The sequence below is a fragment of the Nonomuraea solani genome (genome assembly GCF_900108335.1).
Lineage (GTDB): Bacteria > Actinomycetota > Actinomycetes > Streptosporangiales > Streptosporangiaceae > Nonomuraea > Nonomuraea solani.
Genome location: NZ_FNVT01000016.1, coordinates 1 through 221,469, shown reverse-complemented (window position 1 = coordinate 221,469; position 221,469 = coordinate 1). Strand labels below are relative to the sequence as shown.

Sequence of the window (221,469 nt, the reverse complement as noted above, 5' to 3'; positions counted from 1 at the left end):
GGGAGCCGCACGGGACGTCGATGATCTCCCACTGGCCGGTGTGGGTGTCGAGCCGTTTGAGCGGGACGGGCCGGATGCACACGCCGTGGAGCTTGGCGACCTCTTCGACGACGTCGCGGGCCATCGGCATGGCCAGGCGTACCGCTCGGGGTAGTGCCCGGTCTTGCGCATGGGTCATAGGGACCTCCCTTCGTCGGTGTCGGTGAGGGTTAGCGCGGTCTGGCCGCACTGGTGGCACTCGACCAGGGCGCGGATCAGGTCGAGCCAGAGGGCGTTGAGCGTGCCGCAGGAGGCGCAGCGCAGCCCGTGGAGGAAGTGGGCGAGTGTCATGCGGCCTCCCCGAACTGGGTGACCATGGCGCGGATGTCCGTGTCGGAGACGTAGGCGGTGCGGACGCGGATGGGTTCGGGGGAGGTTTCCAGGCGCATGTAGGCGACGCCGGCCCCTTGCTCGGGGATGGGTGAGATGTGGTCGGCGAGTGCGCCCCGGTCGCGTGCGCCGTCGCCGAGGGCCATGTCCACCTGTTCGGATTCGTCGAGTCTGAGGGCGATCTTGTCGGGGAAGAGGTTGCGGATGTTCATGACCTCTTTGCGGGGGTCCTGGAGGGCGGCCATGACGCCAACGCCGACCGATCGGCCTTGGGTGACGAGGGTGGCCAGGGCGGCGGAGATGCGTTGCCGGAGTTGCCGGTCGGGCTGGTAGGCGGTCAGAAACGCCACCTCGTCCACCAGCACCAGGACGAACGGATCATCGACGGTCGGGACGTGCGAGCGCTGAAGACCGGCAAAGCGGGTCGCGCGCTTCTGCATGACGCTGACCGCCTCGTCGAGCAGGTCGGCGCAGTCGGCGGGATCGGCGGCGTAGCGGCCTTGGAACAGCTCGCGCCCGAAGGACAGTTCCATCAGCTTGGGGTCCAGCGCCCAGACTTCGGCCAGGCCCGCCCGCATCGCTGGGAGTAGCCCGCGGATGGTGTCCCACAGGAACGAGCCCTTGCCTGCCCCGGTCGCGCCCGCGATCAGAACGTGGGTGCCGTGCACCTTGAGCCGGAGCGGTCGGCCGTCCTCCTGCTTGCCGATCTCGACTGGTCCCACGGTCGGCTCGTCGGGGACGGGCAGTGCGGGGATCGGCGAGGCCAGCGGATCATGGCGCGGGAAGATGAGCAGCAGCCGCCCGCCTTTGACCAGCGCCACGCGACACGAGGTGACGCCGAAGCCATGGGCCAGGTTGTCGATGCGGTCGGACCAATCCTTGACCGCCTGGCCTCGCAGCATGCGGACGGTGATCCGGTCGGCCCAGTCGTCGCACTGGACGCGGACGATCCGGGGCAGGTAATGGCGGCCATGGACGCGCCTGCCGAGGCCGGAGACGTCCATGACGGATTGCCAGTGGCGGCGGTAGACCGACATCAGCCGCCACCAGGCCAGCAGTCGCCAGCCGACGAGGCGAGCGAATGAGGGCCGGCCAATGAACGCCCAGGCGGCCAGGCTCAGCGTGATTGTGCCGAGCAGGGAGACGGCGAGTGGCCACCCGTACTGGTACCAGGTGAGCCCGAGGACAGCAGGCACGGTCGTCGCTACGGGGTGCTGCCAGAAGGTTCGGACCAGGGCGACGAGGAAGCGGTAGAGGTAGATGACGAGTGTGATGAGGGCGGGAGTGCGGACGACGGCCGGTTGGAAGACGACGGCGGTGTCTGGGGTGGTGGTGACGAGGTTGCGTGCCTCGTCACCGGGGAGCCGTTTGAACATTAGGCTGAAGACCTCTCGTGATTCGCGTCAGGGGAGATGAGGGGCCGCCGGAAGGACCAGTTCCAGCGGCCCCGCTTGCTTGTCAGGCCGCAGCCTGTTGTTCGGCGTGCAGCCGCTCGCAGTCGGCGAGGAAGGCCGCCGCCGCGTTGAGCAGGTGGCGGGCGAAGGTGACGTGCTCGTCGGTGATCTCGGCCGTGTTCGTGGTGCCGATGGTCACGTCCGCGACGCCGTGCGTGATGGTGATGAAGGCGTGGGAGTGCTCTTTGGCCGGGAAGTACTTCACCTCGGCCAGGGCGTCGGGGTAGATCGAGACGCCGATGTGGGTCTGCTCGTTGGGCTGGACGCGGATGACGGTGTAGCTGTAGCCGTCGTTCATGCGGCGACCTCCTTGCCGTTGGACTTGGTGGTGTTGGTGCGGGGCGCGAGCATCTGCCGTGCCTTGATGGAGTAGGCGAGTCGGCCGGAGCCGTTGACGTACGGGGTGACGGTCATGCCGTCGAACTCGACCGGCGTGAACGGCAGCCCCGCGACGGCAGCCGGGGCGACCGGCTGTGTGGGGCTGAGGATCTTGACCGCCACGGTCTTCTGAGCCGCTTTGAGCGACGGGTCGGCGTCCATGACGGGGATCTGCCAGACGAGTTCGCCCGTCTGCTTGTCCCGCGCCTGGACGAACCGGCCGTTCGTGGAGGTCTCGAAGTCCTTGACCTGCTCGACCTCCCCGACCGTGTAGCAGCCGTGCGGGAAGACCTGGACGAACGTGACGGGGATGGGTCCCTGCATTGCCATGTGGATCACTTCTCCTCTTGAGCGGTTAGGCTGCTTGGCTGATCAAGTAGCTTCATTAGGCATCATGACCACTTGGCCAGTCAAGTAAACCAAGAACCGAGTACGAAGAAAGCTGGAACCCCGGCTAGCGAAACTAGGACAAAGAGGAATATCGCGGCTTCGATTGCTTGCTTCCTGTAACTCTTGCGGCGCTCACAGCTATCTCTCCTGTGTACGGCTTGCCGTCTTCACCGTGAGGAGCGCTCATGCCTGAGTACCGGTTCAACTCTCCTCCTGGATGGCCGGTACCGCCTCGCGAGTGGAAGCCTCCACAGGGATGGCGTCCGGATCCGTCGTGGCCTCCGGCTCCTGCGGGCTGGGAGTTCTGGATTCCCGAGGATCCGCCGGCTACAGCGCCTCCGGGCGTATCGGAGCAACCGGAACGCAAGAGCGGCGGGCTGTTCGGCGGCAAGAAACGTCTGGAAGAGGAGAACGCCCAGCTCCGCGCATGGGTGGAGCGACTGGGCGGGATGGATGCCATGCGCGTCTCGGCTATGACCGAGGCGTTGCACGTGGAGCATGCTGGGCTGCAAGTCGCCATCAACGACGCGAACCGACGGCTGCGTGAGACAGAGCAGCGGGTCGTGCAGACCGAGGAGACGGTCCTGCTGCAAGAGGTGGGCGTCTACGAGTATCGGCATCCGCTGAGCGACGCAGTGGCATACAAGGACAAGCTCGCTCAGGTGAAAGCGCGCATCAAGGCGATGGCCAAGGAAGGGCAGGCCGTCGTCGGCGCCACGAACTGGCAGGTGAACGGGTCCGCGTCCGAGGGACGGAAAATGGTGCGCGACTTCTCCAAGCTGATGTTGCGCGCCTACAACGCCGAGGCGGACAACTGCGTACGGACCATGCGCCCATACAAGCTGCAGTCGGCGATCGATCGGCTGGAGAAAGTCGTGGAGTCGATCGTCAAGCTGGGACGGACGATGAACATCCATGTCAATCCCGGCTATCACCGCACGCGGATCTACGAACTGGAGTTGACGGCCGACCACCTGGCCAAGCAGGAGGAGGAGAAGGAACTCGTCCGGGCGCAGCGCGAGCAGCAGCGGGAGGAAGAGGCCGCCCGCCGCGAGTTCGAGCGCGAGAAGACCCGGCTGCGCAAGGAGGAAGCGCACTATCGATCGGCGCTGGCCAAGCTGCTGAAGAACGGCGCCGCGTCCGCCGAGAGCGTGGACGAGCTGAAGGCCAAGCTGGAGGAGATCGGTGCGGCGGTCTCCGACGTCGAGGCCCGTGAAGCGAACGTCAGGGCCGGGTACGTGTACGTCATCTCCAACATCGGCGCGTTCGGCGAGAACGTGGTGAAGATCGGCATGACTCGCCGGCTGGAGCCCGAAGACCGCGTACGCGAACTGGGTGACGCGTCGGTGCCGTTCAGGTTCGACACACACGCGCTGATCTTCAGCGAGGACGCCGTAGGGCTGGAGGGGCGCCTGCACGCCGAACTGACCGATCGGCGGCTCAACAAGGTGAACCTGCGGCGGGAGTTCTTCCACGCCACTCCAGCGGAGGTGCGAGACCTGTTGCAGAAGATCGCAGGTCAACACCTCCTGGAATACCGAGACACGGCCGAGGCTCTGGAGTGGCGGCAGTCGGTCGCGCCGACCCCGTAGTCAGCGAAGCCCCCTCTCACCGGATGGGGTATGCGTCCTCCAACTCGTGCCGATCCCCTGGTAGCAGGGACTCGACCACGACCCACGGTTTCCCGGTGGCATCGCAGGCGACGGCATAGACGGTCAGCAGCGCGGCGGAACTCTTGACAGCGAGGAGCGTGCACTCCTCCTTGGTGGGGTTACGCGCGGTGATGTGCTCGATGATGTGATCAAGCGCTGTGCCGGCCGCAGCCTCAACGTATCGGCGGACGCCCTGCTTCAACTCCTCGGACTCGACCAGCGCCGTCCCCTGCGCTACCTCGACCGGAAGCCATGTCGAAGAGATCTCGGTCGGTTCGTTGTCGTGCTCTACCAGGGTCCGGCGCAGCACGACGGACGACTTGGCCTTGATCCCGAGGTAGGCCGCGATCCTGTTCGGTGCTTCCACCTCTCCGGCCGTGAGCAGCCGACTGGAAGCCTGGACCTCTCGGCGGTCGAGAAGTTCCCGCCCGGCCCTCACTTGCTGACCCGTTGGGATGGCTGGGCGACCGCGTACGAAACGGCCCTTGCCCTGGTGGGTGACGATCCAGCCCTGATCGCGTAGGACGCCGAGGGCTTTGACGACGGTCGGGCGCGCCATGGCGAATTCGGCCATGAGCTGGTGTTCGCTGGGCAGCAGGGAGCCGGGCGGATACTCGCCCGAGTCGATGCGCCGCTCCAGTTCCGCGATCAGTTGCGCGTACTTCGGAGGCGTGTACTCAAATGACATCAGGGCTCCACATTCAGCATGCCTGTCTAGCCAAGCAGGCTATCAGCGCATGCTGCTTAGGCAACCCCTTCCAGCGACAGATAGACATACCCCCAACGACGACGGCGCGGCCCCGTTTCAGGCACCGCGCCGTCGAACCCACCTAAACCGTTCGACCTTCAAGCAAGGCGGCCCAGACCTCGGAAGCCTTGATGAACGACCACCGATAGGTCTCGTAGACCGTCTCCCCCTTCTCGTCGTAGTCCGTCCGGCGGATGTAGGACTGACCGCCCGCGCGACACAGCTCGTACACAGCCGACCGGCAGTGACACGACCAGGCCACCACCCGGGCACGCTCCTTGATCTTCGACGTCTCGCGCCAGACCAACCGCATGTACCCCTCCCGAACCTTGCCGACGTGCGGACTGATGCAGTCCGTGATGATCTCCACTACGTCGCTCGCTTTCTGCCGACACCTGAGCACTCGAAGCAGGTCACCTGCACAAGCTCGACCGGGGCCCCGTCGATCCGGCGCAGCGCATCGGCACGGCTCTTACGCACCCAGCGCCATCCCTTGGACCGGCAGGCCCGGCACCTCTCACTTGTCGGTTGATCGCTTCGAGTCATGGGACAAGCGTCTTCACCTGCGACAAGGCAACCCATCCCGAGCCGGACTCCTCGGACGGGATCAGCAATATCCCTTGACGGGATAACTCCGAACCGTGAGCGTGGAGTTACCGGCAGTCCAAGGACGCAAGGGGAAACGGCACATGCCCGCAGACGGGGCCGAACCGGTCGTCATACCGGCCGACCTGTGGCAACGCCCCGAAATGCGCACCGCCCTCACAAATCGCGACATCGGCCATCTCTTCCGACTCGTCCGCCAGTACGCGGGCGTCAGCCAAACCCGCATCGGCGTCGCCGTGGGCTTCAGCCAGGGCAAAGTCAGCGAGTACATGAAGGGCAAGGCCCAAGTCGTCGCACTCGACGTGTTCGAGCGCATCGCCGAGGGCCTGAACATGCCCGACCCTGCCCGCATGACTCTCGGCCTGGCCCCGCGGATCCTCACCGGCGTCCCACTCCCGCCCACACCCATCCCGGCGTGGGATGGAACACCAGCAAGCAGCCTCCTTAACGTGGAACAAGTAGTCATCGGCTCGCGCCAGCCGGACGACGCTTGCGACGTTGACGTGCTGACGCTGGCCTGGATCGTGGGAAGGCTGGATGGCCACATGGACCGCCGAACGATGCTGCTCATCGCAGCCGGACTGACCGCCGAAAGCGCCGCCTCCATCGCCAACCCCTGGGAGCGCCTCACCCTGGCCCTCTCCGGCACTCGCGCCGATCAAGAGGACACGGTGGAACGCCTCGAAGCCCGTACGGTCGGCTTCCACCGCCTCGAAGAGACCATGCCCGCCCGCAGCCTCTACCAGGGCCTTACCGCACACCTCAACGAGCTGAGCACGCTCCTCCAGGCAGGACTCCCCGACCGCCTCCGCCGCCGGCTAGCTGCCACCACCGGCGAAGCCGCAGTTCTGGCCTCGTGGATCGCCTGGGAGATCAAGCAACCGGGGCAGTCCGCCGCCTTTGATCGCATCGCCACGTTGGCGGCGCAGGAGAGCGGGCACCCGATCATTCAAGCCTGCGCTTACGCCTACCGCTCCTATGCCGTTCGGGGTGCCCCCGCCGTCCAGAACATCCGCCTGGCCCAGCAGTACCTACCGGCCCAGGGTGACAATGCCACCCGCGCTTGGCTGCTGGCACGCGAAGCCGAAGAGCTCGCCGCCCTCTGCGACCGCCAGGCGCTGATCCGCATGGAGCAGGCGAGGGATGCGTACGGCGCAGCTCGTCCGCAGCGTGAACGAGCCTGGACCCGCTTCTTGGACTCCGGCCGGATGGCGGCCTACCGGCTCTCGACCTACGTCAGCCTCGGCGACGAACAACGTGTCATCGACGAAGGCCAAGCCGCCCTCAACGCCCTCTCACACGAGACCGACCACAAGAAGATCGCCGCCGTCCACGCCGACATCGCCGCCGCCCAACTCCGCATCGGCGACCTCAACGAAGGCATCACCAGCGGACGCCAAGCCCTGGAGACCGCCCAGCGCACCGAATCCCGCTGGGCCTTCCAACAGCTCACCGGAGTGGAGAACGCCCTCACCGGCAAGCGCGACGCCTCAGCTCGTGAACTGCTGGCCGCCATCAACGCGGCACACCGGAGCTTGAGCCAATCGTCCGCGTGACCACACCGGGCGGGTCGCCGTGCACTGCCGATTTGTTCTTGTAGGTATCAAGGCGGCGGCGCTCCGCGCCGCCTCGCGCCCTGCGTCCGCTCGGCGGCCGGGCGTGCGGCCTGGGGGCCGGTCCCGGCCGCCGGCGACTCCGGGCGCGACCGGAGCAACCACAGTTCATGTGTCGTACAGTCTCGACGTAGCCGGGCGCCCTTGTTCACTTTGGGCTGGTCAACCAGGAGAACCCCTTGACGCTGAACGTAACCGTGGCCAGCAGATCCTTGAGCGTACAGACCTCGGATTTTCGCCTCACGCGCGGGGACACAGGCGCCATCGTCAGCAGCTCAGCCCAGAAGCAAGTGGTCCTCCACTACACGGGATGGTCGGGCCTCCTGTGCTACACCGGTCTCGCCAGTTGGGGCAGCCATGACACAGCCAAGTGGCTGGGTCGAATCCTCGAACATTTACCGGGCCAAAGATCGATGCGAGATGTTGTGGAGAGGGTGCGGGACGAAGGAAATATCTGGCTGAAGACCGTTCCAGCGGAGCACCGATGGCACACATTCACACTGATGGCGTATGAGGGTCCGGTGCCGCACTTGTATGCCATATCCAGCTTCCAAAGCCTACAAGGTGCAGATCTAGCCGCTCCACGTGAGTACTTCTTCATCAGTCATGCACGCGTGCGAGGAATAAAACACTTCGTCACAGGTCAGAGTATGCACGTCGAAGACGATGAGGTGAGGAATCTCAAAGACGAAGTGGCTCGCCGTCGCGATCCTGTGATCATAAGGGAAGCCGCTGCGGAGTTGAACCGACGCGTAGCAAATAAAGCAGGAGATGTAGTTAGCGAATCGTGCATTGCTTCTCACATGCTCCCAGATGGTTCCGGGGAAGCGCAGGTCTTCGGCGACTTGAACGACAAGTTCATCCCCTCCATGATTATCAAAGGAATGAACGTAGCCCCGTATGCTCCCAAAGCTCTGCGAGAGGCGGGAGAGAGCTCGCGTGCTCGCCTTGTGGGGGTCACCTGGGCGAAGAACGGAGGCTCTGCCGCCATGATCATGGCTCTTCGACCGTTGGATAAGCACAGCCAAAACAAATAGGCCTCCGGCGGGGGCGCTCCGGCTCCGGGATGACGCTTTCGCCTCTGCAAGCCGTAAGTGCTTGAGGTGGAAGCCTGATCATCCCGCCCGCCATCGACCCGTGGCCCTGGCCCGCTTCCCCTTCGGGCGGGTCGACGGCAGACGGGATGATCAGGCGGGGGGGGGGGGGGGGGGGGGGGGGGGGGGGGGGGGGGGGGGGGGGGGGGGGGGGGGGGGCCTGCGCGTCCCGCAAGCAACGCCCGGTTGTGCACGCGGTGGCACGTTCACGAGGACAGGACACCTGTGCTTGCGATTCGCGAGCAATTCCCGATTCTATGTTCTCCTCCAGCGCCATCCGATATGCGCCTGTCTCCGCTTTGTAGTCGACGCGGCGAGCATGTGGACCGTGGTCGATTGTTGGGGGACGGTACTCGCCCTGCCCTTTTGGTCTTCTGCGTCAACGCGGGGAAGGAATTGCTCCTCCGTTTCACTAAAATGCCGTCCATTCGGATCATGCTGCACATAGCTTTTGCGAGAGGGGCGGCTTTCGAGCCATGGCCAGCCGGAGGCCTTCCTGCTCTCCGTCGAGGATAGCTTCTCTGGCATCCCAAGCTCTTCCCTCATGGCGTCCCGTAGCATTGAAAGCAGATCTTGAGCCTGGAACCATCCCGGGTAGTACTCGATAAATGTAGGTGGTGGATGTCCTATTGGAGCTTCTGGGGCGATCTCCAAAAGAGCTCCAGACATGCGGTCCGCTAGATCGGCCACAGAGGGCGTAGCCATGAGTTGCACTTCGAGGAGTAAAGGCTGTAGTTCATCGTCCCAGCGGTGATAGTACTCGTATATGCCCTCCTTCAAGAGCTCCGCGTCCTCGCCTGTTATTGGTTTACGACCATCGTAGGACAAGAACATTGCGACACGATCAACTTCTCGATGCATTGATTCCACTAGGACAAGATAGCGAGCGTATATCTGGCGCCGATCGTTGAGCCATCGCCGCGCATCCTCGGACGCTAGTTTGCGCTGGTCGTTACGTCGAACGACCCAGCCGCTTAGCATGACGCCTCCGAGGCCGCCAGCCAGGGCAAAAATTCCTGTCAATACAGGTGGCACCAGGTCAGTTGCCATAGTGAGACCTTGAATAGAAGGTGGAGCATATGCCAGCGAGCGAGTCAAGATTCATGTTCAGCCATTCGTCAGCTCAGGTCAGGAGTGGCGAGCCAGCCAGCACGCTTACGCCAACTGCCCACACTGTCTCCAGTGCAGCCGCTGCGATCAACTTACCGTTCATTGACGAACCCCTTTCTTTCTCCGGTGCTTAGATTTCCTGGTTTTTCCGTTCACTAGGGCCAGGCATGCAAATCTTGTCCCGATGAGTGCAAGAGCAGTCAGAACGATAGCGCCGATCTGAATTGAACAGATCCCCCCAACCCCTAGCCTCAACTGACGAATATGGTCATAGTGTGCATGGCTGCTTCTCGATCCAGCCTCGCGACACGCCGATGTCCTCACACGGCCTGGCGGGCTTAGATCCGTACCCGGCGCGTGCCCGCTGCGTGCCCGTTCGGACGGCGATCAACGGGGAGTCGAGGGAACTCACGGTCACTCGACCGGAATTGGCCCAGGTCAGCGGTCCCCCTGGTCAGATGCTGTGATCTTGAAAGAGTTCCCAAGCTGACAGCGCGGGTTCGATTCCCGTCACCCGCTCTCATAGGGAAAGCCCAGGCGGACCGAAGGATTCGGTGCCTGGGCTTTGGTGTTTTCTAGGGCTGCTGATCTCTGCGTGCCATTAAGGCTTGTGATCACCCGGCGGGAACCAGCAGGCCAGGCGGGTCGTCCTCGTCATCGTCGCGTGCCCGTTCGTGCCCGATGAGATGCTTGTCGATGGCGTCGGTGATCAGCTTGTCGGCTCCACGGACGGCGTGCTGATAGATCATCGCGGCCCGGACGTTGTCGTGTCCCATGCGCGCCATGAGGTCCTTGAGGCCCGCGCCCGAGTCCGCCGCGATCATGTTTCCCGTGTGGCGGAGATCATGGAAGTGCAGTCCCGGGACGCCGATCGCCCGCACGGCCTCCATCCAGCCGGAGAGCTTGTTGAACCCGCTCCGGCGCATCGGGCCGCCCTTGATCCCGGTGAAGATCAGTGCTCCGGCCTCGGGCTTCACGCAGAGCCGCAGGTGTTCTCTCAGAGCCGGGATGATCGCTTGTGGGATGCCGACGATGCGCTTGCTGGCTTTGGACTTGGGCGGACCAAGAACCAGCTCACCTGTGGAGCGTTCCACATAGGCCAGGCGCACGCGGACTGTACCGGCGTCGAGGTCGAGGTCCGATCGGGTCAGTGCGGTGATCTCGCCCCATCGCAGGCTGGCGAATGTGGCCAGGAGCACGAAGGCCCGGTAGCGGCGATCATGTGTGCAGTCGGCCTGTCCGGTGTCGATCATCCGCCACAGCGCCCGCTCGGCTTCTGGTCGCGTCGGGAAGACCTCCGAGTAGGTCCGCATCTCACCATGCCGCTGGAAGCGGATGCGGTGTCCTTCGCCTCTCTTGAGCCGCCCGGATGCTGCCCACTGGGCGGCGCCCAACCTTGTCCGCCAGCTCGAAGACCTGCCCGATGGAGAGGACCGGTCGCTCTTCGGCGTGCTCGTCGCCAGCACCACGGATCTTGCACGGGTTGCGGGAGATGATCCCGTCGTCCTCGGCCGCCGTCATGAGCACGGCGCGGAGGAGGCGGTACGCCTTGGCCGCCATGCTCACTGAGACGCCCTTGCCGAGCAGGTCCGCCCGCCACTGCCGAATCATCGCCGTGGAGAGCTTGCCGAGCGAGACGTTGCCGAGATACGGCGTGATGTGCTTCTTGAGTAGCCAGTGATAGAGATCGATCGTTCTCGGTCGAAGTCCGGGGCGCTGGTCAATCCAGGTTGCCGAATACTCTGCGAGCTTGACCTTGGATCGCTCAGGGTCGGTCCATGTTCCGGTGAGAATCCGCCCCTCGATCAGCGTGAGTGCTCGGTCAGCATCGCCCTTGCGCTCGTAGGTCTCTTCCCCGGTCCTCATACGCCCGTCCGGTCCGGGGTAGCGGATCTGGAACCGCCCCGAGGGCAGCTTGCGGATGTTGCCGAAACGGCGGTGGTTGTCCTTGTTCGCCATCAGGCGGCCCTTCCGGTTGCGTCGAAGGTCGTCATGGGCGCGACGGTCCCGGCGACGACGAAGGCGATCAGTGCGGACTCTCGGATGCGGACGTGCCGCCCGACCTTCACGAACTCGATCCGGCGTTCGGCGATCAGTCGGCGGACGAAGCGAACCGAGGTGCTGAGCAGGCCGGCCGCTTCCGGGACGGTGAACAGTTGGTCCAAGATCTCCTCCTCTCAGGCTGCCTGCGGAGTTGCCGAAAGTTCTTCGAGACGTCTCAGGTGAGCGCGCCATCGCTGGCGTTCGGCGATGGATCGAAGGAGCCGGACGCCGATCGGAGCGAGATCGGGATCGCCTGGCCTGACCGGCTGCCAGACATAGCGGTGGAGCATCCCGGACTTGGCGTTCTTGGGCTGTACGCCGTAGCGCAGCCAGTTTGGGCAGGTGGGTGAGCACGGCTCGTAGCGAAGGGCATCGACGAAGCGGGCCGCGTGCTCCCGTTGAGCTTGCCCGTCCAGGGTCTCGCCAAGGCTCTTCGTGAGGTACTTGGACAGATACCGGATGCACTGGTCGGCGACCCGGCGAGCACGCCCTTGACGTCCACCTGATCGCCGAAACGGATCACGTGCATGGGCTCGTCGCCGAGCTGATCGAGAGCTTCGTCCCAGGTGCGCAGGACCTCGCCAGTGTCAGGGTCCACGTAGCCGATGCCGTCGTTCCAGACGGGCAGGTGGTCACCCTCGAAGCGGGCTTCATCCGTCTGAGGCCACCAGATCTGGTGATAGGTCGCCGCCGCGATCTGCTTCATCTCGGCGCGCGGCAAGGTGCCCCGGACGGCCATGTGCAGATGCGGAGCGAGCCGCTTCTGAGGCTCCACGGTGGCGAAGTACTGCACGTCGTAGCCAGCGACCCGGCGTAGGTTCTGCACGAACCGGTCCACGAGCTTGGAGAAGTGCAGCGCGTCACGGGCCGCTTGAACGTAGTCGTACGTGTCCGGATCGACGGGAGCGCCGTTCATGACCTTGCCGTAGCTCGGCAGGGTGAGCGTGATGAACAGCGAGGGCCGGTAGGTCCTGCCGTCCGCTGCCTCGAAGGTTCGCCCCAGGGTCGTGCTCGACATCTTCCGCTTGGGTAGGTCGGGCGCATCCTGGCGGTCGCTTGCCCGCCGCCCGGGCATGCGGCCTGGGGGCCGGTCCCGGGCGGCAGCAGCACGGACCGCCACGCCGATCGTGGCGCCCGCCGTACTGAGCAAGCTCACCGACCCCAGCGTCACGCCGCCGCACGAATGCAGCCCTACGATCGCCACGCGTGGGCTGGCCTCAGGTAGTGGCTGGGGGCGATCGACGATCCGGTGCTTCGTTCCTCAGCACCGGCTCACCGGATAGCGGTGTCCTCAGGTCGCGAAGCCAAGCATGTGGCTGCTGACTCGGTCGTGTCGTCGTAGGTAGACAGCGAGACAGCGGATCGTCTGTGCGCCCTTTCGGGATTTGACTGCTGCCCATACTCTGTGCCCTAGCAAGAACGATCATGCATCGAAAGCGGGGCATCAGGGTCAGCTCAGCAGCCGTACCACCCGGCGTAGGCATCCCACTTGCCGTTCTTGGTGAATTCTGCGCTCTTGCCCTTGTTGATCGTGGTGCACTTCGAGTCGGGCATAAAGGCCCCCCTCCAGTCCACCTTGAGCTTCTTCTTGCTGGCGCAGTTGTTCGTGATCTTCACCCAGTGGTGATAGTACTTTCCGAAGGCGGTCTCCTCGTAGAAGGTCCTCCCATGCTGGACATCGACGCAGGAGGGCGCGGCGTTGGCCGCCGAAGCGGCGGCGGCCGGTGTGGCGACAGTCATGGTGAGCACAGCTGCCGCCACAGCTGCGGCTCGGATGAAGGCACGGGAATCCATCGTTCTCCTTGGGGATATCGCGGCGATTTTGGATGCTGCCGGTTGGGCAGCAAGAAGCGCCCGCCACATGCGGGTTGTTGACACGGCCAACGCTAGCGAGGGGCGGTATATCGCGGGTATGGCAGTGATTCGGGCAAGGCCAGGCCGGATACCCGCTTCGTCGACCTCGACCACGCTCAACCGCTACACGCACGCGTCGCCCGAGGGTCTGTAGTGCCGAGTCAACAATCGCCTCTGGAGTGGATCTCCAGCTCAGGGAGGGGGAAGTGCTCAAGATCGGCGGGTCCTAATGGGGCCGAGGCGGGCGGGGTGCGCGCAGTGCGTTTCAATCCCAGGTCGGAGAGCTGATCCTCGTGCCAGATGCGTGCCAGAACGAACGGCAGGTCAAGGTCATTCAGGGCCACTCACGGCCACTCGTCGCGGTCTGAGCAGGACCCCCGTTCTCCCCGCTCAGGACACCAAGATCAGTAGCCGGTTCCCAAGCTGACAGCGCGGGTTCGATTCCCGTCACCCGCTCCACAGAAAGCTCAGCCAGGCCTCTGGCACTGGCCGGTTTCCTTGATCTTCCTCATCTCTCTTCATGTCGCCGTGGTATCGCGGTCGCTAGCACAGGTGCGAGCTGGCAGTATCGAGATGGAGGGGAGACGCCATGAACTTCGATCGGATCACTGTCGAGCCCGACAAGCTCGAAGGCAAACCGACCATCCGAGGGCTGCGGATCACCGTGGAGACGGTGGTACGGCTCGTCGCGGCTGGATGGACCTTCGATGAGATCTTGTCGGACTACCCCGACCTCGAACGCGAGGACATCAAGCAGGGGCTGGAATACGCAGCGGCCTCCACGAACGTCCACTTCTACCGCCTCCGAGAGCCGGCGTGAACTTCCTGATCGATGAGAGCCTCTCACCGCGTCGCTGAACTGCTGGCGAAGGCCGGTCACGATGCGGTGCACGTGCGCGATCTCCAAGCGACGAGTGCGCCGGACTCCACGATCATGGCCCTTGCCATGGCGGACGACCGGGTCATCGTCTCGGCGGATACAGACTTCGGCGCGCTTTTGGCTCAGGCCCGTACCACCAAGCCCTCGGTCATGCTTGTGCGGGAGATCCTTGAGCTTCGACCGCCTGAGCTGGTGAATATCATCCTTAACCACCTTGATGTCCTCGACCCTCACCTGTCTACGGGTGCGATCGTGGCCTTTGCCCCCGCAGGCATCAGAGTGCGAGCGCTCCCGCTCCGTTGAACAAAGAGCATTTGACCGCCGTGCCATTAGCGTGCCATTAAGGGCGGTGACGAGGGGTCAACCACGGTCACTCACGGCCGGTCTCAGCCGCAGGTCAACGCCCCTACGAGGCAAGATCCCTGCAATTCCCAAGCTGACAGCGCGGGTTCGATTCCCGTCACCCGCTCCACACACGAAAGCCCAGGTTGGAAGGTTTGCGAGACCTGGGCCTTGATCTTGTATAACTCGGATTTCACTCGGCCATGCCGCGATCTTCATCGCGGGCCGCCAAATTGATCTAGACCTCTGAGTCTAGCCATCGCAACATCAGATTGCCCGCATTGTCGCGCCCTGCACGAGTCGGGCTATGTAAAGCTTGGCATATACACTGTGTTGCATGAGTGAAGAGCTGTACGACATCGAGCTGGAGCCAGGGGTGGAGGCTTGGCTGGACACTCTGTCCGACCGGGATCACGCCGCTGTCGAGGCCCGCCGTCGAACGGCTCGCTCAGTTCGGCGACCGGATGCCGTACGGTCATGCTCGCGACTTGGGTGACGGGTTGTGGGAGTTGCGTTTCGATATCGCACACCACTCGGTGCGCCTCACCTACTGGCTGGCCGAGGATCGCCGGGCGGTGTTGCTGACTGCCTTCTACAAGACGCGAGACAGGCAGCCGCGCGATGTGGAGCGCCCGCAAGGCGATGGTCGAGTGCATGGCTGGTGGCTCGGAGCACGGCGTCGCGCATCGGATCTACGAGGGAAGGAGCTGGAGGGATGGCCGGGCATAACAAGTGGAAGACGATCAAGGCCAAGCGGATTGCCGGTGAGGAGGTGAGTCCCGAGTACGCCGCGATGGTGGAGGAGGCACGGCTGGGGCAGGACCTCGGCGCGGCCGTCTACCGTCGCCGGATCGAGCTGGGCCTGTCGCAGACGGAGCTGGCCGAGCGGGCGGGCATGACGCAGCCGCAGGTCTCCCGCTTGGAGGGTGGAGCGCACATGCCGACGATTCCGCTGATGGTGCGGTTGGCGGCGGCGTTGGAGATCGATGTGGTGATGCACGGTGACGTCTCCGAGCCGGTGGAGTTTCGGGTCATCACCGCCGTGTGAGAAACGGAGGTGCCGTGACGCCGCGCGGAACCACGTGCGGCACTCGACGAACCCATGGATCTCGTTTCCCATGCCGAGATCTTCTTGCCCCCGCACCGTTCGCCAGGCCGTGCCCGCTGCGTGCCCGTTCGGACGGTGATCAACGGGGAGCCGCGGAGACTCACGGTCACTCGACCGGCATTGACCTAGGTCAGCTTTTCCCCTGGTCAGATGCTGTGATCTTGAAAGAGTTCCCAAGCTGACAGCGCGGGTTCAATTCTTGTCACCCGCTCTCATAGGAAAGCCGAGTGAAGGCTTGGGTTTGGGCTGATGTGGTCGAAGCCATGAAGTGCTTGGCCGCAGGTCGGTGCGGCCCCCTCAGGCAACTTTCCAGGTTCGGTCGCCGAGCGTGGCTACGAGATCCAAGTGACCCCCGAGCGCAGCGATGTACTCTCGTACGACGTCGATGCCGGATACTTCGCCGTGTTCGATCTTGGAGATGCGAGCTTGGCTGACTCCCAAGGTGTGGGCGAGTTCAGCCTGAGTGACACCGGCGGCCTGACGGATCTCGGCGAGCTGGAATTCGCGGACGTACGCTTCGCGGCGTTCACGCGCGACGGCCTCTCCAGCAGCGCGTTCCGCCGCGTCTCGCGGGTCGAGCGCTGCCGCCTTGGCCTTGACATCCGACCACTTGCTGTGCCGAGCGCTCATCGCTCCTCCTGCTCTTCTTCTTTGAGCGTGATCAGGTGCTGGGCAAATCGTTCATCAGCCAGTGGTATCGCTTCCCGATACCAGCGGTTCCAGTTGCCGGCTTTATCACCGGCTACCAGAAAGATGCGCCCCTTACCGGATCGAAGCAGAACAGCATCCGGATCTCACTCGTCCCCGATGAGGGCGGGCGTAGTTCCTTCATGTTGTGGTACCGGCTGCCTTGTACCCGGTCGACCAGAGGACGACGCGCCGTTGGGCCTTCCTCCGCGAGCTGATCGATCGCGTCCTTGACCAGGTCCGCAGCCTCCGGATCGGTTACGCACATGGTCAGGTACCGCGGCCATACCGAGCCACCGCGCCGATCACTGTCACGCCGTCGCCATTTGCTGCGCGGCCCCGTTCATTTCGGCCGATGGATCACCACAGGCGCTTGAGGCTGAGGGGCATAGAAGCCCTCCACCAGCGCGATCTCATCCGATGAGCAGCGCCACAAGAACTTGACCTCAGCGTTTCGCTTGAGCAGATCCACCGTGCAGGCCACCGCCGACACGGTACGCGCCGGAGATGAGCCGACCCACACATCGATGCCCTCACCGTCCCCGCCTTGGGTCCCGGACAAGAAGCCATAATCCAGCCGGTAGATGAAGCTCGACACCTTTGGATGCGGCGTACCCGCGGGACGATCAATCACGATCTCGGCGTCACCCACGAGGGAATTGGCCTGCTCCCACATGGAAAGCCGCGCGCAGGCTTCAAAGTCCGGCATGGGCAGACCATAGCCTCCGGCAGGAGCGCTCCGGCTCCGGGGCGATCGCGGCGCGGACCGGGAAACCGTAGAGGGCTGAAGTGGATGCCTGATCGTCCCACCTCCGCCATCGACCCGTGCCTGCTTTCCCTTTGGGCGGGTCGACGACAGACGGGATGATCAGGCGGCCGGGGTGTCCGGTGGAGTTCCGGGCATCGCCGCCGCGTGAGAAAGGGGCGCAGCGCTCTGAGTTACCCGGCTGTTCGACGCAGGGGACGCCAGGGCTGCGCCGCAGGAATCGCTTGATGACCAGGACTCGGACACCGTCGACGACCACGGCGGCCGCTCGGGGGATCGACATGAAATGGATCATACGGTTCGGCCCAGAGACCCCTCTCCCACCTGCCGCTCTGGCTACCGCGCCACCCACGCGTGCATCGGTACGTGGTCCGACCACCGCTTCCTGGCGTAATCGACGAAGCAACCCCGCACGCGGCCGTCGCCGGCGAACACGTAGTCGATCTTCCGTTTGCGGGTGACGTAGGTCCAGCGGTTGCGCGGGTCGCATTCGTCGCGACCCTCGTACGCGGTGGCGGCGGCGCGCGGCACCAGGTTGAGGTCGCCGCCGACGACACCCCGGCCGAGCTTGAACAGCTCGCGTAGCTGTTTGTGCCGGTAGGGCGCGCCCTTCTGCCTGTCGTCGTAGATCGAGCCGGAGGAGAAGTGCGCGGTGCAGAGCGCTCGATCGGCCGTACAGACCGCGTACCTGCGGGTGCCCCACGGTGGCGAAGTCAGCGCGTGCACTTCGAAACGGACGCTCCGTTCGGCTACGGCCAGTGTGACGCTCTGCACCCCGCGCGCCTTGCCGTTCCAGTCGGGGGCGCACTGGTACGGCGAGCCATCCGGGTGGGCGAACCCGGCCGACTTGATGCTCCACGCCCGGCCGGTACGCGCCTCCAGTTCGCGCTCCAGATCGGCGTCCGCACCCGTACAGAATTCCTGGAGAAAGACCACGTCCGCCTTGGTGGCCAGCACGGCGACGTGCCAGGCCAGCTCGGTGGTGGTGCGGCGGAAGAGGGGGCAACTGTTGTACGTGCCCGCGCAGACGTTCCACGTCATCACGTGAAGCACGGGGGCCTGCGTGGGCAGGCTAAGGGATATCAGCCCGGCGATCCCGAGATATCTGATCATCACCGGCAATTTCATCATGCGCGGGCGGGGGCGTCCTTGGATATGTCGCACTCGGCCTGTTGCGCGGCGGCGGCGTCAGCTTTGTGAGCGCACCGCGCCTGGCTGCGGTCACAGGTGTTCGGCCGGCTTACCGCAGAAGACCTCGTTCACGAGCCTTTGCTGGGCGGTCTGGAATGCTGCGGCAATGGACAGGTCGGCGTCGTCCACGCAGTTCAGTGCGGCGGTCAGGGTCTTGCTGCCGTCAGGCGTGCTGTACATCAGTGCCGCGTGGCCCACGGCGGCACCGTTGTGGGAGATGAGGGTGCCGCCGTCGTCCGTTTTCACCACGAACACTCCCAGGCCGTAGTCCATGTTCGGAATGCCCGTCGGGTGCGGCGTGCACATCTCGGCCAGCAGCGGGGCCGGCAGCAGCTTGCCGCCCAGCAGCGCGGAGATGAACGTGTGCAAGTCCCGGGTGGTTGAGATCATGTCGCCACCGCTGGAGATCCAGGAGGGGTTCTGGCGGGTGACGTCGATCGTCTTCTGCTCGCCGGCGTCCTCGTAGCGATAGTAGGCGTGCGCGTACGGCTCGGGGATCTCCGGCGAGGCGTCCGGCACCACGGTGTCCGACAACCCGAGCGGTCCCAGGATCAGCCGCCGCATCTCCTCGGCGACCGAGCGGCCGGCGACCTTCTCGATCAGCAGCCTGGCCAGCACATAGTTGGTGTTGGAATAGCTCCAGCCCGTCCCAGGCTCGAACCGCGCCGGCTTGGACAACGCCAGCTCCACCAACTCCTGCGGCCGGTAGGTCTTGAACCGGTTGTCCATCCACTCTTGGCCCGTGGTGCCGTACGGAATGGGGATCCCCGCCACGATCGTCCCGTCGGCGTAGACTTCGCCGCTGAAGTTGAACACGCCACTGGTGTGCTGCAACAGCATCCGCACCGTGATCCGCTCGTCCAGCCCGAACTCGGGCAGGTAGTCCGCCGCGGGGGCGTCCAGGGCGATCTTGCCCTCGGCCACCAGTTGCAGCACCAGGGTCGCGGTGAAGGTCTTGGTGTTGCTGCCGATCCGGACATGCCCGTCCGTCGGCGGCTTCGCGGCCCCGCCCAGCTCGGCCGCCCCGGCGCTGCCGGCCCACTCACCCCGCTCATCGTGCACGCGCAGCGACACCCCGACGAAGCCGGAATCAACGATCTCCTCGATCGCCTTCTGCAACTCCGGACGATCCTGCCCGGCGGCGTCGAGGGCGGCGGTGATCTTGCGGGCCATCTCGGCCGCAACGGTGCTGGGCTTGTCCGGGTGGACCTGGGCGGCTTCGATGGCGAGGAGGATGGTCCTGCGGAAATTGTCGGCTTCTGCCGGAGCCCGCTTGCCGAGCAGTTCCATGGCTGCGGTCAGGGCCGGCAATACCCGGTCGGCGAGTTCGGCGACGGTCGTGCCGTTCAGGTCGATGTCCTTGGCGTTCGCGGCGAGCACATGCCCGACCAGACCGGTCGCCGACGACAGGGCGATGGTGGCGTTCGTGGCGGCCTTGTGGGGCGAGCCGGTGGCGGCGGCCATCAGCGACACAGCGCCGTACGCGGCGGTCCGCAGAGTGCTTTTGTCCTGGTCGGAAAGGGTGATGGACATGGTGGTTGCCCCTTCAAATCTGTCGTGTCCGGTCGGCTTCGCGCCGCTGCGACGAGCTTCCACCTTGACCTAAGGTCAACCTCAACTATGACCTAGGTCACAACTGGGCGGCTTCGGAAGCGGGACGCCGTCCCCGCCGGGTGACAGTCGCATCTCGTACGGGTCCGCAACCGTCCTGCTACGCCCACCATGTGGAACGGCGGACGCCGAATGGCGCCTGGCCAACTGGCTGGTCAGCAACTGGCCGGGCATGATCACGCCTGCGGCCCGCCCGCCATCGACCCGGACAAGCCGAGGTAGACCAGGGCCACTGTGCGGTCCTCGCGTACCGGTCGAGGCCGCCGTCGGCTGGACCGCAGGCGATACGGGTCCACGATGTTCGTCGCGCTGTGCGATCTCCTGAACGGTGCCGCAGGGGCCTCTTGGGACGGAGAGAATCAACGTGTGAGGAAACTGATCGCCTGTGTCGCACTGGCATCGCCGACGGCCTGCGGGTACGGCGAGGAGCAACGCATCATGAACTCCTTCGCCGAGATGGAGCAGGTGGCTCGGGCGGCCGGGTCGGACGACGGTGTGGCGACTCGGTCGCGGAAGATCGGGGAGGTCGAGTTTCAGGCGATCTACCAAGAGGGTGACCGGGTCTATTTCCGGGTGGGCGAGAATGGGCCCAGCGTGGATCCCTATGGTTACGTCTGGAGTCCTGAGCACGTGCCGGTCGATGACTCCAACCCGTCGGTCGCGTCGTCGTTCGAGCACATCCAGGGTCCTTGGTATCGCTGGAGCGACAGCTATTGAGTCACACCGTCTCCTTGCGGCGCACCAGTTCGGTGATCCAGATGGGCGCGAACGGAGAGGTGCAGCCCGGGGGAGTCGGGTAGTCCTTGAGGACCTCCAGGCGCTCGCCGATGTCGATGGCGCGGGCGCGGTGTTCGGCGTGTTCGATGCCGATCTGCGCCAGGCAGTGGTTCATCGCCCATTGCAGGCGGTCCGGCGCGTTTTTCATCTCCGCTTCGATGACGTCGAGTAGTTCTGGGAGGTCGAGGCCGTCGGGTTTCTTTGCCACGCGTTCGGTGGTCAGTGCCCAGCCGGCGCTGGCGACGACTGGGTCCGGATCGGCGTACCAGGCCAGGCGTAGCTCTTCGGCGTGCGGGTTCTTCTTCACCACGTAGTTCACGAGCCAGTCGTGGACCTTGGGGGTGCGCGCCTGGCGCAACATGACGTCCAACTCGTCCCGCCGGAACGCTTTCGGGCGGCAGATCAGGAGTGCCAGTAGTTTCGCCGCCGTATCATCCGTTTCCCAGAGTCGGCAGGCGAGTTCCTGCTGTGTCTTCAGGCGCTTTGCGAGTGCGCGCAGTTTGCTGAGGTTCACACCGTGGTCGTCGCCGTGTTTCTCATTGACCGCGCGTGCCTTCGGATCCTCGAGTTCGGCCAGTTCGGCCATCACCTCGGCCACCAGTGTGTTCTCAGCCATCGCAGCCTCCCTGCCCATCCTTCTACCGCGGGATTCAGCCTATGGTGTTCTGCTGGACGCGCCGGGATTGAGGCGGTCATTGACCAGGCGCCGGCGTTCCATCGGAAGATCGTGAGTGGCCATGGCCCTCTTCAGGAGGTCTGGCTCATACCCCTGGGCCGCCATGAGGTCGAGGAGAGGTTCGTATCGATCGGGGCGATCGCGCAGGAGTTCTGTGGCCAACCGCAGTTCGAGACGCACCACGGGAACTTGATGCGGGCCGCACGTGATCAGGACGTAGTGCTGCCATGGGCCACGGCCAATGCACTCCATCGCGTCGGAGTCGGTCTCCTGTTCGACGGTGCTGAGCTCTAAAGGGACCCCGTTCACTTCGTACCTGGCGAAATACTGCGAAGTCTCGGGGAGCCAAGATGCCGGATACAGGCAGGGAAAGGATGAGAGGGCGGCAGAGATGGTGTCCACGTCCTCTCGCCGGGCGAGTAGGACATCGAGATCTCCGACGGGAAGATGAACACCTTGCAGCAGGGCCGCGCCGGTGCCACCCACGCGGTACATCGGGTCGGCGCCCACAGCCTTCATGGCGGTGAGGGTCGTCTCCAAGGCCGACGTTACGTCCTCCAGCAGCAGTGATGCTTTACCGTCTCCCATGGTGAGCAGCGTACTGATCGTGAGCGTTCATGGTCAGGGCTCTGGTTGACGGGCTGAGCGGACTCGTCGGCCCAGGAAACGGCTCTCGTTATCGCGGGGTCAGGACACAGAACTCGTGGCCGTCGGGGTCGGCCATGACCACCCAGTCGACCTCGCCCTGGCCGATGTCGACGCGCTTCGCGCCCAGGGAGATCAGACGGTCGACCTCTGCCTGCTGATCGCCGTCGGCGGGTGGAGCGAGGTCGAAATGCAGCCGGTATTTCTTCCCGAGCTTCGGATCCAGTGGCGGGCCGCCCCAGGTGATCTTCGGGCCGCCGTGCGGCGAGCGGATCGCGGTCTCCTGGTCCTGATCCCAGACCAGCGGCCAGTCCAGCGCTTTGCTCCAGAAGTATCCGACCTCCTGCGAACCGTCGCTCGCGAGGGCGCCGATGAATCCGCAGTCGGCGAGGAATTTGTTGTCCGGCTCGATGACACAGAACTCGTTGCCTTCGGGGTCGGCGAGCACGATGTGACCCTCCTCCGGCAGTTGGCCCACGTCGATGTGCTGAGCGCCGAGTTCGAGCGCCTTCGCCACCGTCTGCTGCTGGTTCTCGAGGGAGGTGCTCGTCAGGTCGAAGTGCATCTGGTTGGGGCCGGCCTTCTGCTCCTGACTCGGCAGAAAGCGGATTCGGAACCCGGTGTCATCGCTCGGCAGAAGCACAATGCCGTCTTGGGGATCGTCGGCCATTTCCCAGTCGAGGACGCCGGCCCAGAAGCGTGCGAGACGGAGTGGGTCGTTCGCGTCGAAGCAGAGCGCGTGGAGGTGCGAAGTCATTCCGCCCCACACCCCCGATCCGCTGATTCAAAGCCGCAGACACGGTACGTATTCCGCGCCGGCAGAGGGAAACAATGCTCGGCGCTCGGCCACGTGAAGTGAGGTAGCACCCCGTCATGTTGACATGCCCGGCGACGATCTTCTACGAGTTTTTCGGGGGTGCGGAGCCTCGGTTCGAGGACGTGGCCGGCGCTCTGCTCGGGGTGTCGCCCCTGTAGGCGCCCGCGACCATGTCAGCCGCGGAACTGCGGTCAGGTCATCTGTTCGTACAGGTGCCGCCAGCGCGAGACGTCATAGGACCCGAGGAGGACCGTATCGATCAGCAACTCCAGCAGCAGGCGATCAGAGTCCTCGTACCTGCGCCTATACCGGCGCCTGCTCGACTCGATCGCTACTTTGGCGATCCGCCGGCCGCCGTCGCACGGCTGGAAATCCGCTTGGAACTCCTGGACTCCGGTCCAACTCCGGTGCAAATGTAAGCGGTCGTCGTCGACGAAGGCGAACCACTTGTCGTCCATGTCTTCGGGGACGTGGCCGCGCCGGATGATCTGCCATTCCCGCTCAGCCCATATTCGATCCGGTGGGGGCAGCGCGCGGGGTTTGCGTAGCGAATGCAACGTTCCCCATGAACTCCTGGTCACCGTCATGTCCTCGGCCGGAGGCGGGCCAGGGGAGCCGACTATGACATGGCGCCAAACGGCGAATCGTTCGTCTGGTGATCTCTCGGTCACGTCTCAAGGGTGACACGACCTGAGGCGATGGGCTAAAGGTCGCCTCTAGCGGCCGGGGCAGGGCCCTCTCACTGCCCCGGTGCCCGACAAAGCGTGCCTCGCAGAAGTTAGAAATTCTATTGATGAATGAGGATAGTCGTGCTTGAGTGCCGTTTGTTGGACATCGGGCAATAGGGGAAAACGGGGAGAGTGTTCAATGAATCGATTATTCATGGGAGCGACCACGGCCGGTGTGTTGATGGCGGCGTTAATCACGGCGACGCCCGCTCAGGCCGCCAGACAGGCCAAATCGGGTGACTTCAACGGTGACGGCAAGGTCGATCTGGTGATCAGTGCCGAGCAGGAGACCGTCGGCGGCTTCATCAGCGCGGGCCTGGTCATCGCGCTCGACGGGGTCGGCGCCGCGAACGCGGCCGCTTTCGACCTGGGCCGGTTCGGCGCGACCGACCCGTCCTTCGGCTCGTTCGGCCACGCGCTGCTCCCCTAGGAAACGCCGGGACCGGCGGTCGTCATGTCCGCCGGTCCTCGGGACGCGGTACGACAGGACCGCGTCACCAACGCTCGTGGATCGAGCCGAAGAGCATCCAGCCCGGGATCCCGACGAACAGGGCGCAGACCACGATCAGGATGACGAGGTCACCCCCGGTCGCCCAGCCGAAGGCCAAGGTGTGCGCCGCCGTGGCCACCGGCACCAGACCCATGAACATCCAGCAGAACGTACGGTAGACGAGGAAGAAGAAGCCGTCCCACCAGCCGAACAGCAGCCCCCACAGCAGGAGCCCCAGGCCGAAGAAGGCCACGCCCAGCCAGACGCCGAGCGCCGTGCTGGCCTCCGGCAGAAACCACTCCGTCTCCCCCTGCACCTCCAGGCCGACGACCTCCTGGCGCCAGAGCCGCAATGTGGCCGGTTGTCCCTCCTTGGCCTTGTTGTAGACATTCGACGACACGTCGCGGGCCTGCTGGGAGCCGTTGGCGCGCCGCCAGGTGATCTCGTGGTGGGTGGTCGTGCTCGTGCTGGTGTAGGTGTGGCCGTTGGCGTCGGTATTCGTCGTGGTCGTGGTGGTGGTGTACGTACGCCGGCGAACGACGGAGACCGGCTCATCGCCGAGACAGCCGCCGGCGTCCTGGTCGCACACCACCGCCTCGCGGAACTGCCGGGTCTGCTGGTACGGATCGGCGGCGCCGGTGAGCGCCACCATGATCACGCCAAGGCCGAGCGCGATCACGATCCACCGGCCGGGCGAACGTCTGGGTAGCGATACGAGGTTCGGCAGTCGACGGTACCGGCGGCGCCTCATGACTCATCCCCACATTGATCACTCATACATCGCTGTCTCGGTGATAGTCGATCACGGATCGTGGCGGACCCCTTCCAGTTCTGTAGATGTTCCCGTTCAGCCCTGCCCGCCCACCCCCACCGGCGCCGGGAGCAGCGGCTCGCCGTTGATCGAGCGGCACTCGGTGCCGAAGTCCCACCACAGGAGCCCGTCGCAGGTCAGGTAGGGGTACATCCCGCGTACCCCGCACCCGAGGTACAGGGCCTGGGCGACATCGTTCAAGTAGGCCGTCAGGCCGGGCCACGAATCGGAGAAGTCGCCGACGCCATCGTGGACCGCCCAGCCGAGCCGGCCCTGACCGGGCCCGGGACGTTGATCGATGACGTGGGCGTTGCCGTCGGCGCTCTCTGCCCAGGGGATCCACAGGGGATGCCACCAGGGCTCGCCCACCGGGGCGACGGCCACGAAGCCGTCGATGTCGGCCGCGATCTCCATGCGCATCCGCCAGTGCGCCGCGATGCCCGACGCGGACAGCGGTGTCTGCTCCGGCAGCAGGCTGGTCCACTCTTTCAGCCCGTCGTGGCAGGTCAACGACTCGCTCAGCTCGTCGGGCAGCCTTACGCACAGGCTCTTCAGCGCGTCCGGGGTCGCCGGCGGGTTGAGCATCGCCAGCGTGGCCGGCGCGTGCGCCGCCAGCCAGGCGTCGATGCGGCGCCACGACGACGATACCGATGACATGGTCGGCTCCCTATGGTCGCTGTCGCTTCTGTACAAGACCCGGAGGGTCGTTCCTCCCTAATCTCCTATCTGCAAGGCCGACCGCGTAACTCCAAAGATCAAGGAACAGAGCCATGGGTAAGATCGTTTCCAGCTTCTTCATCTCCGTTGACGGCGTCGTCGAGTCGCCGGACAAGTGGCACTTCCCGTACTGGAACGACGAGATGGGCGCCGTGGTCCAGGCGGGCATGCAGAGTGCGGCCGCGATGCTGATGGGCCGCAAGCTGTACGAGGAGTGGGCCGGCTACTGGACGCAGACCGACAGCGACCAGGACGTGGCCAAGGCGCTCGGCGACACCCGCAAATACGTCGTGTCGAGCACTCTCGAAAAGGCCGACTGGGCCAACACCACGGTCATCTCCGGTGACGTCGCGGCCGGGGTGCGCGCGCTCAAGGACGAGATCGACGGTGAGATCCAGATGTCCGGCTCCGCGACGACCGTGCGGTGGCTGCTGGCCAATGGGCTGCTCGACGAGCTGAACCTGCTCGTTCACCCGATCGTCGTCGGCCAGGGCCAGAGGTTGTTCGAGGACACCCCGGCCCACCCGCTGAAGCTGGTCAAGTCCGAGACGTTCACGACCGGCGTACTCAACCTGCGGTATGTCCCGGACGCCGGCTGACCCCGTGGCGGTGGGGTGCCGCCATGAGTGTGGCACTCCAGAGCATGGAATGATCTCCCGCATGTCCGCCAAGGCGATCGCGTTCGCCGCCTTACTCCGCCGCGTGGTGGCGCGTGTCAGTGGGCGGAGGTCGAACCCCCGTGCCGTGGCCCTGGCCCGGCAGGTTGGAGCCATCGCTCCATGGGATCGGCAGGAGGCCGGGCACGTCGCCGAGGTGCTGGCGTGGATCGGCTCCGGCGCGCCGCTGTACCGTACCCGCAAGCCCGACATCCCCGACCCCCACCTGGTGAGCTATTTCGTGGGCCTGAGCCCGCGCGAGGAACTGCTGCTGGTCGCCCACCGCGCCGCCGGCCTGTGGCTGCCCAGCGGCGGGCATGTCGAACCGGGGGAGGACCCGTGGGAGACGGTGGTGCGGGAGTGCGCGGAGGAGCTGCACCTACCGGCGGTGGCGCACCCGCGGTTCGGTGAGCGGCCCTTCTTCGTCACCGTCACCCGGACGCGCGGCGAAGGCCCCCACACCGACGTGTCGCTCTGGTACGTCCTCGACATCGACCAGGTGACGACCTTCGACCAGGCCGAGTTCACGGGCATCAGATGGGTGACGCCGCCTCGGTTGCTCGAAGAGCCGATCGAACGGCTCGACCCGCACCTGCACCGCTTCACCCGCAAGCTCATGGCCGCTCTCACCCCTTCAGATCCAGTACGCCCACCGTCTGCCCCCCACTCTCCTCACCCGTGAGCTGGAACCCGAGCTTGCGGTAGAACCCCTCGGGCCCTCCGTCGCCGGGCTCCCACGTGACGTACATCTGAGTGGCGCCACGCCGCCTGACCTCGGCGGCCACCGACTCGACGGCGAAGCGGCCGACCCCGCGCCCCTGCGCGTCAGGGGTGACGTTGAGCCGCCACAGACCGGAACGGAAGTCGACCCCCTTGCCGTTCCAGTCGAGTTCGAGGAACGCCATGAGGAACCCCACGGGAAGATCGCCATCGAGGATGAGGCGTGGCCAGGCCGCCTGCGGATACACGTACGCCTCCGCCAGCGACTTCACCACCGGCGACACGAGGCGCTCCTGGTCGGGGCGGACTTTTACCGCGATGGCGGAGTCAATGTTGGCGGGCGTGATAGGGACAAGGCGAAGGTTAGGCGTCATGGCAGAACAATAAAGGCGGGCCACCGAGGATCATGTCGTCATGGGCACATGGGTGTACGTACGAGGCTGGCTCGAATTCCACGGCCAGCGGTCGGAGGCCGAGCACATCATCGAGGAGGGCGACCCGGCGGGCTGGACCTTCCCCGACGGCGGCTGGCTGGAGGCCGCCTGCTACGCCAGGGCGGTGCGCGCGGGCGAGGTCGACGACGTGCTCGACCGGCTCCGCCGCATCGCCGCCCTGCCCGCCGTCGACGCGGACGGCGACCGCGTGTGCGGGTTGTTCCTCGCCTTCCACGAAGCCGACGGGCAGACCGAATGGCAGGTACGCGACGGCCAGGTCCACGTCACGCCGGCCTCGCCCCGCCACGACTACCTCTGGGCGTGAAGGTGCTCGCCGAGCAGCGCGAAGAAGGTGTCACCGCGGACGATCTCGAAGGGCTCGGCGAGTAGCGTCCCGAGCTCGGCGATGTCGGTGGGCGTCCAGTTCCAGGCGTTGACCGCGCCCGCGATGAACAGCGGCGCCCGCCCGTCCCACCCCTCGATCCGCTTGACGAGGGTGTCCCGGTACTCCTGGGCCTTGCCCTGCGGTGAGAAATTCCCGATCACGGGAATCCCGGCCGCGCGGAACCGCAGGTCACCGGTCTCCCACGACTGCACGATGCCGCGCAGCGGCGTGTTCTTCCGGTACGACGCCACGATCCGCTCGTCGAACGGCACCCAGCCGTCACCCGCGGCGTTGCGCTGGTTGTAGGCGTACACCAGGTCCATCCCGGTACGCCGCAGGAACCGCCCGGTCAGCTTGGTGTAGGCGTCCAGGGCGGACGCGGGCCAGGAGCCGGGGTAGGTGTAGCCAGCGCCGGACGGGCCCGCGATCAGCAGGTCGTTGGCGGTGGCCGTGCGCTGGTAGTGCGCCAGCAGCGCGGGACCGATCTCGGCCAGCAGTGGGCTGACCGTCCAGTTCGTCGGTACGTCACCGCGGGCCGGATCGTCCCACAGCCGCCGCATGTGCCGCTGGCAGTACTGGATGTTGTCGCCCTCGCCCACGGTGAGCGTGAGGTAGACCCGGTTGCGGAGGGTGGCCCGGGGCCTCGGGCGTACCCGGTCGGAGATCTTGGCCTGGACGCCCGCGTGCACGGTGGCGTTCATGTAGTAGTCGGCGGGCACGACCTCGACGGCGTGCTGTGAGGCCCGGTCCACGCCGCCCCACTCCCCGGCCACGTCGTTGGAGAACCAGCCCGCGTAGGGCGTGGTCGGCCTGACCCTGCCGAGGATCTCGTCGAGCAGCTCGCCGGTCCGGCCGGAGGGCGGCAGCCAGAAGACCATGGCGCGCGTCGCGACCGTGTAGTCGCGGAAGTAGGGGAACGGCTCGACGCGCGTCGGGGCGGTGGTGGCGGCGGTGACCAGGAACTGGTTCCACAGGTCCACCTCGACCCGCAGTTGCCGGGTGCCGGCGGGCGCCACGAAGCGGTAGATGAAGTAGTTGCCACCGTCGGCGAAGCGGTTGGCGTCCCCGCCGATGGCCGAGTTGAGGCCGTCGAACAGGTACGCGGCCTCGCCGTCCGTACCCGGGGTGAAGGCGGCGATCTGGGCGCCGTCGGCCAGCACCTTGACCGCGCCGACCGAGGCGCCCCAGCCGTCGTCGCCGAGGGAGTCCTGGAAGCGCAGGTAGACGCCGTCCTGGCCGGTCAGCTCCTGGCTGAGGTCGAACGTGCGCACCTCGCGGTTGGAGGAGTCCCTGACGCGCTCGGTCTCCCTGGCGACCTCGCGCCACTGGACGCCGTCGACCCGTACCGTCCTGGTCGGAGGCAGGCCGCTGAGCAGGGCCTGGGTGCAGCGGGGGAACAGGGTGTCGAGCTGCCAGCGGTAGGTGGCCAGGACGTCGCCGGGGTCGAACCGGCCGCGCAGGTCGGAGATGACTTCGAGGCCGTACTCGGTGGCCTGGTCGGCGGTGGCGGCGACGGCGTTCTCCAGGCCGGCGAGGGTGGTGGCGACGTTGACCGAGTCGGGGACGGCCGGGTCGTGCAGGATCGCGCCGCGGACCTCGCCGCGGTAGCGGGCGATCAGGTCCAGGGGGCGCTCGTGGCGGGTGACGGCGGCGCCGGTGCTGGACAGCCAGGCGACGTCGTAGTTCTCGGCGTTGTAGTTGAAGTAGAGGCGCGGGCGCCGGCGGTTGACGACGCCCTGGAGGGTGGTCAGGAGAAGCTGGTCGTTCCCGTGGAGGGTGGCGATGTCGGCGAAGTCCAGCCGGGTGGGGCGGCCGAAGCCGGGGAGTAAGGGGGCGGCGGTACGGGTCGCGGCGGCGGCGGGGCCGGACACGGTGAGCCCGAGGCCACCGGCCGCGAGGGCCAGGCCGTTCGCCCACAGGAAACTACGTCGTGACACCATTCACTGCTCCTCGGGAGGGAGGGACGGGGGGTGACAACGTTGTCAACTGTGAACCTAACAACCCGGTGAAAACGTGTAAATACGCGGTTGACCGTCGCCCACTCGGCCGGAAGCAGGATCCAGGACCGTACTTTTGACCGGTACCCGCCCGGCGCCGGGGCCCCTACCGTGTGCGTGTGCGGTGGTTGTGGAATGCCGGGCTGGGCGCCGGGCTCGCGGTGGTGACCGTTTCCGCGGCCGCCCGGATCGCGGAGACCTGGGGCGGGTCCTACTGGCGGTTCGACTGCGCCGCCGGGACGGTGGGCTGCGCGATCGTGCTGGTCCGCCACCGTCATCGGTTGTGGGCGGCGGTCGCGGGCATGGTCGTCGCGGCGGCCGCCATCCTGGTCGCCCGGCTGGCCGAGCTGCCCGCCGAGCCCGGCCCCGGCCTGGCGCTGAGCCTGGCGGTGCTGGTCGGCTCCGCCGTCAGGGTGCTGCCCGTCCGGCAGGCGGTCGCGGTGGCGGCGGGCGGCCTCGCGGTGGTCGGCGGCAGCCTGGCCGCGGCCCTGACCTCCGTCTCCTCCCACGCCACGGTGGCGATGCTGAACGGCGCCTGCTGGCTCGCCGCCCTCGCGGCCGGTCTGGGGCCGCGCCTGCTGGCCGCCCGCCGCCGGACCGTCGCCGAGCGCGTACGCCGCCACGAACGCCTCGCCCTGGCCAGAGAGCTGCACGACGTCGTCGCCCACCACGTCACCTGTGTCGTCCTCCAGGCCCAGGCCGCCCGGCTGGTCGCCGGCAAGCACCCGGAGAAGGTCCCCGGCTCGCTGGCGGACATCGAGTCGGCCGGCTCCGACGCCCTGGCCGCGACCCGCCGCGTCGTCGGCCTGTTACGCGAACCCGGCGGCACCGCTCCCACCGGCGAGTTCGAGCTCGACGAGCTGGTCGGCCACTTCAACGGCCCTCCGGTACGCCTGCGGCTCCCCTCAGGCGGGCGCCCCCTGCCGCCCGAGGTGGCCGGCACCGTCTACCGCGTCGTCCAGGAGTCCCTGACCAATATCTCCCGCCACGCCCCGAACGCCACGTCGGTCACCGTCACCGTCGCACGAGACCGGCACGCCCTGACCGTCGAGATCGCCGACAAGACCCCCGGCCCCCGTCCGCACCGTGGTGAGAAGGGCGGCTACGGCCTGGTCGGCATGCGCGAACGCGCCGAAGCCTTCGGCGGCACCCTGACCGCGGGTCCGCGCCCGGGTGGAGGCGGCTGGACCGTCCTCGCCACCCTCCCGCTCCCCGAAAGAGGCCGATGAGCATCACGGTCCTGCTGGCCGACGACCAGCCGATGATCCGCGACTGCCTGCGCCTCATCCTGGAGGACCAGCCCGACATCACCGTGGTCGCCGAGGCCGCGGACGGCGCCGAGGCCGTCGCCCTGGCTCGCAGACTGCGCCCCGACGTGTGCCTGGTGGACGTCCAGATGCCCCGCCTCGACGGCATCGAGGTCACCTCCGCCCTGGCGGGCCCGGCCGTCTTCGACCCGCTGCGGGTGGTCGTGGTGACCACGTTCGACCTCGACGCGTACGTCTACGGGGCGCTGCGCGGGGGCGCGGCCGGCTTCGTACTCAAGGACGCCGGCCCCGACCTGCTCGTCGAGGCGGTCCGGGCGGCCCACGCGGGCGACGTGCTGATCTCGCCGTCGGTCACCCTCCGGCTGCTGCGCCACTTCGCGGCCAACGGCCCGGGCCCGGATCGCGCGGTCGCCCAGCGGTTGTCCGACCGGGAGACGGAGGTCGTCCGCGCGATCGCCCAGGGCCACAGCAACCGGCAGATCTCCGACGAGCTGTGCATCTCACTCAGCACCGTCAAAGGCCACGTGTCCACCGTCCAGGCCAAACTGGGCCTGCGCAACCGGGTCGAGGTCGCCGCCTGGGCATGGGAACACCGCGTGATCACCACCAGAATGACCGAGTGACGGAGTGCCGGCGTCAGTCGGGTGGGAGGGTCCGCAGGTCCTTGCGTGAGGGCAGGCCGAGTTTGCGCAGGGCGCTGGCGACGTGGCTCTCGACCGTCCGCCGTGACAGGAACAGCTCGTCCGCGATCTCCTGGTTCGTCTTCCCGGCCGCCGCCAGCAGCGCCACCTCGCGCTCGCGTGACGACAACGTCTGCCCGTGCGACGGCCGCCCGCCTCGCCACGGGTACGGGATGGGCACGCCGTTCTGCCGCATGATCCGGGAGACGCGGGCGATGTCCCGGTCCGCCCCCATCGCCCCGAACGCGCGCAACGCGTCCTCCAGGGCCCGCCCGCCGTCAGCGGATCCGTGCTCGCAGCGCCATCGGCCCAGGCGTTCGCTCACCAGCGCCTCCTCGTACCGCAGCCCGGCCTCCCGCAGCGTGACCAGCGCCCGCTCCAGCAGGCCATCGGCCTCCTCCGGCGCCACCACGGCCCGCGCGGTGAGCAGCGCGGCCTGCGCGAGCGGCGCGTCGGCCCCGTCGATCCCGGCCGCCAACTCCGCCACCAGCCCGGCCCCGGCGCCATCCGCCGGCCCCGCGTCAGCCCCGGCCCCAGCCCCTAGTGCGTCCACCAGGCACAGGACGCTTTCGGCGCCCCACACCCAGTTCCCCTTCGCCCTGACCAGCGCGAGCGCGGCCGTGGCGTGGTCGGCGGCGCCGGTGGCGTCGTCGAGGGTGAGCAGGAGCCGGGACATCGTCATCCTGGCCGGGATGAGCGGCCACACCGCGCCGACCCGCTCGGCGAGAGCGATCACCTCCGTGAGGCACGCGACCGCCTCCTCGGCCGGCCCCGTGGCGGCCAGCAGGGCACCGCGCAGCAGGCGGGAGTCAAGGGAGGCCGCCGCGAAGCCGGCCGACGCGCCGCCCAGCAGCCGCACCCGGCCCTCCAGCCCGTCCCACCGCCCCGCCGCCCGGTCCACGGCGGCCCTCACCAGCTCGACGACCTCCGCCACCCGCAGGTATTCGGCCTGCCCGGCCACCTGGCGGCCCTCCGCGAGCAGGGCTTCGGCGCGTTCCAGGCGGCCGACGTGCAGGGCGCCCTGGGCCCAGTTCAGGCAGGCGCGGGCGTGCTCACGGGGGGAGGCGCGCAGGTGGTCGTCGCGGAGCAGGTCGTCGATCAGCCGCCAGCTCTCCGGGTCGCCCTGTTCGAGCAGGAGGGAGGCGCGCGCGATGCGTACCGCGACGCCGATGTCGGGGTCGCCGCTGCGGCGGGCCACCTGTTCCGCCTCGTCGCAGCGCGCGGCGTGCTCGCTGATGTGCCGGTCCACGACGGTCTCGGGCGCGGCCAGGACGGCGAGGGCGCGGCCGAGCAGCGACGGCCGGTCACCGAGATCGTCGACGGCGCGCTCGATCTGCAGGTAGCCGGCCCGCGCCTCCCCGTGCTGGCGCAGCAGGCGGCCGAGGGCCAAGCGCAGCTCGCCGCGCGGGTCCGCGGGCAGCGGCTCGGTGGCCAGCAGGCGTTCCAGGATCGGTACGGCCTGCGCGTGCGCCAGCCCGTCCACCGCCACCCGGCCGAGCTTGACGGCCAGCCGCACGCGTACGTCGCGCGACAGCTCCCCGACCTCCAGCGCCTGCAGCAGGAACCGCGCCGCCGTGGCGTCGTTGCCGTGGGCGAGCGCCGTGTCGGCGGCGGCCTCCGCGTTGCCCACGAAGTCCGCGGTACGCCCCGCGTGCCGGAAGTGGTGGGCGAGCCGGGCCACCGGCCGAGGCCCGTCGCCGGACTCCAGGGCCCGCGCGGTCCGCAGATGCAGCCAGCGGCGGCCGGGGGCGGCCACGGACTCGTACACGATCTGCCGGGCGAGCGTGTGCCGGAAGCGGCTGCGGCCGTCCTCCTCGTGCAGCAGCCCGACCGCCTGCGCCTTCGCCAGCGCCTTGGCGACCTCCGGCGGGCTGCGGTCGGTGACCTCCGCGAGCACCCGGTCGTCGGGGGTCATGCCGATGACGGCGGCGGCCCCGACGATCTCCCGCTCCGGCTCGTCGAGCGACGACAGGCGCTGCAGCACGACGTCGCGCAGCACGGTCGGCACGGCCAGCCCGGCGAGCGTGTCGGGGTGGGCCGGGATCTCGCTCGCGGGCAGCCGCTCCAGCAGCGTGCGCAGCACCTCCTCCACGACGAACGGGATGCCGCCGGTCTTCTCGTAGAGAGGCGCGGCGAACGTACGGGGGAGTTCGGTCTTGAGGATGCTCCGCGCGAGCTCCTCCACCTCGGGCGGGCTCAGCGGGGTCAGACCGACCGTCCGGGCGGGGCCCGACGGCGCGCGGGCGAACGCCTCGCGGATGGGCAGCGACCCCGATTCGGTGCGTACGGTGAGGATGACGGTCAGGTCGCGCGGCTGGTGCGCGGCGAGGAAGGCCAGGAAGTCGTGGGTGCCGCCGTCGGCCCAGTGCACGTCCTCCAGCACGAGCACCAGCGGGCTCAGATGCTCCAGCAGGGCGACGGCCGCGCGGAACACGCGGTGCCGCTCGGCCCGCTGGTCGGGCAGCGGGGGCAGCGGCGGCGGCAGGTGCTCGGCGATCTCGGGCAGCAGCGGCGCCAGCGCCCCGATCACCGGGTTCGGCGGCCTCGACCGGACCAGCTCCGCCCCGGCCAGGCGGAAGGCGTCGAGCAGCGGGGAGAGCGGCAGGGGCTCCTGCAGTTGCTCGCACTGGCCCACCAGGCGGCGCGTCCCGGCCAGGTCGGGCGCCGCGAACAGCTCCGCGACCAGGCGGCTCTTGCCGATCCCCGCCTCGCCCTCGATCAGGGCGAGCGAGGGAGGGGCGGCGATGACGGTACGCAGGAGCGCTAGCTCGGCCCGGCGGCCGATGAGCACGCCAGAGAGCGAGCCCGAGAGCGAGCCCGAGGGGGCGACATGGGGCATGCGGCCACCCCCTACCTGCGCTAATGGCGGCATGTCAGCGCAAATAGGCTACCGGATCGTCAACTGCCGTTAAGTAATGCCCAAAAATCCGTATACGGTACGGATGCCGACCCGGCCCGCCCCTCAATAGCCTCGGCGATCGTCCGCGTGATGCGCGGTGACGCATGGAGGGGCGACGATGGATCTGTCCAAATCTCCGGGAATCCCCAGACGGCTGGTGGCGGTGACCGGGCTCGCGCTGGCCGGGCTCGCCTGGCCGAGCACGGCCGTGGCCGCCGCGGAGGACCAGAAGACCTACATCGTGCAGATGGCCCCTGACCCCGTCGCGACGTACGAGGGGGACGTGGCCGGTCTGCCGAAGACCAAGCCCGAGCGGGGCGAGAAGATCGAACCCCGCTCGGCCGAGGTGACCGAATACGTCGGTCACCTGAAGAGCCGGCACGACGCCGCGCTCAAGAAGACCGGCGGCAAGAAGCTCTACGAGTACGTGTACTCCTACGGCGGTTTCGCCGCCAGGATGACCACGTCCCAGGCGGCCAGGATGCGGGCGTTACCCGACGTCGTGACCGTGACCGAGGACAAAAAGGTGTCCGTCGCGACGTCCTCGACACCGGCCTTCCTGGGCCTCGACGCGCAGGGCGGCCTCTGGGCTCAGCTCGGCGGCCCCACGGGTGGCCCGCGTGGTCAGGGCGCGGGCGAGGACCTGGTCATCGGCGTGATCGACAGCGGCATCTGGGCGACCAGCCAGAGCTTCGCCAGCCCCGACGTCGCCGGAAAGGCGTACGGGAAGGCGGCCGGCTACGGTGGCACGTGCACGCAGGGCAGCCCGGACAAGTCCTGGGACGCCGCCCTGTGCAACGGCAAGATCGTCGGCGCGAAGCACTTCAACACCGGCTGGGGCGGCGACGCCGGCATCAAGGAACAGCTCCCGTGGGAGTTCCAGTCGCCGCGCGACTACAACGGGCACGGCACCCACACCGCCTCGACGGCCGCGGGCAACCACGGCGTGGCCACGACAGGGCCGGCCGCCGCGTTCGGCAAGATCAGCGGCATCGCGCCGCGCGCCAGGGTCGCCGCGTACAAGGCGCTCTGGTCCACGCAGGACGCCTCCACCGCGAACGGCTACTACTCCGACCTGGTCGCCGCCATCGACCAGGCGGTGGCCGACGGCGTGGACGTCATCAACTACTCGGTCTCGGGCACGAGCACGGACTTCCTGGACCCGGCCGAGGTCGCGTTCCTGTCGGCCGCGGAGGCGGGCGTGTTCGTCGCGGCGGCGGGCGGCAACAGCGGGCCTGCCGCGTCCACGGTGGCGCACCCGTCGCCCTGGGTGACGACGGTCGCGGCCGGCACGCACAACCGCGGCACCCAGGGGTCGGCGACGCTGGGCAACGGCACCACGTACAGTGGCGCCTCGCTGGTGGCCACGAAGGCGGGCCCGGCGCCGCTCGTTGACGCCGCGGCGGCGGGGCTGCCCGGCGCCGACGCGACGCGCGCGGCGCAGTGCTGGGCCGCCAGGGACAACGGCGGCAAGGCCGTGCTCGACCCGGCCAAGGTCAAGGGCAAGATCGTGGTGTGCGACCGGGGTGTGACGCCTCGGGTCAACAAGAGCGTCGCGGTCGCCGAGGCGGGCGGCATCGGGATGATCCTGGTAAACACCGCCGACAACTCCCTCAACTCCGACCTGCACACCATCCCGGCCGTGCACCTGTCGGACAAGGACAGGAAGGCCGTCAAGGACTACGCCGCCACGTCAGGGGCGACCGCGACGGTCGAGCAGGCCAAGATCACCACCGACACCCCGGCCCCGTACGTGGCCGCGTTCTCCTCCCGGGGACCGCTGAGCGCCGGCGGCGGCGACCTGCTCAAGCCCGACCTGATCGCCCCCGGCCAGGACATCCTGGCGGCCTTCGCCCCGCCGGGCGCGAACGGGCTCGACTTCAACGTCTCCAGCGGCACCTCGATGGCCGCCCCGCACGTCGCCGGGCTGGCCGCGCTGCTGAAGGACCTGCACCCGGACTGGTCGCCGATGGCCATCAAGTCGGCCCTCATGACCAGCGGCTCCGACGTCAAGGACGGGCCGTCCACCGACCCGTCGGTGATCTTCGGGCAGGGCGCGGGCCACGTCACCCCGAACAGCGCCGCCCAGCCAGGGCTGGTCTACGACAGCGGGCTCAAGGACTGGCTGGCGTTCCTGTGCGGCAGCACCGGCGGCGTCCAGCCCTCGACGTGCGACCTGCTGAAGAGGCAGCAGTACTCGTTCGCCGCCACCGACCTGAACGTCCCGTCGATCGCGATCGGCCGGCTGCCCGGCACGCGGACGGTGACGCGCAAGGTGACCAACGTCGGCACGGCGACCGCCACGTACACGGCGTCCACGACCGGCCTGGCCGGGATCACGGCGAGGGTGTCGCCGGGCACGCTGACGCTGAAGCCGGGCGAGACGAAGGCGTTCACGGTCACGTTCACGCGGACCTCGGCGCCGATGAACGCCTACACGGGCGGGCAGCTCACCTGGAAGGACGGCAGGCACACCGTGCGCGTGCCGGTCCTCGTCCGGCCGACGCCGGAGAAGTGGGCGGCCACGTACGGGGCCGCGGGCGGCAAGGACTCCGCCGAGTACATCGCCACCGACCCCACCGGCAAGCGCGTCTACGTGACGGGCGCCAGCTACGGCAGCACGCCCGGCCTGCTCAGCCCGAGCATCGCCACCGTCGCCTATGACGCGGCCACCGGCGCCGAGCTGTGGAGCAAGAGCTACGTGGGCCCGGCGGGCAACTTCGACGAGCCCGCCGCCATCGGCGTGAGCCCCGACGGCAGCAGGCTGTACGTCGTCGGCATCAGCGCCGGGACCGACACCGGCAACGACGCGGTGACGCTCGCGTACGACACCGCCACCGGCAAGGAGCTCTGGGCCACCCGGCACACCGGCCAGGGCCAGGCCACGGAGTTCGGCAACGGCCTCGCGATCGCCCCCGACGGCAAGAGCGTGTACGTCACCGGCATGGAGTCGCGCGGCGAAGGCGGTGTGGAGGACTACTTCACGGTCGCCTACGACGCCGCCACCGGCAAGCGGACCTGGCTGTCGCACTACGACGGGCCGGGCGAGGGCACCTCCAGCACCGACGACGGCCGGGTGATCCAGGTGACCCCGGACGGCTCGAAGCTCTTCGTCAGCGGCCAGAGCCAGGGCGAGGAGGGCACCGGCCTGGCCGACTGGGGCACGGTGGCCTACAACGCCGCCACCGGCGAACAGCTCTGGACCGCCCGCCACAACGGCCCCGCCAACGGGATCGACATCCCCTCCGGGATGGCGGCGGACGACAAGACGGTCTTCGTCACCGGCGCCAGCGTCCACCCGGACACGCAGACCGACGCGATGACGATCGCCTACGACGCCACCACGGGCAGGGAGATCTGGGCCGACCGCTACGACGGCCCCGGGCACCAGAGCGACAACCCGCACGATCTGACGCTGGTGCCCGGCGGCAGGCTGTACGTCACCGGCAACACCACCGGTGAGGGCACGGGCGCGGACTTCACCACGATCGCCTTCGACCCGGCCACCGGCGGGCGCGCCTGGGTGCGGCGCTATGACGGACCGGCCAAGGCCGAGGACTACGCCATGGGCGTGCGGCCCACCCCGGACGGCACCAAGGTCGTCATCGCGGGCCAGAGCGAGGTGGACGCGGCCGGCTCGGACTACGTGACGATCGCGTACGACGCCGCGACCGGCGCGGAGGTGTGGTCGGGCCGCTACGACGGCGCGGCCGGGGCCAGGGACGACGCGCACGCGCTCGCCGTGGACGCGAGCGCCGAAGGGGTCCGGATCTTCGTGACCGGCGCCAGCGCCACGGGCGGCACCCCGCCCGACGCGGTGGAGGTCGACTACGCCACAGTGGCGTATTTCGAGCCCTGGAAGAAGTAGCGCATTCAAGCAGGCCCCCGCCCCAACCAGGCGGGGGCCTTTCGCGTTTCGGAGGTCGCCGCAGCGGGAAGGCCGACGGTGAATCTTGAGCTGCCTGTTATTCAGGAGCCACAGATGTCCCGTATCACGCTTACGCACGCCGCCCGTGAAGCCCTGCGCGACGAAGAAGTGGTGTTCTTCGACTGGCATGTGACGGGCCTTTGCTGTGCGGACGCGGGGGAGTTCTCGGTCAGGCCGCTGCGCCGCGCCCGGTTGCCCAGGCGCGCCCGGCGGCTCGGGAGCGACCTCGTGTACGCGCACCCCACCGCCTGGGTGCATCTGGTCGAGCTGCCCGTCACGATCGACTGCCGTCCGCTGTGGCGCTGGCGGCGCTTCGTCACCGATCTGCCGCCGGACGCCGGACTCCGCTGCTGCCTGGGGCGCCCAATACATATGGGAGGTAACAGGTGAAGCTGCGTTCCATCCTCATCTGGTCCGCGGTCGCCCTCGTCGGGGCCGTCGGCTGGGCGGTGCTCGCCCTGTCCAGAGGCGAGAACGTCAACGCGGTGTGGCTGCTCTGCGCCGCCCTCGGCTCGTACGCCATCGCCTACCGCTTCTATGCCCGCTTCATCGTGCGCAAGGTCCTGCGGGCCGACGACCGCAGGGCCACTCCCGCCGAGCGGCTCGACAACGGCATCGACTACCAGCCGACCGACCGGCGCATCCTGTTCGGGCACCACTTCGCCGCCATCGCCGGGGCGGGACCGCTGGTCGGGCCCGTGCTGGCCGCGCAGATGGGTTATCTGCCCGGCACCATCTGGATCATCGCGGGCGTCATCTTCGCCGGGGCCGTCCAGGACATGGTGATCCTGTTCTTCTCCATGCGGCGCAACGGCCGCAGCCTCGGGCAGATGGCCCGCGACGAGATCGGGCCGGTCGGCGGGGCGGCGGCGCTCATCGCGGTCTTCGCCATCATGATCATCCTGCTCGCGGTGCTGGCGCTGGTCGTGGTCAACGCCCTGGCGCAGTCGCCGTGGGGGGTCTTCTCCATCGCGATGACGATTCCGATCGCCCTGTTCATGGGGTTCTACCTGCGGGTCATCCGGCCGGGCCGGGTCGTCGAGACCACGGTGATCGGGGTCGCGCTGCTGCTCCTGGCGATCGTGGCCGGTGGCTGGGTGCAGGATTCGAGCTGGGCGCCGTTCTTCACGCTCAGCCCGTCGGCACTGGCGCTGTGGCTGATCGCGTACGGGTTCGTCGCCGCCGTGCTGCCCGTCTGGATGCTGCTCGCGCCGCGCGACTACCTGTCGACGTTCATGAAGATCGGCACCATCGTGCTGATCGCGATCGGCATCGCCATCACCATGCCGCCGCTGCAGACCACGGCCTTCACCGACTTCGCCTTCAGCGGCAAGGGGCCGGTCTTCGCGGGGTCGCTGTTCCCGTTCGTGTTCATCATCATCGCCTGCGGCGCGCTGTCGGGGTTCCACTCGCTGATCTCGTCCGGCACGACGCCCAAGATGATCCAGAAGGAGTCCCAGGTTCGCATGATCGGGTACGGCTCCATGCTGATGGAGTCGTTCGTGGCCGTGATGGCGATCACGGCGGCCTGCGTGCTGACCCCCGGGCTCTACTTCGCCATGAACTCCCCGGCGGGCGTCGTCGGGCCCACGGTGGAGACCGCCTCCGCGGCGGTGACCAACATGGGCTTCGTCATCACGCCCGAGCAACTGCAGGCCGCGGCGGCGGCCGTACAGGAGGAGACGCTGATCGCCCGGACGGGCGGCGCGCCCACGCTGGCGGTGGGCATCTCGCAGATCTTCTCCGGGTTCATCGGGGGAGCGGGGCTGCAGGCGTTCTGGTACCACTTCGCGATCATGTTCGAGGCGCTGTTCATCCTCACCACGGTCGACGCCGGGACACGGGTGGGCCGGTTCATGCTCCAGGACACGCTCGGCAACCTGTGGAAGCCGATCGGCCGGGTGAGCTGGTGGCCCGGCTTGGTCGCCTCCAGCGCCGTCGTCGTGGCGGCCTGGGGATACTTCCTCTACCAGGGCGTCAACGACCCCCTCGGCGGGATCAACCAGCTCTTCCCACTGTTCGGCATCGCCAACCAGCTCCTCGCCGCCGTCGCGCTCACTGTGGCCACCACGCTGCTGATCAAGAGCGGCCGGCTGAAATGGGCCTGGGTGACGGGGGTGCCGCTGGCCTGGGACGCGGCGGTCACGCTGACCGCCAGCTACCAGAAGGTGTTCTCGGCCGACCCGACGCTCGGCTTCTTCGCCCAGCGTGACCGCTACCAGACCGCGCTGGACCAGGGGCAGTTGCTCGCGCCCGCCAAGACGACGGACGCGATGCGGCAGATCGTGATCAACTCGACCGTGGACGGCGTCCTGGCGGCGCTGTTCGCGATCCTGATCATCGTGGTGATCCTCGACGCCGCGCGCGTCTGGACGAAGGCGATCAGGACGCGGGAGCCGCTGCCGAGCACGGAGGCGCCGTTCGAGGAGTCCAAGATCCTGGCGCCCGCCGGCCTCATCCCCACCCGCGAGGAGAGGGAGATGATGGCCAAGTCCTCTTCGAGCGGATAACCGCTGCTCAGACGTGCTGCTCTGGTGGGAAACCCGTCCACCGGAGCTCGCGCGGCAGGTGGCTCATGTCGTTGAAGACCAGCACGGAGGAGGGGCGGCCGGGCGCGTACCGGATGACGGTCAGGGCGGCGTTGGCCTGGTTGACCCCGAGCCAGCGCCACGGCGGGGCGTCCATGGCGGCCCGGACGAGCCAGCCGACCAGGAAGTTGTGCGTGACGACCAGCTCGTGGCGGGGCTCGTTGGCAGGCCCGGTGAACAGGTCGAGGGCCTGGCTCGCGAGCCGCGCTCCCTCCTCGCGCTCCTCCGGCGTGACCGGCTCGAAGAAGCGCTTGTACTGGGCGGCGATCTCGGCGGGCAGTTCGCCCTCGACCGGCACGTAGGGAACGTAGTCGCCGGCGATCTCGCTCTCGCGCAGAGGGACGCCGGGCAGGCTCTCGCCGATCAGCCGGGCGGTCTGCGCGGCCCTGGGCAGCGGGCCGTGGTGGACGGCGGAGAAGGGCACGTCCTTGAGGCGCTCGCCGAGCAGCGCGGCCTGGCGGCGGCCGTTTGCGGTGAGCCCGGTGCCGTCCGGCGCGGCCTCGCCGTGACGGGTGATGTAGAGGTGACGCGTCAAAGCGGCTCCTTGGTTGACCATACGTTCGAGTATCGGCATGGTAGGACAGGTGGCCGCTGATGAGACGCGCGACGGCGTCGCCCTGACCAACCTCGACCAGCCGCTGTTCGACGGTGCGGGCGCCACCAAGCGCGATCTGGTCGACTACCTCGACGCCGTGCGCGAGCGCATCATTCCGGCCCTGCGCGACCGCGCCCTCTCCGTGATCAGGGTGCGCCCGGGCCAGCAGCCGTTCATGCAGAAGAACCTGCCCAAATACGCCCCCGACTGGATGGAGTCGGTGTCGCTGTGGGCCGACGCGTCGCGGCGGCAGGTGACCTACGCGCTGTGCAACGACAGGAGGACGCTGCTGTGGTTCGCCAACCAGCGGGCCGTCGAATACCACCCCGCGCTCTTCGTCGGTGACCACGCCACCCACCTGATCCTCGACCTCGACCCGCCGGAAGACTCCGACGCCTTCTCGCTGGCCGTACGCGGCGCGTTCCTGGTCCACCAGGCCCTGGCGGACGCCGGGCTGACCGGGGCGGTGAAGACGAGCGGCGCCAAGGGCGTGCACGTGTTCGTGCCGATCGAGGCCGGCACCGTCGTGGAGGACCTGGCGGCGGCCACCCGCGCCGTCGCCGCGCGGGCCGAGCGCATCGATCCGGCGCTGGCCACCACGGCGTTCATCCGTGAAGACCGCGAGGGCAAGGTCTTCCTCGACTCCACCCGCGCGGGCGGTGCCACCGTGGCGGCCGCCTACAGCCCGCGCATCCGGCCGGGCGTGCCCGTCTCCTTCCCCGTGGCCTGGGACGACCTCGACCAGGTTGCGCCGGGCGACTTCACCGTGCACACGGCGCCCGGGCTGCTCAAGGGCGACCCGTGGGCCGAGTCGATGCCCGCGCCGCAGCGGCTGCCCGACGACCTGGTCGCGGAGGGGCACACGATTCCGGTGGCCCGCGTACAGGCGATGCACGAGGGCAAGCGGCGGGCCCGCGCCCGCCGCGAGGAGTAACTGTCCGGATTTTGCCGCATTAGTGGGTCTTCACACGGGTTTCTGGGCGGGTTACCGTCCGTTCGCGGCGGCTCGGGGGACATCGCCGCGATTCCCGTCCCTAGGGGGAGCCTGAATGCGCAGAATCGTCATCGCACTGGTCACCGCACTCTCCTTACCGCTCGTCATGGCCGCGCCGGCCCAGGCGACGGGAGGTCTCGACGACGTGTTCGCCAAGCTGCTCGTCAAGCAGGTCAAGGGAACCAACGTCAGCAAGCACCTCGACGCCCTCCAGGCGATCGCCACTGCGAACGGCGGCAACCGCGCCGCCGGCACCCCCGGCTACAACGCCTCCCGTGACTACGTCGCGGGCAAGCTGCGCAAGGCCGGGTACAAGGTGACGCTGCAGCCGATCAACTTCGTCGAGGGCTGGACCGAGAACAGCCCGCCCACGCTCAACCTCACCGCGCCGAGCGCCAAGACGTACGTGCCGAACGAGGACTTCTTCACCTTCCAGCCCTCGCCGGCGGGTGACGTGACCGCGCAGGTCCAGGGCGTGGACCTGACGCTGCCGCCGACCCCGACCCCCACGTCCACCAGCGGCTGCGAGGCGTCGGACTTCGCCGGCTTCGTGGCGGGCCGGATCGCGCTCATCCAGCGCGGCACCTGCGCCTTCGCCCAGAAGATCCGCAACGCGGGCCGCGCGGGAGCCTCCGGGATCATCGTCTTCAACGAGGGCCAGCCGGGGCGTACGGACGCGTTCGCGCTGGACATCGGCGAGTGGCGGGCCGGCGTCCCGATGGTGTTCGCCGACTTCGCCGTGGGCAACGAACTGGCCGCCACGCCCGGCGCGACGGTCCGGCTCAGGGTGGACGCCACGCTCACGCTCGGCACCAACGACAACGTGATCGCCGAGTCCCGCTTCGGTGACCCGCGCAACGTCGTCATGGTCGGCGCGCACCTCGACAGCGTGCCCGCCGGGCCCGGCATCAACGACAACGGCTCCGGCAGCGCCTCGATCCTTGAGGTGGCCGAGGAGATGGCACTCTATCCGGTCAAGAACAAGGTCCGGTTCGCGTTCTGGGCCGCTGAGGAGATCGGCCTGCTCGGCTCCGACCAGTACGTCGAATCCCTGTCGGAGGCGCAGCGCGACCGCATCAGGGTCTACCTGAACTTCGACATGGTCGCCTCACCGAACTTCGCCTACAAGCTCTACGACGGCGACGACTCCGACGGCGTCGGCTCGCCGGCGGGCCCGCCCGGATCGGCGCAGATCGAGCAGCAGCTCGCGCGGTTCTACGGCACCCGCAGCCTGCCCACCGTCGGCACCGACTTCGACGGGCGGTCCGACTACGGGCCGTTCATCGCGGTCGGCATCCCGGCGGGCGGCATCTTCACCGGCGCCGAGGGCATCAAGACGCCCGAGGAGGCGGCGCTGTTCGGTGGCACGGCCGGGGTGGCGTACGACATCTGCTACCACCAGGCCTGTGACACCATCGCCAACATCAACGCCACGGCACTCGACGTGGACGCGGACGCGATCGCGGACTCGACGGCGAGATTCGCCTTCAACCTGCGCTCCATCCCGCCGAGAACGGCCCCGGCCGCGGCCCAGGCGGCCGTCGCCACGACCAGCGAGTAAAAGGCCGGTCGGGTGGGTGGCCCGTCCACCCACCCGGCCATCCCGGGCTTCGGCCACCGGTGTCAGGATGACGCCGGTGCCGGGAACGCGACCGGGCTGCGATGGCCATGCTCGTCCACGGCGCGCACGCCGAACTGGAAGTTGTCCTTCGACAGCCCCTCCACCGTGTACGACGTCACGTTGCCCACGGACCGGCTGTGCGTCCACTGGGGCTCCGTGGTCGCCCGCCAGACCACCTCGTACCCCGAAATGTCGGGCTCGGGGTTGGCGTCCCACCGCAGATCCGTGTCGTTCGTGAGCCGGGCGGTGACGATCGCGGCCCGGCCGGGAGCGCGGGGCGCGCGGGCGAGCGCGGCCAGGGCCGCCAGGTTCACCTGCGTCACCCTCGCCACGTAGTCGTTCTCGACGAACCGCAGCAGGTCCCCGTACTGGACGCCGTCCTCCACCCGCACATCCTGGTGCTGGTGCCGGTAGTCCTCGTGCACCTCGGTGAGGCGGACGGCGGCGTACCCCTGCTGCAGGAACGGGATCTGGTCTCCGCCGCGCAGGTAGCGGTCCCTGCGGTAGTACATGCGGGCGTCGAACCACGGCACGTACTGGTCCGCCGTGTCGTTGACGAAGCGGGCGAGCTGGCGTGACACGCCGTCGTTCTCGCCGCCGACCGACTGGCGCACGGCGGCCTGGGCCGGGGTTTCGGAGGTGGGCACGCCCTCTGAGAACACCCGGACGGCCTTGGCGTCCCGGCCGTTCTCGCCGTCGGCGCTGCCCACGATGTCGTTGGTGAACATGCCCTGCACGTCCACCCCGTTCTGCTTGGCCTGCTGGGCGTAGTGGGCGGAGCCGTACAGGCCCTGCTCCTCGCCCGCGACGGCCATGAAGACCAGGGTCGCGTCGAACGCGCGGGTGGCCATGACGCGGGCGGCCTCGATGGCGACCGCGACCCCGGAGGCGTCGTCGTTGGCGCCGGGGGCGTCACAGGTGGCGTTCATGACGTCGGTGCAGCGGGAGTCGTAGTGGCCGCTGACGACGTACGTGCGGCCGGCCGAGGCGTCCTGGGTGCCGCGGAGCGTGGCGACCACGTTCGTGATCACCGTGGGCGCCGGGATGCGGGGCGAGACCGGCTGGACGAACGACTGCTTCTCCACGGTCATGCGGCCGCCGGAGGTGGCGGCGATCCTCGTGTACTCGTCGTAGATCCAGTCTCTGGCGGCGCCGATGCCGCGTACCGGATCGTCCTGGCTGGACAGCGTGTGCCTGGTGCCGAACGACGCGAGCTTGGCGATGATCCGGCCGATGTTGCGGGCGTCGACCTGCTGGACCATCCGGTCGATCTCGCGGTCGCGCGGCGCGCGCGCCTCGGCGGCCGGGGTCAGCACCCCGGCCAGCAGGACGGCGGCGAGGAAGGGCAGGGCTGATTTTCGGACAAGAGGGGACATGGTGTGGCTCCACGGGAGGTGGCGGGCCGGTCCCGTGCGGGGCCGGCCCGCGGGAGGAGCTATCGGGTGATCTTGACGTCGTCGACGCCCGCCTCGACCAGGGAGGCCCCTGAGGCGTCGGCCGCGTCGATGAGGATGCGGACCGTCTGGCCCGCGAAGGCGTTCAGGCTCGCCGTGGCCGTGGCCCAGGCGCCGTTGCGGTTCGTGGCCGCGCCGGTCTGGTTGAGCACGGTGGCGGTGGTGCTGCCGACCACGCGCACCCGCAGGTAGTCGGCGCTGGAGGCGTTCGAGCCGTGCGCCAGGTACCACGAGAGCGAGAGGTTCAGCGTGCCCGTCGGCAGCGTGATCGGCGGTGACTGGATCGAGCTGATGCCGCCGTCGAGGTCGTTCGCGCCGGCGGAAGCGCCCGCCGTGCGACCGGTGACCAGGTCGTTCGTGCCGCTGACCGTGGTGCCGAGCTGCTTGGCGCCGCTGGAGGTGGTGGCCTCGGGGTCGCCCCGCTCCCACTGTCCGATGGTGGCGGTGTCGGTGCTGCTCGGGTTCACCGTCCAGCCGTTCGCGGTCTCGAACGTGTCCTGCCAGACCGTGATCGGCGGTACGGCGGTGGCGATCGTCCACACGGCGTACGCGATGGCGTCGGCGTTCCTGTTCAGCGCGGTGTCGTTGATGTTGGCGGTCGTGTCGCAGGCGCGGTGGTAACAGACGTCGAACGCCTGCCCCGCCGTGCCGCCCCACAGCGTGGCCTGGGCGGAGCTCTTGATGCCCTCGGCCCCGGTGAACGTGCCGCCCGCCGGGATGCCCACCGCGATGAAGGGACCGTAGTCGGAGCGGCCGTCGAAGTCGGTGCCGCGCGTCGGCACCCCGATCGAGGTGAAGTAGTCCTGGATCGTGCGCTCGATGGCCGCGGACCCGGCCGGGCCTGGGCCTGAGCCGGTGCCGTCCGAGTTGTCGCCGTCGTACACGAAGTAGCCCGGGTTGGGGGATCCGACCATGTCGAAGTTCAGGTACCCCTTGATCCGCGCGCGTTCGGCGGCCGGCAGGTTGTTGACGTAGAACTGCGATCCGCGCAGCCCCAGCTCTTCCGCGCCCCACCAGGCGAAGCGCAGGTGCTTGGCGGGCTGGAGCGACTGGCGGGCCACTTCGAGCGCGGTCTCCAAAATGGACGCGCTGCCCGAGCCGTTGTCGTTGATGCCAGGACCCGCGGTGACGCTGTCGAGGTGCGCGCCGGTCATGAGGATGTCGTTGGGGTCGCCGCCCGGCCAGTCGGCTATGACGTTGTAGCCGGTGGCGCCGTTGTAGGTGAACGACTGCAGGACGGTGGTGAATCCGGCGGCGTCGAGCTGGCCCTTGACGTAGTTCGCCGAGGCCAGGTAGCCGGGCCGGCCGTGGGCCCGGGTGCCGCCGTTGGCGGTGGCGATGGACTGGAGCTGGGACAGGTGGGCTTTGACGTTGGCCAGGGAGATGTCGGGGGCCGCGGCCGCTCGGGCGGGTGCGGTGGGGATCAGGGCGGCCAGGGTCAGGGACAGTGTTGCGATCGCCGCTGCGATGGGTGATCTCATGCCGATATTTCGGGATAACAGCATGGCGGCGCCTCCATCCGAGGTCGAGGGTGGAAGATCCCGAGATGGTGCTGTATGGAACTTAACCCTCGCCTGGCTCTTAGGAAAGTGCGCTCTGTCCGGCGCCCAGGGCGATCAGCGCCTGGTCGGGAAAGTCGGCGAACAGGCGGATCGAGGTGACCTCGGCGCGGGCACCGAGCGGGCGGACGACGATGATCGGCTCGGTCAGCTCGATCGTCATGTTGGTCTGCGAGGCGACCGCCACGGTCAGCCTCCCGTCCTTGACGGTGACCATGCCGTCCTCGTTGTAGTTGCGGCTCGTCCGCACGGCGGCGATCCGGTCGAGGGGGACGCGCAGGTCGAAGTAGGCGGCGTACCGGACGCGCAGCTCGGAGGGCGTGACGACGTGGGGGCGGGTGGCGCAGGTGGCGGCCAGCATGGCGCTGAACAGCAGGCCGTAGACGTCGGCGGCCAGCACCGTGTAGCGGATCCAGGCCGGCACGTCGAACGCGACCAGCAGCAGGTCGACGATCACCGTCTCGACCGCCATCGCGAACGTCATCAGCCCCAGCATGAACGCCTGCTCCTTGGCGTACGTCACGACGGTCGCGCCCTCGGGCACCCCGTGCCGCCGGCGCAGCACCCACAACCCGATGCCGGCCAGCCCTTTCAGCTCGAACCCCAGGATCCGCAGCACGGCTCCGCCCATCACGTTCCTCTCTTTCGGATGTCCTGCCTCCGATTAGAAACGTTGACGTCGCGTTAAGGTCAAGCCGAGGAGCCGTGGCGTAGCGGTGCGGCCTGGAAGGTGACGGGCCGCCAACTGGGCGCTGTACTACTGCGAGCTGGCCTGGGTGGCGCCGCTGCTGCACGAGGACGGCGGCCTGTTCACGCTCGTTCTGACCCTGCCCGTGGTGATCAGCCGCGACGCCGCCGAGGCCGGGCGGGTCAGCGCCATGGCGTTCTTCGTCGGCTACGCCTGCGCGGCGCTCGCTCCCGTGCTGGTGGGCGCGCTGAGGGACACCACCGGCGGCTTCGGACCGGCGTTCATCCTGCTGGGCCTGCTCGCCCTGGCGACCCTGGCCCCGATCGCCCGCCTTCACGCTCCCACGTCGTCCGCCAATCTCCGCAGGTAGGCGCCGAACTGGCGCCGGTCGTGCTCGTCCCAGGAGGCGGTCAGCTCCTCGAAGGCGTGCCGCTGCCACTGCCGCGACCCCGCCAGCAGCGCGTGCCCGTCCTCCGTGAGCCGCAGACAGGCCCGCCGCCGGTCGCTGTCGGAAGTATCGCGCGCCAGGTAGCCCGCCTCCACGGCATCCCTGACCATGCGGCTGGCGCCCGAGTGGTCGAGGCCGAGCTGATGCGCCACCGTGCCCACTGTGGGCCCCGTGGCCCCGTCGCTCGTCCGGACGGCCTCCACCACCAGGATGTGCTGCACGTGGCGCTGCTCCCCGGCCGACTCCGCCGCCCGCCCGGCCCACCGCCGCGACCAGAAGCGCACCAGCCGGAACAACGCCGGCCCGGCCTCCTCATCACTCATGCCGTGAAGCATATTGCATGCGATCCGCACATATGATTGTGTGCAAAACGCATGCAATCAGCCCGAGAAGAGAGGTCCGTCGTGACCATCGTCATGAACCACCTGATCGTCCCCGCCGCCGACAAGACCGTCGCGGCCACGTTCTTCGCCGACCTGCTCGGCCTGCGTCCCGGTGTGCCCGCCGGTCCGTTCGCGCCCGTCCGGGTCAACGCCGACCTGACGCTCGACTTCGACGACCGCCACCCGCCCCAGCAGCCGGGCCACTACGCGTTCCTGATCGACGACGCCACCTTCGACCGGGCCCTGGAGCGGCTCCAGGACAGCGCCACCGACTACGGCTCCGGGACCATGAACGGCTGGGACCGCGAGATCAACCATCTCGGCGGCGGGCGGGGCGTTTATGTCCGCGATCCCAACGGGCACAGCTATGAGCTGTTCACGGCCGTCCCTGAATGATTCCAGAGTGGTCTTGAATTCCGTTGAACCGTTCCCAGGGCGCCGGCGTACAACCTGACGGAAAAAGCCGACCCACGGGGATGGCGATGGAATTTCAGGGATGGAGCACCGGACTGGCCCTGCGGCCGGGCGATTACCTCGGAGAAGGGGAATCGCTGGCCGCGGTGGTCAGGGCCGCGGGACCGTATCGGGGAGAAGCGCTCTACCTGCTCGCGCTCGGTACCGCCGCCACCATGGCGAGGCTGCACCTGGGCGGGATCGCGGGGCTGCGGCTCGACCCGGGAAACGTCGTGATCGGGCCGTACGGCCAGGCGTTCTTCGCCCCCGGGCCGCGCGACAGCCGGTTCCCGGCGAGCGACGTCAGGGACTGGGCCGACGTGATCGTCTTCGCGGCCACCGGGCGCGGGCCGGCCGCGGAACCCGACCTCGACAGGCTGCTGCCCGCGCTGCGCGCGGTGGTCGACGAGTGCCGCCGCGCCGACCCGGGCTCGCGCCCGTCGGCCGTCGACCTGGTACGCATCCTGCTCGGCCACTCGGGCGCCGCCCGTGGCGCCACGGTGAACGAACTGCTGATCGAAGCAGAACGGCGGACCAGACCGGACGAGCCGGCGCCCTATGAGCCGCCCCCGGCGCCCACACCGATCTGGCGGCGGCCGTCGTACCTGGTGGGCGTGGCGATCGGGGTGCTGATCGTCGCGGTGGTGGCCGGTGCCGTGACCGCGATCGCCGGCCACGCACGGCAGCCGGACACCGGCGACACCGGCGACGTGGTGGGCGCGATCGGGCGGCGGACGGCCACGTTCGAGCAGAAGGTGACGGCGTCCGGCGGGGCGGTCGCCGCGGACGGCCGGCTGAGTTTCGCCCAGGGGGCGGCGACGGCGTACGAGATGAAGTTGACGTGCGGGAACGCTCCAGATCCCGCGGAAGTGTCCCTGGCCGGGAACGCGGGCGTGGCCGGTGGCGTGCCGTTCGACGCGGCCCGGCCGGCGCCGGAGACCTGCGTTCAGGCGGACGGCGCGGCCGTGCGGCGCTTCAGCTCGCCGTACACGATCAAGGCTCTGCTCGTCGCGGCCGGGACGAGCGTCAGCGCCGCGCCCGCGCCGGGCAACGGCCGCACGATCACCGGAACGGCCTTCGCGCACCGGATCAGGGGCGAGGAGACCATCGCGGCCTACGCGGGGTCGGGCGCGGAGGGGCCCGTCGCCTTCACGCTGCGGGTGGACGAGCAGGGGCTGCCGCTCCGGCTGAAGCTCCACATGGGCAGCAGGACGAATGGCTCGCTGGTCGTCGAAACCGTTTATCGGGATTGGCGCGCATTCGAAGCGATCGAGGGGGCGACGCCGAATGGCTGAGGAATTCACCGCCGACCGCCAGGAGGCCACGAACGTTTCGCGCGATCTCAAATCCATTCGCGCCGCACTGGACGGCGGAAAGGTCGGCGCACTCGACGCGCGAACCGGCTCGGAAAAAGTGGACGACGTCCTGCGCCGGTTCTTCGCGGAGTCCTCGGACAACCGGGAGCGCATGAACGGGTTACTCGAACGCGCGGCCGGCCTGCTCGACGCCCTCGTCGAGGGCACCGGCACGCTCGACGGCTCGCTGGCCGAGTCGCTGTCCACCACCTCAGGAGGTGCGTGATGAAGGCCCTCATGCTCGGCGTGCTCACCGGCATCCTGATCGCGACGATCGCGGCGTCCCTGGTGTTCGCGTTGACGGACCGGAACGCCCAGCCGGCGAAGGCGCTCACGGAGGAGGCCGGCCATGGCTGACCTGCCCTTCGGGTTCACCGTCCGGGTGCCCGAATCCTGGTACGAGTTCGACGTCTGGCGCGCGGGACGTACCGGTGACCTGGCCCGGCTCGTGGACGCCCGCGTGGCGGCCACCCCCGGGCTGGCGCCGCACCGGCCGGTGCTGCTGAAGGTGCTGCGCGAGGTCGCCGACCTGGCGGCTCGGCACGGGGCGGTGTTCGGCGCGGCGATGACCGACCACGTCGAGGACGTGGGCACCGTCCTGGCCACGCTCATGGTCCTGCACACCGGCGGGCAGGCGGATCCGGCGGGCAACACCGTCGAGGCGATCGCCTCGGGCATCGTCACCGCCCCGCCCCGGCCGGACACGACGGCCTGGCGCGACGTCGAGATCGTGGAGCTGCGGGCGGGCCGCGCCGTCCGGGTGACCGGGGTCGAGTCCGGCCAGACGGAGGCCGTGGTCACGCAGACGCTCGTCCCCGTGCCCGGCGGGCACGGCGTGCTCGACCTCGTGCTGACCAGCCCGCACCTCGGCCTGGCCGAGCCCATGCTCGAACTGTTCGACGCGATCAGCGCCACCCTGGCCTGGTCAGAGCATCAAGGAGAGTGAACGGTCATGGCAGGTGGGACCCATCACCTGAGTTTCCCGCAGGTGGAGAACAGCGCGACCCGGCTGAACAAGGAGAAGGAGGACATCGAGAGCCGCCTGACCCAGCTCAAGTCGATGATCGACCAGCTCGTGAGCAGCGACTTCGTCACCGAGCGGGCCTCGGGCAAGTTCCAGCAGGACTACGACCAGTGGAACAACGGCGCCAGGCAGGTCATGCAGGGCCTGGAGGGCATGAGCCAGTTCCTCAAGACGGCCATCGCCAAGCACCGCGAGCTGGACGCCTCGCTCAGCGGCGGCGCGGGGGCGTGACGTCATGCCGGGCGGATGGGAGGTCCTGGGCCTGGCCGGCGACCCCGCGCCCGGGGATCCGGGCCAGGTCAGGGGACTCGCCGACCGGCTGCTCGAACAGGCGAGCCTGGCCGAGGACCACACGGCCAGACTGAGCACGGTGTCGAGCGGCAGCTCGGCGCTGCGCATGCGCGGCGACTACGCCGCCAAGTACACCGAGGCGCTGGGTGAGCTGCCCGCCGAGCTGGCCAAGCTGGGCAAGGCGTACCGGGGTGCGGGCAACGCGCTGATGACGTACGCGGGAAGCCTCGAACAGGCCAAATCCCAGGCGGGTACGGCACTGCGCCAGGGCAGGACGGCAGACCTCCAGTTCCAGGGCGCGCTGCGCGAGATCCAGGCCAGGCTCCCGGCCGCGACCCCGATGACCGGCCTGCCGGAGATGGAGTCGGCGATCACCGCCGCCGACCCGGCCGTGCAGGCCGCCGTCCGCCCGGCGGTGCAGCGGGCCAGGGACGCCGACGCCGACCGCTCCCGCGCCCGCCGGATCGCCGACGAGGCGGCCCGGCTGCGCGACGACGCCGAGAGCCGGGCGGTCAAGGAGATCGAGCAGGCGCTCGACGGCAGCGGCATCAAGGACAAGTCCTGGCTGCAGAAGGCCTGGGACACGCTGTCCACCCCCTTCAGGTCGTGGGACGACTTCGTGTCGTTCGCGGGCACGGTGGCGATGGTCGCCGGCCTGGTGGTGCTGGTGATCGGCACCGGCGGCGTGGCCGGGGTGATCCTGGCCGGGGTGGCGGTGGCGGCCGGCGCGGTGGTGCTGGCCGACGCGCTGAACAAGTACCGGCAGGGCAGGGGCTCGCTGGGCCAGGTCGGCCTGGCCGCCCTCGGGGTCCTGCCGGTGGGCAAGGGCCTGAGCCTGCTGGCGCGCGGAGCCAAGGCCCTGACCGCCGGGGCCGCCACGGTACGCGGCGGCGGAGGCGTGATCGTCGGTGCCCTCGGCACCGGCGCGAGCCGGTCGGTCACCTCACTCCGCTCCGCGATCCAGGCCGGCGGCGCCCGCGCCGGAACGGCGGCGAGCACGTCCTGGCAGCGCGGCCGCCAGTTCTTCAGCCAGGACCCGGTGCACTTCCCGACGGGCATCGTGCTGCTCCCGCAGACGGACGTCGACCTGCCCGGCGTGCTCCCGCTGCACCTGGAACGCACCCACCTGTCCAGTCATCGCGCGGGCCGCTGGTTCGGCCGCTCCTGGGCCTCGACCCTGGACCAGCGCCTGGAGGTGGACACCGAGGCCGTCTACCTGGCCACCGAAACCGGCACCCTGCTCACCTTCCCCCACCCGGCCCCCGGCGAGGCGTCCCACCCGGACGACGGCCCCCGGCTGGCCCTGCGAGCGGACGGCGACGGCTACACGGTCACCGACCCGCACACCGGCCGCACCACGCACTTCACCGGCGTCCAGGACCTCTTCCCCGTCACGGCGATCACCGACCGCAACGGCAACCGGATCGACGTCCACTACCTCGACGGCCTGCCCACCGAGGTGGTCCACTCGGGCGGCTACCACCTCGACATCGAGACCCACCAGGGCCGCATCGTCGAGATCCGGCTGCGCGGCGCCGGCCAGACCCTGATCTCGTACGCCTACGACGAGGCGGGCGACCTGACCGAGGTGACCAACTCCTCGGGCCTGCCGCTGCGCTTCACCTACGACGACGACGGCCGGCTGACCCGCTGGCACGACCGCATCGGCACCTGGTACGCCTACACCTACGACCTGGAGGGCCGCTGCGTCTACGGCACCGGCTCGGCGGGCGTCTTCAACACCGAGATCTCCTACGGCGACGGCGTCACCAGGGCCCGCGACTCCCTCGGCCACGAGACCACGTACCGCTTCAACGACCTGTCGCAGGTCACCGCCGTGACCGACCCCCTCGGCCACACGACCCGCTACACCTGGGACCGCCACGACCGGCTGCTGGCCCGTACCGACCCGCTCGGCCGGACGACCCGCCACACCTACGACGACGCGGGCGCCCCGCTCACGACCACCAGACCCGACGGCGCCACCCGCCGCTACACCCGCGACGGCCGGCACCTGCCGATCGCGATCACCGACTTCGACGACACGACCACGACGCTGCGCTACGACGAACGCGGCAACCTCACCACCGGCCCGGCAGCCACCTACTCCTACAACGACCTGGGCCACCTGACCGCGATCACCAACGCCCTCGGCCACGCCGTCACCATCGAGCACGACGCCGCCGGCCTGCCGATCGCGATCACCGACCCGTCGGGGGCCACCACCCGCTACGACCGCGACCCGTTCGGCCGGGTCGGCGCCGTCACCGATCCGCTCGGCCACGTCACCCGCCACACGTGGACGGTCGAGGGCCTGCCCGCCACCCGTACCTCGCCCGGCGGAGCCACGGAACGCTGGACCTACGACGCCGAGAACAACCTCACCGAACACGTGGACGCCACGGGCGGCGTCACCCGCGTCGAGGTCGGCCCCTTCGACGTGGCCACCGCCCGGGTCACGCCGGACGGCGCGCGGATCGAGTTCGCGTACGACACCGAGCTCCGCCTCGCCACGGTCACCGACGCCCAGGGCCTGACCTGGCACTACGACTACGATCCGGCTGGCAAGGTCATCCAGGAGACCGACTTCGACCGCCGCGTCCTGACCTACGTCCACAACCCGGCCGGCCGGCTCACGGAACGCGTCAACGGCGCCGGGCAGTCGACGACCTACGTCTACGACGTCCTCGACCGCCTCATCGGCCGGCGCGCCGGCGACCGCCTCACGACGTTCGGCTACGACGCGCTCGGCCGCCTGACTCACGCCTCGAACCCGGACGCCGACCTGAGCATCGCCCGCGACGCCGACGGCCGCGTCACGGGCGAGACCTGCAACGGCCGCACCCTGACCTCCGCCTACGACACGCTGGGCCGCAGGGTGCTCCGCCGTACCCCGTCGGGAGCCGAGACCACCTGGACCTACGACGACCGCGACCTCCCGCTGACCCTCACGACGGCCGGCCAGACCATCCACTTCACCCACGACCTCGCGGGCCGGGAGATCGCGCGGACGTTCGGCGCGGACGTCTCCCTGGCCCACGACTGGGACGCCGATTCCCGCCTCCGAACCCAGACCCTCGCCAGAGGCCGGCAGGTGACGCAGCGCCGCACCTACGGCTACCGCGAGGACGGCCACGTCACGGAGATCGACGACCTCCTCGCCGGCCGCCGGCACTTCGACCTGGACCCGGTGGGCCGCGTCACCGCCGTACGTGGGGCCGGCTGGTCGGAGCGCTACACCTACAACGCCGCCGGCCAGATCACCGACGCCGTCTGGCCCCCGCCGCCGGACGCGCAGGGGCTGCGCTCGTACACCGGCACGATGGTCCGCCAGGCGGGCCGCACCCGCTACGAGTACGACCGCCAGGGCCGCACCGTCCTCCGGCAGCGCAAACTCCTGTCGGGCAGACCGCGCACCTGGCACTACACCTGGGACGCCGACGACCTGCTGACCACCGTCACCACCCCGGACGGCACCCGCTGGCGCTACCTCTACGACCCGCTGGGCCGCCGCATCGCCAAGGAGCGCGCCGACGGCTCGCAGCGCACCGACTTCGTCTGGGACGGCCTCACGCTGGCCGAACAGAGCAGCGACGACCGGGCGACGGCCTGGGACTGGAAACCCGGCTCCTTCCGCCCCCTGATCCAGTCCGAACGCCGGCCGGTGGCCCAGGAATGGATCGACGAACGCTTCTACGCCATCGCCACGGACCTCATCGGCACCCCGGCCGAACTGGTCGACGCCGAGGGCAACGTGGCCTGGCGCCTCCGCCAGTCGCACTGGGGCGCCTCCTCGGGCCCGATCACGGCCGGCGCCGGCTGCCCGTTACGCTTCCCCGGCCAGTATGAGGACGAGGAATCGGGCCTTTACTACAACTTCTTCCGCCACTACGACCCGGACGCCGGCCGCTACCTGGCCGCCGACCCGATCGGGCTGCGCGGGGGGTGGGACCCGCACGCGTACGTGCTCAACCCGCTCTCCTGGTGCGACCCACTCGGGCTCGCCGCATACCCGGCCGCCGGGCCGAAGGGGCTGCCACCGGGCAGGCCCGGGTCCGTGGTCCCGAACGGCATGCAACCACACGAGGTGGCCCAGGCCAGAGAGATCGTGGAGCTTCGCGGCGGGCAGGTCGTGGGACCTCGGGCCGCCAACGAGCCCGGCATCGACGGCTGGCTCGACGGATCACCGATCAGCCTGAAGGGATACTCTGGGTCGTCACCAGCCGGGGTTCTCAGGCACGCGAGCGTGGCGGAGGACTCGGCGAGCAGGGCCGGATACTCGGGCGTCGAGCTGTTCGTCGATGCGAAGAACGTCGCAGGAGACAGACTGCTCGACTTCGGGGTCAACGGGCCGCTGGCTCAAATACCCCGGCAGGGCACCATCAGCAGCATCTACGTCAACACAGCCGGCGGCTGGATCGTGTTCCCGGGGTGAGGCATGTCCATGGAAATCGGAGTCGTGTGCCCGGAGCGGCCGGATCCGGAGACGCTCGCGCGCGTGGCGGGGTTCGCCATGCGCACGATTCTGGACGTGTCGAACGTCGAGATCTCCTTCGTGCGGGAAGACGACGCCTGGAGGTTTCACTGGGGCGGCGCGGGCCAGGTCGTCACGTTCTTCGTGCCGCCCGGCAGACACGAGTTCGCCGGGCACTGGTACCTGTCGTTCGCGGCGGGCCCGGGGGATGAGCGGGTGGCGGAACTGCTCATGATCATCATGTCCGCGGTCACCGCCCTGCTGGTCGGCGGGACGCTCGACGACGACAACTCCCCGTTCGAGCGGCCGGGCCTCACCCCCGAAGCCCTGCTGGCCCAGGTCCTGCGGGAGTCGCCGCTGGAGCCGGAGGCCGCCGTCCACCTGTTGCGCGCCGGTCGTCTCGCCTGACCTACAACACCGCGAACTGCACCAGATCCAGCCGTCGCGACGTCCCCATGTAGGCCCGTCCCGGTGGCCCGCCGAAGAACTGGTCAGGTTCCAGGTGGAGGCCGTGTTCCCGGGCCTGCACCCGCCCCGTGGGCGTCAGCAGGAACCGGGTGCCCGACCGCAGCACCTCCGTCACCTCCCCCGACAGCGACCGCCGATGCCCCTCCAGCAGCGGGGTGGCGTCCCCGCACATGATCAGTGCCCGCCGTCCCAGCTCGGACGGCGCGAGGATGTCCTGCAGCAGGGTGGGCAGCGTGTCGAAGCCCTGCTCCCCGGGCGTGATCGTGAGCTGGTCGAAGTCGTCCATCACCACCGCGTACTGCCCGTCCCCGAACGCGGTGGCGGCCTCTCTGAGGTCGGCGTCGGTGAACGTGGTGCCGGCCAGCGTCCGCGCCCCCGGCAGTGAGCGGACCAGGGGCGAGCGGGGCGGCGCGATGGCCAGGACGCTCGCCCCGGCCCGCAGCAGCGCGGTCGCCATGACCAGGGCCGCGTTGCTGCGTCCCGAGCCCGAGGGGCCCGACACCAGGACGAGGTGCGGGCCGAGGTCGAAGAGGTCCAGTTCGACGGGGGTGACGTCGGGGCCGCCGACGCCGATGGCCGGGCCGGTGAACGGGACGCGGATCGGCAGCGGCGGGAACGGTTTGGCGTGCCGCGCCGGCTCGCGGCTGTGCCGGGCGGGCGCGGGCGGCGGTGGTACGTGGTCGGGCGGCAGGCAGAGCTGCACGTGCAGCCCGCCGGCCGCCTCGATGGCCCGCCCCGGCAGCACCGGCGGCGACACCATCCCCGACGACAGGTAGGACCGCCGCGTCTCCTCCCGCGGAAACGGCAGGAACAACCGCCGCGAGAACAGGTCGGGCGTCTTCCCCCGCAGCATGTCGTGCCCCCCGACCGCCACCGTGTGCACCCCGACGGGCGGCCCGCCGGCCACGATCCCGCGCAGGGTGACGAGCAGCGGCGTCTCGAAGAAGTCCGGATTGCCGCGATCCTCGAAGTACTCCCACCCGTCGATCACGAACACCACGACCGGCGCGTCGGGCCCGCCGGGCGACAGCCGGGCCAGCCGCCGCCGCTCCACCTCGCCCGCCAGCCACGTCACGATCCGCCGGATCCGGTCAGGCTCGCCGCCCCCGGCCACCGCCCCGCAGTGCGGCAGGTCCGCATAAGCCGCCAGCCCGCCCGGCTGGTTCTCCACCACGTACAGCCACACCTGCGAAGGCGAGCAGCGCGCCGCCAGGCTGGAGATCAGCGTCCGGCAGAACGTCGTCCGCCCCGACTGCGGCCCGCCCGCCACCATGAGCCGCTCCGTCCCGGCCAGGTCCAGCCCCATCGCCGGCTGCGCCTGGCCTGCGGGATCGTCCATCAGCCCGAACGGCACCCCACCGGCCCCCTCCAGCCCCGCCAGCGGCAGCGCGGCGGGCAGCGGCGGCAGGAGGGGCCGGAACGGCGGCTCGGTCGACAACCGTCCCGACGCCGCGATCGCCGCCGCGATGGCCAGGTCCTGGTCGGTACGCCCGGCGCGAGGCGTGTCCCTGGCCTCAGGGCGCGGCAGCCCGAGCGCCGGCCAGGGCAGCAGCCGCGCGGAGGCCGGCGCGGCACCGGTGGGCGGCGGGTCGCCCAGGTAGCCGGTCTGGAAGAGCTGGGGCGTCCGCTGCTCGGCCCCCACCCGCATGATCATGCCCCGGCCGCGCAGCCGCGACGGGATCGTGGCGGCGTCGGGCACACCGAGCACCTCGGTGCTGTCGGAGGGCTCGTTCTGCCGCAGCGTGATGCGCAGGGAGATGTTGTTCTTCAGCTCAGGTGACAGCTTGCCCTGCAACGACTGCGTGGCCAGGACCAGGTGCATGCCGAGCGAGCGTCCTTTGGCGGCCACGTTCACCAGTTCGCGCAGGAAGTCGGGCGAGGTCTCCAGCACGCGCGCGAACTCGTCGAACACCATCACCAGGCGCGGCAGCCGGCCGCCCGCCTCCCAGTAGACGTCGATCTCGCCCCCGTACCTGGCCAGCACGGCCTCCCTGCGCCGCACCTCGGCCCGTACGGAGGCCAGCACCCGCCGCGCCGCGCTCTCGTCGAACACGTCCGCCGCCGTGTCCCCGGTCGACCGGATCAGCCCCACGACGTGCGGGCAGTGCTCGAACGGCAGGAACGCGCTGCCGCCCTTGAAGTCGACCAGCACCAGGTTGAGCTCGTCGGGCCGGTTGGCCAGCAGCAACGAGGTGACCAGGGTCTGCAGCAGGATGCTCTTGCCCGCCCCCGTCGCCCCGCCGAGCATCGTGTGGGGCCCGTCCGCCGCGAGGTCCACGGTCACCGGGCCCGAGCCGTCGGCCCCGACGCACACCCTGGTGGTCGGCCCGGGATCGGCGCTCCAGCGCGCGAGGACGGCCTCGTCGGACGGCTCCGTCAGGTCCAGCACGTTCAGCAGGCGTACGGAGTCGGGGATCACGCTCTCGGCCCTGGCCAGCGTGAGCCGGTCGCGCATGGGCGCCACCGCGCGGGCGATGCGCTCGGCGGCCTGCTCCCCGAGGCTCTCGGGCTGCACCGACACCGGCAGCCCCTGGCGGCCACGGGTGAGCAGCAGGCCGGCGCCGTCGAGCTCACAGACGCCGCGGCACTCGTTGAGGCTGCGCTGGTCGGCGCAGATCACGTACACGCCGACCGAGGGGCCCTCCCTGAGCACCTCCTTCATGCCCGGGATGTCGCGTAACGCCCGGGCGCCGTCGAGCACGACGACGATCTCCTCGCCGAAGCCGGTGGAGGCGTGGCGCTCCCTGGCCTTGCGGCGCTCGGTGACCAGGTTCTTCAGCTCCTCGATCCGCTCCGTCCTGGTCTCCGGCGTGTTGCCGACCAGGCAGGGGACGGGCGCGTCCACGTTCAGGTGCGGCAGCCAGCGCGCCCACGCCAGATGCCCGCCCCCGGACGCGGTGATCAGGACCAGCCGCAGCTCGTCCGGCGCGCGCAGCGTGCCGAGCTGGACCAGCAGCCAGCGCAGCAGGGCGTCCACCGGCTCGGGCGGGCCGATGACGCCGAGCACGCCGATCTCGCGCAGGTCCACCGTGACCGGCACCCCGCGCAGCACCGGCTCGGCGAAGTCCGGCCACCGCTCCCCGTCGAACGCGATCGTGGCCGGCTCGTCGGCCACCCCGACGCGCAGCGTCAGGCCGTCGGGGGAGTCGGCGTTGCGCGGCCACAGCCCCGGCCCCTCGTGGGTGGCCGCGAACGTGAGGTCCACCTCGTCGGGGGCGACGACGTGCCGCAGCCACTGCTCGTGGACGACGTGCCGGCGCATTCGCTCCACGGTCTCCTGTTTGCGCACGTCGAACTCACGCTGTTTCTTCGTACGTTGCCGACCTTCCACCCACTGGGTGGCAAAGAACGTGATAGGGGTCAAAATTCCGAAAAGCAGAAAATATGCACTTTTCAACAAGATCGCCATGGCGATGGAAATGGGCAGCGGCAGCAGCGACGAAAGCAGCGCCACCGCGATATTGCGCTGCGGCACCTCATTGCGGGGCAGGGCCAGCCTGGCCCCCGGTACGGCGGGCGCGGGCGAGAACGCCCGGTCGAAGTCGACGTACCCGTCCCCGGCACGGGTGGTCCTGAGCCTGGACGGCGGCAGCGGCGCCCACCGCAGCCGGTCGTCGCCCACCTGCAGCACCCCGTCGGGCCGCAGCGTGGCCGGCCCGCGCACGACCAGTTCGTCCACCAGGGTGCCGTTGCGCGAGCCGAGATCGACGACCGTGGCCTCGCCGGTCCACGACACGTCCAGCCGGGCGTGCCGCCTGGACACCTTCGCGTCGCGCGGCAGGGCGATGTCGGTCCACTCGCGGCCGATGACGTGGCTGCCGGGGCTCAGCCAGACCACCCGGCCCGCGTCGGGACCCGCGAAGACGCGGATCGCGCCCGCCGCGGCGAGCGGCCGCCAGGGCTCCGCGCGCTCGGGTTCGCCCACACTGATCGTCGCGCCGGGAACCAGCGGGCTGTCCGCGAGCGTTGTCCGGGGGTCGAGCTTGCCGCTGCCGACGAAGCACGGCCGTCCCTTGACGGGGAACGGCAGGGCCCGCAGCAGCGAGCCGATCGGGGTCTCCGGCTCCGCCGTCACCTCGACGTCGGCAGCGCTGGAGGCCGCGGGATCACGGACTGTCAACCGAATGATCATAATCCCCTCTCCAGGGGACTGAAGCCCGATTTAACCAATGAATCTAACTGCTCAGTAACAGGGCAAAGTACCTGACCCGAGACTCCGCCCGTGGCTACAGTAATAAATCCAATATCGGCGCACCAAGCGGGATATTTCATGATATCTGCAGCGCGAGGAGCCGCAGGCGTGAATCATCGCGTGACCGACGAAGCCATGGTCCGAGCCCTCTACCGCGAATACGGCCCCTCCCTGATGGCCTTCGCCGTCCGGCTGACGGGCGGCGACCGCCGCTGGGCCGAGGACGTCGTCCAGGAGACCCTCGTACGCGCGTGGCGCAACCTCCACGACCTGCGTACCGAGTCCGGCTCGCTCATGCCCTGGCTGGCCACGGTGGCGCGCCGCGTCGTCATCGACAACCGCCGCCGCCCCAGCTCGCGGCCCCTCAACGTCGTCGAGGACATTCCCGAACGGGTCGCGCCCGTGGCCGCCGAGGACGAGCGACTGCTCAGGGAGATCGTGGTGACCGACGCGATGCTCTCGCTCTCCCCGGCCCACCGTCAGGTGCTCACAGAGACGTTCCTGCTGGACCGCACGGTCCAGGAGGCGGCGGAGACGATCGGCGTGCCGGTGGGCACGGTGAAGTCCCGCGTTTACTACGCGATGCGCGCGCTGCGTGTCGCGTTGGAGGAAAGGGGGGTGACGCTGCCGTGATCAAGGTGCGTCACATGAACGACAGGGGGGTGACGCCATGACGGAGGTACAGCACGAGGACGTGGCCGCGTACGCGCTCGGTCTGCTCGGCGAGGACGAGCGGGCCGCTTTCGAGCGCCATCTGCGTGGCTGCGCGAGTTGTGCCGGGGAGGTGGGCTCGTTCGCGGCGATGGGGGAGCTGATCAAGACGGTCCACCCGGACGATCTGCTGCCGCACGAGCCGGACGCGCAGGTCGAGTCCCTCCTGGTACGCCGGGCCGCCGCCGAACGCCGGCGCCGCGGCTTCTATCGCACGTTCATGTCCGCGGCCGCCTGCCTGGTGGTCGCGGCAGGCGTGTTCCTGGCCATCAGTTCCTACACCGACGGCCCCAACCCCGACAGCGTGCACGGCCCGGCCCGCGAGTTACTGCTCACCGGCAGCACCTACTCCGGCACCGACCCCGCCACCGGCGTGGCGGGCGTCATCGGGCTGGAGGACAAGGGCTGGGGGACCCATGTCGCGCTGGAGCTGAAGGGGGTCAAGGGGCCGCTCCAGTGCCGTCTCATGGCGGTCGGCGACGACGGCCGCTCGGAGGTCGTGGCGAGCTGGGGCGTCCCGGAGAAGGGGTACGGGGTACCCGGCTCTCCGGACCCCCTGGTCCTGCACGGCGGCACCAGCCTGCCGAAATCCGAGCTGAACCACTTCACGATCGAGACCTTCGACGGAAGGAGTCTGGCCACCATCACGGTCTGAGAGGTCTGGAATGATCGGGGACGATGCGCATAGACCTGCACAGCCACAGCACCGCGTCCGACGGCACGCAGCCCCCGTCCGACGTGGTGCGCCGCGCGCGCGAACGGGGGCTCGACGTGCTCGCGCTGACCGACCACGACACCGTGGCCGGCCATCGCGCGGCGATCGAGGCGCTGCCCGCCGGGCTGACGCTCGTCCCCGGCATGGAGCTGTCCTGCCGGCGCGGCGGCCAGAGCATCCACCTGCTGGCCTACCTCTTCGACCCGCTGGAGCCCGAGCTGGCCGCCGAGTGCGCGCGCATCAGGGAGGCCAGGGAGGTCCGCGCCCGGCTCACCGTCGAACGGCTGGCCGGGCTGGGCGTGCCGCTGACCTGGGAACAGGTGGCCGAGCTGGCCGCCGGCAGCCCGGTCGGGCGGCCGCACATCGCCCGTGCCATGGTCGCGGCGGGCGCGATCGCCGACCCGGCGCTCGCGTTCACACCGGAGTGGATCGGCACGGGCGGCCGCGCCTACGTCTCCCGCTACGCCCTCGACCCCGAGCGCGCGGTGCGCCTGGTGCGCGCGGCCGGGGGCGCGGCGGTGCTGGCCCACCCGAAGGCGGTCGAACGCGGCCAGGTGGTGCCGGACGAGTGGATCGCCGAGCTGGCGGCGGCCGGGCTGTTCGGCGTGGAGGCCGACCACCTCGACCATGACGAGGAGGCCCGCGCGCATGTGCGCGGGCTGGCCCGCGACCTCGGCCTGGCCGTGACCGGCTCCAGCGACGACCACGGCGAGCTGACCGGGCACCGGCTCGGCTGCGAGACGACGCCGGTCGAGGTCTACGAACGCCTGACGGCCGCGGCGACGGGCGCCGCACCCGTCTCCTGAGCTAATCATCGCGTCCCTGGGCAGGTCAGAGGGACGGGGGTGCTCATGGAGAGCGAATCGGGGCGCAGACAGGAGCGCGCCGGCTCCCCGCTCGCGCGCATCGTGGCGAGCGGGGCGTCGGCGCTCGAACGCCTGCGGAGCGTGGGCGTCGGGCGCTGGCTGCGGCTGGAGCGCGAGGCGCTGGTCCAGACGGTCAAGGTGACCGTGGCCTGCGTGCTGGGCTGGTGGCTGGCCGCTTATGTGCTCAAGGTGGACCTGCCGGTGCTGGTGCCCGTCGGCGTGCTGCTGACGGTGTCGGCGACGGCGTACAGCACGGTGGTCCGCGGGCTGCAGCAGGTCGGGGCCGTGGTGGTGGGCGTGGGCGCGGCGACGGCGCTGATCTGGCTGATCGGCGTCAACGTCGTGACGATGGCCATGCTCGTGGTGGCGGGCCTGGTCCTGACCCGCCTGCTCAACCTGCCGGCGCAGAACGTGCAGATCCCGATCACGGCGCTGCTGGTGTTCGCGCTGGGCAGCACGTACGGCTTCGCCCGCCTCGCCGACGTGCTCCTGGGCGCCGGCCTCGGCATCGCGGCGAACCTGCTGATCCTGCCGCCGCGCTTCGTCGAGCAGGCCGGCAAGGAGCTGTGCCGGCTCTCCGGCGAGCTGTCCGACCTGGCCGGCGACATGGCCCACGGCCTGCGGGAAGACTGGACCCACGCCATGGCGCGGGACTGGCTCGACCGGGCCAGGGGGCTGTCGCAGCGCCTGGAGGAGACCAAGGACGCCGCCGACCAGGCCGCGGAGTCGGTACGCCTGTCGCTGCGCCGCCGCCGCTTCGACCGCCGCCTGAGCCAGCTCGCCGAGGCCGCCACCGCCCTCGACCATGCCTGTCACCAGCTCAGGGGCATCGCCAGGGGCCTGATGGACCTGATCACCGGCGTCCGCGGCCTGCCCGGCGAACGCGCCGCCGACCTGCCGGAACCGCTGGCCGGCGAGCTGGCGGCGCTCTCCCGGGCTTTCGAGGACTTCGGCCGGTTGCAGCTCGGCGGGGGCAGGCCGGAGGATCTGGCGGATCTGCGCGCCGCCCTCCGCGACGGCGAGCGCCTGCAGGAACGGCTGGCCACGGAGTTCCGCCGGACCAGGAACGCCGCCTTCGGCTCGCTGCAGGGCGCGCTGATCGACGACTGCGCCAGGATCCGCCACGAGTTCGACCCGGACCACGGGCCGCACAAGGACGCCTTCCCTTAAGGTGCGGTATGCGACCTCCCGAGCCTGGCTGCCGGCTGCACCCGCACCTCGAAGTCCGCTCCTCGCCCATCGCCGGCGTGGGCCTGTTCGCGACCGCCGCCATCCCCGCCGGCACCGAGGTCTCCCGGCTGGGCGGCCGGCTGCTGACCTGGGACCGGCTTCGCGACCTGCTCGCCGACCCCGCACAGCCCTATGTCGACACCATCGCCGTCGCCGCGGACCTCCACCTGGTCCTGCCTCCCGGCAGCCCCAACGGCAAGGGCAACCACAGTTGTGACCCCAACCTGTGGTGGACCGGCCCCTACACCCTGGCCACCCGCCGCGACCTGCGCCCGGGCGACGAGGCCACCAACGACTACGCCACCAGCACCGCCGCGCCGGACTTCGCCATGGACTGCCGATGCGGCACGCCGCTCTGCCGGGGCCGCGTCACCGGGACGGACTGGCGCAGGGCCGACCTGCGGGAGCGCTACGGCGACCACTGGGTGCCGGCTCTGCTGGCGCTCATCCATGACCGTCCATGATCCTGGCATACTGCTCGAATGTCCGATTTCGCCGAGTTCCGCGACCGGGGCCGCGCGGCCCTGCTGGCCGGCCGGGCCACCCATGACGTGCCCATGGTGGAGGGCGCGCGGCGCTGGGGCGCGGCGGCCGTGCTCCGCCCTCAGGGTGAGATCGTCGAGCGCCTGGCCGGCCTGGCCGCCACCTTCCCGGCGGACGGCCACTGGGTGCACGCCGGCCCGACCCTGCACGTCACGCTCAGGTCGCTGGAGCCGTACCGCGCCCACATCCCCGGAGACGACCCCCTCCGCCGCGCCTATGGCGAGGCCCTGACCGAGGCCGCCACCGGGCTGCCCCCGGTGCGGGTGCGGCTGAAGGGCGTGGTCCCGCACCAGGGCGGCGTCCTCGTCCACGGCAGGCCGGAGGACGACACCCTGGTCACGCTCAGGAAGCGGTACATCCACGCGCTGCGGGGCCGCGGCATCCGCGATCTGGAGCACGGCCGTGTCCGCGACCGCTGGTACGTCAGCCTCGTCCACTTCGCCCGCCCGCTGAGCGACCCCGAAGAGCTGCTGAGATGGGCCGACGCCCACGCCGGCACCGACTTCGGCGTCGCCGAGCTGCCCACGGCGGAGGTCGTCCAGTTCACGCACACCGACGGCTCCATCCGCGTCGACTCCCTCGGACGTGCCCACCTCACGCCATGAGACGACGGGGCGTCACCCGGGCCCCATACCTGGGGTGACGCCCCGCCGCCGTCCCGGTCAGCCCAGCACCAGCGCGGTGACGAACTGGAGCAGGTGCCAGGCCACGTACGCGCTGAGCGAGCAGAACGCCCACTCCTTGCCCCGGCCGATCCGGGAGATCCACCGAAGTTCCTCGGCCGGCTCCCGCCGCGCCCGCAGGCTCCTGGTGACGAAGTACACCGACACCAGCCAGGCCGCCGCCGAGCTCATGACGAGCGCGTACGCGATGGCCAGCAGGATCGGCGACTGCGCCGGATCCGCGGGCGGGGAGAGCTGGCGGAACCAGGCTCCCAGCACGCCCGTGAGGAGGACGACGGTGATCCGTCTGTCCTTCCGCGCCTGTCGCTTGAGCCACTGAAGGTCTCGCCGCAGATGATTCTTGAGCACCCGGATCACCTCCGCTGAATAGCCGGTGAAACCAGATAACGGGATGCTCAGGAAAAGATCTGCGACCTCACCCCCGAGAATTCCCGACTTTTAGCGGGATTCACGCCAGTCCCCGCAATTCTTCCGCCACGAGCTGGGCCTCGAATACGTCGCCCACCTCTTCGAGCGTGCGCACGGCGTCCTGGAGATACTCGGCCGCCGCCGCCCGATGACCGAGTTCGGCGGAGATCAGCCCGAGCGCCCGCAGCGCGCAGCCGAGGTCCCGCCTGGTCCCGCACTCCTGGTGCACCTCCCTGGCCTGCCGCGCGTAGACCAGCGCCTCGTCGGTGTGGCCGAGGTCCAGCAGCACCATCGCCAGCGTCGTCAGCGCCGCCGCCCACCGGTCCCTGGTGCCGGTCTCGTTCTGCAGCTCGACCGTCTCCCTGGCCAGCGTCAGCGCCGCCGCGGACTTGCCGGCCGTGTGCAGCGCCTGCGCCATCGACAGCAGCGCGCTGGCCCGGTTGTCGCGCAGCTCCTCCCTGATCGCCAGCGACGCCTTGGCAGCCCGCAGCGCGGGCTTGTGCTGGCCCAGCGACAGGTACGTGTACGCCAGCGTCTCCTGCACCTCCGCCTCCGCCCGCCGGTTGCCCATGCCCTGCACGATGTCGAGGGCTTCGAGCGCGTACACGAAGGCGACCTGCGGCAGCCCCTGCCGCCGGCGTACCCGGGCCAGCCGGTTGAGCATGCGGGCCTCCACCGGCTCGTCGTGGATCACCCGGCTGATCGCCAGCGCCTGGCTGAGGTAGTCGTCGGCGCGCAGGTAGTCGGACAGCCGCCAGTGCACCAGCCCGATGTCCCCGAGCGTCTCGGCCTTGCCCTGCTCGTGGTGGAGCTCCAGCTGTACGGCCAGCGCCTGCTCGTAGTAGGCCAGCGCCTCGTCATAACGGGAGCCGTTGCGCGCGATCCGGCCGAGCGCGCACAGGGCCCGGCCGCAGCCGTACTGGTCGCCGGTCGCCGTGTAGCCGGCCAGCGCCCGTTCCGCGTCGCGCTGGGCGTCCTCCTGCAGCCGCAGCAGGTCGTAGATCTCGGCCAGGCAGAGCAGCGTCTCGGCCTCGGCGTGCTCGTCGCCCAGGTCGTGGCAGATCGACAGCGCCTCCAGGCCCTCGGACAGGGCCGCGTTCGGCTCGCCCAGGTTGCGCTGCACGCGGGCCAGGATGATCAGGCTCTGCGCGGTGCCCCTGCGGTCGCCGAGCTCCTCGCGTACGTCGAGGGCCTGCCCGGCGTACTGGAGCGCCAGCTCGTAACGCTCCTGCGACAAATGCAGGCGGGCGAGCGTGTGCAGGCACCCCGCCACCCCGGCTAGGTCGCCGATCTCCCGGTAGAGGTCGAGCGCCTCGCCCGCGCACTTGAGCGCGTCCTCGTTGTTGCCGGCGATGCCGTGCACCTCGGCCAGGTCGTTGAGCGCCCGCGCCCGGCCCACGGAGTCGCCGAGCGAGGCGAAGTCGGCCAGCGCCTCGCCGATGAACCTGGCCGCCAGCGTGGACGGCCCGATGTCGCGGTGGATGGAGCCCAGGTGGCTGCGCATCCGCGCGATCGCCCGGCGGTTGCTCACCTGCAGCGCCGACGTCAGCCCGCCCTGCTGGATCTCCAGGTTGTTCTCGTAGAACCGCAGGCTCCTGAACGGCTCGAACACGGCCTCCGCCAGCCGCCACGCCATCCCGTGCGCGCCGCTCTCCTCCGCCAGCCGCACGGCCGACACCAGCGAACGCCGCTCGGCCTCGAACCACTCGCGCGGCGTGGCGGGATCGCCGGCCACCGCCAGGTAGTGGTCGAGCAGCCGGACCCGCGCCTCGCGCACGCCCGCCTCCGCGTGCCGCCCCAGCTCCCTGGCCAGCCGTTTGACCAGGTCGTGCACCCGGTAGCGCGGCCCGGGCAGCGGCTCGACCAGGTAGGCCCGGTGCAGCCCCTCCACCGCGATCACGGCCTCGCTCACCGGCACGCCGAGCGCCGCGGCCAGCACCTCCGGCGTGAAGTCCCGCCCCGGCAGCAGCCCGACGTGCCGGAACGCCCGCCGCTGCCCGGGGCTCAGCGACTCGTACGCCAGGTCGAGCGCCGACCTGAACGCCTCCTCCGGATCGCCCACCAGCGCCCGGTCGGAGCTGCGCAGCTCGCGTACCCGTGACTGCACGCTCAGCCCGGGGTTCTCGGCCAGCTTGGCCGCCGAGATCCGCAGCGCGAACGGATGGTACGAGCACACCCGCGCCAGCTCGGCCAGCGCGTCCCGGTCGGCGGCCCGCGGCGAGCCCTCGCCGAGCACCGCCACCAGCAGCGCCACCGCGTTGCCCGGGTCGAGCACCGACAGGTCCATCAGGTCGGCGTGCCCGGTGGCCCGCAGCGGCGCCATCCGCGTCCTGCTGGTCACCAGCACCACGCAGTCCTTGCTGCCCGGCAGCAGCGCCCGCACCTGCGCCGAGTCGGCGGCGTTGTCGAGGATGAGCAGCAGCCGGCGCCCGGCGATCCTGCTGCGGTAGAGCAGCATCAGCTCGGCCTCGTCGGAGGCGGGCATGTGCGCGCCGACGCCGAGCGAGCGCAGGATCTGCCCGAGGGCCTCGGTGGCGCTCATCGGCGGCTGGTTCGGCGACTGTCCCCGCAGGTCGATCACGATCTGCCCGTCGGGGAATCGGTCGGCGTGCAGGTGCCCCCAGTGCGTCACCAGCGTGGTCTTGCCGACGCCCGGCAGCCCCTGGACGACCATGGTGTTCGTCCGCCGGGGCCGCTCCAGCCAGTGGGTGAGCAGGTCGAGGCTCTGCTGCCGCCCGGTGAAGTCCGGCACTTCGGCGGGAAGCTGGCGGGGCCTGGGCACCTCGCCGACCGGCAGTGGCTCGGCCGGCGCGCCAGGACGGGTCAGGAACGGCGTCAGCTGCCCGGTCCACGGCGCCGACAGGTGCTCCCAGTCGCCGGCGGCGTCCCGCAGCGCCGGCGGGTCGGCGATGCGCAGCCGACGGTATCCGGGGCGTACCAGCCAGTCGAGCCGCGTCCACTGCGTGAGCTGGCGCTGCACCACGTCGGGGGAGCTGCCCACGAGGTCGGCCAGGGTCTCCATGGACAGCGGCGGCGCCGCGTCGGAGGCCAGCTCGTAGCGCTCGTCGAGGTGCAGCAGCCACACGGCCAGCCGGGCGGCGACGGGGGCGCGGGCGAGGGCCTCGTGCCTGCGGGCGGCGATGTTCCTCGCGAACAGCTCCTGGACCAGCGCCGTCGCCACGGCGGGGTTCGTGGCCACGTGCTCGCGCAGCCGCCGCAGGTTGATCGGCCAGACCCGCACCTCGGTCAGGGCGTCGACCTTGACCCGGTCGGCGGGGCTCCAGAAGGCCAGCTCGCCCACGAGATCGCCGGCGCCGCGCAGATCGTGTACGGCCTCACGCTCACCGGCCGGGGTGTACTCGCGGGCGTAGCCGCAGTCGATGAGATAGACGTTGCCGGCCGTCCGCGACGGCGAGCAGATGGTCTCGTTGCGCCGGTAGACGCGCGGCCGGGCACCGTCGTCCACCAAAGACCTGAACAGACCCACTACGACACCACCCATCTGGGGACGGCGGTGTCCTCGACATGACAGGACCGGATCAGCCCTTACCAAAACCTGTCACATCAGTGGACGTCAGCGGTGAGCCCGCTGTCAATCGCGCGCTAGACGTGCGCCGGGTCGTTGCGGTCGGGGACGAAGCGGTAGCCGACGTTGCGAACGGTCCCGATCAGGGATTCGTACTCGGTGCCCAGCTTGGCGCGCAGCCGCCGGACGTGCACGTCGACCGTCCTGGTGCCGCCGAAGTAGTCGTAGCCCCACACCTCCTGCAGGAGCTGGGCGCGGGTGAACACCCGGCCGGGGTGCTGGGCCAGATATTTCAGCAGCTCGAACTCCTTGAACGTGAGATCGAGCACCCGGCCGCGCAGCCGCGCGGTGTAGGTGGCCTCGTCGATCGACAGGTCGCCGCTGCGGATCTCGTCGGGCACGTCCTCGGTCGCGGCCTGTGAGATGCGGCCGACGGCCATCCGCAGCCGCGCCTCCACCTCGGCCGGTCCGGCACTGTCGAGCAGCACGTCGTCGACGCCCCACTCCGCGGTCATCGCGGCCAGCCCGCCCTCGGTCACGATCACCAGCAACGGGCAGTCGATGCCCGTCGTGCGGATCAACCGGCACAGGCTCTTGGCCTGCGCGAGCTCCTTGCGCGCGTCGACGACCACGGCGTCGGCGGGTGGCGCGTCAATGAGCGCGGACGCCTCCGCTGGAGCCACCCGGACCGAGTGGAGCAGCAACCCCAGCGCTGGAAGCACCTCGGCGGACGGCTCAAGTGCGTTGGTCAGCAGCAGCAGGTTGCTCATTACGGCCTCCTCAAACGCGCAAGGACCCGGGGGCTACGTCGCCCAGGTCCTGTACGTGAGGATATCCCACGAGTAAGTCGCGTCCATTACGCGTCCAGCAGGTGAACAGCGCGTCCCCTGAAACGACCTCGTTAAGGGCGGCGCACAATAGACCCCATACAGATTGTGAGGCAGGCATGGCCACAGGAAAGATACGTTATTGGGCCGCGGCCAAGGAGGCGGCGGGAGTCGCCGAAGAACCGTTCGATGCGCTCAATCTTGGTGAACTCATGACGAAAATCACACAAAATCGGGCAGAGCTGGCACGCGTCGTCCGCCGCTGCTCGTTCCTGGTGGACGGTTCCCCGGTCGGCCGGCGACCCCATGACGAGGTGGTTCTCGGCGACGGCGCGACCGTGGAGGTCCTGCCGCCGTTCGCCGGTGGATGAACAGATGGGGTGTACCGGCGGGTGAGTGGGAGCTTTGCGGGGGAATGAGACAAGCCAGTCGGTAGGCTCTTGACCCCCGCTCTAGACAGGGAGCCCCATGCGCAAGCTGATCGTTTTCCTGATCGTGCTCCTTGTCCTGCTGGTCGCGGTCGACAGGGTCGCCGTGGCCGGGGTCGAGCGCGACCTCGCGAACCGCATCGCGGCCTCCTCCAACCTCAGCACCACGCCTACCGTGACGATTGAGGGCATCCCATTTCTCACTCAGGCCGTCTCGGGGCACTATCCAGAGGTACGGTTCAATCTCGGCACGTTCACCTACGGGGGCGTGCCGGTCAGGAACCTGCGGGGCGCCGCCTACGACGTGACGGCACCCCTGGCCGACGTCCTCCAGAACCGTCCCAACATCCAGGCCGGGCGTGTGACCATCAGTGGCACGCTGACCAGGGCGACCATCGACAAGTACGCCCCCGAGGGCGTCAAGATCGGCGGCAACGGGCAGCGGCTGACGGCGTCGGGCGAGGTGATGATGGGGGTGCAGAAGGTGAAGTTCAACGCCGAGATGAAGATCGAGCTGGCCGACGGGGGCATCAGGGTCCAGGCCGAGAAGATCGAGGGCATTCCCGACCAGTTCGCCCGGCTGGTCTCGTACACGATCCCGTTCAAGGGCAAGCTGCCCTTCGACGTCAAGGTGACCGGGGTCAAGAGCGTGGCCGAGGGATTGGAGTTCTCGGCCGAAGCGTCTGACGTGCCGATTCGTGGATGAGGTTGAACCGCTCCGTCCTGGCGTACGTGATGAGGATGTGAGCACAGCGGGCACCGCCGACGAGGAACTCGTGAAGACCCTCTTCGACGAGCACGCCGGGCCGCTCTACGGCTACGTTCTGCGACTGACCGGTGACTCCGGGCGGGCCGAGGACGTCGTACAGGAGACGCTGTTGCGGGCCTGGCGACATCCCGAGGCCCTCTCCGACCGGCCCATCCGCGCGTGGCTGTTCACCGTGGCCCGTAACCTCGTCGTCGACCAGCATCGCGCCAAGAAGGCCAGGCCGCAGGAGACCGGCGACGAGGCGCTGGCGGTGCTGCCGGCCGACGACGAGCTGGAGCGCGCGGTCGAGTCGTGGGCCGTGGCGGAGGCGCTTGCCGTGCTCAGGCCCGAGCACCGCGACGTGCTGCTGGAGGTCTACTACCGGGGGCGATCGGTGAAGGAGGCGTCGGAGACGCTGGGCATTCCGCCGGGAACGGTCAAGTCACGTACCTACTACGCGCTACGGGCCCTGAAACTGGCACTTGAAGAGCGGGGGCTGGCGCCATGATGACGTGCGAGGAGGTCCGCCTGGCCCTGGGCGCCCACGCCCTGGGCGCGCTCGACCCCGACGAGGCACTGGAGATCGACACCCACCTGGCGACCTGCGAGGCGTGCGGCGGCGAGCTGCTGGAGCTCGAAGGCGTGGCCTCGTTCCTGGGCAAGGTGTCGGAACGCGACGTCGAGCTGGTCGCCAGCCCCCCGCGCCAGGTGCTCGACCGGCTGCTGAACGACCGCGTCAAGCGCACCAGGCGCGGCCGCGTCCTGATGGCCGTGGCCGCCTCGGCGGCGGTGCTCGTCGTGGGCGGAACGGTCTATTCGGCCATCCAGCTCAACTCCCAGCAGGCCGCGCCCTCGTCGGCGCTGGCCCCGGTGACGACCAGCTCCGAGGAGTCCGCGCCCAAGGTGATGCGAGACCAGGGCGCGGCGGAGTCGGACAGCTCCCTGCGGAGCGCCGAGCCGTCCCAGTCGCCGGCGGAGAAGCGGCCCACACCGGTCAGGAAACAGGGCGAGGGCCGCAAGTTCACCGGCGAGAACAAGCTCTTGCAGTACAACGCCACCGTGGTGGCCTGGTCGATGGACGGCGGCACCCAACTGGACGTGCAGGTCAGCGGCGTGCCGGTGGACACGACGTGCAGTCTCGTCGTCGTCGCCAAGGACGGGCGGCGCGAGGCCACGGCCGGCTGGGTCGTCAGCCGCGAGGAATACCAGGGCCAGGGCCAGGCCGTCTTCCCCCGCCAGACGACCATGGTCATGCGGGAGATCGCCAGGTTCGAGATCGTCGACGGGGCGGGCAAAGTGCTCGTCCGCGTTCCGGCGCGGAAGTAATCGCGCCTCCGCGCGGTTGCACCAGGGGATGACAGGTCTGTGGGTGGCGCTGGCGACTCTGGCGCTCGGAACGGTGATCGGGGTGATCCGCCTGCGCCGCGACGGACGCGTGCACGAAAGCGACGGCGACCGGCTGTCGGCGGCCGACCTCGGCGCCGGGCTCGGCGAACGGGCGACGCTCGTGCAGTTCTCGACCGCCTTCTGCCAGCCCTGCCGGGCCACCCGGCGGATCCTGGCCGACGTGAGCGCGCTCGTGCCGGGGGTGAGCCACGTCGAGATCGACGCCGAGTCCCGGCTCGACCTCGTCCGGCGGCTCGACGTCATGCGCACGCCGACCGTCTTCGTGCTCGACCCCTCCGGCGCCGTCGTCAAGCGGGCCGCCGGGCAGCCACGCAAGGCCGAAGTGCTGGCCGCGCTGGCCGAGGCCGTACCGCCGTCTCATGAATCGTCTCACCAACCGGACGAGATGTGACAGATGACGAGACGCCGAGTACTGTCGTCGCTATGAACCCATCGACAGAGCTGCTGACGAAGCGGCGCGCGGTAGATTTCTGCCGCGTGGCCACCGCGCTCTGTCGCGCTGCCTGAGGACGATCTCGAGCGGACTTCCGATCCGCCCCGTCGACCCCTTCAGGAGCATCCCGCGATGCGTGCCGATCCTAGAGCGCTGCGCTTCGGCGCGGCCATCACCACCCTGGTCCTCGCCTCTGTCCTGGTGACGGAGAGTGCCTGGCCGCTCGCCGCGCAGGCGGTGGTCTTCGCACTCGGCGCCGCCTGGGCTTCGCCGTACGCGATGCTCTTCAAGGCGTTCGTCAAGAGCGCCCCGAAGGAGACCGAGGACGCCCGCCCGCCCCGCTTCGCCCAGGGGGTGGGTCTGGTCTTCGCGGTCGCGGGCCTGACCGGATATCTCGCCGGGATCGCGCCGCTGGCCCTCGTGGCCACGGCCGCGGCCCTCCTCGCCGCCTTCCTCAACGCAGCCTTCGGATTCTGCCTCGGCTGCGAGATGTACCTGCTGATTCGCCGTCTACTGCCCGCCGCCAAAATGGAGGTTTCCCAATGAGTCGTTCCGCCGCCCTGGTGGACGCCGACTGGGTCGAGGCCAACCTCGACACGCCCGGAGTCGTTCTCGTCGAGGTCGACGAGGACGTCAGCGCCTACGACAAGGGCCACATCCGTGGCGCCGTCAAGGTCGATTGGCGACAGGACCTGCAGGACCCGGTGCGCCGCGACTTCGTGGACAAGACCGGTTTCGAGGCTCTGCTGTCCGACCGCGGCATTTCCAACGATGACACCGTCGTGCTGTACGGCGGCAACAACAACTGGTTCGCCTCCTACGCCTACTGGTACTTCAAGCTGTACGGCCACCAGGACGTGAAGCTGCTCGACGGCGGGCGCAAGAAGTGGGAGCTCGACTCCCGCGAGCTGGTGCGCGAGGTGCCCCAGCGGGCCAAGACGCAGTACACCGCGCAGGAGCAGGATGCCGCCATCCGCGCGTTCCGCGACGACGTGGTCGGCGCGATCGGCAAGCTCAACCTGGTCGACGTGCGCTCGCCCGACGAGTTCACCGGCAAGCTGCTGGCCCCCGCCCACCTGCCGCAGGAGCAGGCGCAGCGCGGCGGCCACGTGCCCACCGCCCGCAACATCCCGTGGTCCAAGGCGGCCAACGACGACGGCACCTTCAAGTCCGACGACGACCTGCGCGCCCTCTACGGGGAGGCCGGGGTCGACTTCGGCAAGGACACCATCGCCTACTGCCGCATCGGCGAGCGCTCGGCGCACACGTGGTTCGTGCTGCACGAGCTGCTGGAGCAGTCCAACGTGAAGAACTACGACGGTTCGTGGACCGAATACGGCTCGCTCGTGGGCGTGCCGATCGAGCTGGGGGAGGCCCGCTGATGACGAGCGCTGCACAGGGTTGCGGAGCGCCGGAGCAGACGATCACGCTGCCCGCCGGAATCGACCTGGCCAACCAGGCCGTGATTCAGGGCGTGGTGACCGGCGCCGGCACCGCGTACGCGCGGCTGCTCGACCACTCCGGTGAGTTCACCGGTGAGGTCGTCGTGTCCGACGAGGGCGTCTTCCGCTTCTTCGCCGCTCCCGGCGACTGGACCGTCCGCATCATCGCGGGCGGCGGCGTGACCAGGGACATCCAGGTCGAGGCCAAGCTGGGCGAGGTCTCCCAGCTCGCCGTCGCCGTCTGACCGCACACATGCGAAGGCCCGCGTCTTTCCTGGACGCGGGCCTTTGGCGTCGGCTTTCCCGGGCGCGTGCAACCGTTTAACTCTCGGCGGTGTTGTACCTGATGTGAGTGAATTCGACTGTCTCGACCCAGTGCGCAAGGCGCTGCTCGACGACCTCGACGAGGGGTTCGCCGAGCTCTACGGCGCCTACCGCGGCCTGGTCTTCTCGACCGCGCTGCGGTTGAGCGGGCGCTGGGCCGACGCCGAGGACCTCACCGCGGAGGCGTTCCTGCGGGCGTACCGGGGACTGGCCGGCTACGACCGCGAGCGCATCGCCGAGCTCCAGCCCCGCGCGTGGGTGATGACGATCCTGATGAACGTCTGGCGCAACTGCGCCCGCGCCAAGTCCCGCAAGCCGCCACCCGACCTGCGCGACGAGCCGATCGACGGCGTCGATCCCGGCGAGGACGTGGAGGACACGGCGGTGCGCCACGAGACCGGCGACGAGCTGGCCCGCATGCTGGGCGAGCTGCCGGAGGAGCAGCGGGCCGCGGTCGTGCTCAGGCACGTCGTGGACCTGCCGGTCAGCGAGATCGCCACCGTGCTGAAGATCCCCCAGGGCACGGTCAAGTCGCATGTGTCGCGGGGGTTGAGGCGGCTAAGAGCACTGGGAGGTGCCCGATGACCCAGGATCCACTGCTCACCGGACTCGCGGCACTGGCGGCCGACCCGCCCGACGGGCTGCTCGACCGGATCGCGGCGCGCTGGGTGAGCGTGCCAGGACCGATCGGGGAGCTGCGGGTGGCGTTCACCGACCAGGGCGTGGCGTACGTGCACGCGGGCGACGGCTTCACCCCGGCGTTCAGGAAGCGCTTCGCCCGCCCCCTGCTGCCCGCGGAGCGCCCGCCCGCCGGCCTGCTGCCCGCCCTGCGTACCGGCCGCCTGTCCGGGTTGCGGCTGGACCTGCGCGGGACGAGCGACTTCCAGCGCGAGGTCCTGGAGACGGTACGCACCATTCCGCGCGGCGAGGTGCGCCCCTACTCCTGGATCGCCGCGCGCGTCGGCCGCCCCAAGGCCGTCCGCGCGGTCGGCACGGCCCTCGGCACCAACCCGCTCCCCCTCCTCATCCCCTGCCACCGGGTCATCCGATCGGACGGCGTCGTCGGCGACTACGTCTTCGGCTCCGCCGCCAAGGAACGACTGCTGCTGGCCGAGGGCACCGACCTGGACGGGCTGCGTGAACTGGCTGGGGAGCGCGTGTTCTACCTGGCCAGCGACACGACGGGCGTCGTGTGCTTCCCGACCTGCCACAACGCCAGGCGCATCACGCCCAGGCACCGGCACGGCTTCCGCACTCTCGTCCAGGCGGGCGCCGCCGGCTACCGCCCGTGCCGCACCTGCCGGCCGGCTCAGGGCTTGGTGGGGTAGCGCATCAGCAGCGTGGCGCGTACGACGTCGGGGCCGTGCGCCCGGTAGCCGTGCGGCACGTCGGACCGCCACGAGATGTGGTCACCGGGCCCGGCGGTGAGCGGCTCGTCGATGGGGCCGGCGCTCAGGGTGCCGGTGAAGACCGTGACGTGCTCGCTCACGCCCTCGTGGTGGGCGGGGGAGGTCTGGGTGAGGCCGGGCGGGACGCGTACGCGGTAGAGCTCGTAGGTGACGCGGTCGTCCTCGAACACCTCGAGCAGCTCGGCCTCGATCGCCGTGCCCCGCATGATCTGCGGCTCGGGCGGCGCGTCGAGTATCGCCCCGATCGGCACGCCGAGCTGCGCCGTGATGGCCCACAACGTCTCCAGGGTGGGGTTCCTGGTCCCGGTCTCCACCCCCGACAGGGTCGCCTTGCCGATGCCCGCCCGCTTGGCCAGCTCGGACAGCGACACCCCGCGCGCCTGCCGCAGCCGCCGCAGCCGATCTCCCACCACGCGAGGATCTGTGTCGACTGCGGGCTGCGGCTCCATACAGTCATGTTGCCCCACGTACGTCGCCGAGGGGTGCGTATCGGGCAGCGGATATTTCGCCGTTGCCCTGGGGCGACTCACGCTATGTGATCATGCAACTTTCTGGAGTTGCGGCTGCGGCACAAGGGACAGACCGATACGATTCGACAGATGTCCGGATCGCCAGGTGTGACGGCACCACCCCGACCTGGGCCTACACCGGCTCAGCGAATGCCGTCGCCGTACTCGCTTCCCCTGCACGCACTACGGCTGGCGGGGAAATGCGCGCTGCCGCTGATCCTCTGGTTCTCCGCCGGCGAACTGGCGCGCTTCGTCCTCCTGTACGGCGCCGTCGAGGTGGCCTACGGCGACGCCAGGCAACTCCGCCTCGTGGCCGTCATGACCCTGCTCACGCTCATCGTCCTGGTCGCGATGACCGTCACCATCGGGATGCTCCACAGCCTGCGCGGCGCCCTGTGGGAAATGCGGGCCAGAACCGAGGAGGGCGCGCCGGACGAGCGGTTCTTCAGGGTGCTCGACCGGGCGGCCCCCGCCTACGCCGTGCTCTATCTGGCATGGGGCTTCCAGACGGAGGACGCCAGGGCCATCTATCAGATGGACATCTTCCATCACTACTACGACGGGACGGAAGCTTCGTGGTTCGGTGAGAAATCGGTGGTCGGGCGCGGACTGATCGACCTTGACTGGCGCATTTCGCTCGTCGCGATGGCCGTGATGTTCGGGCTGAAGCTGCTGTTCGCCAAGCTCCTGGAGAACAAGCAGGGCAAGTTCTACGGCTTCGGCGCGGCCTTCAGCGAGTTCGCGTTCGTCTTCCTGGGGCTCAACGCCACATACTCCTTCGCCCAGGCCCGTGCCGACTGGATCGAGCACCGCAACGTGGTCGCCGACTCGGAGGAGGTCCTGGACGAGGCGCGGACGAGCGTGCCGGGCTGGGACGCGTTCACCACCGGGTTCGCGGACGTCTGGCCACTGCTCCTGGAGGCTGTCGCGGTTCCGCTGGCCTGGCTGACGGTGGCCATGCTCGTCTTCGGCGCCTTCTCGGACGACACCCGGGCCCTGGTGAAGGGCACCCGCCTGGAGAAGGGCGTGGACCGCCTGGAGAGCAGCCACGACCTCACGCAGAAGTCGTTCAACCAGGTGACCGGCGGGTTCAGGGACCGCTGGGTGCCGCTGGCCAACTCGCTGCGAATGATCTTCAAGGGCGGGTTTCCCCTGTTCGGCATGATGTGCCTGTGCTACGTCAGCATCGACGTGGCCGCTCAGTACGCCGACCGGGTGGTTCGCACGCTCATCGGCACCGGCGAGGAATGGATCTGGGTCCTGCAAGGGCCGCCGGTGGCGTTCGTACGGGACATGATCGTGACCGTGGTCACCATGGCCCTCCTGGCGGCCACGTACGACATCGCGGCCACCAGGGCCCGGCTCAAGGGCGAAGCGCTCAGCGACGCCTGAACCGCAGGACCTCGTTGTCCTCCCCCATCTTCTCCACGGTCTCCCGTTTGAAGAGGTCCTCCGTGGGCGTGTCCGATCGGTAGGAGCTCGGCCGGAAGCTGAGCTCGACCTCGTTCGCCACCGGGGTGGGCACGATGGCCATGCCGTCGATCTTGTACTCCTTGCCCACTTCGAGCTTGTCCTCCGTCGACAGCGTGCCGTACCGGTCCATCACCACGGTCCAGGTGCGGCCCCGGCGGTCTTCCAGCTCGACGTCGTAGGGCGCGGAGGTCATGGTGGCCTGGGCGGCGTCGAGCACCTTCTTCGAGATGACCACCTTCAACCACGTCACCTCAGGGCCGTGCTTGCTGTCTTTGGGGGCCTGGGTGGGGGTGATGCTGGACTTGTACTCGATGTTGTGGACCTTGCCGACTCCGCCCGCGGCGACGGTCGTCACCTTGATGTCCTGGGTGACGGTCTTCTCCCTGAAGAGATAACCGTCGTACACCTGCGCGCCGGTGGCGAGAAGCGACACGAGCACGGCGCCCGCGGCGACCAGCAGCGTGCGCTGCCGCCGGGGGCGCGGGGCGGGCTGGGCGGCGGCGGGCTCCTGAGGGCCCTGAGGCGGCGGTTGACGGTCTTCCGGCCGCGGAGCTTCCGGAGCGGTGGCCGGCGCCGGTGCGGGCAGCCGTACGGCGGGGATGGGCTGAGTGCTGCCACCGACGGGCTCCCGGGCGGCGGGAGGCCAGACCTGCTGGTCGGAATGGAGGTGCCGGGGGCGTCCCTGGTGCGGCGCGGTGGGCATCCCGTGCCGTGGCACCGGACGCTGCGGGCGTGAGACGTCGGGCGGACCACTCCGCGCCCGAGCGGCATCCGGCCCGGCCTGTCCGTAGGGTGCGCCGGGCGGCGGGCTCTGTCCGTAGGGTGCGCCACCTTGGCCGGGCGGCGGGTTCTGCCCGAAAGACGGGCCGCCCTCGGCGCGAGGTCCTGAGGGCACGCCTCCCATGGTGGGCGGCACGCCGTGGCCGTGCGTCATGCCGGTCCCCGGCGGGTTGCCGGGTGGCTGCTGCTGTGGCTCCTGGACGTGGCGCCTGCCCCGGCGCGGCAGCGTCCCCTGCTCGAACGGCATCCCCTGCTCACGAGACGGAGCCGGCCTGCCCTGATCGCTGATCGGCGGGACGATCTGGTTGTAGGGGATGGTCTCCTCGGCGGGCGAAGGCTCGTCCAGAGGGACGCTGAGACCAGGAGGAGGAGTCGAACTGGGCGGTGGCGGCCGATCCTCCTCCCGCCATGGATCCTCCTCCTGCCACCGGTCGTTCTTCGGCGCGAACCAGCCACGCTCGTCGTTGGTGCTCATCCCGCGATCACTTCTTATCCGTCGAGTAGACGTCCTGCGGCGAGGCGGCGAGCTTGCGCGCCGCCGCCTCGTCCAGGCCGAGATCCACCTCGACCTCTGGTTCGAACGATTCCACCAGTCCCGCCTTCGCGGGGAGAGCGATGATGACCCGCGCCTCCGGCAGCGCCGAAGCGGGCACTTCGAAGAAGAACCGGCCGCTGACCCAGATGTCCGGCTGCACCCACGCGTTCGAGAGCGTCAACGTGCTGTCCACCCTGTCCGTGGCGGAGAACCTCTTGCCGTCGGCGGTCAGCAGCACCGGCTGGCCCAGGTGGTAGGGCTCGAAGCTGCTCTTGGCCGAGACGTTGATGATGAAGAACAGGCCGTCGGTCCCTATGGTCTTGCCGCTGCTCTGGATCGACTTGGCGGTGGAGAAGGAGTCCAGCCGCGCCGTGAACCGCCCCGCGTCCACTGCCTCGCCCTTGGCGCCCACGTACGTCAGTGGTGCGAGGCGCGCTTCGGGGCCGAGCTGCAACGACTGCACGCAGAGAGCGCCGATGATCAGCACGAGACCCGCGGCGGTGGTGAGGAGCACGGATCCGGTGCCCTCGCGCCGACGCCCGGCCCGCCTGTTCGCCCGGGACGGAGCAACGGCTGATCTTGGTTCTGTCGCGGTCACGCTCCGTCACCTCCCTGGACCGGCAACGTCACCCGCGCCGTGACCTCGGGGAGCACCTTGTCGTTCTTCTCGTCGCTGACCATCCGCCACTCCGAGATGCCGCTGAGGAAGCTGGGACTCTGCTCGAAGGAGGCCACGTCGAGGGTGATCTCCTTCGGCGGCTGGTCGGTGTCCTTGAGCTGGTACCGGACGATGACCTTCGTGGCCACTCCGGGGTGGAGCTGACGGGTCTCACCGTCCTTGGCCAGCCCGAAGGTGAAAGGGCCGGCGTCCTTGCCGAAGGCCGGGGTGATCCTCACCAGCGACCCGGCGAAGGAGGTGCCGGTGAACGCCTTCTCGAACGTCTCGGGCGGCATGCCGATCGAGGCGGTGTCGTCTCCCTGGTTGGTGACGTCGAAGACCATCTCCACGAACCGCTTGTCCTCTTCGAAGTCGGTCTTGGCCGGTTCCACCGTCACCCGGGCCTCGACGAACTCGGTGGAGTAGCGGCCCTGGTCGACCACCACGCCCTGCTTCTGGGGCTCGGGCAGTTCGGGGGCCTGGCCGAGTCCGCCCAGCAGGGCGGTGATCCCGACACCGGTGAACGCCACCAGAGCGACTGCGGGCACCACTACCGGGCGTCTGGGCTTGTCAGTGCTCTCGCCGGAGGGTTCCGTCATGGATAAGGATGGTAATAGGTATCGCTTGTCCCATTCGCCGCAATGCTCCCATCGGACCGGGCGATTTGCCGAGAACCCTGCCGCTACCGGGCTTGTAGCTCATACGCTGTCACGAAGCGGAAAGGGCTGACCCCCACTCCTAACGACATATCGGCGGCCGGAGGGTCACGTGACGGACGTGCATCCTGAGCATGCCCAGCTCCAGGCGGACCGCATCTACCTGGGCTGGCAGTACATCCTGCTGCACCCCGACCCCGGCCCCCCGCCCAAGCGGCCCTCGCCCGTCGAGGAGACGGCGCCTGCGGCGGAGCCCGATCCCGCCGAGCTCGAGTTACTTCGCCGTGAACGGCTGCAAGAGGACATGCTCAACCGGCCGGTACGAATTTTCCGGCTGTTCATGTTGATCCTGACCGTCCTGATCCTGGCGGCGGCCCTGTCCGGATACCTGGGCTGGTCGTTCGCGCTGCTCGGGCTCGTCGCCGCCGGCGGTGTGGCGGGGATCTGCAGTTACGCGCTGGTGCAGGGCGATCGGGCGGTCAAGTACCGGGTGCTGGAGCAGCGGGCCAGGGACGAACGGCAGCAGCGGGAACGTGACAAGGAGCTGTTCCGCGCGCAGGAGGAGCACGCCCAGCGCTACCGCGAGTGGCAGGAGTCCAAGGAGCGGCACGACCGGCAGCTCACCTGGTACGCCGTCGCGGTGCCCGACGAGATCGACCGCATCGACGTGGCGGGCGGCACGCTGCCGGGATGGTCGGCGCTGGTCACCCTGCTCGGCGCGACGCGGCTCTACAGCGGCGGCCATCTCACCGTGCTCGACCTGTCCGAGGGCGCGATCGCCAAGGACCTCATCGAGCTGGCCCGCAAGGGCGGCGACGACCCGCTGGTCTGGGTGCTGCCCGTCGATCTGCCCAAGCTCGACCTGGGCGCCACGCTGAAGCCTGAGGCGTTCGCGGACGTGCTGGCCCACGTGGTCAGCGTGAGCGAGGAGCACCGCACCACGCGCGACCTCAGCTTCGACAACGCGATCCTGGAGCGGGTGCTGGAGGTGCTCGGCGACAACGCCACGATCAGCCAGGTGACCGCCGCGCTGCGGGCGCTGGCCCAGGTGGGCGACCCACGCGACGACCTGCGGTTCGGGCTGATCACCGCGACCCAGTTGGAGCGCATCGGGACGTTGTTCGGGCGCGGGGTGAGCGACCGGGTGGTGATCGAGCGGGCCTGGGCCCTTGAGTCGCAGCTGCGCAAGCTGGAGACGCTGGGCACCGAGGCCGTACGCCTGCCGCCCGCCAGGCTCCGCGTGGTGAGCATGGACCGGCAGGCGGGCGTGTTCGGCAACCGGGTGCTCGGCACTTACGTGGCCACCGCCCTGACCCACATCCTGCGCCAGTCCGCCGCCTCCGACCGGCCCTGGTACCACACGATCATCGTGGCGGGCGCGGACAAGCTCAGGGGCGACGTGCTGGACCGGCTGATGGACGCCTGCGAGACCTCGCGTACCGGACTTGTCCTGACTTATCGGTCGTTGACCCCGACCGTGCGGGAGCGGCTCGGCCGCGGGCACGCCGCGGTGGCCTTCATGCGGCTCGGCAACGCCGAGGACGCCCGGGTGGCCAGCGAGCACGTCGGCACCGAGCACCGCCTGGAGCTGGCCCAGCTCACCGAGACGATCAGCGACTCGCTGCCCGGCCTCGACGGCGGCTACATCTCGACGATCGCCCAGCTCGACGACGAGCGGGAGGACCGCGCCGAGAACCACGCCGACCTGGCCGGCGACATCACCGAGTCCACCGAGTGGGGCAGGACCGCCGACAAGATCTCGGAGAAGGAGCGGGTGCTGCAGCGCTCGCGCGAGTTCCTCGTCGAGCCGCACGAGCTCCAGCAGCTCCCCACGACGTCGGTGATCGTCACGGACGCCACGGCCCAGGGCAGGCGCGTACGCCTCGCGGACGCCAACCCGGCCATCCTCACCTTCCCCAAGACCACGCTCGGCGAGCTGGAGGACGTACGCGAGGCCGTACTCGCCCTCGACCCCAAGGACGGCGACGGCAACGGAGAGCCGCCACCGAACCTCGGGCCACCACCGCCACGCCTGGACTGGCGCAAGGGCAGGCAATGACATGGTCAATGTCAAGGTGACGAGCTGACGGTTGGCGGAATTTACTAAAGAACCGTCTGTGGGGGAATGAAATGCAGCCGAGTGTCTCGCTGAGCGGGCCCTGGTATCGAATCCAGTCGATCGCAGCACCCTCGCGTAGTTCGTCGGCCGAATGGGACTTCGTCACCGTGCTTCCCGCGGTGCTGTCGGCGGCGCAGCGCGACCGGCCTTTTGTGATCGGGTGGCTGTCGCGTGGCTCGGGAGCGCCACTGGAACTCATCACCAACGCGGGCCCGCTGTCGCCACCGCGCCAGCCGCGCCGGGCCACCGACGCGCCCGGCCATCCGAGCGGGCCGCAGCCCTTGCTGTTTCCCGGCGGGGCGTGCGGGGTGCAGCTCGACGACGAATATCTGGCCGACCTGGCCGACCTGGTGTGGACGCCGTGCCCGGGGCGGCAGGCGCCGCCGCTGGGCAGCAAGGGGCGCGAGTTCGACCCGGACGAGCTCCGGCGGCCGACGTTGTTCGAGTCGACGCTGGTGACGCTCATGTCGCGGCCGTTCGCGTGGCTGGTGGTGGCCGAGCCGACCGACCTGCTCGACGCCGAGGTGGCCCACCTGCGCACCCAGCTCAACGTGCTGCGCCAGTACGGCGACGCCTCCGAGCGCTCCCGCTTCGACGCCGAGCGGGCCGAGCGCCGCATGCAGGAGCTGGACGCCTTCCGCGAGGCGGGCCTGTGGAACGTTCGAGTGCTCGCCGGCGGCGCCACGGCCGACGAGCTGCGCCAGATCGCGCCCGTGCTCGTCGGGTCCGTCGAGATGAGCCACCACCCGTACCGCCTGCGCAGCTCCCACGGCGCCGTCTACGCGCTGTCGGAGGCCCTGGCCATCACCATGCAGGACCCCGCCGACGGCGCCGCGGCCCCGTTCGCCGCCACCGCGGGGGCGCTCGCCGCGCTGGCCGGGCTGCCCCGGCGGGAGGTGCCGGGGGTGCGCGTGCTCGAATCGGGCTTCTTCGACGTGACCTCCGAGGCCGAGGGCGGCGAGCTGGAGCTGGGCGAGATCCTCGACGGCCAGGACCGCGGCGTCGGCTCGTTCCGGGTGCCGCTGGCCACGCTCAACCGGCACGCGTTCGTGACGGGCGCGACCGGCTCGGGCAAGTCCCAGACCGTACGCCACCTGCTGGAGCAGCTCAGCAGGGCCCGCATCCCGTGGCTGGCCATCGAACCGGCCAAATCCGAGTACGCCGCCATGGCCGGCCGCATCGACGACCCCATCACGGTGATCAACCCGTCGGCGCCCGACGGCGTGCCGTTCAGCATCAACCCGCTGGAGCCCGAGCCCGGCTACCCCGTGCAGGCCCACATCGACATGGTGCGCGCGCTGTTCATGGCGGCCTTCGACGCCGAGGAGCCGTTCCCGCAGATCATGTCGCTGGCCCTGCAGCGCGTCTACGAGGCCACCGGCTGGGACGTCGTCACCGGCGGCGCCGTGCCCGGCTCGAACGTGCCGCCCAGCGTCCCCACCCTCGAACAGCTCCAGCAGCACGCCATGGACGTCATCAAGGAGATCGGCTACGGCCGCGAGGTCCAGGCCGACGTCGAGGGCTTCATCTCGCTGCGGCTGCGCTCGCTCCGGGTGGGCTCGGCGGGCCGCTTCTTCGAGGGCGGGCATCCGGCCGACATCGGCGGCCTGCTGCGGCGCGACGTCGTCCTGGCGATCGAGGACGTCGCCAACGACGAGGACAAGGCGTTCCTCATGGGCACGCTGATCATCCGGATCGTCGAGCACCTGCGCATGCGGGCCAGGAGGGAGAAGGCCGACGGGCTGCGCCACGTCATCGTGATCGAGGAGGCGCACCGGCTGCTGCGCGACCGTGGCCACGGCCGGGCCTCGACCCACGCCGTGGAGCTGCTGGCCGGCCTGCTCGCCGAGATCAGGGCGTACGGCGAGGGCATCGTCGTGGCCGAGCAGATCCCCACCAAGCTCATCTCCGACGTGGTCAAGAACACCGCGCTCAAGGTCGTGCACCGGCTGCCCGCCGAGGACGACAGGAAGCTCGTCGGCGCCGCCATGAACCTGAGCGACGAGCAGTCCCGCCACGTGGTCTCGCTCCAGCCGGGCGCGGCCGCCGTGTTCGCCGACGGGATGGACCGGCCGCTGCGCGTGCGCGTACCGCTGGGTGAGGCCCGCGAGAAGGTGCTCCCAGGCCCGCCGCCGCCCATCCGCGGGCGCAGGTCGGCGGCGTGCGGGGCGCAGTGCCGCACCGGGCAGGCGTGCACGCTGGTGGAGCTGCGCGAGGCCGACGTGCTGGCCGACGCGCCCGAGTGGGCCTGGCTGCGCATCTGGTGCGACACGGTCATCCTGGCCTTCGTCAGCAACCGGCCGCTGCCCGGCGTGCCGCGCGCCCTGGCCGCCGCCTGGTCCGACCTGCCGGCCAGGCGCCGGGAGTGCCTGCTCGCCACGCTGGTCGAACGCGCGGTGCAGCGGCGCGCCTGGTCGCTGCGGAGCTGGTTCGACCCGGCGCTGCTGACGGAGAAGGCGGCCGAGACGGCCACGCGCCTGCTGTCCGCGCTCGACAGCGGCGGCGAACGCCCTGGGGCGTCGTGGGTCATCCCGCAGGTCCGCTGGCTGCACGAGGTGGACAGGCTCTTCCCGTACGGCCAGCCGGCCCCCAACCTGCGCAGCCCCGCCCCGCCCATGGAGTACGCCCTGTTCCGCCAGCCGAACGGCAACGGCACGGGCGACCTCGTCCACACGGAGCTGCTCGGCCACCGGGCCAAGGCGCTGCGCCACCACCCGCTGTCGATGGAGGTCGACCGCAACAGGGCGCTGGCCTGGCGGGTGATCCTGGGCGACGACGAGAACGAGGGCGTGCAGCGCGACATCACGACCGTCGCGATCGGCATCGAGGCCACGGCCAGGATCCGGCACGTCGGGCAGACGATGGGGGCGGGATGGCTGGAAGGGGTGCTGTCGTGGCCACGCCGCTTCGTGCTGCCGTTCGACCACGGCGGCGCGCCGGAGATCGCTTTCGCGGACTCCCCGCCCGCCTGACTTTCGTGTGCGTCATCAGACCAAGGCCCAACGACGACTAGGATCCTTGGGCATGACCCAGCTTCCTTTGCGGGCGCAACTCGCCAGCGCCCTGGGCCGCAGCGCCGCCACGCTGTCCAGGATGACCGGGCGCGGTGACGGCTCGGTGATCGGCGGGCGGGTGGGCCTGATGCTAGAGCCCGACCTCCTGCGCAAACTCGCCCGCGACCGCAAGCTGGCCCTGGTCAGCGCCACCAACGGTAAGACCACCACGACCAGGCTGATCACCTCCGCCCTGCTGGAGTTCGGCGAGGTGGCCACCAACGCCTTCGGCGCCAACATGCCGGCGGGCCACGTCTCCGCGCTCTCCCAGCACAAGGGCGCCCCCTACGGCGTGCTGGAGGTCGACGAGAAATACCTGCCCGAGGTGCTCGACACGACCGGCGCCGGCGTCGTCTGCCTGATGAACCTCAGCCGCGACCAGATGGACCGTGCCGCCGAGATCTGGCTGCTGGCCCAGAAGTGGCGCAGGGCCCTTTCCGGCAAGCCCACCCATGTCATCGCCAACTGTGACGACCCGCTCGTCACCTGGGGCGCCTCCACCGCCGCCAAGGTCACCTGGGTGTCCGGCGGGCAGCGGTGGAAGGAGGACTCCTGGTGCTGCCCCGAGTGCGGCGGCCCGCTCGACCGCAAGGACGCCGACTGGGCGTGCCGGGAGTGCACCTTCCACCGGCCCGAGCCGCAGTGGGTGCTCGACGACGACATGGTGGTCGATCCGTACAAGCAGCGGTGGCTGCTCGACATCCAGCTTCCCGGCCTGGCCAACCGCTCCAACGCGGTGATGGCGCTGGCGGTGGCCGAGGCGTTCGGGCTGTCCGTCGAGCGGGCGCTGCCCCGGCTGCGCGAGGTCACCTCGGTCGCGGGCCGCTACACGACCGTCGAGCGTGAGGGCCGCCACGCGCGGCTGCTGCTGTCGAAGAACCCGGCGGGCTGGCTGGAGGCGTTCGACGTCGCCGATCCGCAACTGCCGATCATCCTGTCCGTCAACGCGCAGGGCCCCGACGGCCGCGACACCTCGTGGCTGTGGGACGTCGACTACCGCATCCTGCGCGGGCGTCCCGTCTTCGTCACCGGCGAGCGCCGTCTCGACCTGGCGCTCCGGCTCGACGTGGCCGACGTGCCGTTCATGTTGTGCGACACGTTCAGCGAGGCCCTGGCCATGCAGCCGCCCGGCCGGGTCGACGTGATCGCCAACTACACCGCCTTCCAGTCGATCCGATCGGAGTTCGGACGTGCCGTCTGACAGCGCACTCAGCATCGTCTGGATCTACCCCGACCTGCTGAGCACCTACGGTGACCAGGGCAACGTGCTCGTCCTGGAGCAGCGGGCGCGGCGCCGGGGCATCGAGACGGAGACGATCCACGTACGCTCGGCCGACCCCATCCCCGAGACCGGCGACATCTACCTGATCGGCGGCGGCGAGGACCGCCCGCAGATCCTGGCCGCCGAGCGTCTGCGTAGAGACGGCGGCCTGCACCGCGCCATCGCGCGCGGCGCGGCCATGCTGGCGGTGTGCGCGGGCTACCAGATCATGGGCAGCACGTTCGGCGGCGAGGAGGGCCAGCCGGTCGACGGCATCGGGCTGCTCGACATCGCCAGCTCCCGCGGGCCCGCGCGGGCCGTGGGCGAGCTGGTGGCCGAGGTGGACGCGGCGCTCAACCTGCCCACGCTGACCGGCTTCGAGAACCACATGGGCATCACCCACCTCGGTCCCGGGGTCAAGCCGCTGTCCCGGACGATCAAGGGCATCGGCAACGGCGACGGCTTCGAGGGCTGCTACGCGGGCCACGTCGTCGGCACCTACCTGCACGGCCCGGCGCTGGCCAGGAACCCGGCGCTGGCCGACCTGCTGCTGGCGTGGCGGGTGGGGGAGCTGGCGCCGCTCGACGACTCGCGCTACGAGGCCCTGCGCCAGGAGCGTCTGGCGACCGTACTGCAGCACTAAACGCCCCTCTGTGGGTAGGGCGTGCGGAGTGGGATCCACCGTCACCGTCCCCCAGACGCGCACGATGAGCGGAGAGGAACTCTCCGCCGACGACGCGTGGGAGACCCTCAGGAAATACGGCGCGTGGCATTTCGCGCGCGACTCGCTGATCAGGTTCAGGTACGGCGACGGCATGAGCCACTCGCGGGCCCTGGCCTTCCAGATCTGCCTGGCCATCATCCCCGGCGCCATCGCCCTGGTCGGTCTGAGCGCCGTGACCGACCAGGAGCAGTTGGGCCGGGTGCTGGAGCTGACCCTGCGCGCTCTGGCGCCCGGAGACGGCGGTGAGGCCGTCGCTCAGGCCCTCTCGGGTGGCGACCGCACCCGGGACGAGCTGGCCCTCTGGCTGGGCCTGGGGACCACGCTGGCGGCGCTGACGACCGCGATGGCGCAGTTCGAGCGCGGGGCGAACCGGATCTACGGGGTCGAGCGCGACCGGCCGTTCCACCGCAAGTACGCCAGGGCGGCCGTCCTCGCGCTGACCTCCGGGGTCTGCATGATCACCGGGTTCACGGTCCTGGTCGGCGGCGGCGAGCTGGGCCGGGCGATGGCCGAGGTGTTCGGCTGGGGTTCGGGGGCCCGCCAGGCGTTCGCGTTCGCCCGCTGGCCGCTCGGCTTCCTGCTGGCGCTGGTGTCCACGGTCATCCTGTTCAGGGCCTCGCCCCGGCGCCGGCAGCCCGGCCACACGTGGCTGGCCGTCGGCGCGCTGGCGGCGCTGGCCCTGTGGATCCTCTTCACGCTGGGCCTTGCCCTCTACACCGAGTACAACGGCACGTTCGGTCACACGTACGGGCCGCTGACCGCCGTCATGGCGCTGCTGCTGTGGTCGTTCCTCAGCTCGATCGCGCTCTTCCTGGGGCTGGCGTTCGCGGCGCAGTTGGAGGCGTGCCGCGCCGGTTGCGTGGCGCCCGCGCATCCCGACGCCGGGCCGAGCGCCGAGGAGGAGCGCGAGCCGCTGGTGGGTGAGGTCGGCTCCGCCGTGATCACCGCCGCCCGCAGACTGCTGCGTCGTTGAATTCAGTAGACCAGGGCCTGGGCGCCTTCGGCGACCGCCTCCTCGACGAACGCGGGCGCCCCGGCGATGCGGACGCCGTCGATGAGGTCGTCGACCGTGATCTCCCTGCGGGCCGCGCACTGGGTGCAGAGCGTCACCCGGCCGGCCGCCAGCACGGCGTCGAGCAGGTCGGCGAGCGGAGCGGCGTGCGGCAGAGCGAACTCCTTGGCCCGGCCCGGCAGCGCGAACCACGACGCCTCGCCGGTCAGCCACAGGGAAACGGATACGCCGCTCGCGAGCGCGGCGGCCGCGACCGTGAACGCCTGGTTGCAGCGCTCGGGGGCGTCGGCCCCGGCGGTCACCTTGATCACCAGTGATCGTGCCATGTCCGCCACCCTAACCCCCCGGGAGGTCTGTCCCCACTACTCTTGGACACCATGGAAGAACCTGAGGTGCACCCCGACCTGGAGCACATCGCGTTCCTGCTGGGGCGCTGGGAAGGCGCCGGCGTGGGCGGCTACCCGACGATCGAGAGCTTCAACTTCGGCCAGGAGATCGAGTTCGGGCACAACGGCAAGCCGTTCCTGAGCTACGTGAGCCGCACCTGGCTGCTCGACGACGCGGGCGACCGGGTCAAGCCGCTGGCCATGGAGTCGGGATACTGGCGGCCGCAGCCGGACCGGCAGATCGAGGTCGTGCTCGCGCATCCGACCGGGGTCGTCGAGGTCTACGTCGGCGAGGTCGTCTTCCACAAGATCGAGCTGCAGACCGACGTCGTCGCGCGTACGGCCTCCGCCAAGGAATACACCGCGGGCCACCGCCTCTACGGGCTGGTCAACGGCAACCTCATGTGGGCCTACGAGATGGCGGCCGTCGGCCATCCGCTGACCGACCATATGTCGGCGGAGCTGAAGAAGGTAGCTTGAGCCGTTATGAGCACGCCTTTCACCGCTGACGCCGTCGAGGCGATCAAGCGGCACATGAACGACGACCACACCGACGACGCGCTGATCATCGTGCGCGGGCTCGGCGGCCGGCCGGAGGCGGGCACCGCCATGACGACCGGCGTCGACGCCGAGGCCATCGAGTTCACCATCGACGGCGGCGAGCGGGTCAGGGTGCCCTGGGGCGAGACGATCACCGAGCGGGCGCAGGTGCGCCAGGCCGTGGTGCGGCTCTACCGGGAGGCGTGCGAGAAGCTGGGCATCGAGGCCAGGGGATCGCACTAGGGGAAGAACTGAAGAGGGCCCCGGGCAACACTCCGCCTGCCGTGCAGACGGGCCGGATGGACCATGGCCGGGATGTTGGATCCCGCCCTCCGGCTGCCAGGGGCCCCGGTGGTTGCCTCGATTTCGCTGAACGTCACGAGACAACAGTCCGCGTCGTCAGCGGACAACCACCTCGCTAGCCCGACTATGACTATCCATTATTCGGACCACCTCCTTTCCGCGTACCCATGAAGCTATGCGCTCGGCCGCGACAGGGGCAAGTGAATATCACCGAGCCGTAGACTCGGGGCATGACGGAGACGCAGTGGCATGAGGAACTCCGCGCCAAGGGCTACCGGGTCACCCCGCAGCGTCAGCTCGTCCTCGAGGCGGTCAAGGCACTGGAGCACGCCACGCCGGAGGAGATCTGCGTCAAGGTGCGCCAGACGGCGCGCGGGGTGAACATCTCGACCGTTTACCGCACGCTGGAGCTGCTCGAAGAGCTCGGCATGGTCACCCACACCCACCTCGGGCACGGCGCGCCGACCTACCACCTGGCCACCGAGGCCGACCACGTGCACCTGGTGTGCCGTGGTTGCGACGAGGTGATCGAGGTCCGGCCCGAGCTGGCGGAGGGCCTGGTCAAGGGGCTCGACGAGGAGCTGGGGTTCGCCGCGGACGTCCATCACCTGACCGTCTTCGGCCGCTGCCGCAACTGCCGTTAGCCTGGAAGGCATGCGTAGCCCTCTGCTCGATCTCCCCGGCGCCGTTGCCGCCGACGGCCCCGACTCCGACGTAGCGGCGCACTACGGCGACCTGTTCGCCGAGCAGCGCGCGCTGGCCAAGGGAGAGGCGGTCGTCGACCGCAGCAACCGCGAGGTCGTCCGCGTCTCCGGCGCCGACCGGCTGAAATGGCTCAACGACCTGACCTCGCAGAAGCTCGACACGCTCAAACCGGGCGAGTGGACCCAGACGCTCGACCTCGACCTGCAGGGCCGCGTGCTGCACCACCTGACGCTCGTCGACGACGGCGAGGCCCTGCTGGCCCACGTCGAGCCCGGCACCGCGCAGAGCCTGATCGACTACCTCGACCGCATGCGGTTCATGCTGCGGGTGGAGGTGTCGCGGGCCGACGACCTGGCCGTGCTCTCCACGGCCACGGAAGACCTGCTGGTGCCGCGGGCCGAGCTGGCCGAGCACCTGGGGCGGCCGGTGGCCGGGCTGTGGGCCTACGAGGCGCTGCGGATCGAGGCGCACCGGCCGCGGCTGGGTTTCGAGACCGACCACAAGACGATTCCCCACGAGGTGGGCTGGATCGGCGCGGCCGTGCACCTGGGCAAGGGCTGCTACCGGGGCCAGGAGACGGTGGCCCGGGTGCACAACCTGGGGCATCCGCCGCGGCGCCTGGTGTTCCTGCACCTCGACGGCAGCGTCGACACGCTGCCCGCGCACGGCGCTCCGGTGATCTTCGAGAGCCAGGAGGTCGGCGTGGTGGGCTCGGCAGCCCGCCACCACGAGCTGGGCCCGATCGCGCTGGCCGTGGTCAAGCGCACGGTGCCGGTGGACGCGCCGCTGCTGGCCGGCGGGGTGGCCGCGAGCCAGGAGGTCGTCGTGCCGCCGGACGCCGGTCGCAACGTCACCATCGACCCGGCGATGCGCCGCCGCATCAGATAACCGATTTCAGATATCGACGACGAGCGTGATCGGCCCGTCGTTGACCAGCGACACCTTCATGTCGGCGCCGAACACGCCCGTCTCCACGTGCGCGCCCAGCGCCCGCAGCTCTTCGACGACGGCATCGACCAGCGGCTCGGCGACCGGGCCCGGGGCCGCCGCCTGCCAGGTGGGCCGGCGGCCCTTGCGCGCGTCGCCGTACAGCGTGAACTGGCTGATCACCAGGAGCGGCGCCGACACGTCGGAGCAGGACTTCTCGCCGTGCAGGATCCGCAGGCCCCACAGCTTGGCGGCGAGCTTGGCGGCCTCGGCGCGCGTGTCGGTGTGCGTGACGCCCACCAGGACGAGCAGGCCCGGCTCGGTGATCGCCCCGACCGTGCGCCCCTCGACCTCGACCGACGCCGAACTGACTCTCTGTACGACTGCTCGCATGGGAAACCATTCTGGACCAGGTCAAACCCTCCCTACACTCGTACGGAAGGGGGAAGTGAGATGTCGATGATCGTAGAAGTCGTCCGGTCCGGGTTCGTGGAGTCCACGCATCAGGCACGCATCCTGACCGTGGACGCCCAGGGACTCCCGGTCGAGGCGAGGGGCGCGGTGCACGTACCGGCCTCGCCGCGGTCGTCGATGAAGCCGCTCCAGGCGCTCGGCATGTTGCGCGCCGGGCTGCGCCTGGAGGACGAGCTGCTCGCGCTGGCCTGCGCCTCGCACTCCGGCGAGCCGTTCCACGTCGACGGGGTCAGGAAGATCCTCGCGGGGGCGGGGCTGGAGGAGTCGGCGCTGCAGTGCCCCGAGGACTATCCGTTCGATCGGGCGGTGACCGAGCGCGGGCGGGTCTTCATGAACTGCTCGGGCAAGCACGCCGCCATGGTGGCCACGTGCGTGGTGAACGACTGGCCGGTGACGACGTACCGGGAGCCGGCGCATCCGCTGCAGCGGGCCATCAGGGAGACGGTGGAGGAGCTGACCGGCGAGCGGGTGGCGGCCTCCGGGGTGGACGGGTGCGGGGCGCCGCTGTTCTTCGTCTCGATGCTCGGCGTGACCAAGGGGTTCCGTGCCTTCGCCCTGTCGTCCCCTGACTCGTACGAGCGCAAGATCTTCGACGCCATGCGCACCTACCCCGAGTGGACCTCGGGCACCGGCCGCGTCGAGGCGGAGATCATGCGCGCGATCCCCGGGCTGATGCTGAAGACGGGCGCGGAGGCGTTCGACGCGTTCGTGTTCGAGGATGGCCGCGCGGGCACCGTCAAGATCGAGGACGGCTCCATGCGCGCCCGAGTCCCCGCCACCGTGGCGGCGCTGCGCTCCCTGGGCCTGGACGCGCCCGAGCTGGCCGAGCTGGCCGCCCCGCCGGTGCTCGGTGGCGGGCGGCCCGTCGGGGAGCTGCGGATCCGCTAGAGGGTGCGGAACTGGCGCGAGGCCGAGATGGCACCGGAGGTCGTCGTGGTGAACGTGCGCATCGACCCCGCGAACTTGGACAGGTCCCACTCCGCCGGCCCGTGATACCAGTACAGGTTGTCGGCCTGGTGGCCGTTGCCCGTGACCGAGGCCACCACCCGCGCCCAGTGCTCGACCCCGTCGAAGATCACGGCGTAGGGCAGGTAGCGGGAGAACAGCTCCACCCGGTGCTGCTCGGGCACCTCGCCCAGCTCGCCGGAGAACAGGTACTGGCGAAAGCCCATGGTGTGGGCCAGCGCCGCCGAGCCCTTGGCGGTCTTGGCCGGCATGTACTGGCCGCCGACGGCCAGCGCGCCGCCCGCGATCACCAGCGCCAGGCCGAGCAGCCCGTACGTGGTGAACCAGGCCAGCGCCACGGTGGCCAGCAGCCCGACACCGATGAGGATCACGCCGATCGTGGTCCACCGGGTGCGCTCGGTGTCCGGGCGGCGGGCGAACCAGCCCTGCCGGACCACGTCGGCGTAGAGCGCGTCGCGCACCTTGCCCAGGTGGCTGGCGAACGAGCCGGACAACTGCGACAGCAGCACCGCGTCCCGGCCGTCGAAGATGGCGTTGTAGAGGGCGTTCTCGTAGGGCAGGAGCGCGTTGACGGGCGCGTTCGGCTGCCTGACCAGCATCCAGTCGGGCGCGTCGTACGTCTGCCGCGGCTGCTCGTCGATCCGCAGGTAGCCGCGGACCGCGAGGTCCACGATCGTGGCGGTGACGTCCACCACGTCGGCCTGCTCGTCCACCAGCGTGCCGATCTGGCCGGGCCGCACCCCGTCGGGCGGGGTGAAGTGACCGTTCTGTACCGGATCGACCGCGCCGCTCTCGTGGCCCGCGACCCGGGCGTCGCGGCCCCGCGTCCAGTAGAGCAGGACGATGCCGCCGAGCAGCAGCACCAGCAGGCCGGCCAGGGCGCCGCCGGTGACCAGGTCGAGGGTGAACGCGGCGGCCAGGGAGAAGCGCTTCTCCAGGATCGGGGTGCCGCCGCTCGACCCCTTGGGGTATCCGACGACCACGGTCAGCGCCTGGCCGGGGCCGATGTTCGCCTGCTCGAAGTCGGCCTGGGTGGCCGAGTGGTCCATCGAGGCCGAGGTGCAGCCGATGGCGGAGGTGAGCTCGCCGGCGAAGCAGGACAGGTTCTGCACCTGCCCCGGGCCCTCCACCTTGACCGTGGCCTTGGCCACCGGCTGGTTCCAGCCGTTCACGGCGAACCAGCGCAGCTCCTCGACACCGCCCGAGGTCGTCACCGCGCCCTTGACGTCGTACTCGACGGTCTGGCCCGTCACGGTGAGCACGTCGCCGGCGAGGGTGCCGCCCTTGACGTTCGAGATCTGGTAGACGCGGTCGTTGTTGTCGTCGTACCGCGTCCTGGTGATGAACGTCCGCTTGAGCTGCCCGGACGCCCCGCTGATCTTCTCGACCACGTGCAGGGTGCCGTTCTTGCCGAGGGTCATCGTCACCTCGTCCGTGATTCCGGCCGCCGCCACGGCGGGGGCGGCCGTCAACGTAAGAGCGGTGGCCGCCAGGGCGGCCAGCGTGAGTCTGAAACCCTTCATGGCGGCAAATCGTAGCGGTTGGTCACAGGGTGATGCTGGTCGCCGCCTTCTGCACCGTTTCCGGTGCGGCGCCCTGGCCGGGGTTCTCGAACGGGAGCGCCTGGTTGGCGTCGACGAACGGGCGCATGCGCTCCTCGTAGCGGTCGAACGCCGCCGCCGGGTCCCGGTCGAGCTCCTCCGCCAGCACGTACGCCCCCACCACGGCCAGGCTCGTGCCCTGCCCCGACAGCGGCGAGGCGCAGTAGCCCGCGTCGCCCACCAGCGCGACCCGGCCCTTCGACCAGCGCTCCATCTTGACCTGGGCCATCGAGTCGAAGTAGAAATCGTCGGACTCCCACATGGCCGCGAGCAGCCTGGGCCCCTCGTAGACCGCGCCGCAGCGCTGCTCGACCAGGCGCTTCTGCTGCTCGATGTCGCGGTGGTCGTAGTCGAGCGGCTCGGCCCTGAAGCCCAGGTTGACCCGCATCACGCTGGTGTCGCGGTCGCTGAAGACCGCGCCGCCCGCGTCGCCCTCGTTGAACCAGGTCTGCCAGTGGTCGAGGCCGACGAAGTTGGCGGCGGTGAAGATGGAGACGTACGTGCCGAGGTGGTGCACGAACTGCGACTCCTCGCCGAAGGCCAGCCGCCGGACGTTGGAGTGCAGGCCGTCGGCGCCGATGATGTAGTCGTAGCGGCCCTGGCGCCCGCTCTCGAACGTCACCTCGCCGTCGTCGGTGAGGGTGGCGATCGAGTCGTCGTACAGATATTCGGCGTCCGAGGCCGCGATGAGGATGGCGTTGAGGTCGTCGCGCATGATCTCGACGTCGGGGCTGTCGAACCGGCCGCCGCTGAGCGTGGCCTCCTCGTCGCGCATGAGCTCGTTGCCCGCGGTGTCCACCATCGACATGCCGCGCATGGTCGTACGCAGCTCCCTGACCTGCTCCAGGAGGCCCATGCGCTCGACCACGGTCAGCGCGGCGCCCCTGAGGTCGACGGCCTGGCCGCCCTTGCGCGGGGCCGGGGCCCGCTCGACGACCGTGACCTCGTGCCCGTACCGCCGCAGCCAGTAGGCCAGGACCGGTCCGCCGACGCTCGCTCCGGAGACGAGAACCTTCATGATGTGCTCCCTTGTTCGTTTGCCGTTGACGTTGTACGCAGAACTGAATGTACGCAGTACATACAGCAGGTCGCAAGGCTATAATGGGAAGAGCTGTACTAGTACAGGGGAGTGAGATGAGTTCGAGTGCGCGCATCATGGCCGACATCAGGCAACGCATCGCCGACGGCCGGCTGCGGCCGGGGGATCGGGTGCCGTCCACCAGGCAACTGGCCAGAGACTGGGGCGTCGCCCTGGCCACCGCCGCCAAGGCGCTGACACTGCTGGCCCAGGAGGGCGTGGTGGTCGCGGAGCCGCGCGTGGGCACGATCGTGGCCGAGCCGCGCGGCGGGAAGCCGGCGCGGCGGCCGGTCGCGTCCGAGGGCGAGCTCGCCCGTGAGCGCATCGTGCGCGCGGCCATCGAGATCGCCGACGCCGACGGGCTGCCGGAGCTGACCATGCGCGCGCTCGCGGGCCGGCTCGGGGTGGCGACCATGTCCCTCTACCGGCATGTGGGAGGCAAGGACGACCTGGTCATGCTCATGGTCGAGGCCGTGTTCGCGGACTTCCCGCTGCCGGCGGATCCTCCGCCCGGGTGGCGGGCGGCGCTGGAGGTGTCCGCGCGGGTGCAGTGGGCCGTCTACCGGGCGCATCCGTGGATGGCCAGGGTCACCCCGCTGACGCGGCCGTTGCCAGTGGTGGGGCTGCTCAAGCACAGCGAGCTGGTCATGTCGGCGCTGCGGGAGACCGGGCTCGACCCCGTGACCAAGATGTACGTGCAGATCCTGGTCTACAGCTACGCGCAGGGGATCGCCGTCCACATGGAGCTGGAACGCCAGGCCAGGGCGAGCACGGGGATCACGGACGAGGAGTGGATGAGCGGGCAGGAGGAGGCCCTGCAGATGATCGCCCGGTCCAGCCCGGCGTTCGGGGCGTTGCTGGAGGAGCTGGGAGACTTCGACATGGACCTCGACCGGCTCTTCGAGTTCGGCCTCGGGCCACTGCTCGACGGGCTTGCCCCGATGATCGAGGCGGGTCAGGCGGGAGCCCTTTAGAGGACAGGGAGGGCGTCGTCCTGCGGATCGTCTGCCGGCTGCCTCTACGCGGATGCGACCACGTCGATCGCCGGTGGTCTGCCCGGAAAATCCGATGGCTGAGAAGAACGCAGGACGGGATCATTTGCGGCATGGAACTGATCGCCGAAGCAGTCGAGCTGGCCAGGAACGCCACCTGCCCGGGTGACTACGACCAGGCGTGGGAGCTGGTGGAGAAGGCGGCGGCCGATCGGGACACCGCAGGCGAAAAGGGCTTGGCGATGCTGGAGTCGCTCGATCCCGTCGAGCGCAAGATCGGCTGTGATCTGCTGGGCTGTCTCGCGGAATTTCATGAGTCGCTGCGGGAGACGGTGCTCTTCGCGGTTTTGCACCTGGCCGGTTCAGAGGGCGATCGCGCTGTCCACGCCTCGATCGCGCGGGCGCTGGGCGCGACGGCGGATGACCGTGCGACGCCTGAGCTGTTGCGGCTGGCCGGCCACCCCGACGAGGATGTCCGGGAATATGTGGCGTGGGCGCTGCCGATGGATCCCGCCGCGAGCGACGCGGTGGTCGAGGTGCTGATCCGGCTGAGCGCCGATGCCGCGGACGAGGTCCGGAACTGGGCGACGTTCGCCTTGGGGAGCCGTTGTCAGGTTGACGGCAAGGCGATCCGAGAGGCGCTGTGGGCGCGGGTCGATGACGACTTCGGCGAGGTGGGGGAGGAAGCGGTCACCGGATTGGCCAGGCGCCGGGATCGGCGCATCGTGCCGTACGCCGCTCGGCTCCTGGACGAGGCCGGCGCCACCGACCACATGCTCACGGCGATCGCTTGCCTGGGAGATCCGGCGCTGGTGCCGTACCTGGAAGAGTACGACGCCGAGGTCGTCGCCGAGGCTCTGCGGGAGTGTGATCCACAGGCCCGCGCCGCTCGTGACGCCTTCGCCGCCGGCCTGACCGAGGCTCTGCACGCCCGCCTGCCCGGCCTGGGCTTCGGCATGTGCGGTGACCTGTACGAACCCGGCATCACCCTGGTCCTGGACGAAGGCCGCCATTGGCCGCTCGAACCACTCCTCGATCGGGCCGGCGGAGATGCGTCCCGCGCGGCGGAGCTCATCGCCGGCGCGCTCGCGAAAGACGCATCCGCTCAAGAGCCCCGCCGCTAGTTCGACGTGCGTCCTCAGATGCGAGGAAGATCGCGACATCACCGAGGCCGGCCGGTCGGTTGCGCGGCGGAACCAAGGCGCGTATTTCACGAGTTACCCGCATAAATGGTCATTTGTACGAGGGAGGCGAAGGTTGGCGTTCAATCGTGGTGACGGGCCACCCCCATGGTCGTCCTCGTCGAATGAGGAGGGTTCGATCGGTCTGACCGAGCGGGCGTGGATCGATGCGTCCATGGACTGGTTCGAGGACGAGTTCGGCGAGGAAGTCGCTCTCCGTGAGGTCGCGCTGCCGACTCCAGGTTTCTTCCGATCCGTGCACAACCGGTTCGGCACCGTTGATCGGGTCAACGCGCTGGTCAGTAAGGTGCGTCGGCTGATGGCCGTCGATGTGTCCACGATCGAGGTGGAGTTCTTCGACGGCGTGGAGGCCGTGGCCGGCGAGAGGACGGTTGGTCATTACTACCAGGAGGGCAGCAGCCACGTCGTCGGGTTCGACCGGAAGGAGGTCTCCGATCTCGCTTATCTGACGGCCGTCATCGCCCACGAGCTCTGCCATGTGCGGCTGATCGGGGAGGGGCGCATTTCGGCGGAGCGAGAAGATCAGGAGCGGCTGACCGACCTGCTGACGGTCTATCTCGGATTCGGCGTCTTCACCGCGAACGCCGCCATGAAGTTCGCGCGTGCTTCACGCGGCTGGCAGATCATTCCCCGCGGCTATCTGACGGATGAGACGCTCAACAGCGCCACGAACAACGGGGAGACCCGCCGCCTCGGTTATCTCACGCAGCCGGAATTCGGCTACGCGCTCGCCCGCTACTGCCGCCTGCGCGGGGAGAGCCGGCCGAGCTGGATCGCGCACTTGCACCCTGGTGCGCGTACCGCGCTGACGCAGAGCCAGGCGGGGACGCTCTAGTCCCTGCGAGCCCCTTTTGAGGGCGCGCGGCTCCTCCCGCACGTACTGCCGCCACATCCGTTCCGCCGGTATCGGGACATCGTCACGGCCACCGGAGCCCGCTCCGTGGAGATCACCCGCACCTACGTCGCCGCCTTCTTCGCCCGCCACCTCACCGGGAAGCCGCAGCCCTTGCTGGACAAGCCGTCCGCCCGCTATCCCGAAGTGAAGTTCGGCGGCTAGGCCCGATTAGCCCAATCCGGAACGGGTGCGCCATGTCGCATCGGGGTGTGGCCTGGAAACACCGAGGCCCCGCTGTCAGAACGGCTGCGAGCACTTTCTGTGAAGCAGGCACATGCTCCATATCAACCCGAGGTGCCCCCGCGTTCCCGGACGTACAGGCTCCGGCTAGTCGCAGATCTCGACGCGCACCCGGCGGAACCCGCGGCCCTTGCTCTCGACCTTCGCGACCCGGAGCCGGCCGATCTGCTTGGTCGATGCGACGTGCGTTCCGCCGTCCGCCTGGGTGTCCAGACCGGCGATGTCCACGATGCGCACATCCGTGACCGTATCCGGGATCAGGTTCGTTGCGGTCCGGATGATGTCCGGAATGGCGAACGCCTCGGTGCGGGGGAGAACCCGCACGTCAATGCGCCGGTCTGCCTGAATCTCGGTATTGCAGGCGTCCTCGACCGCCTGCTTGAAGCCGGGGGGAACCTCGGGCAGGTTGAAGTCCATCCGGGCGATTCCAACAGTCTGCTTTTCGGGAGACATGGATGCGTCCATGTTGCCGCCGGTGACCAGGCAGCCGTAGTCCCTGAACACGACCCCGCACAGCACGTGCAGACCCGAGTGCGTGCGCATGAGCGCCGAGCGCCGTTCGTCGGCCACCGCCGCCTCCACCACGGTGCCGGTCGGCGGGATCGGGTCGCCCTCGGCCGGGATGAGCTGGAGGTCGTCGCCCTTGCGCACGCCCACGATGCGGGTCTCCACACCCTGCCATATCAGGACTCCGTGATCTGCGGGCTGGCCGCCGCCGCCCGGATAGAATGCCGACCGGCTCAGCACGATCCCTTCCGGTGTCGCGTCCAGGACGACGGCTTCGAAGTCACGCAGGCTCTGGTCCGCGAGTTCCAGGCGTTGTGTGCGTCCGTGCAGGTCGTGAGTCATATCGGAAGCCTAGTGCCCCGGGGTGTTCATGCGTGGTTCGATGAATCGTCCGCGAATAGCCCTGGTTGCCGCGATATTGACGATTTTTACCGCAATTTCGGGATGTGGCGGCGAGGAGCGGCGCGGCCCTCGGCGGGCCGCCGTGAGCGCGAAGCCGGTGGCGCCGGTGATGATGTTCGTGGGTGACAGCTTCACCGTGGGGTCGGGGCCGGTGCCGTCGTGGCAGACGTACGCGTCGGAGACCGCGCGGCTGCTGGGCTGGCAGCCGGTCATCGCGGGCGCGGGCGGCACCGGGTTTCTCAGCAAGGGGCGCGTTGGACGTACGTTCCAGCGCTCCTTCGAGGTGGAGCTGGCCTGGCGCCCGGCCCCCGACCTGCTGGTCATCTCCGGCGGCCACAACGACCGGCGCTGGAGCACCACACGTGTACGTCAGGCCGCCGAACGCCTGCTGACCGAGGTGCGCGCGCACTGGCCGGGCACCAGGGTCGTCATGGTGGGCCCCATCTGGCTGGGCGGGGCGCCGCCCAAGGCGTATGAGGTGCGCGACGCCCTGGCGAAGGCGGCCGGCGGAGAGGGCGTGCCGTTCTACGACCCCATGCGCCAACGCTGGCCCGCGGAGGCGATCCTGCCCGACGGCGTGCATCCCACGCAGGCCGGGCACGAGCGCATCGCCACCTGGCTGGCGGCCGAGCTGTCCTGAAGGCCTACCAGGGACCGTAGGGGCCGTTGTTGCCACCCCTGCCGCCCATGCCCTTGACGGCGGGCTTGACGTCCACGATGTAGACCGTGGCCGCCACGACGGCCGCGATCGAGAAGATGCCGAGGCCGATGCCGAGCAACTGCTGACCGCCGACGTACATGAAGTTGATCAGGTAGGTGTAGGCGCCGATGGCGGAGAACAGCGTGGCCAGCCCGAGAATCAGCAGCCAGATGTTCTTCTTCAGCTTGCCCGCTGAGATGAACGCGTCGGCCGGCACCCGGAGGGCGTGCACCAGCGCGTAGACCGACATGCCGAAGATGATGCCGGCCAGCGCCAGGAAGAGAAGGTTGAAAATGCCGTTGATCATATTCATGTGGTTGGCTCCGCCCAACGCCGCGATGAAACGGCTTCAGCCTAATAGGCGCCCCCGACGGGCGGGCACCCCCGAATGGAAAGGCCCGCCTCCCGATGGGAGACGGGCCCTGTTCGTCAGGTCAGGCCTTGGCCTTGGGCGTGCGGGGCTTCTTGACCGGCTGGACGGGCTCGGCGACGGGCGGCTCGGCGGCCACGGACACCTCTTCGAGCTCCAGCGCGGCCTCGCCGCTCGCCTTGCTGACGACCTTGCGGCCGCGGGTGGCGAAGTCCTCGTAGACCTCGGTGGCCTTGAGGGTGATCTGGTCGGCGTACACGCGGGCCTTCTCAGGGAACTCCCTGGCGATGCCCTCGGCCTTGTCGGCGTATTCGCGAGCCTTGACCGGCAGGTCCCTGGTCAGCTCGGAGCGCCGCGACTGCAGCCGCAGAAGCTGGTCGGGCAGCTCGCGCAGCTTCTCGACCGCGAAGTCGCCGACGCCGGCGACGGCGTAGAACGGCTTGGACTCGGTGAGCTTCTTGACCTCGGTGGCCAGCGTCATGGGTTAACCTTCCTTGGTTTCCTGGGAGACGTCGCCGTTGCGTGAGGTCGCCGCGAAGGGCTCCAGAGCGGCGAGAAACTCCTCGGGCAGCGGCTCGTCGTCCGAATCGGAGTCGTGCCGGGGATGAGCATTCTGGGAGGTCTGCTCGTCTTCGGCGCGCTTCTCCTTGCGGAACGACTCATAGATATCGATCAGCACCTGGCGTTGCCGTTCGCTCAGGAGCGCGTCGGCCCTGATCGCGGTGATCACGTCGCTCGGCGGCTCTCGATCATCGATGAGGCCCGCCTGTACGTAGAGCGCCTGCGAGGAAATGCGCAGACCCTTGGCGATCTGGTTGAGGATCTCCGCGCTCGGCTTGCGAAGACCGCGCTCGATCTGGCTGAGGTAGGGGTTGGAGACCCCCGCAGCCGCGGCCAGCTGGCGCAGCGAGATCTTCGCCTGCTGCCGCTGCTCGCGGATGTATTCGCCGATCGAGCCGACCTTGGGTAGTGCCATGCCTACAGTCTGCCCCGTGGTGCTTGCAATTGCAAACGGAGTGATTAACAGCAGCAAGCGTTAGAGCTGGAAAACCCACAGGAGGGGAGCGGAGGTGAGCAAGGTCACAGAGAGCGCGATGAGCCCGTAGCGCTCCCGCGTGGCCAGCTCGGGATCCGGCTTGATCAGGCGATTCACCCTGGCCATGATGTTCTGGGCGTGCACGCCGAGCATGCCCTGCGGGGTGGGCATCGCCCCGGCCGTGCCGAACCGCAGCAGCGCCGTGGCCAGCCTGCGCGGCGAGCAGTAGCGGCGGGCCCGGTCGTCGGCGGCCATCTCGACCAGCAGCTCCACCTGGGCCTGCGCGTCGGCCACCACCCCGGACCAGGGCAGCGCCCTGCGCAGCGCGGCGAACGGCAGCAGCACCAGGTCGTGGCGCTCGCGTACGTGCGCCGCCTCGTGCGCGAGCACGGCCGCGAGCTCGTCTTCCGACAGCAGCTTGAGCGCGCCCTCGCTGACGACGACCTGCGAACGCAGCCCCGGAACGCAGTAGGCCGCGGCCCCGGGATGGGCCAGCACGCGCACGCCCGGCACACCGGGGTTGTCGTGCGAGATCAGCGCGAGCAGCATCCGGTGCCGCCGGCGGGCCCGCAGCGCCTGCACGCCCGCGGTGAGCAGCACCACGACCAGCACGGCCAGCGCGGTGAGCCCCGCGATCAGGGCCAGGACGTGCAGCGGGTCCCACGCCTGCGCGGGAGTCTCGCCGTGCGCGAACGCGATCAGGCCGGGCAGCACCCCCCTGCCATAGGGCTGGACGGCGTAGGCGAGCATGGCGCCCGTGGTGGCCAGCCCCCAGGTCACGCCGAGGGACTGCCAGAGAATGATGGCCAGCCGTGGTGCGCGGGAGGTCCACCGGGCCGTGGTGAAACGCCAGGAGCCAACCGCGCACGCCGTGGCGAGCGCTGCCAGCGCCGCTGCCGTGATCACTCTTCCTCCAGCTCCGTGAGGGCTCTGCGCAGGATCTCCGCCTCAGGCCCGGAAACGGCCTGGGCGAAGCGTGCGAGGGCGGCCGAGCGGTCGCCCGTCAGGTCCAACGCCTCAAGCATAAGCTCGGCGATGTACGCGTCACGGCTTTCCGCGGGCTGATAGCGCCACGCGCGGCCGTCGCGGGTGCGCTGGAGGAAGCCCTTGCGGGTGAGGCGGTCGAGGACGGTCATGACCGTGGTGGGGGCAAGATCGCGGTCGGCTATCAGCCGGCCGACCTCGCGGGCGGTCAGCGCACTGCTCTCCGCCCAGAGGATGTCCATGATGCTGCGCTCAAGCTCGCCAAGACCCTTCACGCCTTTCAGATTAGCTCTACAAGGCGTCGAGCTGGCAAACGGGTCCCGGGACTTCCTACCGCTTCCGGGTGGTTACCAACCGTGATGTGAGCGGGTAAATGGTTGATGCGGTGTCGCGCATCGTGGTCATGGCCGGTTTGCGGTGATGCGTTCGTATGAGAATCCGGGGGCGCACGGGGTGCCCGGTCGTGATGGTCGTGACGGGTTGACGGCTGCCATGGGGAAACCGGGCGCGGCGGGTCCGCGGGGTAGGGTGCCCGGCGCCGTCTGCCCGGCGGGCAGACTGGCGAGATGAAGCTCACACTGGTCCGGGGCGACATCACCGAGCAGCGGGCCGACGCCATCGTCAACGCCGCCAACTCCTCCCTGCTCGGCGGCGGTGGTGTCGACGGCGCCATCCATCGCAAGGGCGGGCCCGAGATCCTGGAGGCGTGCCGGAAACTGCGCGCCTCGCACTATGGCAAGGGGCTGCCGACCGGCCAGGCGGTGGCCACGACGGCCGGGCGGCTGCCCGCGCGATGGGTGATCCACACGGTCGGGCCGGTCCATTCCACGTCGGAGGACCGGTCGGAGCTGCTGGCGTCCTGTTACCGGGAGTCCTTGCGCGTGGCCGACTCCCTGGAGGCCGCGTCGGTGGCCTTCCCCGCGATCTCGACCGGCATCTACGGCTGGCCCATGGACGACGCCGCCCGCATCGCCTTCGAAGCGGTGCGGACGGCGGAGACGAATGTGCGGGATGTGCGGTTCGTACTGTTCGACGGCGCGGCCTACGACGTGTTCGAGGCGCGCCTCTGACTCACGGCGCCCAGGGTGCTGATACGGCCCAGGTCACGTCCTGGTCGTAACCGGCGGGCGCGTCGAAGGCGTGCGAGCCGCCCGGCACCGCGATGTACACGGCCTCGGCGTAGTGCCGCACGGCGTGGTTCGCGATGTTGTACGAGGCCAGCGTCACCCCCGTGCCCCCCGCGCGCGGCGGCTGGGCGCAGAACGTGGCGTCCTGGTCGAACAGCGCCGTCCCGTCCCGCGCGTCCTTGCGCACCCGGAAGTCCGCGTGCCGCAGGAAGTGCCCGGCGAAGTTGCGCGACTCGAACGAGTAGCAACTCCCGTCGGCCAGCCCCCGCCGCACGTAGAACGTGGCGTCCGACTTGAGCACCTGGGCGCTGGCCGCGTTCACCACGTCGGTACGCGCCAGCGAGTCCTGATGCCGCAGATACCGGTCGGTGAACCCCGGCGTGGTCACCCGCAGCGACTGCGCCGCCCCGACCGTCAGATCGGCGCCGCTGCGCCACCACGGCGCGCCCGGCAGCCAGGTGACGTCCGCCGCGAACGACGCGGCCGTGTCCCAGGCGTTCGGGCCGCCGCTGCGGGCGGCGTAGACGGCCTCCGCGTAATGACGCAGGAAGTGGCCCGGCAGGTTGAGCGACTCCAGCGACACGCCGGTGCCCGCCTGCGCGGCGCGGGCGCAGAACGTGGCGTCCCGGTCGAACAGGGCCGTACCGTCACGGGCGTCCTTGCGGACCCGGAAGGCGGAGTGGCGCAGGAAGTGGCCGGGGAAGTTGCGGGACTCGAACGAGAAGCAACCTTGATCGGCCAGCCCCTGGCGTACCCAGAAGGTGGCGTCCTGTTTGAGGCCGTCCGTGCCGGCCGCGGTGACGACGTCGGTGCGGGCCAGGCCGTCCTGGTGGCGCAGGAAGCGGTCGGTGTGGCCGGAGGTGGTGACGCGGAGCGAGGTCAGGGCGCCCGCCGTCAGGCCCGTGGCGGACTGGATCACCGAGCGGTTGACGGCCCGTACGCGGTCGGCGTTCATCTTGAGCACTCGCCGGTCGTACGTCCACAGGCCGTTGACCTCGTTCTCGACGTCCGTCGGCTGGGTGTAGATGGCGGCCGACAGGCCGTTGTTCACGATCAGGGGCTTGAGCTGCTCGTTGATCGCGACGTACCGGTTGGTGAGGGCGGTGGAGTCGGACGTCATCTCGTACGCGAACCCGTTGCCCGGCCACTGGTGCCCCGGGCTGAGCAGGCCGAGGCCGCCGAACTCGCCGAGCACGGCCACCCGCGACGCGCTGGGCCGCTGCGGCGTGCCGGGGCCGACGTAGATGTGGTCGTCCACCACGTCGCCGTTGCCGCCGTCGAAGCCGCAGCAGTTGGAGCCCGAGTTGTTGTTCACCAGGCGGCTCGGGTCCCAGCTCTTGACCAGGTCGGCGATGCGGGCGGGATCGTACTCGCCCCAGCCCTCGTTGAACGGCACCCACTGCACGATCGAGGTGATCCCGCGCAGGTGGTCGATCACGCGGCGCAGCTCGCTCTCGAAGTTGGCGCGGTCGGCGGTCGAGGGGCTGACGCCGGTGCGCATCGAGGGCATGTCCTGCCAGACCAGCAGGCCGAGCCGGTCGGCCCAGTAGTACCAGCGGGCGGGCTCGACCTTGACGTGCTTGCGGACGGTGTTGTAGCCGAGCGCCTTCTGCTGCTCCAGGTCGAAGCGCAGGGCGGCGTCGGTGGGCGCGGTGGAGATGCCGTCGGGCCAGTAGCCCTGGTCGAGGGTGCCGAGCTGGAAGACGAACCGGCCGTTCAGCGTCGGGCGCAGCACGCCGCCGACCATGGCCTTGCCCACGGAACGCATCCCGAAATATCCGGTCACGACGTCGCCGCCGCCGGTGCCGGTCAGCGTGACCCTGAGGTCGTACAGGAAGGGGTCGTCAGGCGTCCACAACTGCGCGTCCGGCACCGGCACCCGCAGGTGCGCGCCGATCGCGCCGGTCGCGGTGCCGACCACGGTCCCGCCCGTCATGACCTCGGCCCGCACCTGCTGCCCCGACGCGCCCGCCGCCTGGACGACGAGGTCGAGCCGCCCGGCGGCCACGTCGGGCACGGTGTCCAGGCGCGTGACGCTCGCGGCGTTGACCGGCTCCATCCAGACGGTCTGCCAGATGCCGGAGTGCGCGGTGTAGAAGATGCCGCCGGGGGAGCGGCGCTGCTTGCCGACGGGGGCGCCGGTCGCGTCGACGGGGGCGTACACGCCGACGATGAGCTCGTTCGAGCCGGTGCGCAGGGCGGAGGTGATGTCGAGGCCGAACGGGTCGTAGCCGCCGGTGTGGGTGCCGACCGAGGTGCCGTTCACCCACACCCTGGTCTCCCAGCTCACCGCGCCGAAGTTGAGCCGCACCCGGCGGCCCGACCAGGTGGCGGGGACGGTGAAGGTCCTGCGGTACCACATGCGGTCCTCGTGCCGCTGGATCCGCGAAAGTCCTGATTCGATCGGGTACGGCACCAGCACCTGCTCGGCCAGGTTCTGCCCGACCGGCGGGGTGGTGATCGAACCGGTGCCGGCGAACTGCCACAGGCCGTTGAGGTTCTGCCATTCCTGGCGGACGAGCTGGGGCCGTGGATACTCCGGCAGCGCGCTGGCCGGGGTCACCTCGGCGGTCCATGGGGTGGTGAGCGGGGGCGCGGCCTGCGCCTCCTGCACGGGTAAGACCGCTCCTGAGAGGACCACGACCGCGACCACGCGGCGGGCCCAGCCTGAGAATCTGCTCATCTCGGCTCCCGACTGAATTTGATTGATTCAGATCGCATCGTGACCATATACCGGAGATCAAGTGAGCGAAATAGACCATTTATGAGACGGCGGACCACGGGAGGGTCAGCTCGCCCAGCCGCCATCTGCCGGGGCCGCCCAGCGGCGCCTGCCGAGGCACCGGCCATGAGGCGGCCAGGTGTTCCACGGCGGCCAGCCACCGTTGCCGGCGCCCATGGGCGCCATAAGGGGCGCTGACCGCCCAGGCGCGGTCGAAGTCGGTCAGGAACGCATGAATGCGCTCACCCGGCACGTTCCGGTGGATGAGCGTCTTCGGCAGCCGGTCGGCCAGGTCGGAAGGCCGCTCGAAGGCATCGAAACGGGCCGAGAACGTGACGGTCTCCGGCCCGTCCGGCGAAAGCCCCGCCCAGACCGCTCGCCGCCCGTTCTCGGATGAAGTGCCCTCGACCAGGATGCCGCCGGGGGCCAGCCGAGCCCTGAGCGCGTCCCAGTAGCGCCACGCGTCGGCCTCGTCGTACTGCCTGAGCACGTTGAAGGCGCGTACCAGGGCCGGCGGGCGCGAGACCGGCAGCTCGAAGCCGCCGAGCCGGAAGCTCAGCCCCTCCCGCTCGTACGGCTTCGCCACCGCCACCCGGGCCGGATCGATCTCGATGCCCACCACCTCGACCTCCGGCGCCACCCGGCGCAACCGGGCGAACAGCTCCAGCGTCGTGGTGTGCGAGGCGCCGTAGCCGAGGTCCACCACGAGCGGCCGCGCGGCGCGGCGCAGCATCGGGCCGTGCACGGCGGCGATCCAGCGGTCGCAGCGCCGCAGCCGGTTGTACCCGGTGGTCCCCCGGGTGATCGATCCGACCGGTTTAGCCACTGACGCGGTGCACCCGGTGCTGCGCGGCCTGGGCACGGGGGCGGATGACCATGCGGTCGATGTTGACGTGGGCGGGGCGCGTGACGCTCCAGGCGATCGCGTCGGCCACATCGTCAGGGCTCAGGGGGCCGGGGACGCCCTCGTAGACGCGGGCGGCGGCCGCCGCGTCGCCCCTGAACCGGGTCAGCGCGAAGCCCTCGCTCTGCACCATTCCGGGCGCGATCTCGATGATCCGCACCGGCTGCCCGACCAGCTCCAGCCGGAGGGTCTCGGTCATCGAGCGCTGGGCGTGCTTGGCCGCGCAGTAGCCGCCACCGCCCTCGTACGAGGTCAGCCCCGCCGTCGAGGTCAACATCACCAGCACGCCGTCGCCCGACTCCACGAGTTTGGGGATCAGCGCCTGGGTCATGCGGAGGGAACCCAGCACGTTGGTGTCGTACATCCGCTGCCAGTCATCCAGCCGCCCCTCCGCCACCGATTCAAGACCGAACGCGCCGCCGGCGTTGTTGACCAGCACATCGCAGCGCTCGAGAGAGGAGACCAGCGCGTCGACCGACTCCTGAGAGGTCACGTCCAGCGTGGCCGGCCTGATCGAGGGGACCTCCGAGGCCAGCTCGTCCAGCCGGTCGCGGCGCCGGGCACCCGCCACCACCTCGTAACCTTCGGCGGCGAGCCGACGCGCGGTCGCCTCTCCGATCCCGCTGCTCGCACCGGTCACCACAGCCGTTTTCCGCATGTCCCACATCCTGCCAGCACGCCGCGGGCGCGGTTGTGCACCCCCGTTGTGACCGGCTGTCGGGAATGTCGCAAAAATCTGGATAGTTGTATTCCGCTTGGAGGTGATGTCGAGTGAGGCGACGACGGGTCGGCCGGGTCGCGACCATCAGCATGCACACATCGCCGCTGGACCAGCCCGGTACGGGCGACGCCGGCGGCATGAACGTGTACATCGTCGAGTCCGCCAAGCGGCTGGCTCAGCTCGGCGTGGAGGTGGAGATCTTCACCCGGGCCACCGCCCGCGACCTGCCACCTGTGGCCGAACTCGCCCCCGGGGTCCTCGTCCGGCACCTGACGGCGGGACCGTACGAGGAGATGGACCGGGCCGACCTGCCCGGCCAGCTCTGCGCGTTCCTGTCGGAGGTCCTGCGCACCGAGGCCATGTACGACCCCGGCCGCTACGACGTCATCCACTCCCACTACTGGCTGTCCGGCCAGGTCGGCTGGCTGGCCAAGGAGCGCTGGGGCGTACCTCTCGTGCACACCATGCACACCATGGCCAAGGTCAAGAACCTGCTGCTCGCCCAGGGCGACAAGCCGGAGCCCCAGGCGCGCGTGGTCGGCGAGGAACAGGTCGTCGAGATCGCCGACCGCCTCGTCGCCAACACCGCCGACGAGGCCCGCGAGCTCATCGACCTGTACGGCGCCGCCGAGCAGCGCGTCGCCGTCGTGAACCCCGGCGTCAACCTCACCGTCTTCCAGCCCGCCTCCCAGGCCGCCGCCCGGCACCGCCTCGGGCTGCCCCAGGACGCCCACGTCCTGCTTTTCGTCGGCCGCATCCAGCCGCTCAAGGCCCCCGACGTGCTGCTGCGCGCCGCCTCCCGCATGCTCATCGACGACCCCTCCTTGCGCGGGCGCCTGGTCGTCGCCTGCGTCGGCGGCCCCTCGGGCAACGGCTTGGCGCGGCCGTCCATCCTCACCGAACTGGCCGCCGAGCTGGGCATCGCCGACGTCGTACGCCTCGTGCCGCCCGCTCCGCAGCACGAGCTGGCCGACTGGTACCGGGCCGCCTCCGTCACCGTCGTCCCCTCCTACAACGAGTCGTTCGGCCTGGTCGCGCTGGAGTCACAGGCGTGCGGCACGCCGGTGGCCGCCGCCGCGGTGGGCGGGCTGCGCACCGCCGTACGGGACGGGGTGTCGGGCCTGCTCGTCGACGGCCACGACCCGGGCGACTGGGCGCGGGCGCTGCGCCGCTTCATCGTCTCGCCGCGCTGGCGCGACCAGCTCTCACGGGACGCGCGCACGCACGCGGCCGCGTTCGGCTGGCAGGCCACCGCCTCCCATCTGCTGGACGTGTACGCCGCCGCCACCGCGAACCTGCCCAAGTTGCCCCTCGCCGTGAACTTCTAGGCTTCTATCCTGGTCGGCATGCGCGATGTCGTCGAAGCCGCGCTCAAGGCCGCGGACGTCACCTATGACGAGCCGCGGCCAGGGGCGTTCCTGGTCAAACTGCCCGGGCAGCACAAGCTCGCCACCATGACCTGGTTGATCGTGGGCGAGCGGGTGCTGCACGTCGAGGCGTTCTTCTGTCGCCAGCCCGACGAGAACCACGTCGAGTTCTACCGGTGGCTGCTGGGCAAGAACGGCACGATGTACGGGGTGCACTTCTCGCTCGACCCCGTCGGGGACGTCTACCTGGTGGGCCGGGTGCCGCTGATGGCCGTCACCGAGGAGGAGGTGGATCGGTTGCTCGGGTGCGTGCTGACGTACTCGGACGACTGGTTCGACCGCGCCCTCGAACTGGGCTTCGCCTCGTCCATCAGGCGGGAGTGGGAGTGGCGCGCGAAGCGCGGGGAGTCGCTCGCCAACCTCCAGGCCTTCGCCCGCTTCGCCGATCCGGACCGCTGACCTGTTCCGCCGACCCGGAATGGTGATCTCCACCGAGAACCATAGGATTGGCCGCATGGCGACTTTGGTGCTGCTAAGACACGGCGAGAGCGACTGGAACGCGAAGGGCCTGTTCACCGGCTGGGTGGACGTGAGCCTCTCGGCCAAGGGCGAGGACGAGGCCCGCCGCGGCGGCAAGCTCCTCCAGGAGACCGGGCTGCGCCCCGACGTCGTCCACACCAGCCTCCTGACCAGGGCCATCCAGACGGCCAACCTGGCGCTGGGGGAGGCCGACCTGCACTGGCTCCCGGTCAAGCGCAGCTGGCGCCTCAACGAACGCCACTATGGCGCGCTGCAGGGCAAGAACAAGGCGCAGACGCGGGAGGAGTTCGGCGAGGAGCAGTTCATGCTCTGGCGCCGCTCGTACGACGTGCCCCCGCCCCCCATCGCCGACGGCGACGAATTCTCCCAGGCTGGCGACGCCCGCTACGCCCTGCTTCCCTCCGAGCTCATGCCCCGGACGGAGTGCCTGAAGGACGTGGTCGACCGCATGCTGCCGTACTGGTACGACGAGATCGTCCCGGACCTGGCAGCGGGCCGCACGGTCCTGGTGGCCGCCCACGGCAACTCGCTGCGGGCGCTGGTCAAGCACCTGGACGGGATCAGCGACGAGGACATCGCGGGCCTGAACATCCCGACGGGCATCCCCCTCCTGTACGACCTCGACGCCGACTACCGGCCGACGTTGCCCGGGGGCCGCTACCTGGACCCGGACGCCGCCAAGGCCGCCGCCGAAGCCGTCGCCAACCAGGGCCGCTAGAGGCGCTTCGCGCGACGGGGGCTCGGGCTGTGTCCAGTGGGGGCGAGCCGCTGCGCTCCCACGGCGGCCTGATGCTCAACCGGGCGCTGCCGAACGCCGGCCTGATCGACGCCATCGAGGTGCCGGTCTTCCCAGCGATCTCCGGGACGACCGGATCTTCGCCGGTGTATACGACTTCGACCTCGAACTGCTCAAGGCCCGGACCTTCGACGGCCACACGCGGGTGCTGACCTATCGACCGACCCGGCACAGTTGAGCCGGCCCGCTTCACTGAAGGTTGCGAAAGACGCCTGACGCTCTGCCGATCGCTCCAGTGGCCAGGAGCGGACCGCCGGGGACGGCCGACAGCGAGGTCAGTTCGCCGCCGGCCGGAACCTTGGTCCAGCGTCCGGAGGGGTCGCGGTGAGCGAGGGCGGACTCGTACCCGTTGATGTCGGTCGAGCCCAGGAACCAGTGGCCGCCCCTGCCGTCGGGGACGGGCGGGAGGTCACGGGACATGCGACCGGCCGTCGCGGAGGTGTCCTCGCCGCGCCAGCCGGAACCGGTCTGGGAGAGCACGAACGATGACACCCCGATCTCCCCGGTGATCCACACACCGGTCGGGTCGGCGGTGATGGCGGTCAGCCGGGGACCGTTCGGCTCGGGCGGCGACCAGTCGGACGGGGGCGGGGCCTTCGGCAGCGCCGCGGTCAGGTCGATTCGGGTCCAGACCTCGCCGTCGAAGTGGTGCACGCGGGAAGCGTCGCCGTCGAGGGCCCAGATGTCGGAGGCGGAGCGGGCGCTGACTTGGAAGGCGCGAAAGGAGACGCTCTCCTCCGACCAGGTTGAGCCGTCGTAGTGCCAGACCTTGTGGTCACCGAAGGCCCACACGTCGTTGTCGGCGGTGACGGCGAGGTTCTCGGCCCCAGCGGGCAGCTTGTGGGCAATCGTCCAGGAACGCCCGTCCCAGCGCAGTACGGCGGTATTGCCGTCGCCGCTGGCCAAGGCCCACACGTTCGAGGGTCCGGACGCGGCGACCGGGCCGATATCGCCCAACTTGACCGGCAGATCGCTCTTCGTCCAGCGATCGCCGTCCCAGCGAAAGGCTGTGGGACGGTGCGGGCCGTCGGCCATCGGCAACCAGGCGCCGATGCCGAGAATGTCCCAGCCGAAGGCCCAGGCGTCGTGCTCACCGGTGGCGATGACCTTTCCGTACGTGACCGACGACTGGTCGGCCACCAGCTTCCAGCGGTCGTTACCGCCGGCCCAGGGGGCGGTCCACAAAAGCCACAGGCCGACGGCGGCGGTGACGGTGGCGGTGCCCCAAAGCCACGGTCCGGTGGGGGCCAGCTTGAGAAGCATGATCGAAGCGTACGAAGGCGGCCGGAACAGCGCATGAGTATTCGTACTCAGCTGAACCAGGGTAGGGCGTCGACGAGGAGGCTCCGCCGCCGCCCGTCCACAGGAACAACATTCGCAGCGCGGTCATCGACCAACCGCGTAACTCACCCTGCCGGTGGTTCCTGGCCGAGTGCGGCGGTCGCGGCCCTCAGTTCGTCCAGTTCCTGATGGGCGATCTCGAGGTAATCCCGTTGGTTGGCCGGGTCGGCCCAGCGGGCATAGGCGTTGTGGAAGGCGAGGCGGCCCAGCTCGGCCGCCAGGCTCGCGGTCGGGTCCGTCACGCCACGCTTCCGCAGAGCGTCCGCCATGGCCGCGGTGAGACTGGCGAGCTTGAGCAGCTCGCGTTCCAGCAGATCGCTGTTGCCCGTGATGACCACCTTGCGCTGCCGCACCCACACGTGCCGTTCCGGACTGAAGATCCTCACCGCGGATTCCAGCGCCGCGCGGATCGCGTCGAGCGGGGTCGCCGAGCCGGGTGCGCCGGTGATGGCGTCGGCGAAGAGGCGGTTCAGCGCTTCCTGGCCCCCGAACAGCACCTCGCGCTTGTCGGTGAAGTGCCGGAAGAACGTGCTCTTCGCCAGCCCGGCCCGCTCGGCGATCTCCGCCGCGGTGGTGCTCTCGTAGCCCTGCTGGAGAAACAGCTCAAGCGCCGAACGTTCGAGTCGTTCGCGTGCGTTCGGCTCCCATCGACCCATCCGGACAGTTTACGCGATGGGACTCGGTCTCATCAGGTGCTACTGTGATGGGACTTGGTCTCATCACGGTAGTCATCGAGAGCCAGGAGGCTTCTCCGTGCGTGTATTCGTCACCGGCGCGACCGGCCACATCGGCTCGGCCGTCGTCCCCGAACTTCTCTCCGCCGGCCACGAGGTCGTCGGCCTGGCCCGCTCCGAGGCAGGGGCGACAGCCCTGAAGGCTCTCGGCGCCGAGGCCCGGCTCGGTGATCTCGACGATCTGAACGGCCTGCGCGAGGCCGCCACCGCCGCCGACGGGGTCATCCACCTCGCCTTCAAGCACGACGCCATGCGCGCCGGGAACTACGCCGCCGCCGTCGAGGCCGACCGGGCGGTCGTACGGGCGTTCGGCGAGGCGCTCGCCGGCACCGGCAAGCCCTTCGTCGGCACCGCGGGTACGGCCATGCTCGCGTCGGGGCGTACCGGCACCGAGACCGACGTGCTGACCGACGGTCAGGGACTGCACGCCAGGGTCGTGGCCGAGAACACGGCCATCCAGTACGCCGAACGCGGGATCAGGTCGTCGGTCGTCCGGCTCCCGCCGGTCGTACACGGCACGCTGGACCGCGAAGGCTTCGTCCCGATGCTCATCGCCATCGCCCGGGCCACCGGTGTGTCCGGCTACCTCGGCGACGGCACCAACCGCTGGCCCGCCGCCCACACGCTGGACGCCGCCCACGTGTACCGCCTGGCCCTGGAGCAGGCGCCGGCCGGCTCACGGCTGCACGCGGTCGGCGAAGAGGGCATTCAGTTCCGCCTGATAGCCGAAACCATCGGCCATCACCTGGGCGTCCCCGCCGCCGCCATCCCGTCAGGCCAGGCGGAGAGTCATTTCGGTTTTCTCGCGTCCATCGTCCCGCTCGACAACCCGACCTCCAGCGCGTACACCCAGAAGCTTCTGGACTGGAAGCCGACCCACCCCGGTCTCATCGCAGACCTCGACCTGGGCCACTATTTCACCGCGGCGTAAACGGTGGCTCGTTCGACAATTGAGCCTTCCCGGCAATCATTCCGAACACGGCGACCGGCCATCCCGGCCTAAGCTCGCCACACCGCTTGAGCTGGGCGAAGGCTTCCCTTCGCCCAGCTCGGTAACCGGTCTGTCCGCAGTAGATGTTAGGGCCACGACCATGGGCTCTCCACAGGTTCCGCGGATCTGGAACCGCTGTGAACGATTAATTCTTGCTGGGCGGCCAGCTATCCCAATGAGGCGGTTGATTGCTCTCTTCATGGAACCGCTTGGCCTTGTCCACACAATCAGGACAGACCGGCTCGTCGGCGGATCGGGCCACGGATTCGGGTTTGGCAGGACGTAGCGAACCGAAAAACGTGATCCCCGGAGGAAGACCCGTTTCCGGGTCGATCAGAAAGAGCTCGACCTCTTTCGGGTCGTAGCTGAAGGTGCGCTTGCACGCATAGCACCGGCCCGTCGTCTCCGCGTGTTCGTCAGCCATCGGCCCTCCCATCGGCACCGTACAACTCCCAGCATCGCCCATCCGGCGCGGTGCCAAGCAAGGAACCAAGGGAGCTGGTCTCGCGCCGGATCCGGGCCGAGCAGAACCGGCATGCACCCTCGATCGGCGGCGCCTGGAAAGGATCCGCGCCGGGGACGATCACAGCTCCTCGGACTTCGAATCACCCCCGGTGAGGGACGCCTGATTCACCAGGGCGAACCCGAGGTGGAAGACGTCGCAGCACTGCGAGGTGTGCCAGAGGCGCCAAGCGTCAGAGGTACGCCGTCGCAGAGCGGCGACCGGCGAAGGCTGCCCGGTGACGGTGAGAAGGGGCGCGCGTACGGCTTCCCGGATGGCGGGCACCGCCTCGTGGGGATGCGCGCGAACGAGCTGATGGGGATGGTGGTGTTGCCCCCCGAGGTCCATGTCGCTTCCGGCGAGGACGGCGACGTCGCCGACGGCGAGCACCTCGGCCAAGCGGACCAGCACGGGGAGGCGTGGCGGTAGTCGCCGGCCGCTCTCGATGCCTTTCAGCCATTCGGCGGAGTAACCGACGAGCCCGGCCAGCACTGGTCTGGACATCCCCTTGCGTTCCCGGATGATTCGGAGCCGCTCGCCCGTCTTCTTGCCTTCGAGATCGTCGAGCATGGGGGCACTCTCGATTCGTTCCGTCCCGACTGCCCAGGCTACGCCTTCAGGTGCTGGTCGTGGCGGGGAACGGCCGCTTCCGGTGGCGGGTGACGAAGGCGATGGCGTCCCACGGGGAGCCTGTCCCGAATCGGGTATCGGCAAAGTCCTTCGGCTGAATCGCCTGGCGCCGGGGGTCGCGCCCGCTGGACACAGCCGGAGCCCCAGTGCGCCTTTGGGAAGCCCGATCACACCCGGACAAACCCCGCTAGCTCTCATTAGGTACCCGCGGCTCTGGCTGAGTAGAAGCCGTAGGCCCCCCGGCCTGCGAGATATGGACGACGCGCTCCTGCAGGGCAGTGAGGAGTGCAGATGACTTCTTCCGCTTTGTCGCGAAGTGTTCGAGCTGCGAAGTGCACCCCATTTCCTGGGGGCAGTCCACGCTCCTAAGCGAACGTCCGGATTCGATTTCAAGGCCCGAAAAGGCCCGGGGCCGGGGAGCGCGAGGGGCCGGCAGGCCCCTCGCCGGGGGTGTGGGGGCTTGCCCCCACTGGACGCAGCCTGAGCCCCGTCGCGCGTAGCGCGCCTTATGGGGAAGCCCTTGCGGTGAAGCCCCCTGGGGCGTCAGGTCGGGCGGGCGCCCGTGACCAGGTAGACGACGTCCTGCGCCACCCGCACCGCATGGTCCGCGTACCGCTCGTAATACCGTCCCACCAGCGTGATGTCGATCGCCGGCTCCACCCCATGCTGCCAATCCTTGGCCAGGATCCGCCGGAACAACTTCCGGTGCAGCTTGTCCATCGCGTCATCGTCCTGCTCGAGTTCGAGCGCCGACTCCACGTCCCGCGAGGCCACGCAGCTCCCGGCCTTGGTGACCAGGTTCTCCGCGATCTGGCCCATCTCCAGGATGGTCGAACGCAGCTCGGGCGGGATCGCCGAGTCGGGGTGCCGCAGGCGGGCCACCTTGGCGACGTGGACGGCGAGGTCGCCCATGCGCTCCAGGTCGGTGCCCATGCGCAGCGCCGTGATGACCATCCGGAGGTCCACCGCGACCGGCTGTTGCCGGGCCATCAGCTCGAAGATCGAGGCCTCGATGTCGGCGAAGACCGCGTTCACTTCCTCGTCGCGGGAAATCACACTCTCGGCGAGTGGGAGATCGGAGTCGAGGAGGGCCGTGGTGGCACGGGAGATGGCCGAGCGGACAAGCCTGGTCATCTCGACCAGCTTGTCGGTCAGCAGATCAAGTTCTTCATGGTACGCGTCGCGCATGCCGTCACCGTACGTGGCCCTCGATGAACGAACCCCTACAGCAAGATGAACTTTCCAGGAAAGGGTCGTTCATCCCCTGATGAGAGGGTCTGTCCCTGCGGAAACGCCACCTACCATCGGAGGCATGAGTGAGATGGCCATGAGCTTCGCGGCCCTGGCCGGGTTCGTCGTGGGCGCCCTGGCGGTCCTGTTCTACCGCAATCAGATCGAGGCCCCGCGCCGGGCCGTGGCGACCGACGACGTGGAGACGGGAGCCGCCCTGCCGCAGGGCGTCGCCTCCGTACTGGCCGTGCTGCCCTCGTCCGCCGTGGTGCTCGACGCCCACGACCGTGTCCTGCGCGCCAGCTCGGCCGCACGGGCGTTCGGCCTGGTCAAGGGCGATCGCCTGATGGCCGCCGAGCTGCTCGCGCTGGCCCGGCAGGTACGCCGCGACGGCGAGATCCGCGAGAGCGAGATCGACGTCGCCGGGCACAAGTTCGGTCAGGAGACCACCAACTTCGCCGTCCGCGTGGCGCCTCTCGGTTCGTACGGCCAGGTGCTGGTGCTGGCCGAGGACCAGACCGAGCGGCGCCGGGTCGAGGCCGTGCGCCGCGACTTCGTCGCCAACGTCAGCCACGAGCTGAAGACCCCGGTGGGCGCCCTGAGCCTGCTGGCGGAGACCATCCAGGACGCCGCCGACGACCCCGAGGCCGTCAGCCGGTTCGCCGGCCGCATGCAGCACGAGGCGGCCCGGCTCAACTACCTCATCCAGGACCTGATCACGCTCAGCCGGATCCAGGGCGCCGAGCCCATTCCGACGCCGGGCCAGGTCACGATCGACGAATCCATCCACGACGCCATCGACCACTGCAACACCAAGGCCGCCGCCAAGGACATCACGCTCGTCTTCGGCGGCACGGAGGGCCTGCGCATCTGGGGTGACGACGAACTCCTCGTCACGGCCCTGCGCAACCTGATCGACAACGCGGTCGCCTACAGTCCCGAGCACACGAGGGTCGTCGTCAGCGTGCGGCCCGCGGGCGACTCCGTGGAGATCAGCGTCAGCGACCAGGGCATCGGCATTCCCGAGGAGTCGCTGGAGCGCATCTTCGAGCGCTTCTTCCGGGTCGACGCGGCCCGGTCCCGGGCGACCGGCGGCACCGGGCTCGGCCTCGCCATCGTCAAGCACGTCGCCGCGGCCCACGCCGGCGAGGTGTCCGTATGGAGCAAGGAAGGGTCCGGCTCCACCTTCACGCTCCGCCTGCCCGCCTTCGGCGGCACGGCGGTGGCAGTACCACCCTCGATACCGCTGGAGGCAGCCCAATGACCCGTGTACTCGTGGTGGAGGACGAGGAGTCCTTCTCCGACGCCCTGTCCTACATGCTGCGCAAGGAGGGTTTCGAGGTGTCGGTCGCGGCGACCGGGCCCGAGGCGCTCGACACCTTCGACCGCAACGGCGCCGACCTGGTACTGCTCGACCTGATGCTCCCCGGCCTGCCCGGCACGGAGGTGTGCCGTTCGCTGCGGCAGCGTTCCAAGGTGCCGGTGATCATGCTGACGGCCAAGGACAGCGAGATCGACAAGGTCGTGGGCCTCGAACTGGGCGCCGACGACTACGTCACGAAGCCGTTCTCCTCTCGCGAGCTGGTGGCCCGCATCCGCGCCGTGCTCCGCCGCCAGGGCGACGTCGTGGAGGAGCTGGAGACGGCCGTGCTGGCCGTCGGCCCGGTGCGGATGGACGTCGACAGGCATGTCGTCGCGGTACGCGGTGAGCAGGTACAGCTCCCCCTGAAGGAGTTCGAGCTGCTGGAGGTACTGCTGCGCAACGCCGGCAGGGTGCTGACCCGCGGCCAGCTCATCGACCGCGTCTGGGGCGCCGACTACGTGGGCGACACCAAGACCCTGGACGTCCACGTCAAGCGCCTGCGCGCCAAGATCGAGTCCGACCCGTCGAACCCGCGCTGCATCCTGACCGTGCGCGGCCTGGGCTACAAGTTCGACGCGACGGAGGACTGAAAAACCCCTTGTTCCGGTGGTGGGCCGGAACAAGGGGTTTTTCTGGCTCTAGTGACCCTCTTCGGCGTGGGCCGACGCCGACGGGGTGGGTGTGGGGGCCGCGGTGGCGCCCGGTGCCGCGGGGTATTCCTTGAACTCGCGGCTGCGCGTGACCACAGGCACGGTCATGGACACGACACCGGCGTTGGCGAACTGGAGGTCCAGCTTGATGCTCTCGCCGCCCCTGAGGCTCTTGGAGATCGCCTCGAGCATGATCTGCGGGGTGGGCTTGCCGGTGTTGACGAGCTGGTTGCTGGGGAGCTGGATCGGGGCCGTGACCTTCACCGTGGCCACGTCGCCGGCGGAGACGGCCTGGAGGGTGTCAGGGGCACCCGCGGTGTTGAGGATGTTGAGGTAGAGGGGGGCCGAGCCGCGCCAGGGCAACTGTGCGCCGGAGTCGGGGCCGAGGATGAACGCCTGCGGGATGTGAATGCCGCTCTTGTTGCCGTATGCACCCTTTTCGATCAACACTTGCGCCTCGTTCGGCGCGTACGGCTTGTTGGTGGTGGCGTCGAAACCCGCCCCGCAGCCCGTGAGCACGGGGGCTGCCAAGAACGCGGCTACGACAATCCAGCGACGGCTGGTCACGGGCGGGTTCTCCTTGGTTCTGCGCAGGTGTCGCGCGTGCGTGATGTGCAGCGCCCACCATATCCACCCCTATGCAAGGTCATATCCGCACCCCTGCAGGTCATTCGCTATGTGAGCAAATGCGATTCATACAGTTGAGCTCTTGTCAAGCCCCAATATGCGGCGTTGACCTGCAGTTATGAGGATTTCACTGTTCCGGGAGGCTGTGGATGCGTGGTACTCTGGAGTACAGCGGAAGGGGTACTTGTCACATGACTTTCCAGGTCGGCGACACTGTCGTCTACCCCCACCATGGGGCTGCTCGGATCGAAGCAATCACGAAGCGATCCATCAAGGGTGAGGAAAAGACCTACCTGGTGCTCAAGGTCGACAAGGGCGACCTTACCGTCCAGGTGCCAGCAGAAAACGCAGAACTCGTCGGTGTGCGCGATGTTGTTGGTCAGGAAGGCCTTGAGCGGGTTTTCGATGTCCTTCGGATGCCGCACACGGAAGAGCCGACCAACTGGTCTCGTCGCTACAAGGCCAATCTGGAGAAGCTCGCCTCCGGCGATGTCAACAAGGTCGCCGAGGTTGTTCGGGACCTGTGGCGGAGGGACCGCGAGCGCGGCCTGTCCGCAGGCGAGAAGCGCATGCTCGCCAAAGCGCGTCAGATCCTGGTCAGTGAGTTGGCGTTGGCCGAGAAGACCAATGAGGACAAGGCTGAGGCCCTTCTCGACGAGGTTCTCAACTCCTGAACACGAATCTTCCACGGGTGGGCGTCGGAATCGACGTCCACCCGTTCGCTTCTGCCGAATCAGGCCGCGAGCTCAACCTCGCGGGCCTGCACTGGCCGGGTGAGCTCGGGCTCGAAGGGCATTCCGACGGCGACGCCGCCGCGCACGCGGCCTGCGACGCGCTGCTGTCGGCCGCCGGGCTCGGCGACCTCGGCGGGCTGTTCGGCACCGCCGACCCACGCTGGGCCGGCGCGACGGGTGCCACGCTGCTGGAGGAGACCGCGCGCCAGGTGCGGGCCGCGGGCTACGAGATCGGCAACGTGGCCATCCAGGTGGTGGGCAATCGGCCCAAGCTGGCGCCACGCCGTACAGAGGCTGAAAAGGCGCTCAGCGCCGCCGTGGGGGCGCCTGTGAGCGTCTCGGCGACCACCACCGACGGGCTGGGGCTGACGGGCCGTGGCGAGGGCGTCGCGGCCATCGCGACCGCCCTGGTGGTCAACCTTTCCTGAACGCCGGGCGTCTTTACGGTGGGATGCGTGAGGGTGTCCTGGCGGGTCGTCGCCTAGCCCGCCCTGTTCGAAGGCGGCGGCTCGTTACTGGCGCGGTACGACCGCCGCCTTCCCATGGGTAGTTTGCCTGTTCAGAGGGTATGTGTCCCGGTGACATGTGAACGTCTCGGGGGGAGCTACACATGATCGGCGCGATTGTTTCCGCAGTAGTCATCGGCGCGATCGTCGGTGCCCTGGCCCGGCTGATGGTGCCCGGCAGGCAGAACATGTCCATCGGCCTGACCCTCATCGTCGGCATCGTCGCCGCCCTGGTCGGTACGTTGATCGCACACGCGTTCGGCTGGGCCGACACCAGGGGAATCGACTGGATCGAGCACATACTCCAGCTCGCACTGGCCGTGATCGGTGTGCTTCTCGTGACGCGAATGGGCACAGGACGCGACGGCCGTACCCGTGGAACGCCTGGAACACCGACCTGACCTGCTCGTACGTAAATTCGGCGCATAATCGCCGTAGATCGGGTAGCGAGCTTCCCGTGAGGATGAACCGCTCACCTCACGGGGAGGTTCAGTATCATGACCATCGAATCCATCCTTGGCGCCATTGTGATCGGCGCCGTGATCGGCGCAATCGGCCGCCTGCTGCTCCCTGGTAAGCAGGCAATCGGGTGGATCCTCACCATCGTCGTCGGCATCGTCGCCGCCCTTGTGGGGACCTTGCTCGCCCAGGTGCTCGGCGTCGAGACGACGCCCGGCATCGACTGGATCGAGCTGGTGATGCAGGTGGTGCTCGCGATCGTCGGTGTCGGACTGGTCGCCGGGCTCCGGCGCGGCCGCCGCGTCTAGCGGCATCGACGTCAGGCCGGCCCGCGGGCCCCACCCCGGCCCGCGCCGCACGGCCAGGCGAGATAGGACAAACGAAAAAGCCCGCCCGGGTTCGCTCCGGGCGGGCTTTCAGTCTTCCGGTGGCCGTGGGGTGCTGCGCATGCGCCCCGCGGGGGCGGGGGTGCCGTCGTCGATCACCGGATGCGGGGCGGTGTCCTCCATCTCGTCCTCGCGTTCGCTCGGATCGGCGGTCTCCGGGCCGTGGATCGGATCCGGGTCGTCCTCGACGATGGGGTGCGGCTGGGTGTCGGCGTCCTTGTCGTCCTTGTCCTCGGAACGGGGGTGCACCAGGACGTCGGCCGGCTTGACCCGGTCACCCCAGCGGACGGGCCGCGTCACCGGCTCGGGCTCCGGCTCCGGTTCGAGCTCCGGCTCTGGCTCGGGCCGGGGTTCCGGCTTCGGTTGCGGGCGGGGCTCGGGTTCCGGTAGCTCCGGCCACTCGGAGACCTGCGCCGACACCTGTGCCGACACCGGAGGCGTCTCGGGGGCCGCGGTGGGGCCGACCAGCGGCGTGGGAGCCAGGACGGGCGCGGGGACCTCCGTGCCGAGCGGGGGCGGGGCGTCGTCGGCATGGGGGCGGTGGAAGGGCACGAGGTCCTGCTCGACGGCACGCTCGTCCAGGTGGCGGGCGTCCCGGTGGGCCTGTACGTGCTTGATGAGCAATAACCACAGCCACAGCGCCAGGGCCAGCATGACCCAGGGCGCCAGCGCCACGCCCACCGCCGTCGGCCGCACGTCGAAGGTGAACCGCAGCGCCGTGGCCACGTTGGCCGCCGCCGCCGCCACGATGAGCAGGACCAGCACGAAGGCGGCCTGCACGCGTACGAGCGTTCTGGCCGAGCGCAGCAGCAGCACGCCGATCAGCGCGACCACCAGGAGCGCGTCGAAGGCGGCCGGATAGAGGAAGGCGAGGTCAGGCCTGGCCTCGCCGGTGATGGCCAGCGTGCGCAGGTCATCGAAGGAGAGCGCGCAGGCGGCCCCGGTGATTGCGGCGACCGCGAGCCCCGCCAGGGCGATGCCCAGCCGGCGGAGCATAGAGGGGGGAGTCACGTCCATGGCGGTTTCGAGCCTACAGAAGAATGGGGATCAAGACCGATCGAGGGAGCCCCCATGGCCGAGTTGTCCGAAGAAGTCCGCGAACTCCTGGACGCGCCGAATCATGCGACGGTGACGAGTATCAACTCCGATGGCGGGCCGCAGTCGTCCGTCGTCTGGGTCCGTACGGACGGTGACGACGTCCTGTTCTCGACCGTGAAGGGGCGCAGGAAGCCGCGCAACTTCGAGCGCGACCCGAGGGCGAGTCTGCTGGTCATCGATCCCGCCAACCCGTACCGGTACGTGGAGGTGCGCGGTCATGTGACCATGACCCCCGACCCCGAGGGCGCGCTCATCGAGGAGCTGTCGCAGAAGTACAAGGGCCAGGCATGGGAGGACAAGCCGGGCGTCGAGCGGCTCATCGTACGGATTTCCCCCGACAGGGTCTTCTTGCGGGGCTGATTTATCGACGTGATGACGGCTCTGAGGCGTTAGCCTTGCCTTCGTGAGCCTGCACATCTACGACACCAGCACGCGCGCCATCCGTGAATTCGTTCCGGTCGAAGCCGGCCGGGCGTCGATTTACCTGTGTGGTGCCACCGTGCAGGCTCCTCCGCATATCGGGCATATCCGCTCGGGCGTGAACTTCGACGTGCTCCGGCGCTGGATGGCGCGGTCCGGATATGACGTGACGTTCTGCCGCAATGTCACCGACATCGACGACAAGATCATCAGGGTCGCGGCCCAAGAGGGCGTGCCCTGGTTCGTCGTGGCCGAGCGCAACCAGCGCGCCTTCACCTGGGCCTACGACACGCTGGGCTGCCTGCCGCCGACCGTCGAGCCGCGCGCCACGGGGCACGTCCCCGAGATGATCACGCTGATGGAGCGCCTGATCGCGCGCGGCCACGCCTACGCCTCCGGCGGTGACGTCTACTTCGACGTACGCTCCTACGCCGACCGCTACGGCTCCCTCTCCAACCAGAAGGTGGAGAACATGCGGAGCGCCGGCGACACCGACGACGAGTCCTGCAAGCGCGACCCCCGCGACTTCGCCCTGTGGAAGGGCGAGAAGCCCGGCGAGCCGACCTGGCCGACGCCGTGGGGCCCCGGGCGTCCCGGCTGGCACCTGGAATGCTCGGCCATGGTGACGAAATACCTGGGCCCGGTCTTCGACATCCACGGCGGCGGGATCGACCTGGTCTTCCCGCACCACGAGAACGAGATCGCCCAGTCGCAGGCGGCGGGCGACGACTTCGCGCACTACTGGATGCACAACGGGATGCTCAAGATCGGCGCCGAGAAGATGAGCAAGTCGCTCGGCAACTCGCTGCTGATCCCCGAGATGGTGCAGAAGGTGCGGCCGGTCGAGCTGCGCTACTACCTGGCGGTGCCGCACTACCGCTCCTCGATCGACTACTCGGAGGAGGCGCTGCTGGAGGCCGCGGCGGCCTACCAGCGCATCGAGGGTTTCGTGACGCGGGCCGCCGAGGTCATCCACGACGTCGACGCCGACGCGCCGCTGCCGCAGGCGTTCGTCAACGCGCTCGACGACGACCTCGGCACGCCGCAGGCGCTGGCGGTCGTGCACGAGGTCGTCCGCGAGGGCAACGTGGCGCTGTCGCGCGGCGACAAGGAGGCCGTGGCGCGGCTGCTGGCCGAGACCCAGAACATGCTCGACGTGCTGGGCCTCGACCCGCGCTCGCCGCAGTGGCGCGGCACGGGCTCCGACCTGTCCCCGGTGGTGGACGCGCTGGTCGCGGTGGCGCTGGAGCAGCGCAAGGCCGCCAGGGAGCGCAAGGACTACGCGGCCGCGGACGCCATCAGAGACCGGCTGACCGCCGCCGGGATCACCGTCGAGGACACGCCGCACGGGGCCCGGTGGGAGCTGAGCCGCTAGCCGATCCTGGTGAGGTCGATGAGCACGTACCGGCCGTCGAGCTCATAGGTGATCAGCGGGTCGCTGTCGAGGCCGGGGTAGATGCTGAGCATCTGCCCCTTGGCGTCGGGGCGCAGGCCGAGGTCGGCGGATGTGCCGGTGGTGACGTCCAGGAGCGCCTGACCGCGGGTGGCGCCGGTCATCATGACGGTCATGAAGCGGTCGAGCGCGAGGCCCGCGATGGCCTGGCCGGGGAGGTCGCGCTCCTGTGAGCCGTCGCGGAGCCGATGGAAGGCCGAGTTGTCGGCTCGTACGCCCACGCACATGGTGACGCCGCAGGTGACGAACTCCTCGCCGGGGCGGGTGACGGCCTTGCTCGTCTCGCCCGTCTCGGCGTTGAGCAGTTCCTCGAAACTGGTCACGTTGTCCGGCATGTGCGGGCCGGGCGTGCCCACCCAGGGCCAGCGCAGGATGTGATGCCGCTCGGCGCCCGCGACGGGGGTCACGCCGCCGCCCGTCAGGGGGAGGGTGAAGACGCCGCCCTTGGCGAGGGAGAAGGCGATCCGGTCGCCGGTCACGGTGGCCTTGTCGACGGCGCCCGCTATCGGGGTGTCGGTGGTGATGGCGGTGGGTTGCCCGCCTTCGAGCGGCGCCGACCAGAATCGGGTGCCCTTCTTCTCGGCCGTCATCCAGATGACCCGTCCCGCGCCGACGATGTAGTTCGAGGCGTACACGCCCTTCCGGGTGCGGATGTCGGTGATTTTGCGGACTTGGCCGGTGGCGAGGTCGTAGGCGTAGAGCGCGTTGGCCTTCTCGAAGCTCTCCCACGTTTCCAGGAGGACCGTCTTGTCGTCGATGAACAGTTTCGGCTGGAACTTGCCGCCGTCCGGGAGTCTGGCCGGGATCTTCCAGACCGCGGCCGGCCATACCTTTTCGACGGGGTCGGGGATCTGCTCTCCGGGGGCTACGGCTATTTGGGTTCCGCCCTGGTCGAGGCCGCGTACCGTGGCGGTGACACCGCCCGCGACGACCGCCGCGGCGAGGGCGGTGGCGACGGCGAGCGTACGCGTCCTGCGCCGCCTCGACGTGCGCGCGATGTGCGCGGAGAAGCCGCCCGGGGCCTGCGGCGCGATCTCGGCGGCGCGGCCGAGAACCCGCTGGAGGTCGTCTTCCAGCTCCTTGGTCATGGGGTCCTCCTCTTGGCGGGGGTACGGTCAGTGATCTTGGTACGGAGCTTGGTCAGGCCGAGGGAGGCGTGACTGCGTACCGTGCCCTGGGAGATGCCGAGGAGATCGGCGATCTCCGCGTCCTGGAGCTGCTCGTAGAAGCGGAGGACAAGGACGGCGCGCTGCTTGCGCGGGAGCCCTTCGAGGGCCCGCCACAGCTCCTGGTCGGCGTCGGAGGGCAGTGCGTCGTGCAGCGGCGTCTCGGGCAGGGCCCACGCCAGGTGCTCGCGGCGGCGGCGTCGCCACACGCTGATGTGGAGGCGGGCCATGATGACCTTGGTGTAGCGCTCCGGGTCCTCCTTGCTGCGCACCCGCGCCCATGCTCGGTGCAACCTGATCAGGGCCTCCTGGGTCAGGTCTGCCGCATCGTGCGGGTTGCCGCTGAGCGCGTAGCCGTAGCGCAGGAGCGCGTTGGCCCGCTCGGCGACGAACTCCGCGAAGCGGGGGTCGTCTTCCACTGGTGTTCGCCCTTTCGATGGGTACGTCACCCCACAGACGGGCATGGCGGGATATTTGTTGAACCGGGGGCGCGCTTTCTGCCGGTGGGCTGATGTGCGTGGCGGCCCGAGTACCCTTTATGACATGGCAGCAGGCGGTAGGGCATCGGGCAGGCCCGCGAAGAAGAAGGGCCCGGCCAAGGGCACCGGGGGCCAGGGCCGCCGGTCGCTGGAGGGCAGGGGCGCGACTCCGCCTGCCGAAGAACGGCACTGGTACAAGGACAAGGCTCGCAGCGAGCGTGTCGCCAGGGAGGAGCGCGGGGGCGCCAGACGCCCGGCTCCTGCCCGGCAGCGGCGCTCCGAAGACGCCCCCGAATACATCGGCGGCCGCAACCCGGTGGTGGAGGCCCTGCAGGCGGGCGTGCCGGCCAGCGCGCTCTACATCGCCGCACGCCTCGACAACGACGACCGCGTACGCGACGCCATCAAGATCGCGGCCGAGCGCGGCATCGCCCTGCTCGAGGTCAGCCGCGACAAGCTCGACCGCCTGACGGAAGGCGTCATCCACCAGGGCATCGCCCTCCAGATCCCGGCCTACGACTACGCGCACCCGTCGGAGCTGGTGGAGCTCGCCCACGACGCCGCCGAGATCCCGCTGATCGTGGCCCTCGACTCGGTCACCGACCCGCGCAACCTGGGCGCCATCGCCCGCTCCGCGACCGCCTTCGGCGCCCACGGCCTCCTCATCCCCTCCCGCCGCTCGGCCGGAGTCACGGGAGGCGCCTGGAAGACCTCGGCCGGCACCCTGGCCAACCTTCGCGTCGGCCGCGCCTCCAACCTGACGGCCGCGCTGAAGGAATACCGCGAGGCCGGCCTGTTCGTGCTCGGCCTCGACGGCTCGGGCACCACCGACATCGCCGACGTCGAACTCCTGTCCGAACCGCTGGTGGTCGTGGTGGGCTCGGAGGGCAAGGGCCTTTCCCGGCTGGTGCGCGAGCACTGCGACGTGGTGGCCCGCATCCCGATGCAGGCGGCGGCTGAGTCGCTCAATGCTGGTGTGGCCGCTGGGGTGGCGCTGTATGAGGTCGCTCGTCACAGGCGTCTCTAGCGTCTACACTGGTAGGCCGTGCCGACGTAGCTCAATCGGCAGAGCATCTGTCTTGTAAACAGAAGGTCAGGGGTTCGATTCCCCTCGTCGGCTCTGCAACAGGGAGCCCCTGAACAGGCGTTATGCCGTCAGGGGCTTCTTGGTTTGTCAGGACAATGTCGAGATCTTGCTAACAGCCTTGCTAACTGCTGCTAGGACATCGAAGCGCCCAATGGCTCACTCGCTGAGAACGTGGGCGAGCAGCTTCGTGTAGAGCAGCCGGGCCATGGGCGAGAGGGTGTGCCAGCGCTGCCGGACGCTCTCCTCTGCGAAGAAGGGATCTTCCCGGAGAATAGTTCGCTTGAGCTCTGCAGGTGCTTCAAGGAATTTATGCGGGTTGAAGCCCTGCAGCAGCTCCATGAGAGCAAGGACGTTGGTCGTTACATCCCACTTGAACGCCGGGATGCGATCTTTGAGATCGTGACAGTCGGAACACGCAGGTACTGTCTGCGTGCCTCCTGCTGCTTTGGGGATCGGATAGTGATCATGCTCGTGTCGTTCGAGCTTGATATCGCAGTAGAAGCAGAGCACGCAGTCGCACTTCTGCAAGGAGCGTCTTTGCTCGCGTGGCGTCATGATTGCCATGGGCGGTCACGATAGAACACGGCTCTGACAGTTGGAGATGCTCAACCCGCCTCTGTGTCTCCAGGGCTGCCGCGAAGACGTCCGCCGCCGTTGCGGCTTGCTCGTGGATGACGTGGGCGTAAACCCGGAGGGTGATCGCCGGGTCGGCGTGGCCGAGTCGGGCCGCGACGACGTGGACGGGCACGCCGGCCAGGAGCAGCGTCGTGGCGTGGATGTGGCGAAGGTCGTGTAGGCGGGCGTGGGGGAGTTGGGCTCGCGGGTTCTGCTTGTTGTGGGTCTCGATGAGCTTGGGCATCAGGGAACTGGGCGTGTCCGGGAAGAGCGGGTCTCCCCAGCCGGTCGTGAAGACGTACGCGCCGCCGCCCTTCCAGGACTCGCCGAGCCTCAGGCGTTCCTCGTCCTGGCGAGCGCGGTGGGCTTTGAGGGCCCTGACCGTGCTGGGGTCGAGGGACACGACGCGGGAGCGTCCGCTCTTGGTGATGCCCTCGACTCGTTGGCGGTCGATCACTGCGGCTGTGCCGGTGATGTGGATCTGTGGTTTGTCCAGGTCTACGTCCGTCCAGCGGAGGTTGAGCAGTTCGCCGCGACGGGCACCTGTGTAGGCCGCCAGGTGGAAGAAGGCGTACAGACGTGCTCTTGAGTTGTGGCGAGGAAGGCCCGGAGCTGGGCCGGCGTCCAGACCATGCCTGGCTCGGTCGGCTGAGTGCGCGGGAGCTTGGCCCGTTCGGCGGGGTTGTTGGGAAGCAGCTCGTCCACGAGCACGGCGTCCGTGAGGGCCTTGCGGAGCACCGTGTGGACGTGCTTGACGGTGTTCGCGGCGAGCGGGCGGCCCTTCTCGCCGCCGCTCGTCAGCAGGTCGCGGTAGAACCTCGTGATCGCGGACGGACGTAGTGCCTGGAGGCGGACGGTGCCGATCCGGGGCGTGATGTAGAGGCGGATCATGTCGCGGTAGCCCTTGAGGGTGTGCGGCTTGATCTCGACGGCGTGGCCCTCGATCCAGTCGGCGAGGTATTCCGCGACCGTGATCGTGTTCCGGTCGATGTACTCGCCGCGCCGAGCTCTCACCCTGGCCTCGTCCCGGGCCGCCTTGGCGTCGTCCTCGGTGGCGAAGCCGCTCACCCAGCGGGGCTTGCTCTCACCGGTCTCCGGGTCCTTTACGCGGATCACGTAGGACCTGTCTAGTCCCATGAGATGCCTGACGTTTCGGTCCCAGGACATAGGCGACAGGTGATCTAGGAAACATGGTCGACCTTGTACGGCCGGTGCGCTTTGACGTTGCGGACCGGAAGGTCGGTGGTGCGGCGCACCGTGCGCGGCCCTTCGTCCAGGTCGATGGTCGGCGTGGTGTCGCTGACATGCACCGTGACGACCTGGCCGACGTGCAGGCGACCGAGCGAGACGGTCTGCCGGGCCACCATGATGACGCCGAAGGCGTTCGCGCGCCGCTGCACCGTGATCGGCGACCGCTCCGGAACCGGTGGCGGCCCGGCCGGGCGAGCACCACGCAACTGCAGGCACTTGGCCCAGATCAGCGGGTTCGGGCGGGTGCGCAGCAACTGCCGGGTGTCGGGGTCGAGGAACATCAGGGTCTTCTCCTCGATCCGGATGGTGACCCGGCGCCCACCCAGGATCTCCGCGGCCAGCAGGTAGCGGCCGGCCAGGCTGACCGACCCGTACTTGTTCACCGTCCGCTCCACCTCCACCACCGCGTCGTTCTCGGCCTGCGGCAGCGGCGACGGCCCTGCCACACGACCGCCTCCGGCGAACAGGCGGGCCAGATCGTTGGTCGACAGGTGCGATCGCAGGCTCTTGAGCCGCACTCCGCCGACCAGCAGGTGGATCACGTTCACGTCCGCCCAGAAGGTGATCACCTGACCGGCGCGGGCCGGACCCAGCCAGAACTGCTTACCCGCCACGCCCAGGTTGCCGCTGGCCGGCACCACCCGGTCGAACTCGATCGCCCCACCCGACCACGGCGCCGGCCTCGTCGGCTGCCTGGCCACCGGCTTGCCCTCGTTGCTGCTCTTTCGGTGTTCAGGTGCCGCCGCCTCGTCCGGCACGTCATCCACGGCAGGCACCGGGTCCGGCTGCGCAGCCAGGATCGTCGGCAGGCGCAGCGGCAGCAGCTCCCGCTTCACCACGCTCACCGGTGTGAACCGGTCGGCCGGGACGGCCATGTCCAGGCTCTGGTGCGGCCGGGCGGTGTTGTACTGCTCTACCCAGGCGTCCAGCTCGGCCTGGAACGCGGCCAGGTCCTCGAACGGGCCGGCATCGTCCAGCAACTCGCGGCGCATCGTCTGGTGGAAACGCTCCACCTTCCCGGTCGTCGTGGGCGAACGCGGCTGGGTCAGCCGGTGCACGATCGCGTTGTCCCGGCATATCCGGTCGAACAGCACCTCCCCGCCATGACCGAACCGGGCGGTGAACTGCTTGCCGTTGTCGGTCAGCACCTCACCCGGCGCGCCGAACGCCTGCAACGCCTCGGTGAAAGCCAGGCAGACCGCTCGGCCAGTGGCCCGCACCACCGCCTTGGCGATCACGCAGAAGCGTGAATGGTCGTCGACGCCGGTCACCACCTTGACCTCGCGACCGTCGGCCAACAACACCCCGCCGACGATGCCCGGCTGCCATAACTCCATCGGCGCATCCCGCTGCCAGCGGCGATAGACCCGCTTGCGGCGCCCCGCGCCCGGCTCGATCAGGCCGTGACGCACCAGCGCCCGATACACCCCCATCCGCGACGGCGGCGGATCCGCACCTCGACGCCCGGCCTCATGCGCCAACCGGACCGGGCCCCACCGCGGATGCCGGCGCCGCAGCTCACACACCAGCACCTCCACCTCCGCGGCCATCTGCGACGGAGACGAATGCGGCCGCCGCGACCGATCCACCAGGCCACCCAGCCCGGACTCCCGATAACGCGACACCCAACCCGACAACGTCTGCCGCGCCACCCCCACCTCGCGCGCGACCTCGGTCACCGAACCGCCGGCCAGCACCGCCAGCACAGCCCGATACCGCTGCTCCACCACGGACATATCCACCAGGGCCAATCCCGGCCTCCCGACGCACGACGCCGCAACGACGCACGCCAGCCTGACCGAAAACAGCACCTGTCGCCCACGTCCTGGGACTCATCCGTCAAGCATGTCCCGGGACAACACACACAGCTACGGGCAGCCCAGAAAGCAACTTATCTGCACGTCATCAAGCCGCCGCCCGATGGGCGGCGGGCGGCCGGGCGGTCCGGGCGGGCATGCGGCCTCTCCGGGCCGGTCCCGCCCGGCCACCCTGCCGCACCATCGAACGCAGGCAGAGCCGCGTCTAGGACGTTCACCAGCACCACGAGGGATGACTCTCGGACTGTGCCTGTGAGGTCAAAGCATGCCTCCGGCGGGAGCACTCCGGCACCGAGGTGGTCGCCACACGGCCCTGAACGTAGATGGGTGGTTGGGGGCTGATCACCTCGTACACCATCGACTCAGGCAAGCCCAGCAGACCGGCTCCTCCGTATCAAGCCCGGCTCTGACCGCAGGGCAACGAATGAGCGAGGAACGGCGACCGGCGAACGTACACGCGAAGCCGAGCTTGGCACTCCGTCCCCGGCCCGCTGCCGCTACGCGGTGAGTCGACGGCGTACGAGGTGATCAGGTAGGCAGGGGCTGCTGCAGGTTAGCGGACAGTAGGTCCTCTAGCAGCTCATGGTCTGGATGATCTGCCCGCGCAAGTTGGTCGATCATGGTTTTCGTCATGTAGCGGAAGCTCTGTGGTGGATGGAAAGCGAGTTTTTCTCGCAGTTCTTGGAGGGAGAGCGGCTCCGATAGCCGCCTTGGTTCGCTCAGCGTGAGAGCAATAGCGGTCGCAGCTCCCGCAAGATAAGAGTCGAACTCCGTCCTCGATAGGCCGAGCTCATCACCATGGCGCTCCCAAATTTCGTCCGGTGAGCCTTCCGAGATGCTCATAATCTTTGCTATGCCTGTCAACGCTGCGACGGGAGCCGTAGTGTAGATCATCATGGCTGACCCGGGACTCACTCCCGGTCGCTGACGCCTAAGTTCCGCCGACTTATCGCCGGCCATGATTGCTTCAGCGTACTTGGGGCGTATCGACAGCAAGAGGGCTCGTTCCTCGATGGTCACGGGCCTTGACCCTCCTTGTATATTGCGGCGAACAGATCGGAAGAGATCTTCGACACCGACTGTAGCTGAAGGGTCTGGCCGAAAGTAGTAGCAATCTGTCGCATGCGCCTCAACGGAACGTGATGCTGGAAGAGTTCCGTGTCAGAGAAGCGCAAGGCGAGTGCTTTGCCACCTTTTGAGGCATTTATGACCTGTTGTCTGCTCCATACCCCGAGATGTTGGAAGCGGCCATGGAGTGCTTGTGGGCTATCGACAGTTACCTCCTCCAGGCGAGAGCAACCTATTATCGCCGACAAGCCGCCAGCCGAATTGCTGCTCACATACCAAAGCAAGCGTGCTGGTGCGCGCTCCCCTCTAGGGATGGGGCTTCTGTAGTACACGTGCTCGCGACTAATGCCAAGCGAGTTCGAGCGGGGGATAAGTGTCTGTGGCACGCCGAAGAGCTCCGCAGACCAATATGGCCGGATGGGAACTATGTATGAAGGGAGCGCCGAGTCAACTAGCTTTGCAGGCCAAAGCGATCGTTCTAAATCGGCCGCAATTATGGGAGAAAGATTTGTAGTAAGTTTTGTTAGGCGTATATCTACGTGTCGTGCCGCTAGAGCTGTTTGTTCATCAACCGCCGCTGCGTTGGCGCAAAGGTCTATTACGAATGCTATCCAGGCATCGTTATGGCACACGAAGCCTTCGCTGCGAAGTATGCGTTGGAGCGCCTTGGAAAGCTGCCGGTCAGTGATGCGTATTATCTCTCTTTTATGTTGTCGGGCTTGAGTGCGAGCAAGGTAGATAAGCTGACGAACGATCGTCTCTTCGATTCGAGAGTTCCCTACTCGAATCAAGGGCACAGTAAGCTGCGTCGCTTCTAGACCGTATATTAGTAGTGCTGAAGCATTGCCGTGGGGGTCGCGTAGTATCAGGCGTTCCCACTTCTGCCCCTCCGCGGACAGTTGTCTGACTTTGGCAAGGAAATCAGTCTTTCGTTCACCGTCAGATGAGTTGAGAAAGGAAAGTAGATTACCTTCTTCCATAGATCGTACGGGCTCCAGGCGATATTCGGTGTCGAGAAGCTGTGAAGGCATGTATGCCTGTGCCCTTGCCAGTTCATCGACGTAGAGGATGACATCGGCTGGGCGCATTACACGTACACCGCAGATGTCTAGAGCTGAGCGAGCCCATATGGACAAACGCTCATCCCGTGTGACGAAGACGGTTACACCAGCGGCATACGCCTCCGCAATATGGCGAACGTCTGACCTATCGGATTCTTCTATTGACAGATCGAGCCCATGCGCGGACTTTGCATGATCCAGCAAACGCTGATACATCGCGTCGCTTGTGCTGTGGTCAGCTGTTAGGGTCCGGTACTTCGTGAGGGCGGCAACTTGTGTGCTCTTACTATCGCACTGTGGCAGGCGACTGATCTCTCGTGAAAGTTCTGGAGTGATCGTGAGCTCTACTTGGCCCACAAGCCAGTCTTCGATGAGAGCATGTGACTCCTTCGCAGCCGCTCGATCATCCCCATTCTCAATGTCGACGAATACGTTTACGTCTAGAGCGACCTTGAGGATGTCCAGCGACTCGGCAGAAGAAAACAGATCTGGGTGACCGTGATCTCTCCACCAGATAGATAGCGGTAGCCGCTTCTTGCTTCGCCCTGGCGTTCTGCCGCGCTCAATGAATCCGAGCCGTGGCCAGAGCGCATTCTCGACATAATCGGTCCGGCACTTGAGAGCAATGCCAAATCTATCCCCGTGGTCCCTGGTAATCGCGTCTACCAACTGGCGCGCTAGTCCGCGACTCCTATAATCGGGAGAGATGCATAGATGAGTTAGTCGGACTATCTGATGGGGAAGCGCGTAGAGCGCATAACCCACTACGGTGCCCTCTGATCGCACGGCGAGAAGGGTCTTCCGATCGGCAGCCTGGCGGAAGGCGGCTGGCGGAAGAAATCCTAGAGTTTTTCGTGCCTTGTCCGCTAGTGTAATAATTTGTTCGATAATATCCTGATCGCGTCCTGTAACACGAACTATTTCCGGACTTGAGATACCGTAAGGCTGCTCGCGCTCTGTCACGATCCAAATTGTTCAACGGGGTCTCCTCCTTGTCACCTGCCGTGGGTGACCCGTGCTGTATCGATTTGATCAACATGTTATTCAGGACACCCGAAATGACCCTTCCGGGCACGCCTTAGAAGCTGTGTTCGATAGTCTAGCTCCACTACAGGTAGGGTGCTGGGCGCGAGTCCTTTGCGCAACTTGCGGGGCGTGGTTGGTTCCTGCGAGAGGCGGAGGCTGATGAGAAATGGCGACATCAACCCTTATTGTCGAATGCGGGGCTCCGCTGCGGCGTCGGGTCGGGTATGAGGTGGTATGCCAGCTAGTGTGTAGCTGCGCTGGTACCACTACTCTGATAGCGCAATCTTAATCACGATGACGATCTTTGGAGGATCAGTGAAGCTTAAACCTGCGGAGCTCCTAGCCAAAGCTGTAATAGAAGAACACCTAGAGCTAATAGCGATAAATCTAACTGACCTCAACGAAGGTCACGCCATTCATGATTTCGAGATTGAGTTGAAGAATGGTATGGTAGCTGCTCTAGAAGTGACCTCCGATCGTGACTATGCGGAGGCTCAGTGGAGCAGTCTTGGCGAGCCCTTACTGCCGCTGACAGGATGCGGTAAGGGGTGGACTGTAGATATCGGCTCCTATCCCCCGAAACCCGATAAGTGGGCAGCCAGCGAGCTCTCGCCATTCCTGGCGAAATTTGAAAGCATGAGGATGGAGGCGGCAACAATCTATCCAGATTCGCCAACCCCGCTGATCCTGCCCGCGGGGCTTAGCGCTCTGGGGGTTGTGGGCATTCGGGTAGATTCCTCAGTTCCTCAAGGCTGCGCTCGTCTGCAAGTTGCTGGATGGTCCAAGATTACATCCACCGATGTAATCACTAATTGGAGTGAGCGTTTCGCTAACTCCAGTAGATGTGCTGGGGAGAGGCGGAAACTTCATATCAGCGGACTGCCGCAACGTCATCTTGCTGTCGCAATTCCATTTTATCCTGCATCCGGGTTCTCTCTATTTCACGCGCTCATGGCGGTCCGCGATCTCGGGCTTCCGCATACGTCGCCGGCCCTTCCTCCTGAAATAACTGACTTGTGGCTCATCACTGATTATCCTGGGGTGGCTAGTCTGCACGTTTCATCGGGTGGAGGCTGGACCGCCACCACTCCGTATCGACCACATCCCGATCCGGCTATGTGAAGCGTGCGCGTTGCCGCTGTGACGATCGCTGACTTCGGTTCTCGCCCACAGGGGCTGGGGTGATCGACGACGAGGCCCTCCTACGCCGGGCCCGGCGAGTGACCGCGGCTGAGGTGACAGCAGCGCTGACAGCAACGTCCCCACACACCGACGTATCCGCGCCACCGTCCACACGCGTCTGACCACAGTCTCCATCAGCCGAGCAGGGTGATTGCTCCGCCTGAAAAACGGACGGTCACATTCCCCTATTTTGGTTCGACTGCCGATCGTTTGGAATCCTTGTCCTGTTGGTCAGTGGAGTGGCCACCGAGGGATTTTTGTGCCATATGTGTGATTTCGACCTGTGCACTCAGAGTGGCATCGTGGAGTCGTTTTCGTATCGATCCCAATGACATAATGTGTTGATCTTTCAAATGAGCCTAACCTGCCTTGTCCCTACTAGATGCGCAGGTGGATGCGATGAGCGAGCAGACTGCACAGGCGATCGTCGGTAACGAGCAGACTGAGGTCTCCAGGGAAGCCGCAAGCTCCCCAACGAAGAAGCCAGTGGGAGCCCGGGCAGTTCCGAAGTGGGAGGCAGATGCACGGGACCGCGTTCGAGCAGCGATACGACGCTATTCCAAGCCGCTAACCGATCTCATAGCGCGTGATGCTAATGAAGGGGACACGCGTCTGCTCATCACCGACTTCCTATGCGCAGGCCTCGGCTACGACAAATATGACGACCTCACTACGGAGTACCAGGTCAAGGGTGAGTTCGCTGACTACGGCATCCGCATTGACAAGCAGCTGATCGCCTTCATCGAGGTGAAGCGCTGTAGCCAGAAGCTCAACGCCAAACATCTGCGGCAGGTGCAGATGTACGCCGTGAACGAGGGCGTTGAGTGGATGATCCTGTCCAACGGCCAAGTGTGGCAGGCGTATCACATGACCCCTGGCCTCCCCGTGGTCATCGACCTGGCCCTTGAAGTGGACTTGCTCAGTGACGCCAGCTTGAGCGTCAAGACGGACGCGCTCTTCTACTTGACCAAGGAGGCATTCAAGCGCCGCTTGATCGATGACCTGTGGAGGGCTCGCGCCGCAACGTCGCCGAGGTCCCTGGCCCAGGTACTTCTGTCCGACGTAGTGACCGACACCATACGCAAGGAACTGCGACGTCAGACGAACCATAATGCCGACGTCAGCGAGATCCATCGCATCCTGCGCAGCGAGGTACTTCGGCCGGAAACCTTGCTTTGAGGCGTGCTCTGACGGTAGAGCGCCGAGGCCAGCAATCTTGCTAACGCGGATGCTAACAACCGTTCTGGACAACCCTGGATGCTTCCGGAGTGGGAACGCTCCAGGAAGAGCTCTGAGCAGGTGTCCGTGACGGCGGTGGACACGCGTGGACGGTCTCGAAGTCTCTTGTAAACAGAAGGTCAGGGGTTCGATTCCCCTCGTCGGCTCGCAGCTAGAAGGCCCCTTCCGCGACTTGGAAGGGGCCTTTTTGATCTCCATACAGCAGCGCCGTACAGCAACCGTTCCGCTCGTCACATGCCGAAGCCATCATCGGGGAGTCCATGTGGCAGGGAAGCGCACTCGTGATCGTTGATCCAGAGGCCGGCCTGTTCTAGGAGGGGTTCGGGCGCGTGGCCGGAAGCCGACCCCGCTGGTTCGGTGCGAAGCTCAAGCCTGTCGGGCGAGTCATTCGGGTCTGTATGCCAATGGCTGCCTGCCTCGCCCAATGATGCCGTGATCTCTCTCAAGGTCATATGAGAGGGATAGGCGGTGAGTGCGTTCGTTCCTGGCTCGGGGAGCTCAATGGGGTCGTGTCGAGCTTGAACACTGATCATCGTCACGGTGCGGCAGTGGCAGACGCATAGTTCGACGTGTCCGTATGAAGGGCCTTCTGATTCTCATGGTCAGTTAGGGAATGTGTGCACTATTGAGGCTAGCGTTCAGGCGGTTGAGCGCCTTGCGGGTCTCGAGGCTCGGGATCTGGATCTGTGCGGGCGTCAGACCGCACACGTGCTGTACGAACCATGAGCGTTCGTTTGCGGCCTTCTTTCCGTCCCACTTCTTGGCATCCTGCTCGGGCATGTTCAGCGGCGGAGATACCCTGACAGGGCGGTAAGTGGCACGCCAGTGCTGGCTGTTCCCGTAAGTGGGGTTCCAGTATGTGTAATCGCCTCCGACGACCGGTTCAGGGTCGAGGTCGATTTTGAGGCATCCGTGATCGAACAGGTAGGCCCCGAACACGTCCTGGCCACAGTCGTTGCAGCGATCGGGTCCGGTGGTCATGCGGTGTCGTCGGTGGGTGGGATGTGCGATGCCCTGATGCCGGGGCGGGTGGTGTGCAAGAGAGCTGATTGCCAGGCCAGCGTGGACAAGAGCGCGATGGCATCCTCCTGCCGGACGCTCCGCATCACGCCTGCGGTCGCCATCTCCAATGTGGGCATCCGGCGTAGCTCAGCCGTCCACCACATCCGTCCCGACCCATCGCTCTCATAGTCGATGTCCCAGCCCGGATAGGTGCTGCGGAGCACCGAGAGCTGACGGCCGCGCAGGTCCAGTATGAGCGCGGCATCGGAGATGACCTGGCGGACGTTCGGGTCGGCAGCCTGGATGAGCGCTCGCTGCTCAGCGTCGGTCATCGCGTCGCGGTTGTTCGCGTCCCATTGCACGGTTCCATCTCAGTCGCCCGTGGTACGACTGCGGGAGAGGACACTGGAGGCGCACCCGGCCATCCGCCCGTGTCCGCCCATCCCCCGGAGGTGCGCGCGATGAGCAAGGTTCCGGCCTGGGCTGGTCGGCTACGTACCGAGCGGACCAGGCGAGGATGGTCACAGCGGGATCTCGCGGTGCAGTTGTCCAGGGTCGCCGACAGGGTTCTGCCCGAGCCCGAGAGCGTGATCCGCAGAATCCGGGACCATGAATGTGGCAAGCACCGGCCGGACGACGAGTACGCCGAGCTGTATTGCCGCCTGTACGGGTTGAGCGAACACGCCCTCTTCGGCGATGTTGACCAAGAGATGTACCTCGGCGACGAGATCGATGCGATCGAGCTCGCCCGCCGAGCAGGGGCCAGCGACGTCGGCCGGGAAACCCTGGAACGGCTGGAACTCGCCGTGGACGACCTGGCGTCGGCCTACCCTCGCACACCCCCGGCACAGCTACTTGGGCGCGTGAAACGACACCTGGAGTATGTTGTCCGGCTTCTCGACGGCAGGAAGACGCTCACGGAGCATCGACGTCTGCTCGTGGCCGGCGGCTGGTTGTCACTGCTCGCCGCAACCTGCCACATCGACTTGCGGCAGTATCCCGCCGCCGCAGCTCGCCTGCGGACCGCTGGCCAATTGGCCGACCACGCTGAGTACCCCGAGATCAAGGGGTGGTGCCTTGAAACAGAGGCATGGCAAGCGCTCACCGAGGGCGAATACCAGCACGCCATGATCCTCTCCCAGGGAGCGCAAGATGTCGCCCCCCGCCGAAGCTCGGCCTACATCCAGGCGACCGGGCAGGAGGGCCGGGCGTGGGCACGGATGGGGAAGGGAACCGAGACCAGGGCCGCGCTCAACCGGATTCACCAGATGGTCTCTCCCATGCCCATGCCGGATCGGCCGGAGCACCACTTCAGGTACGACCCCGCCAAGAGCGAGGCATACACCGCGACGACGCTCTCGTGGCTGGGCGATCCCGCGGCGGTGGGCTACGCACGGCAGGTACTCGCACGGCTGGAGTCCACTGACGACGGCGGGCCGCGTCCCCGTAGAGCCGCCTCCGCTCGTCTCGATCTGGCCCTGGCTTTGCTGGCTACAGACGAGCCGGGAGAGGCCGGCCACATCACCCTCCAGGCGGTCATGAGCGGGTTGCTCGTGCCCTCGAACTACTGGCGGGTCAAGGAGGTGATCGCGGGCGTCGAGGAGCACGGCTTGGCCGAAGCCGTCGAACTACGCGAGGCTTACCGGGAGTTGTACGGTCGGTCGTCGAAGGCGGAGCGACCACAGCTCAGCGCCTGAACGCGGCCTCGCCGTCGAGCAAGGACATGTGCATTGCACGGCCGTGACGATCGCTGACTTCGGTACCCGCCTCTCGGGCTGGGGCGATCGGCTGCCGCGGACCGACTGCTTCGGTCCTTGCCACCGGTTGTCGGGCATCATGCGGGGTGTGAGTACCGTGGCCAAGGTCGCCCGGGACTGAGAGTAGAGCAAAGTAGCGGATGCCATGGACCTTGCGGGTCTGGCGCACAAGCGTCTGATCGAAGTGATGGTCGCCCAGTTCGTGCATGAAACCAACGCCCCTGAAGTCATCGATGTGTGGCTGCGGTTGGAGTCAGTGACTGTTGGCGTCGAAGTCGGCGCCGATTGGTCGTTTCGGATCGAGCCATGCGAACCAGGGCAGAGCTACGTGATGGAAGAGCTTGGCAGCCGCGTTGATGTGATCTCCGCTCCGGATGACGTTCCTTTCGTACGGCACATCGGCGAACGGCTCATACGCGTTGTCGAGCGGTTCGGCGGCGGGGTGGACGGTACCGAGCGTGTGGGAGCGGAGTTCGTGTTCGACTCGGGGACTGTAGTCGCAGAGAGCTTCGGCGGCGACCTGCGGATGGCCAGCGGCTGACTCACGACGGAGGCAACTACCCAGGTTGCTGTTCCTGGAGTTTCGATGGCCCTGCGATAGCAAGGGCGGATTTGCTGCTGGGGACGCTTCCCCTCTGCTGTACAGCAACGCCGTCTTACTCGGTTGCATGCCGACTCTTCACGACCACCACTTGAGCAGGACGGCCGCGCGTTGACGGGACATCTGCTCTGCCCCTTGTAAACAGAAGGTCAGGGGTTCGATTCCCTCGTCGGCTCTGCAACAGGAAGCCCCTGAATAGGCGTTATGCCGTCAGGGGCTTCTTGCTTTGTCAGGACAATGTCGAGATCTTGCTAACACGGTGGTTCCCGATCAACTGTTGATGGCCCTGGCGAAGACGTCGGCAGCCGTCGCCGCTTGCTCGTGGATGACGTGGGCGTAGACGCGGAGGGTGATGGCCGGGTCGGCGTGGCCGAAGCGGGCTGCGACGACGTGGACGGGTACGCCTGCCAAGAGCAGCGTGGTGGCGTGGATGTGTCGGAGGTCGTGAAGGCGGGCGTGGGGGAGCTGACCTCTCGGGTTCTGCTTGTTGCGGGTTTGGGCATCGGGGAGCTGGGCGTGTCGGAGAAGAGGGGTCTCCCCAGCCCGTCGGTACACCGCGCAGACCGCAGGCTGGTACAACATCACGGCGTTCCTGGACTGGGTCAACTTCCCAGGCGGCATCCACATGGTGTTCATTACGCGCAGCGGGGCCAGCATGTTCACGGACGTGCGTAGCGCCACCGCCGACGGCGGCTATCCGTCGTACAACCTTCTGACCGTGCCCAGGTTCCTGTCGCTTGGCCAGTACGAGGAGGTCGGCGCCTTGCAGGACTCGGGCAGCACCAGTCCGCCACCTGCCAGCTCACCCTGGAGTGGGTCAGCATCGCCTGATCAGCACCTGGGCATCAATTGAGCGTCCACTCGCCCTTCTGCTCCGCGAACCCGCTGTCCAACGCGAACTGGAACTTGGTCAGCTTGGCAGCCTCCGGCACCTCGAACACGATCACACCACGGCGGATATCGCCCGTGTTGATCGTCGCCGAACCGCCGAACGACTGCCCCTCGCGCACTCTGTAAACGGTGGACCGGTACTGTTGGCCCTGACCATCGATCAGCGTCGCCCCGTTGGTCGGGGAGTCGCTGTAGACGGCCTGGCCGGCGTTCTGCAACGTCACCTCCAACGCCACGAACTTGTTGCCTGACTTCGGCTTGAGGAAGTCTTCGGCGGGGGTCGCTGGGTTGATGAGCTTGACGACCGTCACTGCTACCTGCAGACCGGGATCTCTCCCGGCCAGGGTGATGGATCCGCCGATCGTCGCCGTGGACGGCCCCTGATCCGCCTGCTGCTGCTCCGTCGGCTGTTCTACTGGCTGCTCTGCCGGTTGCGTCTCCACCGCCTTGTCTACAGGGGCACTCGACTCCGGCAGTTTGGACGGCAGGACTGCATTCGGCGGATCCGCTGTGGTGACCACCGCCTCACGCCCGGTGTCGGCGGCCACCAGCACAATGGCGGCGCATCCACCCATCAGGAGTAGCGGGATCCCGACCGCGAGCAGGATGATCAGGCCGATGTTGCGCCGTGGTGGAGGCGGCGGGGCCGGCGGCTGGTATCCGTACCCGGGCTGGGGGCCGCTGTAGCCGTACGGCTGCTGCTGTGGCTGGTTCTGGCCGTACGGCCCTTGTGGCTGGGACGGATACCCCATGGAGCGACTCCAGAGACGTGTGGGCGTGCGCTATTGGGACGTTCCAAGCATCCTCCGGGTTGCCCCACGGCGGGTGTCCACATCCGGACAATTCCGCCTCTTGATGTGCCGCCCGTTGCTGAGGGTGCGGACGGGCGGCACCACAACCACCAGCTCAACCGGAAGAGGTGCTCGTGTGCAGGACCCGAACGTCATCGGCTACCTGCTCATCGCTGGTTTCGGTGGGCTGGTCCTCTTCCTGTTCCTGAAGGGTTACGTGTTCGGCAAGCCCTCGATGGACAAGGCCACGAAGGAATCCGCCCAGTGGCGGAAGTTGTACGAGACCGAGCGTGCGCCCACGACCTGACCCGGAAGGGGCACACCGAAGAAGGCCGCGCCGCACTTCAGGCGGCGGCCGAGGGCGGCCAGGCAGCGATGGCGCTGCTGGAAGAGATGCGCAAGCGCCAGAGCGAGGCTTAGCGATGACGCTAGAAGAAGAGCTCAGACGCGCCGCGCGAGAGGCCATGGAGTCGAAGCTCCGCGCCCAGCAGGACCTTCGGCAGACGCTCTGCCGCGAAGAAGGCGGCCGATTTTCAAGAAGATCAACTTCTCGCGCAGCTCGGCGTTCTCCCGTTCCAGCTCCCTGATTCGTGCCCGGTCCAGCCCGGAGACCGGCGGCCGCTCGTCCTGTGCGGTCGCGATCCGATGCCGATTCACCCAACTGTCCAGGGTGCTGGCGTTGATATCGAACTCGCGCCCCACCGACGCGACCGTCCGATCACCCTCCAGCACTATGCGGATGGCCTCATCCTTGAACTCCGGTGAGAACTGCCTGCGACGCCTCGTCACGTACCTACCTCTTTCAGGCTTATGTCAGCTTATGTAGCCGAATATCCGGAATCTGCTGGGCGCCTCAGGAGGCCGACCGCACCGCATTTGTTGGCGTCGGCGTTGTGCGGAGAACATCTGGTCGCGGGGCTGATCGCTGTGCCATTTTGGGTGGTGGTGAGGGGTCAAGCACGATCATTCACGACCGGCTTCAGTCGCAGGTCAACGTGCCTACGAGCCAAGATCTCCGCTAGCGGTGCATATGTACGCGATCATGGGATGGTGAGAGCACGAGTACGAGAGTTCCGTTGGGTCGATCTTGAGGCGGGGCGGAGGATCGACGATCCGACCCATGCCTGCGAACTCCTGGAAATGTATGTCGGTTCTCAGGGCGAGATGGGCGAGGAACGCTTCCAACTCACCGTCTGCACCCCGTCGGCCCTCACAGAGCAACTTGCACATCACCCCTTTCTCATTGGCCGGCACTAGCTCTTCGTTGCCGAACTTCATCCCGACAAGGTGACCGAGTGGCTGAGCGATCGGATTGCCGTACTGGAGGCCCCCACATGGGGCGAGCTGGCAGAGAAGATCGGTCGGATCGGAGAGTGGGAGTTCGAGGACTACACAGACTGAGGCCTGGCGATCCAGCACAGTCTTGGGAGCTACCGAGCCGCACGATCATGAATTCTGGTGAACTGCAATGGATGGTGTGACATCCAGCAACATGTTCGGACGGCTTTCAAGATCGTTTGGGTGCCTTGTAAACGATGGCCAGGGCTTCTTGGTTTGTTGGGACGATGTTGAGATCTTGCTGGAACCCTTTGCCAACGGGCTAATCGGAGTGGCTCTGGAGTCTGGCGACGTTCCGTCTCGTCCAGCGGATGTGCCCGTCGAGGAAGGGAACCGGCTGGGTCCAGCCGCTGTATGGGCGTGCCCAGCGGTCGCCTTCGCCCCAGGGAGTGGAGGGTCAGTGCATCTCCTCGACCCATCCCATCTCCGTCATCCATACCGTGCCGGCGAGCTCGCCGTTCAGTGCGAGCATGCTGATCCACGTACAGCCGTGGTTGCAAAGGAGCATGGTTCCTGGCGTCGGCTTGTCGAACCACAAGATGGATTCGATGCCTTCTGCGGAGAGGCGCGGTAGACCTTGGACATCGGTTTGAGTGATGGGAAAGGGCTGTTGCGGTGAGACCGTCATGTCCGGCTCTTCCAGGAAGTACTGATGCTCTCGCCGCGTCTCATTGACGATCCAGGCCAGGTCGAGCACGGGGCCGGGACGGGCACCCAGGCCAATGTCGAGAAGGAATGACCGAAACTCCTCTGGGAGAGGCGCGCCGATCATTTTCTCAAGGGCTTCTATCTCGGAGAACGGAAGAGCGGTTATGGGGGAAGTAGCGATTCGGGCCAGCTCTTCACCTAACTCGGCCAAGCTGATCTCTGAACGCATGAAGTCTTCATGTTCAATAAACCGGGTTGACGACGGCCCTTGAGGCGCAGGAGAAGGCGTGTAGGCGGTGCACGTGAGCTGCGCTCAGGGATACGTGGAACTCGGGGCGACTGATGCAGGCTCCGCGCGTACGGCCACCTCTACCCGCGATGCATGGAAGGCCAGGCACAGCGTGAAGGTGAACAGGGTGAACAGGTCGGCGCCGTCCCAGTCAAAGAGTTCGACTTGCCCAGGTGGAGCATCGGGGTGAGTGGTCACGCAGTCGTGGCCTTCCTGGTCCTCGCGCCACTCGACGAGGCGGACATCCTCGAACCGGAAGACCACAACAGGCGTCTCCGACAGTTCGGGTGGAGCCCACTCCGGATCGTAGACGAACTGCAGCTCCAGTATCGGCGGTCTGCCTGGCTGGTAGGTCAAGTGTCTGAAGTCGGTGTCGTGCAGATAGATGTGGGCGGAATTCTCGGTCCAGAACTCATAAAGACCTCCCTGGGAGGTCACACCACGATGCTCGTCCTTGGTCACGCCGGCGAACTCAGCCACTGCCATGAGGGCATGTTTTCGTACATGACCTTGGAAGTGCTATTGGTTTGTGACGGTAACGTCTCCGGTGCTCGGGCGTTATGCGGTGGAACGCTCGGCGGTGATGGTTGTGAATCCCGCGGCGAGGTGGGCTATGGAGGAAGAGGCGACCGCGTCAGTGAACCCAGTGAGGTGTTTGCGGGGCCTCGCTTGTTGACCAGGACGAGGGAGCCGATGCAGACCTCGTACGCCATGTACATCAAGAGCAGATCCGAAGTGACCAAGGCGTGGTTGGAGGGTTCGGCGTCAGGAGCCTGGTGCCGCAGGCCGTGTGCCGTCAGGTAGCCCTCTATTGCGTCGGAGGAGGTGTCAGCGATGACGACGGCGCTGGCGTGGCAGGTCTGGAGCGCGCGTGGTACCAACCGCTGCGGTCTCGACCTTGCGCAGGAGGTCTGCCGCTTGGGCGACGCAGGCTGGATCGACATCATGGGCGTACCACATCATGTTGATCGGGCTCGGGTTGAGGGCGACGAGGAATGACATTCGGTGTCCTGCGGCGGGCAGTTGATCGGCGATCTCATGAGCGACGCCTAAAAGAGGTCACAGACCGCGTCGTTGAAGACGAATATGGCGACGTGAGTCGCTCCCAGACACGGGCGATGTAGCGCCGCCATCTGTGTGCCAGAACGTATCAGTGCAGCGCGCCGAGTGACCGGGCCGGTCAAGCTGAGGCATCACGAGATGTATAGAGGCCTTTCCGAGGGTTATCGGGAACGGTAGCGGCCCGGTGTGGTGCCGATGAGGTTGGTGAAGGCGGAGATGAAGCTGCTGGGGTTGGCCCAGCCGCAGGCGTTGGCGACGTGGGTCGTGTCGTGGCCGTCGGCGAGTAGGACGAGGGCGTGATAGATGCGTAGCTGGGTGCGCCATTCGTAGAAGGTCATGCCGAGTTCGTTGCTGAACAGGCGGCTGAGGGTGCGGGCGCTGGCTCCGATCGCCTGCCCGAGTTCGGCCAGGGTGGTGTTGTTTCCGGGCTGGTCGTACATCAGCCGGGCAATGGCTTGTAGTCGGTCGTCCTGCGGTTCCGGTAGGTGTAGTGGTTGTTCGCGGGCTTCGTGAAGTTCGTCGACGAGGACTCGGCGGAGGCGGGCGCTCGCGGCCCGGTCTTGGGTGCCCGCGGCGCGGTCGTAGTTGCGTGGGCCCGTGAGGGTGAGCAGGATTTCGCGGGCGAGGTTAGAGACCGTGAACACGGCAGGGTGGCCGGGTACGAGCCGGGCCAGGGACGCCGGTAGGAAGAGGATTCGCATATCCGTCTGGCTGTGGGCGCGGTGATAGTGCGTGAAGCCGGCGGGGGTCCATGCGACTCGGTTGGCCGGCACGATCGAGGTGCCGCGTTCGGTGTGTACGGACAGGACGCCATGGGCCGCGTACACCAGATGTCCGCGTGAATGGGAGTCCACCGGGCTTGTTCCACCGGAGGGCCAGAGATGTACGCCTCCGGACGGCCATAGATGTGAGGTCGGAGGTTGGCGGCCAACGGGCATAACTTGGCATTTTACCGGTGGCCGGACACAGCGTCCTTTCGTGACAGTGGAGGTGACATCACGTACCCGAGGAGAAGTGAGTGACCATGCGAGCGGCGGTCTGTGTCAGGGCTGGTGGGCCTGAGGTGCTGGAGATTCGTGAGGTGCCCGTACCGGAGGTTCGGGAGGGCTGGAGTCTGGTGCGGGTGAAGGGCGCGGGCCTGAACCGGTCGGAGCTGCGGACCCGTCAGGGGCATTCCCCGAACGTGAGGTTCCCGCGGGTGCTCGGCATCGAATGTGTGGGGACCGTGGCGGCCTCGACCGCGCCCGAGTTGCCGGAAGGGACGACCGTCGCGGCGGTCATGGGAGAGATGGGCCGGGAGTTCGACGGCGGTTATGCGGAGTACGCGTTGCTGCCGAACTCGCTGCTGATGCCGGTCACCACCACGTTGGCCTGGGACGTCTTGGCCGCGTTGCCGGAGACGTACCTGACCGCACAAGGCTCGCTGGACGCGTTGGGGGTCGGGCCGGGCGGCCAGGGGAGGCTGCTGATCCGTGGCGGGACGTCGTCGGTGGGGATGGCGGCCGCGTCGATCGCGGCCGGCTATGGTGTCGAGATCGCGGCCACGACCCGGCGGCGGGACAAGGTCGGCGCGTTGATCGGGGCCGGCGTCGACCACGTGATCGTCGACACCGGGGAGCCGTTGACGGCGGGCCTGCGCGCGATCTGGCCCGAAGGCCCGGATCATGTTCTGGATCTCGTTGGGGCGCGTACGGCGGTGGACTCGTTGCGCCTGGTCCGTCGTGGCGGGACGGTGTGCGTGGCGGGCTCGCTCAGCGGATGGGCGATCCCGGACTTCGAGCCGATCGCGATGATCCCGTCCGGAACCAGGCTCACGGCCTTCCACAGCGACGACATCAAGGGCAGCGCGGGTGCGGCCGTGCTGCAGCGGATCGTTCACCAGGTCGAGGCCGGTGTCTATCGGCCCAATGTCGACCGGGTCTTCGGTCTGGACGACATCGTCGCGGCCCATCGGTACATGGAGAACGACCAGGCCAGCGGGAAGGTCGTCGTGGTGCCCTAGCGTCACCGCGGAATGTCCGAGGCTCCTACTACGATCAACACCGTTGGGCGGCTCTCGCCTCCTTGGTCGTCACCGTCGGTTCGATCATCCTCAGCCTGGTGATCGGCGCCGCGAGGCCCGCATGGCCGGTCACCATGCTGTCGGCTGCGCTCATATACGCGGCCGGGTGTGGATCTCGTTCTCGTCCATCCGCTCACTTGAGCAGCAGACCCTTCACCTCCGCCAGGAGGTCGACCTGCGTCCGCCAGTCGCCCCCCGAAATCCCGATGACCGCGTGGCTCGCCCCGGCCTCGCGGTAGGCGTCCAGCCTCTCGGCGGCCTCCTGGGGGTGGCCGGTGAGCGGGATCTCCATGACCTCCTCAAGAGGACGGCCGTAGGCGCCGCTGATGCCGGTCGCGATCTGCGCCCGGGACGGAACGCCCGGCCCGGTTCCCAGGGCGGCGGCGGCGCCGATCGCGATGACCGGAACGGCCCGGCCGTGGCTCGCGGCCAGCTCCGCCAACTGCGCCTTCCCCTCGGTGACCTCCCGGGGCGAGACCAGGGAAGGGAACCACCCGTCGCCCAGCCGCGCCGCCCGCCGGATGGCCGCCTGCGACGCGTTGCCGACCCACACGGGCGGCATGTCGGCGGCAGGGGTCAGCGTGACCGTCGGCTGTCCCGGCTCGTCCCGCAGGTGGGTCTTCTCGCCCGCGAGCAGCTTGGGGAGCAGTTCGAGCGCGGTGTCCGTACGGCTGCCGCGCCGCTCGTACGCCACCCCGGCCGCCGCCCACTGCTCAGGCCCGCCCCCCGAACCGACGCCCAGGACCAGCCGGTTGCCGGACACGTACTGGAGGGTCGCGATCTGCTTGGCGGCCCAGGCCACGGGCCGGATCGCCGGGATGAACACGCTGGTGCCGATTCTGATCGTCGAGGTGGCCGCGGCGGCGGTGGCCAGGGCGATCGGCGCGTCCAGCGTCGGCCGGCCGATGGCCAGGTGATCACCGTGCCAGACTCCGTCGAGCCCCGCGTCTTCCGCGTGGCGGGCGGCTTCTCTCAGGCTCTCGGTGACGCCGGGCAGGATGACGCCGATCTCGAAGCTCTTCATGAACGCGACTATGCAACCTCATGTTTGGTCGAGGTCAAGACGACGAACAGCCCTCGAGCGCGGGTGCCATCGGGCAGACGCCAGGAGCCGGCGACATGGCCGGTCGCTTCCGGTGCGAGGTCGGGCCCGTTGGTCAGGACTCGGTGCAGGCGGAGGGTCGTACCGTGCGGTGCGGAAAGCTCGGTGCCCTCTTGGTCGTCGGTGACGGTGGTGAAGGGGGTGAGGCCGTCGCCGCGGTAGGAGCGGGTGATCTCGCGGTCGGGGGTGTCGCTGGTGTTCTGGTCCTGGGCCTGGACGCGGCCCTCGATCAGGGCTAGCAACTGGGTGACCAGCACCGGGTCGTGGCAGCCGTCGTAGGCCCAGCGCCGCCCCAGCACCCCGTGCTCCATGGTGCCGACCAGCGCGTGCTCTGCCCCGTCGAGCGGGGCGCCGCGATAGGTGAGCGGCACCAGGTAGGTGGCCGGGTGGGTGCCGGAGGTGACCACCATGAACTCGATCCCGACTTCACCCTGCGGGTCATCCAGCCGGAAGCCGCCGGCCTTGACCAGTGCCGGTTCGTCCGCACTGCCGAGGTACCACGGGCGGGTGGGCAGCCAGGCCGTGAGCAGTTCCAGTTTGGTGGGCTTGAGGGCGGTGTGGTGGATGACGGCCATACCGAAGGGTACGACTTCGCGTCCTCCCCTTGCTGGAAGCGCGAAAAGGGGTTTGCGCGGGGAGCGATGATCGGATAGATCTTCGGCTGGACCCCGGCTGAGGGGCCACGACACCGAAAGGAGGGATAAGCCCATGAAGTCCATGATCACTACGCTTGTCTCCTCCCGGGGCGCGGACCGCGTCTGACCCCCGGAGCGGACGGGCGCCTTCACCGGAGCGTGCCTTGACCGTGGAACAGAACGACCTGACCATCCGCCCGATCACCCGGCCCGAAGAACTCGGCCTTTTCTCCCGGCTGTCCTATGTCCTCAACGAGGAACTGGCCGACGATCTCGCCGCAGGCCGCCGCCGGCCGCAATGGATGTGGGTGGCCCTCCGTGGCGACCACCTGCTGGCCAGGGCCGCCTGGTGGGGCCGGAGCGGCGACGACACACCCTTCCTCTTGGACGTCTTCGACATCGACGACGGCCGTGTGGACATCGGAGCGCGACTGTTGCGGACCGCCCTGGCCGAAGTCATCCAGGAAGGCGCCACTCCGCCCGAGTACATCCGCTACGTCCCACCCGGCTGGCGCGCGGCCGAGGAGACCAAGCGCGTCGTCGAGGAGCGCATGAGCGCACTGGAACGGGCCGGCGCCCGCCCGTTCGTCGAACGGCTGCGCCTGGAGTGGCGTCCCGGTACGCCGATTCCCGAGCCGCGCGGGCGCCTGGCGTTCCGGCCGGTCCGCGACGCCGAGGAGATCCTCTCCCTGATGACGTTGGTCCTGGACGGGACGCTCGACGCGCACAGCCGTGCCGATCTGACCCGGATGTCCGCCCGCGAGGCGGCCGTCAGGCACTACGAGGACGAACTCGCGCACTACCGGAGCCCGCGGGACTGGTGGCGGGTCGCGACACTGCCGGACGGAGAGCCGGTGGGGTTCGTCACCCCGGCCCGCAACGACTACAACCCCATCGTCGGCTACCTCGCCGTCCTGCCCGCGCACCAGGGCAACGGCTATATCGACGAGATTCTGGCCGAAGGCACCCGGATTCTCAGCGCGCAGGACGTCCCGCGCATTCGGGCGGCCACGGATCTCGGCAACATTCCGATGGCGAACGCCTTTCAGCGCGTCGGGTACGTCAATTTCGAGCGCACCATCAATATGACCTGGAGCTGAGCCGGGTGGCGCGATAGACCCTGGTGACGTAGGGCACGTCGAAGGATTGCGGCAGGCCGTCGGCCAGGGCGCGGACGGCGTTGTCGATCTGCCGGCGACGGTTCTCCGTCGCGGTGAGATACCAGGATTGGGAACGGATGAGAGCGAGGAGCGAGGCCGGGGTGTGGGGCCGGTCGTGCTGAAAGTCGCGGCGTTCGACAGGGCCGAACGCGTCACCGAAGGCGTCGACCGGCACACCCTCGCCTCGTGAAGATCGGAATTCGTCGATGAGCCGTGAGAGGCGGGCCACCCAGTCGACCGATTCATCGCGGAGATTCCACAGCGGCGCGAACACGCCGCAGGGCCGCAGCACGCGGGCGATCTCGGCGTGGGCCGGCTCGGGATCGAACCAGTGATATGCCTGACCGGCGACGACGGCATCCGCCGCGCCGCCGGCGAGAGGGATCTGTTCCGCCGATCCTGCGACGACGGCGCAATCCGGCAGGCGTTCCGTCAGCTTGTGGCGCATCTTGGGGTCGGGTTCGACGGCCGTTACCTCGTGGCCCAGTTGGATCAGCAGGCGCGTGAGCAACCCGGTCCCGGCGCCCAGATCGACCACCCTGATGGGAGCGGTGCCCAAGGCCCATTCCAGCGCCTGCGCCGGGTACGACGGCCGGATCACGTCGTAGGCGTCCGCCGCCGCCCCGAAGGACAGACGCTGACGCTCGAATGCCTCACTCATCTCACGCGCCGTACGAGGTCCGCGGCCGCCTCCGGCCATTGGGCGTGATCGAAGACGAAGCCCGCTTCGAGCAGCCGGCCCGGCACGACCCGGCGGCTTTTCAACAGCAGTTCGGTGTCCGAACGCAGCACGAACGCCCCGAGTTCGGCCATCCACTTCGTCGCGGGAAGGCCCACCGGTACGCCCCACGCGGCACGCAATACCCGCATGAACGTGCGTTGTGGCAGGGGAACGGGGGCGGCGAGGTTGACCGGGCCGCTGAGGTCGTCCCGGTCGGCCAGGAATTCGACGGCGCGGACGAAATCGCGGTCGTGGATCCACGACACGTACTGGGCGCCGCCCGCGATCGGACCACCGAGACCGAGCCGGGCCAGCCGCAGGAGGACGTCGAAAACGCCGCCGCGATCGGGGCTCATCACCATGGCGCAGCGCAGGGCGACCTTGCGCGTGTCCGGGGTCTCGGCCTGTTCCTGCGTCCGCTCCCACGCTTTCGCGATTTCGACGCTGTAGCGCCAGTAACCGGGAACGCCGGATTCGGTGCCGCCGAGCACACCGGTCGCCTCGTCATTGGGCGCGTCGAAACGGTGGGAGTAAATGGTGGCGGTGCTCATCTGCAACCAGACCCGGGGAGGTCGCGAGGCGGCCGCGATCGCCTCACCCACGACCCGGGCGGAACGCACCCGCGAATTCATCATGGCCCGCAGATTGGCCGGGGTGTAGCGACAGTTGACGCTGCGTCCGGCCAGGTTGATCACGACGTCGCCGCCGTCGATCTCCTTCGCCCAAGGCCCCAGGGTCGCCCCGTCCCAGTGGACTGCGCGTGGCAGCGGTCGTCTGGTCAGGACCACGACGTCATGGCCCGCGGCGGTCAGCGCCCGGTTGAGGATCGTGCCGACCTGCCCCGTTCCCCCGGCTAGAACTATTTTCATTCGGGCCTCCCGCCGATCGCAGGCCAAGAAAGGGTCGCCGGGGCGAGACCGTGCTCGCCCCGGCGAATGCGATCGTCAGCCGTAGTACTCGTAATGGACCCTGGTCTTCGTCTTGTGGTTGAAGTCGCTCTCGCCGTCGAGATAGCGGTTCCACTGGGCGGTGAGTTTCGCCGAGCGTACGGTGCAGCCGGCCCAGCGGACCTTCTTGGGGTTGATGCGGCCTATACGGCTGTAGCAGGACCCGACCTTCTTACCGTTGACCCAGAGCCGGGCGGTCAGGCTGACGTCGTGGAGACGCTTGCGGGAGACGTTCTTGATGCGGACCTTGATGCGGCAGGTGTCCTCACACTTGCCCCAATAGATCTTGTAGTCGATGAGGTGCGGGCGGGCGCCCGTCTGAGCCGAGGCCGCGGTGGGTGTTGCGATGAGCAATCCCGCCGCGGCGGTGGCCGTTAAGAGCATGCCGACGAGACTTCTGGCCATGGTTCCCCCCATGAGCACGAAAGCCGCTTCCCCCGTTGAAAGCGACACCCCATTCGATTAACCATCAGGAACGGTGCAAAGGTCAACTGTTCACATGCGGTTATTCGGAGGTCTTCGTGCTCACCGTGCCGGGGTTCGGGGGCTTGATCGAGACCTTGACGCCCCAGCCGGTGAAACGGCTGTCGACGGTGATGGTCTTGCCGTCGTAGCCGTTCGTGTCGAGCACACCCGTGGCCGCGTACGAACTCCGCACCCTGCTCACGAGCCCGGCGGCGTTGAATGTGAGGGTGCTTCCCGACAGCCGGCCCTTTTTGACGAGCGCGGCCAAGGTCTTCGGCTCGGCGGGGTTGATGACCTGGCCGTGGAAACCGCCGCCGCCGCTGGGCAGGCCGCCCGTCTTGTACCAGGTCTTACCCTCGGGAAGTTTGTTCTTCCACATGCCGCCCGAGAGGTAGCTGGTCTTTCCGATGCTGATGGCCCGCTCACGCTCGAGGACGCGCTGGTCGGTCGTGATGTCGGAGGCCGCGATGCCCTTGGCGTTGAACTGGAAGGTTCCCTTGCGGGACTGTTCGGCCCGCAGATCCACCTCGTCCTTGTCGCCGCCGCTTTCGTGGATCTCGCATCTTCGGATGCCGGATCGCGGAATGTCCCTCATGCTGAAGCCGGGCATCCTGCGGTGCGAGCAGTGGCGAGAGAGCGCTCTCTTGACAACGGGGCTCAGCTTGCCGGAAGGTTTCTGTAAACTCACGCCGGATGAGGTAACTCACATGATCCGCACCCCCCGTTTACGTACGTTCCTCGCCATCGGCGCCGCTCTCGGGGCGCTGCTCGTGCCCCTGACCGGCACCGCCAACGCCGCTCCCGCCCCGGGCCCGCTGGTCTGGTCCGATGAGTTCAACGGAGCCGCCGGCAGCGCGGTCGACCAGTCGAAGTGGCGCTTCGACATCGGCGGCAGCGGCTGGGGCAACAACGAACAGCAGTACTACACCGACAGCACCCGCAACGCCGCCATGGACGGCGCCGGCAACCTGGTGATCACCGCCCGCCGCGAGAACCCGTCCAACTTCCAGTGTCATTACGGCACCTGCCAGTACACCTCCGCCCGCCTCCTCACCGCCGCCACCTTCACCAGGGCCTACGGGCGGTTCGAGGCCCGCATGAAACTGCCGCGCGGCCAGGGCATCTGGCCGGCCTTCTGGATGCTCGGCAACGACATCGGCTCGGTCGGCTGGCCTAACAGCGGCGAGATCGACATCATGGAGAACATCGGCCGCGAGCCCAGCACCGTACACGGCACCCTGCACGGGCCCGGCTACTCCGGCGCCGGCGGCATCGGCGCCGGCCACTCGATCGGCGGCGTGTTCGCCGACGCGTTCCACACGTTCGCCGTCGACTGGTCGCCGAACCTGATCATCTGGTACGTCGACGGCGTCGAATACCAGCGCCGCACCCCGGCCGACCTGGGCGGCAACCGGTGGGTCTTCGACCATCCGTTCTTCATGATCATGAACGTGGCGGTCGGCGGCCACTGGCCCGGCTACCCCGACGCCTCCACCACGTTCCCGCAGGCCATGGCCATCGACTACGTCCGCGTCCACGCCCCGCCGACCGGCGGCACCGGCGGCCGGATCACCGGATATGGCGGCAAGTGCGTCGACGTGGCCGGCGCGAACACCGCCAACGGCACGGCCGTGCAACTGTACGACTGCAACGACACCGCCGCGCAGAGCTGGACCTGGAACGCCGACGGCTCGGTACGCGCGCTCGGCAAGTGCATGGACGTCACCGACGGTTCCACGGCCAACGGGGCACAGGTGCAGCTCTACGACTGCAACGGCACCGGCGCCCAGCGATGGACCCTGAATGGGAGCGCGATCGTCAATCCGCAGTCGAACAAATGCCTTGACGCGACCGGGGTCAGCTCGGCCAATGGCACCCGGCTGCAGATCTGGGACTGTTCAGGCGGCGCCAATCAGCAATGGACCCGTAATTAACATTTCGAGAGAGCGCGTTCTCGAATAAATCCGTTGCCCCGGCGGGGGCGGCGTTGGCAGGATCGCGGCCATGCCTACCTTCTCCGCCCCCGATGGCACCGTGCTCGCCTATCACGTCTACGGAGAGGGTCCCCCGCTGGTCTGCCTGCCCGGTGGGCTCCTGCAGGATTCCAGCTATCTGGGCGACCTCGGTGGCCTGCCGGAGCGGGCGCATCGGCGGCTCATCGTGCCGGACCTGCGGGGCACCGGCGGGTCCGCGGTCCCGGAGGATCCCACGTCCTACCGCTGTGATCGGCTGGTCGGCGACGTCGAGGCGCTGCGCGAGCACCTCGGCCTCGACCGGATGGACCTGCTCGCCCACTGCGCGGGCGCCAACCTCGCCGCCCTGTACGTGAGCCGCCACCCCGGCCGCGTCGCCCGGCTCACCCTGATCACCCCGAGCACGGTGGCCGTCGGCATCCCGATCACCGGTGAGACCCGGCTCGAAACCGCCCTCCTGCGCGAGGGCGAGCCCTGGTACGACGAGGCCATCGCGGCCCTGCGCTCGATCGTGGCCGGTGACGTCGACGACGAAAAGGTGCGGGCCATCAACCCCTTCTTCTACGGCCGATGGGACACGGCGGCGCAGGAACACCAGGCGGCGCAGGAGGGCAAGCGCAACGAGCAGGCCGCGGCCGCCTACAGCGCGGAGGGCGCGTTCCAGCCGGAGGCCACCCGCGCCGCGCTCGCCACCTTCGGCGCACCCGTGCGGGTGCTGGCCGGCGAGGTCGACCTGAACTCACCGCCGAGCGCGGTGGCCGCGTACGCGGAGCTGTTCCCGAACGCCGAGTATGTGGTGCAGCCCGGCGCGGGCCACTATCCGTGGCTCGACGACGCGGACGTGTTCGCGTCGCTGGTCAAAGCCTAGAGCTGGTCGTGAGGAAGGCCCGGGAGCTAGAGGAATCAAATAGGCCCCCTGGGGGCCCGATTGAGAGAAGGAAGCCCTCGGATGGCCTCACGACCAGGAGATCGACTTTATCAGGCGGGGATCAGCTCGTGCAGGGTCGCGGGCGTGTACACCCGCGTCCCCTCCGGCAGGTCACCCGGGGCCGTCAGCCCGATGTACGTCGTGTGCCCCGCCGACGAGCCCTTCGCCTGGAGCAGGCCGGTCAGGTAGCGGACGCGCAGATAGTCGCGTTCGACGACCGACCGCACGAGCAGGGAGGCGCCCACGAGGTTGCCTTCCACCTGGTTGAAGGCGGGATGCCCCCTCAGGTAGAGGTGCAGCCACTTCACCCGCCAGCCGCCGTCGTCATCGCGCAGGAAGACCAGGGGCAGGGCGACGCGGCCGGAGCCGCGCAGGTCCGACTTCATGCGCACCGTACGCGGTTCGAACGGCCGGCCCTCCTGCTCGCCATCCCTGGTCATGTAGCCGAAGAACGCCTCGGCCGCCTCGTCGAAGGGCTCCCCGGCGTAGATGTTGACCTGGGGGATGATGATCGGCCGGGTGGCGGCGGGCAGGCGGATGTCGATGAACTCCGACGCGCCGCGAGCCGCCTCGGTGAGGTCACCTGAATACCGGGCGAAGTCGTTGGTGAGGTTCGTCCACGAGACGTGCTCCGCGTCGCCGTACGAGGAGTCGAGCATGAGCGCCGACAGGTCGTAGTCGGTGCGCTGGTGCGCCTGGTGCCAGTGGACGAAGAACCTGAGCAGCTCGCCGTGCACCGGCGACAGCGAGCCGCGGGGCAGCATGCCGAGCCCGGGGGCGACGGCCTTGCCGGACAGCGGGAGGGCGACGTCGAGCACGTTGGGGTCGACGATCAGCTCGCCGAGGTCGGGGAGGCGGCGGGTGATCTCCTCGTCGAGGATGGTCAGCGCGCGGGCCAGGACCTCGTCCGCGAGCGGGGCTCGGAGGTCGGGGGCCGCCCACCCTCTGCCGTACCGGTTGGTGAACAGGCGGCCGGCGGCGGTGGCGCGGCGGTTCTGCAGGTGCTCGCGCAGCGACAGCAGCACCCGGCCGGAGGCGGTGGCGGCGGCCTCCTCGGCGGCGGACAGCACCGTCGTGGAAGAGGAGCCGACGCGGAGCAGGTGGTCCAGGCGGCGCAGCAGCGCGCCGGGCGTGTGCCGAAGCAGCTTGACGACGTCATCGACCCGGCCCTGTGCCAGAGAGGCCTCGACCCGGCTGTCGAACCCCGCGGCCGCCCGCGTCCCCCTGGCCACCTCGAACACCTGGATCGCCCCCGGGAACCGCGGATGCTCGTGCGGATGCAGCCGTTCGCCGAGCCGCTTCCACGGCTCCCGGTGCCGTGGCACGTCGCCCAGCTTGGCCGGGGAGGAGGCGACGGTGTCGTCCAGGGCGCGCAGGAGGGCGCGGCGCTCGGCCCGGCGGAACGAGCGGAACCTGGTCGGCGTGGCCAGCGTGACGTCGCCGCCGGAGCAGGCGCAGGCGAGCCGGAGCACGTCGGTCACCGTGTCCACGAGCAACGGCCGGCCGGCGGCCAGCCGCACCTCGTTGACGATGGCGCGGTTCTCCCGCACGGGGATGCGCTCGGGCTCGCCGTCACAGTACGCGGCCAGCACACGCAGCGCCGCCAGGTCCTCGGCCGCCAGCGGCACCTCGGAGCCGGCCAGCGAGAAGTACAGCGCACGCGCCTCCGCCTCCAGCCCGCCGCCCGGCTCCAGCACCGTCACCCGGTCACCGGCCAGCGGGATCAGCTCGGCGTGCGCGGCCAGCAGGTCGGCGTAGGAGTGCTGGTAGCGGCCGTACCCGGCCAGGTTCAGCAGGTTGAGCGGGGCACCCTCGGCGCCGGCCACGGCAGTGGACAACTGGCCCAACCAGAAGTCCACGGTGTCGGGCACGTTCTTGGGAAAGTCGATGAAGTAGGCGTTGTGCTCGACATGGTCGCCGACCAGCTCACGGACGGCGGCCAGGACCCGTACACCGAGATCCAGCACGGTCGCGCCCGGCAGCAGCGTCAGGCGTTCGAGCAGGGCGGGCGAGCAGGCGAACCCGGCGCTCAGCAGCGCGGCGTCGAGCTGACGGGCGGCCACCTCGCCCCAGTCGGGCGTCGGGTCGGCGGGCGCGTCGATGGGGACGCGTAGCCGCCGGGCGATGACGAGGCTCTCCAGCGTGTCCACGAATCGCACCATAAAGGCAAAAGGCCGAAAGTACCGTACGAAACCCTGCTTTCGGTCCATGCCCGGCCCCGGGTCCGGTTCGCAGGATGGGCCCATGTCACATCACCCACGACTGGTCGCGCTTGATGTCCTGCGCGGGTTCGCCCTGTGCGGAATCCTGGTCGCCAACGTCAGACCGATCGCCAATGTGGACGCCGGGGTCGTCCAGGCCGCCCAAGCCGCCCGAGCCGACAGCCTCGCCTGGATCGGGCTCTTCGTCGACCAGCGGTTCTTCCCGATCTTCTCGCTGCTGTTCGGCATCGGGTTCACCCTGATGCTGGAGTCCGCCGCCCGCCGTACCGCACGGCCGCGGCTGATCCTGCTGCGGCGGCTGCTGGTCCTGCTGGCCATCGGGCTTGCGCACATGATGCTGCTCTGGCGGGGCGACATCCTGACGATCTACGCCGTCGTCGGCCTGGCGGTGCTGCTGCCCGCCACCTGGCTGCCCCGGTGGGCGGTGGCCGCGCTCGCGGGCGTGCTGCTCGCGGTGCCGCTGGTGATCGGTAGCAACGGGATCGTGCTGGTGCCGGGACTGTTCCTGCTGGGGGCCACGCTGACCAGGTACGGGTGGATCAAGGAGGGCCGGGGTGCGGGCGTGCCGGCGCTGGTGTTCGCGGCGGGTGCGGTGCCGGCGGTGTGGGCGCAGGCCGGGACCTCGATGGAGAGCCCCGCGTTCGGCACCCTGTTCGCGATCGCGGGGCTGCTGGTCGCCGGGGTGTACGTCTGCGGCATGCTGGTGCTGCTCAGGACCCCGCTCCAGGGGGCGCTGCGGGTGGTGTTCGAGCCGCTCGGGCGGATGGCACTGACCAACTACCTGAGCGCCACGGTGCTCGTTCTCGCGATCGGCGGGAAGCCGGGCGCGTGGTCCACCGCGACGGTGCTGATGATCGCGGGTGCCATCCTCGGGATCCAGTGGGTGTGGTCCACGCTCTGGCTGCGATATTTCCGGTTCGGGCCGCTGGAGTGGCTCTGGCGCTGGGCCACCTGGGGGCGGCGGCCGGCGTTAAAGCTCGCCCAGTTCGCCTAACGGTTTGGCCCAGTAGTCGCCCTGGAGGACGTCCGAGCGGTAGGGGGCGGTGGTGATGTGCAGAATGTCGTTGAAGGTCTTGAAGTCCTGCTCGTCACCCGGCTGCATCATGCACCGGTGAATGCGCTGGTACCAGTACCGCTGCTCCTCCTCGATCCGGGGGAGGAGCTCGGCGCGGGTGAGGGTGCGGGCTTCTTCGATGGTGAGCCGCTTGAGCCTCGGCATGGGCTCATTGTGACGTGGAAGGCCGCTCAGGTCACGCCCGTACGGCGCACAGCAGCCGGTTGTTGCCCCGCTGCCACAGCGTGCCGACCTCCGGGAAGCCCGCCTCCCGCAGCGCCTCGACGTGATGGGACAGCAGGTGGGACTCGGAGCCGCGGTGGTCGGCGCCGGCCGTGCTGCGGGCCGCGTTGAGCTCGGCGAGGGCCGGGTCCGCCTCGACCGCGTCCCACCAGGTCCGCCAGTCCTCCGGGCGGTTCGCCCCGAACGCCCGCTCCGTCTCACGCTCGTGCACCGCGCGCTCCAGGCGCGACAGCGCGGGCGTGACGTCCTCGGTGTCCATGTGGTCGCCGTTGAGCAGCAGGCCGCCGGAACGGAGCACGCCGGCCAGCTCGGCGTAGACCGCCTTCAGGTCGGGCGCGGAGATCCAGTGCAGCGCCGTCGTGCTGACCGCCGCGTCGGCCGGCCGGTCCAGGCCTAGCGCACGCGTCCAGCCGCTCGTCCGCAGGTCCGCCGACACGAACGTGAGCTCCGGGTACGCCGCCCGCCCCAGCCCGAGCAGCAGCGGATCGGCGTCCACCGAGATCACCCTGGCCGCGGGAAGCCGCTCCAGCAACCGCGCCGACAGCGAGCCGGGGCCGCAACCCAGGTCGATGACCAGGGGATCGGGCCGCCCCAGCGCCTCCACGGCGTCGATCAGGGCGGTGAAGCGCTCCTCGCGGTCGGGCAGGTAACCCTCCTGCTGACGGTCCCAGCGCGTCATCCACTCCAGCGCGGCATCGTGAGTGAGCACGAGCATCTCCTTGTGACTGTCGTTTATGCTTTGGACAGTCACAACGTAAAGCATGAAGGTGTAACCGGTCAATTGGATTACAACAGTCACACGGACACGGTGGTCAGGGTGGCGGTCACGCTCGTCAACGAGCTGACCCCGGGCGAGCGGCGCGGGCGCGCCTTCCCCTCGCCGGAGCCCGCCGCGGCGGCCGGGGCCGCCCTGCGGTCGGTCTATCCGGCGTACCGGGAGGTCACCGAGGCGGAGGGCGCGGAGCTGGCCGACGTGGCCGCCCGGCTGCGCGCGGTCTTCGCCGCGGTCGCCGCCGACGACATCGACAGGGCGGCCACGCTGGTCAACGCGCTCCTCGACGAGACCCACGCCAGGCCGATGCTCGAACGGCACGACGGCGAGCCGTGGCACCTGCACTTCCACGGCAGGGACGGCACCATGGCCACGGACTGGGCGGCGAGCTGCGCCACGGGGCTGGCGATCGTGCTGGGCACGGAGTTCTGCGACCGCCTCGGCGTCTGTACGGCGCCGCACTGCGACCGCGTCTACGTGGACGTCTCCCGCAACGGCACCCGCCGGTTCTGCTCCACGGCCTGCCAGAACCGCGTCAAGACGGCGGCCTTCAGAGCGAGGGTCAAGGGATGACGGCGGCCTTCAGAGCGAGGGTCAAGGGATGACGGCGGCCTTCAGGGCCAGGGTCAAGGGATGACGCGGATCGGGGCGCCGGCGAGGAAGGCGTCGATGTCCTCGACGGCCTCGCGGAAGTAGGTTCTGTAGTTGAGCTCGGTGACGTAGCCCAGATGCGGCGTGGCCAGCACGTTCGGCAGCGTACGGAACGCGTGCCCGGCCGGCAGTGGCTCGACCTCGAAGACGTCCAGCCCGGCCCCCGCGATCCGCCCCGCCCGCAGCGCCGACACCAGCGCGTCCTGGTCCACGATCGCCGCCCGCGAGGTGTTGACCAGGTAGGCGGCGGGCTTCATCAGCGACAGCTCCCGCTCCCCGACGAGCCCCCGGGTCCGGTCGCTCAGCACGAGGTGGACGGAGACGACGTCGGACTCCGCCAGCAGCGCGTCCTTGGACACCAAGCGCGCGCCGCACTCCAGCGCCCGCTCCTCCGTCAGGTGCTCGCTCCACGCCACGACGTCCATGCCGAACGCCCGCCCGATCACCGCCATCCTGGACCCGATCTTGCCCAGGCCGAGCAGCCCGAGCGTGCGGCCGTGCAGATCACCGCCGATCGTGCTCTGCCAGGGCCCGTCTGAGCGGAACGCCGTCGCCTCGGGCAGCAGGTGCCGGGTCAGGCCGAGGATCAGCGCCCAGGTCAGCTCGACCGGCGGCGCCGAACCGCTGGCCGTGCCGCAGACGGTGACCCCGTGCGCCCGCGCGGCCGCCAGGTCGATGGCCGCGTTGCGCGCGCCGGAGGTGATGAGCAGGCGCAGGCTGGGCAGCCGGGCGAACACCTCGGCCGTGAACGGCGTGCGCTCCCGCATGATGACCACGATCTCGCAGTCGTGGATCGCGGCCACGAGATCGTCGAGACCGGTGAAGTGCTCACGGAAACTCGTCGCCCGCACCCGTGACCAGTCGGCCAGCCCGAGGGCCACGCCCTGATAGTCGTCCAGTACGGCACATCGCAGCATGGTCGGCCATCTTATGCCGCGCCGTTATCCATCCAGAAAGGCGCCTTACCGAAGGGCGGTCTTTCCCTTACTCGCCGAACCGGTCGTAGGGCGGAACCGTGCGGAAGGGTGTCCTGATGTCCGATGGGAGAGGAATCATCCCATGCGCAGACAGTTGGCAGCCGCAACCCTCGCCACCGCTGCCGCCCTCACCGCGATCGTCGCGCTGCCCGCCTCGGCCGACGCGACCACCGCCACCACCAGTGCCGACGTCAACCGCGTCAGAATGAACGGCCGGCAGGAAGTGCCGGGACCTGGCGACCGCAACGGCTTCGGCACCTTCGTCTACCAGGTACGGCGCGGGCACCTGTGCTACTTCATCACCGCGCGCAAGATCGGGCCCGCGACCGCGGCCCACATCCACCGAGGCAAGAAGGGGGTGGCCGGCCCGGTCGTGGTCGGGCTGAAGGCGCCGGCGAAGGGCTTCGCGCGCGGCTGCATAAAGGCGGTCAAGCACCAGAACGCCAAGAACGCCGCCATGACCCTGACCAGGCGCGAACTGCGCGGCATCGTGAAGTGGCCGCACCTGTACTACGTCAACGTCCACAACAAGAGGTTCCCGGCCGGCGCGATCCGCGGCCAGCTCGGCTGAGCGAGCCCCTGCTCCAGCTCCCCGGCCGTGCCGGGGAGCTGGAGCCCGTTCATTCGGCGGCCAGCCGTTCCGCCTCTTCGTGCAGTACCAGGACCAGGACGAGCTCCCGGTGGAACTCCTCCAGGTCGTACGTCGCGAAACCGTCTAGGACGCGCATATCGGGCCTCCCTAGTTATAGGACGCCCCAAACGTCACGACGGTTCACCCGCCCCTACGGATCAGGTCTCACTTTTGAAGCGTTCCCACGCCGATTGGCGCGTCATGCCGAGCGAGGCGCCGATGCGTTCCCAGCTGACGTCCTTCGTTCTCAGGTGCGCCACCCAGTCGCGCAGGTTGTCGTCCACCTGCGCCTGTACGGCGGCGATTTTCGGGAGATGTTCGAGGATCTGCTCCGCTGACATGGTCTCCCACATGGGGAGCCGGGGGGCGGTGGAGGCGACGAGTCGCTCCTCTTCGAGGATGGAATTGCACAGCCCGATGCACTCATCGCAAATGTGCACTCCAGGACCGGCGATCACTTTGCTCACGTCGGTGCTCTTCTTGTGGCAGAAAGAGCAGCGGATCTTGTCCTTCCAGTCAGGCATGGCCTGACACTAGCCCCGTCAGGCGGCACCTGACAACCCTGTCCGCCGATCCAATTCCATCTGTGCGCGCAGAATCTCCTGACGCTCCTCGTTGATCCTGCGCGTGATCGCCAGATAGGCGTTGAGCACCTTGCAGTACATCGTGCGCGCCCGCTCGAGTTGATCGCGCAGGTCGAGGATGTGCGCGGTGTCGTCGCGCTGTTCCGCCTCGTCCAGCAGCGCGCGGGCCTCGTCCACGATCTCCTCGGACCGCATCCTCGTACGGCGCAGCACCGCGGAGCACTCGTGCAGCTCTGTCAGCCGCGCTGAGGAGACGATGAACTCAGCAGTGTGGACGGCCGTTCCGTCAACCGTTCCCCTGCGGAGATCCGATCCCATTTCCCGCCACCTCTCGGTCAAGGTTGCCTAACTGTAGACGCGCAACTCTCTCGGCTGGATCACCGCGCGAGCCCGGGAGCGCAGGCATGCTCCGCGTGGAGAGATTTCTCCTCCCGGGTGGGAAAACTTCATCCCTGAAACTCATTCGGTGTTGCCTGAATGCGGTATTTGGCGGTTGTGCAGCTGCTTATTAGTCGAATGCCGTGAATCTCCGCTGTTCAGAAAAGCAAGGGACGAAGACCTCCGATCAGCCCTCATAGGGACCACCGCTCGTCACATACTGAAGCCGAATGGCAGCGCAACGTGACGCCTGGGAGTGGTGGCGATGTCGGCGACAGGGAGTGATGACGACGCGGTGGACGTCAGCGTCGTCATCCCCGTCCACAACTGCCGGGCCTATCTGGACAGATGTCTCACGTCGGCGCTCGTCCAGCGGGTGAAGAAGGAGATCGTCGTCGTCGACGACGGCTCCACCGACGGCAGCGCCGAACTCCTCGACCTGTACGCCGCCTACCACAAGGCCAGCGTCAAGGTCGTGCACATCGACGCCAGCGGCAGCGCGGGACGGCCGCGCAACATCGGGATCGAGCACGCCACCGGCCGGTACGTCTTCTTCTGCGACGCCGACGACCACCTCGGCCCCGAGGCGCTGGAACGCATGGTCGCCGTCGCCGACGGTAACGACTCCGACATCGTCCTCGGCAAGATCGTGGGCCACGGCCGGCGCGCGCCGATGTCGATGTTCCAGCACGGCGCTGACCGGGTGGAGCTCGGCGACAGCACCGTCTACAACAGCCTGAGCTGCTTCAAGCTGTTCCGGCGCGAGCTGCTCGAACGCCACCGCATCAGGTTCGGCGAGGGCATGCTGGTCGGCGAGGACATCCTGTTCACCGTCCACGCCTACTGCCACGCCAAGGGGATCTCGGTGGTGGCCGACTACGACTGCTACCACCTGGTGTCCAGGCCCGACGGCAGCAGCATCATGCAGCAGGCCGGCAGCCGCGACCCGCTGTCCTGGCTGGCCATGATCAGGGAGCCGATCCGGCTCATGACCCGGCACATCGAGCCGGGCCCGCTGCGTGACCACCTGCTGCGCAGGCACTTCAGGCTCGACGTGTTCACGCAGCTCGGGGCCGTGTTCCTGGAGAGCGACGACGTACGACGCAAGGACATCGCACGGGAGGTGGCCGCGCTCTGCGACGAGTGGTACACCCCCGGCGTGCACGAGCGGCTCAACACCATCGACCGGCAGCGGGCCACCGCACTCGACGACATCGACCGCCTGGTGCGCCTGGCCCGCATCGAGAGCGCCACCGTCCGCCGCAGGCTGACCGGGTTGCGCTGGGACGGCGACCGCCTGGTGGTGACGGGCGCCGCCCGGCTGCACGGCATCACCAGGGACGACGGCCTGGCCGTGGTGCTGCGCTCGCGGCACGACCCGTCGGCGGAGCTGGTCGTGCCGGCCGAGCGCAAGGGCAGCGAGTTCACCGTCCGCGTGGACGTGGCCGCGCTCCACTCCGGCATCTGGGACCTGCGGGTGGCGGTCGAGATCGAGGGCGTCGTACGGCTCGGCCGGCTCGGCGCCGACCGCGACACCGGCATCACCCGCCCGCAGCCCCGGCTGGTCGGCGGCGTCGTCTCCCTGCCCTACTTCACCAGGGACAACGGCAACCTGAGCATCGACATGGGCGGGCACGTGGTCGCGGTGCCCGGCACCGCCAGGCTCATCAGGACCCGATGGTCGCTGGGGCACCGGCTGCTCATCGACGGCGAGATCACCGTCGTCGGCACCGTCCCGGCGGCCGCGGCGATCAGGCGGCTCGTCTGGCGCGAGCGGCGTACCGGCTGTGAGCGGGCCGAGCGGGTGCTGGCGCTGCCCGGGGGCGGCTTCGCGGCCAGGCCCGCGGTGGGCCGGCTGGCGCCCGGCACCTGGGACGCCTACCTGGAGCTGGACCTGGGCGGGCCGCCCGCGCGGTTCAGGATCGAGACGGACGCCGAGACGGTCGCGGCGCCGCGCAGATGGTGGGGAGCGGCCCTGCTCAGGTCCGTGCGGCCCTACGCGACGTCGGGCAAGGGCAGGCTGAGCGCGGTGGTACGGCGGCTGACCGCGGAGACCATCATTAAAAGGATCTTGCAGTAAATGCCATCTATTTGCAGGTGCAAGGCGATGTCCTAATGTTAGGAACCTTCGTGTTTCTGGGGAGGCATGCCGTGCACGTACCTGATGGCTTCTTCAACGCAGTCACCTCCATCTCCGCCGGGGCCGTCGCGGCCGCCGGCGTCGCGGTCTGCCTGCGCGGGGCACGGCGTGAACTGGACGACAGGACCGCGCCGATGGCGGGGCTGGTCGCCGCGTTCATCTTCGCCGTCCAGATGCTCAACTTCCCCGTCGCCGCCGGCACCAGCGGTCACCTGCTCGGCGGCGCGCTGGCCGCGATACTCGTCGGGCCCTATACAGGCGTGCTCTGTATGGCGGTGGTCCTGCTGGTGCAGGCCGTCTTCTTCGCCGACGGCGGGCTGACGGCGCTCGGCATCAACATCACGATCATGGGCATCGTCACCGTGCTCGTCGGCTGGGGCGTCTTCCGGCTGGTCACGGCCATGGCCAGGGGCAAGGTCGTGGTGGCGGCGTTCCTGGCGGCGCTGATCTCGGTGCCGGCCTCCGCGCTCGCTTTCACGGTGCTGTTCTGGATCGGCGGGACCGCGCCGATCGAGGTCGGCACGGTGGCGGCCGCGATGGGCGGCGTGCACGTGCTGATCGGCATCGGCGAGGGCCTGATCACGGCCGTGACCGTCGGCGCGGTGCTGGCCGTCCGCCCCGACCTCGTGTACGGCGCCCGCGGCCTCGCCAAGCCGCTGGTCCTGCGCGGCGCGGAGGGCGAGAGCACGGTGGGCGCGCCGGAGCCGGTGGCCGCCGGTGGCGCGCTCAAGCCGTTCCTGCTCGGTGGCGTCGGCGTGACGCTGGTGCTGGCCGGGCTCGTGTCCTTCTTCGCCTCCTCCTCGCCCGACGGGCTGGAGGCGGTGGCCGAGAACAAGGGCTTCCTGAGCCAGGCGACAGACCACATGTTCGGGGAGTGGGCCATGGCCGACTACGGTGAGGTCGGCGGGATCCCCGTCGGCGTGGCCGGGATCGTCGGGGTCGGGCTCGTGCTGCTGATCGCCGGAGCGCTGGCCTACGCCGCGCGCAGCCGGACCAAGACCAAGGTGTGACCCGTGGGCGCCGGGCATCAACACCGGCTCTACCGGCCGGGCGACTCGGTCGTGCACCGGCTGCCGCCGCAGTGCAAGCTGCTGGCCGTTCTCGCCTTCGCCCTCGTGGTGGTGGCGACGCCGCGTGAGCGGTTCTGGGCCTTCGCGGCATACGCGGTGCTGCTGGGCGCGGTCGCGGTGGCGGCCAGGGTGCCGGTGACGTATCTGCTGCGGCGGATGGCGATCGAGGTGCCCTTCGTGCTGTTCGCCTTCCTCATCCCGGTCATCGGGCTGGGGGAGCGGACCACGGTGCTGGGGCTCTCGCTGAGCGTGCCAGGGCTCTGGGCGGCCTGGAACATCCTGGCCAAGGCCACGCTGGGGGTGATCGCCTCGATCCTGCTGGCGGCCACCACGGAGCCCCGGGTGATCCTCATCGGAGCGCAGCGGCTGCGGCTGCCGAGCCTGCTGGTGCAGATCGCCATGTTCATGCTGCGGTACATGGACGTGATCATGGATGAGATGCGGCGGATGCGGGTGGCGCGGGAGTCCCGTGGGTTCGAAGCGCGAAATTTCCGGCATGTGCCGGTGATCGCGCGGTCCGCAGGGGCGCTGTTCATCCGCTCGTACGAGCGGGGCGAACGCGTGCATCTCGCGATGCTGAGTCGGGGATATACAGGACAGATGCCGATAATTCATGATCTCTCGGCGTCTGTGCGCCAATGGGGCACCGCGCTCGCCCTGCCCGCCGTGGCCCTCGCAGTTATGGGACTGACGTGGTGAACTCTCTCGAAGTCCGGCAACTCGCCTACGCCTATCCGGATGGCACGCAGGCGCTGTTCGGCGTGGACCTGTCGATCGCCCGCGGTGAGCGGGTGGCCCTGCTCGGCCCCAACGGCGCCGGCAAGACCACCCTCGTCATGCACCTCAACGGCATCCTCACGGCCGGCCACGGCAGCGTCGCCGTCGCGGGCACCCCCGTGCGCCAGGACACCCTCAAGGAGATCAGGCAGCGCGTCGGCCTGGTCTTCCAGGACCCCGACGACCAGCTCTTCATGCCCACGGTCAGGGACGACGTCGCCTTCGGCCCCGCCAACGCCGGTCTGCGGGGCGAGGACCTGGACCGGGTGGTCAAGGACGCGCTGGACCGGGTGGGCATGCTGCACGCCGCCGACCGGCCGCCGCACCACCTGTCGTTCGGCCAGCGGCGCCGGGTGGCGGTGGCGACGGTGCTGGCCATGGCGCCGGAGATCCTGGTGCTCGACGAGCCGTCGTCCAACCTGGATCCGGCGGCGCGCAGGGAACTCGCCGAGATTCTGCGCTCTCTGGACGTGACGGTGCTGATGGTGACGCACGACCTTCCGTACGCGCTGGAGTTGTGCGAGCGCTCGCTCATCCTGTCCGACGGCGTGATCGCCGCGGACGGGCCCACGCGCGAGCTGCTCGCCGACACCGAACTGCTGGCCAGGCACCGTTTGGAGCTTCCGTACGGGTTCGCGATCCCCGCTCTGTGAGGCGAGCTGGACTCCCAGGCGGGAACCCGGGGTCCGGATGGGTAGGAAACTTGATGCATGGCTCTCGACGGGCGTTTGGTGCGTGTTTAGGGCTGCCTTGTCCCACAGCATCCGACTCTTCGTAGTTTGTGCATGCCCGCTACCGGGGGATGTCGAAGTACAGTGGCTCATCGAGGAGGGGCCAAATGAAGCTGCGGCTTGCGCGACACGCCCTGGGTGATGCCGTGGTGGTGGCCGTCGAGGGTGAGCTTGACCTGTTCACCGCACCGTTTCTACGTGACGAGGTGCGTGACGCCATCAAACAGGACGGCGCCAGGCTTGTGCTCGACCTGCAGCAGTTGTCGTTCATGGACTCCAGCGGCCTGTCCGTGCTGATCGAGGCCTGGCGGCTGGCGACGGGGGAGGGCGGCGGCGTATCGCTGGCGGCGCCACAGGCGCCGGTGGCGCGCATTCTCCGCACGACGGGGCTCGACCGGCGGATCAAGGTCTACTCCGACGTGGACACCGCCGTGGGTGAGATTTAACCACCCCCGAGTAGAACTTCATTCGGTTGGCGGCTAGGGTCCGGGATATGGACGTGAACGGATCTGCAGCAATCATCTCCGGCGGCGCCAGCGGCCTGGGCGAGGCCACGGCCCGCGAGCTGGCCCGCGCGGGCGCCACCGTGGTCGTGGCCGACCTCAACGAGGAGCGCGGCAAGACCGTCGCCGACGAGCTCGGCGGGGTCTTCGTCAAGACGGACGTGTCGGACGACGAGCAGGTGCAGGCGGCCGTGGACGCCGCCGTTGCGACCGGCAAGCCGCTGCGCGTGGTCGTCAACAGCGCGGGCATCGGCTGGGCCGAGCGCACGGTGAACCGGGACGGCAGCCCGCACAACCCGGCGACCTACCGCAAGGTCATCGAGGTCAACCTGATCGGCACGTTCAACCTCATGCGCATCGCCGCGGCCGCGATCGCCAAGACCGAGCCGGCCGACGCCGACGGGCAGCGCGGCGTGGTGATCAACACGGCTTCCGTGGCCGCGCTGGAGGGGCAGACGGGGCAGCTCGCGTACTCGGCCTCCAAGGGCGGCATCGTGGGCATGACGGTGCCCGCGGCGCGCGACCTGGCCGCGATCGGCGTCCGGGTGAACACGATCTGCCCCGGCATCATCGACACCCCGATCTACGGCTTCTCCGGCAACGCCGACGAGTTCAAGGCCAAGCTCGTGGCGCCGGTGGTCTTCCCCAAGCGCATGGGCCGCGCCGACGAGTTCGCGCACCTGGTCAGGTCGCTGATCGAGAACGACTACATGAACGCCGAGGTCGTCCGCTTCGACGGCGGCATCCGCTTCCAGCCCAAGTGAGGTCACGTGTCTGACGAAGTGCTCGTCGAAGAGTCCGGCAATGTGGCGATTCTCACCATCAACCGGCCCAAGGCCCGCAACGCCATCAACGGAGCGGTGGCCAGGGGCGTGGCCGAGGCGCTGGACACGCTGGACGCTCGTCCCGACATTTCCGCTTACGTTCTGACGGGGGCCGCCGGCACCTTCTCCGCGGGCATGGACCTCAAGGGGTTCCTGTCCGGGGACTTCCCGGTGGTCGAGGGCCGTGGGTTCGGCGGCCTGACCGAGGCGCCGCCCAGGAAGCCGCTGGTGGCCGCCGTGGAGGGCTACGCGCTCGCCGGCGGGTTCGAGCTGGCCCTGGCGTGCGACGTCATCGTGGCGTCGTCGGAGGCCAAGTTCGGGCTGCCCGAGCCCAAGCGCGGCCTGGTGGCGGGCGCGGGCGGGATCATGCGGCTGCCGCGGCGGATCCCGTACCACGTGGCCATGGAGATCGCGCTGACCGGCGACCACTACCCGGCCTCCCGCCTGTACGAGCTCGGCCTGGTCAACCGGATCACCGAGCCCGGCGCGGCCCTTGAGGGCGCCCTGGAGCTGGCCCGCAAGATCGCCGCCAACGCCCCGCTCGCGCTCGCCGCGACCAAGAAGGTCGTCATCGAGTCGCAGGACTGGCCGCTGGAAGAGATGTTCAAGCGGCAAGGCCCGATCATCAACCCGGTCTTCGGCTCGAAGGACGCCATGGAGGGTGCCGCCGCGTTCGCGGAGAAGCGCGCCCCTCAGTGGAAGGGCGAGTGACCGGCCCCTCCCGCGGCCTCAAAGAGCGGGAGGGGACTCTTTAACGCGCGCGTAGCCGTTCCTGGTTACGGTAAAGAAAGAGGAGACGAACTACCGGGAGAGCGCATGAGCGACTATTCGGGTTCCAGCTTCGAGTCGGCCAAGCGCGGTGCCGGAGCCCTGCTGTCCGGTGCGCTCAGCGCGCTCATCATCGTCGTCGGCATGCTCGCCGTCATGTGGGTGGTCGAGGGTGTCGACTTCTTCCTCAACGGCGCGCTCGACTACCAGTTCGGCATCCGCGGCTGGGACCCCGACGGGCTGGTGGGCATCATCTTCGCCCCGTTCCTGCACATCGGTTTCGGTCACCTCATCGCCAACTCGCTGCCGCTGCTGATCCTGGGCTTCCTGGCCGGGCTTCGTGATGTGCGCAAGTTCCTCTGGGCCACCGTGATGATCATCCTCATCGGTGGCCTGGGCACCTGGGTGGCCAGCCCGATGGTCTACACCGTGGGCGCGAGCGGCCTGGTGTTCGGCTACTTCGGCTACATCCTGGCCCGCGGCCTGTTCGACCGCAGGCTCCTCGACATCGCCATCGCCGTCGGCGTGGGCATCGCCTACTGGGGGATCCTGGCGGGCCTGCTGCCCAACCAGGAGGGCATCTCCTGGCAGGGGCACCTGTTCGGCCTCGTGGGCGGCGTGGTGGCCGGCTGGGTGCTGCGCCGCAAGCGGGCGGTGCCGGCCGCGCAGCCGTACTCGTTCTAGAGGTGCGAGCGGGTGTGCTCGGCGGGTGAGGTGGCCAGCAGGCGGTCGATGTAGGCCAGGCCGATGGCCGAGGCCACGAAGGCCAGGTGGATGATCGTCTGCCACATGATCTTGTCGTTGGGGGTCGACTGCGCGCGGATGAACGTCTGCAGCAGGTGCACCGACGAGATGCCGATGATGGCGGTGGCCAGCTTGACCTTCAGCACGTTCGCGTTGACGTGGGAGAGCCACTCCGGCTCGTCCGGGTGGTCGTTGAGGTCGATGCGGGAGACGAAGGTCTCGTAGCCGCCGATGATCACCATGATCAGCAGGTTGGAGATCATCACCACGTCGATGAGCGCCAGGACCGTCAGCATGACCACGACCTCGGGCGAGGGCGCCACCAGCGTCGTCTCCTTGTGCAGGAAGACCGTCTCGATCAGGTGCCACAGTTCGAGCGCGAACTGCCAGACGTAGACGGCCTGGGCCACGATGAGGCCCAGATAGAGCGGGACCTGGAGCCAGCGGCTGGCGAACATGAGATAGCCGAGGCTCTTCGGCCGCGCGCTCCTGCGGCCGGAGGGGGTCATGTCGGGCAAAGAGGGTTCCTAGGCCGGAGGGACGTACGAAACGGCCGGCACCGATGACGCCGGTGCCGGCCAAGGGGACTCGCGGGGTCTCGCGGGTTCTCGCGGGGACGACTAGAGGCGCTCGACCACGTAGTCGACGCAGGTCGTCAGCTTCTCGACGTCGGCCGGGTCGATGGCCGGGAACATCGCGACGCGCAGTTGCTTGCGGCCCAGCTTGCGGTAGGGCTCGGTGTCGACGATGTCGTTGGCGCGCAGCACCTTGGCCACGGCCGCGGCGTCGACGTCGTCGGAGAAGTCGATCGTGCCGACCACCTGCGAGCGGAACTCGGGCGCGGCGAACGGCGTGGCGTAGGAGGACTTCTCCGCCCACGTGTAGAGGCGCTGGCTGGAGTCGGCCGTGCGGGCCGTGGTCCAGGCCAGGCCGCCGTTGCCGTTCATCCAGTCGAGCTGGTCGGCCAGCAGGAACAGCGTCGCCACCGCGGGGGTGTTGTAGGTCTGGTCCTTGGCGGAGTTGTCGATCGCGACGGGCAGGCTGAAGAACTCCGGCACGTAGCGGCCGGACGCGGCGATCTCCTCGACCCTGGCCAGCGCGCGCGGCGACATGATCGCGATCCACAGGCCGCCGTCGGAGGCGAAGCTCTTCTGCGGCGCGAAGTAGTAGACGTCGGTCTCGGCGATGTCGACGGGCAGGCCGCCGGCGCCGGAGGTGGCGTCTACGAGCACCAGCGAGTCGTCGGAGCCCACGCGGCTGATCGGCATGGCCACACCGGTCGAGGTCTCGTTGTGGGTGAGCGCGTAGACGTCGACGCCGTCCTCGGCGACCGCCGTCGGGAAGGTGCCGACCTCGGCCTTGATGACGCTCGGCTCGGCCAGCCAGGGCGCCTTCTTGGTGACCGTGGCGAACTTCGAGGAGAACTCGCCGAACGACAGGTGCTGGGACTTCTCGCGGACCAGCCCGAAGGCGGCGATGTCCCAGAACGCGGTGGTGCCGCCGTTGCCGAGCACGACCTGGTAGCCCTCGGGCAGCGAGAACAGGTCGGCCAGGCCGGAGCGCACGCGGCCGACCAGGTTCTTGACGGGCTTCTGGCGATGGGAGGTGCCCATGAGACTCGCGCCGGAGGCGGCGAGCGCGGCCAGTTGCTCGGGACGAACCTTCGAGGGCCCGCAGCCGAATCGGCCGTCGGCGGGCTTGATGTCAGCGGGAATTACGATGTCAGCCACGTAACGGAGCCTACCGACCTGCGCGGAATGGCTCGCACGCGGTCCGGATTTTGAGACCTGTGAAACTTTCATCTCCGACGCCATGTCAGGACGCCTGTGATGCCCGCACACTTGACTAAGCGCTCCGGGAATCTCACGTTCCAGTCAAGTCGCATGAGGCGTGATGGCCATGGAAGATGCTTATGTCCTGACCGTCAGAGAGCTGGAGATCCTCTCTCTGACCGGTTCGGGCCACAGCGCCCAGGAGATCGCCGACCTGCTGTCCGTCTCCCGCTGCGCGGTGGAGAACCACCGGCGGCGCATCTACCGCAAGCTCGGCGTCGCCGGCCCTGGGCAGGCCGTCTTCCGCGGGCTGCTCGGCCTGCCGGGGAACGTGCCGCGCCCGGCGGAGGTGCCCGGCCGTGACCTGGTGGTCGTGCAGTCCAAGTGCCCCATCGCCTTCGAGGTGGTGGCGCGGGCGCTGATCGAGTGCGGGCGGGCGCTGGCCGTGCTGCGGGACGCGCTTCCGTACGACGAGGACGCGCTGGACTGGGCCGGGATCCGGTGCACGGCGGTGCTGGTGGACCCCGTGGCGGCCGACTGGGCGCTGCCCGCGCGCCTCGGGGCCCTGGCCGTGGCGGTGCCGTCGGCGGCGCCCCAGGCCGCGACGGTGGCGGAGGCCATCGCGAACGGCGCCCAAGCCGTTCTGTGGCTGCGGGACGTGCCGGACCACCTGTGCGCGGTCCTGGACCTGGTGTCCAAGGACTACCTGGTGGTGGGGGCGGGCGCGGGGCGGCCGCTGAATCCCGTACCGAGGCTGACCGCGCGCGAGGCGGACGTGCTGCGCGCGATCGCCCTCGGCCACACGATCAGGCAGACCGCCCGGCTGCTCGGGATCGCGAGCAAGACCGTGGAGAGCACCAGGGCCAGGCTGTTCAGGAAGCTCGGCGCGCACAACAGCGCCGAGGCCCTGACGATCGCCTACCGCGCGGGGCTGGTGGCCGCGGGGCCGCCCGGTGAGCGGCCCCGCACCGGACTCACTGGCCCCGGCTCGCCGGGTCCACCCGCGCGAAGGTGAGCAGGTCGACCATCCGGAAGTCGCCCGTGGCGCCGGACCGCCGTGGCAGCGTCGGCCGCCAGGTCGGGTTGGTACGCAGGAACGAGCTCTGGTCGAGCTGCAGCAGCCCGATGAAGACCTCGCCGACGATCCTGGCGCCTGCGCCCGCCAGGCGCAGGCCGCCGGCCAGGACCTCGGCCTCCTTGAGCACGTAGTACCAGAGCGGGGTGCTGGCGGGCAGGCCGTGGCCGATCGCCTGCAACTCGGGGAAGTGCTGGGCCTCCAGGGCCGGTACGCCGATCGCGCGCGCGATGTTCTGCCCCGACGGGATCGACCAGGTGACGTGGCGCAGCAGGTTCCGCTGTGGCAGCGACGTGGGCGGGTCGCCGGAGGGGATGGCGCCCAGCGGCAGGTTGAGCAGCGGGGTGGAGATCTTGGTGTCGATGCGCTTGTTCGGCCGTACCTCGCCGTCTCCGAAGTCGAAGAACGTCTGCCAGCCGATGAAGCGCCTGGGCGCCCTGGCCCCGCCACGGAGGTCCACGGGGTCGGCCTGGCCCTGTCCCGCGGGGTCGAAGATGAAGCCGAAGAAGGGCGTGTTGTCGGCGTTGCCCGCGAGGTTCGCGCGGTAGGACGGACGTACCTGACTGTGCCCGAACCGGTAGGCCGCGCCCTGGAACTCGACGGGGATGAACTGCTCCCCGGCCGCCGGCCGGTAGAAGCGCCGCCCGTTCCTCAGGATGTCGTCGACGACGCTCTGGCCGATGGTGAGCGGCAGGAACTCCCTGAGCACCAGCCACTGGTAGTGCCACCTGACCAGTTGCCTGGCGGCCTCGAAGACGTTGCCCTGCTGTCCGGCGGCCCGCAGATGGTCCACGACGCGGTTGTGGAACAGCAGGAACGCGGCGTGCAGCCCGCTGATCATGAGGTTCTCGTCGTTGCGGGGGTCGGAGATGATCGCCGTGCGGTTCGCCGTACGGGGGACGTCCTCGAACCTGCCGCCGCTTTCGATCCGGAACTTGGCGGTGTCGGAGGGGTTGTAGAGCCGGGGGTCGGCGGCGGGGCCACCGCCGTAGACGCTGTCGAGGTCGAAGCCCGGCGTCCTGGAGTTGGGTGACTCCTCGGGCGCCGTCACCACGCCGAGCGGCGAGGCCTCGTCGAACGTCATGTCGTGGTCGATGAACTGGCCCAGGAACGTCAGGCCCGCCGTGTGCGAGGCGTTGTCCAGGTTGTTCGGGCTGAGCTCGGGGTTGGTGATCAGGCGGATCGGGCCTTCCTGGAGCGGGTCCTTGGCGTCGACGACGCCGCCGGTGCGGCCCATCTCCAGCAGGGCCCCTCTCAGGGAGGGTGCGTTGAAGTCCGCGAACGGGGGCAGGTTGAAGACCCGCCCGAACCTGTCGGGTGCGGTGGCCAGGCCGCCGGCCTGGGCCGTCACGACCTTGGCGAGGGCCTCGGCGGGGGTGAGCGTCAGGGTCGCCGCCCCCACTCCCACGCCCGCCAGGAAGCCGCGCCTGGTTAAGCCGGATGTGGGCTCGCCGTTGGATGAGCTCATGACGTGCCTCCTTACCGCCCTCCCATCGGAGGAGGGGCAGGCGGGCATGGACGAGCCCGCTGCGGCGGGATCGTCGGGGCCTGCTCTTGGGAGGGCTGGGGATTGCCTGCAGTCAGGCTGAGCCGTTGACAGGAGGCGGTCAAGGAACCACTTTCCCCTAGTGCGTTTCGTCTTACCTCGGGGAAAACGAAACGGCTACCGCGAGGCGTGCGCCGCGCGGTAGCCGTGGGGAGATCAGAACTTGCCGGTCACCTCGTCGGCGCCGGGAACCTCGCCGAGCGGGCGAGAGGCCGGGCCGATGTAGTTGGCGCTCGGGCGGACCAGACGGCCCGTCAGCTTCTGCTCAAGGATGTGCGCGGCCCAGCCGGCCGTGCGGGCGCAGGTGAACATCGAGGTGAACATGTGCGACGGCACCTCGGCGAAGTCGAGGACCACGGCCGCCCAATATTCCACGTTGGTGGCCAGCACCCGGTCGGGCTTGCGGGCGTGCAGCTCCTCCAGCGCGGCCTGCTCCAGCGCCGCCGCGACCTCGTAGCGAGGCGCGTCGAGCTCCTTGGCGGTGCGTCGCAGCACGCGGGCACGCGGGTCCTCGGCGCGGTAGACGCGGTGCCCGAAGCCCATGAGCCTGTTGCCCTTGTCGAGCTCGCCCTGGACGTACTTCTTGGCGTCGCCGAGCTGCTCGACGCCCTCGATCATGTGCAGCACGCGGGCCGGGGCGCCGCCGTGCAGCGGGCCCGACATGGCGCCGACGGCACCGGAGAGCGCGGCCGCCACGTCGGCCCCGGTGGAGGCGATGACGCGGGCGGTGAACGTCGAGGCGTTCATGCCGTGCTCGGCGGCGGAGGTCCAGTAGGCGTCGATGGCCTTGACGTGCTTCGGATCAGGCTCACCGCGCCAGCGGATCATGAAACGTTCGACGATGGTCTTGGCCTCGTCGACGCGGCTCTGCGGCACCATCGGCAGGCCGAGGCCGCGCGCGGACTGCGCAACGAAGGAGAGGGCCATCACGGAGGCACGGGCGAGCTGGTCGCGCGCCTCCTCGTCACTGATGTCGAGCAGAGCCTTGAAGCCATAGGCCGGAGCCAGCATGGCCAGCGCGCTCTGTACGTCTACGCGGATGTCACCGGAGTGGACAGGGATGGGGTACGGCTCCGCCGGGGGCAGGCCCGGCTGGAACTTGTTGTCGACCAGCAGGCCCCAAACGTGCCCGAACGGGACACGGCCGACCAGCTCTTCGATGTCGACGCCCCGGTATCGAAGGGCGCCCCCTTCTTTGTCCGGTTCCGCGATCTCGGTTTCGAAAGCTACGACGCCTTCGAGCCCGGGTTTGAAGTCGGACATGCTCGGCCGCCTCCCCTTCTGTTGCCATGTTTGGGCAATGCCTTGATGTCGAGATACCGGCGGGTCAATTTAACCCCCTCCCAGCTCATGGTCGGTCTCGGGACCCGCCGTAAGGCCAAACCCGCTGGTCGGGGGTGGTGCGTGGGATCCGCCACGCAAGCGCGCAAGAATACCGTCTCGTGGATGCCACCCCGCGCCCGCCCTTGCTGGCGGGGCTTCGCCGTACGTACGAGGGCCGGCCGCTGCTCGAATCAGATCTCTCGTCCGACCCCATCGCGCAATTCACCACCTGGTTCCAGGACGCGCTCGACGCCGGCCTGCCCGAACCCAACGCCATGATCCTGGCCACCGCCTCCGCCGGCGGGCGCCCCAGCGCCAGGACGGTCCTGCTGAAGGGCTACGACGAACGCGGATTCGTCTTCTACACCAACTACGAGTCGCGCAAGGGGCGCGACCTGGCCGAGAACCCCCGGGCCTCGCTGCTGTTCCCCTGGCACCCGGTGCGCCGCCAGGTGCGCGTCGAGGGCATCGTCACGCGGATCTCCCACGAGGAGTCCGCCCACTATTTCGCCTCCCGCCCCTACGGGTCGCGCATCGGCGCCTGGGCCTCGCGGCAGTCGGCCGTGGTGCGCTCGCGCGAGGACCTCGACGCCCGCTACGAGGAGCTGGCGGCGCGCTGGCCCGAGGATCCGCCGGTGCCCGATTTCTGGGGCGGTTACCGGGTCGACCCGATCGAGGTGGAGTTCTGGCAGGGGCAGCTCGATCGGATGCATGACAGGCTGCGTTACCGGCGGACGAGGCCCGGGTGGGTTTTGGAAAGGCTTGCCCCTTAATGTTCTCTAAGTGGCATTCGGGGATGTGGTCAAGCGTCATCTGGTAGACACCCGGCCGCTGGGCGTGCCCGCGTACCGGCGGATCTGGGTGGGCCAGGCCGTCTCCCACGTCGGCGTCGGCGTGACCGTCGTGGCGGTCGGGCAGCAGGTCTGGGAGCTGACCCACTCCTCGTTCTGGGTCGGGCTGCTGGGCATGGCCAACCTCATCCCGCTGATCGTGTTCGGGCTGTGGGGCGGGGCGGTCGCCGACGCCGTGGACCGGCGCAAGTTGCTCATCATCGGTTCGCTGATCGCGTGGGCGGCCACCCTGTTCATTCTCGTCCAGGCCCTGCTCGACCTGCGGAACATCTATCTGATCTTCGCCGCGGTCGCGCTCAACTCCACCGGCTTCGCGATCACCGGGCCGACCAGGGGCGCGATCATTCCGCGGATCATGGAGCCGGAGCTGGTGCCCGCCGCCAACGCGCTCAACTCGCTGGTCTACAGCATCGGGGCGGTGGCGGGGCCGATGGTGGGGGCGGTGGCGCTGACCAAAGGGGGGTTCGCGGCGGCGTACACGGTGGACGCCCTGCTCTTCGCCGGGAGCCTCTACGCGGCGCTGAGACTGCCCTCACTGCCTCCGCTGGGCGAGGTGAGACGTCCAGGAGCCCGGGCCGTCGTCGAGGGGCTCAGCTTCATCGTGAGGAGCCCGGTGCTGATGATGTCGTTCGTCGTGGACATCATCGCGATGGTGTTCGCCATGCCGCGCGCGCTCTATCCCGAGCTGGCCGCCGAGCGGTTCGGCGGCTCCATGCTGGCGCTCGGCTGGATGAACTCCGCCATGGCCATGGGCGCCGTGGCCGGCGCGCTGTTCTCCGGCTGGGTGGGCCGGGTGTCGCGGCAGGGGGTGGCGCTGTCGATCGTCATCGCGGTCTGGGGGCTGGCCGTGGCCGCCGCCGGGCTCGCGCACGATCTGTGGCTCGTGGTGCTGTTCATGGCCGTGGGCGGGATGGCGGACGTCATCTCGTCGGTGTGGCGGCAGTCGATCCTGCAGCTCTACGCGCCCGACGAGATGCGGGGACGGCTGCAGGGGGCCTTCATGGTGGTCGTGGCGGGCGGGCCGCGACTGGGCGACCTGCGGGCGGGGGCCACCGCGACGGCGTTCGGGCTGACCGGGGCGTGGGTGGGCGGCGGCATCGCGTGCGCCGTCACCGTGCTGGCCGTGGGGCTGTCGGTGACCGGCTTCAGGAACTTCCGCGCCAAGAAGACCCGTTAGGGACCTGCGCTCTCAGGAGACCCGGCTCGCCGCCCGGAGGTCGGCCAGGAAGCCCGCGTACGCCTCGTCCCTGTCGGGTGCGCGCAGGACGGCCGACGGGTGGATGGTCGCCACCGCGACCGCGTCCCCCAGCGGCACCGGCTCCCCGCGCTGCCGCGTCACCCGGAAGTCCCGCCCCAGCAGCGCCCTGGCCGCCGAGGCGCCGAGCACGACGACCACCTCGGGACGCACCACGGCCAGCTCGGCGTCGAGCCACGGCCGGCAGGCGTCGATCTCGGCCGCCGTCGGCTTCTGGTGAATTCTTCTTTTCCCTCGCGGGGTGAAAGAGAAGTGCTTGACCGCGTTCGTGAGGTAGACCTCCTCGCGCGCGATCCCCGCTTCTTCCAGTCCTTTGTCCAGAATGCGCCCCGCCGGGCCCACGAACGGGTGCCCCTGACGGTCCTCCTGATCGCCCGGCTGCTCGCCCACGAGCATGAATTTCGCCCGGCGCGGACCCTCCCCGAACACGGTCTGCGTGGCGTTCCGATAGAGGTCGCAGCCCTCACAGCAGGAGGCGGCGGCGCGCAGCGCCGGGAGGTCGAGCCGGTCGGGAAGGAACCCGGCCGCCCCGTTGTTGCCGTCCTTGACCATCGTCGGTCGTTCTCCCAATAGGGTTCGTGTGATTCCTGTGCCCGCAGCGGATGGGCTCAGTCCCCGCCACGACCGGCGTAACATTCAGTTGGGAGGAGCCTTGACCGCACACGGCCTGATCGACACCACGGAGATGTACCTCCGCACCATTTACGAGCTCGAAGAGGAGGGCATCGTCCCCCTTCGCGCCCGCATCGCGGAGCGTTTGCAGCAGAGCGGCCCCACCGTCAGCCAGACCGTCGCCCGCATGGAGCGCGATGGTCTCGTCCGCGTCGAGGGTGACCGGCATCTGTCCATGACCGACCTCGGCCGCACCCTGGCCACACGCGTGATGCGCAAGCACCGCCTCGCCGAATGCCTGCTCACGCAGGTCATCGGCCTTCCCTGGGAAGAGGTGCACATCGAGGCGTGCCGCTGGGAGCACGTCATGTCGGAGTCGGTCGAGGCGCGTCTGGTGACGCTGCTCGACAACCCGACGACCTGCCCGCACGGCAATCCGATCCCCGGGCTGGCCGAGCTGGGCGCCAAAGAGGCGGCCGAAAGCGGCGTGAGCCTCTTGACATCCATGACGGACCTCGCGGGCCCACGCGACACACCCGTCGTCGTGCGTCGAATTAGCGAACAAGTGCAAAGCGATCCTGCTCTGATGCTTAAACTCAAGCAAGTTGGGATACAACCCGGACGCGAGGTGACGCTCGCGGCGAGCGACGACGGTGTGCGGGTGACAGGTGACGGTGACGCTAAGGACACTCCCGCGGAGCTTCCGCGCGATGTCGCCGCGCACGTATTTGTCTCCAAGCGCTGACGCGCGCGCGGCTGCTTGGTTGAATCCCTCTTGGGAGGCCCTCCACTCTCCCCTGGCCAAGACTGTTGCAGGAGCGCCCGTGGTCCGCTGTGCAGACACGCCACCCCGAGGAGTGGTCTCCGGATGAAGCGATGGGGGGATCTGTCACAAGAAGCGGCTGATCACCTTGCTGCCGGATCCGTGCTCGATCACGCCGAAATGGCCGTGGTCGTCACCGATCGTTTCAGCAACCTCCTCTATTGGAATCCATTCGCCGAAAAACTTTTCGGCCGTCAGGGCAAGTCGCCCGCACGTGACGCGTCGGTCCTGTCCCTCGGGATCATGGAGAAGGACCACCCGCTCGCCATCGAGCTGGCCAAGCACGTGCTCAAGGGCGGCGTGTGGGAAGGCACGTTCGACGTCAGGCGCGGCGACGGCACCATCGTCTACGTCCGGGCCCAGGCCGTGCCGCTGCGGCACACCTCGGGCTCGGTCACGGGCATCGTGATCATGGCTCGCGAGGCGCTGCGCAGCAACGAGCGGGAGAAGGACCGCTTCGGGCTGCTGGAGCGCATCGGCGAGCGCCTGGCGGGCTCCCTCTACGTCGAGGAGACGCTCAAGCGGGTCGCCGAGATGCTCATCCCCCAGTTCGCCGACCACTGCTTCATCGAGCTGATGGAGGGTGACCGGCTCGTCCGCCGGGTCTCGCAGCACGTACAGGGGTGGACGCCGCCATCGGGAACATGGAAGCCGGTGGGCGCCGAGATCCGCTACCCCTCCGGCCACTACGCGGACACGGCGCTGCGCCGCCAGGAGACCATCCTGGTCGAAGACTTCGCCACCAGCCGCTACCCCGCGCCCCACGAGAACAGCGCGCGGCTGTGCGGCGAGATCGGCATGACCTCGGCGATCGTGGCCCCGCTGCTGGTGCGCGGGGAGACGCTCGGGCTGATGTACCTCGGCCTGTCCAACCTCACCGACCGGCGTAGCCCCCACTACGACGCCTTCGACCGCGACTTCGTGGGGGCCATCGCCACCCGGGTCGCGCTCGCGATCGACAACGCGCTGCTGTTCGAGGAGGAGCGGCACACGGCCGAGTCGTTCCAGAAGCACCTGCTGCCCCGCGCGCTGCCGAAGCTCGACGGGCTCGACATCGCGGTGCGCTACTACCCGGCGGCCCCGCTGGCCTCGCACGGGCAGGGCATCCAGACCCAGGTCGGCGGCGACTGGTACGACGTGATCCCGCTGTCGGCCGGCCGCGTCGGCATCGTGATCGGCGACGTCGAGGGCAGGGGCGCCAAGGCCGCGGCCATCATGGGCCAGCTCAGGGCGGCGCTGCGGGCCTTCGCCCAAGACGACAAGTCACCGGCCGACATCCTGGCCAGGCTCGACGAGTGGACCCGCATCATCGCCACCCCCGAGCAGGACGACAACGGCGCCGACGTCAGCGTCCCGCCCATCGTGACCTGCCAATACCTGGTCTACGACGCCTGGTCCCGCCAGCTCTCCTTCGCCAACGCCGGGCACGCCGCGCCGCTGCTGCTGGTCGACGGCCAGTGCGTCGAGCTCGACATCGAGGAGGTCGGCCAGCCGCTCGGGGTGCGCGCCAAGGGCCTGCACGCCGACCTGGTCTACAAGGAGGAGACCCGCACGCTCCCGCCGGGTGCCGCGCTGCTCCTCTACACCGACGGTCTGGTGGACCGCCGGCCAGGCCGGGATGGCCGAATGCCCAGCGAAGCCGAGACGTTGGGCGTGCTCTGTGACAAGCTGGCCAAGATGTCCGACGCCGAGGTTGAGCGCGTCGCCGACGCCGCCACGGTCGCGGTGCCCGGCGAGATCGACGATGACATGGCCATCCTCGTGGTCCGCTCCAGCGACGTCGACCTCGACGTCGAGGAGCGCACGTTCCCGGCCCAGCCGATCATGGTGGGCGAGGCGCGGCGCATGGCGGCGGAGGCGTTCTCCGGGTGGAACGTGCCCGAAGAGCGCGCCGAGCTGGCCTGCCTGCTCGTCTCCGAGGTCGTCACCAACGTGGTGCTGCACGCCGCCACCGCCAACGTGCCCCGCAGGGAGCTCATGGTGGAGGGGCCGCCGCTGCCGTTCGAGGAGTCCTGGGACATGCCGGGCTACGAAGACGAGCTGGTCGGCGACAAGGAGTTCACGCTGAGGCTGCGCAGGGGCGAGGACTCGGTCTGGGTCGAGGTGTTCGACCAGGACCTGCGGCTGCCGCGCATCCGCAGCGCGGGGGAGAACGACGAGGGCGGGCGCGGGCTCTACCTGGTCGACCAGCTCGCGAAGCGATGGGGTTCGCGACCCACCAGGGAAGGCAAAGCCGTCTGGTTCGAGATTCCCACACGCGGCAGGTGATGATTCACTGACGCCATGGAGCTGGCCTTCGAGCGCCGGGGCACCGGCGCGCCGCTGATCCTCATCCATGGCATCGGTCACCACTGGCAGGCGTGGTTGCCGGTCATGGACCGGCTGGCCGCCGCGCGGACGGTCATCGCGGTCGACCTGCCCGGATTCGGGGTCTCTCCTGGCCTGCCCGACCGCACTCCCTACACCGCCGAGTCGCTGGCGGACGCGGTCGAGTCGTTCTGCGCGCTGCTCGGCATCCGCGAGCCCGACGTGGCGGGCAACTCGCTCGGCGGCTACATCGCGCTGGAGCTGGCCTCGCGGGGTGTCGTCCGTACGGCGACCGCGCTGTCCCCGGCCGGCTTCTGGTCCCGTTCTGAGCTGCTCTACTGCCAGTCGGTGCTGCGCGCCCTGCGTGCCTCGGCCCGGTCGATGCCCCAGGAGCAGTTGGTCAGGATGGCCGAGAACCGCTACCTGCGCGCGATCACCGCCGGGGTCCTGGTCGCCCGTCCGGCCAGGCTGGAGCCGACGGCGCTGATCGCGGCCACGCAGGCGCTGGGCCGGGCGGCCGGGTTCGACGAGACCCTGGAGTCGTTCGCCGGGCTGATGCCGCCCGCCCCGCCGAAGACGCCCATCACGATCGCGTGGGGCGAGCACGACCGGCTGCTGGTACGCCGCCAGGCCGTGCGCGCGGCGCGGTGGTCGGGGCACCGGGTCAAGCTGCTCAAGGGCTGCGGGCATGTGCCGATGAGTGATGATCCCGAACTGGTGGCCCGGGTCATCCTGGAAGCCGGCGCTATTTCGTGAAAGTCGCGCGTCCGTAAAGAGTCGTCAATATGCTGGGGTAAAGGTAGCGGGCCTAACCGCGAATTATCCCATTGGGTAGCATATGGCGGACTTCTCCTCGGATGATTCCTGGTACATGCTGCTGGCGAAATGCCTGACTTTTACGCATCCCGCCGGGGAACCCGAGCTTCCCGTCATTCTGCTGCTCGGACCGCCGGGCATGGGGAAGACCACCGCGCTGAGCCGGATCGCCGGCAGTGTCGTCGGGCCGGTGTCTCCTGTCGTCCACCTGCCCCTGCATCCGTCGGCCGGGGGCTCGGTGCTGGCGCTCGTGCAGCAGCTCGCGCACGATCTCGTGGTGCTGCGCAAGGTCAGGTTGCCGCGTACGGTGTTCACGCTGCTCGTTCTCAAGCTGGATCCCGCTTTGCCGGATTCGGAGATGGAAGAGCAGCTACAAAGTGTTCTTCGCGGAAACAGGGTCAATCCGCCCATAAATCTGGGCTCGCTGGGGGATATGCTGTCCTGCATTCCAGATGTGGGGCCATTTCTGAAATTTGCGGTTTCCACCACACAATTCGCGCTGCCGCTTCCCGTCGGCACCGATTTCCTCCATCGTGAGGCGAGAGGCTGGCTCACCCGGCGCCTGCCCGGTGGCAACATCGTGGATCTCGCCCGCGACCTCAGCCAACGAGGTAAGGACCGGACGGAGTTCGTGTCGAGCGTCCTCTGCGACGCCCTGCTGGAGGATCTCGCGCGTGCCTGGACCAGACGCCGCTACCCGCGCAATTGCCTGGTCCTGCTCGACGACGTCGACTTCCCGGCGGGCGACGCCCTGCTGCGGGCCCTCACCACGGCCATGACGCGGCGCGAGACCCAGGCCCCGCTGGTCGTGGTGGCCGCGTCGAAGACCTGGCCGCGGGCGGTGGCCCAGTGGACGCGTCCCGGCGTCGTCCTGCCGGACGCCAACCACCCGCTCACGGCCGGCGAGGCCACGCACGGTGCCTGGATGCGGCGGCGCGGCAGGGCGGAGCACCGCTGGTGGTGCCCGGTGCTCCTGCCGGCCGTGCCCGCCGATCCCATGTGGGGGCCGTACGCGATCGCCGCATGGGAGCTGACCAGGGGATATCCGTCCGCGACCGGCCTGCTGATCGAGCTGACCGGCAACGTGGGCGACGACGACGAGTTCCGCGGCGTCCTGTACAAGGACAACGCTCTCTACCGCCTGCTGCCCGAGCGCCTGCCGTACCGCGACCTCCTGATCGCCTGGTCGGCGGTCAGGAACGTGGACGACGCCATCGACGCCCCGTTCACCGGCCTGGCCCCGCAGTTGCGCGACGAGCTGGCTGACCGGCTGTGGCTCGTCGGCCAGAGCCTGGAGGAGAACGAGTCGGGCATCCGGCCCGCGCCGGGCAGCGGGGGCCCGCAGGTCACCGTCATCCATGACTGGTTGCGGCGGCTCCTGCTGCACCGGCTCGCCGCTGATCCGGCCCGCTGGGACGACGTACACCAGACGATGGAGCGGTTCTACCGCGAACGCGGCGAAGCCGACCTGGCCGCCGCCATGTCGCACCGGCTCGCCCGCGTGACGGGGGAAACCCCGGACGATCCCCACTTGAGAGAGGTGGTGCGGTTCCTCGGCGAGCGGTTCGAGGCGCTGGACCGCCACGACGGTGAGGACAGCCGCCTGCGGGAGTGGATCAAGCTGTACGAACGCGTGACCACGGCGCCCAATCGCCTGCCGCTGGACCGTTCCCTGGAGTTGACGCACGGCGCGCTGGCCACCGACCCCGCCGACCCCGAACGGCTCGGCCGGGACACGGTGATCCGGGCGCTGGTCGTGGCCCGCTGGTTCTGGCTCGATCCCCTGCTCGACCCCACCGGCCGGTGCGCCGAGGAGATCGCGCGCCAGTTCAGAGGGCTGGTCTCCTACTGCAAGACCGGTCGTTCGACGCTGCTAGGAGAGGCCGATAGGTATGAGCGACGTCCAGAGCGTTAGCAGCCCCCGGATCCCGCCCGACGAGCGCTACACGAGCCGTCGCCGCAGGCTCAAACTCGGGGCCGTGGCCGCGGTCGCCACGCTGTTGGCCGCCGGTGCCGTGCACTTCGCGCTGTGGGAACCCGCCCGGCTGAGCGACGCCGCCGACGCGTTCGGCGAGGAGATGAGCGGGGTGATGGGCAAGATCCAGGCCCACAACGCCGAGGTGCTGAAGAAGAATCCCACCGACTACGTGACCATCGTGGTGCTGCTGCCGCTGTCGGCTGACTGGCAGGAGGCCGGGATGAGCAAGGAGGCCATGAGGCACGCGTTGCAGGGCTCCTATCTGGCGCAGTTGTGGCACAACGAGACGCAGAGCCAGGCGTCGCACGTCAGGTTGCTCGTGGGGAGCAGCGGGCCGGACGACTGGGAGGACACCGTCAAGGACCTGCGGGCCCGGGTGGCGAGTGACCACATCGCGGCCGTCGTCGGGCTGGGCGCCAGCACCTCCACCACGTTCAACGTGGTCACGCGGTTGAGCGAGGACAAAGTCGCGATGGTCGCCGCGGTCCTCACCTCCGACAAGTTCAAGGGGCAGGCCGGGTTCGTCCGGCTGGCGCCGCTCAACAGCGATCAGGCGACGGCGGGGGCGCAGTTCGCCCTGCGGGCCGGCAAGAAGATCAAGGCGGTCATCGTCGAGGACACCAACTCCTCGCAGCACTACGCCAAGACGTTGCACGACACGTACGCGAGCGTGCTCAAGGACGCGCCGAACGTGGAGCTCATGGAGGGCAAGGCGTTCGACTCCTCGACCAGCACGGCCGGTGCCGTCATGGGGATCAACGCCGATCGGCTCTGCACCTGGGGAGCCGACTATGTCTTCTACGCGGGACGCGCCGAGCAGCTTCCCTCGCTGCTGGACGCCCTCAGCAGGGCGCACGGCTGCGTCGGGCGCGAGGTCAAGATCATCTCGGGCGACGACACCAGTGAGCTGGACAAGGGGGCCACCTGGACCGACGGCGACGGGAAGCTCCAGCTCTATTACACGGCCCTGGCTCCCAAGGAGAACGTGACGAACAGCAAGAGCGTTGTCCCGGAGGCGATCAAGAGCAGGTTCGTGGGAAACAACGAAAGAGCGTACGGGCGGCTATTCCCCGAAGAGAAGAGCATGGACGACGGTGACGCGATCATGCACCACGATGCCGTCTATGTCGCCATCAAGGCGATCGACAATCTGCTTCCCTCACGTGTGAAGGGGACGCAACTGCTACCGGAGGACGTGGCGGGGGCACTCCGCAGCGGGTCCCTGGAGTTGGGTGGCGCGAGCGGCCACATCAAGATCCTCAAGGACGGCACCACGTTGCGGCCCGAACTCCCTCTCATGCGACGCCGGCCGGACCACACCACGACGGTCGAAGACTGGGTGAGCCTGAAACCGTAGTCAGGCGAGGTTGCCCGCCATGCGGCGGAGCACGTCGACGGTCGCGTGGTAGTCCTCCGGGATCACGCCCTCGGTCATCCGCTGCCGGAACCGCTTCGGTGAGCCGCCGCCTTGGGCTATGGCGTTGAGCACCTGCCACTCCCTGCGGGATGTTGCTCGGCCGCTTCGTCGAGGCGATGTGTCAGAGCTTGGTCTGGCCCCAGACGAGCAGCATGGCGATGACGAACACGATCACCACGCCCATGTAGCCCACGGGTCCCAGGCGGAACATCCGGCGTACACGGTTGAGTCCCCAGGCGAACAGTAACGCCAGGAAGACCAGGAGGATCAGGCCGCCGTCCATGTTGTCCAGTATGCGGGCTCAGGCCGTCACCCGCGCGCCAGGAACTAGAACCCGAACGACCGCCCGATGATCTCCTTCATGATCTCGGTGGTGCCGCCGTAGATGGTCTGGACCCGGCTGTCCAGCCACGCCTTGGCGACTGGATACTCCATCATGTAGCCGTACCCGCCGTGGAGCTGGAGGCAGCGGTCGATGACCTTGGTCTGCAGTTCGGTGGTCCACCACTTGGCCTTGGCCGCGTCGACCGCCGTGAGCTGGCCGGCGTTGAGCGCGACGATGCACTTGTCGACGTAGTGGCGGGCGATGTCGGTCTCGGTGGCCAGCTCGGCGAGGACGAACCGGGTGTTCTGGAACGAGCCGATGCTCCGGCCGAAGGCCTGACGCGACTTGCAGTATTCGATGGTCTGCTCCAGCACGACCTCCGCGGCGGCGACCGCGGCCACGGCGATCGACAGGCGTTCCTGCGGCAGGTTGTGCATGAGCTGGAAGAAGCCCTCGCCGTCGTTCGGGCCGAGGCGGTTGGCGACCGGTACGCGGACGTTGTCGAAGAACAATTCGGCGGTGTCCTGCGCCTTCATGCCGACCTTCTCCAGGTTGCGCCCGCGGCCGAACCCCTCCATGCCCCGCTCCACGACGATCAGCGTCGTGCCCCTGGCGCCCGCCTCGGGGTCGGTCTTGGCCACCACGACGACCAGGTCGGCGTTGATCCCGTTCGTGATGAACGTCTTCTGCCCGCTGACCCGGTAGTGGTCGCCGTCGCGTACGGCGGTGGTCCTGATGCCCTGCAGGTCGCTGCCGGCGCCCGGCTCGCTCATGGCGATGGCGGTGATCAGCTCGCCGCTCACGAATCCGGGCAGCCAGCGCTGTTTCTGCTCGTCGTTGGTCAGTTCCACGATGTACGGGGCCATGACGTCGTTGTGCAACGAGAAACCGAGTCCGCTGGCCGCACTTCTGATGATCTCTTCGACGATCACCGCGTTGTAGCGAAAGTCGGTGATTCCCGCGCCGCCGTACTCCTCCGGCACCGAGAACCCGAACATGCCCAATTCCCCGGCCCGCTTCCAGACCTCACGCGGGACGATGCCGTCCTTCTCCCACTGGGGGTGGTTCGGCACGACCTCGCGGGTCATGAACTCGCGCACGGTCTCCCGGAAGAGCAGGTGCTCCTCGTCGAAGAGATCTCGCTGCATCAGTGCCTCCAGTCACAGAATTCCATTCTGTTACCGTCAGGTATACCCGCTTTTGCGGTGCGGCAGGAGACTGTGGACACGGCTTCATCACAAGTGCTCTGAGAGACGGCATTCCGTATGTGTTGCGCGTGGTTTGGCCCTTAAGATCTACCCTCGGTCTATTTGTGGGTGATCGGAGTCTCCCGTGAGTCGGTGGCGCAACGCGTTGATCGCCGCATCGGTTGGGTCTGTGGCGACCTTAGGTCTAGTGGTGTTGCCCAACGTACCCGCGTCGGCCGCGCCGGCCGATCTCGTCATCGACTACTCGTGCGTCGCCGTGGGCCCCAGCCCCATCGTGCGACATGGCGGCTCGGTCAGGCTGACCACCAACCTCACGTTCGCCACGGACCTCACGGTCGGCGACCCGCTCAACTTCACCTGGAAGATGAGCTACACCGGGGACGGCAGCCGCCTGCAGTCGCCGGGCTACTTCGGCCCGGGCGGCCAGGTGCACGCCACCGGCAACGTCCAGCTCAGCAAGGACTGGGTGGGCATTCTCCAGCCCAGGGGCAGCGCCGAGCAGGAGGACGCGCTGCGTCCCGACGACGAGCTCTCCCTGCCGCCGATCATGAACGACCCCGGCCTGACCAACAAGGCCGGCACCGTCAAGATCACACCCAAGGACATCGAGCTCGACTTCACCCCGCCGGACGGCGACGTCCTCGTCAACGACGGTGACGACACCGACAATCCGAGCGACATGCAGATCGTGTACGGCCCCGGCTGGACGGAGCTGAACGACCGGCCGGGCTCCGAGAACCACGTGCACAACGACCTGCACCAGAGCAACGTGCCCGGCTCCTCTGCCGAGCTGACCTTCGTCGGCACCGGCGTGACGTACATCGGGCCGACGGACAAGGACTCCGGTCCGGTCGACATCTTCATCGACGATGTCAAGCGGGCCACGATCGACCCCTCGCGCGACGCCGACGACGACCCCGTCAACGACGACCTCGACGGCGGTCAGGACCTGTGGACGTCGCCGAACCTGACGTACGGCAAGCACAAGATCAAGATCGTGAACGCCGCGGCCGACGGGACCAAGTTCACCTGGCTGGACGCGTTCGAGGTGTCGACCACCACGGCGCAGACGCCGACCGGATACCACAGCGCGAAGTGCAGCCCGGTGGCCACTCCGGTGTCGATCGAAGTGACGGTCCGGCCGAAGTCGGGTCCCACGGACACGAACTCACCCGACCCGAGCGACACTCCCACGAACGACCCGGACCCGGACCCGGATCCCGATCCCGACCCTGACGACCACACCACGCCCCCCGCCGCCGGCACTGTGACCGACAGCCTGGGCCGCGTGATCGTGGTGCCCCAGGCGACCGGTACGGGCACGTCCACGCCGAAGTCCACCGGGCCGACCGCGACGAAGTACTACAGGGCGCAGATCGGCAAGACGCCCAAGGGCGGTGTGGACAGTGGTGAGGCGCCGGAGGTCGAGCGGCCGTACGGACTGATGGCCACCGGTATGGCGGTGGTGCTGGGGAGCGCGGGCAGCGGGCTGCTGCTGCGCCGGCGCAGGGCCGAGCACGCGGGAGGAGCGCAGTGATGGCCGAGCAGAAGACACCGATGCAGAGGGCGCTGCCCGGGCTGCTGGTCGCCGGGTCACTCGGCGGTGTCGGCCTGGTCATGGTGAGCCTGCTCTCGCTGGCGCCCCCGGTCCAGGACGGGTCGACGCCGCTCGCGGCGGCCAAGGACCAGCCGACCAAGGTGGAGGTGTCGAACGCGGGCGCGTTCGTCCTCCCGGCGACGGTCGGGCCAGGTGGCAAGAACGCACCTCTGACCCCGGCTCGCCTGGACGCGCCCCCGCCGCTGGCGGCCCTGCCGGTCGTCGCGCCGATCCCCGCACCGAAGACCCGGGCCGCCAAGGTCAAGGCCAGGCCCAGTCGTATCAAGATCCCCAAGATCAAGGTGAACGCGCCGGTCGGGGCGGTCACGGTGAACATCAAGGGCAAGCTGGGCACCCCGCCGCTGAGCAAGCCCAACCAGGTGGGCTGGTACCGGTTCTCGCCGGTGCCGGGGGAGGCCGGGCCGTCGATCATCAACGGCCACGTCGCCACCCGCAAGGGCCCCGCCGTCTTCGACCGGCTGCGCGAACTTGCCAAGGGCGACCACATCTACGTGTATCGGTCGGACGGAAAGGTCACCCGGTACACGGTGAGTGGGATCGAGCAGGCCAGCAAGACGTCGTTCCCGACCAACCGCGTGTACGGGAACACGAACGATGCCCAGCTCAGGCTCATCACTTGTGGCGGGGTCTACAACAAGACCGCGCATAGTTACACGGACAACATCGTCGTGTACGCAACGCTGTCAAAGAAGAAGGGCTGACCCGGTAAGCTGTGGCCGATTTGGCGGTTTACGGGAAGTTGACAGGGACAGTTCGTAGGATCTCAACCTAACCGTGACCAACGGCTGGAATTCTGGCACGACTGTTGACACTGCTTTGAAACGGAGATGGACCCGTGCTTATGTCCCAGGCGTGGCGCCGCCTCGCCCATAAGACGTCCGCGTTGGGACTGATGGGTGCGCTTGTCGTCTCCGTTTGTTCGCTCTTCATAGTCGCGACGCCAACAGCGGCTCTGGCGGCCGTGACCAAGCAATACAGCTACACGTGTGCCACTGGTGGGCCGTTCACGTTCACCGCCGCCACCCCGATCACAGTCAGCCTCAGCACACCCGACACGGTGACGGCTGGCCAGACCTTCGATCTGACGGTGAGCATCCCGGCGCTGACGCTGGCCGCATCGCCAACGGTGGCCGGCAAGGTGAGCGCCACCTTGGCCCTGACGCCAACGAATGCCACCGTGAACGACGCGACCACGGCAAAGGAGGGAGCGACGGTCACGATCAACCAGACCGCCGTCCCCGCTGGCAGCGTCGTCTACAAGGTCGCAGTCACCGCTGGCATGACGGGCAACGTCACCCTGAAGCCCGCCGACCTGAAGCTGGGCCTGACCACTGGCGCGACCACCACGACAACGTGCACCACGCCTACCACCGCCGAGGCTCTGAGCGTCCCGATCGGTACGGGCGGTGGTGGCACCGACAACGAGATCATCACCTACGACTGTGACCTCGTTCCCACCGTCACCACCAACACCGACTACCCGGCCGACGTGGACATCAAGGTCGTTCTGACGCCCCCGACCACCGCCTCGGCCAACGCCGACGCCGAGGTCAAGTGGGCCGGCACCATCCAGACCACCGGCGATCCACTGTCGCTGCCCACGAACTTCCCCGCCAGCTCCAAGATCTTCGCCACCATCAAGGCGAGCGGTGCCGGAGCGCCCGCCACCGCGACCGGTGAGGCGACGCTCACCGGCGCCACGGCCGGGTCGGACCTGGCGACGCTCCCCAGCGTCACCATCAAGGTCAAGCCCACCAGCACCGGCACCGTGACGCTGACCCCGGGCGACATCGCCTTCGGGACGTCGGCCTCCTCGCCCGCGATCAAGTGCGTGGCGCCCACCAGCACGACCGGGCTGAAGACGTACACCTTCACGGTCGGTAACGCCAGCACGACCCCCACCCCGACCCCCACTCCCACTCCCACGACCACCAGCCCTCGCCCCACCAGGACCAGCACCGCCACGGTGACGGTCACGCCGAAGGTGCAGAAGTCCAAGACCCCCAAGGCGGGTGCGGACACCGGTGCCGGTGGTGAGATGGGGCCGGACGGCAGGTTGTTCATCCTGACGGGCGCCGGTCTGATCGCGGCCGCGGCCGTGGGCGGGCTGGTCATGCGGCGACGTTCGATCAAGGGCTGAGCGAAATGTCGGGCTACTACCCCTACGGTGGCGCCGCGCCCACTCCGCCGCCGCCTCCTGAGGAGAAGGGCAGCGCCGCTCTCAGGACCGTGCTGATCGTGGCCGCCCTCGCCGGCGTCGCGACCGTCGTGGCCGGGATGCTGATCGTGCTCAACTCGCCCGCCGAGTACGGCCTGGAGAGCAACAGGGACGCCCTGGCCCTGCAGTCGCAGCCCACGGGCAAGCCCGAGCAGGCGCTGTTCCAGGCGGGCCCGGACGTGCCGCCGCCGCTGCCGCAGATCGTCCCGGCGCCGGCGATGCTGCCGTCCACGCCGGTCCGGCTCGTGATCAAGCGCCTGGGCATCAACGCGCCGATCAAGTCCGTCGGCCTGGCCAAGGACGGCTCGATCGAGGTGCCTCCGTCGAACAACGCCAACCTGGCCGGGTGGTACCGGAACATGTCCACCCCGGGTGAGGCCGGCCCCGCCGTGGTGCTCGGGCACAAGGACACCAGGACGAGCCCGGCGGTGTTCAGCAAGCTGCCGCAGCTCAAGAACGGCGACACCATCGAGGTCCAGCGCCAGGACAAGACCACCGCGGTCTTCACCGTCGGCGGCGTGGAGCAGGCCAACAAGAAGACGTTCCCGACCGAGCGCGTGTACGGGGGCCGGGAGAACGCCCAGCTCCACCTCATCACCTGCGGTGGCATCTACAACCGCATCACCGGGCATTACACGGACAACGTCATCGTCTACGCGACGATGACGAGCTCTTATCGAAGCTGAGAAGCTGAGCGCGGAGGCTGGCATGGGCTGGATGGCGAAGCGGAGACTGCGGACTGGCCCCACGGCGGCCCTTCCGGCCAAACCAGACCCGGACGAACTGCTACGGATCATCCGGCTGGCCGACCCGAGCGCCCACAAGGACGGCGACGACATCGTGGCCACCGACGTGCGCGTGTGCGCCCCGGTCGAGGCCGACCCGGAGTTGACCGGTGGCGAACTGGAGAAGGTGTGGGCGGTGCGGGTGACCGCCGAGGGGCCGCTGCCACTGGACTACTTCGACCGTTTTCTGGCCGAGGGGCTGGCCTTCCGGCTCAAGGGGCTGTCGGTGTGCCGGGGCGAGGTGAGCGATCCGGCCGACGAGGCCGAGAGCGGCCCGGCGGTGATTCTGCCGGTACGCCCCACGGCCGAGGAGCTGGCGCCGCTGCTGGAGGAGCACGAAGACGACTTCACCTTCGTCTCCGGCGACATCAAGGCCGTGCTGGTGCCGCAGAAGGGCCAGCCTCCGGCCGTACAGGAACTGCTGCCCTTCGCCACCGAGCTGACCGCGATCGAGCTGCGCGGCGACGAGCCGGCCAAGCTCGGCGCGCTCGCCCTGGAGCTGTCCGAGGCGCTCAACGGCCTCGTGGTGGACCGGTGGCGGTTCCGGGTCGACGCGGCGGAGGACCTCGTTCCGCCGGCCTGAAGGCGGGCACAGCCCCGAACGTCATTCTGTTGTACTCTGCCCCTAGTAACCGAATAATGCTCGGTTTCCAGGAGGCACTGTGGCAGAGGCGTACATCGTCGGGGCGGTCCGCACCCCGGTCGGCAAGAAGAAGGGCGGCCTTTCCACCGTCCACCCCACTGACCTGGCCGCTCACACGCTGAAGGCGCTGATCGACCGCACCGGCGTCGACCCGGCGGCGGTCGAGGACGTCATCATGGGGTGCGTCATGCAGTTCGGCCCCCAGAGCATGGACATTGCGAGGAACGCCTGGTTGTCGGCGGGCCTGCCCGAGACCACCGCCGGCGTCACGATCGACCGGCAGTGCGGCTCGTCGCAGCAGTCGATCCACTTCGCCGCGCAGGGCGTCCTGTCGGGCACCCAGGACCTGGTCGTGGCGGCCGGCGTCGAGTCCATGAGCGTCGTGCCCATGGGCTCGTCCATCACGGCCGCGCTGGAGAAGGGCATGCCGTTCCCGTTCGGCGACAAGTGGGTCGAGCGCTACGGCAAGCAGGAGATCTCCCAGTTCCGCGGCGCGGAGCTGATGTGCGAGAAGTGGGGCTACACGCGCGAGGTGCTGGAGCAGTTCGCGTTCGAGTCCCACCAGCGGGCCGCCAAGGCCATCGCCAACGGTCACTTCAAGGACCAGATCGAGCCCATCAACGGCGTCGAGGACGACGAGGGCCCCCGGGCCGACACGACGCTGGAGAAGATGGCCGGGCTGAAGACCCTGAAGGAGGGCGGGCAGATCACCGCCGCGACCTCCTCGCAGATCTCCGACGGCTCCGGCGCGGTGCTCATCGCCTCCGAGCAGGCCGTGCGCGAGCACGGGCTGACCCCGCGCGCCCGGATCCACCAGCTCGCGCTCATGGGCGACGACCCGGTCTACATGCTGACCGCCCCGATCCCCGCCACGCAGCGGGCGCTGAAGAAGGCCGGCATGTCGATCGGCGACATCGACGTGGTCGAGATCAACGAGGCGTTCGCCCCGGTGCCGCTGGCCTGGATGAAGGAGCTCGACGCCGACCCCGCCCGGGTCAACCCCAACGGCGGCGCCATCGCGCTCGGTCACCCGCTCGGCGGCACGGGCGCGATCCTGATGACCAAGCTGCTGCACGAGCTGGAGCGCACCGGCGGCCGCTATGGCCTGCAGACGATGTGCGAGGGCGGCGGCCAGGCCAACGTCACCATCATCGAACGGCTCTGAAAAGGGTGGAGCGCCGCCTCCCAGGCGTAACGGGGGAGGCGGCGCTCGCTAACTACCATCCTGGTAGTTGTCTAGCGGCCCTTGGGCGGGATGCGCCGGGGCGGCGCGATCGGGCGCTGCGGCATTTTGGGCATCGGCCGCACCACGGGCAGTTGCGGGGGGTTTTTCCTGCCTGAGCGAACTCGCATAAGGAAGCTCCTTTACGTAACTCACGACGCGGCTCGAAACGAAGGCCGGTCGACAAGCTCAGTTGCCGCGTCTGGGGAACGGGGGCTGACTGGGCGAATTACTGGTAAAGGCGCATGTCCATGAAGGTATGAGGTTCGTGGGACTCCGTGCAACCGAATTTACGGCAGCCGGTCCGGGACCGTTTTGTGCACCTGCTGGAACACCACCGACGTGCGGAACCCGACGATCTCCTTGCGTTTGCTCAACCGGTCGAGCAGGAACGCGTGCAGGTGGTCGAGGTCGCGCACACCCACGTGCAGCAGGAAGTCGTCCCCGCCGGCCAGGACGAACACGCTGAGCACCTCGGGCATCTCGGCGGCCGACGACTTGAACGCGTTGATCACCGCCCGGCTGAGCGGCCGTACCTGGACCGAGATCATGGCCTGCACGGAGCGGTTGAGCGCGGCCGGATCGATGTCGGCGTGATAGCCGCGGATCACGCCCCTGCGGGTCAGCGCCCTGACCCGCTCCAGACAGGTCGAGGGCGCGATGCCGAGCTGACGGGCCAGCTCCCTGTTGGACTGCCGCGCATCCGTTTGGAGCAACCGTACGATCGCCGAATCAAGTTCGTCCATGACCACAGGTTGGCATGGCATTCCGGTCATACGTTCGCCAGCAGACCCCTATGTCCGAATAGGGGAAGTAAGTTCGGCCCCATGACTGGACGAATGGGTGCTGGACAGGGAACGGCGTTGCTGGTGGGCGCGGTGCTGGGGCCGGGGATGCTGGTGCTGCCCCATCTGGCCGCCGCCGCGGCGGGGCCGGCCTCCGTGCTCGCCTGGGCGGGGCTGCTCGCATTGAGCGTGCCCGTCGCGCTGACCTTCGCCGCGCTCGGGGCCCGGTACCCCGACGGCGGGGGCGTGGCCGGCTTCGTCGGGCTCGCGTTCGGCAGGCACGCCTCCGCCGTGGCCGGATGGTGGTTCTACGGCGCGGTCCCCCTCGGCACCGTTGCGGGGGCGCTGGTCGGCGGCCGGTACGTCGAAGCCTGCCTGGGCGTGGACGGCACCCTGGCCGCCTGCCTGATCCTGCTGGCCGCGTTCGGCGCCAACGCGGCGGGCCTGCGCACCTCGGGACGGCTGCAGATCGGCCTCGTCGCCCTGCTCGTCGCACTCCTGGCCACCGCCGTGATCACCGCCGCCCCGCACGCCGACGCCGCCAACTTCACCCCCTTCGCCCCGTACGGCGCGGGCGGCGTGGTGGCGGCGGCCGGGGTGCTCATGTTCGCGTTCGTCGGCTGGGAGGCCGCCAGCCACCTGTCGGCCGAGTTCGCCGACCGGCGCGGCCTGATCAGGGCCACCGTGGTGACCCTCGTCGTGGTCGCGCTCCTGTACGTCGGCGTCTCCGTCACCTCCGTCGGCGTGCTCGGCGCGGACATGACCGGCGTGCCGCTCACCGCCATGCTGGAGATCGGCCTCGGCTCGGCGGCGCGGCCGGTCACCGGGGTGGTGGCGGTGCTGCTGACGTTCGGCGCGGTCAACACCTACCTGGCCGGGGCGGCGCGGCTGGGGGCGGCCCTGGCCAGGGACGGCGCGCTGCCGGGCTGGTTCGCCAGGGGCGGGGCGCCGGGTGAGACGCCGTACCGGAGCCTGGGATTGCAGGCCGTTTTCAGCGTGCCTGTGCTGATCTGGGCGGTTGATCTGGACGTGTTGATGCGGGCGACCTCCGCGTGCCTGGCGGCGGTCACCGTGGCGGGGGTGGCGGCGGCGGTGCGGATGTTGCCGGCCGGGCGCCACCGGATCACGGCCGTCGTGGGGACCGGCATGTCGGTCGTCGCGCTGGCGTTCTGCGGCGTTTACCTGGTGGTGCCCGCCGCGCTCGCTCTCGTGGCACTGGCCGTGCTGAAGGTCCATGCTCGCCGTTCATACAAAATCGGGCTATAAACGGCGCAGGGCGCCGTCAGGCGGGCAGTACTCCAAGCACAGGACGGCGCAACGTTCGGAGGTGCTGATGACCGAGCACGCCAAGTACGCGGAGTCCAGGGAGGTCGGCGAGCAGGCCCGCGAGCAGGAATGGACGCGGCCCAGCTTCGCCAAGCAACTGTTCCTGGGCGACTTCCGGCTGGATCTGGTGCATCCGGCGCCCGCTCTGTCCGACGAGGCGACCAAGCGCGGGGAGGACTTCGTCAGGGCGCTGCGGCGCTATCTCGACGCGCACGTCGATCCCGCCCTCATCGAGCGCACCGCGCAGGTGCCCGACGACGTGGTCAAGGGCCTGGCGGGGCTCGGGGCGTTCGGCATCACGATCAGCCAGGAGTACGGCGGCCTCGGGCTGCCCTACCTGTATTACTGCCGCGCTCTCATCCTCGTCGGCTCGTACTGCCCGGCCCTGGCCACCCTCCTGTCGGCGCACCAGTCGATCGGTGTGCCGCAGCCGATCAAGCTGTTCGGCACCGAGGAGCAGAAGCGCGAGTTCCTGCCCAGATGCGCGGTGGGCGAGATCTCGGCGTTCCTGCTGACCGAGCCCGACGTCGGCTCCGACCCCGCGCGGCTGGGCACCACGGCGGTCCGCGACGGCGACGAGTACGTGCTCGACGGCGTCAAGCTGTGGACGACCAACGGCGTCGTCGCCGACCTGCTGGTCGTCATGGCCAGGACCGGCAAGAAGATCAGCGCGTTCGTGGTCGAGGCCGACACGCCCGGCATCACGGTCAAGCGGCGCAACACGTTCATGGGCCTGCGCGGCATCGAGAACGGCGTCACCGAGTTCTCCCAGGTCAGAGTGCCCGCCCGCAACCTCATCGGCAAGGAGGGCCAGGGGCTGCGGATCGCGCTCACCACGCTGAACACCGGCCGCCTGTCCCTGCCGGCCACCTGCGCGGGCAACGCCAAGTGGGCCGTCAAGATCGCCCGGGAGTGGGGCAACGAGCGCGTGCAGTGGGGCCGCAAGGTCGGCAAGCACGAGGCCGTGGCCACGAAGATCGCCTTCATCGCGGCCACCGCGTACGCGATCGAGGCCGTCTGCGAGCTGACCGGCCGGCTGGCCGACGACCAGCGCAACGACATCAGGATCGAGGCGGCGCTGGCCAAGCTGTTCGCCTCCGAGCTGTCGTACCAGGCGCTCGACGAACTGGTCCAGGTCAGGGGCGGGCGCGGCTACGAGACCGCCGAGTCGCTGGCCGCCAGGGGCGAGCGCGGCGTGCCCGCCGAGCAGATGCTGCGCGACTCCCGCATCAACCGCATCTTCGAGGGCTCCTCCGAGATCATGCGCCTGATGATCACCAGGGAGGCGGTGGACGCGCACCTGTCGGCCGCCGGCGAGCTGATCAACCCCGAGGCCAGCCGTCAGGAGCGCACGCAGGCGCTGCGCCGGGCCAGCCGCTTCTACGCCCGGTGGCTGCCCACGCTGGTGGCCGGGACCGGGAACCTGCCGACCGCGTACGCCGACTTCGGGCCGCTGGCCGCGCACCTGCGGTTCGTGGAGCGGACCAGCAGGAAGCTGGCCCGGTCCACCTTCTACGGCATGTCACGGTGGCAGGGCAGGCTGGAGCACAAGCAGTCGTTCCTGGGCCGGATCGTCGACATCGGGGCGGAGCTGTTCGCGATGACCGCCGTCTGCGTCAAGGCCGAGGAGGACTCCAAGGACCTGGGACGTCGGCCGTTCGAGCTGGCGGACTCCTTCTGCCAGCAGGCGAGGCGGCGCGTGGACGCGCTGTTCGACCGCCTCTGGGACAACAGCGACGGCAGTGACGTGCGACTGGCCGCGTACGTGCTGGAAGGCCGGTACGCCTTCGTCGAGGAGGGCATCCTCGACCCGTCCATCGAGGGGCCGTGGATCGGCACGCCGGAGGGCGGGGAGAGCGTGCGGAGAAAAATACTCTGACATCCGGTCTAGACCGGTTGTGCGCTCAATTGGGGTCGAGTGTTGCAAAACCGAGACGAGCCGGTATAGACCGGCTGCTTAACTCGGGCTTACGCTGGCGCAAACACAGGCGAGCCTTGGCTCGCGTGCCTCAATCCCCCAGGGCGGGGTCCGTTGGCTGGTACGGACCAGCTTCACCCGCCCGACGCGAAGGCGGTATCTCCAGTGAACATGAAGCTTGTGAGCGGCGCCGCTCTCGGCCTGGCCACGATGCTGGTCCTGTCCAGTTGTGGCTCCGGCGGTTCTGGCGGCGGTGGCGGCACCCAGGCGTCCGAAGGCGGCGCGGTCACCCTGAACATGGTCGCCGCCGACTACGGCGACGGCCCCGGCAAGCCGAACTCGGGAGAGACGTTCTGGAAGGGCGTCGTGGACGAGTTCCAGGCGGCCAACCCGAACATCAAGGTCAAGGTCCAGGTCATCAACTGGAACGACATTGACAAGCAGGTCGCCACCATGGTCCAGAACGGCCAGGTGCCCGACATCCTGCAGACCGGCGACTACTCCGGCTTCGTCGCGGACAAGCTGCTCTACAAGGTGGACGAGGTCCTGTCCCCGAACGTCTCCGGCGACATGCTGCAGAAGTTCGCCGACTTCGGGAAGGTCGACGGGACCGCGTACGGCATCCCGTTCGTCTCCTCCGCCCGCGCGCTGTTCTACAACAAGGACCTGTTCGAGAAGGCCGGCATCGCCGAGCCGCCGAAATCGTGGGACGAGCTCAAGGCCGCCGCCGAGAAGCTCAAGAAGGCCGGCGTGACGCAGCCGTTCGGCCTGCCGCTCGGCCAGGAGGAGGCCCAAGCCGAGTCGTTCCTGTGGATGCTGGGCAACGGCGGCACCTACAAGGACGCGGCCGGCAAGTGGGCGATCAACTCGCCGCAGAACGTCGAGACGTTCACGTACATGAAGGGCCTGGTCGACGCCGGCCTGACCACCCCGAACCCGGGCACCAAGGACCGTAAGACGGTCTGGGAGGACTTCGGCGCGGGCAAGGTCGGCATGGTCAACGGCGGCCCCATGTCGATCCCGATCTTCGACGCGGCCGGCCTGAAGAACTACGGCGTCGTGCCGATCCCCGGCAAGGCCGGCCCGCTCGACACCACGCTCGGCGTCATGGACTGGATCATGGCGTTCAACAAGAACGGCCACGCCGCCGAGATCAAGAAGTTCTTCGACTTCTTCTACACCGGCAGCGCCGCGCAGAAGATCTCCGACACCTACAAGCTGCTGCCCGTCACCAACGGCGGCATCCAGAAGCTGTCGAGCGACGAGAAGCTCAAGCCGTTCCTCGACGCGCTGCCCAACGCCAGCTTCTACCCGTTCCAGGACCCGAAGTGGGCCGAGGTGAACCCCGCCATCAAGCAGACCATCGGCGGGGCCGTCAAGGACGACCCGGCCAAGGTCCTCGGTGAGCTGCAGAAGACCGCCGAAGCGGCCGGCTGATCCATCGGGGGCCCGTACGGCCGGCACCCGGGTGCCGGCCGTACCGTCCTGGAAAGGTGTCTGATGAAAAGCGTGCAAAGGCGGGGCCTGCGCGCCCTTGAGCCTCTCGCCTGGGTCGGGCCCGCCGTGGTGCTGATCGTGCTGGTCGTGCTCTGGCCCGTGGTCGAGATGATCAGGTCGTCGTTCCTGGAGATCAGCCGGCTGGGCGTGGAGCGCGGTTACAACGGGTTCGCGAACTTCGAGAAGCTGTTCGCCGAGAAGGACTTCGCCGACATCATGCTCCGCAGCGTGATCTGGGTGATCGCGGTCGTCGTGCTCACCGTGCTGATCTCGCTCGCCCTCGCCCAGCTCTTCAACCAGCGCTTCCCGCTGCGCAAGGTGGCCCGGTGGGCGCTGATCGCGCCGTGGGCCGCGTCCGTCCTCATGACGGCGATCATCTTCAAGTGGATGCTCGACCCCGAGGTCGGCGTGATCAACCAGATCCGGTTGAAGCTCGGGCTGATCGACGCGATGGGCGGGGCCGCCGCCGACCAGCTCGGCGACGCCGCCACCGCCATGCCGTGGCTGGTGTTCGTCGCGGTGTTCGTGTCGGTGCCGTTCACCACGTACGCGCTGCTGGCCGGCCTCGCGACCATCCCCGCCGACGTGTACGAGGCCGCCAAGATGGACGGGGCCGGGCGACTGCGGACGTACTGGTCGATCACGCTGCCGCTGCTGCGCCCCGCGCTCACCGTGGCCGCCCTGATCAACGTCATGAACGTCTTCAACAGCTTCCCCATCATCTGGGCGATGACCCACGGCCAGCCGGGCTACTCGACGGCCACCTCGACGATCCTCATGTACATCCTCAAGGGCTCCGACATCGGTGAATCGGCCGCCATGTCCGTCGTCAACTTCGGCATGGTGATCGTGCTGACCGTGATCTTCCTCAGAGTGTCCCGGTGGAACAAGGAGGTCGCGTGATGGCCGTCAAGACGGTGCCGCCGCGGGCCAGGCCCCACCACCACGCCCGCGCGGGCAGGCCGCCGTCGCGCGCCCTGCCCAAGATCAAGACGGTCGTGGTCGCGGCCAGCGCGTACCTGATCTCGTTCCTCTTCCTGTTCCCGTACGTGGTGATGCTGCTCACCTCGCTGCGCTCCCAGGACTCGCTGCGCGACGTGTCGTTCTGGCCGCAGGAGTGGGTGTGGTCGAACCTGACCGACTTCTGGGGCAGCGGCCTGGCCGGGAACCTGTGGGTGACGATCAAGGTGGCGGCGGGCTCGACGGTGCTCGTGCTGCTGGTCGCGCTGCCCGCGGCGTACTACTCGGCGCGGCACCAGTTCAGGGGGCGCACCGCGTTCCTGATCCTGGTGCTGATCACCCAGATGTTCCAGCCCACGGCCATGGTGGTCGGCATCTACCGCGAGTTCTTCATGTTCGGGCTGGTGGACTCGATCTGGGCGCTGATCCTGGTCAACGGCGGGTTCAACCTGGCGTTCGCGGTGTGGATCCTGAACGCCTACTTCTCCTCGATCCCGCGCGAGCTGGAGGAGGCCGCCTTCATCGACGGGAACGGGCGCTTCGGCGCGCTGTTCCGGATCACGCTGCCGCTGGCCATGCCCGGCGTCATCACCGCGCTGATCTTCACCTTCATCGCCGCGTGGAACGAGTTCGTGGTCGCGCTGACGCTGACCACGACGACCGAGAACCAGCCGCTCCCGGTGGCGCTCAACTCGTTCATCGGGCAGTACCAGGTGGACTGGCAGAACCTGTTCGCCGGTTCCGTGATCGCCACCATCCCGGTGATCATTCTCTTCGCCCTGATCGAGCGGAAGGTGGTCGGCGGCCTGACCGCCGGCTCCATCAAGTAGGCCGCCGGGCCGCCATGGTGGCGGCCCGGCGCGCTACTCACTTCTGGGGCACCCTGGCCACGCAGAACACCGTCTGGCCGAACGGCGCGCGCACGAAACGCTCGATGAACCTGGTCGTCGGTACGACCGTGCGGTCGTAGATCTTGACCAGCCGCGGGTCAGGGTAGCCCACGCCGCCCCGGCGCACGGCCAGCCACCACGCGATGCCGCCGAGGAAGTTGATCGGCTTGAGCACGTCGATGTCGAGCCCGGCCTTGGCGACCGTGGCGCGCAGCGTCTTGGGCGTGTAGCGCTGGACGTGGCCGACCTTGCGGTCGAAGTCTCCGTAGAGCTGCATGTAGCCGGGCACCCAGATGATGATCCGGCCGCCGGGCTGCGTGACGGCCGCCAGCGAGCGCAGGGCCCCGGCGTCGTCCTCGATGTGCTCCAGGACGTTCATCATGACGACGGTGTCGACCTTGTCCTCGAGCGGGATGTCGGTCGGCAGGCCGAACTGCAGGACGCTGATGTCGTCGCGGTCGGCGAAGCGCTTGTCGAGCTGCTCGACGCAGTAGGGGTCGAAGTCGCTGACAACGAGGCGGTCGAGTCGCGGCATGAACTGTTCGGCGAAGTGGCCGAGCCCGGAACCGATCTCCAGCATCGACCGGCCGACATGCGGGGCGACCATGTCGAACTCGTACTGCCGATAGTTCTTGGCCTCGTCCCCACCTAGGTGGTTCTCCAGGGCCTCGTCACCGGCCGCCGGTTGGACTACACGGTCATACCCAGACATAATCCCGTTCCTTCAAGGGTTCATGGATTGCCCGAGTCTAATGCCCTGGTGGGCGGTGAGGTTCACCCGATCGGTGAAACACCCTTCCCCAGGCGGCCTCCGATGCGGTGGAATCTGACTCGCCATGGACGACGACGAGGCGATCGCCCGCTCGCTCGAAGGTGACCTAGCGGCCTATGAGGTGCTGGTCGCCCGCTACAGCGCGCTCGCCCACCGTACCGCCGCCATGCTGGGGGCGGGCGACGAGGCCGAGGACGTGGTGCAGGAGGCTTTCGTCAAGGCGTTCCGCCATTTGCCGGGCTTCCGGCGCGAGTCGCCGTTCCGTCCGTGGCTGCTGCGCATCGTGGCCAACGAGACCCACAACCTGACCCGGTCGCGGGGGCGCAGGTCCGAGCTGACTCTGCGGCTAGGGGCGACCGCGGAGACGCGGGCACCGGACGATCCCGAAGGCGCGGCCGTGGCCACCGACCGGCGGGCGCGGTTGCTGGCGGCGGTACGCGGGCTGCCCGAGCGGGAACGTCAGGCCGTCGTCTGCCGGTACTTCTTACAACTGACGGAAGCGGAGACGGCCCAGGTGCTCGACTGGCCGGTCGGCACCGTCAAGTCGAGCACCCATCGGGGGCTGGCCCGGTTGAGGGAGGAGGTGGGCAATGAGCTCGCATGAGCCTTACGACGACCTTGAGACCGAACTCCTGGCCCTGGGCGACCTCCTCGACGTGCCCGCCCCACCTCCGGCCGACGTCGCCGCCACGGTCCGCGCCCGCCTCACCACAGACCCGATTCCGGAGGAATCCCCTGATCCGGCGCACGGGCCGATCACCGGTCCCGTGCGGCCGCACGCCCGGCCGCCGCGCCGGCGCACCAGGTGGGTGGTCACCGCCGCCGTGGCCGCGGTCGTCATCGCCGTCACGGCCGCCACCCCGCAGGGCCGGGCCGTGGTCGAGCGGATCCTGCGGTTCGCCGGGATCGAGCTGCGGATCGGCGACACCCCGCCCCCACCGGTCACGACCACCGCGCCGCTGCCGGGGGAGCGCACCGTCGCCACGCCCGGCCAGGTCCGGTTCCAGGTCAAGACGCCCAAGGCGCTCGGGCCGCCGCAGCGGGTGACCGTCGCCGACGACGGCGGGGTGGTGTCGATGTTCTGGCCGGGCGGCGTCAGGTTCGACCAGTTCGACGGCGCCCTGGACCCGTTCTTCTTCAAGAAGCTGGGCCCGCCCGGGCCCGACTACGTGGACGTGGGCCCGTACGACGCCTGGTGGATCCCCGGCGAGCACCCCCTGGGCTACATCAGGCGGGAAGACGGCACCGCGGTCCCCCTGCGCCAGGCCGCCGCCACCCTCATCTGGGCGCAGGACACGATCAACTACCGCCTGGAGGGGGTCAAGACCAAGGAGGAGGCCATCAGGGCCGCCACGTCACTGCAGTGAGCCGGCCAGCCAGTCGTCCACGCCCTTGAGCAGCTCCTTGCGCAGCGATTCGGGGGCCGCCGACGACCGTACGGACTGACGGGCCAGCTCGGCCACCTCCGGGTCGCTGAATCCGTACACGTCTCTGGCCAGCTCGTACTGGCGCAGCAGCCGCGTGCCGAACAGCAGCGGGTCGTCGGAGCCCAGCGCGATCGGCACCCCCGCGTCGAACAACCGCCGCACCGGCACGTCGGCCGCGTCCTCGGCCACCCCCAGGCCCACGTTCGACGTGGGGCACACCTCGCAGCAGATCTGCCGATCGGCCAGCCGCCCCATCAGCCACTCGTCCTCCGCCGCGCGCACCCCGTGCCCCACCCGGTCGGCCCCCAGGTCGTCGACGCACTGCGCCACGCTGCGCGGCCCCATCAGCTCGCCGCCGTGCGGCGTGGCCAGCAGCCCGCCGCGCTTGGCGATCCTGAACGCCCGCTCGAACTCCCTGGCCGCGCCCCGCCGCTCGTCGTTCGACAGCCCGAACCCCACCACGCCCCTGCCGGCGTACTGGGTGGCGAGCCTGGCCAGCGTGTTCGCGTCGAGCGGATGCCGAGTCCTGTTGGCCGCCACGATCACCGCGATCCCGATCCCCGCGTGCCTGGCGGCGCGCTCCACCGCGTCCAGCACCAGTTCGAGCGTGGCCGTGAGCCCGCCGAAGCGCTGCGCGTAGCCCGAGGGGTCGACCTGGATCTCCAGCCACCGCGATCCGGCCGCCGCCTCGTCCTCGGCCGTCTCGCGCAGCAGCCGGTAGACGTGATCAGGCCGGGTCAGCACGGACCTGGCGATGTCGTAGAGGCGCTGGAACCTGAACCAGCCGCGCTCGTCGGTGGCCCGCAGCCTGGGCGGCCAGTCCTGCTCCAGCGCGTCGGGCAGGTGCAGCCCTTGCTCCCTGGCGAGCTCGATCAGCGTCGCGTGCCGCATCGAACCGGTGAAGTGCAGGTGAAGATGGGCCTTGGGAAGCGCGTGCAGGGGCCGTGGCATCTGCATATCTTGCCACTCAACCTTGCGCCGGGTTCGCGCGTTGAGGAGGGCGAAAGGGGACCCTCGCTCATGACAGATGACGACGAAGCGGCGTTCGACGAGTTCATCGCCGCGCGGAGCACCTCACTGCTGCGCACCGCGATCCTGGTCTGCGGAGCGGCCAGGCACGACGCCGAGGACCTGGTCCAGCACGCGCTGGAGAAGGTCTACCGGAACTGGGCGCGCATCAGGCACGACAACCCCGAGGCGTACGCGAAGAAGGTCGTCGTCAACGCGGCGATCAGCAAGGCGCGGCGGCACAAGGTCGTGCGGGAGATCATGTTCGCCCGGCCGCCGGAGACCGAGGCCGGCTCTCCCGACCTCGACCTGCGCGACACGCTCATGGGAGAGCTGCGCCGGCTGCCGCCCAAGATGCGGGCCGTGCTCGTCCTGCGCTACTGGGAGGACCAGTCCGAATCGTCCACCGCCGCCCTGCTCGGCTGCTCGGTCGGGACCGTGAAGAGCCAGGCGGCACGGGGGCTCGCCAGGATCCGCGCCAACCTCAATGTCGCAAAGGAAGTGACCACATGACGATCGAGGACGACCTCGCCGACGCCATGAAGGCGCACGTCGCCGGGGTGCAGGCCGCGCCGGACCTGGGGCGGGCCGTACGCCGCCGGCACCGGGCCCACGTGCTCCGCTTCCGTACGGGCGGCGCCGCGCTCCTCACGGCCGCCGTGGCGGTGGCCGTACCGGTGGCGTGGAACTCCTCCGACCCCACGAGACCCCCGGCCGCCACCGGCGTCGTCATGCGCGACGAGGTGATCGTGCCCGACGTGACCGCCAAGCGCGCCACCGACGCGGTACGCATCCTGAGCGAGGCCGGTCTCGTGACCGAGGTGGCCAGCGACGCACAGGACCAGGTGGTGCAGGCGCAGCGGCCGGCCGCCGGTGAGCGGGTAGCCGCCGGCGGCCCCGTCGAGCTCGACCTGTTTCCCGTCTCGCCGAAACCTCAGGACCTCGGCGACCTGGGAGACGGGCGCGAGTTCGGCGGCATCCGCCTCGGCTACGTGCCCGAGGGGCTCGTCTGGGGCAAGTGGTCGAGCAAGGACAAGTTCGGCAAGAACAGCTACAGCACGACCTTCGACAAGCCGGGCTCCGAGTTCGGGCCCTACGGGATCCAGGTGTTCGTGATCCACGGCAAGAACCCGGAATCCACCCTCGGGGTCCCCGAGCAGGGGTCCGAGGCCGTGGACGTCGGCGGCAGGCAGGCGCGTCTGGCGACCGTCACCGACGGCGGCGAGATCGTTCCCGACGGCACCGAGGGGGGCACGCTCACGATCTCCTGGCAGCTCCGCGACGACCTGTTCGTCGAGGTGTGCCTCAGCCCCGACCTCGCCGACGAGGTCGACGGAAAGGCCGAGCTGAAGAGGATCGCCGAAGGCGTCAGCGCCACCGAATAGCCGTACGGTACGGCCGGGGCGGATCGGGGGATCAACGATGCATGATCCCCGAGGGACAGGAAATCGGGCACGGACTGCGTGCGGTGCTCGCGGCACTGGCGCTCGGGGCCGCCGGCCTGATCATCTACCTGATCTTCTCCTCGGGCTTCGGCCGCCCTCCGCACGCCGCCATGCGGACCCCCGCCCCGGCCCCGGCCCCCGCCATCACGCGGCCCGCCGCTCCTGTCAGGCCGGTGGCCGCCGCGGCGGCCGTTCCCCGCCCTCCTGAGAGTGTCATCGCGGTGATCTCCGGCGACTTCTGGCTCACCTACCTGCCCAGGGGGCTCGTACGCACCGGCGGGGGCGCCCTGCGCGACGGCGCCGAGGGCGGCTGGGCCAGGTTCGGCTCGGCGGGCGGATTCGTCGAAGTCCGGGTCGAGCACGGTAGCGTGGCCGCCGACTGGGACGGCTACCGCAAGCGGATCACCGTGCTGAGCCCCCGCCCCACCACCGTCCGCGGCAAACCCGCCGTGGCCGGCCGGCACCCCGGCGGCGGCCGGGTGATCGTCTGGCTGGAGCGGCCGGGCACGGGCGCGTGGATTCGGGTGGGCGATTCGCTCGGCAGGGAACTGCTCGCTATTGCCGCCTCCGTCAAGGCTCCTGTAGGAGACTAGGAGGCCTTTTCCCTGGATGACCACTCAAGTGCACAGGAGCCTCGATGCGGCGGCTGGTGGCAGCGCTCCTCATGTTCGCGCTGTCGGCGTGCGGCGCCGGAGCCGGTGAGGAGCCCGCGCCCAAGGCCACCCCGCCGCCGTCCAAACCGGAGTTCACCCGCAAGGCCATCGCGCTGTCCTGCGACGACACCCAGGTGCGGGTGCCCGCCACACTGCCCGGCCTCGACCGGGCGGGCTCGTTCAACCGGCTCGACTCGCTCGCCAAGCCGCTCAAGGTCAAGGGCGTGATCTGGAGCCACAACGACGAGCGCGTGTACGCGGGCGTGGTGTGCGGGGCGCGGACGGCCGAGCAGTTCGCCACGCTGGTGGCCAGGTCGGCGCTGACGGTCTACCGGGGCAAACCTGCGCTGCACTGGACCACGCGTACGGGCCTGCGCAACTTCATGTGGCTGGAACGGCCGGGCACCGCCGTCTACGTCGCCGCGACGCCCGGCCTCAGCGCCGAGATCAAGCCGATGGCCGCCGACATCAGCGCGTCGTAGTTTTCAGCGCGCGTCGGAGAGGAGCTTGTTGAGCCGGCTGACGCCTTCCACCAGGTCGTCGTCACCCAGCGCGTAGGACAGGCGGAAGTAGCCCGGCGTGCCGAAAGCCTCACCCGGCACCACCGCGACCTCGGCCTCCTCCAGGATCAGCTCCGCCAGCTCCGCCGACGACCGGGGCCGGCGGCCGCGCAGCTCCTTGCCGATCAGCTCCTTGACCGACGGATACGCGTAGAACGCCCCCTTCGGCTCCGGGCAGAACACGCCCGGGATCTCGTTGAGCATCCGTACCATCGTCTGCCGCCGCCGGTCGAACGCCGTACGCATCTCCGCCACCGCCGACAGGTCGCCGGACACGGCCGCGAGCGCCGCCATCTGGGCCACGTTCGAGACGTTGGAGGTGGCGTGCGACTGCAGGTTGGTGGCGGCCTTGACCACGTCGGACGGGCCGATCAGCCAGCCCACGCGCCAGCCGGTCATGGAGTAGGTCTTGGCCACGCCGTTGAGGATCACGACGCGGTCGCCCAGCTCGGGGACGGCCGTGGCGATGCTGGTGAACTCGGCGCCGCCGTAGACCAGGTGCTCGTAGATCTCGTCGGTGACGACCCACAGGCCGTGCTCGGCGGCCCAGCGGCCGATCGCCACGGTCTCCTCACGGGAGTGGACGGCACCGGTCGGGTTGGACGGCGAGACGAACAGCAGCACCTTCGTACGGTCGGTGCGCGCGGCCTCAAGCTGCTCCACGCCGGCGAGATAGCCGGTGGACTCGTCGGTCACGACGTCGACCTGAACGCCCCCGGCCAGCTTGATCGCCTCGGGGTAGGTCGTCCAGTAGGGGGCGACGACCAGCACCTCGTCGCCCGGGTCGAGCAACGTCGCGAACGCCTGGTAGACGGCCTGCTTGCCGCCGTTGGTGACCAGCACCTGCGACGCCTCGGCCTGGTAGCCGGAGTCGCGCCGCGTCTTGGCCGCGATGGCCTGCTTGAGCTCGGGGAGGCCGCCGGCGGGCGTGTACTTGTGGAAGCGGGGGTCGCGGGCCGCCTCGATCGCCGCCTCGACGATGTAGCCGGGCGTCGGGAAGTCGGGCTCGCCCGCGCCGAAGCCGATGACGGCACGGTCGGCCGCCTTCATCGCCTTCGCCTTGGCGTCCACAGCGAGGGTGGCGGACTCGGAAATCGCGGAAATTCTCGCGGAGATGCGGGATCGGGTGGACATGCCTCCATGGTCCCACGTGCGTGTGACCTGGGCGATCAGGTTTTGGTTCGACGTACCGGGCAAGTACCCGTATGCTTTCGCCTGGTCCTTCCGCCGCATGTCGGCGAGCGGTTCGGTCCAGGCAGTGGGTCGATCAGGGTAGTCTGGTCAACGACATAGGGCACTGGCGCAATTGGTAGCGCACCGGTCTCCAAAACCGGCGGTTGGGGGTTCGAGTCCCTCGTGCCCTGCGAGTGCGGTCCGCGCAATAATAGGCGTATAAGCGCGCCGCGAAACTGCGTTGGATACGACGGATCAGGTGAGGACTGTGGCGATCGACACGCGCGGCGAGACCGCAGACAAGCCTAGTGGCGAGAAGAAGACACGCACTTCTCCTGCCCTCTTCTATCGGCAGGTCGTCAACGAGCTTCGTAAGGTCATCTGGCCGACACGCAAGGATCTCATCACCTACACCACGGTCGTTCTGATATTCGTTCTGATCATGGTTGCGATCGTGTACGGGCTTGACGCCGCCCTGGGGTGGGCGGTCCTCAAGGTCTTCGGCGGTAGCTGACCTAGACGCCGCCGGTGTCGCCTGACGGAGTGTCCATTCGATCCCAGGCAAACGACAGAGACGAAAGAGGAAGAGACACCGTGTCCGAGTCTTCAATTCCGGCGGACGAGTCCCGCGACGAGTGGGGCGACGAGCTGGAAGAGGCCACTGAGGAGTCCGCCGAGGCGGCTCTCGAAGAGGCCGAGGTCGAGGAGAGCGACGAGGAGGCCGAAGAGGCCGACGACGTCGAGCCTTCCGAGGTCGAGGACGAGGCGGAGCTTCCCGACGTCGATCCTGTCGAGGAGTTCAAGAGCTCCCTGCGCGGCCTGCCCGGCGAGTGGTACGTCATCCACTCCTACGCCGGCTACGAGAACCGGGTGAAGTCCAACATCGAGAGCAGGAACGTCTCGCTCAACATGGAGGACTACATCTACCAGGTCGAGGTGCCGACGCACACCGTCCAGGAGTTCAAGAGCGGCAAGAAGGTGCCGGTCAAGGAGCGGGTGCTGCCCGGCTACGTGCTGGTGCGCATGGAGCTGACCGACGAATCCTGGGCCGCCGTGCGCAACACGCCCGGCGTGACCGGCTTCGTGGGCCTGTCCAACAAGCCGAGCCCGCTCAGCCTCGACGAGGTCGCCAAGCTGCTGGCGCCGGAGCCGACCGAGGAGACCAAGAAGACCTCCGCCAAGGCGGCCTCCGGTCCGACGGTCGAGTTCGAGATCGGCGAGTCCGTCACGGTCATGGACGGCCCGTTCGCCACGCTTCCGGCCTCGGTCAGCGAAATCAGCCCCGAGTCGCAGAAGCTCAAGGTGCTCGTCTCCATCTTCGGCCGTGAGACTCCGGTGGAGCTCTCGTTCAACCAGGTCTCGAAGATCTAAGACGATCACATACACTTAGACGTTCGGCCGGCCGCCTAAACGCGACCAGCGAGAAATCCGCAACACGGACCGCCGCCCGGTTCAACCGGCCCATCGGTGGGTGGCAGTCCGCTGAGCGGGTTCCTTGCTGGCGGGGCGGCCTCCGACATGTCCGGACCCGCAATCCGACGGGCTGGATGCATCGCAATCAGGACCCGGAGAAGGACTAATGCCTCCGAAGAAGAAAATCGCCGCACTGGTGAAGGTCCAGCTCCCCGCTGGCCAGGCCACCCCGGCGCCGCCGGTGGGTACCGCCCTCGGTCCCCACGGCGTCAACATCATGGACTTCGTCAAGCAGTACAACGCTGCCACGGAGTCGCAGCGGGGCAACATCATCCCCGTTGAGATCACCATCTTCGAAGACCGCAGCTTCACCTTCGTCACGAAGACGCCCCCGGCGCCCGAGCTGATCAAGAAGGCCCTGGGCATCGACAAGGGCAGTGCGGTCCCGCAGCGCGACAAGGTGGGCAGGCTCAGCCGCGAGCAGCTGCGCAGCATCGCCGAGACGAAGATGCCCGACCTCAACGCCAATGACATCGAGGCGGCCGAGAAGATCATCGCCGGCACCGCCCGGTCGATGGGCATCACGATCGCCGAGTAAGACCTTTCCCAGTAGTTCGTGGGAGGGCCGCATGAACCCGGCCCGGACACCACTAGGAGTATGAAATGCAGCGCAGCAAGGCGCACAAAGACGCGGCCGCCAAGATCGACCGCGACAAGCTCTACGGGCCCGTAGACGCCGTGAAGCTGGCCAAGGAGACGTCGACCACCAAGTTCGACGCCACCGTCGAGGTCGCGCTCCGGCTGGGCGTCGACCCTCGCAAGGCCGACCAGATCGTGCGCGGCACGGTCAACCTCCCGCACGGCACCGGCAAGACCGCCCGGGTCCTGGTCTTCGCGACCGGTGACCGTGCCGAGGCGGCCCGCGAGGCGGGCGCCGACATCGTCGGCGCCGACGAGCTGATCGACGAGATCGCCAAGGGCAACCGGCTCAACGAGTTCGACGCCGTGGTGGCGACGCCCGACCTGATGGGCAAGGTCGGTCGCCTGGGCCGCGTGCTCGGCCCGCGTGGCCTCATGCCCAACCCGAAGACCGGCACCGTGACGCCCGACGTCGCCAAGGCCGTGACGGAGATCAAGGGCGGCAAGATCGAGTTCCGCACCGACCGGCAGGCCAACCTGCACTTCATCATCGGCAAGACGTCGTTCGACGAGCGCCAGCTCATCGAGAACTACGCGGCGGCGCTGGACGAGGTGCTGCGTCTCAAGCCTTCGGCGGCCAAGGGCCGTTACCTGAAGAAGGTCACCTTCTCCACCACCATGGGCCCCGGCGTCCCCGTCGACCCCAACGTCACTCGCGGCCTCACCACCGACCTCGAGGGCTAGTTCTCTTTTTCGAAGTTCTCTTTTTCGAAGGCCCCCGCCCGGTTTCCGGGTGGGGGTCTTTTCTTTCTTTTACGGCGGGCCGTGGCGACCGCCACCCGCCGCACGTGGCTGAGGGCCTCCAGGAATACGCCCTCTGACCCGCACATGGCCGGCCACCGCAACGCGCGCCAAGCCGGCCCCCTCCTCCCTGCCCACGACCCACGACCTCCAGCCCTGGGCGCCCGTCCTGACACCGGACATCGGCTCCCCGGCATCGGGCCATCAACCTCCGACCCCCTACGGCCCACTTCCTGGCCGGGCCCTGGTTCCAGAGCCGCCGGCCAGCCGGTCCACCTCGCCGGCGTCGAGGAGCTGACGGATGACGCTGCTGCCGGCCAGGACGACGATGTCTCCTCCCTCCTGCCGGCGCAGTCGCTTGACGACGGTGGCCAGTGGCGCGTTGTCCCCGTCCCCTCGCTCCAGGGTGCTGGAGAAGACGATCTGGAGCTGGTGCCGCCGGGCATGGCGGACGGTCTGCGCTGCCGCTTGTTGTCGGCGCTGGCCTTCACCGGCGCCCACAGCGACCGCGACGACGACAGCCGGTGCCAGGCGAGCGAGGCTCCCCGCCTGGGCGACGAGTGAGACGACGCTGGCCTGCGCGCCCGCTCTGCTCATGCTGGGCGGCATCGTCCCGCTTCCGGCGTCTCCGCACGCTCTGCGGCCGGCTCGCAGCCCTTGGCTCGGCGTGCCTGCCTCTGGGGCGGCGGCTTTGGGGTGCCTCTGGCGGTGGTTCGTTGCCCTCGAATTTGCGCCTTTTTGAGGGGTGGGATGTCGTGCGTGTCGTTGCTGATCAACGGGGATATGTGTGGGAAGCGTGCAGGGCGTGTGGGGGATAACCCTGGGTTTTCCCTTATTTGTGCGGGGAAGGCGCCACGGCAAGCGAACTTAAAAGTAGGGTCAAGACATGCTGAAGCGCACGATAAGTATGACTGCGGCCGGTGCCGCGCTCGTCGTGGCCGCGGTCGCCGGTTGCGGATCGAACGCCCAGCCCATCCAAGTCAACCTGGCCGCCTCAGAGGTCCTCGCGCAGGCCGCGCAGAAGACCGCCGAGGTCACCAGTTACACGGTCGACGCCGTGGTGAACGTGACGCATCCCCAGGAGGGCAACGGCAAGGTGCAGGGGCGCATGCTCTACCAGAGCAAGCCTCAGCTCTCCGTCGACCTCACCCTGGACAGTCTCGACATGGGGGGCCAGAGCCTGCCGGGCGGCATGCGTGCCGTACTGCAGGGCGACACGGTCTACGTGAAGGTCGAGGCGCTCAAGGATCTCCTGGGTGCCACCAAGTCGTGGATCAAGGTCTCGCTGAGCGAGATGGGTGGTGGGTCGGCCGAGGTGAACCAGTACCTCAGTCAGATCCAGCAGTTCGATCTGGGCAACATGACCAAGCTGGTCACCGCCTCGCAGGACGTGAAGTCGGTCGGTACCGAGAGCGTCAACGGCGAGGACAGCACCCACTACAGCGGTACGTTCCCCGTGGACGTCGCCGTGCAGCAACTGCCCGCCGACAAGCAGGAGCAGGCCAAGGCCGGCCTGGCCGAGCTGAAGGACGTCAAGTTCGACATCTGGGTGGCCGCCGACGGGCTGCCGCGCAAGCTCGCCCTGAACGGCTCCAAGGAGGGCGCCACGCTCGACGCCACCCTGTTCTTCAAGGGATACAACGAGGCCGTGAACATCCAGGCCCCGCCGGCCGACCAGGTCGGGGAGCTGCCGAAGGGCACGACCAACTGAGAACGATTTGGAAACTCGGCGGCCAGCACGTAGTCTGGTCGATGCCAAAGACCGCCGGTCGTCGTCAGGTGCCTCAAAGCCTGTCGACCGAAGGATCCACGTCATGTGGACGGCCCGCGCAGGTGTGATACGAGTTTCCCACATGGACTGATTCATGTGAGTGAAGCCCCGTGCGCCCTGCGCCCGGGGCTGTTCTCATTTCTACGGGCCTTCGCCGGCGGCACATCTGGAAGGAGGCCCATGGCGAGGGCGGATAAGGCGACAGCGGTTGCCGAGCTCAAGAGCGAGTTCGAAGGCAGCGCTGCCGCCGTTCTGACCGAGTACCGCGGTCTCACCGTCGCTCAGCTCAAGGAGCTGCGCGTCTCTCTCGGTGAGAATGCGAAGTTCGCCGTGGCGAAGAACACCCTGACCAAGATCGCGGCCAACGAGGCCGGTCTCGCGGGCCTCGACAGCCTGCTCGCCGGTCCGACCGCGATCGCCTTCGTCAACGGCGACGTTGTCGAGGCGGCCAAGGGTCTGCGTGACTTCGCCAAGGCCAATCCCCTCCTGGTGATCAAGGGCGGCGTCCTCGACGGTAAGACGCTCGACGCCTCCGAAATCACCAAGCTCGCTGACCTCGAGTCCCGCGAGGTTCTCCTCGCGAAGCTTGCCGGTGCGCTCAAGGCGAAGCAGAGCACTGCTGCCGCGACGTTCGCCGCGCTGCCCACGCAAATGGCTCGACTGGCCGAAGCCCTTCGCGCCAAGCGCGACGAGGCGGGCGAGTAACACGGGGGTTGCCGCAGCTACCGCGGTCCCGTTCCTAGTTTTCTGCAAGTCCTAAACGTAAGGAAAGCATCATGGCGAAGCTCAGCACCGACGAGCTGCTCGACGCGTTCAAGGAGATGACCCTCCTCGAGCTGTCCGAGTTCGTGAAGCAGTTCGAAGAGGTCTTCGACGTCAAGGCCGCCGCCCCCGTCGCGGCTGTCGCGGCCCCCACCACCGGTGGCCCCGCTGCCCCCGAGGCTGAGGAGCAGGACGAGTTCGACGTCGTCCTCGAGGCCGCCGGTGACAAGAAGATCCAGGTCATCAAGGAGATCCGCGCCCTCACGTCCCTGGGCCTCAAGGAGGCCAAGGACCTGGTGGACGGCGCTCCCAAGAACGTCTTCGACGGCAAGGTCAACAAGGAGCAGGCGGAGAAGGCCAAGGCTGCCCTCGAGGGCGCCGGCGCGACCGTCACCGTGAAGTAATTCACGCGACAACGCTCTTCGAAAGAGGCGGTTACACCCTGGTGCCGGGTGTGCCGCCTCTTTTGCATTTCTGAGGGGCCTCAGGAAGTTCTCATGTACGTCTCATCGCCCCGCCAAACGGCCTGCCTAACGTGCCGGGTGTGGTCATCCAAGCGAAGTCTCGTTGGGCGCTGGCCGGGCTGCTCCTCGGCACCGGCGTGCTCTATCTCTGGGGCCTGGGCGCCTCGGGGTGGGCCAATTCCTTCTACTCGGCGGCCGTACAGGCGGGAAGTCAGAGCTGGAAGGCGTTCTTCTTCGGAGCCTCCGACGCCGCCGGCGCGATAACCGTCGACAAGACGCCCGCGTCGCTGTGGCCGATGGTGCTCAGCGTGCGGCTGTTCGGGCTCAGTTCGTGGGCCATCCTCGTGCCCCAGGCCCTCATGGGGGTCGGTGCGGTGGCGATGGTGTACGCCTCCGTACGCAGGCTGTTCTCCGCCTGGGCGGGGCTGCTGGCCGGGGCCGTGATGGCGCTCACGCCGGTGGCCGTGCTGATGTTCCGGTTCAACAATCCCGACGCGCTGCTGGTGCTGCTGCTGACCGTGGCCGGATACTGCGTGATCCGGGCCCAGGAGCGCGGCTCCACGCGATGGCTGGTGCTGGCCGGGAGCGCGATCGGGTTCGCGTTCCTGGCGAAGATGTTGCAGGCGTTCCTGGTGCTGCCGGGGTTCGCGCTGGTCTACCTCGTGACGGCGCCGGTGGCGTTCTGGCGGCGGGTGTGGCAGTCGCTGCTGGCCGGTGCCGCGCTGGTGGTGTCGGCCGGGTGGTGGCTGCTGGCGGTGGCGCTGGTGCCCGCGTCCGAGCGGCCGTACATCGGGGGCTCCCAGAGCAACAGCGTGCTGGAGCTGGCGCTCGGCTACAACGGCATCGGACGGCTCAACGGCGGCGACTACGGCGGGCTGGGCAACCTCAACCAGCAGGCGGGGTGGCTGCGGCTGTTCGACACCGAGGCGGGCGGGCAGATCTCCTGGCTGCTGCCGGCGGCGCTGGTGCTGCTGGTGGCGGGCATGTGGTTCACCCGCCGGGCGCCCAGAACCGATCCGGTACGCGCGGCGCTGTGGGTCTGGGGGAGCTGGCTGATCGTGACCGGGCTGGTGTTCAGCCTGATGCAGGGGATCTTCCATGCCTACTACACCGTGGCGCTGGCGCCGGCCATCGCGGCACTGGTGGGCATGGGAGCGGCCGTGCTCTGGGAACGGCGGGCGCACCGGCTGACGGCCCTGGTCGTCGCCGGGACGGCCGGGTGGTCGTACCTGCTGCTGGCGCGCAGCGCCGACTGGAACCCGTGGCTGGGCGTCGCGGTCCTCGTGGCGGGGCTGGGAGCGGCGCTGGCGATGCTGTTCTCGCGGCGGCTCCTGGCCGTCGTCGTGGTCGCGGTGGTGGCCTGCCTGGCCGGGCCGGCCGCGTACGCGGTGGACACGGCCGCGTCCGCGCACACCGGGGCCATCCCGACGGCCGGACCCTCCACCGGCGGGGGATTCGGACGACCGGCAGGCGGCGGCTTCCAGCGCCAGAACGGCCTTCCCGGCGGGTTCCAGCGGCGGGACGGAGGCGGTCAGGCGCCCGGGGGCCGGGGCGGGATGCGGGGCGGCGGGATGGGCGGGCTGCTCAACGCCGGGACCCCGGCCGCCGAGCTGACCGCGCTGCTCAAGAACGACGCCGCCACCTACACGTGGACGGCGGCGACCGTGGGCTCGAACAACGCGGCCGCCTACCAGCTCGCCGGTGGTCGCCCGGTGATGGCCGTGGGCGGGTTCAACGGCACCGATCCCGCGCCGACGCTGGAACAGTTCCAGCGATACGTCGCCGAGCACAAGATCCACTACTTCCTCGGCACCGGTATGGGAGGCGGCAGGCAGAGCGCGGGCGGCAGCGACGAGGCGGCCAGGATCGCGGCCTGGGTCCAGGAGACGTTCACCGCCACCACGGTCGGCGGCACGACCGTCTTCGACCTCACCACCCAGAGCTGAGGGCGGCAGAATCTCGCGGTGACCGAAACCACCCCCCACACCGTCCGTTTGCACATCGCCCCCAAATCCGCCCGCTTCGCCGCCTTTCTCGTCGACCTCCTGCTGTGGGCCCTGCTCGCGATCTGGATCGAAGAGGCGGCGGAACCGGTCCTCAAAGAGGGGGACGAGTGGGTCGCGGTGCCCCTGGAGTTCCTCTGCTACCACGACCGGTTCGCGGGGACCGTGGTCGTCACGCGCCAGCGGCCGCGCGCACCTGGGCGATGACGCCGGTGTCCATGTAGTCCCTGGCGTGCACGATCCGGCCGTCCCTGACTCGCAGCACCACCAGGCTGGGGACGGTGATCGACCGCTCGCCGGCGCTGACGAGCGTCTCCTGCTCGACCACGACGACCTCCGGGTCCAGCGTGTGGTGCAGCGCGACCCGGCGTACCTCCTTGGTCTCGAACGCGGTCGCGCCCCACATCGCGCGGTAGCCCGCGCGGATCTCCTCCCTCCCCTCGTACGCCGCCAGCCCCCCGAACGGGAACTCGTGCCGCCCGTCCTCGGCGTAGAGGCCGGCCAGCTCGTCGGCCGACTTGTGGACCATGGCCGCGTGGTAGCCCGTGACGATCTCTTCGATGGACATACAAGCCCCTTCCATTTGACTCAACGAGCGTAGAGCGAAAATGACGGCTCGGTCAACGCGTGTAGAGTCAGCGCGTGGGCGAGAGGGCGGAGCGGCGGCGCAGGACCGAGGCGAGGATCCTCGACGCGGCCAGGGCGCTCTTCGGCGAAGTGGGCTACGAGCGCGCCACCATCAGGGGCGTCGCCAAGGCCGCCGAGGTCGATCCGGCCCTCGTGATGCAATATTTCGGCAGCAAACAGGAGCTTTTCCGGCACGCCGTACGAGTGGTGCCGATGGCCGAAGGGGAGCCGGACCCGCAGGAGCTGGTCGAGCGGTTGCTCGGCACGCTCGACGTCAAGATGGAGCTGCCCCAGAGCTCGCTGGCCATGCTGCGGTCGATGCTCACCCACCCCGAGGCCGCCGCGTCGGCGCGCGAGGTGCTCGGCCAGCAGATCGACCGGTTGGCCGGTTCGATCACCGGTGACGACGCCCGCCTCCGGGCGGCGCTGATGACGATGGTTTTGCTCGGCGTCACCGTGGGGCACCAACTGCTGGAGCTCGACGAACTGCGCGGGGTGCCGCAGGACGAGGTCGCCCGGCTGCTGCGACCGGCCCTGCGCGCGCTTACTGGACCCGACGTCTCATAACCGGCCGGTAACAAGCTATTGGATCCGGTTCCAATCTTCCGGAACGCCGCTACGGTGATGGGACGTGTGATCCCCGGAATACTCGCTGCGACCGGGAAGGTGACAGTGGGCGTCGAAGTCGTGGTCGACGGACTGACCAAGTCGTTCGGCCGGCAGGTCATCTGGGAGGACGTCTCGCTCACGCTGCCCGCGGGCGAGATCTCGGTGCTCCTCGGCCCCTCGGGCACCGGCAAGTCGGTCTTCCTCAAGACCCTGGTCGGCCTGCTCAGGCCCGATCGCGGCCACATCTGGATCGACGGCTACGACCTGGCCAACTGCAACGAGAACAAGCTCTACGAGCTGCGCCGGTTGTTCGGCGTGCTGTTCCAGGACGGCGCCCTGTTCGGCTCGCTCAACCTCTACGACAACATCGCCTTCCCGTTGCGCGAGCACACCAAGAAGAGCGAGGCCCAGGTCCGCCAGATCGTCATGGAGAAGATGGAGCTCGTCGGGCTGCTGGGCGCCGAGAGCAAGCTGCCGGGGGAGATCTCCGGGGGCATGCGCAAGCGGGCGGGGCTGGCCAGGGCGCTGGTGCTGGATCCGGAGATCATCCTGTTCGACGAGCCCGACTCGGGGCTCGACCCGGTCCGTACCGCGTACCTCAACCAGCTCATCGTCGATCTCAACGCCGAGATCGAGGCGACGTTCCTGATCGTGACGCACGACATCAACACCGCCCGTACGGTGCCCGACGGCATCGGGCTGCTGTTCCGGCGCGAGCTGGTCATGTTCGGGCCGCGCGAGATGCTGCTGTCGAGCGACGAGCCGGTGGTGCGGCAGTTCCTCAACGCCAGGCGGCACGGGCCCATCGGCATGTCGGAGGAGAAGGACATCTCCGAGCTGGAGGCCGAGGCGCAGCAGGGGCACGACCCCGGCACGCTGCCGCCGATCCCGCCGCAGCTCATGCCGACCGGCAACCGGATGCGCCGCACCCAGCGGCCGCCGGGCACCTGGCTGGCGGACAACGGGGTGATCCCGCCGCAGGGGTCGTTCGTGGACGAGCGCGGCCGTAATTGGCTGGAGGAGTACCCCCGCCTGGTCAACGCCCACTTCCACGGCATCGGATAGCGACGGGGATGTTCGAGTGAGGGAGAGGCCCTCATCGGCGCTCAGCGGGCTTCTGAGGGCCTTCTGAAGGCATTTGCGGGGATATCTGGCGGCCTTGACCGATTCGCTCGCCGAGCTGTCGGAGGCGTACGAGCCGGCTCGTGAGCGGCGAGTCGCAGAGTGATCAGAAACCGACATTCACTGCCAGACCACCTCGGTTGATTACCGGGCTGCGCGAGCAGATCTCGCGTTATGATCCGGCGACCGGCCCGGGGAGGGGTGAGCAGACGTGGCAGAACTCGCAGTTCGGCCCGCTCGCATCCTGATCGCGGGGCTCAGCGGAGTGCTGGCGGTGCTCGTCGGCACGGGCGTGTGGATCGCCGCGCAGGCGCGCGACGAACAGGGCAGGGCAGGCGACAAACAGGCCGCGCTGCTGGCGGCGGGGACCCACGCGAAGAACCTGGTCTCACTCGACCACAAGACCGTCGACGCCGACCTGCGGCGGATCCTCGACACCTCCACCGGGGCCGCCAGGGCCGAATACGCGGCCAACGCCGCCAAGCTCAAGTCCACCACGGTCGCCGGCAAGGTCGTCCAGCACGGCGTGCTCCGCGCGACCGGCCTGGTGTCGATGGCGGGCGCGACGGCCAAGGTGCTGGTCGTGGCCGACGTGGAGATCCGCTGGGAGGGCTCCAGGAGCCCGCCGCAGGAGCGGTACTACCGGTGGTCGATGGACCTGAGCAAGGTCGGCGGCGCCTGGCTGGTGGCGAAGGCGGTGCAGGTGAAGTGAGGCTCTTCACGATCGTGCTGCTGGGCGTCCTCGTGACCGCGGCGGCCGTGCTGGTGCCGACGATGTGGTTCAACCTGAGGGATCTGCGCGACGCCAACGCGGCAGGCGCGGCGGCGATGGCCGTGGCCAAGGAGGTCGCGCCCGATCTGCTCTCCTACGACTACCGGACGGTGGAGGAGGATCTGGCCCGGGCGGGTACGTACACGACGGGCGAGCTGACCAGGCACTACAAGGAACTCACCACGACGTTGGTGTCCAAGGTGAAGGAGCAGAAGATCGTGCAGACCATCGCCGTGGCGGGGGTCGGTGTGGAGCGCGCCGAGCCCGGCCGGGTAGAGGTTCTGCTCTTCGTGAACACTGGTACGGTCAAGGAGATCCCCGGTAAAGAAGGGCTCCAGCAACAGTTCACCCAGAACCGCGCCAGGTTCGTCATGGTGCGGCAAGACTCGCGCTGGCTGGTGGCGGACCTGTCCACGCTGCTGGGGACGGCTTGAGGCCCCGAGATCTCGCGGGCGCGTCGCTAGCTTCAATTGTTACCAAAAATCAGGTTTAGCGAAGCCCAAGTCAGGGGTACCTCAGTCACAGCTACACCGGTTGCCGGCATGGGTTCGGCCCCTGGTGTGACGGAGCGTTAACCGCCCCCGTTCGCGGGTATCGTCTTGGGCCTGGCGGTAGGCACTCGGTCACGCAGGGGAGAAAACCCAGCGTCCGGGCCCCTAGTCGGCTAAAAGTCGGGCTTGTGGGCTTGACGTTTCCGCCTGAACGGGCGATGCTGCGACCAACGTGGAGCATGCAGCGAGGGTGAAGTGGACAGGCGTGTGCCGTTCGGCTACACTGCCCCTTTGCGCTGCCCTTTGACGACCCGTGATGCTTGCTCACGTTGCGAGGTTGTCTGGCGTGCGTGTAGTCAGTCCGCCGCGAGCCCTCGGAAGGACATCTGTTGGCAGCCTCGCGCAACGCCTCCGCCGTACCCGCTGGTCCCCGTCGCGTCTCTTTTTCGCGCATCCAGGAGCCTCTCGAAGTTCCTGACCTTCTCGCCCTGCAGACCGAGTCGTTCGACTGGTTGCTCGGCAACGAAAAGTGGAAGGCCCGGGTAGAGGCGGCTCGTCAGGCCGGGCGCAAGGACGTCCCGACCCAGTCGGGCCTCGAAGAGATCTTCGAAGAGATCAGTCCTATCGAGGACTTCTCGGGGACCATGTCCTTGTCGTTCCGCGACCACCGGTTCGAGCCGCCGAAGTACTCAGTCGATGAGTGCAAAGACAAGGACATGACCTTCTCCGCCCCGATGTTCGTGACGGCGGAGTTCATCAATAACACCACCGGTGAGATCAAGAGCCAGACGGTGTTCATGGGGGATTTCCCGCTCATGACGCCGAAGGGCACGTTCATCATCAACGGCACCGAGCGTGTCGTGGTCTCGCAGTTGGTCCGTTCGCCCGGCGTCTATTTCGAACGTAATGTCGACAAGACGTCCGACAAGGATCTTTATGGCTGCAAGGTCATCCCGTCCCGGGGTGCCTGGCTGGAGTTCGAGATCGACAAGCGCGACAGCGTCGGTGTGCGCATCGACCGTAAGCGCAAGCAGGCCGTCACCGTGCTTCTCAAGGCACTGGGATGGACCAGCGAGCAGATCCTCGAGCGGTTCGGCCAGTACGAGTCGATGCGGGCCACCTTGGAGAAGGACCACACGGCCGGCCAGGATGACG

Annotated in this window: 234 protein-coding genes, 2 tRNA genes and 4 pseudogenes (1 of these 240 only partly in view); 138 read left to right on the top strand and 102 right to left on the bottom strand. The window is 68.7% G+C overall.

From position 1 onward, the window contains the following. From C4V41_RS65950 to C4V41_RS42210, 5 genes and pseudogenes are all read right to left on the bottom strand, one after another. Positions 1-124 (bottom strand): annotated as a pseudogene (locus C4V41_RS65950) (replication initiator); its annotated part reaches 750 nt to the left of the window's first position; the annotation flags it as partial. A gap of 50 nt (positions 125-174) precedes the next feature. Continuing rightward, positions 175-330: a hypothetical protein gene (locus C4V41_RS62310; RefSeq protein ID WP_160150575.1), complete on the bottom strand. Its 156-nt coding sequence runs from the start codon at positions 328-330 to the stop codon at positions 175-177. Next, the gene (locus C4V41_RS42220) at positions 327-1,745 is read right to left on the bottom strand and encodes an FtsK/SpoIIIE domain-containing protein (protein ID WP_103961640.1); all 1,419 of its coding nucleotides are present in this window, start codon (positions 1,743-1,745) and stop codon (positions 327-329) included. The genes C4V41_RS62310 and C4V41_RS42220 overlap by 4 nt, the downstream gene beginning before the upstream one ends. Before the next feature lie 82 nt (positions 1,746-1,827). Beyond that, positions 1,828-2,121, bottom strand: a complete 294-nt coding sequence (locus tag C4V41_RS42215; protein ID WP_103961639.1) for a hypothetical protein — start codon at positions 2,119-2,121, stop codon at positions 1,828-1,830. Beyond that, positions 2,118-2,531, bottom strand: a complete 414-nt coding sequence (locus C4V41_RS42210; protein ID WP_103961718.1) for a plasmid replication, integration and excision activator — start codon at positions 2,529-2,531, stop codon at positions 2,118-2,120. The genes C4V41_RS42215 and C4V41_RS42210 overlap by 4 nt, the downstream gene beginning before the upstream one ends. 518 nt (positions 2,532-3,049) lie before the next feature. Here C4V41_RS42210 and C4V41_RS42205 point away from each other — a divergent pair. Further along, positions 3,050-4,183, top strand: a complete 1,134-nt coding sequence (locus tag C4V41_RS42205; protein WP_200824587.1) for a DUF4041 domain-containing protein — start codon at positions 3,050-3,052, stop codon at positions 4,181-4,183. Positions 4,184-4,199: 16 nt separating this feature from the next. Here C4V41_RS42205 and C4V41_RS42200 read toward each other — a convergent pair whose 3' ends face one another. After that, positions 4,200-4,931 (bottom strand): GntR family transcriptional regulator, encoded by a 732-nt coding sequence (locus tag C4V41_RS42200; protein ID WP_103961637.1) that lies wholly within the window; start codon positions 4,929-4,931, stop codon positions 4,200-4,202. A gap of 142 nt (positions 4,932-5,073) precedes the next feature. Beyond that, positions 5,074-5,361, bottom strand: coding sequence for a hypothetical protein (locus C4V41_RS42195; protein ID WP_103961636.1), 288 nt, complete (start codon positions 5,359-5,361; stop codon positions 5,074-5,076). Positions 5,362-5,680: 319 nt separating this feature from the next. On the opposite strand from C4V41_RS42195, the gene C4V41_RS42190 reads away from it, so the two are divergent. Beyond that, the gene (locus C4V41_RS42190; RefSeq protein WP_200824586.1) at positions 5,681-7,153 is read left to right on the top strand and encodes a helix-turn-helix domain-containing protein; all 1,473 of its coding nucleotides are present in this window, start codon (positions 5,681-5,683) and stop codon (positions 7,151-7,153) included. 236 nt (positions 7,154-7,389) lie between these two features. Further along, positions 7,390-8,247 carry a hypothetical protein gene (locus C4V41_RS61120; RefSeq protein ID WP_146103995.1) on the top strand — a complete coding sequence of 286 codons (858 nt, stop codon included), beginning with the start codon at positions 7,390-7,392 and terminating at the stop codon, positions 8,245-8,247. A 312-nt stretch (positions 8,248-8,559) separates the two neighbouring features. Here the strand turns inward: C4V41_RS61120 and C4V41_RS61115 are convergent, their stop codons facing one another. The 6 genes and pseudogenes from C4V41_RS61115 to C4V41_RS61110 all read right to left on the bottom strand — a co-directional run bounded on the left by C4V41_RS61115 (position 8,560) and on the right by C4V41_RS61110 (position 13,425). Continuing rightward, complete coding sequence (locus C4V41_RS61115) at positions 8,560-9,354, bottom strand: hypothetical protein (RefSeq protein WP_146103994.1); 795 nt, start codon at positions 9,352-9,354, stop codon at positions 8,560-8,562. Positions 9,355-10,028: 674 nt separating this feature from the next. Continuing rightward, positions 10,029-10,727, bottom strand: coding sequence for a tyrosine-type recombinase/integrase (locus tag C4V41_RS42185; protein WP_103961635.1), 699 nt, complete (start codon positions 10,725-10,727; stop codon positions 10,029-10,031). Between the two features lies 1 nt (position 10,728). Then, positions 10,729-11,373 carry an N-terminal phage integrase SAM-like domain-containing protein gene (locus C4V41_RS42180; protein WP_103961634.1) on the bottom strand — a complete coding sequence of 215 codons (645 nt, stop codon included), beginning with the start codon at positions 11,371-11,373 and terminating at the stop codon, positions 10,729-10,731. Further along, on the bottom strand, positions 11,373-11,579 hold the full coding sequence (locus C4V41_RS42175; protein ID WP_235030721.1) for a helix-turn-helix domain-containing protein: 207 nt from the start codon (positions 11,577-11,579) through the stop codon (positions 11,373-11,375). The genes C4V41_RS42180 and C4V41_RS42175 overlap by 1 nt, the downstream gene beginning before the upstream one ends. Before the next feature lie 12 nt (positions 11,580-11,591). Beyond that, positions 11,592-12,475 (bottom strand): annotated as a pseudogene (locus C4V41_RS42170) (replication initiator). A 437-nt stretch (positions 12,476-12,912) separates the two neighbouring features. After that, complete coding sequence (locus tag C4V41_RS61110; RefSeq protein WP_146103993.1) at positions 12,913-13,425, bottom strand: hypothetical protein; 513 nt, start codon at positions 13,423-13,425, stop codon at positions 12,913-12,915. A 475-nt stretch (positions 13,426-13,900) separates the two neighbouring features. Between C4V41_RS61110 and C4V41_RS42160 the strand changes: the two genes are divergently transcribed. The 4 genes from C4V41_RS42160 (at position 13,901) to C4V41_RS42145 (ending at position 15,581) form a co-directional block, all read left to right on the top strand. Next, positions 13,901-14,131 (top strand): DUF433 domain-containing protein, encoded by a 231-nt coding sequence (locus C4V41_RS42160; RefSeq protein WP_103961631.1) that lies wholly within the window; start codon positions 13,901-13,903, stop codon positions 14,129-14,131. Between the two features lie 12 nt (positions 14,132-14,143). Further along, positions 14,144-14,494, top strand: a complete 351-nt coding sequence (locus C4V41_RS42155) for a DUF5615 family PIN-like protein (protein ID WP_103961630.1) — start codon at positions 14,144-14,146, stop codon at positions 14,492-14,494. Positions 14,495-14,874: 380 nt separating this feature from the next. Beyond that, entirely contained in the window at positions 14,875-15,309 is a 435-nt protein-coding gene (locus tag C4V41_RS66245; RefSeq protein WP_103961629.1) for a type II toxin-antitoxin system RelE/ParE family toxin, read from the top strand. Next, the gene (locus C4V41_RS42145; RefSeq protein WP_103961628.1) at positions 15,249-15,581 is read left to right on the top strand and encodes a helix-turn-helix domain-containing protein; all 333 of its coding nucleotides are present in this window, start codon (positions 15,249-15,251) and stop codon (positions 15,579-15,581) included. The genes C4V41_RS66245 and C4V41_RS42145 overlap by 61 nt, the downstream gene beginning before the upstream one ends. Positions 15,582-15,938: 357 nt before the next feature. Here the strand turns inward: C4V41_RS42145 and C4V41_RS42140 are convergent, their stop codons facing one another. The 5 genes from C4V41_RS42140 to C4V41_RS42120 form a co-directional block, all read right to left on the bottom strand. Further along, entirely contained in the window at positions 15,939-16,271 is a 333-nt protein-coding gene (locus tag C4V41_RS42140; RefSeq protein ID WP_103961627.1) for a helix-turn-helix domain-containing protein, read from the bottom strand. Positions 16,272-16,383: 112 nt separating this feature from the next. Then, on the bottom strand, positions 16,384-16,596 hold the full coding sequence (locus tag C4V41_RS65945; RefSeq protein WP_327537502.1) for a type II toxin-antitoxin system RelE/ParE family toxin: 213 nt from the start codon (positions 16,594-16,596) through the stop codon (positions 16,384-16,386). 75 nt (positions 16,597-16,671) lie between these two features. Then, positions 16,672-17,037 (bottom strand): inorganic pyrophosphatase, encoded by a 366-nt coding sequence (locus C4V41_RS42130; RefSeq protein WP_103961626.1) that lies wholly within the window; start codon positions 17,035-17,037, stop codon positions 16,672-16,674. A gap of 393 nt (positions 17,038-17,430) precedes the next feature. Further along, on the bottom strand, positions 17,431-18,207 hold the full coding sequence (locus tag C4V41_RS42125) for an endonuclease/exonuclease/phosphatase family protein (protein ID WP_160150573.1): 777 nt from the start codon (positions 18,205-18,207) through the stop codon (positions 17,431-17,433). A gap of 108 nt (positions 18,208-18,315) precedes the next feature. Then, positions 18,316-19,818 (bottom strand): serine hydrolase domain-containing protein, encoded by a 1,503-nt coding sequence (locus C4V41_RS42120; RefSeq protein ID WP_235030720.1) that lies wholly within the window; start codon positions 19,816-19,818, stop codon positions 18,316-18,318. Positions 19,819-20,193: 375 nt separating this feature from the next. On the opposite strand from C4V41_RS42120, the gene C4V41_RS42115 reads away from it, so the two are divergent. Continuing rightward, positions 20,194-20,613: a hypothetical protein gene (locus C4V41_RS42115; RefSeq protein WP_146103991.1), complete on the top strand. Its 420-nt coding sequence runs from the start codon at positions 20,194-20,196 to the stop codon at positions 20,611-20,613. Position 20,614: 1 nt separating this feature from the next. Here C4V41_RS42115 and C4V41_RS42110 read toward each other — a convergent pair whose 3' ends face one another. From C4V41_RS42110 to C4V41_RS42095, 4 genes are all read right to left on the bottom strand, one after another. After that, a complete protein-coding gene (locus C4V41_RS42110; protein WP_103961623.1) occupies positions 20,615-21,289 on the bottom strand; it encodes a DNA alkylation repair protein in 675 nt (224 codons plus the stop codon). A 39-nt stretch (positions 21,290-21,328) separates the two neighbouring features. Then, on the bottom strand, positions 21,329-21,937 hold the full coding sequence (locus C4V41_RS42105; RefSeq protein WP_103961622.1) for a hypothetical protein: 609 nt from the start codon (positions 21,935-21,937) through the stop codon (positions 21,329-21,331). Between the two features lie 88 nt (positions 21,938-22,025). Beyond that, positions 22,026-22,751: a VOC family protein gene (locus C4V41_RS42100; protein ID WP_103961621.1), complete on the bottom strand. Its 726-nt coding sequence runs from the start codon at positions 22,749-22,751 to the stop codon at positions 22,026-22,028. Between the two features lie 251 nt (positions 22,752-23,002). Next, positions 23,003-23,398 carry a hypothetical protein gene (locus C4V41_RS42095; RefSeq protein WP_146103990.1) on the bottom strand — a complete coding sequence of 132 codons (396 nt, stop codon included), beginning with the start codon at positions 23,396-23,398 and terminating at the stop codon, positions 23,003-23,005. 322 nt (positions 23,399-23,720) lie between these two features. Here C4V41_RS42095 and C4V41_RS42090 point away from each other — a divergent pair, with 322 nt between their 5' ends. Beyond that, positions 23,721-23,969 (top strand): FG-GAP repeat protein, encoded by a 249-nt coding sequence (locus C4V41_RS42090; protein ID WP_160150572.1) that lies wholly within the window; start codon positions 23,721-23,723, stop codon positions 23,967-23,969. Between the two features lie 64 nt (positions 23,970-24,033). Here the strand turns inward: C4V41_RS42090 and C4V41_RS42085 are convergent, their stop codons facing one another. Both C4V41_RS42085 and C4V41_RS42080 read right to left on the bottom strand, forming a co-directional pair. Next, positions 24,034-24,708, bottom strand: a complete 675-nt coding sequence (locus C4V41_RS42085) for a hypothetical protein (RefSeq protein WP_103961618.1) — start codon at positions 24,706-24,708, stop codon at positions 24,034-24,036. 168 nt (positions 24,709-24,876) lie between these two features. Beyond that, positions 24,877-25,497, bottom strand: a complete 621-nt coding sequence (locus C4V41_RS42080; RefSeq protein WP_103961617.1) for an SMI1/KNR4 family protein — start codon at positions 25,495-25,497, stop codon at positions 24,877-24,879. 113 nt (positions 25,498-25,610) lie between these two features. Between C4V41_RS42080 and C4V41_RS42075 the strand changes: the two genes are divergently transcribed. Next, on the top strand, positions 25,611-26,156 hold the full coding sequence (locus C4V41_RS42075) for a dihydrofolate reductase family protein (RefSeq protein WP_103961616.1): 546 nt from the start codon (positions 25,611-25,613) through the stop codon (positions 26,154-26,156). 61 nt (positions 26,157-26,217) lie between these two features. Then, positions 26,218-26,895, top strand: coding sequence for an NUDIX domain-containing protein (locus C4V41_RS42070; RefSeq protein WP_103961715.1), 678 nt, complete (start codon positions 26,218-26,220; stop codon positions 26,893-26,895). Here C4V41_RS42070 and C4V41_RS42065 read toward each other — a convergent pair. Beyond that, positions 26,840-27,307 (bottom strand): GNAT family N-acetyltransferase, encoded by a 468-nt coding sequence (locus C4V41_RS42065; protein WP_103961615.1) that lies wholly within the window; start codon positions 27,305-27,307, stop codon positions 26,840-26,842. The genes C4V41_RS42070 and C4V41_RS42065 overlap by 56 nt on opposite strands. 40 nt (positions 27,308-27,347) lie before the next feature. Between C4V41_RS42065 and C4V41_RS42060 the strand changes: the two genes are divergently transcribed. Further along, positions 27,348-27,692: a hypothetical protein gene (locus C4V41_RS42060; protein ID WP_103961614.1), complete on the top strand. Its 345-nt coding sequence runs from the start codon at positions 27,348-27,350 to the stop codon at positions 27,690-27,692. Here C4V41_RS42060 and C4V41_RS42055 read toward each other — a convergent pair. Beyond that, complete coding sequence (locus C4V41_RS42055) at positions 27,677-29,692, bottom strand: GxGYxYP domain-containing protein (protein ID WP_103961613.1); 2,016 nt, start codon at positions 29,690-29,692, stop codon at positions 27,677-27,679. The two genes, C4V41_RS42060 and C4V41_RS42055, sit on opposite strands and share 16 nt — an antisense overlap. A 176-nt stretch (positions 29,693-29,868) precedes the next feature. On the opposite strand from C4V41_RS42055, the gene C4V41_RS42050 reads away from it, so the two are divergent. Both C4V41_RS42050 and C4V41_RS42045 read left to right on the top strand, forming a co-directional pair. Continuing rightward, positions 29,869-30,978 carry a sensor histidine kinase gene (locus tag C4V41_RS42050; protein ID WP_235030719.1) on the top strand — a complete coding sequence of 370 codons (1,110 nt, stop codon included), beginning with the start codon at positions 29,869-29,871 and terminating at the stop codon, positions 30,976-30,978. Beyond that, positions 30,975-31,640: a response regulator gene (locus C4V41_RS42045; RefSeq protein WP_103961611.1), complete on the top strand. Its 666-nt coding sequence runs from the start codon at positions 30,975-30,977 to the stop codon at positions 31,638-31,640. Before C4V41_RS42050 ends, C4V41_RS42045 begins: the two co-directional genes overlap by 4 nt. A gap of 13 nt (positions 31,641-31,653) precedes the next feature. Here C4V41_RS42045 and C4V41_RS65940 read toward each other — a convergent pair whose 3' ends face one another. Next, positions 31,654-34,536: an ATP-binding protein gene (locus C4V41_RS65940; protein ID WP_160150571.1), complete on the bottom strand. Its 2,883-nt coding sequence runs from the start codon at positions 34,534-34,536 to the stop codon at positions 31,654-31,656. Between the two features lie 178 nt (positions 34,537-34,714). On the opposite strand from C4V41_RS65940, the gene C4V41_RS42035 reads away from it, so the two are divergent. The 3 genes from C4V41_RS42035 to C4V41_RS42025 all read left to right on the top strand — a co-directional run bounded on the left by C4V41_RS42035 (position 34,715) and on the right by C4V41_RS42025 (position 41,034). After that, entirely contained in the window at positions 34,715-38,464 is a 3,750-nt protein-coding gene (locus C4V41_RS42035) for a S8 family serine peptidase (protein WP_103961609.1), read from the top strand. A 114-nt stretch (positions 38,465-38,578) separates the two neighbouring features. Beyond that, the gene (locus C4V41_RS42030) at positions 38,579-38,914 is read left to right on the top strand and encodes a hypothetical protein (protein ID WP_103961608.1); all 336 of its coding nucleotides are present in this window, start codon (positions 38,579-38,581) and stop codon (positions 38,912-38,914) included. After that, positions 38,911-41,034: a carbon starvation CstA family protein gene (locus C4V41_RS42025; protein ID WP_103961607.1), complete on the top strand. Its 2,124-nt coding sequence runs from the start codon at positions 38,911-38,913 to the stop codon at positions 41,032-41,034. Before C4V41_RS42030 ends, C4V41_RS42025 begins: the two co-directional genes overlap by 4 nt. A 7-nt stretch (positions 41,035-41,041) precedes the next feature. On the opposite strand, the gene C4V41_RS42020 is transcribed toward C4V41_RS42025, so the two are convergent. Then, positions 41,042-41,647, bottom strand: coding sequence for a histidine phosphatase family protein (locus C4V41_RS42020; protein WP_235030718.1), 606 nt, complete (start codon positions 41,645-41,647; stop codon positions 41,042-41,044). Between the two features lie 49 nt (positions 41,648-41,696). Between C4V41_RS42020 and C4V41_RS42015 the strand changes: the two genes are divergently transcribed. Both C4V41_RS42015 and C4V41_RS42010 read left to right on the top strand, forming a co-directional pair. Beyond that, positions 41,697-42,641 (top strand): DNA polymerase domain-containing protein, encoded by a 945-nt coding sequence (locus C4V41_RS42015; protein ID WP_235030717.1) that lies wholly within the window; start codon positions 41,697-41,699, stop codon positions 42,639-42,641. A 115-nt stretch (positions 42,642-42,756) separates the two neighbouring features. Then, positions 42,757-44,262 carry a M28 family peptidase gene (locus tag C4V41_RS42010; protein WP_103961604.1) on the top strand — a complete coding sequence of 502 codons (1,506 nt, stop codon included), beginning with the start codon at positions 42,757-42,759 and terminating at the stop codon, positions 44,260-44,262. Between the two features lie 62 nt (positions 44,263-44,324). Here the strand turns inward: C4V41_RS42010 and C4V41_RS42005 are convergent, their stop codons facing one another. The 3 genes from C4V41_RS42005 to C4V41_RS41995 all read right to left on the bottom strand — a co-directional run bounded on the left by C4V41_RS42005 (position 44,325) and on the right by C4V41_RS41995 (position 47,969). Then, positions 44,325-45,698: a M28 family metallopeptidase gene (locus tag C4V41_RS42005; protein ID WP_103961603.1), complete on the bottom strand. Its 1,374-nt coding sequence runs from the start codon at positions 45,696-45,698 to the stop codon at positions 44,325-44,327. Positions 45,699-45,757: 59 nt separating this feature from the next. Further along, positions 45,758-47,257 (bottom strand): M28 family peptidase, encoded by a 1,500-nt coding sequence (locus tag C4V41_RS42000; protein WP_103961602.1) that lies wholly within the window; start codon positions 47,255-47,257, stop codon positions 45,758-45,760. 100 nt (positions 47,258-47,357) lie between these two features. Further along, on the bottom strand, positions 47,358-47,969 hold the full coding sequence (locus C4V41_RS41995) for a hypothetical protein (RefSeq protein ID WP_146103988.1): 612 nt from the start codon (positions 47,967-47,969) through the stop codon (positions 47,358-47,360). A 142-nt stretch (positions 47,970-48,111) separates the two neighbouring features. Here C4V41_RS41995 and C4V41_RS41990 point away from each other — a divergent pair, with 142 nt between their 5' ends. Further along, positions 48,112-48,393, top strand: coding sequence for a hypothetical protein (locus tag C4V41_RS41990; protein ID WP_200824585.1), 282 nt, complete (start codon positions 48,112-48,114; stop codon positions 48,391-48,393). Here the strand turns inward: C4V41_RS41990 and C4V41_RS41985 are convergent. After that, on the bottom strand, positions 48,357-48,794 hold the full coding sequence (locus tag C4V41_RS41985; RefSeq protein WP_200824584.1) for a MarR family winged helix-turn-helix transcriptional regulator: 438 nt from the start codon (positions 48,792-48,794) through the stop codon (positions 48,357-48,359). The two genes, C4V41_RS41990 and C4V41_RS41985, sit on opposite strands and share 37 nt — an antisense overlap. A gap of 81 nt (positions 48,795-48,875) precedes the next feature. Here C4V41_RS41985 and C4V41_RS41980 point away from each other — a divergent pair, with 81 nt between their 5' ends. From C4V41_RS41980 to C4V41_RS41950, 8 genes are all read left to right on the top strand, one after another. Then, on the top strand, positions 48,876-49,250 hold the full coding sequence (locus tag C4V41_RS41980; protein WP_103961599.1) for a VOC family protein: 375 nt from the start codon (positions 48,876-48,878) through the stop codon (positions 49,248-49,250). An 86-nt stretch (positions 49,251-49,336) separates the two neighbouring features. Further along, a complete protein-coding gene (locus C4V41_RS41975) occupies positions 49,337-50,602 on the top strand; it encodes a protein kinase family protein (protein WP_146103987.1) in 1,266 nt (421 codons plus the stop codon). Further along, the gene (locus tag C4V41_RS41970) at positions 50,595-50,888 is read left to right on the top strand and encodes a hypothetical protein (RefSeq protein WP_103961597.1); all 294 of its coding nucleotides are present in this window, start codon (positions 50,595-50,597) and stop codon (positions 50,886-50,888) included. The genes C4V41_RS41975 and C4V41_RS41970 overlap by 8 nt, the downstream gene beginning before the upstream one ends. Continuing rightward, positions 50,888-51,019: a hypothetical protein gene (locus tag C4V41_RS65560; protein WP_268808792.1), complete on the top strand. Its 132-nt coding sequence runs from the start codon at positions 50,888-50,890 to the stop codon at positions 51,017-51,019. The genes C4V41_RS41970 and C4V41_RS65560 overlap by 1 nt, the downstream gene beginning before the upstream one ends. Next, positions 51,012-51,608 carry a hypothetical protein gene (locus C4V41_RS41965; RefSeq protein ID WP_103961596.1) on the top strand — a complete coding sequence of 199 codons (597 nt, stop codon included), beginning with the start codon at positions 51,012-51,014 and terminating at the stop codon, positions 51,606-51,608. The genes C4V41_RS65560 and C4V41_RS41965 overlap by 8 nt, the downstream gene beginning before the upstream one ends. A gap of 6 nt (positions 51,609-51,614) precedes the next feature. After that, complete coding sequence (locus tag C4V41_RS41960; RefSeq protein ID WP_103961595.1) at positions 51,615-51,917, top strand: WXG100 family type VII secretion target; 303 nt, start codon at positions 51,615-51,617, stop codon at positions 51,915-51,917. Between the two features lie 4 nt (positions 51,918-51,921). Then, entirely contained in the window at positions 51,922-56,412 is a 4,491-nt protein-coding gene (locus C4V41_RS41955; RefSeq protein ID WP_103961594.1) for an RHS repeat-associated core domain-containing protein, read from the top strand. Between the two features lie 9 nt (positions 56,413-56,421). Further along, complete coding sequence (locus C4V41_RS41950; protein ID WP_103961593.1) at positions 56,422-56,859, top strand: hypothetical protein; 438 nt, start codon at positions 56,422-56,424, stop codon at positions 56,857-56,859. A 1-nt stretch (position 56,860) separates the two neighbouring features. Here the strand turns inward: C4V41_RS41950 and C4V41_RS41945 are convergent, their stop codons facing one another. Next, a complete protein-coding gene (locus C4V41_RS41945; RefSeq protein ID WP_200824583.1) occupies positions 56,861-61,039 on the bottom strand; it encodes an FtsK/SpoIIIE domain-containing protein in 4,179 nt (1,392 codons plus the stop codon). A 180-nt stretch (positions 61,040-61,219) separates the two neighbouring features. On the opposite strand from C4V41_RS41945, the gene C4V41_RS41940 reads away from it, so the two are divergent. From C4V41_RS41940 to C4V41_RS41915, 6 genes are read left to right on the top strand one after another with little or no spacing between them, the layout of a single operon-like run. Further along, entirely contained in the window at positions 61,220-61,744 is a 525-nt protein-coding gene (locus tag C4V41_RS41940) for a sigma-70 family RNA polymerase sigma factor (RefSeq protein ID WP_268808791.1), read from the top strand. A gap of 37 nt (positions 61,745-61,781) precedes the next feature. Next, the gene (locus C4V41_RS41935) at positions 61,782-62,477 is read left to right on the top strand and encodes a zf-HC2 domain-containing protein (RefSeq protein ID WP_103961591.1); all 696 of its coding nucleotides are present in this window, start codon (positions 61,782-61,784) and stop codon (positions 62,475-62,477) included. 23 nt (positions 62,478-62,500) lie between these two features. After that, positions 62,501-63,343 carry a PHP domain-containing protein gene (locus C4V41_RS41930; protein WP_103961590.1) on the top strand — a complete coding sequence of 281 codons (843 nt, stop codon included), beginning with the start codon at positions 62,501-62,503 and terminating at the stop codon, positions 63,341-63,343. A 45-nt stretch (positions 63,344-63,388) separates the two neighbouring features. Next, positions 63,389-64,573, top strand: a complete 1,185-nt coding sequence (locus C4V41_RS41925) for an FUSC family protein (RefSeq protein ID WP_103961589.1) — start codon at positions 63,389-63,391, stop codon at positions 64,571-64,573. 8 nt (positions 64,574-64,581) lie between these two features. After that, entirely contained in the window at positions 64,582-65,097 is a 516-nt protein-coding gene (locus C4V41_RS41920) for an SET domain-containing protein (RefSeq protein ID WP_103961588.1), read from the top strand. A gap of 18 nt (positions 65,098-65,115) precedes the next feature. Then, positions 65,116-65,781, top strand: coding sequence for a 2'-5' RNA ligase family protein (locus tag C4V41_RS41915; RefSeq protein WP_103961587.1), 666 nt, complete (start codon positions 65,116-65,118; stop codon positions 65,779-65,781). A gap of 57 nt (positions 65,782-65,838) precedes the next feature. On the opposite strand, the gene C4V41_RS41910 is transcribed toward C4V41_RS41915, so the two are convergent. From C4V41_RS41910 to C4V41_RS41900, 3 genes are all read right to left on the bottom strand, one after another. Further along, on the bottom strand, positions 65,839-66,207 hold the full coding sequence (locus tag C4V41_RS41910) for a hypothetical protein (protein WP_146103986.1): 369 nt from the start codon (positions 66,205-66,207) through the stop codon (positions 65,839-65,841). Positions 66,208-66,307: 100 nt separating this feature from the next. Continuing rightward, positions 66,308-69,754: a tetratricopeptide repeat protein gene (locus tag C4V41_RS41905; protein WP_160150570.1), complete on the bottom strand. Its 3,447-nt coding sequence runs from the start codon at positions 69,752-69,754 to the stop codon at positions 66,308-66,310. 116 nt (positions 69,755-69,870) lie between these two features. Continuing rightward, positions 69,871-70,563 carry a response regulator transcription factor gene (locus C4V41_RS41900; protein WP_103961584.1) on the bottom strand — a complete coding sequence of 231 codons (693 nt, stop codon included), beginning with the start codon at positions 70,561-70,563 and terminating at the stop codon, positions 69,871-69,873. Positions 70,564-70,739: 176 nt separating this feature from the next. Here C4V41_RS41900 and C4V41_RS41895 point away from each other — a divergent pair, with 176 nt between their 5' ends. The 11 genes from C4V41_RS41895 to C4V41_RS41850 all read left to right on the top strand — a co-directional run bounded on the left by C4V41_RS41895 (position 70,740) and on the right by C4V41_RS41850 (position 76,730). Then, positions 70,740-70,991 carry a MoaD/ThiS family protein gene (locus C4V41_RS41895; protein WP_103961583.1) on the top strand — a complete coding sequence of 84 codons (252 nt, stop codon included), beginning with the start codon at positions 70,740-70,742 and terminating at the stop codon, positions 70,989-70,991. Positions 70,992-71,088: 97 nt separating this feature from the next. Continuing rightward, entirely contained in the window at positions 71,089-71,754 is a 666-nt protein-coding gene (locus C4V41_RS41890; RefSeq protein WP_103961582.1) for an LmeA family phospholipid-binding protein, read from the top strand. 37 nt (positions 71,755-71,791) lie between these two features. Then, positions 71,792-72,304, top strand: a complete 513-nt coding sequence (locus C4V41_RS41885; RefSeq protein ID WP_103961581.1) for a sigma-70 family RNA polymerase sigma factor — start codon at positions 71,792-71,794, stop codon at positions 72,302-72,304. After that, a complete protein-coding gene (locus C4V41_RS41880) occupies positions 72,301-73,122 on the top strand; it encodes an anti-sigma factor family protein (RefSeq protein WP_103961580.1) in 822 nt (273 codons plus the stop codon). The genes C4V41_RS41885 and C4V41_RS41880 overlap by 4 nt, the downstream gene beginning before the upstream one ends. 43 nt (positions 73,123-73,165) lie before the next feature. Further along, a complete protein-coding gene (locus C4V41_RS41875; RefSeq protein ID WP_407670143.1) occupies positions 73,166-73,594 on the top strand; it encodes a thioredoxin family protein in 429 nt (142 codons plus the stop codon). Between the two features lie 32 nt (positions 73,595-73,626). Continuing rightward, a complete protein-coding gene (locus C4V41_RS66240; protein ID WP_350668905.1) occupies positions 73,627-73,710 on the top strand; it encodes a putative leader peptide in 84 nt (27 codons plus the stop codon). A 58-nt stretch (positions 73,711-73,768) separates the two neighbouring features. Continuing rightward, complete coding sequence (locus C4V41_RS41870; RefSeq protein ID WP_103961578.1) at positions 73,769-74,182, top strand: DUF4395 domain-containing protein; 414 nt, start codon at positions 73,769-73,771, stop codon at positions 74,180-74,182. Next, the gene (locus tag C4V41_RS41865; RefSeq protein WP_103961577.1) at positions 74,179-75,018 is read left to right on the top strand and encodes a sulfurtransferase; all 840 of its coding nucleotides are present in this window, start codon (positions 74,179-74,181) and stop codon (positions 75,016-75,018) included. The genes C4V41_RS41870 and C4V41_RS41865 overlap by 4 nt, the downstream gene beginning before the upstream one ends. Further along, positions 75,018-75,323 carry a DUF1416 domain-containing protein gene (locus tag C4V41_RS41860; protein ID WP_103961576.1) on the top strand — a complete coding sequence of 102 codons (306 nt, stop codon included), beginning with the start codon at positions 75,018-75,020 and terminating at the stop codon, positions 75,321-75,323. Before C4V41_RS41865 ends, C4V41_RS41860 begins: the two co-directional genes overlap by 1 nt. A 103-nt stretch (positions 75,324-75,426) precedes the next feature. Further along, entirely contained in the window at positions 75,427-75,987 is a 561-nt protein-coding gene (locus C4V41_RS41855) for an RNA polymerase sigma factor (protein WP_235030716.1), read from the top strand. Beyond that, positions 75,984-76,730 (top strand): methylated-DNA--[protein]-cysteine S-methyltransferase, encoded by a 747-nt coding sequence (locus C4V41_RS41850; RefSeq protein ID WP_103961575.1) that lies wholly within the window; start codon positions 75,984-75,986, stop codon positions 76,728-76,730. The genes C4V41_RS41855 and C4V41_RS41850 overlap by 4 nt, the downstream gene beginning before the upstream one ends. On the opposite strand, the gene C4V41_RS41845 is transcribed toward C4V41_RS41850, so the two are convergent. After that, entirely contained in the window at positions 76,712-77,221 is a 510-nt protein-coding gene (locus tag C4V41_RS41845; RefSeq protein ID WP_235030715.1) for a helix-turn-helix domain-containing protein, read from the bottom strand. The genes C4V41_RS41850 and C4V41_RS41845 overlap by 19 nt on opposite strands. Positions 77,222-77,470: 249 nt before the next feature. On the opposite strand from C4V41_RS41845, the gene C4V41_RS41840 reads away from it, so the two are divergent. Next, a complete protein-coding gene (locus tag C4V41_RS41840; protein ID WP_103961573.1) occupies positions 77,471-78,712 on the top strand; it encodes a hypothetical protein in 1,242 nt (413 codons plus the stop codon). Here C4V41_RS41840 and C4V41_RS61105 read toward each other — a convergent pair. From C4V41_RS61105 to C4V41_RS41825, 3 genes are all read right to left on the bottom strand, one after another. Next, entirely contained in the window at positions 78,699-80,048 is a 1,350-nt protein-coding gene (locus C4V41_RS61105) for a hypothetical protein (RefSeq protein WP_146103985.1), read from the bottom strand. The genes C4V41_RS41840 and C4V41_RS61105 overlap by 14 nt on opposite strands. Before the next feature lie 7 nt (positions 80,049-80,055). Continuing rightward, positions 80,056-80,622, bottom strand: coding sequence for a hypothetical protein (locus C4V41_RS41830; protein ID WP_103961571.1), 567 nt, complete (start codon positions 80,620-80,622; stop codon positions 80,056-80,058). A gap of 80 nt (positions 80,623-80,702) precedes the next feature. Beyond that, complete coding sequence (locus tag C4V41_RS41825; RefSeq protein ID WP_146103984.1) at positions 80,703-81,365, bottom strand: hypothetical protein; 663 nt, start codon at positions 81,363-81,365, stop codon at positions 80,703-80,705. A gap of 169 nt (positions 81,366-81,534) precedes the next feature. On the opposite strand from C4V41_RS41825, the gene C4V41_RS41820 reads away from it, so the two are divergent. From C4V41_RS41820 to C4V41_RS41800, 5 genes are all read left to right on the top strand, one after another. Next, the gene (locus tag C4V41_RS41820) at positions 81,535-83,481 is read left to right on the top strand and encodes a hypothetical protein (RefSeq protein ID WP_103961569.1); all 1,947 of its coding nucleotides are present in this window, start codon (positions 81,535-81,537) and stop codon (positions 83,479-83,481) included. 71 nt (positions 83,482-83,552) lie between these two features. Further along, complete coding sequence (locus C4V41_RS41815; RefSeq protein ID WP_103961568.1) at positions 83,553-86,513, top strand: ATP-binding protein; 2,961 nt, start codon at positions 83,553-83,555, stop codon at positions 86,511-86,513. 52 nt (positions 86,514-86,565) lie between these two features. Next, positions 86,566-87,795, top strand: coding sequence for a MurT ligase domain-containing protein (locus C4V41_RS41810; RefSeq protein WP_103961567.1), 1,230 nt, complete (start codon positions 86,566-86,568; stop codon positions 87,793-87,795). Further along, a complete protein-coding gene (locus tag C4V41_RS41805; protein WP_103961566.1) occupies positions 87,785-88,498 on the top strand; it encodes a type 1 glutamine amidotransferase in 714 nt (237 codons plus the stop codon). The genes C4V41_RS41810 and C4V41_RS41805 overlap by 11 nt, the downstream gene beginning before the upstream one ends. Before the next feature lie 28 nt (positions 88,499-88,526). Next, positions 88,527-89,552, top strand: a complete 1,026-nt coding sequence (locus C4V41_RS41800; RefSeq protein WP_103961565.1) for a YihY/virulence factor BrkB family protein — start codon at positions 88,527-88,529, stop codon at positions 89,550-89,552. 2 nt (positions 89,553-89,554) lie between these two features. Here C4V41_RS41800 and C4V41_RS41795 read toward each other — a convergent pair whose 3' ends face one another. Then, positions 89,555-89,917: a DsrE family protein gene (locus tag C4V41_RS41795; RefSeq protein WP_103961712.1), complete on the bottom strand. Its 363-nt coding sequence runs from the start codon at positions 89,915-89,917 to the stop codon at positions 89,555-89,557. Between the two features lie 51 nt (positions 89,918-89,968). Between C4V41_RS41795 and C4V41_RS41790 the strand changes: the two genes are divergently transcribed. The 4 genes from C4V41_RS41790 to ygfZ all read left to right on the top strand — a co-directional run bounded on the left by C4V41_RS41790 (position 89,969) and on the right by ygfZ (position 92,413). Next, a complete protein-coding gene (locus C4V41_RS41790) occupies positions 89,969-90,457 on the top strand; it encodes an FABP family protein (RefSeq protein WP_103961564.1) in 489 nt (162 codons plus the stop codon). Positions 90,458-90,463: 6 nt separating this feature from the next. After that, positions 90,464-90,760: a DUF2470 domain-containing protein gene (locus C4V41_RS41785; RefSeq protein ID WP_103961563.1), complete on the top strand. Its 297-nt coding sequence runs from the start codon at positions 90,464-90,466 to the stop codon at positions 90,758-90,760. A gap of 290 nt (positions 90,761-91,050) precedes the next feature. Next, positions 91,051-91,464 carry a Fur family transcriptional regulator gene (locus C4V41_RS41780; protein ID WP_103961562.1) on the top strand — a complete coding sequence of 138 codons (414 nt, stop codon included), beginning with the start codon at positions 91,051-91,053 and terminating at the stop codon, positions 91,462-91,464. Positions 91,465-91,474: 10 nt separating this feature from the next. Continuing rightward, the gene (gene ygfZ / locus C4V41_RS41775) at positions 91,475-92,413 is read left to right on the top strand and encodes a CAF17-like 4Fe-4S cluster assembly/insertion protein YgfZ (protein WP_103961561.1); all 939 of its coding nucleotides are present in this window, start codon (positions 91,475-91,477) and stop codon (positions 92,411-92,413) included. A gap of 6 nt (positions 92,414-92,419) precedes the next feature. Here the strand turns inward: ygfZ and dtd are convergent, their stop codons facing one another. After that, positions 92,420-92,845 carry a D-aminoacyl-tRNA deacylase gene (dtd, locus tag C4V41_RS41770; protein WP_103961560.1) on the bottom strand — a complete coding sequence of 142 codons (426 nt, stop codon included), beginning with the start codon at positions 92,843-92,845 and terminating at the stop codon, positions 92,420-92,422. Positions 92,846-92,911: 66 nt separating this feature from the next. Here dtd and C4V41_RS41765 point away from each other — a divergent pair, with 66 nt between their 5' ends. Further along, positions 92,912-93,814 carry an asparaginase gene (locus tag C4V41_RS41765; RefSeq protein ID WP_235030714.1) on the top strand — a complete coding sequence of 301 codons (903 nt, stop codon included), beginning with the start codon at positions 92,912-92,914 and terminating at the stop codon, positions 93,812-93,814. On the opposite strand, the gene C4V41_RS41760 is transcribed toward C4V41_RS41765, so the two are convergent. After that, entirely contained in the window at positions 93,811-95,415 is a 1,605-nt protein-coding gene (locus C4V41_RS41760; protein ID WP_103961558.1) for a DUF2207 domain-containing protein, read from the bottom strand. The two genes, C4V41_RS41765 and C4V41_RS41760, sit on opposite strands and share 4 nt — an antisense overlap. A 22-nt stretch (positions 95,416-95,437) precedes the next feature. Further along, positions 95,438-96,511, bottom strand: a complete 1,074-nt coding sequence (locus C4V41_RS41755; RefSeq protein ID WP_103961557.1) for an FAD-dependent monooxygenase — start codon at positions 96,509-96,511, stop codon at positions 95,438-95,440. Between the two features lie 116 nt (positions 96,512-96,627). Between C4V41_RS41755 and C4V41_RS41750 the strand changes: the two genes are divergently transcribed. From C4V41_RS41750 to C4V41_RS41740, 3 genes are all read left to right on the top strand, one after another. Beyond that, a complete protein-coding gene (locus C4V41_RS41750) occupies positions 96,628-97,545 on the top strand; it encodes a GntR family transcriptional regulator (protein ID WP_103961556.1) in 918 nt (305 codons plus the stop codon). A 131-nt stretch (positions 97,546-97,676) separates the two neighbouring features. Beyond that, the gene (locus C4V41_RS41745) at positions 97,677-98,687 is read left to right on the top strand and encodes a HEAT repeat domain-containing protein (protein WP_103961555.1); all 1,011 of its coding nucleotides are present in this window, start codon (positions 97,677-97,679) and stop codon (positions 98,685-98,687) included. Between the two features lie 232 nt (positions 98,688-98,919). Further along, the gene (locus C4V41_RS41740; protein ID WP_103961554.1) at positions 98,920-99,600 is read left to right on the top strand and encodes a hypothetical protein; all 681 of its coding nucleotides are present in this window, start codon (positions 98,920-98,922) and stop codon (positions 99,598-99,600) included. A 387-nt stretch (positions 99,601-99,987) separates the two neighbouring features. Here the strand turns inward: C4V41_RS41740 and C4V41_RS41735 are convergent, their stop codons facing one another. Next, positions 99,988-100,749, bottom strand: a complete 762-nt coding sequence (locus C4V41_RS41735; protein WP_103961553.1) for an alanyl-tRNA editing protein — start codon at positions 100,747-100,749, stop codon at positions 99,988-99,990. Positions 100,750-100,891: 142 nt separating this feature from the next. Here C4V41_RS41735 and C4V41_RS41730 point away from each other — a divergent pair, with 142 nt between their 5' ends. Beyond that, the gene (locus C4V41_RS41730; protein ID WP_235030713.1) at positions 100,892-101,449 is read left to right on the top strand and encodes an SGNH/GDSL hydrolase family protein; all 558 of its coding nucleotides are present in this window, start codon (positions 100,892-100,894) and stop codon (positions 101,447-101,449) included. A gap of 4 nt (positions 101,450-101,453) precedes the next feature. Here C4V41_RS41730 and C4V41_RS41725 read toward each other — a convergent pair whose 3' ends face one another. The 5 genes from C4V41_RS41725 to C4V41_RS41705 form a co-directional block, all read right to left on the bottom strand. Then, a complete protein-coding gene (locus C4V41_RS41725) occupies positions 101,454-101,816 on the bottom strand; it encodes a DUF2516 family protein (protein ID WP_235030712.1) in 363 nt (120 codons plus the stop codon). 127 nt (positions 101,817-101,943) lie between these two features. Next, a complete protein-coding gene (locus C4V41_RS41720; RefSeq protein WP_103961551.1) occupies positions 101,944-102,360 on the bottom strand; it encodes a hypothetical protein in 417 nt (138 codons plus the stop codon). 3 nt (positions 102,361-102,363) lie between these two features. After that, positions 102,364-102,912: a helix-turn-helix domain-containing protein gene (locus C4V41_RS41715; protein WP_235030711.1), complete on the bottom strand. Its 549-nt coding sequence runs from the start codon at positions 102,910-102,912 to the stop codon at positions 102,364-102,366. Between the two features lie 3 nt (positions 102,913-102,915). Further along, positions 102,916-103,821, bottom strand: a complete 906-nt coding sequence (locus C4V41_RS41710; protein ID WP_103961549.1) for a M56 family metallopeptidase — start codon at positions 103,819-103,821, stop codon at positions 102,916-102,918. Next, entirely contained in the window at positions 103,818-104,174 is a 357-nt protein-coding gene (locus C4V41_RS41705; RefSeq protein ID WP_103961548.1) for a BlaI/MecI/CopY family transcriptional regulator, read from the bottom strand. The genes C4V41_RS41710 and C4V41_RS41705 overlap by 4 nt, the downstream gene beginning before the upstream one ends. Positions 104,175-104,465: 291 nt before the next feature. Here C4V41_RS41705 and C4V41_RS41700 point away from each other — a divergent pair, with 291 nt between their 5' ends. After that, positions 104,466-104,969 (top strand): O-acetyl-ADP-ribose deacetylase, encoded by a 504-nt coding sequence (locus tag C4V41_RS41700; RefSeq protein WP_103961547.1) that lies wholly within the window; start codon positions 104,466-104,468, stop codon positions 104,967-104,969. A 1-nt stretch (position 104,970) separates the two neighbouring features. Here C4V41_RS41700 and C4V41_RS41695 read toward each other — a convergent pair whose 3' ends face one another. From C4V41_RS41695 to C4V41_RS41685, 3 genes are all read right to left on the bottom strand, one after another. Further along, the gene (locus C4V41_RS41695) at positions 104,971-107,709 is read right to left on the bottom strand and encodes an AbfB domain-containing protein (protein WP_103961546.1); all 2,739 of its coding nucleotides are present in this window, start codon (positions 107,707-107,709) and stop codon (positions 104,971-104,973) included. A 79-nt stretch (positions 107,710-107,788) separates the two neighbouring features. Next, positions 107,789-108,574, bottom strand: coding sequence for a class I SAM-dependent methyltransferase (locus tag C4V41_RS41690; RefSeq protein ID WP_103961545.1), 786 nt, complete (start codon positions 108,572-108,574; stop codon positions 107,789-107,791). Continuing rightward, entirely contained in the window at positions 108,567-109,310 is a 744-nt protein-coding gene (locus C4V41_RS41685) for an SDR family NAD(P)-dependent oxidoreductase (RefSeq protein WP_103961544.1), read from the bottom strand. Before C4V41_RS41685 ends, C4V41_RS41690 begins: the two co-directional genes overlap by 8 nt. Before the next feature lie 113 nt (positions 109,311-109,423). Here C4V41_RS41685 and mshA point away from each other — a divergent pair, with 113 nt between their 5' ends. Genes mshA through C4V41_RS41670 form a run of 3 tightly spaced genes read left to right on the top strand, consistent with a single transcriptional unit; the run spans position 109,424 to position 111,998 of the window. Further along, the gene (mshA, locus tag C4V41_RS41680; RefSeq protein ID WP_268808790.1) at positions 109,424-110,701 is read left to right on the top strand and encodes a D-inositol-3-phosphate glycosyltransferase; all 1,278 of its coding nucleotides are present in this window, start codon (positions 109,424-109,426) and stop codon (positions 110,699-110,701) included. A gap of 18 nt (positions 110,702-110,719) precedes the next feature. Next, positions 110,720-111,199 carry a type III secretion system chaperone family protein gene (locus C4V41_RS41675; protein WP_103961542.1) on the top strand — a complete coding sequence of 160 codons (480 nt, stop codon included), beginning with the start codon at positions 110,720-110,722 and terminating at the stop codon, positions 111,197-111,199. Positions 111,200-111,254: 55 nt separating this feature from the next. After that, positions 111,255-111,998, top strand: coding sequence for a phosphoglyceromutase (locus C4V41_RS41670; RefSeq protein WP_103961541.1), 744 nt, complete (start codon positions 111,255-111,257; stop codon positions 111,996-111,998). Between the two features lie 267 nt (positions 111,999-112,265). On the opposite strand, the gene C4V41_RS41660 is transcribed toward C4V41_RS41670, so the two are convergent. Together C4V41_RS41660 and C4V41_RS41655 are read right to left on the bottom strand one after the other, a co-directional pair. Continuing rightward, complete coding sequence (locus C4V41_RS41660; protein ID WP_103961540.1) at positions 112,266-113,339, bottom strand: hypothetical protein; 1,074 nt, start codon at positions 113,337-113,339, stop codon at positions 112,266-112,268. Positions 113,340-113,482: 143 nt separating this feature from the next. Next, positions 113,483-114,073 (bottom strand): TetR/AcrR family transcriptional regulator, encoded by a 591-nt coding sequence (locus tag C4V41_RS41655; protein ID WP_103961539.1) that lies wholly within the window; start codon positions 114,071-114,073, stop codon positions 113,483-113,485. A 97-nt stretch (positions 114,074-114,170) separates the two neighbouring features. Here C4V41_RS41655 and C4V41_RS41650 point away from each other — a divergent pair, with 97 nt between their 5' ends. Next, positions 114,171-115,082 (top strand): SDR family oxidoreductase, encoded by a 912-nt coding sequence (locus tag C4V41_RS41650; protein WP_103961538.1) that lies wholly within the window; start codon positions 114,171-114,173, stop codon positions 115,080-115,082. Positions 115,083-115,287: 205 nt separating this feature from the next. On the opposite strand, the gene C4V41_RS61100 is transcribed toward C4V41_RS41650, so the two are convergent. The 3 genes from C4V41_RS61100 to phoU form a co-directional block, all read right to left on the bottom strand. After that, complete coding sequence (locus tag C4V41_RS61100; protein ID WP_146103983.1) at positions 115,288-115,566, bottom strand: hypothetical protein; 279 nt, start codon at positions 115,564-115,566, stop codon at positions 115,288-115,290. A 159-nt stretch (positions 115,567-115,725) separates the two neighbouring features. Then, positions 115,726-116,214, bottom strand: a complete 489-nt coding sequence (locus C4V41_RS41645; protein WP_103961537.1) for a helix-turn-helix domain-containing protein — start codon at positions 116,212-116,214, stop codon at positions 115,726-115,728. Positions 116,215-116,817: 603 nt separating this feature from the next. After that, on the bottom strand, positions 116,818-117,462 hold the full coding sequence (phoU, locus tag C4V41_RS41640; protein ID WP_103961536.1) for a phosphate signaling complex protein PhoU: 645 nt from the start codon (positions 117,460-117,462) through the stop codon (positions 116,818-116,820). Between the two features lie 133 nt (positions 117,463-117,595). Here phoU and C4V41_RS41635 point away from each other — a divergent pair, with 133 nt between their 5' ends. Then, complete coding sequence (locus C4V41_RS41635; RefSeq protein ID WP_103961535.1) at positions 117,596-118,768, top strand: sensor histidine kinase; 1,173 nt, start codon at positions 117,596-117,598, stop codon at positions 118,766-118,768. Further along, positions 118,765-119,457, top strand: coding sequence for a response regulator transcription factor (locus C4V41_RS41630; RefSeq protein WP_103961534.1), 693 nt, complete (start codon positions 118,765-118,767; stop codon positions 119,455-119,457). Before C4V41_RS41635 ends, C4V41_RS41630 begins: the two co-directional genes overlap by 4 nt. 48 nt (positions 119,458-119,505) lie before the next feature. On the opposite strand, the gene C4V41_RS41625 is transcribed toward C4V41_RS41630, so the two are convergent. Further along, on the bottom strand, positions 119,506-120,084 hold the full coding sequence (locus tag C4V41_RS41625; protein WP_235030708.1) for a copper chaperone PCu(A)C: 579 nt from the start codon (positions 120,082-120,084) through the stop codon (positions 119,506-119,508). Between the two features lie 251 nt (positions 120,085-120,335). Here C4V41_RS41625 and C4V41_RS41620 point away from each other — a divergent pair, with 251 nt between their 5' ends. The 4 genes from C4V41_RS41620 (at position 120,336) to C4V41_RS41605 (ending at position 122,151) form a co-directional block, all read left to right on the top strand. Continuing rightward, entirely contained in the window at positions 120,336-120,818 is a 483-nt protein-coding gene (locus C4V41_RS41620) for a CarD family transcriptional regulator (protein ID WP_043624891.1), read from the top strand. A gap of 17 nt (positions 120,819-120,835) precedes the next feature. After that, complete coding sequence (gene ispF / locus C4V41_RS41615; protein WP_103961532.1) at positions 120,836-121,306, top strand: 2-C-methyl-D-erythritol 2,4-cyclodiphosphate synthase; 471 nt, start codon at positions 120,836-120,838, stop codon at positions 121,304-121,306. Positions 121,307-121,488: 182 nt separating this feature from the next. Continuing rightward, positions 121,489-121,785, top strand: coding sequence for a GlsB/YeaQ/YmgE family stress response membrane protein (locus C4V41_RS41610; RefSeq protein ID WP_103961531.1), 297 nt, complete (start codon positions 121,489-121,491; stop codon positions 121,783-121,785). Positions 121,786-121,881: 96 nt separating this feature from the next. Beyond that, a complete protein-coding gene (locus tag C4V41_RS41605; protein ID WP_103961530.1) occupies positions 121,882-122,151 on the top strand; it encodes a GlsB/YeaQ/YmgE family stress response membrane protein in 270 nt (89 codons plus the stop codon). Between the two features lie 108 nt (positions 122,152-122,259). Here the strand turns inward: C4V41_RS41605 and C4V41_RS41600 are convergent, their stop codons facing one another. After that, positions 122,260-123,246, bottom strand: a complete 987-nt coding sequence (locus C4V41_RS41600) for a DUF2637 domain-containing protein (RefSeq protein WP_103961529.1) — start codon at positions 123,244-123,246, stop codon at positions 122,260-122,262. A 54-nt stretch (positions 123,247-123,300) separates the two neighbouring features. On the opposite strand from C4V41_RS41600, the gene C4V41_RS41595 reads away from it, so the two are divergent. Continuing rightward, positions 123,301-123,687 (top strand): PPOX class F420-dependent oxidoreductase, encoded by a 387-nt coding sequence (locus C4V41_RS41595; protein ID WP_103961528.1) that lies wholly within the window; start codon positions 123,301-123,303, stop codon positions 123,685-123,687. A 43-nt stretch (positions 123,688-123,730) separates the two neighbouring features. Continuing rightward, positions 123,731-125,122 (top strand): cysteine--tRNA ligase, encoded by a 1,392-nt coding sequence (gene cysS, locus C4V41_RS41590; protein WP_103961527.1) that lies wholly within the window; start codon positions 123,731-123,733, stop codon positions 125,120-125,122. On the opposite strand, the gene C4V41_RS41585 is transcribed toward cysS, so the two are convergent. Continuing rightward, on the bottom strand, positions 125,119-126,288 hold the full coding sequence (locus C4V41_RS41585; RefSeq protein ID WP_103961526.1) for a TolB family protein: 1,170 nt from the start codon (positions 126,286-126,288) through the stop codon (positions 125,119-125,121). The genes cysS and C4V41_RS41585 overlap by 4 nt on opposite strands. Next, positions 126,285-126,785, bottom strand: a complete 501-nt coding sequence (locus C4V41_RS41580; protein ID WP_103961525.1) for a SigE family RNA polymerase sigma factor — start codon at positions 126,783-126,785, stop codon at positions 126,285-126,287. The genes C4V41_RS41585 and C4V41_RS41580 overlap by 4 nt, the downstream gene beginning before the upstream one ends. Positions 126,786-126,909: 124 nt before the next feature. Here C4V41_RS41580 and rlmB point away from each other — a divergent pair, with 124 nt between their 5' ends. After that, positions 126,910-127,872, top strand: coding sequence for a 23S rRNA (guanosine(2251)-2'-O)-methyltransferase RlmB (gene rlmB / locus C4V41_RS41575; protein ID WP_103961524.1), 963 nt, complete (start codon positions 126,910-126,912; stop codon positions 127,870-127,872). A gap of 20 nt (positions 127,873-127,892) precedes the next feature. Next, positions 127,893-127,965 (top strand) — tRNA-Thr (locus tag C4V41_RS41570). Positions 127,966-128,088: 123 nt separating this feature from the next. On the opposite strand, the gene C4V41_RS41565 is transcribed toward C4V41_RS41570, so the two are convergent. The 6 genes from C4V41_RS41565 to C4V41_RS41545 form a co-directional block, all read right to left on the bottom strand. Next, positions 128,089-128,271, bottom strand: a complete 183-nt coding sequence (locus C4V41_RS41565) for a hypothetical protein (RefSeq protein WP_103961523.1) — start codon at positions 128,269-128,271, stop codon at positions 128,089-128,091. 124 nt (positions 128,272-128,395) lie between these two features. Beyond that, entirely contained in the window at positions 128,396-129,106 is a 711-nt protein-coding gene (locus tag C4V41_RS41560) for a site-specific integrase (protein ID WP_327537503.1), read from the bottom strand. After that, positions 129,046-129,663: an N-terminal phage integrase SAM-like domain-containing protein gene (locus C4V41_RS41555; protein ID WP_235030707.1), complete on the bottom strand. Its 618-nt coding sequence runs from the start codon at positions 129,661-129,663 to the stop codon at positions 129,046-129,048. Before C4V41_RS41555 ends, C4V41_RS41560 begins: the two co-directional genes overlap by 61 nt. A 65-nt stretch (positions 129,664-129,728) precedes the next feature. Next, complete coding sequence (locus C4V41_RS41550) at positions 129,729-131,534, bottom strand: IS481 family transposase (RefSeq protein WP_407670146.1); 1,806 nt, start codon at positions 131,532-131,534, stop codon at positions 129,729-129,731. Positions 131,535-132,143: 609 nt separating this feature from the next. Then, positions 132,144-132,635, bottom strand: a complete 492-nt coding sequence (locus tag C4V41_RS61095) for a hypothetical protein (RefSeq protein WP_146103982.1) — start codon at positions 132,633-132,635, stop codon at positions 132,144-132,146. Next, positions 132,632-134,707: a GNAT family N-acetyltransferase gene (locus C4V41_RS41545; RefSeq protein ID WP_160150569.1), complete on the bottom strand. Its 2,076-nt coding sequence runs from the start codon at positions 134,705-134,707 to the stop codon at positions 132,632-132,634. Before C4V41_RS41545 ends, C4V41_RS61095 begins: the two co-directional genes overlap by 4 nt. Before the next feature lie 357 nt (positions 134,708-135,064). Between C4V41_RS41545 and C4V41_RS61090 the strand changes: the two genes are divergently transcribed. Continuing rightward, positions 135,065-135,892: a hypothetical protein gene (locus C4V41_RS61090; RefSeq protein WP_146103981.1), complete on the top strand. Its 828-nt coding sequence runs from the start codon at positions 135,065-135,067 to the stop codon at positions 135,890-135,892. Between the two features lie 459 nt (positions 135,893-136,351). Continuing rightward, on the top strand, positions 136,352-137,131 hold the full coding sequence (locus C4V41_RS41540) for a type I restriction enzyme HsdR N-terminal domain-containing protein (RefSeq protein ID WP_146103980.1): 780 nt from the start codon (positions 136,352-136,354) through the stop codon (positions 137,129-137,131). A gap of 666 nt (positions 137,132-137,797) precedes the next feature. On the opposite strand, the gene C4V41_RS61085 is transcribed toward C4V41_RS41540, so the two are convergent. Beyond that, positions 137,798-138,172, bottom strand: coding sequence for a hypothetical protein (locus C4V41_RS61085; protein WP_146103979.1), 375 nt, complete (start codon positions 138,170-138,172; stop codon positions 137,798-137,800). Next, complete coding sequence (locus tag C4V41_RS41535) at positions 138,169-138,555, bottom strand: hypothetical protein (RefSeq protein WP_146103978.1); 387 nt, start codon at positions 138,553-138,555, stop codon at positions 138,169-138,171. The genes C4V41_RS61085 and C4V41_RS41535 overlap by 4 nt, the downstream gene beginning before the upstream one ends. Before the next feature lie 99 nt (positions 138,556-138,654). Here C4V41_RS41535 and C4V41_RS41530 point away from each other — a divergent pair, with 99 nt between their 5' ends. Then, on the top strand, positions 138,655-139,890 hold the full coding sequence (locus tag C4V41_RS41530; RefSeq protein ID WP_103961708.1) for a helix-turn-helix domain-containing protein: 1,236 nt from the start codon (positions 138,655-138,657) through the stop codon (positions 139,888-139,890). 205 nt (positions 139,891-140,095) lie between these two features. Continuing rightward, the gene (locus C4V41_RS41525) at positions 140,096-140,491 is read left to right on the top strand and encodes a hypothetical protein (protein ID WP_235030706.1); all 396 of its coding nucleotides are present in this window, start codon (positions 140,096-140,098) and stop codon (positions 140,489-140,491) included. 330 nt (positions 140,492-140,821) lie between these two features. On the opposite strand, the gene C4V41_RS64645 is transcribed toward C4V41_RS41525, so the two are convergent. Then, positions 140,822-141,133: a tyrosine-type recombinase/integrase gene (locus C4V41_RS64645; protein WP_235030731.1), complete on the bottom strand. Its 312-nt coding sequence runs from the start codon at positions 141,131-141,133 to the stop codon at positions 140,822-140,824. A gap of 73 nt (positions 141,134-141,206) precedes the next feature. On the opposite strand from C4V41_RS64645, the gene C4V41_RS41515 reads away from it, so the two are divergent. After that, positions 141,207-141,404, top strand: a complete 198-nt coding sequence (locus C4V41_RS41515; protein WP_146103977.1) for a hypothetical protein — start codon at positions 141,207-141,209, stop codon at positions 141,402-141,404. Here C4V41_RS41515 and C4V41_RS41510 read toward each other — a convergent pair. Then, on the bottom strand, positions 141,397-142,194 hold the full coding sequence (locus C4V41_RS41510; protein WP_103961517.1) for a DUF4352 domain-containing protein: 798 nt from the start codon (positions 142,192-142,194) through the stop codon (positions 141,397-141,399). The two genes, C4V41_RS41515 and C4V41_RS41510, sit on opposite strands and share 8 nt — an antisense overlap. Positions 142,195-142,369: 175 nt before the next feature. On the opposite strand from C4V41_RS41510, the gene C4V41_RS62305 reads away from it, so the two are divergent. After that, positions 142,370-142,540, top strand: a complete 171-nt coding sequence (locus C4V41_RS62305) for a hypothetical protein (RefSeq protein WP_160150568.1) — start codon at positions 142,370-142,372, stop codon at positions 142,538-142,540. A gap of 134 nt (positions 142,541-142,674) precedes the next feature. Here the strand turns inward: C4V41_RS62305 and C4V41_RS41505 are convergent, their stop codons facing one another. Continuing rightward, positions 142,675-143,022 carry a transposase gene (locus C4V41_RS41505; protein ID WP_103961516.1) on the bottom strand — a complete coding sequence of 116 codons (348 nt, stop codon included), beginning with the start codon at positions 143,020-143,022 and terminating at the stop codon, positions 142,675-142,677. A gap of 21 nt (positions 143,023-143,043) precedes the next feature. On the opposite strand from C4V41_RS41505, the pseudogene C4V41_RS65935 reads away from it, so the two are divergent. Further along, positions 143,044-143,634: pseudogene (locus C4V41_RS65935) on the top strand (Imm8 family immunity protein). A 334-nt stretch (positions 143,635-143,968) separates the two neighbouring features. On the opposite strand, the gene C4V41_RS41495 reads toward C4V41_RS65935, so the two are convergent. Together C4V41_RS41495 and C4V41_RS41490 are read right to left on the bottom strand one after the other, a co-directional pair. Next, positions 143,969-144,448, bottom strand: a complete 480-nt coding sequence (locus C4V41_RS41495; RefSeq protein WP_103961515.1) for an SMI1/KNR4 family protein — start codon at positions 144,446-144,448, stop codon at positions 143,969-143,971. Between the two features lie 84 nt (positions 144,449-144,532). Next, entirely contained in the window at positions 144,533-144,994 is a 462-nt protein-coding gene (locus tag C4V41_RS41490; protein ID WP_103961514.1) for a hypothetical protein, read from the bottom strand. Positions 144,995-145,342: 348 nt separating this feature from the next. On the opposite strand from C4V41_RS41490, the gene C4V41_RS62300 reads away from it, so the two are divergent. Then, complete coding sequence (locus C4V41_RS62300; RefSeq protein ID WP_160150567.1) at positions 145,343-145,507, top strand: hypothetical protein; 165 nt, start codon at positions 145,343-145,345, stop codon at positions 145,505-145,507. Between the two features lie 224 nt (positions 145,508-145,731). Here C4V41_RS62300 and C4V41_RS41480 read toward each other — a convergent pair whose 3' ends face one another. Then, on the bottom strand, positions 145,732-146,424 hold the full coding sequence (locus tag C4V41_RS41480; RefSeq protein ID WP_200824579.1) for an AraC family transcriptional regulator: 693 nt from the start codon (positions 146,422-146,424) through the stop codon (positions 145,732-145,734). Positions 146,425-146,594: 170 nt separating this feature from the next. Between C4V41_RS41480 and C4V41_RS41475 the strand changes: the two genes are divergently transcribed. Further along, entirely contained in the window at positions 146,595-147,572 is a 978-nt protein-coding gene (locus C4V41_RS41475; RefSeq protein WP_103961706.1) for a zinc-binding dehydrogenase, read from the top strand. Positions 147,573-147,765: 193 nt separating this feature from the next. On the opposite strand, the gene C4V41_RS41470 is transcribed toward C4V41_RS41475, so the two are convergent. Continuing rightward, positions 147,766-148,656, bottom strand: coding sequence for an LLM class flavin-dependent oxidoreductase (locus tag C4V41_RS41470; protein ID WP_103961511.1), 891 nt, complete (start codon positions 148,654-148,656; stop codon positions 147,766-147,768). Between the two features lie 8 nt (positions 148,657-148,664). After that, a complete protein-coding gene (locus C4V41_RS41465; RefSeq protein WP_103961510.1) occupies positions 148,665-149,309 on the bottom strand; it encodes a maltokinase N-terminal cap-like domain-containing protein in 645 nt (214 codons plus the stop codon). Between the two features lie 224 nt (positions 149,310-149,533). Here C4V41_RS41465 and C4V41_RS41460 point away from each other — a divergent pair, with 224 nt between their 5' ends. After that, positions 149,534-150,469 (top strand): GNAT family N-acetyltransferase, encoded by a 936-nt coding sequence (locus tag C4V41_RS41460; RefSeq protein WP_103961509.1) that lies wholly within the window; start codon positions 149,534-149,536, stop codon positions 150,467-150,469. Here C4V41_RS41460 and C4V41_RS41455 read toward each other — a convergent pair. From C4V41_RS41455 to C4V41_RS41440, 4 genes are all read right to left on the bottom strand, one after another. After that, a complete protein-coding gene (locus C4V41_RS41455) occupies positions 150,450-151,190 on the bottom strand; it encodes a class I SAM-dependent methyltransferase (protein WP_103961508.1) in 741 nt (246 codons plus the stop codon). The two genes, C4V41_RS41460 and C4V41_RS41455, sit on opposite strands and share 20 nt — an antisense overlap. After that, entirely contained in the window at positions 151,187-152,119 is a 933-nt protein-coding gene (locus tag C4V41_RS41450) for a TIGR01777 family oxidoreductase (RefSeq protein ID WP_103961507.1), read from the bottom strand. Before C4V41_RS41450 ends, C4V41_RS41455 begins: the two co-directional genes overlap by 4 nt. Positions 152,120-152,194: 75 nt before the next feature. Further along, complete coding sequence (locus tag C4V41_RS41445) at positions 152,195-152,602, bottom strand: hypothetical protein (RefSeq protein ID WP_146103976.1); 408 nt, start codon at positions 152,600-152,602, stop codon at positions 152,195-152,197. 100 nt (positions 152,603-152,702) lie between these two features. Continuing rightward, positions 152,703-153,257: a hypothetical protein gene (locus tag C4V41_RS41440; protein WP_146103975.1), complete on the bottom strand. Its 555-nt coding sequence runs from the start codon at positions 153,255-153,257 to the stop codon at positions 152,703-152,705. A gap of 112 nt (positions 153,258-153,369) precedes the next feature. On the opposite strand from C4V41_RS41440, the gene C4V41_RS41435 reads away from it, so the two are divergent. After that, positions 153,370-154,596 (top strand): glycoside hydrolase family 16 protein, encoded by a 1,227-nt coding sequence (locus tag C4V41_RS41435; RefSeq protein ID WP_103961504.1) that lies wholly within the window; start codon positions 153,370-153,372, stop codon positions 154,594-154,596. 70 nt (positions 154,597-154,666) lie between these two features. Further along, positions 154,667-155,503, top strand: a complete 837-nt coding sequence (locus C4V41_RS41430; RefSeq protein ID WP_103961503.1) for an alpha/beta fold hydrolase — start codon at positions 154,667-154,669, stop codon at positions 155,501-155,503. A 110-nt stretch (positions 155,504-155,613) separates the two neighbouring features. Here the strand turns inward: C4V41_RS41430 and C4V41_RS41425 are convergent, their stop codons facing one another. After that, positions 155,614-157,713 carry a TerD family protein gene (locus tag C4V41_RS41425; protein ID WP_200824577.1) on the bottom strand — a complete coding sequence of 700 codons (2,100 nt, stop codon included), beginning with the start codon at positions 157,711-157,713 and terminating at the stop codon, positions 155,614-155,616. Positions 157,714-157,807: 94 nt separating this feature from the next. On the opposite strand from C4V41_RS41425, the gene C4V41_RS41420 reads away from it, so the two are divergent. Beyond that, entirely contained in the window at positions 157,808-158,779 is a 972-nt protein-coding gene (locus tag C4V41_RS41420) for a DUF418 domain-containing protein (RefSeq protein ID WP_235030705.1), read from the top strand. On the opposite strand, the gene C4V41_RS41415 is transcribed toward C4V41_RS41420, so the two are convergent. Together C4V41_RS41415 and C4V41_RS41410 are read right to left on the bottom strand one after the other, a co-directional pair. After that, entirely contained in the window at positions 158,756-159,004 is a 249-nt protein-coding gene (locus tag C4V41_RS41415) for a hypothetical protein (protein WP_103961500.1), read from the bottom strand. The genes C4V41_RS41420 and C4V41_RS41415 overlap by 24 nt on opposite strands. A gap of 31 nt (positions 159,005-159,035) precedes the next feature. Continuing rightward, the gene (locus tag C4V41_RS41410) at positions 159,036-159,797 is read right to left on the bottom strand and encodes a class I SAM-dependent methyltransferase (RefSeq protein WP_235030704.1); all 762 of its coding nucleotides are present in this window, start codon (positions 159,795-159,797) and stop codon (positions 159,036-159,038) included. Positions 159,798-159,863: 66 nt separating this feature from the next. On the opposite strand from C4V41_RS41410, the gene C4V41_RS41405 reads away from it, so the two are divergent. Next, positions 159,864-160,427, top strand: coding sequence for a CGNR zinc finger domain-containing protein (locus C4V41_RS41405; RefSeq protein ID WP_103961499.1), 564 nt, complete (start codon positions 159,864-159,866; stop codon positions 160,425-160,427). A 53-nt stretch (positions 160,428-160,480) separates the two neighbouring features. On the opposite strand, the gene C4V41_RS41400 is transcribed toward C4V41_RS41405, so the two are convergent. Continuing rightward, on the bottom strand, positions 160,481-161,422 hold the full coding sequence (locus tag C4V41_RS41400; RefSeq protein ID WP_103961498.1) for a D-2-hydroxyacid dehydrogenase family protein: 942 nt from the start codon (positions 161,420-161,422) through the stop codon (positions 160,481-160,483). A gap of 142 nt (positions 161,423-161,564) precedes the next feature. Here C4V41_RS41400 and C4V41_RS41395 point away from each other — a divergent pair, with 142 nt between their 5' ends. Beyond that, positions 161,565-162,053, top strand: a complete 489-nt coding sequence (locus C4V41_RS41395; protein ID WP_160150566.1) for a CHRD domain-containing protein — start codon at positions 161,565-161,567, stop codon at positions 162,051-162,053. A 218-nt stretch (positions 162,054-162,271) separates the two neighbouring features. Here the strand turns inward: C4V41_RS41395 and C4V41_RS66235 are convergent, their stop codons facing one another. Both C4V41_RS66235 and C4V41_RS41385 read right to left on the bottom strand, forming a co-directional pair. Then, positions 162,272-162,637 (bottom strand): ClpX C4-type zinc finger protein, encoded by a 366-nt coding sequence (locus C4V41_RS66235; protein ID WP_103961496.1) that lies wholly within the window; start codon positions 162,635-162,637, stop codon positions 162,272-162,274. Between the two features lie 18 nt (positions 162,638-162,655). After that, on the bottom strand, positions 162,656-163,015 hold the full coding sequence (locus C4V41_RS41385) for a hypothetical protein (RefSeq protein WP_103961495.1): 360 nt from the start codon (positions 163,013-163,015) through the stop codon (positions 162,656-162,658). A gap of 325 nt (positions 163,016-163,340) precedes the next feature. Between C4V41_RS41385 and C4V41_RS41380 the strand changes: the two genes are divergently transcribed. From C4V41_RS41380 to C4V41_RS41345, 8 genes are all read left to right on the top strand, one after another. Continuing rightward, entirely contained in the window at positions 163,341-165,155 is a 1,815-nt protein-coding gene (locus C4V41_RS41380; RefSeq protein ID WP_146103974.1) for a glycosyltransferase family 2 protein, read from the top strand. 71 nt (positions 165,156-165,226) lie between these two features. Next, the gene (locus C4V41_RS41375; protein ID WP_103961493.1) at positions 165,227-166,225 is read left to right on the top strand and encodes an energy-coupling factor ABC transporter permease; all 999 of its coding nucleotides are present in this window, start codon (positions 165,227-165,229) and stop codon (positions 166,223-166,225) included. A 3-nt stretch (positions 166,226-166,228) separates the two neighbouring features. Next, the gene (cbiQ, locus tag C4V41_RS41370) at positions 166,229-166,984 is read left to right on the top strand and encodes a cobalt ECF transporter T component CbiQ (protein WP_103961492.1); all 756 of its coding nucleotides are present in this window, start codon (positions 166,229-166,231) and stop codon (positions 166,982-166,984) included. Beyond that, positions 166,978-167,715, top strand: a complete 738-nt coding sequence (locus C4V41_RS41365) for an energy-coupling factor ABC transporter ATP-binding protein (protein WP_407670140.1) — start codon at positions 166,978-166,980, stop codon at positions 167,713-167,715. Before cbiQ ends, C4V41_RS41365 begins: the two co-directional genes overlap by 7 nt. Before the next feature lie 185 nt (positions 167,716-167,900). Continuing rightward, positions 167,901-168,239 carry an STAS domain-containing protein gene (locus tag C4V41_RS41360; protein WP_043624827.1) on the top strand — a complete coding sequence of 113 codons (339 nt, stop codon included), beginning with the start codon at positions 167,901-167,903 and terminating at the stop codon, positions 168,237-168,239. Positions 168,240-168,286: 47 nt separating this feature from the next. Continuing rightward, positions 168,287-169,060, top strand: coding sequence for an SDR family NAD(P)-dependent oxidoreductase (locus tag C4V41_RS41355; protein ID WP_103961491.1), 774 nt, complete (start codon positions 168,287-168,289; stop codon positions 169,058-169,060). A 6-nt stretch (positions 169,061-169,066) separates the two neighbouring features. Further along, a complete protein-coding gene (locus C4V41_RS41350; RefSeq protein ID WP_103961490.1) occupies positions 169,067-169,831 on the top strand; it encodes a crotonase/enoyl-CoA hydratase family protein in 765 nt (254 codons plus the stop codon). Between the two features lie 105 nt (positions 169,832-169,936). Further along, on the top strand, positions 169,937-170,572 hold the full coding sequence (locus tag C4V41_RS41345; protein ID WP_103961489.1) for a rhomboid family intramembrane serine protease: 636 nt from the start codon (positions 169,937-169,939) through the stop codon (positions 170,570-170,572). On the opposite strand, the gene C4V41_RS41340 is transcribed toward C4V41_RS41345, so the two are convergent. Together C4V41_RS41340 and serC are read right to left on the bottom strand one after the other, a co-directional pair. Further along, entirely contained in the window at positions 170,569-171,141 is a 573-nt protein-coding gene (locus tag C4V41_RS41340; RefSeq protein WP_103961488.1) for a TIGR00645 family protein, read from the bottom strand. The two genes, C4V41_RS41345 and C4V41_RS41340, sit on opposite strands and share 4 nt — an antisense overlap. 111 nt (positions 171,142-171,252) lie before the next feature. Then, a complete protein-coding gene (gene serC / locus C4V41_RS41335; protein WP_103961487.1) occupies positions 171,253-172,362 on the bottom strand; it encodes a phosphoserine transaminase in 1,110 nt (369 codons plus the stop codon). Between the two features lie 169 nt (positions 172,363-172,531). Here serC and C4V41_RS41330 point away from each other — a divergent pair, with 169 nt between their 5' ends. Then, positions 172,532-173,419: a LuxR C-terminal-related transcriptional regulator gene (locus tag C4V41_RS41330; protein ID WP_200824576.1), complete on the top strand. Its 888-nt coding sequence runs from the start codon at positions 172,532-172,534 to the stop codon at positions 173,417-173,419. Here C4V41_RS41330 and C4V41_RS41325 read toward each other — a convergent pair. Together C4V41_RS41325 and C4V41_RS41320 are read right to left on the bottom strand one after the other, a co-directional pair. After that, positions 173,379-174,947 (bottom strand): peroxidase family protein, encoded by a 1,569-nt coding sequence (locus tag C4V41_RS41325; protein ID WP_160150565.1) that lies wholly within the window; start codon positions 174,945-174,947, stop codon positions 173,379-173,381. The genes C4V41_RS41330 and C4V41_RS41325 overlap by 41 nt on opposite strands. Positions 174,948-175,181: 234 nt before the next feature. Next, positions 175,182-176,288 (bottom strand): citrate synthase 2, encoded by a 1,107-nt coding sequence (locus C4V41_RS41320; RefSeq protein WP_103961484.1) that lies wholly within the window; start codon positions 176,286-176,288, stop codon positions 175,182-175,184. 179 nt (positions 176,289-176,467) lie between these two features. On the opposite strand from C4V41_RS41320, the gene pdxH reads away from it, so the two are divergent. Then, on the top strand, positions 176,468-177,121 hold the full coding sequence (gene pdxH / locus C4V41_RS41315; RefSeq protein ID WP_103961483.1) for a pyridoxamine 5'-phosphate oxidase: 654 nt from the start codon (positions 176,468-176,470) through the stop codon (positions 177,119-177,121). Positions 177,122-177,131: 10 nt separating this feature from the next. Beyond that, positions 177,132-178,376 (top strand): MFS transporter, encoded by a 1,245-nt coding sequence (locus tag C4V41_RS41310; protein WP_103961482.1) that lies wholly within the window; start codon positions 177,132-177,134, stop codon positions 178,374-178,376. 12 nt (positions 178,377-178,388) lie between these two features. Here C4V41_RS41310 and C4V41_RS41305 read toward each other — a convergent pair whose 3' ends face one another. Next, positions 178,389-179,006, bottom strand: a complete 618-nt coding sequence (locus C4V41_RS41305) for a UdgX family uracil-DNA binding protein (protein WP_103961481.1) — start codon at positions 179,004-179,006, stop codon at positions 178,389-178,391. A 100-nt stretch (positions 179,007-179,106) separates the two neighbouring features. Here C4V41_RS41305 and C4V41_RS41300 point away from each other — a divergent pair, with 100 nt between their 5' ends. The 5 genes from C4V41_RS41300 (at position 179,107) to C4V41_RS41280 (ending at position 186,347) form a co-directional block, all read left to right on the top strand. Then, entirely contained in the window at positions 179,107-179,811 is a 705-nt protein-coding gene (locus C4V41_RS41300; protein ID WP_103961480.1) for a metal-dependent transcriptional regulator, read from the top strand. 123 nt (positions 179,812-179,934) lie between these two features. Then, complete coding sequence (locus C4V41_RS41295) at positions 179,935-182,157, top strand: ATP-binding SpoIIE family protein phosphatase (RefSeq protein WP_103961479.1); 2,223 nt, start codon at positions 179,935-179,937, stop codon at positions 182,155-182,157. Positions 182,158-182,172: 15 nt separating this feature from the next. Further along, complete coding sequence (locus C4V41_RS41290; protein WP_103961478.1) at positions 182,173-182,952, top strand: alpha/beta fold hydrolase; 780 nt, start codon at positions 182,173-182,175, stop codon at positions 182,950-182,952. Positions 182,953-183,067: 115 nt separating this feature from the next. Beyond that, a complete protein-coding gene (locus tag C4V41_RS41285; protein ID WP_103961477.1) occupies positions 183,068-184,927 on the top strand; it encodes a hypothetical protein in 1,860 nt (619 codons plus the stop codon). After that, complete coding sequence (locus tag C4V41_RS41280; RefSeq protein WP_146103973.1) at positions 184,905-186,347, top strand: type 1 periplasmic-binding domain-containing protein; 1,443 nt, start codon at positions 184,905-184,907, stop codon at positions 186,345-186,347. Before C4V41_RS41285 ends, C4V41_RS41280 begins: the two co-directional genes overlap by 23 nt. On the opposite strand, the gene C4V41_RS65555 is transcribed toward C4V41_RS41280, so the two are convergent. Genes C4V41_RS65555 through C4V41_RS41275 form a run of 3 tightly spaced genes read right to left on the bottom strand, consistent with a single transcriptional unit; the run spans position 186,348 to position 187,880 of the window. Then, complete coding sequence (locus C4V41_RS65555; protein ID WP_268808786.1) at positions 186,348-186,479, bottom strand: hypothetical protein; 132 nt, start codon at positions 186,477-186,479, stop codon at positions 186,348-186,350. Between the two features lie 49 nt (positions 186,480-186,528). Further along, positions 186,529-186,690 (bottom strand): hypothetical protein, encoded by a 162-nt coding sequence (locus C4V41_RS63360; RefSeq protein ID WP_200824575.1) that lies wholly within the window; start codon positions 186,688-186,690, stop codon positions 186,529-186,531. Between the two features lie 44 nt (positions 186,691-186,734). After that, entirely contained in the window at positions 186,735-187,880 is a 1,146-nt protein-coding gene (locus C4V41_RS41275; RefSeq protein WP_103961475.1) for an acyl-CoA dehydrogenase family protein, read from the bottom strand. A 250-nt stretch (positions 187,881-188,130) separates the two neighbouring features. Here C4V41_RS41275 and C4V41_RS41270 point away from each other — a divergent pair, with 250 nt between their 5' ends. From C4V41_RS41270 to C4V41_RS41240, 6 genes are all read left to right on the top strand, one after another. Then, complete coding sequence (locus tag C4V41_RS41270; protein WP_146103972.1) at positions 188,131-189,477, top strand: hypothetical protein; 1,347 nt, start codon at positions 188,131-188,133, stop codon at positions 189,475-189,477. Beyond that, positions 189,477-190,259, top strand: coding sequence for a class F sortase (locus tag C4V41_RS41265; RefSeq protein ID WP_103961473.1), 783 nt, complete (start codon positions 189,477-189,479; stop codon positions 190,257-190,259). The genes C4V41_RS41270 and C4V41_RS41265 overlap by 1 nt, the downstream gene beginning before the upstream one ends. A 260-nt stretch (positions 190,260-190,519) precedes the next feature. Beyond that, a complete protein-coding gene (locus C4V41_RS41255) occupies positions 190,520-191,698 on the top strand; it encodes a hypothetical protein (protein ID WP_146103971.1) in 1,179 nt (392 codons plus the stop codon). A gap of 5 nt (positions 191,699-191,703) precedes the next feature. Further along, a complete protein-coding gene (locus tag C4V41_RS41250) occupies positions 191,704-192,462 on the top strand; it encodes a class F sortase (protein ID WP_103961470.1) in 759 nt (252 codons plus the stop codon). A 31-nt stretch (positions 192,463-192,493) separates the two neighbouring features. Continuing rightward, positions 192,494-193,144 carry a hypothetical protein gene (locus C4V41_RS41245; protein WP_146103970.1) on the top strand — a complete coding sequence of 217 codons (651 nt, stop codon included), beginning with the start codon at positions 192,494-192,496 and terminating at the stop codon, positions 193,142-193,144. Between the two features lie 79 nt (positions 193,145-193,223). Then, positions 193,224-194,369 (top strand): acetyl-CoA C-acetyltransferase, encoded by a 1,146-nt coding sequence (locus tag C4V41_RS41240; RefSeq protein WP_103961468.1) that lies wholly within the window; start codon positions 193,224-193,226, stop codon positions 194,367-194,369. Positions 194,370-194,716: 347 nt separating this feature from the next. Here C4V41_RS41240 and C4V41_RS41235 read toward each other — a convergent pair whose 3' ends face one another. After that, on the bottom strand, positions 194,717-195,172 hold the full coding sequence (locus C4V41_RS41235; RefSeq protein WP_103961467.1) for an Lrp/AsnC family transcriptional regulator: 456 nt from the start codon (positions 195,170-195,172) through the stop codon (positions 194,717-194,719). Between the two features lie 81 nt (positions 195,173-195,253). On the opposite strand from C4V41_RS41235, the gene C4V41_RS41230 reads away from it, so the two are divergent. The 5 genes from C4V41_RS41230 (at position 195,254) to C4V41_RS41210 (ending at position 201,742) form a co-directional block, all read left to right on the top strand. Further along, complete coding sequence (locus tag C4V41_RS41230; RefSeq protein ID WP_103961466.1) at positions 195,254-196,477, top strand: APC family permease; 1,224 nt, start codon at positions 195,254-195,256, stop codon at positions 196,475-196,477. Positions 196,478-196,544: 67 nt separating this feature from the next. Further along, the gene (locus C4V41_RS41225; protein WP_103961703.1) at positions 196,545-198,416 is read left to right on the top strand and encodes an acyl-CoA dehydrogenase family protein; all 1,872 of its coding nucleotides are present in this window, start codon (positions 196,545-196,547) and stop codon (positions 198,414-198,416) included. A gap of 210 nt (positions 198,417-198,626) precedes the next feature. Beyond that, positions 198,627-199,892, top strand: coding sequence for an extracellular solute-binding protein (locus C4V41_RS41220; RefSeq protein ID WP_103961465.1), 1,266 nt, complete (start codon positions 198,627-198,629; stop codon positions 199,890-199,892). Between the two features lie 63 nt (positions 199,893-199,955). Next, on the top strand, positions 199,956-200,855 hold the full coding sequence (locus C4V41_RS41215) for a carbohydrate ABC transporter permease (protein ID WP_103961464.1): 900 nt from the start codon (positions 199,956-199,958) through the stop codon (positions 200,853-200,855). Next, positions 200,855-201,742 (top strand): carbohydrate ABC transporter permease, encoded by an 888-nt coding sequence (locus C4V41_RS41210; protein ID WP_235030703.1) that lies wholly within the window; start codon positions 200,855-200,857, stop codon positions 201,740-201,742. The genes C4V41_RS41215 and C4V41_RS41210 overlap by 1 nt, the downstream gene beginning before the upstream one ends. A gap of 37 nt (positions 201,743-201,779) precedes the next feature. Here C4V41_RS41210 and C4V41_RS41205 read toward each other — a convergent pair whose 3' ends face one another. Further along, complete coding sequence (locus tag C4V41_RS41205; RefSeq protein WP_103961463.1) at positions 201,780-202,514, bottom strand: class I SAM-dependent methyltransferase; 735 nt, start codon at positions 202,512-202,514, stop codon at positions 201,780-201,782. Positions 202,515-202,638: 124 nt separating this feature from the next. Between C4V41_RS41205 and C4V41_RS41200 the strand changes: the two genes are divergently transcribed. Together C4V41_RS41200 and C4V41_RS41195 are read left to right on the top strand one after the other, a co-directional pair. Beyond that, positions 202,639-203,178: an RNA polymerase sigma factor gene (locus tag C4V41_RS41200; protein ID WP_103961462.1), complete on the top strand. Its 540-nt coding sequence runs from the start codon at positions 202,639-202,641 to the stop codon at positions 203,176-203,178. Further along, the gene (locus C4V41_RS41195; RefSeq protein WP_103961461.1) at positions 203,165-203,941 is read left to right on the top strand and encodes a hypothetical protein; all 777 of its coding nucleotides are present in this window, start codon (positions 203,165-203,167) and stop codon (positions 203,939-203,941) included. The genes C4V41_RS41200 and C4V41_RS41195 overlap by 14 nt, the downstream gene beginning before the upstream one ends. Here C4V41_RS41195 and C4V41_RS41190 read toward each other — a convergent pair. After that, positions 203,930-204,952: an adenosine deaminase gene (locus C4V41_RS41190; protein ID WP_103961701.1), complete on the bottom strand. Its 1,023-nt coding sequence runs from the start codon at positions 204,950-204,952 to the stop codon at positions 203,930-203,932. The genes C4V41_RS41195 and C4V41_RS41190 overlap by 12 nt on opposite strands. Before the next feature lie 69 nt (positions 204,953-205,021). Here C4V41_RS41190 and C4V41_RS41185 point away from each other — a divergent pair, with 69 nt between their 5' ends. From C4V41_RS41185 to C4V41_RS41170, 4 genes are read left to right on the top strand one after another with little or no spacing between them, the layout of a single operon-like run. Beyond that, positions 205,022-205,522 carry a SigE family RNA polymerase sigma factor gene (locus C4V41_RS41185; protein WP_103961460.1) on the top strand — a complete coding sequence of 167 codons (501 nt, stop codon included), beginning with the start codon at positions 205,022-205,024 and terminating at the stop codon, positions 205,520-205,522. Then, positions 205,519-206,394 carry a PASTA domain-containing protein gene (locus tag C4V41_RS41180; protein ID WP_103961459.1) on the top strand — a complete coding sequence of 292 codons (876 nt, stop codon included), beginning with the start codon at positions 205,519-205,521 and terminating at the stop codon, positions 206,392-206,394. Before C4V41_RS41185 ends, C4V41_RS41180 begins: the two co-directional genes overlap by 4 nt. A gap of 41 nt (positions 206,395-206,435) precedes the next feature. Continuing rightward, positions 206,436-207,047: a hypothetical protein gene (locus C4V41_RS41175; protein WP_103961458.1), complete on the top strand. Its 612-nt coding sequence runs from the start codon at positions 206,436-206,438 to the stop codon at positions 207,045-207,047. Between the two features lie 44 nt (positions 207,048-207,091). Next, on the top strand, positions 207,092-207,589 hold the full coding sequence (locus C4V41_RS41170; protein ID WP_103961457.1) for a hypothetical protein: 498 nt from the start codon (positions 207,092-207,094) through the stop codon (positions 207,587-207,589). A 3-nt stretch (positions 207,590-207,592) separates the two neighbouring features. Here the strand turns inward: C4V41_RS41170 and C4V41_RS41165 are convergent, their stop codons facing one another. Next, positions 207,593-208,801 carry a pyridoxal phosphate-dependent aminotransferase gene (locus C4V41_RS41165; RefSeq protein ID WP_103961456.1) on the bottom strand — a complete coding sequence of 403 codons (1,209 nt, stop codon included), beginning with the start codon at positions 208,799-208,801 and terminating at the stop codon, positions 207,593-207,595. A gap of 157 nt (positions 208,802-208,958) precedes the next feature. On the opposite strand from C4V41_RS41165, the gene C4V41_RS41160 reads away from it, so the two are divergent. The 5 genes from C4V41_RS41160 (at position 208,959) to rplA (ending at position 211,636) form a co-directional block, all read left to right on the top strand. Beyond that, a tRNA-Trp gene (locus C4V41_RS41160) sits at positions 208,959-209,031 on the top strand. A 77-nt stretch (positions 209,032-209,108) separates the two neighbouring features. After that, on the top strand, positions 209,109-209,354 hold the full coding sequence (gene secE / locus C4V41_RS41155) for a preprotein translocase subunit SecE (RefSeq protein WP_235030702.1): 246 nt from the start codon (positions 209,109-209,111) through the stop codon (positions 209,352-209,354). An 80-nt stretch (positions 209,355-209,434) separates the two neighbouring features. Then, entirely contained in the window at positions 209,435-210,211 is a 777-nt protein-coding gene (nusG, locus tag C4V41_RS41150) for a transcription termination/antitermination protein NusG (RefSeq protein WP_103961455.1), read from the top strand. 208 nt (positions 210,212-210,419) lie between these two features. Beyond that, positions 210,420-210,851: a 50S ribosomal protein L11 gene (rplK, locus tag C4V41_RS41145; protein ID WP_103961454.1), complete on the top strand. Its 432-nt coding sequence runs from the start codon at positions 210,420-210,422 to the stop codon at positions 210,849-210,851. Positions 210,852-210,916: 65 nt separating this feature from the next. Continuing rightward, the gene (gene rplA, locus C4V41_RS41140) at positions 210,917-211,636 is read left to right on the top strand and encodes a 50S ribosomal protein L1 (protein WP_103961453.1); all 720 of its coding nucleotides are present in this window, start codon (positions 210,917-210,919) and stop codon (positions 211,634-211,636) included. 276 nt (positions 211,637-211,912) lie between these two features. Here the strand turns inward: rplA and C4V41_RS61080 are convergent, their stop codons facing one another. Then, a complete protein-coding gene (locus C4V41_RS61080) occupies positions 211,913-212,290 on the bottom strand; it encodes a dihydrofolate reductase family protein (RefSeq protein WP_160150564.1) in 378 nt (125 codons plus the stop codon). Between the two features lie 289 nt (positions 212,291-212,579). Here C4V41_RS61080 and C4V41_RS41130 point away from each other — a divergent pair, with 289 nt between their 5' ends. The 5 genes from C4V41_RS41130 to C4V41_RS41110 all read left to right on the top strand — a co-directional run bounded on the left by C4V41_RS41130 (position 212,580) and on the right by C4V41_RS41110 (position 216,900). After that, a complete protein-coding gene (locus C4V41_RS41130) occupies positions 212,580-213,404 on the top strand; it encodes a LolA-like protein (protein ID WP_235030701.1) in 825 nt (274 codons plus the stop codon). 240 nt (positions 213,405-213,644) lie between these two features. Then, the gene (gene rplJ, locus C4V41_RS41125; RefSeq protein ID WP_103961451.1) at positions 213,645-214,169 is read left to right on the top strand and encodes a 50S ribosomal protein L10; all 525 of its coding nucleotides are present in this window, start codon (positions 213,645-213,647) and stop codon (positions 214,167-214,169) included. 71 nt (positions 214,170-214,240) lie between these two features. Further along, positions 214,241-214,630, top strand: coding sequence for a 50S ribosomal protein L7/L12 (gene rplL / locus C4V41_RS41120; RefSeq protein WP_103961450.1), 390 nt, complete (start codon positions 214,241-214,243; stop codon positions 214,628-214,630). 140 nt (positions 214,631-214,770) lie between these two features. Beyond that, on the top strand, positions 214,771-216,636 hold the full coding sequence (locus tag C4V41_RS41115) for an ArnT family glycosyltransferase (RefSeq protein WP_235030700.1): 1,866 nt from the start codon (positions 214,771-214,773) through the stop codon (positions 216,634-216,636). 18 nt (positions 216,637-216,654) lie between these two features. After that, on the top strand, positions 216,655-216,900 hold the full coding sequence (locus C4V41_RS41110; protein WP_103961448.1) for a hypothetical protein: 246 nt from the start codon (positions 216,655-216,657) through the stop codon (positions 216,898-216,900). Here the strand turns inward: C4V41_RS41110 and C4V41_RS41105 are convergent. Continuing rightward, the gene (locus C4V41_RS41105; RefSeq protein WP_200824574.1) at positions 216,866-217,261 is read right to left on the bottom strand and encodes a nuclear transport factor 2 family protein; all 396 of its coding nucleotides are present in this window, start codon (positions 217,259-217,261) and stop codon (positions 216,866-216,868) included. The two genes, C4V41_RS41110 and C4V41_RS41105, sit on opposite strands and share 35 nt — an antisense overlap. A gap of 74 nt (positions 217,262-217,335) precedes the next feature. Between C4V41_RS41105 and C4V41_RS41100 the strand changes: the two genes are divergently transcribed. From C4V41_RS41100 to C4V41_RS41080, 5 genes and pseudogenes are all read left to right on the top strand, one after another. Beyond that, positions 217,336-217,887 (top strand): TetR/AcrR family transcriptional regulator, encoded by a 552-nt coding sequence (locus C4V41_RS41100; RefSeq protein ID WP_103961446.1) that lies wholly within the window; start codon positions 217,336-217,338, stop codon positions 217,885-217,887. 105 nt (positions 217,888-217,992) lie between these two features. Continuing rightward, a complete protein-coding gene (locus C4V41_RS41095; protein ID WP_103961445.1) occupies positions 217,993-218,994 on the top strand; it encodes an ABC transporter ATP-binding protein in 1,002 nt (333 codons plus the stop codon). A gap of 268 nt (positions 218,995-219,262) precedes the next feature. Then, a complete protein-coding gene (locus C4V41_RS41090; protein ID WP_103961444.1) occupies positions 219,263-219,763 on the top strand; it encodes a hypothetical protein in 501 nt (166 codons plus the stop codon). After that, on the top strand, positions 219,760-220,257 hold the full coding sequence (locus C4V41_RS41085) for a hypothetical protein (protein WP_235030699.1): 498 nt from the start codon (positions 219,760-219,762) through the stop codon (positions 220,255-220,257). Before C4V41_RS41090 ends, C4V41_RS41085 begins: the two co-directional genes overlap by 4 nt. Positions 220,258-220,703: 446 nt before the next feature. After that, a pseudogene (locus tag C4V41_RS41080) lies at positions 220,704-221,469 on the top strand (DNA-directed RNA polymerase subunit beta); the annotation flags it as partial.

Bases quoted from the DNA above. Each gene is read 5' to 3' on its own strand.
- C4V41_RS41790 (WP_103961564.1), top strand. From the start codon at position 89,969: ATGGAAGAACCTGAGGTGCACCCCGACCTGGAGCACATCGCGTTCCTG.
- C4V41_RS41655 (WP_103961539.1), bottom strand. From the start codon at position 114,073: ATGGGTCGATGGGAGCCGAACGCACGCGAACGACTCGAACGTTCGGCG.
- C4V41_RS42100 (WP_103961621.1), bottom strand. From the start codon at position 22,751: ATGACTTCGCACCTCCACGCGCTCTGCTTCGACGCGAACGACCCACTC.
- C4V41_RS41410 (WP_235030704.1), bottom strand. From the start codon at position 159,797: ATGCTCGTGCTCACTCACGATGCCGCGCTGGAGTGGATGACGCGCTGG.
- C4V41_RS41675 (WP_103961542.1), top strand. From the start codon at position 110,720: ATGCGCGATGTCGTCGAAGCCGCGCTCAAGGCCGCGGACGTCACCTAT.
- C4V41_RS41955 (WP_103961594.1), top strand. From the start codon at position 51,922: ATGCCGGGCGGATGGGAGGTCCTGGGCCTGGCCGGCGACCCCGCGCCC.
- C4V41_RS41530 (WP_103961708.1), top strand. From the start codon at position 138,655: ATGAGCAAGGTTCCGGCCTGGGCTGGTCGGCTACGTACCGAGCGGACC.
- C4V41_RS41755 (WP_103961557.1), bottom strand. From the start codon at position 96,511: ATGAAGGTTCTCGTCTCCGGAGCGAGCGTCGGCGGACCGGTCCTGGCC.
- C4V41_RS41670 (WP_103961541.1), top strand. From the start codon at position 111,255: ATGGCGACTTTGGTGCTGCTAAGACACGGCGAGAGCGACTGGAACGCG.
- C4V41_RS41495 (WP_103961515.1), bottom strand. From the start codon at position 144,448: ATGCGTTCAGAGATCAGCTTGGCCGAGTTAGGTGAAGAGCTGGCCCGA.
- C4V41_RS41895 (WP_103961583.1), top strand. From the start codon at position 70,740: ATGGCCACAGGAAAGATACGTTATTGGGCCGCGGCCAAGGAGGCGGCG.
- C4V41_RS42055 (WP_103961613.1), bottom strand. From the start codon at position 29,692: ATGGTGTCACGACGTAGTTTCCTGTGGGCGAACGGCCTGGCCCTCGCG.
- C4V41_RS41585 (WP_103961526.1), bottom strand. From the start codon at position 126,288: ATGACCAAGGAGCTGGAAGACGACCTCCAGCGGGTTCTCGGCCGCGCC.
- C4V41_RS42005 (WP_103961603.1), bottom strand. From the start codon at position 45,698: ATGTCCCCTCTTGTCCGAAAATCAGCCCTGCCCTTCCTCGCCGCCGTC.
- C4V41_RS42080 (WP_103961617.1), bottom strand. From the start codon at position 25,497: ATGTCATCGGTATCGTCGTCGTGGCGCCGCATCGACGCCTGGCTGGCG.
- C4V41_RS42090 (WP_160150572.1), top strand. From the start codon at position 23,721: ATGGCGGCGTTAATCACGGCGACGCCCGCTCAGGCCGCCAGACAGGCC.
- C4V41_RS42185 (WP_103961635.1), bottom strand. From the start codon at position 10,727: ATGCGGACCTACTCGGAGGTCTTCCCGACGCGACCAGAAGCCGAGCGG.
- C4V41_RS41880 (WP_103961580.1), top strand. From the start codon at position 72,301: ATGATGACGTGCGAGGAGGTCCGCCTGGCCCTGGGCGCCCACGCCCTG.
- C4V41_RS41435 (WP_103961504.1), top strand. From the start codon at position 153,370: ATGATCCGCACCCCCCGTTTACGTACGTTCCTCGCCATCGGCGCCGCT.
- C4V41_RS61085 (WP_146103979.1), bottom strand. From the start codon at position 138,172: ATGACCACCGGACCCGATCGCTGCAACGACTGTGGCCAGGACGTGTTC.
- C4V41_RS42120 (WP_235030720.1), bottom strand. From the start codon at position 19,818: ATGTCCATCACCCTTTCCGACCAGGACAAAAGCACTCTGCGGACCGCC.
- C4V41_RS41610 (WP_103961531.1), top strand. From the start codon at position 121,489: ATGATCGGCGCGATTGTTTCCGCAGTAGTCATCGGCGCGATCGTCGGT.
- C4V41_RS41915 (WP_103961587.1), top strand. From the start codon at position 65,116: ATGTCCGATTTCGCCGAGTTCCGCGACCGGGGCCGCGCGGCCCTGCTG.
- C4V41_RS41660 (WP_103961540.1), bottom strand. From the start codon at position 113,339: ATGCTTCTCAAGCTGGCCCCCACCGGACCGTGGCTTTGGGGCACCGCC.
- C4V41_RS41245 (WP_146103970.1), top strand. From the start codon at position 192,494: ATGGCGAAGCGGAGACTGCGGACTGGCCCCACGGCGGCCCTTCCGGCC.
- C4V41_RS41930 (WP_103961590.1), top strand. From the start codon at position 62,501: ATGCGCATAGACCTGCACAGCCACAGCACCGCGTCCGACGGCACGCAG.
- C4V41_RS41205 (WP_103961463.1), bottom strand. From the start codon at position 202,514: ATGTCTGGGTATGACCGTGTAGTCCAACCGGCGGCCGGTGACGAGGCC.
- rlmB (WP_103961524.1), top strand. From the start codon at position 126,910: ATGGCAGCAGGCGGTAGGGCATCGGGCAGGCCCGCGAAGAAGAAGGGC.
- C4V41_RS41340 (WP_103961488.1), bottom strand. From the start codon at position 171,141: ATGACCCCCTCCGGCCGCAGGAGCGCGCGGCCGAAGAGCCTCGGCTAT.
- C4V41_RS41445 (WP_146103976.1), bottom strand. From the start codon at position 152,602: ATGGCCAGAAGTCTCGTCGGCATGCTCTTAACGGCCACCGCCGCGGCG.
- C4V41_RS41510 (WP_103961517.1), bottom strand. From the start codon at position 142,194: ATGGGGTATCCGTCCCAGCCACAAGGGCCGTACGGCCAGAACCAGCCA.
- C4V41_RS41290 (WP_103961478.1), top strand. From the start codon at position 182,173: ATGGAGCTGGCCTTCGAGCGCCGGGGCACCGGCGCGCCGCTGATCCTC.
- C4V41_RS41455 (WP_103961508.1), bottom strand. From the start codon at position 151,190: ATGAGTGAGGCATTCGAGCGTCAGCGTCTGTCCTTCGGGGCGGCGGCG.
- C4V41_RS41450 (WP_103961507.1), bottom strand. From the start codon at position 152,119: ATGAAAATAGTTCTAGCCGGGGGAACGGGGCAGGTCGGCACGATCCTC.
- C4V41_RS41320 (WP_103961484.1), bottom strand. From the start codon at position 176,288: ATGTCCGACTTCAAACCCGGGCTCGAAGGCGTCGTAGCTTTCGAAACC.
- rplJ (WP_103961451.1), top strand. From the start codon at position 213,645: ATGGCGAGGGCGGATAAGGCGACAGCGGTTGCCGAGCTCAAGAGCGAG.
- C4V41_RS42030 (WP_103961608.1), top strand. From the start codon at position 38,579: ATGTCCCGTATCACGCTTACGCACGCCGCCCGTGAAGCCCTGCGCGAC.
- C4V41_RS42210 (WP_103961718.1), bottom strand. From the start codon at position 2,531: ATGGCAATGCAGGGACCCATCCCCGTCACGTTCGTCCAGGTCTTCCCG.
- C4V41_RS61100 (WP_146103983.1), bottom strand. From the start codon at position 115,566: ATGGCTGACGAACACGCGGAGACGACGGGCCGGTGCTATGCGTGCAAG.
- C4V41_RS66235 (WP_103961496.1), bottom strand. From the start codon at position 162,637: ATGCCTGACTGGAAGGACAAGATCCGCTGCTCTTTCTGCCACAAGAAG.
- C4V41_RS41725 (WP_235030712.1), bottom strand. From the start codon at position 101,816: ATGATCAACGGCATTTTCAACCTTCTCTTCCTGGCGCTGGCCGGCATC.
- C4V41_RS41430 (WP_103961503.1), top strand. From the start codon at position 154,667: ATGCCTACCTTCTCCGCCCCCGATGGCACCGTGCTCGCCTATCACGTC.
- C4V41_RS41620 (WP_043624891.1), top strand. From the start codon at position 120,336: ATGACTTTCCAGGTCGGCGACACTGTCGTCTACCCCCACCATGGGGCT.
- C4V41_RS41265 (WP_103961473.1), top strand. From the start codon at position 189,477: ATGGCCGAGCAGAAGACACCGATGCAGAGGGCGCTGCCCGGGCTGCTG.
- C4V41_RS42145 (WP_103961628.1), top strand. From the start codon at position 15,249: ATGGCCGGGCATAACAAGTGGAAGACGATCAAGGCCAAGCGGATTGCC.
- C4V41_RS41825 (WP_146103984.1), bottom strand. From the start codon at position 81,365: ATGACGGAACCCTCCGGCGAGAGCACTGACAAGCCCAGACGCCCGGTA.
- C4V41_RS41295 (WP_103961479.1), top strand. From the start codon at position 179,935: ATGAAGCGATGGGGGGATCTGTCACAAGAAGCGGCTGATCACCTTGCT.
- dtd (WP_103961560.1), bottom strand. From the start codon at position 92,845: ATGCGAGCAGTCGTACAGAGAGTCAGTTCGGCGTCGGTCGAGGTCGAG.
- C4V41_RS41200 (WP_103961462.1), top strand. From the start codon at position 202,639: ATGGACGACGACGAGGCGATCGCCCGCTCGCTCGAAGGTGACCTAGCG.
- C4V41_RS41720 (WP_103961551.1), bottom strand. From the start codon at position 102,360: ATGACGCTGGCCACCGAGGTCAAGAAGCTCACCGAGTCCAAGCCGTTC.
- C4V41_RS41250 (WP_103961470.1), top strand. From the start codon at position 191,704: ATGTCGGGCTACTACCCCTACGGTGGCGCCGCGCCCACTCCGCCGCCG.
- C4V41_RS41595 (WP_103961528.1), top strand. From the start codon at position 123,301: ATGGCCGAGTTGTCCGAAGAAGTCCGCGAACTCCTGGACGCGCCGAAT.
- C4V41_RS41925 (WP_103961589.1), top strand. From the start codon at position 63,389: ATGGAGAGCGAATCGGGGCGCAGACAGGAGCGCGCCGGCTCCCCGCTC.
- C4V41_RS41920 (WP_103961588.1), top strand. From the start codon at position 64,582: ATGCGACCTCCCGAGCCTGGCTGCCGGCTGCACCCGCACCTCGAAGTC.
- C4V41_RS61105 (WP_146103985.1), bottom strand. From the start codon at position 80,048: ATGAGCACCAACGACGAGCGTGGCTGGTTCGCGCCGAAGAACGACCGG.
- C4V41_RS41695 (WP_103961546.1), bottom strand. From the start codon at position 107,709: ATGAGCAGATTCTCAGGCTGGGCCCGCCGCGTGGTCGCGGTCGTGGTC.
- C4V41_RS41950 (WP_103961593.1), top strand. From the start codon at position 56,422: ATGGAAATCGGAGTCGTGTGCCCGGAGCGGCCGGATCCGGAGACGCTC.
- ygfZ (WP_103961561.1), top strand. From the start codon at position 91,475: ATGCGTAGCCCTCTGCTCGATCTCCCCGGCGCCGTTGCCGCCGACGGC.
- C4V41_RS41600 (WP_103961529.1), bottom strand. From the start codon at position 123,246: ATGGACGTGACTCCCCCCTCTATGCTCCGCCGGCTGGGCATCGCCCTG.
- C4V41_RS62310 (WP_160150575.1), bottom strand. From the start codon at position 330: ATGACACTCGCCCACTTCCTCCACGGGCTGCGCTGCGCCTCCTGCGGC.
- C4V41_RS41170 (WP_103961457.1), top strand. From the start codon at position 207,092: ATGCGGCGGCTGGTGGCAGCGCTCCTCATGTTCGCGCTGTCGGCGTGC.
- C4V41_RS41760 (WP_103961558.1), bottom strand. From the start codon at position 95,415: ATGAAGGGTTTCAGACTCACGCTGGCCGCCCTGGCGGCCACCGCTCTT.
- C4V41_RS41215 (WP_103961464.1), top strand. From the start codon at position 199,956: ATGAAAAGCGTGCAAAGGCGGGGCCTGCGCGCCCTTGAGCCTCTCGCC.
- C4V41_RS41840 (WP_103961573.1), top strand. From the start codon at position 77,471: ATGCCGTCGCCGTACTCGCTTCCCCTGCACGCACTACGGCTGGCGGGG.
- C4V41_RS42075 (WP_103961616.1), top strand. From the start codon at position 25,611: ATGGGTAAGATCGTTTCCAGCTTCTTCATCTCCGTTGACGGCGTCGTC.
- C4V41_RS41525 (WP_235030706.1), top strand. From the start codon at position 140,096: ATGGACCTTGCGGGTCTGGCGCACAAGCGTCTGATCGAAGTGATGGTC.
- C4V41_RS41195 (WP_103961461.1), top strand. From the start codon at position 203,165: ATGAGCTCGCATGAGCCTTACGACGACCTTGAGACCGAACTCCTGGCC.
- C4V41_RS61080 (WP_160150564.1), bottom strand. From the start codon at position 212,290: ATGAGCAGAGCGGGCGCGCAGGCCAGCGTCGTCTCACTCGTCGCCCAG.
- C4V41_RS41395 (WP_160150566.1), top strand. From the start codon at position 161,565: ATGCGCAGACAGTTGGCAGCCGCAACCCTCGCCACCGCTGCCGCCCTC.
- C4V41_RS41415 (WP_103961500.1), bottom strand. From the start codon at position 159,004: ATGCCGAGGCTCAAGCGGCTCACCATCGAAGAAGCCCGCACCCTCACC.
- C4V41_RS65940 (WP_160150571.1), bottom strand. From the start codon at position 34,536: ATGCCCCATGTCGCCCCCTCGGGCTCGCTCTCGGGCTCGCTCTCTGGC.
- rplL (WP_103961450.1), top strand. From the start codon at position 214,241: ATGGCGAAGCTCAGCACCGACGAGCTGCTCGACGCGTTCAAGGAGATG.
- C4V41_RS41325 (WP_160150565.1), bottom strand. From the start codon at position 174,947: ATGAGCTCATCCAACGGCGAGCCCACATCCGGCTTAACCAGGCGCGGC.
- C4V41_RS41985 (WP_200824584.1), bottom strand. From the start codon at position 48,794: ATGAGTGATGAGGAGGCCGGGCCGGCGTTGTTCCGGCTGGTGCGCTTC.
- C4V41_RS41180 (WP_103961459.1), top strand. From the start codon at position 205,519: ATGACGATCGAGGACGACCTCGCCGACGCCATGAAGGCGCACGTCGCC.
- C4V41_RS41275 (WP_103961475.1), bottom strand. From the start codon at position 187,880: ATGCAGCGAGATCTCTTCGACGAGGAGCACCTGCTCTTCCGGGAGACC.
- C4V41_RS41630 (WP_103961534.1), top strand. From the start codon at position 118,765: ATGACCCGTGTACTCGTGGTGGAGGACGAGGAGTCCTTCTCCGACGCC.
- C4V41_RS65560 (WP_268808792.1), top strand. From the start codon at position 50,888: ATGAAGGCCCTCATGCTCGGCGTGCTCACCGGCATCCTGATCGCGACG.
- C4V41_RS41230 (WP_103961466.1), top strand. From the start codon at position 195,254: ATGACTGGACGAATGGGTGCTGGACAGGGAACGGCGTTGCTGGTGGGC.
- C4V41_RS42130 (WP_103961626.1), bottom strand. From the start codon at position 17,037: ATGCCGGACTTTGAAGCCTGCGCGCGGCTTTCCATGTGGGAGCAGGCC.
- C4V41_RS41965 (WP_103961596.1), top strand. From the start codon at position 51,012: ATGGCTGACCTGCCCTTCGGGTTCACCGTCCGGGTGCCCGAATCCTGG.
- C4V41_RS41540 (WP_146103980.1), top strand. From the start codon at position 136,352: ATGAGCGAGCAGACTGCACAGGCGATCGTCGGTAACGAGCAGACTGAG.
- C4V41_RS64645 (WP_235030731.1), bottom strand. From the start codon at position 141,133: ATGTTGTACCAGCCTGCGGTCTGCGCGGTGTACCGACGGGCTGGGGAG.
- C4V41_RS41380 (WP_146103974.1), top strand. From the start codon at position 163,341: ATGTCGGCGACAGGGAGTGATGACGACGCGGTGGACGTCAGCGTCGTC.
- C4V41_RS41795 (WP_103961712.1), bottom strand. From the start codon at position 89,917: ATGGCACGATCACTGGTGATCAAGGTGACCGCCGGGGCCGACGCCCCC.
- C4V41_RS41225 (WP_103961703.1), top strand. From the start codon at position 196,545: ATGACCGAGCACGCCAAGTACGCGGAGTCCAGGGAGGTCGGCGAGCAG.
- C4V41_RS41890 (WP_103961582.1), top strand. From the start codon at position 71,089: ATGCGCAAGCTGATCGTTTTCCTGATCGTGCTCCTTGTCCTGCTGGTC.
- C4V41_RS41420 (WP_235030705.1), top strand. From the start codon at position 157,808: ATGTCACATCACCCACGACTGGTCGCGCTTGATGTCCTGCGCGGGTTC.
- rplK (WP_103961454.1), top strand. From the start codon at position 210,420: ATGCCTCCGAAGAAGAAAATCGCCGCACTGGTGAAGGTCCAGCTCCCC.
- C4V41_RS41490 (WP_103961514.1), bottom strand. From the start codon at position 144,994: ATGGCAGTGGCTGAGTTCGCCGGCGTGACCAAGGACGAGCATCGTGGT.
- C4V41_RS41745 (WP_103961555.1), top strand. From the start codon at position 97,677: ATGGAACTGATCGCCGAAGCAGTCGAGCTGGCCAGGAACGCCACCTGC.
- C4V41_RS41960 (WP_103961595.1), top strand. From the start codon at position 51,615: ATGGCAGGTGGGACCCATCACCTGAGTTTCCCGCAGGTGGAGAACAGC.
- C4V41_RS61115 (WP_146103994.1), bottom strand. From the start codon at position 9,354: ATGGCAACTGACCTGGTGCCACCTGTATTGACAGGAATTTTTGCCCTG.
- C4V41_RS41190 (WP_103961701.1), bottom strand. From the start codon at position 204,952: ATGCCACGGCCCCTGCACGCGCTTCCCAAGGCCCATCTTCACCTGCAC.
- C4V41_RS41440 (WP_146103975.1), bottom strand. From the start codon at position 153,257: ATGAGGGACATTCCGCGATCCGGCATCCGAAGATGCGAGATCCACGAA.
- C4V41_RS41165 (WP_103961456.1), bottom strand. From the start codon at position 208,801: ATGTCCACCCGATCCCGCATCTCCGCGAGAATTTCCGCGATTTCCGAG.
- C4V41_RS41235 (WP_103961467.1), bottom strand. From the start codon at position 195,172: ATGGACGAACTTGATTCGGCGATCGTACGGTTGCTCCAAACGGATGCG.
- C4V41_RS41185 (WP_103961460.1), top strand. From the start codon at position 205,022: ATGACAGATGACGACGAAGCGGCGTTCGACGAGTTCATCGCCGCGCGG.
- C4V41_RS41605 (WP_103961530.1), top strand. From the start codon at position 121,882: ATGACCATCGAATCCATCCTTGGCGCCATTGTGATCGGCGCCGTGATC.
- C4V41_RS42115 (WP_146103991.1), top strand. From the start codon at position 20,194: ATGTTCGTCGCGCTGTGCGATCTCCTGAACGGTGCCGCAGGGGCCTCT.
- C4V41_RS42140 (WP_103961627.1), bottom strand. From the start codon at position 16,271: ATGAGCGCTCGGCACAGCAAGTGGTCGGATGTCAAGGCCAAGGCGGCA.
- C4V41_RS42180 (WP_103961634.1), bottom strand. From the start codon at position 11,373: ATGGCGAACAAGGACAACCACCGCCGTTTCGGCAACATCCGCAAGCTG.
- C4V41_RS41935 (WP_103961591.1), top strand. From the start codon at position 61,782: ATGACGGAGGTACAGCACGAGGACGTGGCCGCGTACGCGCTCGGTCTG.
- C4V41_RS63360 (WP_200824575.1), bottom strand. From the start codon at position 186,690: ATGGACGGCGGCCTGATCCTCCTGGTCTTCCTGGCGTTACTGTTCGCC.
- C4V41_RS41345 (WP_103961489.1), top strand. From the start codon at position 169,937: ATGAGCGACTATTCGGGTTCCAGCTTCGAGTCGGCCAAGCGCGGTGCC.
- C4V41_RS42215 (WP_103961639.1), bottom strand. From the start codon at position 2,121: ATGAACGACGGCTACAGCTACACCGTCATCCGCGTCCAGCCCAACGAG.
- C4V41_RS42125 (WP_160150573.1), bottom strand. From the start codon at position 18,207: ATGATCAGATATCTCGGGATCGCCGGGCTGATATCCCTTAGCCTGCCC.
- C4V41_RS42155 (WP_103961630.1), top strand. From the start codon at position 14,144: ATGAGAGCCTCTCACCGCGTCGCTGAACTGCTGGCGAAGGCCGGTCAC.
- C4V41_RS41210 (WP_235030703.1), top strand. From the start codon at position 200,855: ATGGCCGTCAAGACGGTGCCGCCGCGGGCCAGGCCCCACCACCACGCC.
- C4V41_RS42105 (WP_103961622.1), bottom strand. From the start codon at position 21,937: ATGGGAGACGGTAAAGCATCACTGCTGCTGGAGGACGTAACGTCGGCC.
- C4V41_RS42000 (WP_103961602.1), bottom strand. From the start codon at position 47,257: ATGAGATCACCCATCGCAGCGGCGATCGCAACACTGTCCCTGACCCTG.
- C4V41_RS42065 (WP_103961615.1), bottom strand. From the start codon at position 27,307: ATGACGCCTAACCTTCGCCTTGTCCCTATCACGCCCGCCAACATTGAC.
- C4V41_RS42060 (WP_103961614.1), top strand. From the start codon at position 27,348: ATGGGCACATGGGTGTACGTACGAGGCTGGCTCGAATTCCACGGCCAG.
- C4V41_RS41685 (WP_103961544.1), bottom strand. From the start codon at position 109,310: ATGCGGAAAACGGCTGTGGTGACCGGTGCGAGCAGCGGGATCGGAGAG.
- C4V41_RS42010 (WP_103961604.1), top strand. From the start codon at position 42,757: ATGCGCAGAATCGTCATCGCACTGGTCACCGCACTCTCCTTACCGCTC.
- C4V41_RS41400 (WP_103961498.1), bottom strand. From the start codon at position 161,422: ATGCTGCGATGTGCCGTACTGGACGACTATCAGGGCGTGGCCCTCGGG.
- C4V41_RS41870 (WP_103961578.1), top strand. From the start codon at position 73,769: ATGCGTGCCGATCCTAGAGCGCTGCGCTTCGGCGCGGCCATCACCACC.
- C4V41_RS41970 (WP_103961597.1), top strand. From the start codon at position 50,595: ATGGCTGAGGAATTCACCGCCGACCGCCAGGAGGCCACGAACGTTTCG.
- C4V41_RS41175 (WP_103961458.1), top strand. From the start codon at position 206,436: ATGATCCCCGAGGGACAGGAAATCGGGCACGGACTGCGTGCGGTGCTC.
- C4V41_RS41900 (WP_103961584.1), bottom strand. From the start codon at position 70,563: ATGAGCAACCTGCTGCTGCTGACCAACGCACTTGAGCCGTCCGCCGAG.
- C4V41_RS41470 (WP_103961511.1), bottom strand. From the start codon at position 148,656: ATGAAGAGCTTCGAGATCGGCGTCATCCTGCCCGGCGTCACCGAGAGC.
- C4V41_RS42045 (WP_103961611.1), top strand. From the start codon at position 30,975: ATGAGCATCACGGTCCTGCTGGCCGACGACCAGCCGATGATCCGCGAC.
- C4V41_RS61090 (WP_146103981.1), top strand. From the start codon at position 135,065: ATGACGATCTTTGGAGGATCAGTGAAGCTTAAACCTGCGGAGCTCCTA.
- C4V41_RS41975 (WP_146103987.1), top strand. From the start codon at position 49,337: ATGGAATTTCAGGGATGGAGCACCGGACTGGCCCTGCGGCCGGGCGAT.
- C4V41_RS42095 (WP_146103990.1), bottom strand. From the start codon at position 23,398: ATGACGGTGACCAGGAGTTCATGGGGAACGTTGCATTCGCTACGCAAA.
- C4V41_RS41635 (WP_103961535.1), top strand. From the start codon at position 117,596: ATGGCCATGAGCTTCGCGGCCCTGGCCGGGTTCGTCGTGGGCGCCCTG.
- C4V41_RS41645 (WP_103961537.1), bottom strand. From the start codon at position 116,214: ATGCTCGACGATCTCGAAGGCAAGAAGACGGGCGAGCGGCTCCGAATC.
- C4V41_RS41475 (WP_103961706.1), top strand. From the start codon at position 146,595: ATGCGAGCGGCGGTCTGTGTCAGGGCTGGTGGGCCTGAGGTGCTGGAG.
- phoU (WP_103961536.1), bottom strand. From the start codon at position 117,462: ATGCGCGACGCGTACCATGAAGAACTTGATCTGCTGACCGACAAGCTG.
- C4V41_RS62300 (WP_160150567.1), top strand. From the start codon at position 145,343: ATGACGACGGCGCTGGCGTGGCAGGTCTGGAGCGCGCGTGGTACCAAC.
- C4V41_RS41385 (WP_103961495.1), bottom strand. From the start codon at position 163,015: ATGGGATCGGATCTCCGCAGGGGAACGGTTGACGGAACGGCCGTCCAC.
- C4V41_RS41780 (WP_103961562.1), top strand. From the start codon at position 91,051: ATGACGGAGACGCAGTGGCATGAGGAACTCCGCGCCAAGGGCTACCGG.
- C4V41_RS41765 (WP_235030714.1), top strand. From the start codon at position 92,912: ATGATCGTAGAAGTCGTCCGGTCCGGGTTCGTGGAGTCCACGCATCAG.
- C4V41_RS41220 (WP_103961465.1), top strand. From the start codon at position 198,627: ATGAAGCTTGTGAGCGGCGCCGCTCTCGGCCTGGCCACGATGCTGGTC.
- C4V41_RS41700 (WP_103961547.1), top strand. From the start codon at position 104,466: ATGAAGCTCACACTGGTCCGGGGCGACATCACCGAGCAGCGGGCCGAC.
- C4V41_RS41785 (WP_103961563.1), top strand. From the start codon at position 90,464: ATGAGCACGCCTTTCACCGCTGACGCCGTCGAGGCGATCAAGCGGCAC.
- C4V41_RS42220 (WP_103961640.1), bottom strand. From the start codon at position 1,745: ATGTTCAAACGGCTCCCCGGTGACGAGGCACGCAACCTCGTCACCACC.
- C4V41_RS41305 (WP_103961481.1), bottom strand. From the start codon at position 179,006: ATGGTCAAGGACGGCAACAACGGGGCGGCCGGGTTCCTTCCCGACCGG.
- C4V41_RS42205 (WP_200824587.1), top strand. From the start codon at position 3,050: ATGCGCGTCTCGGCTATGACCGAGGCGTTGCACGTGGAGCATGCTGGG.
- C4V41_RS65945 (WP_327537502.1), bottom strand. From the start codon at position 16,596: ATGTGCGTAACCGATCCGGAGGCTGCGGACCTGGTCAAGGACGCGATC.
- C4V41_RS41355 (WP_103961491.1), top strand. From the start codon at position 168,287: ATGGACGTGAACGGATCTGCAGCAATCATCTCCGGCGGCGCCAGCGGC.
- C4V41_RS41750 (WP_103961556.1), top strand. From the start codon at position 96,628: ATGAGTTCGAGTGCGCGCATCATGGCCGACATCAGGCAACGCATCGCC.
- C4V41_RS41810 (WP_103961567.1), top strand. From the start codon at position 86,566: ATGACCCAGCTTCCTTTGCGGGCGCAACTCGCCAGCGCCCTGGGCCGC.
- C4V41_RS42190 (WP_200824586.1), top strand. From the start codon at position 5,681: ATGCCCGCAGACGGGGCCGAACCGGTCGTCATACCGGCCGACCTGTGG.
- C4V41_RS41105 (WP_200824574.1), bottom strand. From the start codon at position 217,261: ATGTCCATCGAAGAGATCGTCACGGGCTACCACGCGGCCATGGTCCAC.
- C4V41_RS41865 (WP_103961577.1), top strand. From the start codon at position 74,179: ATGAGTCGTTCCGCCGCCCTGGTGGACGCCGACTGGGTCGAGGCCAAC.
- C4V41_RS41330 (WP_200824576.1), top strand. From the start codon at position 172,532: ATGGAAGATGCTTATGTCCTGACCGTCAGAGAGCTGGAGATCCTCTCT.
- C4V41_RS41465 (WP_103961510.1), bottom strand. From the start codon at position 149,309: ATGGCCGTCATCCACCACACCGCCCTCAAGCCCACCAAACTGGAACTG.
- C4V41_RS41815 (WP_103961568.1), top strand. From the start codon at position 83,553: ATGCAGCCGAGTGTCTCGCTGAGCGGGCCCTGGTATCGAATCCAGTCG.
- C4V41_RS41740 (WP_103961554.1), top strand. From the start codon at position 98,920: ATGGACTGGTTCGAGGACGAGTTCGGCGAGGAAGTCGCTCTCCGTGAG.
- C4V41_RS41565 (WP_103961523.1), bottom strand. From the start codon at position 128,271: ATGGAGCTGCTGCAGGGCTTCAACCCGCATAAATTCCTTGAAGCACCT.
- C4V41_RS41280 (WP_146103973.1), top strand. From the start codon at position 184,905: ATGAGCGACGTCCAGAGCGTTAGCAGCCCCCGGATCCCGCCCGACGAG.
- C4V41_RS41130 (WP_235030701.1), top strand. From the start codon at position 212,580: ATGCTGAAGCGCACGATAAGTATGACTGCGGCCGGTGCCGCGCTCGTC.
- C4V41_RS41515 (WP_146103977.1), top strand. From the start codon at position 141,207: ATGTTCACGGACGTGCGTAGCGCCACCGCCGACGGCGGCTATCCGTCG.
- C4V41_RS42200 (WP_103961637.1), bottom strand. From the start codon at position 4,931: ATGTCATTTGAGTACACGCCTCCGAAGTACGCGCAACTGATCGCGGAA.
- rplA (WP_103961453.1), top strand. From the start codon at position 210,917: ATGCAGCGCAGCAAGGCGCACAAAGACGCGGCCGCCAAGATCGACCGC.
- C4V41_RS66240 (WP_350668905.1), top strand. From the start codon at position 73,627: ATGAACCCATCGACAGAGCTGCTGACGAAGCGGCGCGCGGTAGATTTC.
- C4V41_RS42110 (WP_103961623.1), bottom strand. From the start codon at position 21,289: ATGGCTGAGAACACACTGGTGGCCGAGGTGATGGCCGAACTGGCCGAA.
- C4V41_RS41735 (WP_103961553.1), bottom strand. From the start codon at position 100,749: ATGACTCACGACCTGCACGGACGCACACAACGCCTGGAACTCGCGGAC.
- C4V41_RS41850 (WP_103961575.1), top strand. From the start codon at position 75,984: ATGACCCAGGATCCACTGCTCACCGGACTCGCGGCACTGGCGGCCGAC.
- C4V41_RS42070 (WP_103961715.1), top strand. From the start codon at position 26,218: ATGTCCGCCAAGGCGATCGCGTTCGCCGCCTTACTCCGCCGCGTGGTG.
- C4V41_RS41550 (WP_407670146.1), bottom strand. From the start codon at position 131,534: ATGTCCGTGGTGGAGCAGCGGTATCGGGCTGTGCTGGCGGTGCTGGCC.
- C4V41_RS41285 (WP_103961477.1), top strand. From the start codon at position 183,068: ATGCTGCTGGCGAAATGCCTGACTTTTACGCATCCCGCCGGGGAACCC.
- C4V41_RS42160 (WP_103961631.1), top strand. From the start codon at position 13,901: ATGAACTTCGATCGGATCACTGTCGAGCCCGACAAGCTCGAAGGCAAA.
- C4V41_RS41360 (WP_043624827.1), top strand. From the start codon at position 167,901: ATGAAGCTGCGGCTTGCGCGACACGCCCTGGGTGATGCCGTGGTGGTG.
- C4V41_RS42035 (WP_103961609.1), top strand. From the start codon at position 34,715: ATGGATCTGTCCAAATCTCCGGGAATCCCCAGACGGCTGGTGGCGGTG.
- C4V41_RS41860 (WP_103961576.1), top strand. From the start codon at position 75,018: ATGACGAGCGCTGCACAGGGTTGCGGAGCGCCGGAGCAGACGATCACG.